The sequence below is a fragment of the Pseudoalteromonas sp. Ld19 genome, assembly GCF_045064135.1.
Taxonomy (GTDB): domain Bacteria; phylum Pseudomonadota; class Gammaproteobacteria; order Enterobacterales; family Alteromonadaceae; genus Pseudoalteromonas; species Pseudoalteromonas aliena.
This window is the reverse complement of the sequence record NZ_JBISHA010000019.1, coordinates 115,344-346,029: the sequence shown is the minus strand read 5'-3', so window position 1 is coordinate 346,029 and position 230,686 is coordinate 115,344. Positions and strand designations below refer to the sequence as shown.

Here is a 230,686-nt window from a genome sequence, read left to right as displayed (position 1 = left end):
ACTTAAAGCAGCGGGTAAACCCGTTATTGCTTCTATGAGCTCTGTTGCTGCATCGGGCGGTTATTGGATTGCCTCCGCCGCAAACGAGATCTGGGCAGCGCCGAGTACGATTACGGGCTCAATTGGGGTATTTGGTACGTTTATGACATTTGAAAAAACCCTTTCTAAAATTGGTGTTTATTCGGATGGTGTAGCAACAACCGAAATGGCTGGCTTTTCTATCACCCGCCCTCTTAACGAAAAAATGGGCCAAGTAATTCAAATGAGCGTTGAAGAAGCGTACGGTCGCTTTTTAAATGTTGTGGCTGGTGCACGTAATATGACCCCAGAGCAAGTTGATAAAATTGCACAAGGCCGTGTATGGATCGCATCTCAAGCACTCGAATTAGGTTTAATAGATAAGCTGGGTGATAAACAAGATGCAATTGACGCCGCTGCAGCACTGGCAAAATTAAATCACTTTGAAGTTAAAACGATAAAACAAGACTTAAGCCCTCAACAACAAATGATGCAAGATGTTTTTGGCAATGCATCGGTTAAGTCAATGCTAGGCTTACAAACACAAAAGACGTCTGTATTAGCCACACAAGCCAATCTACAAAGTGTTATAAGTCAGCTAAGCTCAGAAGTAGAAAACCTTAAAGATTACAACGATCCGCAAGGCGTATACGCACGCTGCTTGGTATGTACTATTGCACAATAAAAATGCATCCCAGCCGTTAGCTGCTGTATTTAAAGTAGCTTAAGGTTATAATAAGCCCAGTTTTTTTACTGGGCTTTTTTTATGAAACGCAAACGCATTTATATCGCTTACACTGGCGGTACTATAGGAATGAAAAAATCGAGCCGTGGATATATCCCTGCCGAAGGCTTTTTAACCGAAACAGTCGTTAATAATGCTGAATTTAATCGTGATGAAATGCCTTTATTCGATATTCACGAGTACTGCCCTCTTATCGACTCATCAGATATGTCGCCCGCTCATTGGCAACTCATTGCTGATGACATCAAAAGTAAATATCAAGAATACGATGGTTTTGTTGTTCTTCATGGTACCGATACGATGGCGTATACCGCTTCTGCACTTTCGTTCATGTTCGAAAACTTGACTAAGCCAGTTATTGTTACTGGTTCACAAATTCCGCTTTCACAATTGCGCTCAGACGGGCAAGTTAACTTACTCAATGCAATGTATTTAGCCGCAAATTACCCAATAGCAGAAGTTAGCTTATTTTTTAATAATCAGTTATTTAGAGGGAATAGAGCAACTAAAGCACATGCAGATGGTTTTAATGCTTTTGCCTCACCTAACCTTGAACCTTTAGCCCTCTCTGGTATTAGTATTCAACTCATTAAAGGTCAACTTAGTCCTTACGTTGAAAACGAGCTGCAAGTTACGCCCATTACCCCTCAACCTATTGGTGTGCTCTACTTATATCCAGGTATTAGCAGAGACGTAGTTAAAAGCTTAGTCAATGATAATATTAAAGCATTAGTTTTACTTAGCTTTGGTGTGGGCAATGCACCTCAAGATCCTGAGTTTTTATCCGTCTTAAGTGAAGCAAGTAAACGCGGTATGGTTATTGTTAATTTAACACAATGCTTAAAAGGTCATGTAAACATGGGCGGTTATGCCACAGGTAATGCCCTATTAAATATTGGTGTTATTAGTGGATACGATATGACACTAGAAGCATGCTTGACTAAGTTGCATTACTTGTTTAGTCAAAAACTAGAAATTGAGACTATTCGCCATTTAATGCAAGACGACCTGCGCGGCGAATTAAGCCGATAACACCACACTAAAACAAAAAGGCACGCTATATAAGCGTGCCTTTTTATTTTTAAAGCAACTAGTTAACCAGAAGCTCAGGTTAGCTATTAACGAACTTTAGCGTCTATCTCGACTAAATCTGTTAAATGGCATGTTTCACCACTGTGGGTTTTAATACCGTGTTCACCAAAGTAATCACGCTGGGCTTGTACTAAATGCCCATTACTTGGTGTTGTTAACGTTGCAAAGTAAGTTTGTGTTGAACTTAGCACTGGAAATGCTAAGCCTGACATAATTGCTTGACCGGTAATTTTACGAAGAGCAGCGGCTTCCTTATCTAAAGAATCGATAAATTCAACGCCCTGCGCCACACTATCTAAGTAGTCAGCACGAATAATACACCCTGCACGCCAAGTCTGTAATGTTTTAGATAAATCTACTTTCCATTGATGTGTACGCGACGTCCCTTTTATAAGTGCTAACCCTTGGCGATAAGCTAATAAACTTGCAAGCGTAAACGCATCTTTCAATTCGTCTAAATCAATATCAACTGTGTTGGTTGATTTAGCTGCGTAGGTCATCTCTTGAGCGGCCGTTGTATCACATGCATTGGTTAAATGACGAGCTTGAACAGCTGCAACTAAAGATGGTACTGCAATTCCCAACTCAAGTGCATTTTGTGCAGTCCAAAGGCCTGTACCTTTTGCGCCAACTTTGTTATCAATTAAATCAGCAAGCGGCATGTTTTTTTGGTTTTCAAGAGATAAGATATGGCTAGAAATGGAAAGTAAGTAACTATTTAGTTGACCTTTTGACCAGTCATCAAAAATGGCAGCCACTTCTTTAGGTGAACGATTAGTGCCTAGGCGAAGTAATTGATAGACCTCAGCAATTAATTGCATTAGTGCGTATTCAATACCGTTGTGCACCATTTTTACAAAATGACCACTCGCTGATTGACCAACACGTGCAAAACATGACTCGTCATTATAGCTTGCAGCCACTTTTTCAAACCAAGGTTCTATGCGTTCCCAACCACCTTCAGAGCCACTTGCCATCATTGCAGGGCCATGACGAGCGCCTTCGGCACCACCAGATATTCCCATTGTGGCAAATTCAAATTTGTTTTGGTATTTAAGCTTACGTGTAATGCCGTCTTTGTAGTTGCTATTACCACAATCGACTATCATATCGTTACAATCGACGCCCGCATCTACCAGTTCATTACAAACCGTATCAACTAACTCACCCGCTGGAACAAGTAATAAGATAGAGCGAGGTGCTTCTAAACGCTGAACCATGTCTCTTAAATCAGAAACAATGTGGAGCCTATCGGCCATCCCCTGAGATTTAGCACAACTTAATAACTCTTCACCCGCATTCGGATTTTTGTCATAAGCGACTAGCGTGATCCCTTTTTCAATCAAGTTTAAAGCAAGATTTTTTCCCATAACGCCTAACCCGACTAATGCAACTTGCATTTAGTGTCCTCCTCGGTAACAACTATTTGGTTAGTGGATGTAAATAATACCGTGTGATTTATAATGCTTAATCATAAAAGACTAATCTTAGTTATAATACACATGCTTTTTTATTATAGATAAACAAGCTCTGTAATTATATCAAACATCAGTCCTCTGAGGGTGACAAAAAGCGAAGCTATTTAAAATTTAAGAACATTGACGCATTCTGACACCGGTGTCATAATGATGACACATTAGTTTTGTATAAAATAGTGACAATAATACTAATATTGTCCAAAACTAAAAATATTTTTACCTTTTTGTGTTTATATTTTAAATAGAAAAACAACCGTTAACCCGCTTACATCTTAAGCACACAGGAGAATTTGATGCTTAGACGCACGAAAATAGTTGCTACCCTTGGGCCTGCTACCGATAGAGATAACAATTTAGAAAAAATTATTCGCGCTGGTGCCAACGTAGTACGATTAAACTTCTCACACGGTATTGCACAAGATCATAAAGACCGTGCACAAGCGGTTCGTGATATAGCTAAAAAATTAGGCAAGCATATTGCCATACTTGCTGATCTTCAAGGTCCTAAAATTCGCGTTTCTACTTTTAAAGAAGGTAAAGTAACACTTGCAGTAGGTGCTAAATTTACCCTTGATGCAAAAATGGAAAAGGGCGAAGGCGATGTTAATTCAGTTGGTATTGATTATAAAGAATTACCAAACGATGTAAGCCCTAACGATTTACTACTTTTAAACGATGGACTTATTCAGTTAAGCGTTGATGAGGTAGCGGGTCACTTAGTGCATTGTACCGTGACTGTTGGTGGTGTTTTATCTAACAATAAAGGCATTAACCGTTTAGGTGGTGGCTTAACAGCGCCTGCATTTACTGAAAAAGATAAAGAAGATTTAATAACAGCGGCTGAAATTGACGTCGATTACATTGCAGTATCATTTCCACGTAGTGGCGATGATATGCGCTACGTTCGCTCTCTAGCTGAAGCGGCTGGTTCAAAGGCACAATTACTTGCTAAAATTGAACGCGCAGAAGCAGTCGAAACACAAGACGCGGTTGATGACATTATTTTAGCATCTGATGCAGTAATGGTTGCACGTGGTGACTTAGGTGTTGAAATTGGCGATGCTGCCCTTATGGGTAAACAAAAACTAATTATTCGTCGCGCTCGCTCATTAAATCGTACTGTAATAACAGCAACGCAAATGATGGAATCGATGATCGATAACCCTATGCCTACACGTGCAGAAGTTATGGATGTTGCAAACGCCGTTCTTGACGGAACAGATGCTGTAATGCTTTCTGCTGAAACAGCGGCTGGTGATTACCCTGAAGAAACAGTTGCCACAATGGCACGTGTTTGTTTAGGTGCTGAATCTCAAAAAGAAACACACGTTTCTAAACATCGTTTAGATAGTCGTTTTTCTAGCAATGCAGAATCAATTGCCCTTTCTGCTATGTATGCTGCAAATCACTTAGATTCTGTTAAAGCAATTATTACACTGACTGAATCTGGTAGCACCGCTAAACTTATGTCGCGTATTAGCTCTGGTTTACCAATCTACTCGCTTTCACGTCATGCCAGTACTTTAGGCCAGACCGCACTTTATCGTGGTGTTTATCCAGTATTTTTTGATTCTACAAAAGCTGAAAAAGACGGCATGGTAAAAGCAGCACTTGATACTTTAGTTGCTCAAGGGTCTTTGCACTCTGGCGATACAGTAATTATTACTCACGGTGACTCAATGGAAACTGTGGGCGCAACGAACACAATGAAAATTGTAACTGTTGCATAGTTAATTACTAAATAGCTTGAGCTCTGGATAATAAATCTCTTAACCAGAGTTCAGTTTAAATATAAAAAATGCGAGCCTAGGGCGTGTAATAAACAACTTTTTATCAGTGTTATACCAATCTGCTTATATATGGGGTCTATTTAACGTTAAGAAAATTACGCTAGAACTAGGCAAAAGTTTTTGTATCTAGTGTTCTAAATAAAAAATTTTTAACGACGTTATAGTGCAATTTAATTCGTTAAATTGATCAAAGGTTTATGCAGGTTGGTATTAACTGGCTAGTGCCGCTTTTACCTTATCTCGGTAGCTACGGCTTACTTTAAGCTCTTGCCCGTTTTCAAGTACTAATAAATACTCGCCACTCACTTGTGTAACCAATTTACTAATTTGTTTTGTGTTAACAATCGCACTACGGTGAACGCGGACAAACAAATGAGGATCTAACTCTTGCTCTAGCTCTTTCATTGTTTTACGTAAAATATGCGTTTGTCCATCTTGGCAATGCAAGCACATATAATCCCCCGCAGCGTCAACCCATTGAATAGTCGCAACTGGGACGCGAACTATTTCGCCCTGCTCTTTTACGGCCAATGATTCTGGGTAGCGCCTGTCTGTTAATGTATCACCTGTCGCTAGTTTTTTTAGTATTTCTTCACAATTATTACCAGTAATACCGGCTACAAAACTCGCTAGTTTTTTCTTATGGGCGTTATCTTGCTGCGTTTTTAAGTAGGTATGCACTTTCTCTACCGCCTGTTTTAGTCTGTTGTCATCAACGGGTTTTAAAATATAATCTAAAGCATGAATTTCAAACGCTTTCACTGCAAATTGATCAAACGCAGTTACAAACACAATCGCAGGGAGTACTTTTGTGCTTTCGCTAAGTGCTCGTGCAACTTCAAACCCGTTCATACCTGGCATTTGAATGTCTAAAAATACCAAATCTATCTTTTCGCTTTTGCATGTTTCTATTGCGTCTGCACCCGAGCTACATAATTTTATCACTTCAATGTCAGCAAATTCTGCAAGCCTAACATCTAAACCTTTGCGTGCTAATGGTTCATCATCAACAATAAGTGTTTTTATTTTTATCATTTCTTCAAAGCCTTCTCAAACGGTACTCGCAGATTAACTTTTAATCCACTTGGCGTATTATGTGATAATACAAACGAATAGTTATTTTCGTAGAGCGTTTTTAATCTATCTTTAGTATTTGCAACACCTACACCTTGGGCATTAACTAACTGACCATTTTTTATTTCAGTGCCAGGCCCATTATCACCAACTTCTAGGAGCAATTCATTGGCAAATACTTGTGCTTTTATATCGATTACGCCGCCATGTGATAAATGAGCTATAGCGTATTTAATCGCATTTTCAATAATAGGTTGCAGTATTAAGCTAGGCACTAGCGCCTCTTTTGCTTGCTCGCTTACTTCTACGTTCACTTTTAATCGCTCGTCAAAGCGTACACGTTCTATTTCTAAGTACAACATCAAAGCATGCAACTCTTGCTCTAATGGCACTTTTTTTATTGGATCCGTATTTAAGGTATAACGTAAAAAATCACTTAATTTCGATACCATTAAATTAGCATCTTTATTTTCTTTAACCAAAATTAATGTTGAAATAGCATTAAGTGTATTAAATAAAAAGTGAGGGTTTAGCTGGTATCGCAACATTTTTAATTGTGCTTCGTGTGCCATCGTTGTTGCTTTAAGCGCTTTTTGACGTTCACCTTGCAACAATTGATAATACTTAACACCAAAATATAAGCCACTCCAGCACAGTATAATATAAACCGAGTCTAAGCCCTGTTGTAAATAATAAAACCACTCTTCGGGCCTATAACCATGGCGATAAATTTCCCACAGATTAAATTTTTGAACCACCGCCCATAAAGTGCCTGTTACGTAAGAAGCACCAAACACAACCACCATAAGCACCCAAGGTGAAGCATTCCATACCGTGCGATATATATAACGCAGTGGGACAGTCATCAAACAACCGGCGTAAGCATTGAGCAAAATCACAAACACGTAGATATCGCGCATTTCAAATACTTTAGAGCCGATGTAATTTACAAGCGCATAACCAATCCAGCCTGCGATTTGCAGGAGCCAAAAAAAGCGCTGTCGATTATCAACTAAAGATTGCCAGTTCACAATTTACGTTTACTCCATAGTGTTAAAATCTAATTCGACTTACACATTATATAGATTTATCAGAATGTTTAGCACTACCAACTGTCTTAGTTTTTAAGAGCCTTAACGCAAAGTTGTATAGCGCCGATAATAAAAAAGCGAAAGGGTGTGACCTTTCGCTTTTTTAATACTATTTATTAAATAGGTGACTATGCAAGCTTGTCTGAAGCAACCTTGTAAGTTGGATCTTCAATGACATTTACTTCTACTAAATCACGTGCTTTGTGTAGTAACTGAGTACAGTCTTTGCTTAAATGACGCAAATGAAGCTGCTTACCCGCTTTAGTGTATTTTTCAGCAAGTGCATCAATTGCTTCTATAGCACTGTGATCTGAAACACGGCTATGTTTAAATTCGACTATTACGTCTTTAGGATCATTTTTAACATCAAATAACTCAGAGAAATTTTTTACTGAACCAAAGAATAATGGACCGTGTAGTTCATATACTTTAGCACCTTCATTATCAATGTAGTTTGTTGTATATATATGCTTAGCATGCTGCCAAGCAAATACAAGTGCAGAGACTATAACACCTACGCACACGGCAATTGCTAAATCAGTAATAACGGTTACACCCGAAACCAGTACAATCACAAATGCATCAGATAATGGTACACGCTTCATCATTTTGAAGCTTGCCCATTCAAATGTACCAAGTACAACCATAAACATTACACCAACAAGTGCAGCTAATGGGATCATTTCAATTAGGCTTGATGCAAAAATAATAAAACCAAGTAACATAAGTGCAGCACTTATACCTGATAAACGAGAGCGGCCGCCTGAATTTATGTTGATCATAGATTGACCAATCATTGCACAGCCACCCATAGCACCAAACATACCACACGTAATATTTGCAGCACCTTGACCAATACATTCTTTGTTGCTGTGACCGCGTGTCTCTGTTATTTCATCAATTAAGCTAAGTGTTAATAGTGACTCAATTAAACCAATTGCCGCTAATATAAGCGCGTATGGGAAAATAATTTGTAATGTTTCTAAATTAAAAGGCACCATAGGAATATGAAACTCTGGCAGGCCGCCGGCAATTGTAGCGGCTTCATCACCTGTCATTCCTTTTAAGAAATCAAGTACAGTGTGTGCTTCTAAATCAAAACCAATAACTAAACCCGTTACCGTTACAATGGCCACTAAAGAGGAAGGCACTGCGGTGGTTAGCTTGGGTAAAAAATGAATGATTGCCATTGTTAATGCGACTAATCCAAACATTATAAACAGTGGGCTACCTGTCATCCACTGTTGTCCGCCCATACCGTCTGGTACTTTAAATTGCCCTAGCTGAGCTAAAAATATAACAATTGCCAAGCCATTCACAAAGCCCAACATAACTGGATGTGGCACCATTCGGATAAACTTTCCGAGCTTAAATATACCCGCAAGTATTTGCAGTATCCCCATCAATAATACAGTCGCAAATAGATATTCTACACCATGGTCGAGCACTAAACTCACCATTACTACAGCCAATGCGCCAGTAGCACCTGAAATCATACCAGGGCGACCGCCAAAGATAGCTGTGATTAAACCAACGATAAACGCGGCATATAGACCAACTAAAGGTTCTACATTTGCAACAAAGGCAAACGCAACAGCTTCTGGTACCAAGGCAAGCGCCACGGTTAATCCAGAGAGAATATCGTTTTTAGCAGAGCTTGGCGCCCTACTGAGTAAGTTAAACATTGAGTTCCTCAAATGGTGTAATGGGTATTAAAAAAGCGCCAAATTCTATCAAATTAGCGCCCAGTTAACAATTGTCATTGTATGGTTAGGCTAAACGGTGTTTAACCTAACAGAAATGTATTTTATAGAGGAAGGGCTGTGCTGCGTTTTACGCACGTCATTGTCACATTGGAATGTACTTCTTGTACGTATTCTAAGCTTAGTAGGTTATCACGAACAAAGTGCTCATAACCTTCAATACCTTGTGAGATAATGCGTAGCATAAAGTCCATTGTTCCTGCCATAGTGTAACACTCGGTTACTTGATCATAGCTCATGATAAGCTTTTCAAACTCGGCTAGATTCTTTTTCCCGTGATTAGATAAACGTACGTGAGCATAAACTAGCATATCAAAACCAAGTTTCTTTTCGTCTAAAAGAGCAACTTTGCTTTTTATATAACCATCTTGCTCAAGCTTCGCGATACGACGCCAACAAGGAGATTGTGATAAGCCAACTTTATCCGCTATTTCTGCAGTAGATAAACTAGCGTCTTGTTGTAAAAGTGCCAAAATTTGGCGATCTACGTGATTTAGAGACATTTTATTTCTTATTTATCAAATAAACTGGTTAAATTATACAGCTATTTTAAAAAACAGTCTGCTTATTTTTATCTTTTATACTTACATGTTATTTCAATCATCAAAGTAAAAAGTCAACCATACTAGCCGATTATAAATGAGCTAGTATTTTCATAACACATCTATTATGCCCTACAAGGGTTTGTGTATTGCACGCCCTAGTATACGCATATTATATTTCTTTATCTTTTTGATCAGGTATAACAACCTTTTCTTCGAACGACATAAGTATTGGGTATTTTAAATAGGCTTGATCATAGAAAGGGCTGTGCTCATACAGCCAATTTAAACGTGCATCAGGGTCTAGAGAAAATGCCTTGTCGTCATTAATTTTTTTATCAAACGCGAGTGCAAGCGTTGGGTTATCTTTTAGCATTTTACGAGCGTATGGAATTAACGCATAATTTTCCATGTATTCTGTTCGCTGAAAAATGGTGTTAAATTCACCCCACGCAAAAAATGAATCTGGTGCCTCCGGATGTAACAAATGCACCGCTAACTCACCTGCTTTTTGTTGCGTTGTTACTTGATACCAACCATCCAAATCGATATTGATGACAGGCAAATAATCAAAACTAGCCGACACTCTAAAGCGACCTTCAAAGGGCGCTTTATCAAACGAGTGCTCTGTTACCTTAGCCACTTTTAAAGGCTGTGTATTTGCCCCTTCTAGTTTATTAACAGAAACACCGTGTAACTTTAATTTCTCAATAATATCGCTGTACACTGGTGGAATAAAAAACGCCTTAGGTACTTCAACCGTATGCTCTACATCTTTTTGCCAATAAATAGGTAAGTCAATATATGTTTGTGCTTTACCTAAATACTTCACTTCATTTTGACCCGAGAGTACATTCATGCTTGATGAATATTCAATACCTTTAAACTGTGCAATAGTGTCAGCCTGCTTGGCATAGCCACGCTTTACTATTAACTGTTTAGGAACAAATTCTTGTTCTTTTTTTACTGCATTAGCTAACTCGTGACTATGCGTTGACAGCGCATTAATTACGCCATCTAAAAATACATACGTACCCAATACGCGCTGTTTATAAGGCTTTAATGAATGATTTTCTACTAAAATAGTAGGGAGAGACTTTAAATCACCCCAACCGTTAGAATAACGAGGTGTTGCCACCCATCCCGCGAGGCCTTTTTTAAAGTCACGCTTATCCATAACAAAAACAAGTGGTCCAGGTGTGTGTCCTTGCTCAGCTAGCATATTGTCAATCACCGGTTTAAAAAACTGATTTAACGTATCAGATACCGCTGGCGATTCGCTTGAAAAGACCGGATTGTAGCCATAAGTCACATCGTATTGGTAATCTGCGCCATCGGTTACATGTATATCAATGTATAAATTTGGGTTGTAGTTGTTAATAACCTTTAAAACACTTATAACTTCTGGAGTATCTAATTTAGTAAAATCGCGATTTAAATTAAGATTGTTCGCATTTGTTCTAAAGCCCATTTTAGCAGGGCCCCGCTGGTTGATCCGATTGAATACACTACTACGTTCATGCCCATCTACATTCAAAATAGGAATAAATAAGATATTTACCTTTTTTAGAATATCGCGGCGTTTGCCTGTCGCAATATCCCTAAGTAACATAAACATGGCATCTTTGCCGTCTATTTCTCCCGCATGGATCCCTGCTTGAATAAAAATAGTTGGCTTAGTGCTATTAGCCATTTTACCGGCTTCAAAAAAACCTTGTTCACTTGCAACTAGCATTTTAATTGCACGTTTACTATTGCTATAGCCTATTGTTTGCGATTTAAACTGGGTGGGGTTTGCAGCAACAAGCCTATCTACAAATGCCATAGTTCCTGCATAATCAGGTGAAATTTCACCGTCAGACAACTCAAAGTCAGTCGTCAATGGACCCTGTTTTTGTAAAAGCTCTACGCTTTGGCCTTGCCACTTTATGAGAGGAGGCAAATGTGCGTCATACGCCACACTTGCAGATAAAAATAATAAACTTGCAAACATAAAAATCTCTAACAAACGCGTTAATTATATAAATTATATCAAGTAATTTTTTTTTAATGAGGAAACTGCGGTGATTCAACAAAAAAATGCAGCCAATTACATATCACACGTTCAAGTCCGTAATTTAGTATTATTAGTGTCTTTTAATTCAATGTATTAATATGCAAAAGCCTAGCTTTACTAACTCTGTAATCACTTTAATAATACTAACAGCAATAAATTAGTGAGCAATTATAGCGATAATATGTAAATAACCTGAACTCTGGATAATAAATCTATCTCGAGCAGCTATTAACGCGTAAGTTCGCCTTGTTTTCACTGAAAATCTCTGGCTAGAGAAAAATAAATTTAAATATCATTATGATTCAATATATTAGTAAATATCTTAACCAGAGTTCAGGTTAAATAACCAGACGAAAATAACATAGGGCTGTCTCGGCAATTACTTCCTGCATCCTTACAGTCGATTACTAATACCAATCTGCTTATATATGGGGTCTATTTAACCTTAAGAAGATTACGCTAGAACGAGGCAAAATTTTTGTATCTAGTGTTCTAAATAAAAAATTTTTAAGGACGTTATGGTGATATCAAGTGGTCAGTGCAACATGGTTTTTAATCATATCATTAGGAGTTAAATAGTTTAATATTCTTCTTGGTCGATTATTTAGTTTATTAGCGATTTTATCTAAATAACGTTGGTCAAAGCCAACACCAAGTCCTCTTTTTATATTTTTACGTGAAAGTCAGTTGACGATTGAATCAAAATAGGAACTCGGCTATGGTTAATGCATCAATAAAAATAAATTTAAAACGAGTTAATCTACAGGCTCGTTAGTAGCCCTAAGAGTAGATTTCGAGTTTGGTTGGGAAATATCTACCATTAGTACCACTCAATTGCATCTAGCCTAACCTTCCAATTGCATTTTGATTTACCACTTTAAAAATTTACTTGTTGGCAATAGAAAATCGGATAATTCATTAATTTTAAGGCCAGTGTGCGACTAAAGAAGCTGTAATCAGAATTTAGAAAAATGTCATTCAGTTCCAATAACAATAATTGTTAGCATACTGTTTTGCTTATATTTATCACTTTGTTGACTTTTTCAACAAAAAAAGCAAACCTACGAGGTGTTACGTAGTTTATTTATCTGCTTGATGTAAAGGAAAGTGATGAAACTACACAACTCTCAGAATAGTTAATAATAAAAAAAGGGAAAATTAATGTATAAAAGTATTCAAGGAATCGCTGGGGTTATTTTGTTACTTTCATTTAGCGTTATGGGAAACGAAACCCAACTAACGCTGCTGGAAAAGGAAATTGATAGAATTGCAGAAGAGTCTATTCCAACTAATGGACCGGGGTGCTCTGTAGGTATTATTAAGAATCAACAATTTTTATTCAAGAAAAGCTACGGTTTGGCAAACATCGAACACCAGGTTCCGCTCAGTTCAATATCAGTATTTCGTATGGCATCTGTATCCAAACAATTCACCGGGTTTGCGGTATTGTTATTAGCAGAAAAAGGGGAAATTAACCTTGATGATGATATACGGAAACATCTTACTGAATTGAAAGACTATGGTGTAAAAGTAACTATTAACTCAATGTTAGGTCACGTTTCAGGAATGGCAGATTACGATACCCTCAAATCGCTATTACCCAAACCACTACTGTCCACCGCTGGTGGTCCGTTCAGGTTTGGTGATGAGGATTACCTGACCAAAGAAGAATACTACGATGTCATAAAATCGCTTCCTTTAGAGCATCAACCTGATACTCAACAAGCCTATAGTAACTTCGCTTACTTTTTATTGTCGGAGTTAGTAGCTAACGTCAGTGGTATGTCCATGCGGGAGTACACTACAAAATACATCTTTGAACCGCTTGGTATGCACAGCACTTTTTTCGCTGATGATATGCGAGAGATAGTACCTAACCGTGCCGAAGGATATAGAACATTTAAAGATAATGGATTAAAGCGTTATGAAACAAATATTTTTGTTGTGGGTGACGGTGGTCTATACACTACACTCGAAGATATGTTGATTTGGGATAATCACTTTTATACCCCGAAATTAGGTGATGCCCCTAATAAAATAATGACTCAATTTAATACACCAAATAGCCAACACTCCTACGAAAGCAACGGAATAACTTTTTATGCTAACGGGCAATATATCGAGCCAAATTATACGCTGCACAATGGCGGATGGATGGGCACAAGTACTAGTTATATTCGTAGACCCAAGGAGCAAGTAGCCTTTGTTGGTATGTGTAATAGCTCCTCACTCGATGCAAATGTTTTTACTTACGAAATACCGAAAATCCTAACTAAGCTGAAAATATGGGATGTTACTGACCCTGCAATTTTTTAGTCTCATTTTAGTTTTCAAAAAATAAAGGTTCATAGTAGCGGGCAACTAACAACACGCCCTGAGGTGGACAGCAAGCGCTAAAGCTCACTTTCCACCGCAAATTTTAACAGCGGTGATCCCTTACTTTTCAATGCAGTTAAGTAAGTTGATTCATCGTAGGGCGTATGTGTTTTCCAGCACCTAAATAGGATTCGTATCCACTTAAATGCCAATGATCTGATGATGGTATTATGGGGTTTTCCTTTGCCTTCTTGCTGCCAACTATCGTGGCCAAGTAACGATGCTTTAGCCCAAAATGAATAACGTACAGATAATCCTGCCCATTCCACAAATGTTTGCCTTAAAAATTTAGTGCATGAGTACCGCCAGTGTATCCATTCCTTTTTGCCACTGCGTTCGGTAACAGGGGCAATGCCTGCGTATTTTTGTATGTCAGCGGCGCACTTATAGCGGTCACGATTTGACCCCATAGCGGCTAATAGTCGAGGTGCTAATTGTGGGCCTGCACCTGGTAAACTATCAAAAATAGCGCGATCTGCATGCTGCTTATAAAGTGTTTTAATTTCGTCATCAAATCGTGTTATTACCAACATCAGCTGTTTAAGTTGCGGAACGAGGCATTCAATAAGCAATAAGTTTGGCGTGATCACCGCCATATCATCGGTGAGTATTTCTGCATCCTTTATTTCTTTTATCCGCTTTTCATTAACGAGTGAATAGCGGAAATTATGTTGATTAAAGAAGTCGAGTAGTGTTTGTTTTCTCGCTTTTTTAGCGTGAGCAAGAGAGGGCCAACGCAGTAAGAAGTCACAGAGTATTTGAGTGTCTTTTTCTTTAAACCAATCAATCCGACTGTTTTGAGCCTGCTTTCCTTTAAATAAAAAGCGCAATATTACCGTCAACAAAGGGATGAATAAATTGACCTTACGGGGTCAAGCGAAAGTGAATGCCTTTAGCTTACGCTGCGCGGCAATTGTATTGCCTTGTTCATAATATAGAAAAGCTACAAAACACGATGCATTTCCAAAACGCAAATTAAAACAACATCAAACACTTCTTTATATGCTGCGTAAAAGTACAGTTATCGATTGAACCAAAATAGGAACTCAGCTATGGTTTGTTTATCAATAAAAACAAATGAAAAACGAGTTAATCTACAGGCTCGTTATACGTTTTTCAATTATGGAGTATGAAATGAGAAAAGAATTCGAATTCTCAGTTAAAGGTAATAAAGTAAAAGTCGTAAACACGTGGTCAGGTGGGATTAAACTTTATATTAACGGCGACAATAGAGATCATGACACTGGCAGATATGCTAGCGGTAAAAATGCATTACTCTCGGCAAACCTTGGTGAATCAGGTATTCTAGAAATATTCCCTAAATCGGGCTTTTTCTCTGTTGAAATGGATGCATTTCTAGTTACAGAGAATGAAAAACAGCATATATATAGTTCCGATAAACGTTTAACTTTAAAAGAGCGAAGATTGGCAAAATAAACGTATAATCGGGTAGCTGGATGTCTCTAACCTCCGGCCTCCACACCCCCATCATGCGGGTCCGCAATGGGCGCTTCATCTCCCGCAGAAGCTAACAAACTAACAGTTACACCCACCCTAAATTTTACTTTTTGTGAAAGGCCAGATTCAAGGTCGAAGTGCACCACCTTTACTAAACTATAAGTTCAGGCGGTGCGAACTAACAGTGACACCCATCCTAATTTTTGCAGTTTGGCGAACTAAGTACTAGGCTTTGTTCAGTGCAAAAAACAAGCAGGGTGTCTTATGGCAATCGCAAGAAAGCGTCAAGTAAGTTTGGTTGATACAAAGTACTACCACTGTATATCACGTTGTGTTCGGCGTGCTTTTTTGTGCGGTGAAGACCATTTTACGGGTCAATCTTACGAGCACCGCAGAGGGTGGGTTGAAGACAAGCTGCTAGAGTTAGCCAAGATATTTTGTATTGACGTCTGTGCTTATGCTGTTATGAGCAATCATACGCACTTAGTCCTGTATGTTGATGATAAAAAGGCGAATAGACTGAATGATAAAGCGATTGTTATTCGCTGGCACAAGCTGTGCAAAGGCACATTGTTAACGCAAAAGTACATACAAGGTGAAAAGCTAAGTAAAGTTGAACTTATCTTTTTTAATCAAACGGTAAAGGAATATCGAGAGCGCCTATCAAGTATTAGCTGGTTTATGCGGGTGTTAAATGAAGACATTGCGCGCAGGGCAAATAAAGAAGATAACTGCACTGGGAGATTTTGGGAGGGACGATTTACGTCTCAAGCATTATTAGATGAAGCCGCATTGGCTGCCTGCATGGCGTATGTAGATTTAAACCCCATCAGAGCCAAAATGGCAAAGACACCAGAAGAATCAGACCATACCAGTGCTCAAGTACGGCTAATATGCGCAAAAGAAGGCAAGCAGCCAAAACAATTACTCCGCTTTGCAGGCATGCCACGTCAAATAATGCCAAAAGGGCTACCGTTTGAGCTTAAATCGTACCTTGAACTTGTTGAACTAACAGGGCGAATAATACGAGAGGATAAACGCGGGTATATTGATAATATAAACCTTCCTTTGCTTGAAAGGCTTACTATATCCCCAGAAAACTGGTTAAAACTCACCACGCAATTCACGCGCGTATTTCATGGCGCAGTAGGCAGGCCTATCTCACAAGCAAGTTATTGCGAAAATTTAAATCGAAAACGGCGAGCCAATATAAGTAACTGCGAAAAGCTGCTCACATAAAGTTTAAACGCCCCAGTAAAAAGTTAAAACTGCATAATGCAGTCATTTTCATACGCGTAATTTAGGTTTAAGAGTGATAATGGCTTATTTAAAGGGTGAAATGAAAGTAACCCAATAGTAAAAGATAAATTTTTAGCTTAAAAAGTAAATTTAATAGCACAGTTTTATTTGTTAAATTAGAGTGGCTGTCTAGTTTGTTTGGATTGACCGACTCCCGCTTTACTCCATGAAAAAGAGGCTATTTTTTTTTCTGCAAGTGCGTCAATTATGGGACCATAATACCCCTTAGAAGAGTGGTCCATTGCACCATCACCATGCACAAAAAGGATAATAGGGTTAGAATCCGAATGCCCACTTGGGCGGGTTAATTGTGCATCTAAAACATGATTATCTGAATTAAATACATGGTGGTTTTTTTGAGTATCAGAGTGATTGGAATCGCTACTACAACCAGCCAGTAACCCCAATATCCAAAATAGAAATAAATTTAAAAATATCGTTTTGATTTGTGCTTGGGTTGTCATCAGCTTCCTTCCTAATATATTAAAAGTCACAAACTAATATATTTAAATTAGCTGTAAGAAACTGTTAGCTAACGTATTACATATTTATCTTTTTGATCTCAAATTGTAAAAAACCACTCAGCTTCTTATTTATTGCCACTAAGCGCTTACTTATCAAAGCCTTGAACTGTATTTTAGACTCTCTGAAGCTTTAATAAACTTAAGATATACAATAAGCAAACAACTTATTTCATGGACCAAGCGGGTAGAGATTGAACCCTTTGTTTAATGTTTGTCATTGTAAGCCTGCTTTCTTTGTTATTTTTACTCCGCTCATTTTCTAATAAAAGCGATACAAAGACGCTATGAGCGTTAATTAAGTGCCGCTTGAACAACAGCCAAATCGTTTTCAATAGGGGGAACATAAGACTTTGATAGCACTAATAATGCGTTTTTTATCATCATAACTGGGTCACCCATCAGCAAATGCAATTAATTCACCATTAGATTACTTTATTCGATATGACGGCCCAGACGATAGCGACTTTTCAGCAAGCTGTTAACATAGCTTTTCAAAAAAACCAACAAAAACTTCAAGCGATTGTAATTTAAAAGTATAAAAAATGTAACTTTATAAGTGACAAAGCTTAAATTATATACAATATTTAATATCGCTTAGTGCTATTCAGCCTACAAGCAAACTGGAAATTCTCTCTGCATTTAATGTTGAATATTAAAACGACTGAAAAATGTTAGATAGCATTGCCGAGACTCATCATCACATAAGGAAGATAATAATGAACATAGTCAATCTAACCCGATGTAGCATTCTAATAATACCGTTACTGATAACCACGACTTCAGCGCTTGCTGGCACGTTTGTGAGTAACAATGGACATAATAAAGTAATTGAAACTTTAGTGGCAGATTCTGAGCTTATTTTTAGAGGAACATCAACTGAAATAACTGAAGGTCTGTCTGTAGAAGGCATCCCCTACACGTTTGTCACCTATGATATTGAAGAAATAATTAACGGGCAATATTTTGAAAGTACCATCACTTTAAAGTTCGTTGGTGGTACCTTTGCAAATGGCAATACTTTGTCTGCTTCAAACTCCCCTCAAATTGAACTCGGTGAACAGTCTATATTATTAGTGCAGCAAAGCACTGATACGGGCTGTGACTTTGTGCAATGCGAACTCGGGCGTTTTTTACTTGAACAAGGGAACGTTATAGCGGCTAATGGTCAAGCAGTGATTGTAGATGAACATGGCAGTGTTGATTATAGATCAGCTAATGGGCTAAAAAATAGAGATAATAGGCAAGCTAACACTAAGTCTAATATTGGTAATTTCATTACAAAACTGAGAAATATAGATAAGCAGGTGATATCTCAAAGAGGGGATTCGTTTAAACGTAATACTGTAAAAAACGTTGATAAAAATACCACTTTTAAGGCATATATAGGCTTAACACAGGCAAGTAAAGCACCTGTGGAGCTAGCTGCTCCAAGTGAAGCATTAGTAAAGAAAAACATATCTCATGGTAGTCGGCATGACAAATGGGAAGAAGCGCAAGTGAAACGAAATAATGGTAATCCAGTACTGACGGTTAGTTCACCTTACGCTCAACAATAACCATACGTTTATAGCCATCAAACAACTATGAGAAATACACATGAAAGGTAACAAATTTAAAACCCAACTCACCACTGCAATTTTGCTTACTCTAGTAAGTAGCAGTGCCACTGCACATAAATTTTTAATTGATCCCGCTTGTAACGTGAATAAAAAATGGCGGAATCAAAGTAGTATGACCTTTAACGCCAACCCGACTGGGTTTGCAGGGGCTTTTTCAAAATGGAAAACGTCATTTCAACAAGCAATGAATCGAGTGAATGATACGCCTGCCAACTTTACTATTTATGTACGAACTGACGACGATAACAGTGTTGGAACCAATAATGGTGAAAGTGAAATTTGGTGGAGTACAGGGACTTCCGCTGTGGCATATACCATAACAAATAGCTGTGGTAACACGGTTGAAACTGACATTGTTTTTCACAACAATATTCCTAACGGTGGTTACAATGACAAGATGGATGAAAAAACATCTTATCGCGGCTATGGTCTAGAACGTCGATTATTCGAAACCACCGCGATACATGAAATAGGTCATACACTCGGGCTTGCTCATGAAAATCGCTACTATAATATTATGGGAACAGATTACACGCATGTGCATACGAGCGGAGAAAATTCGTTAAGATCATATGTCGGTGAAGACGCCGCGAATGGTTTAATCACGCTGTATGGTAGCTCGACTCGACAAGATGTTTCGGTATCGGCTTGGCGACGGAGTGGCTCATCTGGGGAATATAGTTCACATGGCCGTAATCGATTACTCGACAGCAATGGCACTGAATTAAGTTCAACTAAAGTGGAGTCTAGCTGCACCAGAGATTACTGTGAAATGCGTCATAACGTTCAGCTTGGCCAGCAAGTTCAAATGGAACTGACTTTAGAAAACAGCGGTAGCCATTCTCAAAATGTTCAGCTTGGCTATTATATTTCTACTAATGCAACCATTACCAATACCGATACGTTAATTACCACCGACACAGTGTCTGTGTCGCGCAGGGTGCCAGACGAGGTTAAACAGAACATTGTCATTCCAAACAATTTACAACCCAATACCAATTACTACCTTGGGGTGATCATTGACAATGCCAACCAAGTACCTGAGTGGGATGAACAAAATAACACCAGTTATATTCATATTCGCACTGGTTCGGGGTCGTCTAATGCTGCACCTACGGCTCAAGCGAACGGCCCTTATAGCGCAGTAACTAATGCAGCAATTAACTTCAGTAGTGCTGACTCTTTTGACTCTGATGGCAATATCGCCTCTTACAGTTGGGATTTTGGTGACGGCAGTGCACTTAGCTCAAGTGCTAACCCTAGCTATAGCTACACAACAGCTGGTACCTATACCGCAACATTAACTGTGACTGATAACCAAGGTGCAACAGCCTCAGATGCAGCAACCGTGACAATAACAGGAAGCCCGACAGGGGGTCGTATTGACAATGCATGCGAAACGGCAGGGCCAACAACTGGGTCCAGTTTAACCAGCGGTAATACGATTTGTTTACCTAATGGCAGTCGTGATGCGGATATTCAATACTATTTCATCTATGTGCCGGCTGGTATTTCAACATTAACAATTGAAACCGATCATGGCACAGGTGATGGTGATGTTTATTATAAAGCCTCAACTTGGGCTACGATAAGCAATTATGACCAACGCGGCTTTAGCGATAATAATACCGAGTTGGTGAGCGTGAATAATCCTGCTCAGGGCTATCGATTCATTAGCGTTGTCGGGCAACGCACAGGAATGGCAATGAAAGTTACTTTGGAATAAGGCTTACTCACACGCTGCTTACTTATCAGTGAGCAGCGTTGTAAAACCATTTAAACGAACACTATTTTATCAACAATTGAGCAGCCTCTATACCGCACTGCTCTTCCTCTATAGGATTAGATGAGCCTGATAAACCAATTGCACCAACCAATGTTTTTTTGTAAAAAATAGGTACTCCTCCGGTAAGTAACAATATATCGTCTTCCATTTTTCCTAACTGGCTGAACCCTGGTGCTTCAATCATTTTCGATAACACGGATGTTCTGACTTTTAACGAAGCAGCAGTGTAAGCCTTTCTATAGCTAGTATGGATAGTATTTACACCGGAGTTTATTCCTCTATAAAAATACAACCACTGCCCTTGATCATTGACTATTGATATCGATATTTTATCGTTTTGGCATAAAAAACTAACAGTGACACCCATCCTAATTTTTGCAGTTTGGCGAACTAAGTACTAGGCTTTGTTCAGTGCAAAAAACAAGCAGGGTGTCTTATGGCAATCGCAAGAAAACGTCAAGTAAGTTTGGTTGATACAAAGTATTACCACTGTATCTCGCGTTGTGTTCGGCGTGCATTTTTATGCGGTGAAGACCATTTTACGGGTCAATCTTATGAGCACCGCAGAGGCTGGGTTGAAGACAAACTGCTTGAGTTAGCGAAGATATTTTGTATTGACGTCTGTGCTTATGCTGTTATGAGCAATCATACGCACTTAGTCCTGTATGTTGATGATAAAAAGGCGAATAGACTGAATGATAAAGCGATTGTTATTCGCTGGCACAAGCTGTGCAAAGGCACATTGTTAACGCAAAAGTACATACAAGGTGAAAAGCTAAGTAAAGTTGAACTTATCTTTTTTAATCAAACGGTAAAGGAATATCGAGAGCGCCTATCAAGTATTAGCTGGTTTATGCGGGTGTTAAATGAAGACATTGCGCGCAGGGCAAATAAAGAAGATAACTGCACTGGGAGATTTTGGGAGGGACGATTTACGTCTCAAGCATTATTAGATGAAGCCGCATTGGCTGCCTGCATGGCGTATGTAGATTTAAACCCCATCAGAGCCAAAATGGCAAAGACACCAGAAGAATCAGACCATACCAGTGCTCAAGTACGGCTAATATGCGCAAAAGAAGGCAAGCAGCCAAAACAATTACTCCGCTTTGCAGGCATGCCACGTCAAATGTTGGACAACGAGAGAAGTTTGACCAATTGCTTGATAAAGAGTTTGAAGGACACATTCTTAGTTTTATGATAGAAGGTGGTAATAAAATTATTTTTGCATTTAACAATAATATACCTTCATTGAGTAAAGATGAATTATTTGATAAAGCAATCGCGTTACAAAGAATAATAAATGTACCAATGACACGTTATGCTGAACTGTTATTTAATCACGTTTAATAAAAACAAGTGACAATAACTTTAGTGGTTTAATTTGCAGCAGACGTTTGGTATTTAGGCAAGGCAGAGCCTATGGTGTTGTTCCCCATAAATAGGCGATAACGCAGCATAAATTCGCAAATATAAACAGAGTACTCATTTGGTAAACTCGATACAATATTCTGCCGCCTCCATTTGTATTTGCGTTTCATAAAAATCACTGGGTAGCTGTATATCATGTTGAAGGTGTTTTGCGCTGAGTGTTTGTATGTTCTTCATGAGTGCTTGGCGCTTTTTAATCCATTCATTTGGAAATATCGGATTATTGATAAGATGCGATAAAACCCTAAATTCAAAGTATATAGTTCTGCGTATTGCTTGGGCTTCCTGCCTTGCTGATGAATGAACTGTATTTACATGATGTATTATTACGTCTCCTGCACAGGCTGTAACATCTAAGCTCTTTAACTCCGAATTTGTTAACTGGCGTTTTATATCGCACACACTTAATGGGCTACAATGAGAACGAGGGATCACCTTTAAAGACCCATGCTCTGCTTTTGCGTCATCTAAATATATACCGACAGTTATAATTGGTGTTTGCGTGCTTACGGGCATATCACGGTGCCAATCAAAACCGTGCGTATCTTGTGAATGCTTAATTACAATTGATTCATAGGTCGGTAAAGCGGGTTCACCAATTAAAGCTTCAACGTAATTCATAAGTTTAGTATGTGCTAATAAGCAAGCGAATTGAGGTTCAAATAGAAAAAGTAAATTGATACGCGATATATATGGAGTATCCGCATTTTGGGTGATGGCAATATTATCGAGTGATTGTCCTAAAAAGTAGTGTGACTTTGCCTTTTCATCCAAATGCTGGCAAAAGTTTTGAAGTTTAGCAATTGTACTAGGCTCAATTAATTGTTTAATTAATACAAAGCCTTGCTGTTTAAACTGTTCTGACACCGAGTTAGTTTGCATATTAAAAGTTTCCTTTTAGTAATATCACACCAATATATTTTGCCAAAGTTTAACGGCGTTACTGCATTTAATTCATTTACTATTAATGACAATATTGGCTCAAAAGTGGTTTAATCTTGAAGTATGTAAAGTACTAATAAAGTCAGATTTATACAACGATACGCAGCTCATACTTATAGTACCTTGGTGTCTGTATTTAGTTAATAGATGATCAAAAATTGCTGTTACAGTACTATTAGATTGGGGTAATTAACACTTGCTATTTCGCCATACAGCTGAATAATCAAGCATATAAAAAGGAATACAAATGACTAATAAAATATTAGATAAAGGGGATCAAGCGGCAGTAGATGAAATTATTACTATAGGTTATCCACAAAACACGGAATACCTAGACGAGTTATTATCTTGGACATGCGATCCTAATTGGCCTATTGCTGGCCCAATATATCAATATTTTATAAAGCTTGGCAAAAATGAAGTCGAAAGGGTACTTGTTGCAGCAAATAAAGCCGACAATGACTGGAGATATTCCCTTATTATTCAAATAATTTCCTGCTACGACGATGAAACATTGAATGAATGCGTAAACGATTTAAAAAAATGGGCATCAGCAACAGGCTCCGATGAATGTGATTTTGAAGCAATACGTGTTTTAACAGATAGAGAACTGATCCCAGCCGACGAAATAGCGCTGATAGCAAAGAGAAATCTGTTTGTATACAACATCTGGATAAAAGAAACACTTGAGGCTGCAAATAGGGCTCTCTATTCACTTCCTTTAGGTGAACATAAACTCTAAACTTTTATTTGCAATAGTATGATTATCATAATAAATAGACAGAATGAGAATGAATTTAGTGTTATTAGACTGGTGTAAACTATAGCACCTCTAATAACACTAAGCTGAAACTATTTTAGTTACCCCAAGGGTTACTAGAATTAGAGCGTTGTTTACGATCGCGAGCACGTTGTTTAGTTTCTTTCTTTTCTATAATTCGCTTCGCATCAACAAAACTAAGTTCACACGGTTCACCAGGTTTATGATCCGCTGGGATAACACGGTCACGTGGGGGGAGTTCATATTGAACATCGTCAGGCTTAGGCAAATTTTTAAGACGGTATAGATAAAAATTATCTACTTTCTCTTGTGCCCACTGTGTTTTACGTAAAAATTTAACCGCAGATTTTATATCGGGGTTATTTTTAAAACAGTTAAGTTGTAAATAAGCGTGCAGGAGTTCCCACCCGTATTGTTCAACCAGCTCTTCAACCACTTGTTCTAATTTTACGCCTTGCAGTGGGTTATTACTGAAAAGTTCTTGGTTGCTCATAGGTGTTACCTCGTTATTAAAATACAAATTGTATTATAAATTTAATAAGGAGGCTTTAACAGTGCAAATAGCTCAACTTTGGCAATTAACTACAACGCGACCTCTAATTTTACCTTCCATAAGTCGCTCTGCGTTATCAATTACCTGTTCTAGCGTTATTTCAGTCGAAATTTTATCTAAATAATCAGCGTTTACTAATTTAGCTAAATGATCCCATGCCTCGATTCTATCTGCTTTAGGGCGCATTACGCTATCAATACCAATAAGTGATACACCACGTAAAATAAAAGGTGCAACTGAGGCAGGTAAATCCATACCTTGTGCAAGTCCGCACGCTGTAACTACACCACCATATTTTAATGAAGCACAAATGTTTGCAAGTGTGTGGCTACCGACAGAATCTATCGCTGCAGCAAAACGCTCTTTTTGTAATGGTTTACTAGGGGTCGAGAACTCATCGCGGCTAATGATTTGTGTTGCACCTAGCTCTTTTAAATACTCGCTTTGATCTAACCGTCCTGTTGCAGCGGTTACGTTGTAACCAAGTTGATTTAGTAAATAAATAGCAAAGCTGCCTACGCCACCATTAGCACCTGTTACCAGTATTACGCCAGACTCTGGCGTAATACCTTGTTTTTCGAGCGCTATCACGCTTAGCATGGCGGTATATCCTGCAGTGCCTATTTGCATAGCTTGTTTTGGGGAGATCCCGGCAGGTAAGGGGATTAACCAGTCGCTATTAAGTGCTGCTTTTTGTGCAAGTCCGCCCCAATGTTTTTCACCCACGCCAAAACCGTTTAAAATTACGTTATCGCCGTTTTTAAATTCATCGCTGGTAGAATTTGTAACAATACCCACTAAGTCGATACCGGGCACCATTGGGAAGCTTCGTACTACCGGCCCTTTACCTGTAATCGCTAAACCATCTTTATAATTAAGCGTGCTGTATAGAACGTTTATAGATACGTTTTCGTTTGGTAAATCACTATGTTCGATAGTAGATAATAAGGCGCTGTAGTTATTATCTTCTTTATTAATAACAATGGCTTTAATTGGCTTATTCATGGGATATCCTTTTAGACCGATCGTCTTTTAACTGGCAAATAAAAACGCATTAGGTTAATAATGCGCGTAAAAACATTTCTGTATATAAAGTAAGTGGGGTATTTGATTTTGTGAGCTTGGCACGCATAACTGCGCCTTCCCAACCAATCCAAAAATATTCGCTCATTAGGTGTGTATTTACGCTGTTTGCAATAGTGCCTTGTTGCTTCGCTTGATTTAAGCATTCTTCTACATGGTTTTGCCATGTGGTGTAGCTTTGCATTAATCTGGTTTTAAACTCATCACTTAAGTGATTGAGTTCTTGATTTAAATTACCGACTAAACAGCCTCGTTTGTAATCGTATTTTTTCATCCCTTTAATCGCACTTTGGGTAAAATTAACAATTCGCTCAAGTGGTGGGACATCTTCTTGCTGTAAATAATGGGTAAGTTTGGCAATAAAATAACTGTCGTACGCATCGACCAATGCAATACCGTAGGCTTCTTTACTTTTAAAGTAATGATAAAAAGAGCCTTTAGGTACAGCTGCTTTTTTTAAAATGGTATCTAGCCCTGTGGCGCTAAAACCAAATTCGGTTAGGGTTTCTAGGCCCGTGCGAATAAGTAACGCTTTAGTATCGGCGTTATCTCTGGCTATTTTAGGTGGGCGGCCACGGCGTACAGGTATTGATGTATTTTTGTTCATGAACTTATATTAGACCGATCGACTTTAAATAATCAAGTATAAAGTTAAATTGTTTAAAAATAGTTCATATTGCAATAAATCGATAATAAAAAATAATTGCAATAAAAGTGTCACGATTACATTTTTATTTGGAACTTACTCAAAACACACGAGTCGTAATTTATGTACTTAAGTACATTTTAGCGATTATTAAGTCGTATTTTATTTCGCATAAAACCGGTCAAATTAAATGTTGTATGACCACTTACTTTTTTAAATGTTAATTCATTTTTGCATCAGCAGCTTAGTTAAAGTCAAACACTTTAATTGCTTTTATGATTTGAATTTTACATTTTTATTAACTATTCATTAAATGTAGATTTCACTAATGCTACACAATATATAAATAAAAAGGTGAGGATATTACCGATGAAGAGACAGAAAAGAGATCGTCTAGAAAGAGCTCATTCTCAAGGTTTTAAAGCAGGCTTAGCAGGTCGCTCAAAAGAGCTATGCCCTTATCAACAAGTAGATCCCAAATCGGAGTGGTTAGGTGGTTGGCGTGAGGCGATAGAAAATCGCAACATGTACAAAACATAATAATCTATAGTCGAATTTAAGCAAAAAGGCCTCCACGTTGGAGGCCTTTTTGTTTGTGCACTAAATTTACAACCTAAACAGTTTAAGTTGAGTCATTTAAAACGCGCTAGTGTCTTGGAACAAGCCCACTTTTAAATCTTTAGCTTCGTAAATTACTCGGCCATCGACTTCTACAGTGCCATCAGCAACACCCATAAATAATTTACGTTTAATAACGCGTTTCATTACAAGGCGGTAAGTTACTTTCTTATTAGTTGGTAAAATTTGGCCAGTAAATTTAACTTCACCTACACCTAGCGCACGGCCAAGACCAGGTCCACCAGACCAACCTAAGTAAAAGCCAACCAGTTGCCACATAGCATCTAAGCCTAAACAGCCTGGCATTACTGGATCGCCTTTAAAATGGCAATCAAAAAACCAAAGGCTAGGATCAATATCAAGCTCAGCAATAATTTCGCCTTTACCATGAATACCGCCATCAGCAGTAATAGAGGTAATGCGATCCATCATTAACATGTTGTCGCTTGGTAAACGGCAGTTACCTTCACCAAACATTTCACCTTGACCACACAGGATCAACTCTTCTTTTGTATAGCTATTTTTAGGTTCCATAACACTTATCTTCGCTTAGAAATTGCCAAGTACTTTAGCGTACACTTGTACGCTAAACAACTCGGAGCAGTTAAAAAATCAAAATATTGCGCATTAAATCATCAATCAAACAACTCGATTGGTTTTTGCTCTATAAAACCGCGCAATTACAATCAGAAATCATTATAATTAGCGCTGTCTTATAACCAGTCTAAAGGAAGTTTATGATCCTTTTTGTTAACTCACTAACTGTGATTGATTTTTCTTACTTATGTAACAAACGCGGCGCCGTTGGCGAGAGCTGGATTGTTGATTTAACTTTGCACGGTAAACTTAACAAAGAGTCTATGGTTTTAGACTTTGGTTTAGTTAAAAAGCAAATTAAAGGCATTATAGATGAGTGTATCGATCACCGTTTAGCAATTCCTACAGGCCTTAATGGCACAGTGTCTGCGTTTGATGAGCATAAAACACTCGACTGCACATTTGGTGAAAACAACCACTTAGCGATGAGCGCTCCTCATCAAGCTTATTGCATGATTAACGCAGACGAAGTGACGGTTGAATCGGTGACTGATTTTTTAGTTGCCACAATTTTACCAAAGCTGCCAGATAACATTGAAAAAATTGAGTTGTCTCTTAAGCCTGAGCATAGCCAAAGCTTCTATTATCATTATAGCCATGGCCTTAAAAAGCATGACGGTAATTGCCAGCGTATTATTCATGGGCATCGCTCTCAAATAGGCATAAGCCTTGATGGTATTTCTATGCCGCGCTTACAAAAAGAATGGTCTTTAAAGTGGCAAGATATTTATCTAGCCACCAGTGAAGATCAAATTAACGCACCTGATTTAAAACACATTACAGCCAAAGTGGATGATGTATGTTTTGCTTATACATCGGCACAAGGCTATTTTGAAATGGCTATTAGCGAGTCTCGTTGCGACATTTTACCAGTAGATACCACTGTAGAATGTATTGCTGAACATGTAGCAGGCCAAATTAAAGCCCAATATCCTGAAAAAGCTGTAAAAGTGACCGCTTATGAAGGTGTCGGAAAAGGGTCAATTAGTTATGTTTAAAACACTTTTAGCAACAGCGCTTGTTGCCTCTGCTAGCTTTAGTGCTATGGCGCTTGAGCTAAAAGGGCATTTAACACAAGGCGGTTTAGTTACCGGTAAGCTTGAAAACGCAAAGTCAGTTAGCCTAAATGGTGAAAATTTAAAACTATCGGCACAAGGTGATTTTGTGTTTGGTTTTGGTCGTGACGCTGATACTACTCATACTTTAAAATGGGTCGATAACAGGGGTAAATTGCATTCTCATCCGATAGCTATTACTAAGCGCGACTATAAAATTGATAAAATTACCGGCGTAGCCAAAAAATATGTATCTCCGCCTAAAAAAGTTAGCGCCCGTATAAGCCGCGAAGCGTTGGCTGTACGAAAAGCGAGAGAAGTAAACTCTGATTTACTGTACTTTTTAGACCCTGTGTTAAAGCCTGCAGAAGGGCGTATATCGGGTGTTTATGGCAGTCAGCGTTATTTTAATGGTGAGCCTCGTCGTCCGCACTTTGGTTTAGACATTGCAAATAAAACTGGTTCACCTGTGTATGCACCAATTAGCGGTACGGTGGTATTTGCTGAGCCTGATTTATATTACTCAGGCGGTACATTAATTTTAGATCATGGCCACGGCATTACCTCCACATACATACATTTGAGTAAGCTTGATGTAAAAGTGGGTGACAAAATTGAACAAGGCAATAAAGTAGCTGAAATAGGTGCAACCGGCCGTGTTACTGGCCCTCACTTAGATTGGCGTTTTAACTGGAAAGGCGAACGCCTTGATCCTGCATTATTAATGCAAGACACATTAGCAAACAAAAAGTAGAATTTATGACTGACATAAATCGCGATGCAATAATTGCACAGCGTATTAAAGATTCAACCACATCAGTAACAAAAACCGTATTTCCTGGGCGTACTAACCATCACAATACATTATTTGGTGGTGATGCACTGGCATGGATGGATGAGGTCGCATTTATAGCAGCGACTCGTTTTTGTCGTAAACCTTTGGTAACTATTTCATCTGATAGGGTCGACTTTAAAGAGGCAATACCAGCAGGTACTTTTGCAGAGTTAATCGCTAAAGTCGTACATGTAGGAAATACCAGCTTAAAGGTAGATGTAGATATATTGCTAGAAACAATGCATAAAGACGACAAGCATTCAGCCATTAGTGGTAGCTTTACGTTTGTTGCAGTGGATGATAATCACAGACCGACACCGGTAGTGTGCGATAAAATGATCTATGGTTTTGAGTAATTTAGAGCTTTAAATACATGATAAAATAAAATTATATAAGCACCTTAATTAGTGCTTATATAAAAAACCAAAAAGAACACATCATACTGTATTTATAGTTAAAATAATCTCAACAACGGTATTAATATTTACTAATAAAGTAATCAGAATGGGAGCTATTAATTGATAGGGCTGAGAACTGTTAGCAGTGAAAAGGTATGCTTTAAACATACCTTTTCTCAAATAGAGCCTCAATTAAACGCACTAATATTTACATCAATACCACTTAAAGCACCATTGCCGCTATCCAACCAAATATTAGTAACGGTATATTAAAGTGCACAAAGGTCGGTACAACCGAATCCCAAATATGGTCGTGCTGCCCATCGGCATTTAAACCTGATGTTGGGCCAAGTGTTGAATCTGACGCAGGGGAGCCTGCATCACCTAGTGCGCCGGCGGTACCGACAAGAGCGGCAGTGGCCATTACTGAAAAACCCAGCTCTAAACACAAAGGTACAAATAAGGCAGCAATAATAGGCACTGTTGAAAATGAACTACCAATGCCCATTGTGATCAGTAATCCAACAAGTAAAATAACGGCTGCAGCTATGGGCTTATTTCCGTCAAATAAAGTAGCGGTACTATTTACTAAGCTCTCCACATCGCCAGTGGCTTGCATAACCGATGCAAAACCCTGTGCTGATATCATAATAAAACCAATCATTGCCATCATTGCAACGCCTTTGCTAAATACGTCGCCATTTTCTTCCCATTTAACAACACCAAATACGCTAAAAATCATTACGCCGACTAAGCCACCTAAAATCATTGAGCCACTTACGTTTTGTGCAACTAAAGAGGCGAGCACTGCAAATAAGCCAACTAGCATCACTTTTTTAGGATTCTCGACAGCCACTGATTTACTCTCAGTTGTAAGCGACTGTTCTTTGTAATCGCGGCGTTTACGATAGGTAAAAAATACCGCAATAAGTAAACCTATAAACATACCAATAGCGGGTATAATCATTGCCATCGGTACTTGGGTGTTAACTATGCTTAAGCCGTTATCGACTAGATTTTTATGCAAAATCGAATACAAATAAATACCGCCAAAGCCATAAGGTAAAACCATGTAGGATGTGGCCAAACCAAACGTTAAAATACATGCAATGGCACGGCGGTCTAATCGAAGTTTATTAAATACCACAAGTAATGGAGGAATAAGAATAGGTATAAACGCAATGTGTACAGGTACCAAGTTTTGCGATGATACGGCGCAGGCTAAAATAATTAATAATATAAAATAACTCAGTACAGTTTCACTGCCGCTATCTTTAGCATTAACCTTAGCAAGTAATTTAGCAGCTAAAATTCGCGTTAAACCCGATTTAGAAATTGCTACAGCAAATGCGCCTAGCATGGCATAACTTAAAGCAATTTCAGCGCCGGCCGACAAACCGGAATTAAATGCATCTAGGCTTTCTTTTAAATCTAAGCCTGCAGTTAAACCTGCTACAAGGGCACTGAGTGTCATTGCCACTATGACATTTACGCGGACTAAAGTAAGCCCCAGCATTAAAATAACGCCTATAACAACCGCATTCATATTTTTCTCTTATTTGTGCTTTTAATTAATTTTATCAGATCTTTAGCCTGAGTTTTACGCTCTTTTGTAAATGGCGTTTTAGCATAACGTACTTGGTTAAATAACTGACTAAATTCGATGATTAATAGCCCAACTTCGGGTTTTTTTTGCGAAATATATTCAAGTTGCTGGTTTGGCGTTAAGTGCTCAGGTGCAATAACTTTATTTTTTTGTGCCCAGCGTAAAATTTCAAGGTACTCTTTGACGATAGGAGGGGGTTTTGTTTTACTTTTTTGCGGCCAATTTAAATAAACAAAATAGCCTGCAAAGCTAAAACCAGCGATTAAAAGCACCATTAGAGGCACCAGCCAACTATTTTTACTACCAAAAAATGATTTTAAAAAGTCACTTTGCTTTTCGTCATCAAACCCTAAAACCCAGCTAGACCATTTATAATCTAGATTTTCAATCTCGAGTCTTAACCAATTAATAGCAGCAAAGTTACTTAACCTGACTAAACCAAAATCAAGATTACTTTTAAACTCATCATTAAGTTCATCGTTTTGTGAAAGAGATCCATTTAATCGTTCGGGGGCAACTACGGCGGTTGCATCAAAAATAACCCAACCTTCGTTTTCTAAATATACTTCTACCCACGCATGCGCGTCGTACTGGCGAACTGTTAGCGTATTATTATCTTGATTTAATTCACCGCCTAAATAACCACTTACTACACGAGCAGGTATGTCTGCATTTCTAAAAATATACGCAGCGGCGCTAGCATAGTGCCCACAAAAGCCACGTTTATTTTCAAATAAAAACTGATCAATTGTATTATCGCCACTCATAGGGGAAGGCGTAAGTGTGTATTTAAACTCTTTTTCTACAAAATACTGTAACAAGGCATTATAGAAATCACGATCTGAATTAACATGCTGCATTAAACCAGTAGCTAATTTAGAGGCTTGGCTATTTTGTTTATGAGCAAGATACGTATAGCGTTTTTTTTCAAACGGCTCAAGCGCAGTACTTTCAAAGTCAAAGCTGCTGACATTGTATTGTAAACTTTTGGCCTGATAATTTTTTTTACGTAATATACCAAGCAAACTGTTGTTTACGTTTTTGCTATTACTCATTGAATAGGCCAATCCGTATAACCATTTTTGGGTAGCAGGCTCTGCAATAATCGTATAGTTCGCCAGCTTTTGGGTATTGTTTGTAACGCTTGAGCTGTTGTTAGATTGATTATTATATTTTAAATAGTCAGACGTAAGCCACGCATTGCCATTAAACTCGTCATGCACAATAGCTCGCCAATAATAAGGGGAACTGGGGGCTTGTTGATTAAATGTAGCTCTAAAAACTAATTCGTCAGAATTAGAAAGCTTTGCAATATCAAAGGGGTCTACCTGCTCAGAAAGCCCTGTTTTGGCTAGCTTTGGCCCTGGCAACTGCCAAAATGCAGGGATTTTAGGTAAAAATAAGAGTAAAAATATTGCCAGCGGCAATGCCATTAAAAATAGTTTACTACTTTGTTTTGAAACCATTTTTAAGTTGTGCTTTGACTCTAATAACCCAAGTACAGCAAAGTTTAGTATAAACAAACCACTTACAACTAAGGTTGTTATTATACTTTGGTTAAATAAATACGCAGACGAGAGAGAGAAAAAAGTAAGGGTGATAATAATATGATAATGCTTTTTTGTTTTAGCTTGTAGCAATTTAAAAATACTAGAAAGCAGTAACATAGCAACAAATAATATAACCGTATCGGACATTCCAACACTGTAAATCATTACAACTAGAGAAAAGCCAGCCAATATATTTGCAAGCCATGCATTGGGCTTTTTAGTGTTTCTAAAGGCGATTACAAAATTCCATACACATAACGTAGCTAGCACACTCACAAATGCAATGGGTAAATGTGCAATAAAAAACACGATTAAAAAGGCGTAGATAAAGCACAATGAAAAGTTAACTATTTTTTCATTTTTGATGTTATTCATAATACATCGCCATCATAAGCACTTAAGCATTCTAAACACTGCTGCTTGTGTTGTTGACCTGTGTTTATTTCTATCGATTTATTTGGCAGTTTTAACATAAAAGAGCTATTTTGCTCTGTGGCTTTACAGACTAAAAAACACAATTGGCTTAAGCGCTGCTCAGTGCCGCCTGTCATTAAATTAAAATCAAACAAAGCATTTGCTGTTTTAAAATCAACAAATTCTTTTACCAATAACTGTTGAGTTTTAGCATAGTGTTTCCAAGATACTCTATTTAGCCCCATCTCTGGCTGATGAATAACTAAATGTTCAAACTCTTCACTTCCGAGTTTTTTTACTTTGCCATTATCGGCCTGTTCATCAAGTGAACTAACATGTGCATCACTGTGTACTTTTTCTAGCGATGGATAGACAAATACAGTTGCTTGAGGTTGAACGTAACTCCAAACAGTTACTAAACCAAAAGGGTAGTTACTAGCAATTTTAATACGCTGAAAAGCATAACGTCCACGTTGCTCATAAGGTAAATTAAGCGTTGCAGTAACGGCGGTGTTATTTATTTCATCAAGGTGACAATAAGTTTGAGTAATATCCTGATAAATAAGGGATATTGACTGGCACGCATGTGTACTTTGTAAAATAAATTGTGCGCTGGGTGTTTGCGCTGCAAAACTCGAAAACACATTTTTAAATGTGACTGTTAAGCCTCTTACGTTGCTATAACCCATTAAAATAGCTATTACTATTACTACAAACATAAGGTAGGACATTATTAAAATTAAATTATTTTGATAATTAATACCCATCACAAAGTTTAAAATAGCGACAACAATAAAGTACCAACCAAGAGACGACGGTAAAACATAAATAGTTTTATGTTCAAGCGTAATTGAATTTTTTAAATGCTTACTTTTCAAAAGTTTATTAAAAACAGCACGTTTAAATGAGGTGTATAAAATAGGGCGCTTAATCGATTTTTTTGGCATAAAATTTTATACCGGAACCAACACTGCTTTTAAAATATCGTTAACTTGCGATTCACCCGACTCATTATGCAGCCCTAAGCGATGTTGACACACACTCGTAAATACAGCTTGAACATCTTCAGGTAATACAAAATCGCGGCCATCTATAAATGCCCACGATTTTGCCGCTTTAGCAAGCGCCATACTTGCTCTTGGTGAAAGCGCCGCTGCAAAAGCATTGCTACTTCGCGTAAAATTAACAAGTTCAATGATATAATCAACAACTGGTGAACTTAAAGTTATTTGCTGAATGTGTGTTTGAATCTGCGCTAATTGTTGCTGATCAATACGTTGTGGTAATTGAGTATAATCACGCTTTTGCATATTTAAAATTAAGCGTTTTTCCGCCTCTTTTGGCGGAAATCCCAAGCTAATACGCATTAAAAAACGATCTAATTGGGATTCAGGAAGGGGATAAGTACCTGATTGATAAAGAGGGTTTTGAGTTGCAATAACAAAAAATGGGTTGGGCAGCGTATACTTTTTACCATCAACAGTAACTTGTTGCTCTTCCATTGCCTCAAGTAATGCGCTTTGTGTTTTAGGGCCTGCTCGATTTATTTCATCAGCTAAAACAACTTGGCTAAAAATAGGTCCTTTATGAAACGTAAAGCTATGCTCGCGTGCATTAAATACATTAGTACCTAGGATATCGGCGGGTAGTAAGTCGCTAGTAAATTGTATTCGCTGATACGATAAACCAAGCACAGCCGCTAAAGCATGCGAGAGCGTTGTTTTACCCATACCGGGTAAATCTTCTATTAGTAAATGGCCTTCGCTAAGCAAACAAGTAAGTGCCAATTTAATCTGTTGTTGTTTACCAAATATAACACTCGATAAATCGTCTATAATTGTTGCTACAATACTGCGCATGCTAACCTTTTTATATACCAACTAGTCTATAAGTTCGAGCCGCTTCATTACGGTGTCTACTTTTTTTGCGTTAAATGGTTTTGCAATAAATCCTTTTGCACCCAGCTCCCACGTGTTTTGTACGTTTTCAAAACTGTTATGGCCAGAGCACATTACAACGTGTGCCTGCGGGTAAGTTATATTTATAAATTCTAAAATATCGGTGCCATCAGAGTCCGGTAAATCAACATCTAAAAAGATAACATTAGGCGACTTTTCATCAATAACCGGTTTTGCTGAGCTAAAATCTACGCTTTCTAAAATATCTTCATAACCTAACTCGGTTAGAATTTGATTTAGATAATCACGTATTTCTTTTACATCGTCAATGATGAGGATAGGCTCAAGCGGGCGAACAAATTCCATATGTAGGTTACTTCTATTTTTGAATACATCTAAGTGCTTTAATACTAAGCTAACCCCATCATAAGCTCAAGAACGTTGCTTAAAAAACACTAATAAATAAACTGTTCATAGGTTTGACCAACAGCTTATTTTTAAAGGATTACCTGCTTTTATATCTCCTACGAACTTTAAATTACCTTAAATAGCACCTTATTTTAATTACATAATCATATGAGACCTAGGTGTTTTTTATTAAGGAATGGTATATTTACAACTGTAAATAACAAAAACGTTATTGATAATTAGATACTAAAAAATTTATATAGCAGCACATAGAATTAAAATTATGTAATGAAAATAAAGACTTAGTTTTCTTTCTATTCTAAGAGGTTTACGTGGTAAAGCTATCAAATACAGAAATTAGAAAGCTCGATGATGCAGCCAGAGCAGGGTGGTTGTATTATGTTGGCGGTAAAACACAAGATGAAATAGCTAAAAAGCTAAATGTATCTCGCCAATCGGCACAAAGAATGGTCGCATTATCAGTTAGCCAAGGATTAATAAAAGTTAGGCTCGATCATCCTATTGCAAAATGTATGGATTTGGCCGAAAAATTAAAAAGCCGTTTTGGGTTAGATTCGTGTGAAGTTGTACCGAGCAATCCGTCTGAGCCTTCATCTACATTAGGTTTAGCTCAAGCTGGCGCGGCAGAAATAGAACGTCATTTAAAATCAGAACAACCTAAAGTCGTTGCAATGGGAACCGGCCGAGTTTTACGTGCATGTGTAGATGAACTAAGGACCGTTGATTGTCCGCAACATAAAATTGTAGCAATGCTGGGTAATATGGCTTTGGATGGTTCGGCTTCACCTTATGATGTTGTAGTAAGAATGGCCGAACATACCAATGCAAAACATTATCCAATGCCATTGCCAGTTTTACCAAGAAGCATTGAAGAAAAAGAGCAATTACACGCACAGCAAAATATAACCGGCAATTTAAAACTCGCTAAAGACGCCGATGTAACATTTGTTGGTATTGGTAGCTTAGGTGAAAAGTCGCCATTACATATAGATGGTTTTATTGATGCGCAAGAACTTAAAGAGTTGCAAGATCTTGGTGCTGTTGGCGAAATGATTAGTTGGGTGTTTGATAAAAACGGTAAGCTTTTAGATTGCACAGTTAATCAGCGTGTAGCAAGTACGCCATTAAAAACAAATGCTAACAAACAGATTTATGCGATAGCTGCTGGCGAAGAAAAAGTATTAGCCATTTTGGGCGCAGTAAGGTCAAACATGATCAGTGGATTAATTACTAACGAATATACAGCTGAGCGTTTACTAAGTATTGATTGAACAACTGGATAAATAAAGTATCCGTATTAGTAATGTTTGTAATTGTAATATAGAACCACTTAATGTCCGATACCGTCTAGTATTGGACATAGCGAGGGCGTATTTAAGCGCTCTTATTATATATACGTTAACTACCTATAATTTATATTATGTTAAATAGGATATGGGAGGTTTTATGTGGGTAATTCCCGTCATTTTGTCGCTGAATTTGGGTGTTATTTAGGCGGTATTTAGGTTCAGTCAAAATACCTCCCCTAAGCCTCGTTTTTATATGTTTTCTATTTCTCTTGTGTGTTCGGTTAAATCGTAAAAAATAAATATAGCAATCTAAAAAAAGAATGGAAAATTACATATTTATTTATAAAAACACGCTTATCTATGATGATCCCTTTAAAAATCAGTAAGCGATAACACAATGAGCGCCCCTGAGAATCCTCTCGGGTTATTATTTTATGGATCACATTTTTATGAGTACATTTAAAAATTTATTGTTTCGTGCTGGCTTTATGAACTTTGATAAATTAGACAAACGCGCTGTTATGGAGTTTTTACTTATTAATACTGAGCGAACCTTAGAGCGCTGGATAAGCACAGACAAACCTTGTCCACGTGCGGTGCTAATGCTTGAACAACGAATAAACGGCGGGATGAGCTTTCATAAAGATTGGGATGGGTTTTATATTTGCCGTGAAGGTTATTTGTGGACACCTCACGGAAAACGCTACGAACCTGACTACATAAACAAAATAGAATTTTTACAACGTGCAGCCCGCTACAATGAGAGCCATGTAAACGCCCTACAACATAAAATTGACCACTTACATGAATTAGTTGAAGCCAGTGATACACTAAAGGCCATAGGTAATGATTTAATTAAAATGAGTGAACAATTCACGCTCAAAGATATTGTGTTGAAGTATGGGGATAAGAAAAGAGCTTAAAGCTATTAAATGATTTTTCAATTTAACTAATAAAAAGTTATAGCAAGTGCCCTATTGGTAATTGCTATAACTACATAAGCCAACTAACGCAGCAATAAGCGGACTAAAAAAGCAGGTTAAAATATGGAGCGAATAGAAACGTAACCCACTGTTTTAGTTCTGTTTAATTTCCTTGTTATAGCGCTTTGCCTAACAATTCTAATTCGTGAATCATTTGTCTAAAATATATCTTTTTGTTTGTGAAAATAGATTTCATTTGTGATAAATATGATGACACCTGATCCGGGTTATTTAACGCGAGATAAATAATATCGGTATCAGACATATCTGAGTTCGTCACATGTCTTTCGGTTACAGTTAACGATCTGAGTAATGTTATGTGTAATTTGAAATTTTCAATTTCAAACGATTTATTTAACATATCCCTCGCAGAATCAGTTCCCAAGGCAATCTCATAACTAGACTCGAAATGCCTTAGAGAGTTTTCAAGTTCAAATACTTTATTCAGAGATTGCTCAAATAGTAATTTTTGAGCATTGGTTCCATAAATTTTAGACATACTAAAATGACCTTGTACATTACTCACTTGTTTTTGTAAAAGCAATAACTCGGTATACACAAAAACCAACTTACTTTTATTCTTCCATATACTAATAGCATAAAGAGCAAGGATGAAACCTCCAATTGTGGCTAAATTTGCTAAAGATGATAAAAAAATACTTAATGATAACCCTTGGAAAATTAGCGCTAAGTAAACTCCCGAAATTACTAGACTAAAAATGCAAACAGTATAAACAAACTTATCGTTAAACATATTTCTCCATGCGCTATAACAGCTTATCAGAGGACACTTCCCCTATTTTTACGCGAAAATGTCCTTATTTTATGAGTTTGTATTTTTATCAGATATCGTATGTTATTGCCAATTATAAATGTGATTCTAGGGACAGGCTTTTTTAGGATGGGGAAAAGATGAAAGTGTCCTCATATTATGAGGTATTACAAGTAACGTTGTTTTTATAGCGTGGGCGCTACGTGTTAAATACCGACTTTAACACGTAGCGCTGTGATGATTTTTTGCATTTCTTTAATGCAGTCTTTTAAATCTTCATTTTGGTTTTGTAAAAAACCGATGTGGGTTCTATTGGTAACAACGACTGTTGTTATGACCACTATTTGCATAATGATGAATATAAAGTCTTTTAGGTTTAAGTGTAAGCTATCCATTTTTAGCCCTCTTAACCAAGGTGATAAACTGCGGTACAACGTTTTTTAAACTCGCAATGCCCCACACGCCCCCGTTAATGGCTATCCATGTTTGAATTAACCAAGGCGGCACGCCTTCTAGGTTTTTAAAAATGGTTGCGCCATGCGCCGGCGAAATAATGGTAATGAGTATCGGCGCGGTAAACATGGAGTAGCTAAAGAGCCGCAAGGTTTTGTCTTTATCCTTTAAACTTTGCATTTCCCAATTATGGTTATTATCAACGCCCGACTGAACAAGTTTTGTTTGCCCTGTGATAACGGCCAGCTCTCTGTCATGCTCGGCCTTTTTGATTTTACCGCGATATTCAATGTACGTGGTGAGGGGGGCAAAGATACCACCCAGCCAACTAAAAAAAGGGTTTGCTTTAGTCATCGTCTAAAATCCCTTTGGTGTGCTTTTTAACTTGATACACAGCAAAGGCCCCTATTAATGCCCCTGCTACCGCTGTGATTAACCATGTTTTGTTTATCATGCGAGTGTTACTCCCTCACGCGCTTGGTGAAGGTTAAACGCCCCTTTTGCCCCTTCAAAATCTGACATGGCGAGCATCAGTTCAGGGTAGAGGTGTTCGGGTATCGCATCATGTGCCGTAATACCTAATCGTTGCCCCACGTACTTAATATAGTTTTGCGTGTGGTTAACGTAAGTTTGGCCGTTATGCTCACCGTTTGCGGGTGCCCAACGATTTAAAATAGTCTCAAGCGTGTAAGCGCTGTACTTATTTTTGTATGTCATTAATAATTTATACGCGGCACGGAACCCAAACGCCGGCGTTAAAAATTCCTCATAGCCTTTATCAATAGCGCGCTCTCGCTCACCGACCCAATCATTGCCCGTGCGTATGTTTAACGGGTTGTTGTAGCGTACGTTCATAGGTGTGTTGTTCTGTTTTTTAACTAACATATAAATAAATCCCACTGAGCAGAGGGTGACAAGTAGATTAACCTTGTGCACCGTGTGCCTCTTTTAAAGAATATAAAACCTCGCCGCTGTCGTTGATAACGTCATTGTCTACCACGACACAGCCCACTAAATCAGCTCGGTACTCAGTGATTTTAATATCGTGTTCACCCAGTGCGACGGATTCCCCCACCATACGAATACTGGCTACCGTGGTTTTATCATCGGTATTTGATAAGGTAATTAAATTAAACATATTCGATTAGCTCCCAGTAAACAGTCGGCGGAAAGTTATTGCTGTACGACGGCGGCGCTTGTATGACGATTTCATTGATTGATTTTATGTAGCCACCGCCGACAATAGACCACTGTTTATCATCACCTGAATATGTCCCTTTACCGCTAAAGCACGAAATATTCAAGACGCTTTTAGTGATATCAATGTCTCCTACGCTAACCGTGCCAGCGCCGCGTATATTTCCGCGCTGAATGGACTTGATAGGCGATGTCGGGAGCGCATCTATTTTGACACTCAACGCATTTGTTAGCGCAATAAGCTTACTGATAATTGCGTTTTCTGTGGCGTGTGCGGTGCTATTAACTGATTCATTCACGGCGGTTTGAGTGTTTAACATCGCCTGTGCAAACGTTATTGCTAGGTTCGTTAATTTCAGCTCTACATCGGTAGACGCTTGTGCTTGCCCTGCTTCAATGACTTGTTGCGACTCAGCGACTTTGTTTTCAATGTTCTTAAAGCGCCAGTAATTATCAACATCAATTTTTGATGTTTGTTCGTCTATGAGCGGCTTTATGTTTGCTTGGTTGTTTACGCCCGCCATTGCTCACCTCCTGCAAGGGTTATGTCTTCATCACTGTCATTTTTAACAAACACCGCTGTTTGTGTCTCAAACTCAAACGAGGCAGGGGCGTTTTTATTGCCCGATAAATAAACGCCGGTTGCTGTGTTGTCCTCGCTGTTGGCGATACGAACGGGCGTGAAGTTAGCCGAGTCTGTAATGACTTGAATAATAGCGCGGCGATTTTCAGCTAATCGTGCAGGGAATACCGCTATTGTTTTACCTGCAGGTAAATGCGTTTTGCTTACCGCAAGCGCTTCAAAATGGTTGCTCGGGAGCATCGCCATTTTGCCGTTTTCAACCGTTGCGTTTGCATCCACTTTGATTGATTCACGTATGCGGCTGACTTCTATCGCATTAGATACCGATACAACCCCTTTACCGACGGCATATACTTTGATGTTTGAAATTTCATATTCAAAATCAATGGCCTCGTCTGTGTCGTTTTTAAACGTCACTTGCTTAAACCCATCAAGGTCAAGCACACGGCCAACCTCGCCGACTAAGCTCCCAAATTCCCCGTCGATTTTAAACGCGGCAGTGGAATTGACGATTGATAGCCACCGCGCCCCCATCGGGCGCGATAACTCTTGTTTTGCTTGTAATGTGACTTTAGGCACTTTATTTACTCCGCGTCATTGATGTAATTACAACCGCAATACCGATAACACCTAGCGCAATAGCCATGTATTTAATCATTTGGCCCGCTTGCTCAGCCACAATATCCTGTCCCTGCAGGGCGGTGTTTTTTGCCAGCTCTGAAATAATCGCTTTGTCGTCTGTTGCGGACTTAGCTATCTGCGCCACGGTTTGCGTTGAGTTGTTTAACTGCGTTTGTGTTGCATTGCGTAAACTGTCTGACAGCTCACTCACGGCATCTAAACTAAACTCGCTAAAGTTCGATATCGTTGAGCGGCCAAAATCACCCACCTCATTAACCGCGTTGTTGGCGGTATCACTTAAGCGTGTGACGGAGTCCCCTGCAAAATCAAGCGATGCGTCAAGTACACGGCCGTTTTCTTTGATTGCATCAGCCGCCACACGTGCCGACTCTTCGGCTGCACGTCGTGACGCATCAGCGGCAATTTCAGCGGCGCGAATAGATGTCTCGGCGGCGGCTTCTGCCGCTGCGCGAGCTGAGTCTTTGGCCGCTTCTATGGCGGCTTTACTCACCGCTTCATTGGCATTAAGTGCCTTTTCACCAAACCCGAACGCGTCCCCAATTGCGCCGCCATCGAGCACGTTTATATTGCCGCTGTTGCCTGCAAACTCGCCATCGTTTTTAACGCTGTTATCAATGTCAATTTCCCACTCCTGAGAGTTATCGACACTGTTATCATTTGACGACTCGTCATGTGTAACATTTCCGCCCACCCCTGCATAATCACCATCATTAACAATGTTATTCGTGGTTTGTTGATTACTCGTTGATTGACTGGCTTTAGACTTACCGCCCATGATGCCCCCTTAGCGAATTAGTCGCGTGGCAACATTGCCGCCGATAGCGTCGCGGCGGGCATCATGGCGGGCGCGACTCGTTGCACCACGCATAGCGCGATGAATCGCACGACGTCGCATTTTGTATGCCCCTTTTGCTGTTAATGGTTTCATTGTATTTTTATCCTGTAGATGTATTCGTTATTGCCAAACATGGCGTTACGCACTTCGATAAGTTGCGGCTTAACCGACAGCGCATTCACCCCTTTGGCTAAAAAGTGCGGGTTCTTGGTGTGATAGCGAATCGATTTAAAGCCTTTCATTTTTGCGAAAAACACAAACTCATGGGCGACGTGGGCCAGCCCTGCTCCCGCAACGGCCACAAACACCAGCTCTTGCCCCTCAGGGCGAACAACGGCAAACACCTTGCCGTTACTGGTTTGATAGCACATTGCTACGCCGCGCTTTATTTCGCGCTTTATCTGACCCGCGCCGCCTTTCATCGCCGGCGCTAATCGGTCTTTCACCTGCTCAAAGTTAATCGGCGTCATGTTATTTTTTCATAATAAAGACGAGGGCTAAGCCCGCTAAACCAAACAACAGCCACGGGTTAACACCCGTACCGCCGTAGTTAAGCCCACCGAACGTGGTTGATGCGCCAAATGACTGGTCGCCATTCTTTGCACTGCTTGCGCCCCCACTGGCACTGTATCCCGCGCCGCCCATTATTGACCGCCTTTATATACTTGGTAGCCGACATAGCCCGCACCCGCGACTAACGTTAGTTTTGTGACGTTGCTGAGTAAATCAGATGACCACGCACCGCCTGCGAACCCCAACCCCGCACCCCCAAAAAAGACAAAGAGTAATGGCATAGCACCCCCTAGCGTTTAAACACGAAAAGAAGGACAACCACCGCGCCCACGGCCAACATTTTGTTATCAACGCCGGCGATTAGCTGATTGCTCATAACCGGTGCACCGTGTTGTGCTACCGCGCCCGTTGTGCCTGTTGTCGCTGGCGCACCCGTGATGGTTGCGCCTTTTAACGGCTCGTTATCGCGTAATTTAGCAACGTCTTTTTGTGACTCACTCGCAACCGTCTTTTGATATTCCTGATAGCTGTCGTATTGCTCGCCCACATAGTCAGTGGCCGCATCCCAGATATTACCAACGGAATCAAACAGTGAATCTGTATCAAACCACTCCATACAGCCCCCTTAGCCTTGTAAGCTAGCTAGTGATAGTTGGATAATTTCATCTTGCGTTGGCGCGGCTTTAACTTGCTTAAACCCGTCGATGTAAGTTTTGATTGCACCTGGTCCATCAACAACGAACTCAAAATTTAAGTCTTGGGCATTCATTGCGCCCTCAGCACCAAAACCCAATACGGTAAAGTCTAAAATGCAATAGCCGTCTTGCAGCTCAACACCCGCATGGCGCTGTAAACCAAAATCAAGATCTGAACGCATCACGCGATGAATAACCAGATTGCCGCGCTTGACGCGAATTTCTGATATTTTCACTTTGTCTTCTTTAAACACCATGCGTTGAATGTGCATTTCATAGCCGTTTGACGCTGGCGGAGCCCATGCATGTTCGCCCGCTGCCGCTGATAATTGCGTAAGCTCAAAACGGGTCGGTGCGATAATACGGCCAGTCGGCTTTTTATCCGTTACATACGCTTTAGCGCGCAGTGTGGGCGTAATAGGGTCGTTTTCACCTTTGTCCGCAAACTTGACAATCAGTGTCACGATGTCTTCTTTTTCCGTCACTAGCTGCGTTTTGTAAGCGCCTTGCGCCGTGCGGTATCCAAATTTTGATAACTCTAAAACAAAGCGGCCCGTGGTTTGAAACTTCTTGTAGGCTTTATCAAGTACATTCAAAATTTCATTTGAGGCATACACAACGGGATTACCACTGATATCAATGGTGATTTTTTCAATCGTTGGTACGTGCTTTAAATTCGTTTCAAGCTCAATTGAGTGATAGACAAGCCCCGCTTGTAATTCGATTACCGATTCTTCGCCATACGTTACACCGGACGGTGCAGCGAGTTGGATAACAGTCGGTTGCATGTTGCCAAAGGCACGTTTGACCATCGCGGCTATATTTTGTGTACTCATGTATTAACGCTCCTGCGTTTAGTTAAATGTTACTTACTCTGTTAACGGGCAAACGCCAATTAACCAATCGCGTCTTCTACTGGATCAACGTTATTCGATGCCCAAACAACACCCACCGCAATCAATGTACAAATGGCGATAACCGTGTAATTACTTTTCGTTAGCTTCATGTGTTTTACCTTTACTGTTAAATAAGAAATGCTTAATAAGTTTTACTGCTACAAACGCAGTGACTGCCGCGCCTGTGCCATAAATAAATTGTTTGTTCACGTTGCGCCGTCTATTCGTTGTTTGCTTAAGTGGCTTTTAGTAAACGCTAGGGAAACCGTATCGGTCAATGGGGGGAAAGTGGCGTTAACCTATTAGGTTAAATTAGGCAAAAAAAAACCGCATTTAAGCGGTTTTTTTTAGTTTAATCGGCTTGAAAAAATTACTAATACGATTAATTAAATTTTATTAAGTCATAAAGCTTGAATTTTTGATTAATAGCCTTATATATATTGTGGATATAAAATAACCAATGCAACCAAAATAAGGATCTATAAAATATGAGTATAAAGCCAGGCCCTAAACCTAAGAAAGAAGATGGTACTCCAGATGAAAGACGTCGTGTGACACCAGAGAATCAACCTAAACACCCTAAATTGAAACCTCACGATCATAAATAAAAATAGTAAAGAGCCTTTATTAAGGCTCTTTTTATTAAAGTAGAATGACTTAAAAACGAAATTTCCCCTTTTTGACGTTACCGAATCCCTCCCCTTTAAAGTAATATTCGAGCTTGTTTAAGGCCATTATATCGGCTGCATTAACTTGCAGTTCTTTGGCTACGCGCTCAACATCACTGACTAAGTTTTGACACCCGATCCATTTATAACCGGACATAGAAATAACCGTGTTAGGTATCGGCGCGAGTCGCTGGCTTACCGAATGCACCATGATATTAAACTTACGGCCAGCCTCTAACAGCTCACCGTAAATAGAATCCTCATCCCCTGACGAGACCGTAACGCGGTTAATTTCTTCAGCCACGAAATGCAGGGTTTTAGGGTGCTTACCGTTCCCCATTCCCCACACAATCGCACACGCTTCTAAAAACAATTTACGGATACTGCTTTTATCTTTTGGTGGGTTATTAGGGGTAAATGCAATCTTAAAGCCTTGCTTTGTTTTACGCCCAGCATGTACCGCCATTAAAAAGCCTTTTAAGGTTGAATAGGTGCGGACAGTACGCCCCAAAAATTCACCGCCTTTATATTGGCCGTATAAGTCCCAAAACACCACTTGGTCAGTGGCTTTTATCAACTTCATTTTACGTGTCGCTACGGATTTACCCGACCCCGTAGCCCCCGCATATAACGCGTGCGTTATGTTTAATCTATCATTTGGGTTGATAGGTGATAATGACATCGTTACGCCGCCTGCTCTGTGGCATTGACTGGCTCAGCGTCTGCATTTTGTGCGGTCTCTGGCTGTGGGCTTTGTTGAGTGGGGTTAACTAGCTTTTCTCTATCAAGTGCTTTAAGCGCCTTAATTTGGCTTACTGAGCCGTAAGCCAGCATACCCACAGCAAAGGCCGCTTTTACTTCTATTTCATAATTGCCCATCAGCGGCACTAACGACCCGCTGTATTTTTGGATTGCCGGCGCAATTGCTTTGGCCGATTCAGCTTTTTCTAAATCCCCAATAGCAAACTTTTTATGACCAAACAGTTTAAATGCACCTTCAAGGCCAGCCACTAAATTAGTTGCCATGAACAAAGCGCCGCCTTCACTTTGCATTTCTTTGATTAGCTGCTTTTCCTGCTCTTCTTTTGTAGGCGGCGTTTCATCTTTAATATTACTTTTAAGCGGGTCGAAATCCTCGCTTTTGCCAAGGTCAATACCTAGTCTGTTAGCTTCGGCCAATACCGCATCGTCACGGGTTGATTCATCGGCGACAGCATCAGCCGGTTGCGTAAGTTCTTCGATTTCGTTTGTTTGATTTTCGTTTGTAGCGTTCATAATTTACCTTAGATTAAATAGCGAGTAATACACCAAGACCCGCCCCAATAAGGGCAAATATACCCACGCGTTTGGCTTTTTCGGGGGGTACTTGCTCGGGGTTTATTGGGGTCGTAACGGTTTGAACCGCTGGTTTAGCGGTATCTATCGGGTTAGATACTGCTGCTTTTTCGGCTTGATTTACGGTTAACGGGTCGGCTTGCGTTTGGCTGGATACCGCTATTTCTGCGGTATCCAGCGGCTTAACCGTATCGGGCTTATCAACAGGTATACGCTCATGTTCATTTAAGCCTATAAGGTTAACGTGTTCGGCTTTCGGTTCGACAGCCGGCGCATCTTCTTTCTGGTCTACGTTAACCACGTCGCTAGGCGCTTTTTCCGCGTTTAGTAGCGCTTCGATTGTTGGTTGCATTTCACGTGCTATCTTTTCTTGGTACGGCTTACCACCGCATTGATCTGTACCGCATTCATCACACATCATGTAAACCGTGTTTTTGCGTTTCCCTTTGGGTCTGTGAACACTGGCAATTGAGCCACAATGATGTTTATAAACACCAATAACAGGGTTTAAGCTTGTACGTAATGGGATCGTGCCGCCATTTGGAGCGGGTACTGTTTTATTCGGTAATTGCATCATTACCCCCAATTAGTCCCTTAAGCTCGCTTAGTTCCTTACGGGCTAGCTTTGTTTCTTTTTCCAATTGGCCGCAAAGCACCGCGAACATTTTTAAAAGTGCTAACGTTTCATCCCCCAAATTTATAGCGGCTGTTTTAGTGCCTAGCATACTGGCGCGTTTGGTTAATTCAGCGGCTGTTTCAACACGCTTAACTTGAGTATTAATATTTATCATTAGTAACCTTCTCAAATGTTTCTGTTAATGTTGATTTAGATTTTTCATAGGCGGCACAAGCAATAACACGCTTTTTGCCATCAATGAGCTGCTCCACTTGCCCATTGTTAATACAGTCGCTAGCCACTGACATAAATGAGACTTCATAGGCTGCTAAATAGTAAAGCCAAGCAATAACGCCTAAACATAAACTCGTTTTTAAAATGTTGAATAAATCAGCATTTAGTTTTTGCTGTAATGCATCAATTTTTTCTATCACTCGATCACCTTTTAATTAAATCTGTTTAAAAACCTCAAAAAACGAAATTTGTGGATAAGTGGACAGAATCCGCTACGCGTATTACTGACGCACTTAACACACAATATAATCAGCCGTGGATATGTGGACAAAACCCCCTGCGGGGCTTGTTGACGCACATAACACACCGCCCTATAAGTTTTCTTTGATTTTTTAATAAAATAATTTGGCTTTTTTAACGCCTAGCGGCGGGCCAAATGCTGGCCCCTGCGGGGCTTTTCTCCTCACTTACGCCTCGGGTTGTATGGGGCGCAACAAAGACACGTTGCACCCCAGAATAATGTTGGCCCCTGCGGGGCTTTTCTCTGATTTATGATGCGCGCCCTAAAAGGGCTGGGAACTGTCTCTACTTGCTGCCCCTCGCTGCGCTTCGGATGCAGCAAGCCCCTTGTAAACCGCGATAAGATTAACCGAACTCAATCGGTACTTAGGCTAATTACAATAGAGGCGCTACATCCGAAATCGCATTGAGGGGCTTACCAGAGCACGCTATTTTAGTGCACTGTGGTAAGCCTTACTTCGGGTGGCGGTGCGTTTAGGTAAACGGGCCCGCAAGAATGACTTAAAAGAGCTTTCAACCTCTGCCCCCCTTATGCCCCTGCTCATTCTCATAACGTTGGCCGTGTTCCTAACGGTTATGTGCGAAAGGCTGCGAACCTTCTATTACCCCAATTGGGCGCTTATCCTAGCCAATAATGTTATCGCTTCGTACAGGTTGAGCTGTCGGCATTGTTCCCGTGATAGCTCAATTGGGATACTCAACCCCCACGATTTTGGTACACGTAGACCACAAAAACACTTTGATCCAATCTACGCACGAACCCCAAAACCAGTTATTTAACGAGTGTATTTTTAGGTAAAGCCACCGTAATGGCCTTAGCTAAAAACACAAAACCAGCACAAGGCTGGTTAATGTATAAGGTTTAGGGCTTTGGCCTCTGCTTTTAGTGTTTGATAGCTTTGGGGTAAGACTTGAAAGTGTGCACTTAGTTTTTGGTCTTTAACACAGGCGATAATTTCACAGTCATCATTGAATGATAGCGAGTCGAAATAAGCGCATAGGCCGCTTGTAATGACTATCTTTTGGGTGAAATTAATAGAGGTTATATCATTAAACGCGGTGTTTAAATTCAGTGTGTGTACGTGTTCTTTCATGGTCTTATTCCCTAAGCTTGGCGTGTAAATTTGCTTTGTGTATTCATACTTGGTCTAGGTTGTGGCAGTTATTGTATTGCGCGATAACTGCCACTTGCTGCCAAGCATAGATAAAAACAGTCTGGTGACTGCTTCGGAAATAATTATAGTCCTCCGATGAGAACATAGTCAACGGGCGAGCACTAATGCAAAGCACGTTGACTACGTCTATAATCGATTTAACCGACATGCCAAGACGGATATAAAACTCATGAAAATAACCACTTCACTAGAGCTACTAGAATGGTTTAAAAGTACCGCCGATATTGACTCTGATTATATGGTTAGTAAGCTAACTGGCATATCTAAACAAGTAATTAGCAGCGTAAGAACTGGCGAACGTGAATTTGCAGACTATACTGCGCTTAAGCTACTTTTAGTTGGCGAACACTCTGAACCCTTGAAAACAATGGCTTTGTTAGAGTCTTACAAGGCAGAGAGGAAAGGTGATGAAGTGAATGCAAAAATGTGGAGAACTAGCGCAGCCTAGTCGATTCCCCAAAACTTAGACAAAATGTCGTACCCCTTTTAGGTTTTTTCAATCTAGCAAAGGGATTGCGACAATCCTCCCCCCTACTATTTATATTATGTTAAATAAGGTATTTTACGCCATATTGGCGCGTAATCCCAGTTCAAGCAAAACCCCCATCGTAAGCCCTGTTTTTATATGTTTTCTCTTTTTAGCGATTATTCGTTTATTTGGGTTGAAACTAATTTATCAATCTAAAAAAAGAATGAAAAAACACAAAATAATTTATCTCGATGATCTCATTTAATTATTTTTTGCCGGATTTAGGAACGTATTTAGGTATTTATTTATTGGACTACTTATAGGATACATTTAAAAATTTATTATTTCGTGCTGGTTTCATGAATTTTGGTAAATTAGATCGTAAAGCAACTATGGAATTTTTGCTTATAAACTCAGAACGAACTTTAGAGCGATGGGTAAGTACAAACAAACCCTGCCCACGTGCTGTGCGAATGCTTGAACAACGAATTAATGGCGGCATGTCTTTGCATAAAGACTGGGATGGTTTTTATATTTGCCGTGAAGGTTATTTGTGGACACCGCGCGGTAAACGCTACGAACCTAGCTACTTAAACAAAATAGATTTTCTTCAAAGCTCAGTTCGCTATCACGAAAGTCATGTAAAAACATTACAACAGAAAATAGATCATTTGCATGAGCTGGTTGCGGCTAGTGATACGCTAAAGACCATAGGCAATGATTTAATTAAAATGAGTGATGAGTTTGCGCTCAAAGATATTGTGTTGAAGTATGGGGATAAAAAAAGAGCTCAATATTAGGCCGTAGTTACTACGGCCTAATTAACTTTATCGCATTTACACTCTAAAGTAATAATTATTCAATAAGATGTTCAAACCCTGCTTCAGACACATTACATTCAATTAAAATATAAGCTTTTTCAACTGCATGATAATCTAGAGATTTGCCATTCAATTGCTTTTCTTCTTTTAAAAGATCAGCACAAAGATTCGCCATTTCTTCAATAAATTCTAAAATTTCTTTAGCAACAGTTTCATTCGGAATTTTATTATCTAAAATTGGTTGAATTAATTTGTCTTTTTTCAAGTACTCTGCAAAATCAACGATTATAGTGTTAAGTGGTTCATAATTAACGCTCATACCTTTAATCTCCCACAATAATTTGAGTTTTTAGCTACAATTTCTAAGGCTTTTACTAAGTCTTCTATCAGCATTCTATCTCTCACCTTTAAGGATGCATGCCCAGGTCGATCATTAACAATGATAAGAGAGTTTGGTATTTTATGAGGCTCTAACGAATAAATATCAATCTCTCTAAAAAATTTTTGTTTTAAACTTATAATACTTTTTATTTTCCCCATTTTTGTAGCATAAGACAAACCCTGATTACTTACTTCTACATATTTTCCACAACTTGATATCTTAAAATCAGAGTTCCGAATTGCATCTGGCGAATAAGTAGTTGGCTTTTCATTATGAGCATTTGGGATTCTAGACCCTAAACCTACAGGCCGAATATATGGTTTATGCTTATCCCCACATATAGCTCGCAAGCGCTCCACTTCGGCATTAACATCCCCGATTGAAATTAATTCCATTTTTATATTCCTTTATGATTAATAAATATCTGATTCACAAACAAGTAGCCAGTTAACGCTTCAAATACCGGTGCAGCTATGCTGCATCCGCGTGATTTAACTTGTTATATTCTCCAAACATAAACTGCTTATGCTTCACATGTTCGTCCATTGACATGACGTAATTTTACGCGAAAATGTCCTTATTTTATGAGTTTCTATTTATATCAGATAGCCTCAGTATTGCAAATTATAAATATGATTCTAGGGACAGGCTTTTTTAGGATGGGGAAAAGATGAACGTTTTCTTATAGTACGGCTATGAGGTATTACAGGTAATATTGTTTTTATAGCGTGGGCGCTACGTGTTAAATGCCGACTTTAACACGTAGCGCGGTGATGATTTTTTGCATTTCTTTAATGCAGTCTTTTAAATCTTCATTTTGGTTTTGTAAAAAACCGATGTGGGTTCTATTGGTAACAACGACTGTTGTTATGACCACTATTTGCATAATGATGAATATAAAGTCTTTTAGGTTTAAGTGTAAGCTATCCATTTTTAGCCCTCTTAACCAAGGTGATAAACTGCGGTACGACGTTTTTTAAGCTCGCAATGCCCCACACGCCCCCGTTTATGGCTATCCATGTTTGGATTAACCAAGGCGGCACGCCTTCTAGGTTTTTAAAAATGGTTGCGCCATGCGCCGGCGAAATAATGGTGATGAGTATCGGCGCGGTAAACATCGAATAACTAAAGAGCCGTAGGGTTTTATCTTTATCCTTTAAACTTTGCATTTCCCAATTATGGTTATTATCAACGCCTGACTGAACAAGTTTTGTTTGCCCCGTGATGACGGCCAGCTCTCTGTCATGCTCGGCCTTTTTGATTTTACCGCGATATTCAATGTACGTGGTGAGGGGGGCAAAGATGCCACCCAGCCAACTAAAAAAAGGGTTTGCTTTAGTCATCGTCTAAAATCCCTTTGGTGTGCTTTTTAACTTGATACACCGCAAAGGCCCCTATTAATGCCCCTGCTACCGCTGTGATTAACCATGTTTTGTTTATCATGCGAGTGTTACTCCCTCACGCGCTTGGTGAAGATTAAACGCCCCTTTTGCCCCTTCAAAATCTGACATGGCGAGCATCAGTTCAGGGTATAGGTGTTCGGGTATCGCATTATGTGCCGTAATAACTAATCGTTGCCCCACGTACTTAATATAGTTTTACGTGTGGTTGATGTAAGTTTGGCCGTTGTGCTCACCGCTTGCGGGTGCCCAACGATTTAAAATAGTCTCAAGCGTGTATGCGTTGTACTTATTTTTGTATGTCATTAATAATTTATACGCGGCACGAAACCCAAACGCCGGCGTTAAAAATTCCTCATCGCTTTTTTCTATGTTCAATATGTTAGCGAATCTCTTAACCAGAGTTCAGCTTAGGCAAAATTGTTGCGCCTAATTTATATGGCATAAGTCCACTTTTTACTTTGATGATAAATTAATCGGAGATGAATATACTTACCTAAAATAAATGTAATATAAAAAGACGTTTACTGACCTATACGTTTGACACTACTATTGTTGGTATTGATTTCAGCGTTTTTTAGCATTTAAGTAAAATACTTGAAGTTAAAAGTAACAGAGCACTATTTGCTTTAGATGTTATTAACTCTGCTGTAATTAATCGCGTATCCTCGAAAGATATTCAACCGACACTTGTTACTGCTGATTTATTGGCAGTAAATACGTTGGTTTATAAAGTTTGAGAGGAGTTACATTTAACTAAAAACTTGCCTGTAGAACGTGTACTTAAAATTTGTAATAAGTTAAGACCGATGCTTATTCAAAAAGCTTTTAAGCATGATATGAATGAAGTCTATGTTAATACTATTGCAAAAAGCACGTTGTATATGGCCTAAAGAATGGAAACTTAATATGTTAAAAAAATCATTAACGTTAGCTTGTCTAACGTGTTTAGCACTATCAACAACTATGGTAAGTGCATCAGAGCCACTTAAAGATCGTGCTGTTATTCAATATATGAGTGCAGATATTTTACTGCCAGATAACTCAATGCTTAACGTTGATATGAGTTTTGATTGTGGTAGTGATTTTTCTAAAACGGCGATGATCATTACTAGTGATGCAGGTGCGCATTTACTTGCGACAGCATTTGCGAGTATGTATGGCAATGCTGCAGGGGATCAAGTTCTGCATAGCTGGAATACTAAAGTGAATGCAAGCGACCCTCGTAAACCAACATTCTTAGTTGTGACCCCTCCTGAAAATGCACATGAAAATTGGTATAAAAGTGCGATACCAAAAAGCGTTACAAAAACGTTAAATTACCAAGCAAGCTCATTAACATCTGATGATTTAGAAGTAACGATGCCAATTGTAAAGCCATATTGCGGCTCTAGAGACCATATACCTACAGTGTCGCAATAAGCCCACTAGGAATAGTGTAAGCCAATTAATTGGCAATAATAAGATGGACACCATTATGAAAAAGTTAATATTTTTACTCTTATTTATGTTGGGTAGTTTTAAATGTTTTGCGTTTAACATGCAACATTTGAACGCTGCTACCCAAGATAATAACAAGAACATATATTTTTCTTCACATGATGGTGTCTATCGTTTTGATGGTAGTCATTACCTTAACTTATCAACATTTTCTGATTTACCTAGGCGCTGGACCAGTGATGTTATTTTTCAATCACCAGGCTTTTTGTATATAGCGTATAAAGAGAAAGACGTATGGCAATTTAACTTAAACACGCTTGAAGCAACAAAGCTTAGTGATATTACTGCAATTAAATTGGCTGCTAATAATACGCATTTATTTATGTTAGGGAGAGAGCAATTAGCTTTACTTGATCTAGAAACATTAGAAGTTATTAAACCGCTAAGTAAAAAAACAAAAATGTTTGATGTATCTGCATCAGCTAACCACGGCTATGTTATGGCAAATGATGGTGTTTATGTTATTAATGCCAGTAGTACGCGATTGATAGATGATACAGATGTTAATAAGGGGGAGCTTGTTGCAACACCTTATGGTGTAGTTTATTTTTTAAATGATCATATGACTTCATATTCATATTTAAACGATGTGAAAATTGTTAATGACGAAATTACAAGTGCAAGACATCTACGTTTTTCACCTCCTTATTTTTTGTATTATGTTGACCGAGGTTCTATTAATCAAGCTGAAATAAATCAATTATCGGTATTACAAAAAAGCATAAACCCAAGGCCACAAGCTTATAAAGACTTGTTTGTTGATGATGAGCAGAACCTATGGGCATTAGATGTTAGTCACTTTGAGGTTGTTTCATCAAAGGTTAGGCTCGATCGCCTTACGGCTGCTTCTATTTATAATGTTATTGCAACAGTGAATGATAAAACTTGGGTAGGTACTGATGACGGACTCTATGCATATTCAGATGGCAAATATTTAGCACTTAATAATTTAAATCAGCAAATATCAAAACTTGGTTTCTCTGTCACGGCATTAAAGCAAGAAAGCGGTACCGTATTAGTTACAACTAATTTAGGTGCTTATGTTATTGACCTAAATACTGAGGTTGTGACACAGTTTTTTAAAGGTTATGTGATTAACCTAGCCATTATTGATAAACAAATTTACTTATCAACTAATGATGAAGGTGTGCAAATATTTAGTTCGGATCTTTCTCAAATTGATTCTGGGTATATCAATAAGTTCTTACCGCATGAGATTGTTTGGGCAACTAAAAAGCTTAAAGGTAAACTCTACATAGCAAATGAAAAAGGATTAATATCTTTCAACGATCGTGGTGATGCATCGATTGAACTTGAAAAATATGCACCTGTAGCTGATGTGCAATTGTTAGGTAATACGCTTTTTGCCGCAACTTATGGGAATGGTTTATTTAAAAAGGTTAATGGTAAGTGGGACTCAGTTGTTAGTCCTCTATACATTAATGAATTACATTCATTAAGTCAGGAGCTGTATTTATCTACCAATCATGGTATTCATAAGTTTAGTTTAGATGATGCGTACACTAACCTTTTAGAAGGTACTGGCGATCATTCTTTTACACCAAATGGAATTTTAAGTATTAGCGATAAAATTGTTGCGGTCAGCAATCAAGGTGTAATAAGAGTAAAAAGAAAGAGGCATGAAATCGTACCAAATAGCGGTATTAGTTACATTCAAACAAACACTAAAACTTATCTAAACCCTGAAACATTAAAGGTTAATAACTCTGCTTGGCTCGATATAGCTTTAACTAATTACATCTATACATTTAATGATCATATTAATTATCAATACCGCTTAAATATGAGTGAATGGCACGATATCCCTACTCCACTGATTCAATTAAACAAGCTAAATCCTGATGCTTATACTCTTGAATATAGAAGCAGAGTCGATGGAGCTGTTTGGAGTAAACCACAGTCATTTAGCTTTGATGTGAGTGGAGCATGGTATAGCTCAAATAGTGCAATGTGGTTTTATGCCTTTATAACCATTGGGCTGATTATATGCATTGCTGGCTTTATTTTCTTTTGGTTACAGAGTTTTCATCGTGTTTTTAAATCACACCAAACACAATTGCAGCGCGAAGGTTTAAGCGTTGCTGCCATTAACTTAGCAAACGGCATTGATTTATGTAATGGGAATGAAACTAGGCTGTGTGATGGATTAGTTAAGCTTAAAAAAGCACACGATATTTTAAATCCTATTGCAAATAGTCATGCAAGTTTAGGCCATAACGACTTGGCTACAGCTATCGATATGCTTCATGTTAAATGTTTATCAAGGGATGGTATTGACTCTGAATTTAATGTGACGCTAGGTAAAGATGTTCTTACCAAACAACTGCAATGTGATATATACGCGGTTTTATATCATGCTGTTGAGAATGTATTTAAACATGCAAGTGCGACTAAGATCACTGTGCACCTAAATAAAGTGGGTGACAAATTAATATTGCAAATAATTGACAATGGCAAAGGCTTATCAATACTCACTCGCTCTGTAAATTTTGGCCTTGGTTATTATGTTATCAATAGTATAGCCAAAGAATATAAGCAACCTATTAAACGTTCTTCTAGTAGAAAAGGCACGAAAGTGGTTGCCCAGTTCCCCATAATATTACAACCTAAGCCTATTCAGAGCAGAACTAAAAATGCGCAATTTATCTAACTTTAGAAATGTTCGCTTTGGTAGCGAAACAGCAGCCAACACCTTTATTAGCAACGAGGTAAGTGGGGAAAAGCCTGACGCTTAACTAATCCGTCAGTGTTGCCAAGTTTTGATCAAGGGGGAAGTCTCCGCACATTTAAAAAATTATTATTTCGTGCATGTTTTATGAATTTTAGTAAACGCAACGCAACGATGGCGTTTTTATTCATTAAAGCCATTGGTAATGATTAAACTAAAATGCCTGATGAATTTAGGTATAAATATGGGAATAAAAAAGCGCATTGAGTAGCTTTTAAATAGCCCCTAGATTGAACAAATTCAACCCTGAAAGGTCAATAGACCCTACGCTTTGCTTTAACTAAGGAGGTAACTGCCCTACTTCCATATTTTCTTTATGTTAACAGCGATTTAACCATTTCGATTAATACACTTTGCTTCACTGGTTTTAATAAAACACTATCAAAACCTAGGTTGAGGTATTCACTATCACTGGCTCCATTTTTATTTGCAGTATGCGCAATAATTTTTGTTGAAGCTGGGTTGATGTGTTTTTTCAGTTTTAGCATGGCATCAGTGCCTGTAAACTCAGGCATAACAATATCCATTAAAATAATATCGTAATTGCCTTGGGAAACCATTAGCATGGCTTCAATAGCACTTGGCGCAAAATCAATATTAAAATTATGCTCTGCAAGCATGGCTCTAATCACAATTTCAACTAAAGGGTCGTCATCAACTAAAAGTATATTGTGAGTTTTTTTTTGCACAGAGTGTTCAAATTTTGTTGCAATATCAACCATGTTAGTTGGCGTTTTTTTAGTTTTAGGCGTTGTTGTTACAAGCTCAAAAACATTATTTATAGGGGGGCTAATCAGCGGGATCACTAAAGCCGTGGAATTGATGGTTTTTTTATGCAAGTGTTTAATGGCTGAAATAGTATTTGCTCCCAATATTCGACTGAACAGTTAATAAGCTCCCCAACATAGTTAGGAGTACTTAGTGGTAAAACATCTAACGTTTAACTTCAGGAGTATTTCAGCAATTTTTAAGCCAAAGTTTTTGCTTAAAATATTAATATTTATTAATAAGATAATAAAGTATCTGCACTATTACAAATATAATTCGCAAAATGCAACGCCATATGCAAACAAGTTGTCCCTATAATATGGCGTTAGTATCAATTATTACAAGTTTGAGTTTGCACAAACAAAAGCGTATTCATTAAGTAAGTTAATGTAAGGCTGGTGTAAATGGAATGCTTTGGCAAATTTTTGCTTCAGCTACTAGTAATTCTTCTAGGCGAATATCAACGTCTTTTTTGTCGAAATATTCGTAAGCCAGTTCAACAAATAAGTTTTTATGCTTTTCTTCTGAGGCAGCAATAGCAGCATAAAACTCTTTTTCTTTTCCTTCTGGCAAGGCTTGGGCAACTAAAGAAAAGCGTTCATGGCCGCGTGCTTCAATTACACCACCAACGAGTAATCTATCCATTAAAAATTCATCACGACCGTTTCTAAATAAGCTGCGGATTTGTTTAATGTATGGATCTTTTTTGTCGTCACCTAAGTTTACGTCGCGTTCCATTAAAATTTTAAGCACTTCTTTAAAATGAATCATTTCTTCAAGCGCTAGATCTGTCATGGCTTTTACCAATTTTCGCTTATCTGGGTAATGCGACAACATAGACATGGCCATGCCAGATGCTTTTTTTTCTGCAGCGGCGTGATCTTGTAAAAAAGTATTAAAGTCAGCAAGGACAACCTCGGTCCATGCATATGGTGTGTGGTATTTTAATTCAAACATCTTCTATACAACTTAAATAATAATGCGGCGATTTTACCGTATTTGATTTAAAAAATCTTGTAAGGCAGTAATTTATCTATGCGCCCTTTGGCCGTAGATTCTACTTTTAACGGGTGCTTAATATCATTCCATGCGGTGACTTTACCGCCCATATTCATTTTTTCAAAATCAGTTTTATCACTTTTAAGTGCCAAAAAATTACACAGCTGTTTGTAACTGCGTGGCTTTGCTATATCAATAGATAAAAAGTCTTGCTGACGATTTTTAAAATATGTTTGAGCACTATTAAAGTGCGTGTTGTAACAGTTTGTTAAATAGTTATCGTCGTTAATGTTATGCAGTGATAATTCATTAAAGGTATTTAAATAACAGCGTTTTATATGGATATTAAAGCCCCCGTCTGTACGGGTTAAATTAGTGTGCATACGCGTTAAAAGTTGTTTTATTGAAGGAAGCCAGGCTGTAAGCTCTCGTTCTAAATAGATAAATTTAGAATGAGGATAATGAGTATCAAGCGTTTTAAAGTCATTAAATATGGGAGTGTCGGCAATGGCGGTGGCATTTTCAAAACAAGCATGAGTATACCCGGTATGGGCTGTTGTAATACCGAGTTCTAAAAATGCATGGCACACACTAGTTGTGCCGGTACGCGGTAAACCTATTATAAATATTTTGCTCATTAACTTTTCTTTAATTAGCCACGTGTCATTAGTAATACAAAGGCGCTAACAACTATGACTAAGAATGTTGCAATAGTACCAATTTGGCGATATTTCAGGCTTTTTTCTACTATGCCTAAATTTTGAAACACACGTCCAATCAATAAAGCACCGCCTAAGATGTGGCAGTAATGGCTTGCAAGCCCCTGGTACTCTGCTAAAAAAAGCAGTATTAAAGCAAGTGGTACATATTCCATAAAGTTTGCATGGGCACGCACAGCACGCTGCAGCGTTGTATTACCGTTATCACCTAACGATATTTGTTCTGCGCGGCGCACTTTTATTACGTTAAAGCTCAAATAAATGTAAAAGAATGCAAGTAATGCAGCATAAGTTGAAATGATCACGGCGTTTTCCTGTTATTTTTATCGCATAAGCATGCGCTCTATTATTGTGGACGTGATAATAACATATAAATTTGAGCAGCATTATCAGAAGTTTACTAAATGCCTATGCTAAGCTTAGGGTATTAAGTAAGTAGAAAAATACACAAGGATTTTATGTTTGTACCTCGCAAAGTAGCTAATAGTTATCGTGAAATGATCAACAGTATTGGCTTTTACCCTTCACTTCTTTCTGTTGCCTTTTTGGTATTTGCTATTATTACCATGTCGGTTGAATATTTAGCCCCAGTTGAACAGTTAAAGTCGTTTATCTCTGTGATACTTGTTGATAGCGCCGAAAACGCGCGTACTATTTTAAGTACCTTAGCGGGCAGTATTATTTCACTTACGGTGTTTAGTTTTTCGATGGTTATGGTTGTTTTAAACTCGGCCAGTGCGAGTTTATCGCCCCGTGTTGTACCTGGCCTTATTACTCGTAAATCACATCAAATGGTATTAGGGTTTTATTTAGGCAGTATAATTTATTCTATTATTATGCTCATCAATATTAACAAGCTTGATGGTGGCAATACTGCGATCCCATCAATCGGCGTATTATTTGCGCTTGTGTTTGGTTTAATCTCGTTAGGGTTATTTGTATTTTTTATCCATTCAATTTCTCGCGCCATTCAGGTTGATAATGTGTTAAATGGGTTGTTTAGCCAAACTAAAAGAGAAATAAAAGCCATTATACAAAGGCAGCAAGACAACCCCGTAGAAAACTTTCCTGACTTTGAGCAATGGCAATCTATAAGCAGTAAAACCGAGGGGTATTATAAAGGCGTGCATACCGACAAGCTGTGTGCCATTTTGGCAGAGGAAAATATAAAAGTGTATATTTCTGTTAACCAAGGCTATTTTACCGTTAAAGGCTACCCATTTTTAAAGTGTAATAAAGATATATCAAACAACGAAGTACTTATAAATAAAATTTTAGACTGCTTTATTTTTTATATTGAAGAGTACATAAGTGATCATTATCGTTATGGTTTAACGCAAATATCAGAAATTGCAGTTAAAGCAATGAGCCCAGGTATAAACGATCCAGGTACTGCGGTTAAATCGATTGATATGCTTAGTATTTTACTTATTCAACGACTTTCAATTAACGATATTAATTACTCATTTAAGCACAGCGAGAGCGGCCCATTGTTGTATTCACACGAAACCAGTTTTGATGAACTGCTACACGACAACTTTACACCACTTAGAAATTATGCAAAGGGCGACGCCTACGTAATGACGAATGTACTTGAGGCGTTTAAAAATATTTTGTTTGTAGCGCACCAATATACGGACGCACGAAATAGTCTATTTAATTACTTAAATGCGATTGTGGATGACATAAATGAGCATGTTACTAATGCGTACGACAGACGTGAAATTACTAATATGTTAAATGCAATCACCCGTATCAGTGAAGAGCAAGGTAAAGAATTGGTGGCGCGTTTTGAGCACCACCAAAAGTAAATTTAATCTATGTAGTACACAGCGTAGCTTGAAGCCGTTACTTTAATTTCTCCCGCATGATAGGCATCCGGTACGTAGTTACTTGGTGCGCTATCTGCCATCATCACTTTCTCGGCGCGCATGTATGGCTGCGACTGTACGTTCAATGGACTAAGGGATGCAGAATATAAGCCTTTTAAGTCAACCCCATAATCTTCACTAAACTCTTTTGCAGCATCACGCGCATCTTTTATTGCCAGTTTTTGAGCTTTTTTATGTAGCTCGTTGTAATTACTTGCTAAAAACTGCGTTTGATTAATTTCGTTAATCCCGTTATTAACTAAACTTTGTAGTAACTTAGGGTATTTATTTATATCGCTAAGTTTTACAGTTAAGGTACGGGCAACTCTAAACCCTTTAAAATCTTGATTACCTGTTGTACGGTTATATTGATTATCGCGGTTTATTGAAATTTGCCCTGCGTTTATATCGCCCTGCAAAACACCCATTTCTTTAACAAGTTTAATGGCCTTAGCCATAGTTAAATCAGTTTTGTTTTTAGCCGCAATTAAGTCTTTATCAATTTCGGTAATACCCACACTAATTTGTACGTAATCTGGCATTGTAGTAAGTGTGGCTTCGCCTTTTACATAAATATGAGGAGCGTCGGGAGTTGCCGCTGCGAGTGTGTTAAAGCTCAGTGCGCTTAAAGTCAACGCGGTGCCTAAAACGAGAGTCAGAGTTTTCATAAGTCGATCCTTTAATTTAGTTGATCCTATTAAAGAGCCTACGTGGTTAATTAGCGATGAACAAGCACAAAAAAACAGGCAATTGCCTGTTTTTTGTTAAGTGTTGTAACTAACGTTACAACAAGTTGCACGTTAAATTACGTATAGGTGCAATTAAATACTGCTGCGCTTGTAGTTGCGGTATTTAGGTAACCAGTAGTTTTTATCAATGGCTGCCCATAATGCATCATCAGAAATCTCAAGAGCGACGCCCTCTTCAATTGCTTTTTTAGCTATGGCAAATGCAATTCGCTTACTCAATGTTTCTATTTCTGTTAGCGCTGGTAATAAACTGCCAGCACCCGTATTAGCACGAGGAGACGACTCAGCAAGCATTTCGCTAGACACACTTAACATTTCATCTGTAATACGTGTTGCTTTAGCGGCTATAACGCCTAAACCAATACCAGGGAAAATATAACTGTTATTGCATTGTGGGATTGGGAACGTTTCGCCGTTGTATTCAACCGGTGCAAACGGGCTGCCTGTTGCTACAAGTGCTTTACCGTCTGTCCATTTAATAACATCTTCTGGGTGAGCTTCTACCTGTTTAGATGGGTTACTTAATGGAAAAATAATTGGCTGCTCACAATTTGCGTGCATTGCGCGTATTACTTGTTCAGTGAATAAACCAGGTTGGCCTGAAACACCAATTAAAATATCTGGTTGTGCACAGTGCATTACATCAAGTAATGATGCGTATTCGCCACTGTAAGTCCACTCATTTAGCGAGCCTTGCGGTTGCGCGAGTGCTTGTTGAAAATCACGTAAACCTTGCATACCCTCTGATAATAAACCAAAGCGGTCGACCATAAAAACTTGGCTACGTGCTTGAGCTTCAGTGATGCCTTCAAACACCATTTGGCTAATTATTTGCTCAGCAATACCACAGCCGGCAGAGCCCGCACCAACAAATACTACTTTTTGTTGGCTTAGCGTTGAATTTTTAACACGACATGCCGCAAGTAAAGACCCGACTGTTACAGCCGCAGTGCCTTGAATATCATCATTAAAGCTACAAATTTCATCGCGATAACGTTTTAGTAATGGCATTGCATTTGGCTGTGCAAAATCTTCAAACTGCAGTAATACATTTGGCCAGCGGCGCTTAACGGCTTTAATAAATAAATCTAAAAACTCATCGTACTCATCTTGAGCAATACGTTTGTGACGTGCGCCCATGTACATTGGGTCGTTTAACAGTTTTTCGTTATTAGTACCCACATCAAGCATGACAGGTAATGTGTACGCCGGACTAATGCCACCACACGCAGTGTAAAGTGATAATTTGCCGATTGGGATACCCATGCCGCCAATACCTTGATCGCCAAGGCCTAAAATACGTTCACCATCGGTAACAACAATGACTTTCACTTTGCCTTTTGTTGCATTGCGTAAAATGTCATCAATTTGAAAACGATCTTCATATGAAATAAATAAGCCACGTGCGCTGCGGTATATATCTGAGAATTTTTCACAGGCGTCACCCACTGTAGGGGTGTAAATAATAGGCATCATTTCTTCAAGATGATCGCGCACTAAACGGTAGTAAAGTGTTTCGTTGTTATCTTGAATCGCACGTAAGTATATGTGCTTATTGAGATTATCGGTAAAGCTAGAGTACTGCTGATAACAACGCTCTACTTGCTCTTCTATTGTTTCAAAGCGAGGAGGTAACAAGCCAGCAAGGTTGAAGTTTTCGCGTTCTTTTTTACTAAAGGCACTGCCTTTATTTAATAGCGGTGTTTCAATTAGGCCAGGGCCAGCATGATGAATATAAAGGTAATTTGGATCAGTATTTGTTGTCATATTTCCAGGCTTTAACGAAGTCTTAAGTTATGATCTGCCATTATCATTGTTAAAGGTAAAATTGCAATGAGTATGGAACTTGTCAGACCATTGAGAATATACAAACACGAGCTTTACTCGTGCTTGTATTATACATAAATTAAAATTTAATAGTGGCGTTTTTATCAGTTAAATCAGATAACGCGACCCCTTCACGGCGAGGATCAGCGCCGCCGTATAATTTGTTGTTTTTAACTTCAACGGCATGTAAACCCGAGTTTAAATCGAGCACTCGCACATTATGACCGCGCTTAGTAAGCAAAGGTGCAATGGCTTCAAGGGCTGTGCCTTTTTCAAGGCTGGTGTAATCGTTGCGATTTGTTGTGCGCGGTAGATTAATGGCCTCTTGAGCTGATAAATTCCAGTCAATAACACCTACAACTACTTGTGCTACGTAATCTATAATACGACTGCCGCCAGGTGAACCTACCACTAAACGTAAACTGCCATCTTTATTAAATACCATCACCGGTGACATAGAGCTACGCGGGCGTTTACCTGCCTCTACTCGGTTTGCTACAAGCTTGCCATTTTTACGCGGTGAAAGTGAAAAGTCAGTGAGTTGGTTATTTAAAATAAATCCGTTAACCATCACCGTAGAGCCAAATGCCATCTCTATTGAGCTGGTCATCGACACTGCATTGCCTTTACTATCAACAATCGATACGTGCGAAGTAGAGGGTAACTCGTAAGAATCATCCGCTGCATAGCTTAAATAATCAACTGGATCACCGGCCACTGCTGGCTGATCTGTATCAGTGATTAATTTAGCACGAGAAGCAATGTAGTCTTTATCTAGCAATTCTTTAGTGGGTACTTGAGTGAAATCTGGATCGCCCATATACATATCGCGATCGGCAAATGCTATGCGTGAAGCTTGACTAAAATAATGAATCGCTTTTTCATCATTTGGCTTAAACGCGCTCATATTTTTATGTTCAAGCAAGCCTAGCATTTGTAATACAGCTACACCGCCACTGCTTGGTGGTGCCATTGAACATACATTGTACGCACGGTATTGAATACACACAGCATCGCGCTCTTTGCTTTTGTAAGCGGCTAAATCTTGTACACTGAGTTTGCCAGGCGCTATGGAAGAATTTTGTACCGCCTTAACCATTTTTTTAGCATTATCGCCTTTATAAAATGCATCAATACCCTGCTTTGCGATGTCTTTGTATAAATCAGCCAGTGGTTGGTTTTGTTTAAGCGTACCCGCTGCAATCAATTTACCATTAGGGTAAAAGTACTCATTTATTACTGGCATACTCATTACGCCTGGGTTTAACTGACGTGCTAATAAGCCGTGTAAACGCGGCGATACAACAAAGCCTTGCTCAGCAAGTTCAATGGCTGGTTTAAATAACTCACTCCATGGGAGTGTTCCGTATTGCTTATGCGCGCTTGCAAAGGCATGTAAAATACCAGGAACGCCCACAGAGCGCCCGCCTACTACGGCTTCAATCCATTTTACCGCTTTGCCGTGTTTATCTAAAAACAGCGTGTCGTCTGCGTTTGCTGGTGCTGTTTCACGACCATCAAAACTAGTCAGCTTGTTGTTTGCTTTGTTGTAGTACAACATAAATGTACCACCACCAATGCCTGATGATTGCGGCTCAACCAAAGTAAGTACAAGCTGCGTGGTAATAGCGGCGTCTATGGCACTGCCGCCTTGCGCTAAAATTTGCTGACCTGCGCGTGAAGCATATGGGTTTGCAGCTGCAAGCATATACTTGTTACCTGTCACCTCTTGTTTATGAATAAGCCCTGTTGCGGCTTCTGGCTCGCGAGTTTCAATTACTTGCTGTGCAAAAGAAGGCAGTGTTACTGCGCACAGCGTAATGGCTAATAATGAGTTAAGTTTAAAATGCATAAAAAGTCTAAAAACACTTAATGACGATAAGATAATTGGCATCTTAAAGTTAAACGGGCACAATATGCAAAAATTTATACTAAAAAATGACAATAAAATGCTTAATTTACCACTGCAGCCTCGCTATTTATTACCGCCTATAATTTTGCTGCTTTTTAGCACCACTTTTGCTGCATTTGATTTAAATAATTTACTAGAATTTAACCGTGAGCTTGTCAACCAAGGTGAATTATGGCGTATATTTACCAGCCAGTTTGTTCATGCTAACTGGGCACACTTGGGATTAAATGCCAGCGGTATTTTATTAATTTGGTTGCTGCATGGCGAATACACATCACCTACTCGCTACGCTTTTAATACAAGTGCGCTAGCACTGTGGTGTGGTTTAGGTGTATATTGGTTTTGCCCTGGCATACATATTTACACCGGATTAAGTGCTCTACTGCATGGTGTAATTATTTGGGGCGCTGTTAAAGATATAACCGTAGGACTAAAATCGGGTTATTTATTGTTTATAGGCGTATGGATAAAAATAGCGTTTGAGCAATTTAGTGGCCCAAGTACCGATATAGAAAAACTAATTGACTCGACGGTGGCCGTTGACGCGCATTTAATTGGTGTTATTGGCGGGACTCTGCTTGCCATCCCATTGGCTATAGAACTCTTTAAAAAGAAAAAATAAAGTTAGATTTTGTTCAACCTAATAAAAACGCCGCATTAGTTAACTAATGCGGCGTTTTTGTTTTTATACTTTAAGGGTTAAAGATTAAAGCGTTTCTTTAAATAACTTATGAATACGGCGGTATTCGTCTAACCAACTTGAAGGCTGCACAAAACCATGCGGTTCAACAGGAAATATTGCTGTTTCAAAGTTTTCTTTTTCAAGCTCAATTAAACGCTGTACTAAACGCACTGAATCTTGAAAAAATACGTTATCGTCAACCATTGGCGCATTGATCAATAAGCGCTTGTTTAAACCTTCAGCGTAGTAAATTGGTGAGCTGCGCTCATACGCAATAGGATCAACATCTGGGTGATTTAGAATATTAGCGGTGTAACCCGTATTGTAATGCGCCCAATCGGTTACTGGTCGCAGTGCTGCACCTGATTGAAACAATTCAGGGGCTGTAAATAGCGCCATAAAGGTCATAAAGCCGCCGTATGAGCCGCCATAAGTTCCCACAGCCTTAGTATCAACGTTGGCATTTTTCGCCATCCATTTTACGCCGTCAGCCAAATCTTGTGTTTCGGGAGTTCCCATTTGACGATAAATTGCAGTACGCCAATCACGTCCGTAACCTTTAGATGCGCGGTAATCCATATCCATTACTATATAACCTTCGTCTGCTAGTAATGAATGGAACATAAACTCACGAAAATAAACCGAAAATCCCATGTGTGAGTTTTGTAAATAACCCGCGCCGTGGTTAAAAATAACCGCTTTACGGTTTTTACCGACTTCGCCCTCTACATAATCAGCTGGGTAGTACACTTTGGCGTATATGGGTTGTGAAGTATGACTCGAAGGCACAGCAACAATTTTTGGTGCAGTTAGCTTTTTCGATAAAAATTCATCCGACACAGTATGCGTCAAACGTGTTGCTTGTGTATTTGCTTTAGCATCAGCAACGTAAAGCTCATTAGGCATGGTAATCGTAGAGTGCTTAAGCAGTAACTGGCTTTCATCTGGGCTTAATGTGTAGTCAGTCATCCCGTTTAAATCGGTAATTTGCTCGCTGTTACCCGTTTGTGGGTTAACGCGATAAATTTCGTACAGACCTGGATGCTCAACATTTGCTTTATAATAGATTGCGCTGTCGTCGCGTGTAAGCGTTAAGTTCGAAACCTCAAATTGGCCTTGTGTAAGCGCGGTTGCTTTACCATTTAGTGGCTTTTTATAAAGTTGGCTGTAACCCGACTCTTCCGATAAGTAGTAAAGCGTGTTTGAATTATGTAACCAACCAAAATCATTAAATGCGTAAGCTATCCATGCATCATCATGCAAGCGATGCTGCGAAACTAATGTATTATTTTCAAAATCAACAGTTGCAAGCCAGCGGTCTTTGTTATCCCACGCTTCAAGCATAATAGCGACGTGTGAGCCGTCGTCATTCCACACGATTGTGCTTTGCTCAAATCCCCAATCCATAATAAGATTTATGCCACGCGGGGCTTTTTTAGATGTGTATGTTTTGCCTTCCCGTGCATAGTTTTCTTTTTTTACTGAGGCTAAAACGTCTTCATCAAAGCCTGGCAACGTATCAAACGAAAGCGACTTTTGGCTTTTATCTTTTAAATTAATGTATACAAGCTCTGACGTTTCTTCTTTTGCATCAGCTACACGACGGCGCGCTTTTTTAGGGTCGATAGTCGCATCATCAGTGATGTAGTTTGGCATAATATCGCCATCACTGCGCCACCCTGTTTGCTTTTGCACAACAACTAATAACGCATCACCATTGGGCGAAAGCTGCACTTCAGCAACGGTATTTCCATCACCTAAATAATAAGCCGTATTAGCAATTGACGTATTTTGCTCATTTAACAATTCATTACGAGCTTGCCTGTCTTTTTTGTTTTTTTGCTCAAGTGCAACAAATTTAATCAATTTATGCTGCTCTTTAGCAATGTACGTACTGGGCTCTGTTACGCCCTCTGGTTTGTTTACTAGCTTTAAGTTAGCAAGTTCAGAGGTTAAACCCGTTACTAAGTCGGCTTTAAAAAATACATTACCTTGGCGATATGCCAATGTACCATCATTTAAAAATTGTGGTTTAGACTCAGCCGCTGATGTTTGTGTAATTTGCTTAATGGTGTTTGTTTTAATGTTTTTAACAAACACATTGCCTTTAAAAGTATAGGCCTGAAGTGATTTATCTTTTGAGTAAACGGCATTTTTAGCGCCTAGCATGTGCAGCTTATTAAGTGCCACTTGCTGTGCTGTTTGGCTAGTAATTGCTTGGCTATAAAAATCTCTAAGTGTGCTACCTCGCTCTTTTTGAGCATAAATAACGGTTGTTGAATCGGCTGACCAAAACGCGTTTTCTGGCTGATTACCCATCCAATCAGGGTGAGCCATTGCTTGTTCTAACGTAATGTTTTGCGATCCGGTATCGGCTGGTGTGTTTACAACCGCAGCAACCTTGGTTGCTGGTAACGCATTTTGCTGTGATGAAGAGGTGTTAGCCGTCGCGCTACAACCTGCAAGCACAATACTTGAAGCAACAGCTAAGGCCACTAACGTTTTAGATGAAGAAAAATTAAAAATCATAGTGCTTCTATACGGTTATTATAATTAGGCCGTATTTAAGCAGAAGCACTCAAGTTATTGCAATTTTTTAAGATAAATAACGATTAAACAGGGTAAAGCTCAGTTTACTCAAGCTTATTCAACAATTAAATCGAGCCACACCAATCGGTGATCACTTGATGCGTTTCTATCTTTAATTAAGCGATACTGCTCGCTTGTTTTAGTAGGCCAAAACACGCCTCCACTTTTAACGCTTAAACCATAGTTTGATGGTAGAACGTAATCGACACGGGCCTGCCAGTTAGCGGTGTAATTTTGTGCATAAGACTCTTTATACTGCTCCTTTGCGCCTTCACTTTTTGGCACAAAGCTGGCGTTAATAAGTGAATTTTTAAGAAGTAAATCAGTTGTCATAACACGTGCTTTATCGCCTTCAGGGGATGCATTTAAATCGCCTAAAATCACAAAACGAGACTGTGCTTTTAATCCACCTTTTTGGCCGTTATCGTCATAAATGTAATTTGCGTTTGTTACGTAATCGGCAATTAACCTTATTTCATCATGGTTACGTTTACCATTACGATCTTCTTCGCCGTCAAATACTGGTGGTGTTGGGTGGGACGCTAATATATGCACAGTCTTATTGTTAACGTTGATTGGTAAATCCCAAAACGATTTTGAGCTGAGCCTAAGCGCCTGCCACTCTTGTTTGTTATACCAGTTTTCAGCTGTTTTTGGCATAACCGGCATTTGCGCGTTTGGCATATCTTTATATTTAAAGGTTTGCAGCGTTCTTATTTTTTCAAAATCAATTGGGTATTTTGAAAGGAGCGCCATACCGTAATGCCCTTCAAAAAAACCAAAGCCTTGTGCATCCCCCATCACTGCATTTTTTTTGCCATCGTTATCTAAATCAAATTCGGTGGCTAATCCCGCATTTACTGGCGCTATGTAAGAATAAGCATAGTTGATTGCGTCTTGTTTTTGCTGGCTAACGTTGAGGTAATGTTTATTGAAATACTCAACACCTTGCTCTTTAGGGATATAATCAAATTCATTAAGCAAAACAATATCAGGGCGAACACGTTGAATAATTTCAGCGATGTTTTTAATCTGTTGGTTATTTGATTTAAGTGCATTGATTAATGCATCACTTTTAATTGGCTGATCTTTAGCGGTGTGATTAGTGGCATCCATACTCACATTAAAAGTCGCCACGCGTAAGGTGTCTGCAGCAAAAGAATGTGTACTAAAAGTAGCTGCAACAAGCAGTGCGCTATAAATTGCTTTGATTTTCATGTCGTGATTTCACTTATAAAATAATGGTCTTAGCTATTATTTCATAAACGAAGGAATTTGTGCTTTTTTAAATTTTAAAAATGCCGAGCAAGCTCAGCATTTTTAAGTTGTGCATAATACTAATTTCATGCAATTGGTATAACGTTTAGTGCAAGATTAACTGTGCGGCAGCTTTTAAAATGCCAGGATATTCTTGCTCTGGCAAAAAATCGCTAAGCTCCCCCAACTTATCTGCAAGATCATTCATGCTTGCAGCAGATACATTTATATGACCCATTTTACGTCCTTGCTTTGCAGTTTTACCGTACCAATGGCTTGTAACATCAGAGACTTTTAAAACATCGAATGGAATACTTGCTTGGCCTAAAACATTTATCATCGCGGTGATTTGTTTAAGTTCGGTGTTACCTAGAGGTAAACCTGCAACAGCGCGCATATGGTTTTCAAACTGCGAGCAATGACAACCTTGCTGTGTCCAATGGCCTGAGTTATGAACACGTGGGGCAATTTCGTTAACAAGTAACGTGCCTTGTACATCAAAAAACTCTATAGCCAATACGCCAACGTAGTTAAGCTCGTTTGCTATTTTTGTAAATGCATCGTTAGCCTGCGCTTCAAGGTTTTTGTTATTTTTACCAGCAATAGAGAGCGTTAACACACCATTAGTGTGCTCATTCTCGGTTAGCGGATAAATAGCCACATTACCGTGTTTATCGCGCGCACCAATAATTGACACTTCGCGATCAAACGGGATCATTTTTTCAGCAATAATAGTGTGCGGTGTTTGCTCAGTACCCGATGCAATAAAATCAGCCATTTCTGACCAAATTTGCTCTATTTGATTATCCGATTTTAAACGCCATTGCCCTTTACCATCGTAACCTGCTTGGCATGTTTTAATAACCAGTGGCTTACCTAGAGTTTTAACAGCGTTTTCAAGATGTGCTTTTTCGGTAATTAATTGATACGGTGCACACGCAACACCTGTTTTATCAAGTAATGCTTTTTCAAGCGAGCGATCGCCACCGGTTTTAATCGCGGCTTTACCTGGGTAAAACTTATTGCTGTTACAGCAAAGTGTGAGTACGTCATCAGGAATATGCTCAAACTCTGCCGTAATTGCATCAGCGTTTAATATCGCTTGCTCAAGCGACGTGGCATAAACCTCGCCTGTTAACGGGTGCTTAATTTGCTTGCTAGCTACATCGTACGCCACTACGTTTAAATTTAGCGGTGCGCCGGCAAGACTCATCATACGTGCAAGTTGCCCTGCACCTAATATTAAAATATTCATTATTACTCTGCAGGATTTGGATTAGCTAATATAGTGTCGGTTTGAGCTTTACGAAACGCTTCAATTTTTGCAAAAATTTCTGGATTTTGACATCCTAAAATTTGTGCCGCTAATAAACCTGCATTTGCAGCGCCAGGTTCGCCAATAGCAAGTGTGCCTACAGCAACGCCTTTAGGCATTTGGCAAATAGATAAAAGTGAATCAACACCATTTAATGCTTTTGATTTTACCGGCACGCCAAGTACAGGAAGCGATGTGAATGCTGCTGCCATACCCGGTAAATGTGCTGCGCCGCCAGCGCCCGCTATAATTACTTTAATACCACGTTCTGCGGCTGAGCTTGCGTAGTCGGCTAGAAGTTGAGGAGTGCGGTGTGCAGACACGACTTTTGTTTCGTACTTAATGCCAAAGTGTTCTAGCATAAGGGCTGCATGTTCCATGGTTGGCCAATCTGATTTAGAACCCATAATAATGCCAACAGTCATAAATACTCCTCAGTAATGTATTTTAAAAAAATAGCGGACTTATGTCCGGTTTTAGGCGGGTATTATACCCAAAGCCATATTAATTGCGACTCACAAAAACAAAAAGGCCATGTTTAAACATGGCTTTTTAGAATTAATGGGTAGATAACCTGAACTCTGGTTAAGAGATTTACTAACGTATTGAATCATCGTGATATTTAAATTTATCTTCTCTAGCCAGAGATTTTCAGTGAAAACAAGGCGAATTTACGCGTCAATAGCTTGCCTATTGCAAGTAAATTCAACGCAGTTAGCGCTGAAAATAGCGGCTCAAGATAGGTTTATTATCCAGAGTTCAGGTTAAATAGCTAATTAAGCGTCTTTACTCGCTAGGTATTCTGCGTAGTTACCTCTAAAGTCGATAACTTTACCGTCTTTAATTTCCCAAATACGGGTAGCTACCGATGATACAAATTGACGGTCGTGCGACACAAACATCAGTGTACCTTCGTAAGCTTCAAGGGCTAAGTTAAGCGCTTCAATAGATTCCATATCCATGTGGTTGGTTGGCTCATCCATTAGCAATATGTTTGGTTTATGCATCATAATTTTACCAAACAACATGCGGCCTTGTTCACCACCTGAGATTACTTTTACTGATTTTTTAATATCGTTTTGCGAAAACAACATACGACCTAAGAAGCTACGAACCACTTGTTCGTCGTCACCTTCTTGCTGCCATTGCTCCATCCATTGAAATAAGTTCATGTCGGTTGCAAATTCGTCAGCGTGATCTTGTGCGTAGTAACCAATGTTGGCATTTTCAGAAAACTTAAACTCACCGGCTTTTGGTGCTAAGCGCCCTGCTAACGTATTAAGCAATGTTGTTTTACCCACACCATTTTCACCAATAATAGCAATACGTTCGCCAACTTCAACTAAACCTTCAAGATTAGAGAACAATGTATTGTCGTCAAAACCTTGCGTTAAGTTTGTCATTTCAAGTGCGTTACGGAATAACTGTTTTTCTTGATCAAAACGGATAAACGGTGTTTGACGTGATGATGCTTTAACTTCGTCTAACTGAATTTTGTCGATACGTTTAGCACGTGATGTTGCTTGCTTAGCTTTCGATGCGTTAGCAGAGAAACGAGAAACAAACTGTTGGAGCTCAGCAATTTGGTTTTTCTTTTTGGCATTTTCGCTCAGTAGCTGCTCGCGTGCTTGTGTTGCTGCAAACATGTACTCGTCGTAGTTGCCAGGGTAAATACGCAGCTCGCCGTAGTCGATATCAGCCATGTGGGTGCACACAGAGTTCAAAAAGTGACGGTCATGCGAGATAATGATCATGGTACAGTCGCGCTGATTCAACACGTCTTCTAGCCACTTGATGGTATAAATATCCAAGTTATTAGTTGGTTCATCAAGAAGCATTATGTCTGGATTTGAAAACAACACTTGCGCAAGCAACACTCGAAGCTTGAAACCTGGTGCAATTTCTGACATCGGTCCATAATGCTGTTCAGTACCAATGCCTACGCCTAATAATAGTTCCCCCGCTTTAGATTCTGCAGAATAACCATCCATTTCAGCAAACTCAGTTTCAAGATCGGCCACTTTCATGCCGTCTTCTTCGCTCATTTCTGGCAAACTATAAATACGGTCACGTTCTTGTTTAATTTGCCATAACTCTTTATGACCCATAATCACAGTGTCGATAACAGAGTATTCTTCGTAGGCAAACTGGTCTTGGTTTAGCTTAGCAACGCGTTCATTTGGATCAGTACTTACATTACCTGAAGACGCTTCAAGCTCACCACTTAAAATCTTCATAAATGTTGATTTACCACAACCATTTGCACCGATTAAACCGTAACGGTTTCCGTCGCCAAATTTTGCTGAGATATTTTCAAATAATGGTTTAGCACCAAATTGCATGGTGACATTAGCTGTACTAATAATAGCGCTACCCTCCAAGGAGTAATGATGTATTTAAATTGCGCGCAGTTTATACCAAATTGGCTTTTTTTTCTATCAAAGATTATGACAATACAAGGCGTTAAAGCCTTTTTAAAATGCGTAGAACATTGCTTTGCTGGTGGCTTGTTTTTATTCTTAAAAATGTAAATTGACAGTGATTTTTAACGCTAACTACGTTATCGCCTATTTATGGGGAATAACTACATTACATAGGCTCTGCATTACCTAAATACAAAGCGCACTGCTGAAATTTCAACCAACAAAGATCAACTCGCCCTAAAATGTGAGTAAACCTCTTAACCAAATTTTAGGTTAATTTAACGCATTTCGTTATTCTTACTTTAGTTTATAAGCTATATTCATGAAAGCTAAGTACTTTAAAGTATTTGCTCTACATGTTGTTTTTTGAACAACGTGAAAAAATTTCAAATTAGTCCTTAGTATTTTTAAACTTTCCTAGCCCCATTTCCCTACTTTTTATCCTAAATAAACAAACATAACTCACACTTCAAGTGCAAAGTTAACCGTGTGTGAATAGCTATTCTTTTATATGATTTTGTTAATGAGTATTTTTCACTTTTGACGTATTTATTGCTTTGTTAGTCTGCAACTTCTTAAATTTAACTTTGTTAAAAAGCGTCGTTCACACACAAGGAAATACCTAATGAACAAAAGATTAGCATCACTACTTAGTGCAAGTATTGTAGTCGCTCCGGCTGTGTCAGCAGTTGAGTTATACAAGGGCGAAACCAACTCTGTTAATGCAGGTGGCTATATAGATGTTCGTGTGATCCATACCCAAGATCAAACTGAAGTTGTTAATGGTACATCACGTATTAACTTTAACTTTGAGCGTAAACTTAAAAATGATTGGATGGCACTGGCACTTGTAGAATGGGGTATAAACCCTGTTGGCAGTAGCGACATAGTTTACAACAACCGCTTTGAATCTATTCAAGATGAGTTTTTATACAATCGCTTGGGCTACGCAGGCCTATTACACGAAAAATATGGCCAAATTACCATAGGTAAACAATGGGGTGCGTGGTACGACGTTGTTTATAACACCAATTACAGTTTTGTTTGGGATGGCAATGCGGCTGGCGTTTACACTTATAATAAAGACGACGGCGCGGTTAATGGTACGGGTCGTGGCGACAAGTTAGTCCAATACCGTAACAGCTACAAAAACGTTAATTTTACCTTGCAAGCGCAGTTAAAAAATAGCGAATTTTATACGTGTGACGTGACTAATATTTCTGAATCTGGTTGCCAAAGTTTATGGGAGTCAGGTGATAGCGCGGCGCAAAAGGTCGAGTTTAATTCTACATTGGGCGGTGCAGTGACCTACAAGGTAACTAACATGTTAACACTTAGTGCAGGTGTAAACCGTGGTGAATTTGATCTTACTTTTGGCGATGGCACGACCCGCTCTGTTGAAGATTTAATTTATGGCGCAGGTATTACATGGGGTGATATTGATGCACTTGGTTTATACGTTGCCGCTAATATTAATAAAAACGAAAATCACGATACCGACAACTTAGGCCGTTTGATTAAAGACGCTATTGGTGTAGAGACATTCGCATCTTATCGATTTAACAACGATCTACGCTCTTTTATTGCGTATAACGTATTTGATGCAGGCGACGACTATGTAATTCAACCAAACTTTAATGCCGATCCAAATGATGTGTTTAAACGCCAATTTGCTGTAATTGGCCTACATTACTTTATTGACACGGACACAATTGCTTATATAGAAGCTCGAAAAGATTTTGGTGATTTTGAAAGCACTAACAAAGAGCAACAAGCTTTGATGGAACAATCTGAAGACGATGGTATTGCTATTGGTTTTAGATATACACTTTAAAATTCAGCGTATTTAAGCGTATAGGATATGCTTAATTAGCTAAGCATATCCTATACTAATTAGCTCCTATTCGAGTAAAGTGAAAACGATACTCATACTATGCTAGCTTTTAAGACCAAATCTTCCCCGTTGTTAAGAATACATCTAACAAAGCATAGTATGATGTGTTCTTTTTATGTGTTTATACTCTGCTTTAATCTTTATAACTCAATGTTTACCTGACCTTTTATCACCTGAAATAAACTGAGTTTATATACAGTTTTAATGTTTTATAAAATGATTGTAACCTCTCAACGCATTTGCAACGCTAAGAGATGGGTTGTCTGAGTGTTCAGCTCCAAGATTTACGGCACTTTCCCATACGAGCGTACTATTAGGATTAGCCGTTAAGGCTTGCTCTAGATTATTAAATGCCTTTAGCATTAGTGGATGCTCTGCACTGCCAACAGATAAATACAAATAGGTTGGCGAGTTAATTTTATCAGATTGTGTATCTAAAAATGTATCTAGCTTTTTAACCACGGTCATATCGTCGTACCAAGCTGCGGGGCTAAATGCAAAGTAACCATTAAACAGCTCAGGTTTAGTATGCAGTGTATAAAGTACAAAACTCCCTCCTGCTGAAAAACCACTCAATACACGATTATTTGTAAGCTTATAATTTGCAGATAAATATGGCAGTAACTCGGTTTCAATAAACTGTAAAAACTTATCGGCTTCACCATTGGGCTCTGAAATTGCTTCAAGTGCCAAACGTGCCTCTGTATTTACATCTTGTCGTGCATAAGGAGGCACTAAATCACGATTACGTGTAAAGGTAAAAAATAAATTTGGAATAGACACTAATATAGCTTTATCCCCTTTTTCTTTTTTAGCTTGTTTGGTAAGTGCTTGATCCCAAGTTTCTAAGTTAAAATTACCGTCCGTTTTAATTATTAACGGATATGCTTTATTTGCATCGTAATTAGTCGGTAGTCTAATAAATACCTTACGCGACTCATTAAGCACTTTAGAATTAATGGTTACATCCGTATAAGCCGACACATAATGATTATAATAACGTAAAGCAAATACGCCCAAAGCAAATATAACCACGGCTAAACTTAAATTTACAATGTAGTGTTTTGTTATTTTTATAGCCATACGGCATTCCTTTATATGTTTTCTGGTTACACGTTATAAGTTACCGTATCTCAACCTACTTAAACTTAACTAGGGCCTGTTGACCTTTCAGGATTAAAATTTGTTCAATCTAGGGGCGATTTAATCGCGGCGCGAGGTTTGTAACCTAGTGGGCTAAGTAAAAACCGAGCAACAAAGAGTAAATAGTCCCTGGGCAGCGCCTGTTTGGCATTTATGCTGCGTTATCGCCTATTTATGGGGAATAACCACACTACATAGGCTCTGCCTTGCTTAAATACCAAACAGTCTGCTGCAAATTTAACCTCGAAAGATAAACAGGCCCTAGTGTTATTTTACAAGTGTTTGCTCAGCCCTGATAAACAGGCTCAAAGTAGCCCGCAACACGCATAAAAGAACACCTTAATATCAATATCACTGCTTACCTTGCACATTTATTTTTTTATACCAAAGTTCACCGTTGTTACTGGTTATTGTTTTTATTCTGCTTGGCAATAAATCGGCATTAAAGTTAGGTGTAAACCCTAGCTTAGTCAAAAGTTTATGTGAACATATATTTTTTATATTAACTTCGGCAAAAAGTTCATAAATTTGCAATGTATTTGGTAAGGTATTTATAAAACCGACTAGCGCTTCGCTCATTAATCCTTGTTGCCAATAATTTGGGGCAAGTTCGAACCCTATAAACGCACTATTGATTTTGTCCCCTATTTTATACAGACCACAAGTACCAATAAAACACGTATCAATATTATGTTCAATTGCAAGGCGGATAACTTCACCCTCGTAGTATGCGCTTATATCATCTTGTATTAACTGTTTAATATTATCTTTACTGAGCGGAGTTTTATAATCGTTAAATTGAGCAACGAGCGGATTATTTAAAATAGTAAACAACCCACCAGCATGTTTATGGGTGATCAAGCGAAGTGTAACGCGTGGTAATTTTAAAGTTTTAAACATTTATTTTTAGCTAGTCAGTTGAAATAGCGCTTTATGGAAATACATTATTAACTTACCATAACCCATTAACAAGCATTATATTGAGAGCCTTTTTCCATGAGTGACGAATTTAAAGTAATACAACCAACAACCACTGTTTTTTGTCCAGAGCGCGGTGAAGGTTGGACCTTAACTGGGATCACTAATATTAATGAATTTACCTCTGTAATGTTTAATGGCACCCGCTATACACTCCCAGCACGGGAAATAATAGAGCAACTTTTGCCAAACCAGTTAGCTCGTGAAACGCAAAATAGTTAGTTTTATGATAAAAAGTAAAATGCTGTTTTATTTATCATAAAGCGGCCTTTACAGTTTAAAGCCCCGTATAAATTTAATATGAAAGACCTTTAAACTATTTCAGGTCTATTTATTATGCTTTAAACATTCATCATATCGATGCGAGATTTTATGAAAAAAATATTAGGCCTAGTTTTAACATCATCTGTGCTGTTTTATGCATCACTTGCTCATGCAGCTAATACAGAAAAAGCCGTTTTAGCTGGAGGTTGCTTTTGGTGTATGGAAAGTGACTTTGAAAAACTGCCAGGGGTTACTGATGTAATATCGGGCTTTACTGGCGGCAAACTTAAAAACCCGACATACAATGGTAACCATAAAGGCCATTACGAGGCCGTAGAAATCACTTACGATCCAGCAATAGTCAGTTACCAAGGTATACTTGATCATTTCTGGGTTAATATTGATCCCTTTGATGCTAAAGGGCAATTTTGCGATAAAGGCCCTAGCTACTTAAGTGCTATATTTGTTGAAAACGACGAACAACGTAAATTAGCTGAAAAAACAAAAGCAGCAGTAGTTGCCGAGTTTCCTAATCAAACGGTGGTTACACCAATACTAAACGCAAGTACCTTTTACCCTATTAAAGGAAAAGAAAGCTTTCATCAAGATTATTACAAAAACAACCCAATCCGATACAACACCTATCGCTGGCGTTGTGGACGTGATAGCCGTTTAGAAGATATTTGGGGCGACAGAGCTACGCACTAACCGATTATAAATTTTAATACACTAAAGGCTGCTTTTATTAAGCAGCCTTTTTATTGTTAATGCTTACCTGTTAGTTAAAAGTTGTACGTAGCAGATAAACGTACATTCCTTGGCGTACCTGGTTGAACCCATACATCTGCAAACGAGTTTGTGTAATACGTCTCATCGAATAAGTTATCAACCTCAGCGCGTAAACCAATATTATTAGTGAGCTCATAATTAATAAATGCACGTGCTGTTGTGTAACTTGGCAGCTCAAAATCGGTACCAAAAAAGCCGTTTCGTGAGCCTACATAAACCAAGCCTCCACCAAATTTAACAGCTTTACCATATAACTCAGACGATTTAATTAGTTGTAAACTAAATTGATGCTCAGGAATATTTAATAAAGAGCTTCCCGCTTCTACTGTATAACCAAAGTTAGCATCAAAAAATGAGTTTTCAATAGTTGCATCAACATACGCATACGATGCCCAAATATCTAGAGTATCGGTCAGTTCACCGTTTATATCAATTTCAAAGCCTTTACTTTGCGCTTCGCCAATTGCAGCAAAAGTAAATGCAGTGGGATCGTCAACTACCAGCATATTGTCTTGCTCTACTTTAAATACAGCAATGGTGCCAAACAGCGCGCCATCGTTTAAAGTAAACTTAACGCCAAGCTCAGATGACGTAGATTGATTTGGCTCAAACCCATCTCCGTTTAAATCAGTACCCGATAAAGGTCTAAAGTTTTCACCATAAGCCGCATAAACAGAGACAAACTCACTCGCCTGATACACAACACCAAACTGCGGGCTAACACGCGATTCGCTTTGTTTAGATTGAGTATCAGCTAAGCGGTTATTAAGTGTTTGTTCGTAGTCATCAAAACGTGCACCAATACGTATATCAAGCTTATCGGTTAGGCTTATTTGGTCTTGTATAAATATACCTAACGACTCTTGTATTTCTACCTTGTCGGTATTGGCTGTTGGTGTAGGTAACTCATACGCTCCATACACTGGGTTAAAAACATTTATATACTGATCGCCACGTACACGAAGAACAAATTGATTATTTTCGAACTTATCAGAATCAACACCAATTATTAAGCGGTGATTTAATCCAGCAACCTCTAAATTACCGGTTACTTCTGCGCGGTATACTTGGTATTTAGCATCGTAATCACGGTAGCGTCTAAAACGATTTACTTTGCCATTTTCTACTACACCGCCAAAGCCTGTTTCGGTTGCAAAACCTTCAAGCGATGTATCACGATAGTTTGCGCCCAGTAATAAACTCCAATTATCATTAAAGTCATGAACAAACTCTAATTGATGGCCAAGTACGTTTGCTTCTATCGGTCCATCGCCTGGCTCACCTAAAAAGCGGCTTTCTGGTATTAGGCCAAGCTTGCCATCTATTGCTAATACACCTCTATCAAACGGGACCTCTTGATTGCTATATTCAAGTTCATAAATTAGTTGGCTGTTGTCATTAATATTCCACGTTATTGATGGGCTAAAGCCTTGTTTAGTTGTTTCTATCGTATCGCGAAAGCTTTTCGCGTCTTCATAAAAACCAACCAATCTAATTGCTACATCGTCGTTAAGGGGCGTTGTGTAATCTACATCAGCACGGTAGGTATCAAAGCTGCCTACGCTTAGCTTTAGCTCGCCACTTGTATCAAATGTTGGGCGTTTAGTAACAAGATTTACTGTACCACCAGGCTCTCCACGACCAAATAGTGCAGCTCGTGGGCCTTTTAAAACCTCGACCGATTCAATACCCGATAAATCACGCGAACCACCAAAACCACGCCCGGCATTAAACCCATTTACAAGGTAATTACTTGGTAAGTTTTCATCGCCTACAAAACCACGTAGTGCAAAGCTATTCCAAAGCCCACCAAAGTTATTTTGACGCGCAACCGAAGCCGATAAATCAAGTGCTTGGTTTAAATCTATTGCGCCTGCATTTCGAGTGCTTCTAAATCTATTTTCAGTTCTGATTGTGGGGTTTCTAAAGGTCTAAAATTACCTTGGTATGCTTGACGAGAGCCAGTAACCGCTAAACGCTCGAAAAACTCTTCAGCACTGTTTTCAGTACTATTGTTCTCATTAGCTGCAATAGCGTGGCTTGCAAACATACTTGCTAAGCAGGCACTAATATAAGTGAGCTTAAGCCCTTTTTTATTGGTATTCATGATAAACCTTGTTGATTAGTTAGCTGATAAATTTTGTTTTGGCTGAGCGTCTACATTGCTTAGCATTTTTTGTTCATTAAGTATGGTTTTGCTAAAGCTTGGCATATTTTCAAGCGCGGCTTTAGTTGGGTTACCTTTTACAAATAACCAAGGGTAGTAAAACGTTCGTAAGCTTTTATGAAATCCACGCATTTGCGATTCATACCTAAATGCCGCTACGGCATCTGTTTTAGCCAGTCGTGTAAAACTGCGTTGTAACAGTAATGGCGGTGAAAACCACGATACAATTCCCACTAATTGATACTTTGTATGCGCTGCATCACGATACGCATGTGAAAGTTCATCTGCTTTTTCATCGCCCACTTGCTGAAATGCGTAATACCATTTCCACTCAAACTCGCTTTGCATATCAACGTGATCTTTCCACTGTGGATTTGATGCAACAAAAGCATCCATTGTGGTTTTCTTTGGTAAGTCCCATGCATCGTTAACGGCCTCTCTTTGAGTAAGCACAATGTCGCCGCCCTTTGGTGAGTGCACTGTTTTGTTTATAACTAAATCGCCTAAAATAGGAATAATAAAAGCAACTAACACCCAAAAACCAATTAACGATGAAGCAACACGCGGCGCACTGTTGGCGTTTTTACCCCACCACACACTAAGCGCAGTCCAAAACGCAATGTAAATTACACAAATAAAAATAACTAACCCCACATCAGCAAGGGCCGAATGACTAAGCAATGTACCTATATAAAATGGCAGCATTAAACACACTATTACCGCAATCAACCGCACGGTTATACGTGCCCCCCATAATGCAAAGTAAGACCTAGCAGTAGTTACTAATAAGTCATGCCTACCGCTTGTTCGCTCATTAGCAAATAAATCATGAAATAGTAAAATAACTATCAGCGGTGCTAATGCACTTACTACAAATACAAAATCAATTTTACCTGCCTGCGCTAGTTCTGCGTTTTGCGCATCACTTTCGTAAATTTGTCCCTCTAGGGCAAGTAAATTTAAGCGGTGTTTCCATGGGTAAATATCGCGCTCGCCTAAAGCAGCAAACGCTAAATTTGAAGGTGATGAATACGTTAAGTGAAAACTGTAATAGGCAAGTGAGCCTGGGTCTTCGTATTTATGTTGAACGTTAGTTAAGTCTGTTAAATCGGCGGCTTTTAAGCGCTCAATAGTTTGCTTTTGCTTTTTTACTTCACTAAGCCCGCTGAAAACTGCAAACCCCGACATTACAAAGGTACACACCAGTAATACCACTAAGTATTTTTGACCAAGTAAAAAACGCCATTCACGCGCTAGCTGTTTTAATGGGTAACTCATAACAAACGCCTCCCTACAAATTTAATACTGCCTAACAATACTGCAATCCAGAGTAGTAGCTGTAAAAAAGCAGGTATACTTCGCTGCGTTCTTACTTCTGAGGTGTCTACATTAAAGATAAAATCTTGCAGTACTTGCCAGTTTTGAGCACTCACACGTGCTTTTTGGGTTGCTGCAGTATTGGCATTTCGGTTCATGTCATCTTGGTAGCTAAGCTTTTCTACATGAACTTTATTAAGCCCTTGTACAAAATCAAAGCGCAGCTGCTCGGTTTCACGTAAAAAACGATGATGCGTTTCAATACTTGTACCCACTACAATCATCGATAAAGACCGAATTGCCACCATAGGTGATACCCAGCCAAAATAACGCGATACCTTCGTTTGTTTAAGCTCAGCTTGCATACGCTGCTCAGCAAACTTATTGAGTACGCTCGTGAGTTTAGCCTCAGATTCGCTTGCCACTAGCCCTCTAAAATTAACGGGTAGCTCATCAATACTGCTCACGTTGTATTTATTAAGGAGTGATTGTTTAAATTGCTTAAATGCAGGGTCGTTTATGTTGTGCCCGTCACCTAGTTTTCTAAGTTCGGCTTTTACGGCAAAGTCGGTTTCTATTTTACCTGTTGATGGTATAGCCGTTGAAGCTGTTGTACTAGCTACACGTGGCATTACAATACACAGTAAAATCCATACAAATGCGAGAGCTGTAAAGCTGCTACTGTTTTTACTAAATAGGCTTGATGCCAATAAAATAAGCAGCACCCACACAGTTAAATATAAAGCGTAGCCAAACACAAAGCTTGCTACAGCAAGTAAGCCTTCACCTGAGTCAAGTGTAAATAAAGCCGATACCGTAAGCGGAATTAAAATTAATCCTACAACAGATATTAACGCAAGCCCTTTACCTGCAATGAGTGTTGCGCCCGATGTACCTTGCGATAACGAGTAAGATAACGTTTGCGACTCACGTTCACGGCTAATTGCGCTATAACCAATTAATATTAATAATAACGGTGCGAGTGTTTGTACAATAAACGCAGGCGTTAAACTGCCTAATTTAGTAAGAGCAGTACCTTGGCGGCTATCTGCAAACATCGCGCTATTTTGTCTGTGCCCTTCTAAAAATATTGAGTTACCCGTGTAGGCATCAATACCTGGGTCAAGTGTGCTCAGTGGCGAAGGCGCTCTAAATGCATAATGCCCATAATGCACCATTCTGTGCGGGTGGCGGTCAGGCTGATCAACAAAGCTTTGCTCAGCGCTTGTTTGCAGTTCGTGCCGAGTATGGCTTAGCTCCATCATAGTAATTGCGGTCACAATTACCGACGCAAGCGTAAGCACTAAACCAATGGCAAGTACGGTCATTGCAAGTTTTGAGCGAAGCCAATAGCGCCATTCATCCTTTGCAACAATAACCACCTTTGAAAAGTTATTTATACTCATTAAGCGCCTCTTTGCGCAAATGCGGCATGAACTTGCTCAGTATCAATACGGCCATTTTGTGGTGCGTCAAATTCGCCCACCAGCTCACCGGCACTTAATAAACCAATACGATTAGCCACTTGACATGCGCCGTATACATCGTGCGTAACCATTAAAATAGTCGCCCCCGTTAATGCAAGCTCACGCACAAGTTGATTAAACTCATCAATGGCAACTGGATCTAAGCCTGAAGTAGGCTCATCAAGTAAAAATATTGGTGCTTCACGCAGGATGGCAAGTGCAATTGCCGTTTTTTGCCTCATGCCTTTTGAGTAAGTTTGCATGTGGCGATCCCACGCATCTTGCTGCAAATCAACACGAATAAAGGCAGCATTGATTTGCTCGTCTGTTTTTTTTATGTCAGCAAGTGATAAAAAATATTCAACGTTTTCGCGCGCTGTTAAATGCGGATATAAGGTTGCCGATTCGGGCAAATATGCGGTTTTACCTCGCACAAAGTCAAGTGCTTGTGTTACCTCTTTACCCGCAACCTTTACCGAGCCATCAGTTGGTTTATTAAAACCAAGTAACGTTTTCAAAGTGGTTGATTTACCCGCACCGTTGCCACCAAGTAGTGCATAAATTTCACCTTTGTTCACGGTAAAATTTAAGTCCTTTAAAATAACTTTGTTTTTAATACTAAAATTTAGCGAGCTTACCTCAATGATAGATTGCGCTTTATCTATTTGGGTAGTGCTAACTTGTGGTTTAACGGTTTGTAATTCAATTGATGTTATTTTATTAACTGCAGTCACACTCACACTCTATTATGATCATTTTTGAATGCAGTATGTTATACTATAACAAATCTTAATTGCAACAATATAACATACCAATTGTTGCAGTGAGTTTATTAACGCAAGGTACCGAGATAATCTTTGTGGGTTATACAACGTAAAAAACGTGTGGATGAACTTTAAAGTACTTTTTATATAAGTTTAGGGTTTTTAGGAAAATAATGATCTTCTTGTTGCTTACATAAACTAAATTCACGGGTATTTTTATAAGGTAGTTTCATAAATCCTGCGACACCAACATCAGTAATATTGACGGCATATTGCATTAGCTTATTAAGCAAACGCTTAAACTCAACTTCTTTTGTTTCATCAAGTAGTCGGTAGTAGTGGTGAATCTTCATTCTGTCGGGCAGTGCTTCAAAAATAATACACCCTGTGTGGTGGATCTGGTTAAGCTCAAATACACATTTAATAACTTTTTTGGGTAATTGTAATTGCTCGTCAGGATCTTTACCGTCTTCAAAGTACGAGTGTGGCCGTGTTATTTCGTTAGCTTTCATACTAACGACTTCGTAATCAAGTTCAGGTAGGCTATCAAATTTAAATGCACCAGTCCCATCGCGCTCTAACTGAATCGTTTTACGTGCATCAAATAAGCAGCACTTAAATAACCCTTTTTGATTAATTGCTTGGGCAAGCATCACCGTATTATTTATAGCATCGCTAAAGGCATCGCCTAAAGACTGGTCATGTATAATTAAAGATGATTCAACAAACAGCGAATCATCTTTCCAATGAAAACTAAGCCCACCCACAGCGGGGTATTTAGCCAGTCGGCTAATTGAAGCTAAAAATGCTTTTTCTGTATCGCCAGTATCAAATAGAAATTCTTTATAGTAACGATCGAGTTGAGCATCGTTTACGTCAAGCAACTGCTGATTATGATCGGCCTGGCGTAAAAACTGTTTACGTGAACTATATACAACCGTGTCAGGCTGTTCTTCTCGGCCATACCAAAATGGTATGGCCGCTTTTTTTCGATTTTTTTCAAGGGTAGGTAAATAAACTTTAGCCATAGTGGTAATATTGCGCATAAAGTAATCGCCAGCGCTATCGCGTATCGCTTTATTTTTACAAAGCATGCCATCAATAACTTTAGCTAGCTCTTTTGGTAATCCTAAACTGCTTGCAGGTATTGCTTGAGCCCCAAAACGGCACGACTGCGCTGATGCAAGTGCATACAAAGTAGCGGCTACACCTTGTTCATCAAAGCGAGGGGATGATTGCTCACCCGACATTTGTGCTTCACCAATAAAGTAAACATCGCCCATACGCGCATTAGTGGTACTTAAGTCGCCCGACATTAAATCCATAAAGTTACTAGCAACTGGATTACCATCACTATCAACCTGGGCAAACACAGAGCTGCCCCAATCAACTAACGACAACGCATTGGTATTTTTATCCCATACAAGGTTTGAAGGTTTTACATCACCATGGACTATAGGCTGCGGACTTACTCCATTTTTATGACTTCGCAAATCAATTAATACATTACGTAACCTAACCGCTAATGCCATTATTTGCGCCGCGCTGAAGCGCCCAGTTTTAAGCGATACTTTTTCAAGATCTTCACCAATGGCCCTTGCCATCATTAAAATCCCTTGTTTTTTGATACGCTCAAATGCATAAAAGGTTGGCACTAACGGGTTATTAATTTGCGAAAGCATATACGCTTCATCTTCAAGCCGATCTCGTACACTCTGTGCAAGCGTAATACGCGAAAACTTAAATACCCAAGGTAAGCTGTTACCGTCATCCCCTGCAAACACAAAACCAAACGCACCCGACCCAATCATTTCAACGTTTTTATAGCCCAGCAGCGTTAACTGCTTAATACAGATATTAAGCCATTGACGATGTTTTTTAGCATCGCGGTGTGAAAGCAAATAGACAGATTGCTCTTCGTTGATATAAAAATTGCGGATTTCTTTGGCTTTCAATGCGGGCACTCAAATTTATAAAACTAACCAATTATTAGTTTTATGTAATGAGATTACAATAGCTTGAATAGGAGTTTTTAAATCGTTGAATAAAGTAGCGCCGTGTTTATCCTTCGCGGTTAAATTTACAGCAGAGAATTAATTGTAAACGTTAACGCTAAAGCTTACTTAGCTAAAAGTAAGCTTTTACAATCAACTGTATATAAATACAGTGCATTGTTATTTTACTAACTTTCAATAATACGAAGATGCTTAAGTGATGATACATTTATGTGCGTTTGATAATAATATTTATTAGTTGCTCTACCGCGACTCATAAAATCGATAGTTACTCGTTTAGCTTCGCCTGTTACTTCTATTGTTTTATCAATAAAAAAGGTTTCTACAGGTTGTCCGTATTTACTTTCAAGCTCTGCTGCTACATTTGGCTTTATTGATATCGTAATTGAACGTCTATCGCGGTAATCTGTTTCTGTATTTAAATACAACCAATTACCCTGAGCCCCTGCCGCTTTAATGTGAAACTGGTAAGTGCCAACAACTCCTTTTGGTGCACTTTGCTCAGTTAAAGCTATAAGGTCCATATTTGTAGTTGTACGCTGACTTACTTCACTTTTATTAGGAACAGCACTACACGCGCTAAGCGCTAATACGCTGAAAAGAGTTATATACTTCAAGATACAATTTCCTTGCTTCTTTTTTGTGTTAATAAGAATGTAATGGCATTAATAATACCACTGTATGCATCATTGTTTCTATAAGAGAACCAAATACTTTCAATCAGTTAAGGAGCATTACGCTGAGAAGGGTTTGTTTTAAAGCTTTTTAACCTACTTTGCGGATTTACCACCTCTGCATGTTGTTTAGCTGCTTGCGCCCACCACGTTAATCGACTAAACGTTCGTGAAAAATAATTAAACCAAGACGATCTATCTTGCCCTGCGATTGGCTTTCCATCCACATTAAACACATCTTGTGCTTTGGGTACATGGATCATCGCAGAAACCGGTAAACACCGAGCTCAGATAAAAAAGTTCGCATAGTGACCACAGCTCTTACCCCACCCCATTGCCCTGCAGAATAAGTAACATTAGGTATTTTCAGTTAAAACAAGGTAAATCAAGCGTATAAAGCAAGTCTATTACAAATAGATTCAACGCACTTCGTTCTAAGATAAACACTTTAAAATGGATTTATTCTTCAATGTTCAAGTTAAAGTTTGAGCGAAAGCAATATACTGAAATACAGCTTTCGCAAATATAATAAGTTATCACCTAATGACTCAAATAAGCCATTAAGGTAATGAGTGCAACATAAAAACAAACACCTAATAAACAGATCAAGTTAACCTTTTTAGCTTTGCTCACCTTAAACGAGGCAAAATCTTTAATATCATTTTTAAACTGCCCAAAAGTAACTACTTTCAATACCACACAGCCCGTAGAATAAAATAAAAAGCCTAAAATGGTATCAACAAGTAACCAAGTAAAAATCTCTACAAATACACTCATACTATTTCCTTAATTCGCATTAATATAAAACATCCGTAGTTTATGAAAAATAATTTAGCAAAAAAAATCTATATTACAGTCCAACTCCAAGTCTTTTTAACAGCTTAAATGCTATTTCTGCATTGTTCGCTATTTTCATAACTTTTTCGTTTTCAGATGTTGCTTCGTTTACTTCTATTAATAATACATGTAACTCTTTAAGATCGTCATCCGAAAAGGCTTTGCGTAATTGTGGCGTTGAAAGCGGCAATGAGTTCGTGAGCTCATTTGCAATGCTGGAAATATCAGCATCAAATTCATTTTTTATATCATTTAAGCTCATGCTCATATCCCTTTATTTAAAGTCCGGCAGTGTTTAATGAGTCATTTATAAATGTGCTTATAGCAGGGGGAATTGGAATTATGTTCCCAACTTCTTTAACGGCTGATTGTTGAAAATTAACAATCGCATTAGCACTTATTAATAGATTAGTAATACTTTCATTTGCGGCAATAGTATTTTTGGTGTTTGACATAATTATACTTTTCATACTGTTCGCTTTAGCATTAATTTTAGATCTTACCTCATCCCTGATCAGAGCAGATAAACCAGCCACGCCTTCATGCTGTTGCGCTGTTAATACCGCGTTTTGTGCAATACTTTTTTTAGAACGGTAGCTCTCATTCGCCTTTGCATACACTTTTGACCATTTTTCATCAAGCATACTGTACGCAGATAGCTCCCAAGCCTTAACCATTTCAACACCGTTTTCACCTAAGGCGTTTATCCCCACAGACACTTGTTTATTTACATCAATTGCCGCTTGAGGAATATTGCTACAGCCTGTTATCACTACAAATAGTGAGGCAATAAGCGTGATATTTTTGATCTGCATTTATTTTATCCCAACGATCTATTTTTATAAAATGAATGATATCGATTATACATATTCAATTGATAAGTTCCCCCACCTTGACGATTATTTCTAAAGGTAGGTTAGTCTAAATAGCTTTAGTAAAATGCTAAAGCCATAAAATATGTATATTTTCAAATTTCAACATGCATACGGTTAGATACGACACCAACACCGCCAGCTAACAGGTAGTTTATTACACCGTTCTCTATTTTTAATAAAACCTCGATACAACTTGGTGAAGGTTGGAGCATAGAATACCCCTGCTCTATTTTAAATTCAGTTTGCCTAAATTTAAGAATGTCATGCAGAAAACAAGCAAGCGGTCCGGCAGCCATACCCGTTGCAGCTTCTTCTGTAATTCCATAAAGAGGAGCAAACATTCTTGTTGAAGCATCTCTTCCCAGAATATTAGCCTCAAGAGTAAAAACATAGAAACCAACAAGACCATATTTTTCAGAGATTTCTTTAATGATTTCATGGTCTGGACGTAAACCATCAAGAGCTTCTCTACTTGTTACACCAACAAGCATAAATGCATTTCCTGTATTTACTATCATTGGATCTGAGAGAGTAATATCTGATGAAATACCAAGTGCTTCCAGAACTGCATTTTTTTCTATCACGCTAATATACTTAGGGGCTAACTGTTCCATATAGGAAAAATCACCATTAACTTGAATATCTCTTCTTCCATCGATGGTTTCTTTGGAAGTTATTGAATTTTGTAATGATCCAAGCTGCGACAAATAACTAAAAGTTGCAATAGTTGCATGCCCGCAATGAGCTATTTGCTTTTTTGGGGTGTAAAAATCAAGCTTAAAATCTGCAATTTTGGACTTTGATACAAAAGCCGTTTCAGATAAACCTACTTTTTTTGCTACAGCGAGTTTTTGTGACTCGTTTAAAGAGTCTGCATTAATTACATCCCCAGCAGGGTTACCCCCTTTTCCACCGTCGGTAAATGCATTCACGATTGCTACTTCAACTTTCATTGTTTGTTCCTTCTATGAATATTAAAGTGAGCTTAGCAATGTAGACTACACTCTAGGTCAAGCATTTTTGAACCTATAAATTTTATTTTTTGTTACTTCAATATAGTGGTCAATATTATTTTTCTGTATTTGTAATTTACCTAGATGCTCTTCAAGAAATGCTACGCAGAGCATGTGCTCGTTTTCATAAAATGCTTTGGTGTATTTTTTTATCTCACTCAAAGACATGCCAGAGTTTTTCATGCAAGAAACCCAATTAAGCACGTCTACATCCATTAAGTCATATGATCGATGGCCGCTTTCATCTTTTTCAGGCTTTTTGATAAGACCTTGTTTTTCATAATATCTAATTGTATGAATACCAAAGCCTGTTTTACTACTAAGCGTACCTATTTTCATATTATTAAACCTTTAGCTGACTAACTGCACTGCTTAACCTAGCTCTAAAAATTTAAGAGCTATATAATATTTCAAGATAACGTATAAATCGTAAACCAATTCCCATTTTAATCTTTATAGCTAAATCCTGAGTTCGTAACAATCTGCTTGTATATGGGTTTATTTAATGATGAAAAATTACGCCGATGATACAGAGTAATTAAATCCATTAAATTGCTTAAATATTTATACAAGTTGATATCACTAGTAGCACATTAAATTGCCAAATCAACTGCTTTTCGCGCATGTTCGTACGTCGTATCTAAAAGCCTAATATGCGTATCTTCTTGTTTAATTAGCATACCGATTTCAGTACACCCTAATATGACGGCCTCCGCTCCTTGCTCAGCAAGGGCATCAATTATTCTTAAATATTCAGCTTTAGATGATGTAAGAGCGCGCCCTAAACAAAGCTCTTTATAAATAACATTATGAACAATAGCCCTATCTGATTTTTCTGGAATTAAGACCGACAAACCGTGTTTTTCTTTTAACCGACTTTTATAAAAATCTTGCTCCATAGTAAAAGCAGTACCAAGTAAACCAACGGTTTTCACTCCCATTTTAATAAGTGTTTCTGCTGTTGCATCAGCGATATGGAGCAAAGGGATAGTTATACTTTCCTGAATTTGGGGAGCAACTTTATGCATCGTATTTGTGCAAATTAATAAAAAATCAGCACCTGCACGTTCGACATTTTTTGCCGCTGCGCAAAGTATATCCGAAGTTCCATTCCAATCACCTTTGTGTTGGAGTTTTTCGATTTGATCAAAATCAACGCTATACATGACAATTTTAGCTGAGTGTAAGCCGCCAAGTGACTCCTTAACGCCTTCATTTATCACTTTATAATATCCGGCAGAACTTTCCCAACTCATGCCACCTAAAAGACCAATTGTTTTCATACAGTGCCTAACACATATAGTATTGCAGTTGGTTTATCCTAGTAGTTAGCCAATTAATTGTCTATTACATAACGTTTTTATATACTGTTAAGTGTAACCAATTGTTTAAAATGTGGTTTACTTAGTTGAAGATTTTCTTAAAATACATTCATCCACTACCAAGTCTTTTCATAAACAGATAACAACTTTACGCCTGTTGCTTTCGTTTCTTGATAAATTATGTTTTGATAAATTATGTTTTGATGAATGAAGTTGAATTGCAAACCTTTGTTGTTTAACAGCTTCATTCATAACAGAGCCCGTAGAAGCTTAAATAACCTGAACTCTGGGTAAGAGATTTACTAACGTATTGAATCATTGTGATATTTAAGTTTATTTTCTCTAGCCAGAGATTTTCAGTGGAAACAAGGCGAATTTACGCCTCAATAGCGGGCCTATTGCAAGTAAATTCGACGCAGTTAGCGCTGAAAATAGCTGCTAGAGATAGATTTATTATCCAGAGTTCAGGTTAAATATAATAAGAGAAAATAATGGCAAAATTTAATAACAATAGCGTAGTTATATTAAGCGCAGTACGCACCGCTATAGGCGGTTTTGGTGGCAGTCTAAAAAATTTCACCCCTGCCGAACTTGGCACACTTTGCGCAAAAGAAGCCATTTTAAGAGCCAAACTGTCACCCGAACAGATCGGCTCATGTGTAGTAGGTAAAGTAATACATAATGGCCCTAAAGATGCTTATCTATCGAGAGTTATTGGCTTAGACGCAGGATTACCTATCAGCAGTCACGCAGTGACACTCAACCGATTATGTGGCTCGGGTTTAGAAGCCATTATACAAGCAGCACAGCAAATCCAATTAGGCGATGTAGATGCAGCTTTAGCAGGCGGAACAGAAAGCATGAGCAGCTCTGGTTATACCTTAGAAAGTAACCGGTGGGGCCAAAAAATGGGTAATAGTATCGTGGTGGATGAATTAACCACCACATTACAAGATCCGTGGGATAATAACCCAATGGGAATAACGGCTGAAAACATTGCAGAAAAGTATAATATTACTCGTGCGCAACAAGACACCTACGCAGCCCAAAGCCATCATAAAGCGTCGAAAGCTATTATCGCAGGGCATTTTAAAGAACAAATTATTGCTATAGAAATAAAATCAAGAAATAGCGCCCACATTTTTGATACTGACGAGCATGTTCGCGCTGATACAACGGTAAAAAAACTATCGACCTTACCACCCTATTTTAAAAAAAATGGCACAGTAACAGCAGCAACATCATCTGGTATTAACGATGCAGCGGCAATGTTGGTACTTATGTCAGAACAAAAAGCGCAAAAACAAGGCTTAAAGCCTCTAGGAAGATTAGTCGGTTATGCAAGAGCTGGTGTGGCACCCGCATTAATGGGAACAGGGCCTATCCCAGCTGTAAAACAGGTATTGGAAAAAACAGGGTTAACAATCGACGATATGGATGTGATTGAGTCAAATGAAGCCTTTGCCGTACAAGCGTTGTGCGTAGCACACGAGCTAAATTTTCCTGAACACAAAGTAAATCCAAATGGCGGCGCAATTGCTTTAGGTCACCCTGTTGGCGCAACAGGCGCTATTTTATCTACCAAGTGCCTTTACGAACTTAAACGTATTAATGGTAAATACGGTTTGGTCACCATGTCTATTGGTGGCGGACAAGGTATTGCTGCTATTTTTGAAGTGCTTTGACTGTGAAATTTTTGTTTGATTAATTTATAAAAACATTTATAAGAAAATAAGATATTAAACAAGCATGCCGTTAATTACATTATTACTCTCATCTCTCAGTACAACCTTCTCCTGCGGGGCTTAATGCCCCACAGTTTATTCATCGGTCCGCTACTCACTTGTATATCAGGAATTTTTAACACCGTTAGCGACTGGTTTATCCATCACATTAATTAAGCATTATTGCGAAATTGGTATAAGCCATGTTCAACAATAAAGCCTAAACAAACGATTTTTTATTTTATGCTCTGTTACTACCGTAACCTGAAGCCATTAGTTATTTTTTTGTAGCTGTTTACTAAGTTGATCTAGCTCCATACTCGCAGCGGATACCTGATCAGCACCAGCCGCGTTATCAATAGCAGCTTGTTTAATTGAATCAATACTATGCGCAATTTCTTCAGACATGCTACTTTGTTCATGCGCTGCTGTTGCAATAATTTCAGCTCGGCGAGCTATATAATCTATTTGGTCAACGCTATTTTTTAATAATTTTTCGCTTTGGTTACAATGTGCGAGGCAAGAGCGCAGCTAACTGCTTTAAATCCGTTTAAGCAGCTTATTTTATTTATCCAAACCATTGTTTTAATGTTTCTTTTGCTTTTATCGCATGTTCACTTTTAATATAAGCAGCTACAGCCGCAAATGCTGCGACTAAAACACCAAGATCATCAGAATAACCTATGATAGGTGTAATATCAGGGATCGCGTCTATTGGCGAGATAAAATATCCAAGCCCACTATAAACTGTAGTCTTAGCCCAAATCGGTGTGTCTGAATCTTGAGCTGAGTAATATAGCTTTAGTCTGGTTCTAGGACTATTTTTCCTGCAACCTTCGCAAAGTTTTTAGTTTTATCCCAAAAACTATTTTCGCTGAACTCTTTTTCAAATTTATTATCTGACAATTTTAATTACTCCATTTCTGATTGAAAGCACCTCTCACTTAAGGGCTTGATTTTTTTAAACTGTCCTAATCATCAGTAATCAAATTAGAAGATGCTCTTTTATAGTCCCAATTTTTGAGCCAAGTATTGTTGGTTTACTTTTATCATCTGATATGGCGTTAATGACATAAATTAAATGGACACACTGATCAATATACCTTTCAGTTGGTGCCCAATACATAGGTACCATTCATATTACAGCAAACCATAATTCTAATAGGCCTTGGTCTTCAGGAGTTGTTGAAGTTTATTACCGTGTTTGGATTCACTCTTAACGGCTAAAACAGACAGCGCTCTGAATTAATAAATAATACCGTTGTACTAAATTTACTTTTTAGGTTAAAAATTTATCTTTTACTATTGGGTTACTTTCATTTCATCCAGTAAATAAGCTGTTTGTACTCTTAAGCCTAAATTAGGCGCATGAAAATACGCTGCATGATGCAGTTTCAACTTTTCTACTGAGTAATTTAAGTTTTATGCTAGTAGCTTTTCGCAGTTACTTATATTGAATCGCCGTTTTCTGTTTAAATTTTCACAGTAGCTTACTTGTGAGCTGGGTCGCCCTACTGCACCATGAAATACGCGTGTAAATTGTGTGGTGAGTTTTAACCAGTTTTCTGGAGAACAAACTATTACAGCGTTAAGTGACTGGTCCCATTTTACGTTTTTATCTTAACGCCGTAAGTATTAAGCAGTTTAACCACATACTCAAAATTAATGCCCTCTTGATAATTAAGATAGTTAAACATTGATTTACTAAGAGGGTATGAGGCGCTGCGCTTTTAGAGGGCATAAATGGCTTGAACCTAAACGATTTCCCAATTTAAGTTTTGAATAAAACCAAAATTTGCGCCTATTTGTAATTAATTATTATTTTTATAGGTTTAAGTGAAATAATTAAATAGCTTTACCTGTCTTATAGGCTAAGTGTAAAAGCTAATTAGCTAAAAAGCTCCTCTGTTTGATGTATTCAAACCTGTCGAATCTTTTTAAAGCATTAAATATAAAATTATAAGAGGTAAATAATGGAATTTACGAATAAACGCACCATGCTAATTACAGCATCTTTATTATTGGTATTGGCGATATCACAGGCTATTTTTTCTGCCCTTTACAGTGCTCAAATTAGCTTTTCAAGACAGTTTGCTTGGGGGCTAGAAGCGCTGGTATTTACTTTACTTGTTGCCTTTGCAGGCACATCTATGGTGCAAGCAAAAAACGCTCAACTAGGCTGGTCGGCAATCGCGTTTAGCGCAGTACTTAATATAGTACAGGTGAGTATTGGCCTTACTTTGTTTTCTACATTTGGAAAAGTAGCGGGTACCGTAGAAGGCGCACAACCTTTAATTGGTGGCGTGGTTTCTTTGTCATTCATGATTTACTACGCAGCAAAAGTATTATTGGGATTAGCAGCGCTTGTTTTTGGACTATCTTTTATCGCTAAAGGTGGCAAAGCGATTGGCGGGCTTACTGCCTTAGCTGGTGTTGTTGCAATGCTTGCTAATGGTATTTTAATTACCTTTGGTCGTGATGGATTCCTTCCATCAGCTGTTGCTGGCGCTTCAGGCATGATTGCAACGTTACTTTTAGCAATTTGCTTGATTAGCCTAAACCGTAAAGCCAACTAAGGCTTAATAGTTTACAAGTAAGCTCTTCATTTGAAAAAAGTATAAACATCGGCGTGTATTAGAGTGCTAATTCGCCGATGTTTTACATTTAGAGGTGTCAGCTGTCTTATTTTTTAAGACTAATTCACAAAGAAGATATGAGGCGCTGCGCTTTTAGAGGGTTAAAAATAGCTTTTATTAAAAGCTTTTAGCTAATATATGTTTTGATGTATGAAATCAAGATTGATCTCTGTTCACTATTCATAAGCTTCAATTCCCAGCTTGAATAACTAACTCGATAGCTTCATCAATTATATTAACCGAGTAACGTGCTCTAGTTCTTTCACCTGAAGGACATGCAATTCTTGGTTCTGAATATTTAAAGTTCTAACCGCAACTGGGGGATCTCAATGACCCTATAAATTCATAAACTCACACAGTATTTACGCGGCTGGGGACACTACTGCCTAATAGCCAACACGTATCAACTAACAGTGGATTTAGATCATTGGATCCGCAGTAGGATAAGGATGTGCTACTGGCGGCAATAGCGTAAACCTCGCACCAAAGTACGCAGTTTAATGAAACTGGGTGTTAGCGAACGACTCGCCATAGCTTGTGGTATCACCAGTAAAGGGCCTTGTCGAAGCTCAAAAACAAAAGGAATTAACATTGCGCTAGGCAATGACTATTTAGCATCACAAGGTTTAGTGTCATTGAGAGATATTTGGATCGGTATTCATTACGGGAGACGAACCGCCCATTGCGGATCCGCATGATGGGTGGTGTGGGGGCTGGAGGTTAGAGACCTCCGGCTACCCGATTAAAGTACTACTCATTCAAATCTATTTCATCATCAGAGGTATCATCGAACTGCTCTCTCAATTTCATTTTTAGCCAACTTCTGGGAGTTAAATCTGACATAATTTCAAAAATTTCTTTTTCACTAATATGTAATTCACTCAAACGAATCACTAATAATCTTGCATGTTTTGAATCAATATACTTCGAATTTGTTGAACCTCCACGACCAACTTTTTTATTAATAATTAGTACATTATCTAATATATCGTTCAGGACATCTTTGTCGTCTCTTTTAGGTAGATCTAACGTTGGCTCATCACTTTGTATTTGTAAAATTTGTGTCTCTAACACTGGCCAAAGTGCATTGAATGACATTTCTAGAACCGACTCCTGCACTTTAGTACTGTCTAGTTGTTTATTTATACTCTTCAATAACTTAAGAATACCGTCTTTATCTAACGTTGTATGATTCAAGTGTTTTAGAGGAGAACCAGAATTGATATCACGTACTTGTAAATCAACTAAAACAGTAAATACACGACTTTCGTTTAGGCCTTTCGATAAAGCTCCTGATTCAAAAAGAATCCAAGGTTTGTCTTGGTTTTCCTTTGTCACAAATACTAGCCCATAATTAGTATCCTTAAGTTGTTCCAATATGTCGTTTAACCAAATTGAGCCCCGATCTATATCTTCAGATGAGACCCATGGTTTAACTGCATTCAAGATACATGGAACCCATTCTGAGAATGCCATCGCAGTTTTGTGACTTTTTGTTCCCGACCAACTATAAAACATTTTCATATATACTCCTTGCACTTTAACAGCTTATTGAACACCTCAAAACGGCGTATATTACTTTGCTCGATAATTACACCAAACAACTCATTTATAAACAGGTAATTACAATTGCTAATCAGTAGCCTTTGTTATTTAACCCCAAAACGACTTTTAATAATGTTATGGGACAAAACTTACAAAGCTGTATTTATACACAGCCATTAATTAATTCTATTTTTATTTAAAGTTGAAAACTTTATAGCCCTAACCTTTAAAACCTTGTATCACTCTCGCAAGGTTTTCCATCACCGTCGCCATCCATTTTTGTATTCGGGCAGTTATTAATAAAGAACACAGCCTCTTCGCGTGAGCGCATTTGAGTACAGTACTGCCTGCCATCACACGTAAAATTTTGCGTGCTTTTTGGAGTAACGATTTTAGGAATAACAACTTTTGGGTATTTTTCATCAAAGGTGGCTAAATCGGCATTGGTAATAACAGGTGTTTGGTTGTTTGAACGAACACTGCTTAAATTATTTGTATTTGAGTGAGTGTTGTATTTATTAATCGCATAAAAACAAAGTGCAGCAATAAGCGCTATTGAGGCAACTTTACCTAAAAAGCTACTGGCAAAGTTAGATTTAGCAATGCGATATGGCTGTTGTTTGTGTTTTTGGTAAGGTGCTTTAAGCTCTGCAACGCCTTCTATACGGCAGTTAATTGCTTTGGTTTTACCGTCGGGCTGTGTTGCCACTTCAAAGTAAATGGTGTCGCCTACTTTGGGCTTGCGGTTCATGTGTTTGAGCGCTGATATGTGTATAAACGTGTCGTGCTCTAGGGTGACTGATTTAATAAAACCAAAACCTTTGTCTGTTTTCCACGTCTTTAACAATCCTTTGTGCATGTACCCGCCTATTATGCTTAAGCTGCAATTTACGCAAATTCCATTTAGTTAACACTTGTTATTATACGTTCCAGAATTAAAACCATGCAACAGGTAATATTATTTACAGTTATTTTAAATCTTCAAATTATTGGTATTTGTCACCGATTAAATAGCTAAAAAAAATCACTTAACGCAGTTTTAGAGCCACTGTTACTGTGAGCCATGACACTAAAACTGCCGTCTGTTTCGAGCACGACTACGGCTACATCTTCAATGGCTAATATGCCTGCACCACGAATAGCAGCGCGAATTTCTGATTTAGTTACCCGCTGCGATTTAAGTGCAGCAGTGCAGTATTCACTATCACTCAGTAAAAGCGTGGGTTCTGCTTTTATAAGCGCTGCAAATTTTGATGAGCGCATACTAAGCCACGTAATAACATATTGCAGCCCTATTAATACGACAAAGGCAAGTATGCCCTCAGCTAAAGGGATACTTTTAGAAATAATAACAGACGCCAATATAGAGCCCAGCGCAATGGTGACTATAAAGTCGAACACGTTCCACTTTGAAAGCGTACGTTTACCCGATATACGCAGCCAAAACACCAGTGCTACATAACCCAGTACACCTATTGTAAGTACACGTAATAACCCCTGCATATCATCATAAAACATAGTGGTTCCTTGCTATTAAAGGTGGCAATTAGCTTTTACTTATAACCCTTCATGGCGCTAAGTTAAATAACGATGAATAAAGTGCCTGCATTTACTTTGTTAGTTGTTTTACAAACTTAATTTTGCTTTGCTCTGTGCTTTGTTTATCAACGTAGCCACAAACGAGATAACCATTAGTGATGAGCATAGTGAGCATTTGAGGAAACCGGTTCATCGATTTAACGTGTATATTGGTAAAGCCTTGTTCACGAGCCCACTTTTCTTGTTGAACAAGTAATTTTTTAGCAATACCTAATCGACGATAGTTAAAGTGCACCCCGCCTAGCCAACTATAAAATTGTGTATTAGATAGCTCATAGCCAATTTTAAAACCAACTAATGTATCTTCTTTATGTGCTACTAATATCAATGCTTTTTTGTTTTCTAAACGGTTCCGTAAAGTGTCACTATCAATGGTTGTTAGCAGTTCAGGGACATATTCACTCACTGCGGTTATATCTTCAATGGTGCCTGTCGTTATAGTTATAGCCATAAAATTCCTTGTTTTTTATTATATGATTTGACCTAGACAGTTTAAATTTAAACTACGGTTGATTATGATGGTTTAAGCATTATATCTTTATTTTCGCTTTATCATTTTTGAAAGGATCACCATGTCTAACTATAACGAATCTCCAGAACAAGTTGAACAGGCTACTCAAGGCTTTGTTATGCAACAAACTATGTTACGTATTAAGGATCCAAAGCCGTCGCTTGAATTTTACCAAAATGTATTAGGTATGAAGCTGTTAGGTAAGTATGATTTTCCTGGTATGGAGTTTACGCTTTACTTTTTAGGCTACGAGCAAGAATTGCCACAAGGTGATGATAAAACTAAAGCGGAATGGGTGTTTCGTCGCCCTGCGCTAATTGAGCTTACCCATAACTGGGGCACCGAAAACGACGACAGTTTTGAGGGATACCAAAGTGGTAACCAAGAACCTAAAGGCTTTGGTCACATTGGTATTAGTGTACCCGATGTATACGCAGCCAGTGAACGCTTTGCAAAGTACGATGTAGAATTTGTGAAAAAGCCAGACGATGGCTCAATGAAGGGCTTAGCATTTATTAAAGATCCTGACGGCTACTGGATAGAAATACTGTCTGCCGAAGGTATTACTGAAATTATTTTTTCTCAGTAATAACGATTTATTTATATTAAAAACCAGCTTTTTAGCTGGTTTTTTTAATCGTAAAAATTCATTTTTATTTATAGGCCCAAGCATCGGTTATTGTTACTTGGCAATTGTTATAACTAGCAGCTTGTTTTTGCGCAATACCTCTTACTCTAAAATTTGTTGAGTCATTAGGCAGTAGAATTAGGTCTTCGTCGGTTATTGATAGCGTATCGACTAGCGTGTTTTGATCTGTTAAAAAATCGACCTTAAACTTTATATTTTTAAACGAAAAATCTGATTCATTTTTTATTTGCCCTATACAGGCAACATACAAACCATCGGTTTCATTTTTAGTGCTTATTTGGTTTACATTAGCAGTTAGGTTTTTTTTTGCTTGTTCTTCAAGCCATGCTACATATATATTTTGATAAAAAATAAACCCAAAAATACCAACAATACTTAAGGCCAATGCACCAATAATAATGGGATTGTTTTCTAAGTTAGAATATTTAGCTTGAAGTGAGGTGCATTGCGGGCATTTTTTAGTTTGCTGCATCTTTTCCACTACAATAAGCATCCTTGTTAAGTATTAAAACCAGCAGCATTGCTGGCTTTTAAGTTATTTTAGTTTACTTATACATAATAACTCCGTAAACACATATAGCTTAAAAAAGTAACGATTTTATAAAGCAGCACAGAGCACTGTATATAAAAACAGTGCACGCGGTTTTGGTATTTTAACGTAAACATAAAAAAGCCAGCAATTAAGCTGGCTTAGTATATTAACTATTTTACCGTTTCCAATACTTGCCATAAGCCCATACACCGAGCAAACGGCTAAGTTACTATGCAGCTAGCTAATTTGCCACAACAGCCAGAAAGCGTCCTTACATAATTACTTACGTAGTGCGTCTATTCGTGCATCAAGCGGTGGGTGAGATGAAAACAACTCAGCAACACCTTTACCACTTGCAATACCAAAGGCCATCATAGAGCCTTCTAATTGCGACGGATGATTTTGCTTTAAACGCTCAAGGGCTGATCGCATTTTATCGGCACCTACCAATTTAGCCGCGCCGCTGTCGGCTGCAAACTCACGTTTACGGCTGTAACTTGCCACTACTATGCTTGCTAGCACACCAAATAATACTTGGAATAACATATCGAATAAGAAGTATGTCCAGCTACTGCCGCCCTCTTCTTCATCGCTATTAATAAAGTTATCTACTATGCCAGCCAGTACTTTTGCGGCAAATATTACAAAGGTGTTTACCACGCCTTGTATTAGGGTAAGCGTTACCATGTCGCCGTTAGCCACGTGCGATACTTCGTGGGCAAGTACGGCTTCGGCTTGATCTTTGGTCATGTTGTGCATTAAGCCTGTACTTACTGCCACTAGAGAGTTGTTTTTACTTGGGCCGGTTGCAAATGCGTTCATTTCTGGGCTGTCGTATATAGCCACTTCTGGCATTTTAATACCTGCTTTTTGTGCCTGTGCAGATACCGTTTGTACAAGCCAATGTTCGGTTTCGTTGCGAGGCTGCGTTATTACATGCGCGCCGGTTGATTTTTTAGCGATCCATTTCGACATAAATAACGAAATAAACGATCCACCAAAACCAAACACAGTGGCTATAAGTAAAATTCCGCCAAGGCTACGATGGCTTAAGCCCAGCGCACTCATTATTATTGAAAGCACTACACCTAATACCAACATAACCGCTAGGTTAGTTAATAAAAACAAAAATACACGTTTCATATTGTCCTCACAAAAATAGGTTTGATCACCGAACGTAACATTAAATTAGGTTAAAGCAATCACTGCGTCATGACGCACTATGTCATAACATTAGCGCTATTCTGTGACAAACTATGTCATAACACAAGTGTTATTTATGTGTTTATTGATAATTTTTTTGAGAGGAGTTTTATAGCAAATTTAAGACTGAAGTTTCTTTATAAATCAGTTTATTACAAGCTGTTATTTAGCTCTGCCATATCAATTGGAAAACCACGCTCGTGTGCCAATATGCGTGCAACTTCGCCAATTTTTTCGCCGCTATTATGTTTAAGATACGACCATTGATGAGTACTGCGGTGATGATTTACAGCAGGATCGCTGCTTATTATTCCTAATTTTATAAACTCACCCACTATTTGATCGGCAGCGATTAACGTTGACGATGCTTTAACATTTTCGGCCCGTGCGTAGCAAATATGCGAATATAAACTTACATCGGCTACGCGCAAAGTGTCGTCATCACCAGGGATTTGTTGCCCGCCAAACAAGGCATTATTTTGTGTATTAGCACTTTTAAACGCGGGTACAAACTCGGCTACATAATCTATTGCTGTTTGAGTACGTGTTTGCAATGCTGTTTTGTCCCAGCCACCTTTAATATAGTGCAGGTATTTATCAGGGAGTTTAGGTTGAGCACTCATTGGTGTTGCATCAGCTAAGCCATCATTAAACAATGTAATGTTGTTAGTCATGCCGTGTATTTGAAAATAACCATTTGGGTAAGGCGTTAGCTGCGCCATGCCCTCTGGTGTGCCACGGTTACCGTAAATAATAATTTCGGGTATTTGCCCACCAGCACCTTGCCAATGAGTAATGTAAGAGGCTTTAAATTCGACCATGCGCTTTACATCTACCCCAACCAAGTCATCAATAATACCGGTTTGAAAACCGCACGCATTAATTAGGTAATCTACTTCAACGGTTTTAGCTTCTAAACTTGCTTGTGTTTGGTATTCAATGTTCCACTTGGTTATTTTTTTATCAATCTTATTATTGGTAGCAGGTACGACACTATTAACGCATGTATTTGTTAAAACGTGAGCGTGTTTGTACTGTGCAAGGGCCAGTTGAGCACTGGCCGATAAACGAAATATATTCCAACCATATTCTTGTGCAACAATGAGCGGAAACTTTAGCTTATCTAAATCTAAATGCTTAGCCACGGGTATCATCCACTCATTTAACGACGTAGGCTTGGCTACTTGTTTTTGCTTAGCAAGCTTTAGCATTTGCTCGCGGCTATATAACTGATAATAATGCTCTGGCTCACCTAACACTTTGTTGGCGCTGTCTTGCTCAACAAGCTCGCTATAGGCTTTTACTAATTTATCTAAACGCGGAAATAAATCCTCCGGTGAGTCGTCGTCGCGCTTGGGTACAGCAAATACTGTAGGGCGAACATCGATGGTATGAGGATAAAGGCGCGCAATATCTATACATTGCTTGAGTAAATCTATGCAGTCGTCGTCGGGTATTTCGCGATATAAGTTGCCACCTGAATGCAAATGGCACATTGGCGGGCCATCAATTAACGACTTTTTCTTTTCAAATACGTAAGTTTCTAACCCTAACGCAGCAAGCCTGATAGCTATAGTCGCACCCGCTGTTCCCCCACCTATTATGCCTACGCGTTTTTTAGGTAAACCATTGTTTAGCGCTTTTGGCTCTGCACCTACGTGCGAATTTTGGGCGTAGCGTTTAATAAATGGGTGCGTCATATATTTAGTCGTGTCCTTGGTAACATTGTCTTTGAGCAAGCTTTATATTTATAAATGTTCATATGTGTACTAAGGCTGACTATTTCAAGATTTACCTAAAAAAGTAAATATTTTAAAACCGCTTAAATGTTTATAGATAAGGTACTAAGTAGGGTTTTGTATATTTGTAACTTAGGCGTTTGCTCGCTGTATGGGCTTATGGCAAGTATTGGAAACGGTAAACGTGCTTTGAGTGAATCAAGGTTTGCTTGATACTCGTCCATATTTTTATCTACTTGGTTTGCAATCCAACCAACGCAGTTTATACCCATACTTTGCATATGCGCAGCAGTTAGTAACGCATGATTTAAGCATCCTAGCTTCATGCCTACAACAAGTATTACCGGCATTTGCTCTGCTTTAACCCAGTCGTATAAATAATCGTTTTTATTAATAGGTAATGCCCAACCACCCGCACCTTCAGTAAGGATAATGTCAGCGCCCTGTTGTTTTACGTTTTTATAAGCATCACTTAGTTTATCTACAGTAATACTAACTCCAACTTTCTCAGCGGCTATGTGCGGCGCAATAGGGGGTGCAAACGCAAACGGATTTACTACGTCGTATTTAGCGCTCACTGTTGCGCTTTCCATTAGTATTAGAGCATCGGCGTTTACCAGCTGATCAAACGCCATTTCACAGCCAGCAGCAAGGGGTTTAAAACCAATGGCTGGTTTTTTATGTTGGGCAAGTAACTTTAATAGCAAACTGGTAACGTGGGTTTTTCCGGCATCGGTGTCGGTGCCTGTTATAAAAAATTCTTTCATGCGTTGCCTTTAATATCTTTGGGCTTATTTAGTGTTTTTCTAATGATAACAGCACCACATGATAAGACACACATGCTTTATTATTTATAAGCGGATACGCACTGCATACTTTTTTAAGCGCCGATTTGGTAAGTAACCCTTGGCGCGTATTGGTATGATTTTGCGTAGTTGCCCCTATAGCTTTAATTGAAGCAATCGCTTTTAAAGGTGTTGTGTATTCATCGGTGTAAATACGTTTTTTAGCGCTGTTAATAGTAAATCCTGCATTTTGGACTGATTGGTTTATATACAATTCATTATTAAAGGTATTTATATGACTGTTTGAATCAAGCGCAGAAAAAGCTGTTTTTATTTCGTAAAGTGAGCCCTCTACCACAGTGCTTATGTACGCCTGCCCGCCAGGTTTTAGTATGCTGTAAAGTGATTGCATTAAAGCCGAAAAATTAGCAGACCACTGCACTGCAAAATTACTGTAAATTACATCAACACTGTTTGCTTGTAGCGGTAAGTTATCCATATCGGCGCATATTTTAGGTGTGGTTAAATGACTACTTTGCAGCATGTTTAAACTCAAATCTATTGCCACAACGCTTGAAAACATGCTTTGTAATGTGTGTGTATTAACAAGCGGGCCTGCGCCTAAATCAACGCATACCTTATTTTTATTAAAGCCTGGTTTTATAAGTTTAAATAGATCGCTCGCTGCGTGTTTTTGTACATTTGCATGGGTGTTATAATGCTCAGCTGCTTTTGAAAACTTACTTTGGGTGGACTTTTTAAGCTCCTTATTTAGCTCTTTATCCAATTCGCTAGTTAATTCTTTATTTAACTCTCTATTTAACTCGCTACTCACTAAGCACGGTTTTACTTTACGTGTTTGCATTAAGTCTGTTTTTAATACTTGCTGAGCAGTCATGCTATTGCACCTACTAAATGCTTAACTAATTGCGTTATGTCTTGCTCGGTATGTGCGGCGGTTAAAGTAATGCGTAAACGTGAGGTGTTATGTGCAACCGTGGGCGGTCTAATTGCAGTTAGCCAAATACCCTGTTGTTTTAGTTTATCGGCCGCTTGCAACGTTTGCTCAGCACAACCTAATACAATGGGCTGTATGGCTGTGTTTGATTCCATTACAGCAATATTATGGGTGTTAGCGAGTTGCTTAAATAATGCGATATTTGCACTTAGCTTATCGCGTTTATCATCGGCTGTTTTTATGCTTTTAATACGCGCAAGTGTGTGGCTTGCCATAAGCGGCGACATAGCGGTTGAATAGGTATAATCGCGATTAAACTGCAGCATGTATTCAATAAACTGTTTACTGCCTAATACACACGCGCCACTACTAGCCACTGATTTACCAAAGGTAATGACTAATATATCTGGCAGTGTAATGCCCTCTTCTAAAAGTACTTCGCAACTGCCTAAACCTGTTTTGCCTAATGCACCAAAGCCGTGTGCGTCGTCAATCATTAGCCATGCGTTGTGCTGTTTTGCAAGTGCGAGTAATTCTTTAAGAGGCGCGGTATCGCCATCCATCGAAAACACGCCTTCGCTTATAATAAGCTTGTTTTGCGCTTTTGATTTTTCGAGCCGTGAACGTAGGTGGTTCATGTCGTTATGATTAAAACGCACTAAAGCCGCGTTACAATGCAAAGCACCGTCAATCAAGCTTGCATGATTTAACTTATCTTGAAAAATAGCGCTGTTTTGTGCAGCGACTTTATCTTGAAACAACGCTTTAATTACGCTGCTATTAGCGCTAAAGCCTGAATTAAACAACATGCCTGCGCCATAACCAAATTGCTTGCATAAGTATTGCTCAAGCGCTTTTTGTTGCGCCTGATAACCTGTCACTAATGCAGAGCTGTGACTCCCTAATGCGTGGGAGTCATTAAGGTTAACAACCACGTCACCAAACCCTAAGTAGTCGTTACTGGCAAAATTAAGATAGGTTTTATTATTAACCGTTATGGTACGCGCTGTAGCATACTCTACTACGTGGCGTTTACGAAGCAGTGCATCTTGCAGGCGAGCCTGTAGATGCGTTTTTATAAAATCAAAAGGCATAAATATAAAAAAGCCTACGCTTCGTAAAACAATTCAGAGGTTGCTTTGTCGGCTACTTGCGATGAAAGCGAGGCTTCAACTGCTTCGTCTGAATAGTCGTGACGTTTTTCTGGGTTCATGCCTAGTTTTTTAATTAGGTTCATATCGGCATCAGCGTCTGGGTTTTCGGTGGTAAGTAGTTTATCACCATAAAATATTGAGTTAGCGCCTGCAAAAAAGCACATTGATTGCATTTGCTCGTTCATTGCGTTACGCCCCGCCGATAAACGTACATAACTGTGTGGCATCATAATACGCGCTGTTGCTATGGTACGTATAAATTCAAAATGATCTAAATCATCTGCGTTTTCAAGCGGTGTGCCTTTAACTTTAACCAGCATATTAATAGGCACGCTTTCTGGCTGTTGTGGCAAATTAGCTAGCTGCATAAGTAGTCCAAAGCGGTCACTTGCTTGCTCGCCCATGCCGACTATTCCGCCTGAGCATACTTTCATACCAGCATCGCGTACGTGGTCAATGGTATTTAATCTATCTTGAAAAGTACGGGTTGATATAATTTGCTCGTAATACTCAGGTGACGTGTCGAGGTTGTGATTGTAGTAATCAAGCCCTGCGTCACGAAGTTCATGGGCTTTTTCGTTTGTGAGTTTACCCAGCGTCATACAGGTCTCTAACCCTAGCTCTTTTACTTCTTTAACCATTTGCGAAATATATGGCATGTCTCTGTCTTTTGGATCTGACCATGCAGCCCCCATACAAAAACGCGTCGCGCCTTTTTGTTTTGCAAGGCGTGCTTGCTCTACTACTTTTTCTACTTCTATTAAGCGTTCGCGTTCTAAATCTGTTCGGTAATGGCCAGATTGCGGGCAATACTTACAGTCTTCTGGGCAAGCGCCTGTTTTAATTGATAACAACGTAGAAATTTGCACTTCATTTGGGTTGAAGTTAGCACGGTGAACCGATGCGGCTTTAAACAGTAAATCGTTAAATGGCATTTCAAATAATGCTTTAACTTCAGCGTGGGTCCAATCGTGACGAACAGGTGCAAGTTCCATAATACTCTCTTATTTTTTTCATGACGGTTATATTGGCTTAGTCTACGAGTTGAAGTACCATTGTCAACGAAGTCCAGCAAGATAAAGTTTACATATGACTAAAAAGAATACGATTGACCTTGATTTTGATCGTGAGCACATTTGGCATCCATATACATCTATGACTAAGCCAATTCCGGTATACCCCGTTACACATGCCAATCACAATATTATTCACCTTGAAACTGGCGAGCAATTAATCGATGGTATGGCCTCGTGGTGGAGCGCAATACATGGCTATAACCACCCGGTTATAAATAACGCCATGATTGAGCAAATTAATAATATGAGCCACATTATGTTTGGCGGTATTACGCATAACAGCGCAGTTGAGCTTTGCAAAAAAATAGTAAATATAATGCCGCCTAGTTTAACTAAAGTGTTTTTAGCCGACAGCGGCTCGGTAAGTGTTGAAGTAGCGATTAAAATGGCGCTGCAATATTGGTTAAGCCAAGGCATTACAACAAAACAAAAACTAATGACGCCTTACAAGGGCTACCATGGCGACACCTTTGCAGCTATGAGCGTATGCGACCCCGTTAACTCAATGCATAGTTTGTATTCAGGCTTTTTACCTGAGCATATTTTTGTACCCGCGCCAGTAAGTAAGTTTGGAAGCAAATTTAACCAAGCAGAATCCCAAGAGCTTGAAGAATATTTTAAAGCAAACCACAGCCAAGTTGCCGCCTTTATAATTGAGCCTATTGTACAAAATGCGGGGGGTATGAACTTTTATCACCCCGATTATTTAGCCTGCGTGCGTAAGTTATGTACGCAATATAACGTACTGCTAATTTGCGACGAAATTGCCACAGGCTTTGGCCGTACAGGTAAATTATTTGCTGTAGAGCACGCCAATATAGAGCCCGATATAATGTGTATTGGTAAAGCACTCACTGGCGGCTCGATGACGCTATCGGCCACTATCACTAGCGATAAAATAGCCATTGGCATAAGCGAAGGTGAAGCAGGTGTTTTAATGCATGGCCCTACTTTTATGGGTAATCCGCTTGCTTGTGCAGCGGCCTGTGCAAGCATTGATTTATTACTTGAGCAAAACTGGAAACTCCGAATAAACCAAATTAATACCCAACTACAACAACTTAATAAATGCAGTGAACTTGATGCAGTTGCTAATGTGCGTATTTTAGGCGCAATAGGTGTTGTTGAACTCAACGATGCTGCGGGGAATGTTGATGTTGCTAAAATTCAGGCTTATTTTGTAAAGCAAGGCGTATGGATACGTCCCTTTGGTAAATTAATTTACCTTATGCCACCGTATATAAGTGATGACGAAAGTATTAAAGCACTGTGTGATGCTATTTATAAGTCAATTAACAACAAGCAGTATTAACGCTTGTTGTTAATTGATCTAAGCTTTGAATAATAAATCTACCTTACAGAGTTCAGGCTAGTTAATGAAATGACTTAGACCAAGTAAAGCCAACCCTGCAAAAAGCCATATAGAACCAAAGTTATGCCAAAGCAGCGCATTTTTGTAGACCCTCGATGGGTTGTCTTTATCAACCAACAATGTACACGACTGCCCTTGTTTGTATAAGTTAAATAAGGACTCATCTAAGTCAACCACGACACTGTGCATATCACCATTAAAACGAAAACTAACCAGCATTGACTGCTGTTGAACGAGATCCAAAGGTGATACCCGTGTATTAACCACTGACGTAATTGTGCTAATTTCGCATACTCGCCAATGGTGTTTGCGTATTTTACATTTCAACCATCTAAAAAATGGCAGTAAACCAGCACCAATAAAACACACACTCAAAATTAATAGCATATTCGTCATCAAATATTAACCTTCTAATGATTGGTAAACACTATTCGCTGCAATCAAATCACTCAGCGCCGTTCCTACCGATTTGAATACCGTAATATCTGTTTCATTAAAACGGGCGTAGCTATTTGCTTTTGCTAAATCGGATAACTCAGCGCGAATATCGTGTGCACTAAACACTCCTTCTTTAATGGGTTGCAGCACCTCGCCAGCCTCGCCTAGCACATTTACTCTGCTATCAACGTATACATGACTGCGGCTAATCGTTGTCGTGTCGCATTCACGTTGCTCACTATGATGATTACCAATTAGATCAACATGAGTGCCCGGCTTTAACCATGCGCCATTAAATAAAGGCGTTGGCGACCCCGTTGCACAGCTGATCACATCGGCGCTAAAAATAATTTCCTTAGTACTTTTACTAATAACAAAATCGATATGAGGAAATGCCTGCTCAAGCGAATGTTGTAATGCCGTGACTTTTTCAACATTACGTGCAATTAATGTCACCCGAGTAAAATTACGCACCGTTAAATGTGCCTTAACCATGTATAACGCTAAATTACCACTACCAAAAAAAACTAAGTGATTGCTGTTTTCTCTGGATAAATACCGGCTCGCTAAGGCTGATACGGCTGCGGTGCGCCACAGCGTAATGCGCGTGCCATCCACCAAAGCTAAGGGCTCGCCATGATCCCGTGAGAACAACATAATTTTGGAATATAACGAGTCATATTCTGTGTGTGTATTGCTAGGGAAATAAGTAAACGCCTTAACACCAATAACTTGTTCATTCCACGCAGGTAATACAGCAAAGGCATCACGATTTGTCTTAGTAGTATCAAGCTCGTATACATTGCGTTTAGGCATGCAAAAGTCAGATGCAAAACCTTTTTGTAGTGCAATTAGCAATGATTCAAAATTAAGAGCATCATCAATGTGTTCTGCATTTATTATTTTCATGTTTAGACTCCAATTTAAATAATGTCGGTGTATAAGTACAATTTGACCATTGATTGCATTAGCACACGATTAAAACATGTACCATAGTAGAAACAAGCCCAGTTTTGCATACAGTATACTTTTAATAAAATTTTAACAAGTCTGTATATGCCAATAAAAATGCCGAACAGTTTCCTGTTCAGCATTAAGGTTGTAATGTGTCAATTATAACTACCGCTAATCAAAATTTAAGGGGTAACTTATTTAAACTAGGTACTTTTTACTAATTTATTTAAGCACCACATGCTTGGTATTTATACAAGGTGTTTGCTAAGCTTAACTTACCTACAAACCACATTATTCAAACAACTTACAACCTTCTAGGGGAAAATTAAAACTCAATACGCGCGACTAACGACACATAACGCGCACCTTGACGGTCGGTTACTAAACCGTAATCAGGGTTTAGTTCTAAACCACCTGAACCAAACTGTGCACGTTCTTCGTTAATATTTATCGCACTATCACTATTGAGTAAATTATATACAGTGCCTTTTAAGGTTAAGTCTGTACCAAAAAAGTCAGTGTAGTACGTCAATGACATGTCTATATTAGTGAGCCAAGGTAAATTACCTTTACTGCCACGTGGCGCTGGGTTTCCATTCTCATCATAGTGAGATGCTTGGTCATAGTACTTACTGGCACATGCATCCCACGGATTGCCCGCAGCACAGCTACCAACGCCATCAGGATGTTGCGAAAAATAACTTTTTGGACGACCTGATGTTGTACGAGCAACTAATCCTAATGTTAGTGCTTCTGTAATATTATATGCACCACTGAACTTAATCGCATGGCGGTGATCGTTAGGTAAATTACCGTAGCCATTATCCATCAAATCGCCGTAGTCATACGATGTTGTCCAACCTGGATCTGCTTGGTTGTTATCCGTTTTAACAAGCCCTTCAGTATTACCGTAACTATGTGACCATGTGTATGAAGTATTAATGCGTAAATCATCAGTCACGTTGCCATCTAGAGTAAATTCAAGAGCTAGGTATTTACGCTTAGCTTCTGGTAACGCAAGTTCTTCAGCACTCAAATTGACGTTATCTACTTGGCCGTCACCATCGAAGTCATATGACATTTGAATCGCTTCACCGGGATTATTAAGCACATAATACGAACCTTGCCCAACGTTATCGGTAATTCCCAGCTCTGCAAGCTTTTTAGCCAGTACAGGGCCTACATCAGTGTCTTCAACACTACGACCTAAGTCACGGTAAATAGCACGAACGCCCGCAGACATTCCATCAAACACTTCTTGTTGGTAACCTATCGTAAATTCATCACTGTACATTGGTTTTAAAGAAGCCGAGGCAATTAATCCTGGTTCAGTAATACCTCGTTGACGCCAACGTCTATCACGTAGCATATCTCCACGGCTAGGTGATCCATCGGCTAATAAAGATGGTGAGCCACTGCCTTCTAATTGATCTAATTCGAAATACTCAAACCATTCAATTGATGCTGAACCTTGCGTGATATTCATGTTTGCAGAAACAGGTTGAAAATAACGCCCAAAGGTTGCAAATACTTTTGCACTACCATCGCCACTAACGTCATAAATTGCTTGTAAACGTGGCGCTATTTGATTATCAATATCAACGAAAGCACGACCATCTGAAACAGTGTTTTCAAACTGGCTATAACGCAAGCCCATATTAAGCACTAAATTATCTGTGACTTGCCATGAATCATTAAGATAAAACGCTAATGAAGTGGTGTCCGAATCTACTTCACGACTACGTACTCGTCTTTCGATAAAATCCCCACCTAGTGCAGCACCAGAGACATCGTTTTCACCGGCCGTTTTTACTGTCCACCAGCCTTCAGCGTCCCCAATGCCATTTTGGCCTTCAAAGAAATCAACTTTTACATTGGTGTAATCCACACCAAATTGAATTGAATGCTCATCTAAGTCCCAGCTAAAATCAATGCGAGCTTGGTCTCGAATGTACTCTTCTTCTGTTATACCGGAATTTGTATGCTGACTTAACGTAACAAAGCCATTTCTTTCATCCCATACACCTGGGTTTGGAGACGCGACCACGTTCTCAACATTTTCAGTAACACGACCAACAACGGCTGTCACAGAAAAAGTATCAGTCAGATAGCCATTGTAGTTAATGCTATAAACATTACCGCCATCTTCACCCGGTGCATCAACACCTTGTTGATCACCAACGACGTTTTCTTCCCACGCGTAAGCATATGTTTTATCAGTCCAAGTACGCTCGTTATTCATCGCTGAAAAACCAAATGAGTGATTCTCATTTATAAACCAATCAACTTTAGCAAACCAGCGGTCTTCATCTCGTTCAAAATCAGAAAATGTCGTTTGTTTCGCGCTATTTCTTTCCTCTCTACGAGGAGCATATAAACCATAAAAGAATAATGTATCTTCTACAATTGCGCCGCTAGCCCATAACTGAAGTTCTTTAAAATCATAACTATTTTGTTGAGTATTGCTACTTATAGTGCCATTTTCTTGATAGATAGAATCATGCTGACTAAGTAAACTATCAGGATCCCAACGAGCCTCTGCTCCAAATTTAAAATCGTTATCACCCGATTTAGAAACCGCGTTAACAATGCCACCTAATGCGCCACCAAACTCAGGGCTCACCCCGCCCGTTTTAACTTGAGTTTGCGAAATAGCTTCCCAAGGAAGTCTAATAGAGCCAAGCCCTGTACGAATACTGGTTACATTTAATCCATTAAAGTAATAGCCATTTTCAGCTGCTGATGAACCGCCAAAGCTTGATGCGTCTTTAAAATTAGAACCACCAGGTGCCGATGTACCAGGTGCTAACAATGCAATGCTTTCAAACCCTGTATTAACGGGCATGGCTTTAAGCTCAGAGTCGCTAAATGTAAGTCCAGAAGTAGATGAAGACATATCGACACGACGAATTGCAGAGCCAGTGACTGCGATACGTTCCATGTCGATGCCCGCTTTATAGAGTTGCACATCAAGAATGATCGATTGACCAATTGTCACAGCCACGTTTTCTTCTTTAAGCGTTTGATAGCCATCTTTAACAATTGTGACATCATATGTACCTACGGGCACATTACGTAGTAAATACTCACCTTGTGCATTACTCGTAATAGTAAAAACTAAACCTTTACTTTTGTGTTTAAGCGTTACAGTTGCACCAACTAAATCAACACCAGCCTGCGCCTCAATATGACCTTTTACAATGCTACTGCCATCAACTGCGTGTGCTGCTGGAGTGATCATTAATGCCGTTGCTATTGCAGTAGCTAATAGAGTGTTTGTGCCTATTTTATTTATTTGCTTTTTATTATATGTAAACATAAAAATGTTCCTTTATTCCCATTGATTTTTTATCCACCTAACAAGTGGCGATAAAAATATACACTTATTACATATTGTATACAATATTAAATATACATTAATTTAAACAGAATTAAAATTCTGACAATGTGAAGCAATAAGCCAATTGACTTATCAATATTATTTAAAATGATAAATGGAAAGGTTGTTCATATTTATTAAAACTAGGGCGTGTTGACCTTCGTGATTGATTTTGCAGCTAACTGTTTGGTATTTGGGCAAGGCAGCGCCTATAGTGTGTGGTTATTCCCCATAAGTAGGCGATAACGCAGCATAAATGCCAAACATGCGCTGCTCTTTGGGTTCTTCTAGGGACGATTGACTCTTTGTTGCCTACATGGATGCAGGTAAAGGGCGTGAGCAGGACGCGGAAGCTTTGCTCGGTTTTTTTTACTTAGCCCACCCTCGGGCCGCGATTAAACCGTCCCTAGAGAGAGGAAAAGCCATTAGTATTTAAGTAACAACTCTTAATAAATGTAAAAATAGCCTCAATGCTTTTTTATTTTTTGAGCCTTGTAGCCCATAACGCAGAAGCGTTATTACAAGAGATGTTGTGAAAAACGATTTACAAGCTCATCAACCCAAAGAGCAAGCAAGCAAATAAGTAAGCTTTAACCTCATAAGTAAAACCCATGATCATAATGCTATATGACCTATCTATAAAGCATACTAATTTTTAGGCTACTGCCTCAGACTTTTTCCACTGTGCGCTTTAACATGTTAACTTTATTTTTACCCTTGCCGAAAGTATTTTAACTGATACAATCACTTTGTATAATGTATACAATATGTATTTATAAGAGGAAGTATAATGAAAAAAAACAGTAAAGATTGGCGAAATACGGTTATGCCGGCGGTATTTACATGGCTGAAGGAATCTGAATCTGGAGCCCTTGAAATTGACCTTGATACAACAAAAAAATACGCTGCGAATATTTTAAAAGCTCAAGGAAAAGGTGGAACCAGAATGGGCGGGCTTGTCGGCTCTGGTACTTTGGGTGAAAACAGTTATCTCAGTACTGAGCAACGCCTGTCTTTACTAAAAGCCCTTTCTAGTGTTGCTCAAGAATACAAAGTTCCATTGATCAGCGGTGCAGCTGCAAAAACGAAAGAAGAGCTTTACAAAATAGTTACAGAGCTTGCGACTGTTGGTGTAGATACCGTTATGGTGATGCCACCAAAAACGAAGGAAGCGCCTTGCGATAATGAAATGTATGCGTACTTTGCGCTTGCTGCAGCCGCTGCAAAAGAGGCCGGCATAACAATAATGCCTTACAACAATCCTGACGCAGCCGGCTACCATGCGCTCTCAACGGCTCTCCTGACAAAGCTTGCAGCTCTTCCTGAAGTTACAGCGCTTAAAATATCAACAATAGACGTATCAGTTATTGAAACAATGATGCTAGATAACAAAAATTTAAAAGTCTTAGCGGGTGTTGACACCGTAACTGTACATGCGGGACTTGCTGGAGCTTGTGGCGGAATTACAGGTGTGGGCTGTGTATTCCCTAAAGCGAGTATAACTATGCAAGAGTATGTGAATAATGGAGAGTGGGCTGAAGCAAATAAAATTTCTCAGGCGATGAATTCCATATCTTATCTCGATGCACAACCGTTACTTTTGGAATACCTCAAGTTTGCTTTTGGAGTCCATCATAATGACGCTGACGGTGGGCTTCGCACCTTAGGCAAGAAATTGACTCAACAGCAAATTGATGACGTCCGTACACGATATATTAAAGCAAAAGAAAGACTTGAGATCCTAGATTTAATAGACTGATTTTTAATTCGATAATGCTAGGCGTGTTGACCTTTCGTGATTGATTTTGCAGCAGTGTGTTTGGTATTTAAGCAAGGCAGAGCCTATGTGATGTGGTTACTCCCCATAAATAGGCGATAACACAGCATAAATGCCAAACATGCGCTGCCCGAAGGGTTCTACCTAGGGGCAATTAACTCTTTATTGCTCGGTTTTTACTTATTCTTACAGGGATGTAAGCCATTAGAGTAACGCAGGAGCAGTTACCGAGCCCACTAGGTTACAAACCTCACGCCGCGATTAAATCGCCCCTAGATTGAACAAATTTCAACCCACAAAGATCAACACGCCCTAAGTATCATCGAGATTTATTATGTGGAAGGACTACTTTTTTCGTCTTCTAACTTGAGTAGTAACTTTTTAATATCGTTTTTTGCGCCCAAAATATGTTTTTTCAAAAAATCACAGGCTTTTTTAGTATCTTTTGAACGACAGTGAGCTAACAATATGCGGTGCTCTTCGGGCGCAGTTGTTAAGCCACCCGCTAGTAAAATATGCATACGTACATAACGTTCTGAATTTTTACTATACATGTCAACAAGTTCAAGGGTTTGTGGGCGTTGTGCGCGTGAATACAATTTACCATGAAAGCGGCTATTTAAATCCCCCGTTACGAGATGGGTGTCCCCCGCATCCATGGCGCTTTCAAGCTCGGTTAAAATGAGCTCCGCATCAATTAAATCTTGTTCTGTTAAACCGCCTATTGAATGGCTTAGTAGCTCAGCTTCAAGTAACGCCCTTATATCAAAAATTTCATCAATTTGTGATGCTGAAAGTTCTGTTGCTGTCGCCCCTTTGTGCGCCTCAAAGTTAACCAAACCTTCTGCCTCAAGCTGTAATAATGCCTCTCGAACAGGAATTCGGCTGACATTTAGCTCCGTAGCCAATGCCGCTTGACGAAGTGGCTCTCCTCCTTTAATTTCTCCGGAGAGGATCTTTGCGCGAATAGCTTCTGCAACGAGCTGAGTTCGGGTTTTGTGCTCAATAGTCATGATGTTCCTATAAATTGCATTTAGCATACATTATACGCACCTAGGCTAATAAACCAAGGTACAATGCCATTAAAGCCTTATAAGATAACATAAATAGGGACAAAAGAAATTTTCATCCCTATCTATTTTTTACGACTGATAACAAATGGGTCTCATAAATCGCAACATTGCATTTGTTCCGACAGAAGTACTTCGTACATCAGTTGAGCTTGGGAATGGCCCACCGTGATTCATTGAAGCACATACTTCAACGCCTGTTGGCATTTGGTTTTTTATCAAACGGCCCACTTTATATTGTAGCGCTTCGATAAGACTATCCGCTTTATTTAAATCAGCTTCAGTACCATGAATACTGGCAGTTAGCTGCCCTTGAAGTTGATTTATTAACGTCATCAGCTGGTGTTCACTGTCGTAGCGCACAATTAATGCTGCGGGACCGAATACTTCTTCATTCAAAGCAGGGGTTGTTAAAAAATCATCTGCATTACAAGCAAATACATGCGCATCGGCATGAAATGCGTGCTCAAGTTTACCCTTACCTAGCACACTTACCTGTGCAAGTTGGCTGCGCTCTTCTACTTGGTGTTTAAACGTTTTTACAATTCCTGGAGTGAGTAAGGTGTCTGATGGTGCATCATTAATAAACGCAGTAATATGCGCTTCAAGTTCATCACATCCTGTTGGCACTAACCAAAGCCCTGGGCTGGTACAAAACTGCCCGTTACCCATCAGCATTGACTGGCAAAGCGACTGTGCCATTTCTTTGCTGTGCTCAATGGCCTTATTGGGTAAAATAACTTGTGGGTTAATACTGCCTAATTCACCATAAAATGGAATTGGCTCTTCACGCTTCGTAATCGTTTCTAGTAGTTTGTTGGCAACATTAAATGATCCGGTAAACCCCACTGCTTTTATTACAGGTGCAGCAACTAGCTGATGCGACATATCGTAGTCTTTACTTTGCACCATCGCAAATACCCCTAAAGGCATCGCACACTTTTTAATAGCAGCAAGCGCCGCACGTGCCATCAACTCGCCAGTACCTGGATGCGCCGTGTGATTTTTTACAATCACAGGGCAGCCCGCAGCAAGGGCTGCTGCCGTATCGCCACCGAGTGTTGAAAAAGCGTATGGGAAATTAGAAGCACCAAATACAGCGACTGGTCCAAGCGGTAAATAGTTAAGTTCTGTATGTGGTTTTGGTAGCGGTGCTCTTGTTGCATCTGCCTCATCCACTATTTTTAAACCCAGTGCTGATGCAGGGTTTTTGCGTAATGCATCGGCAAAAGCATTAAGTTGATTTACAGTGCGCATACGCTCACCTTGCAAACGTGCAAGTGGTAGGTTGGTCTCTTGCTGGGTTTGCTCAAGTAACTCATCACCAAGTGCTAATATTTGCTCTGCAATGCACGATAAAAAATCAGCACGTTGTGTAAAACTGGTTTTACGATACTGATAAAATGCCGATTGCGCAGCTTCTATCGCACCATCTAATTCTTCGGTACTGAGGTTAAAAAAGCGCGTTGGCAGTGGTTCATTACGTGCTGGAGAAAATCCATTAAATTCACCATTCGCTGAATCACCGATCCATTGCCCTGCTACTAAACTTTGTCCTGTTAATGTCATGCTTTGCTCCTGATTAAATTACTTGAAACCCAAATGCATATGGGTCATCGTCATCCACTGTGATCGCGCTTGTGCCCGTCACCTTAGACCAACCTTGAATACTTGGTAAAATGGCTGTTATGCCTGCAATTTCGGTTACTTTTTCAATACAACCAATAAATTGGCTACCGATATAGCTTTCATGAGTGAAACTTTGCCCTTGAGCCAATTGCCCCTTGGCAAATAGTTGTGCCATACGGGCACTTGTACCTGTTCCACATGGCGACCGATCAATGGCTTTATCACCATAAAAAACAGCATTTGCTGCGTTTGAATTGGCATTTTTTGGTGTGCCGGTCCATAAAACATGACTTGCACCTTGAACCGTTGGATCAAGCGGGTGCGTACACTTTATTTTCGCGTTTATTGCATCACGCACCAGTGGGCTATACTTTAAAATTTGCCCAGCAGTTAAATGTTCAATGCCTTTAAAATTGTCTTGTGGTTCAACAATAATGTAGAAGTTACCTCCATAGGCAATATCCACATTAAGCTCACCCAATTCATCCACTTCAATGACAATTGACTGATGTGCTAAGTAAGCGGGAACATTATAAATTTTTACCCACTGAACTTTGCCATCAATCATTTCATAATTGATTTGAACACGCCCTGCTGGCGTGTCCAATAACAGAGTCCCCGGCACTTTTGCATGAAGTAAACCATGCTCTAAAGCAAACGTGACAATGCCTATTGTGCCGTGCCCACACATGGGTAAGCACCCTGATGTTTCCACAAATAAAATAGCGGCATCGCCATCTTCTGTGGTTGGCGGATATAAAAACCCTCCTGACATCATATCGTGGCCACGAGGCTCAAACATCAAAGATTGACGTATCCAATCGTGATTTTTTAAAAAGTCTTGGCGCTTATCACTCATCGTCAGACCGCTCAATTGTGGATGACCACTGGTTATAAGCCTAACTGGATTGCCACAGGTGTGACCGTCAATACAAAAAAAGGTCCCTTTGCGCATAACTTAGCCCAATTTTAATTTAATTAAGTCAACCCAGCTTGCCATCGCTTTGTTATAAAACGCAGTGGCAGCTACTTTCTTGCATGATGTTCCCAATCCAATAGTACCCTGAGCACACTCATTAATAAGTTCATCGATCGTTTTTGCTACTGCTGTAAAATTAATCGAGTAACCTGTATTGAACTGAGTCTTTGCTGTAACAAAGACTGTTTGCCAATTTACTGTCATTTTAACCACCTGATTGATGTTTAGACTTGATATAGTATGTATATTGTATACAATAATCAACATTCTATTTTAGCATTTTATTAATTTACTCTTCGTATGGTTCTACAATGAGCCTAATTAGCAATCATAAGACACTGAAAATAAAGTATTAAAGTGACTTTAAGATTTCACACTATTAAGTAATAGTTAAAACAAAATAGCCTATAGGTTTTAATGCACATTGTATAAGTGAGGTTACACATTTTGGCAGCTCAAAAAAAACAACAAATAGCTGTGGTTGGTGCTGGGATTATTGGCATTTGCTGCGCACTTAACTTACAGCGAGCTGGCTTTGCGGTCACTTTATATGACGACAAAGGGTTAGCACAGGGGTGCTCAAAAGGTAATGCTGGGCACTTTGCTACCGAGCAAGTTTTTCCACTCGCGCACTCATCATTATTAAAAAAGTTACCGGGTATGTTATTTAATCCATTAGGTCCATTAAGAATAGATTGGCGTTATCTAATTCAAGCTCTGCCATGGTTTTGGTTATTCACTAAAAATATGAGAAATAAAATATATAAAACCAACACGTTAGCACTTAAAGCATTAAATGAGAGTGCAATTATCGCATACGACAACTTACTAAATGAGTTCAACTTAGGACACTTGCTAACTAAAAAAGGCAGTTTACTAACATTTGAAGTAACACCACTTAACCAAATTAATACGATTTATAATAGCTTTCTGGATCAGGGTATCGCTGTTGAATTACTAAGTGCTGAAGAAGTAAAAGTATTAGAGCCCAATTTATCAGAAACAATAACGTATGCGTTATTGTTTAAGGATGTAGCCCATAGTGTAGATCCGCATCTATTTTGTTTAAATTTAGCTGCGCAATTTAGTGCTTTAGGTGGCAATTTTTGTCAACAAAAAATAACCAGTGTAAAGCAAACTGGGAAAATATTTACCCTTGGTAATAATGAGCAAACATTTACTGCTGATAAAGTCGTTATCGCAGCAGGTGCATGGAGTAAGCCTCTAATTGTGCCGTTTGGTTATAAAGTCCCACTTGATACTGAGCGAGGATATCACTGCATGCTGGCAAGCAATTATGGCTTAACAAGGCCCGTTGCTTCAGCGGAGCGTAGTTTTATCATGACTCCCATGAGTCAAGGCCTTCGCATAGCTGGCACCGTCGAGTTTGCTGGTACAGAACGCGAAATGAATAACAAACGTGCACTTGCATTGTTACCAAATGCCAAAGCAATGCTCAAAAATGCAGCACCTCCGTTACAACCGAGCAGCATTTGGATGGGCTGTCGACCATCACTGCCGGATTCATTGCCAGTAATAGGTGAAGCACCTTATCACCCTAATCTATTTTTTGCTTTTGGCCATCAACATCTAGGTTTAACACAAGGTGCTATTACCTCTGAACTAATCACTAGTTTATGTTTAAAACGACCCACAAAAATTGATTTAAAACCTTATTGTATTAGTCGATTTTAAACTCAAGCAGCTTGCAGTTCACAGATACCACAAGCACAATAACCATACTAACGAGGAGAGTATTATGACAACCAAAGGTATTGGTATCCAAACCAAAGAACAAGCACTTGCCAGTTTAAGTAATATGACTGGCGATTTAACCCCTATTCAACCACAAGAGCACCTAGAACGCATTAAAAAAGCTCAGCATTACATGCAGGCCAATAATATTGATGCCATTTACCTCAATGCTGGCACAAACCTAACTTATTTTACGGGGATGCGTTGGTATGCTAGTGAACGTATGGTGGGTGCAATTCTACCTGCGAAAGGCGAGGTACAATATATAGCTCCTTATTTTGAGATTGGTTCATTAAACGGCTTTAAAGTGATTGAAGGGCCGATCCGTGGCTGGCAAGAACATGAAAGCCCATACAGTTTATTTGTAAATATGCTCTGTGAAATGGGTATAGACCAAAGCGGTACTATTGGCATTGATGAAAGCGCACAATTTTTTATTTTTGATGGTATTAATAAAGCACAAACAGGACTAAATTTAATTAATGCACAACCCGTAACGGCTCATTGTCGTATGCACAAATCGGCCAATGAACTGGCACTCATGCAACGCGCTATGGATATGACATTAGCCGTTCACCAAGCAACAGCGAGCATACTTTATGAAGGTATTAGCACTGTTGAAGTTGAAGACTTTATAAAACAAGCTCATCAAAAGGTAGGCGCACCTGGTAACTACTTTTGCATTGTTTTATTTGGTGTAGCAACCTCTTTTCCACATGGCGTAAAAGATCCTCAACACCTCAAAAAAGGCGACATGGTACTCATCGATACCGGTTGCAAAGTACATGACTATATTTCAGATATTACCCGTACATACGTTTTTGGTGAAGCAACGCCACGACAACGCACATTTTGGGAGTATGAAAAAGCGGCCCAAATTGCGGCTTTTGAAGCGGCTAAAATAGGAGAGCCTTGCGAAAATGTTGATATTGCCGCGCGTAGCTACTTAGCGTCACAAAATTTAGGCCCTGAATATCAAACGCCAGGCTGCCCTCATCGAACAGGCCACGGCATTGGTTTAGATATCCATGAATGGCCATATTTGGTCGGTGGTAATAAAACACCACTTGGCGAAGGTATGTGCTTTAGTAATGAGCCAATGCTGGTTGTGCCGGATGAATTTGGTGTTCGATTAGAAGATCATTTCTACATGACGAGCCAAGGCCCACAGTGGTTCACTCAACCAAGCCACAGCATCGATGATCCGTTTGGTTTGAATTAATAATCTAAACTGTGAATAATAAATCTATCCCAAGCAGCTATTTTCAAGTGCTAACGGCGTTTAATTTACTAAAAGTCTTAGACTAGAAATAAATTTATTATAGTTCAATACGTTAGTGAATATATCAGCCTAAGTTTAGGTTAAGAAGTTTGCTCTATATACTGCGTGTAAATCTTACGCGCAGTACTTACTACATAATACTACCTCAATATTTACCTCATACTTACTTTTACTAAGTTAACCTGAACTCTGGATAATAAATCTATCTCAAGCAGCTATTTTCAGCGCTAACTGCGTTGAATTTACTTGCAATAGGCTAGCTATTGACGCGTAAATTCGCCTTGTTTTCACTGAAAATCTCTGGCTAGAGAAAATAAATTTAAATATCACCATGATTCAATACGTTAGTAAATCTCTTAACCAGAGTTCAGGTTAAGTTATAAATCCTATGAGCAGATAGAATGATTCCCTCAGCATAGTTAAATGCGCATAAACAAAGGTAAAAATCTAATAAGGTGTGATTTAGGTCTGTTGATTTTAGTGACGGTTACGGATATGATAATACCTATCATTTACAATTACCTTTTTTGGATCTCCTTGCTATGAATTTATTATTTAAACCAGCCAAAACGTTAGGTGTAAGCCTTTTACTCGCCTCTGCATTTATGGCTCAACCAGTACTCGCTAACGGCCCTATTGGGGAGCATGTTAATCATCTTCAAGCTAATCTTAAAAGTTACGCAGAAGAAGTAGAATGGATGGTAGGCAAAGTTGATACCATGGTAAGCGACTACGATACTAAAGGCGCAAAATCGGTAAAAACAGATGATTTAATTGAATATTGGGAGTCTGTTAAGTTTCACAGTGCAATAGAAACCAACTTTGTACCAGTATACGCTTCTATTTGGCAGGGTCTTTATGGCGTAAAAATGGCCATTGATAATAAGCAATCAGCTGACGACGTTCGTAAACAGCAAAAAGCGATGAACATAGCCTTGTGGCAAGGTCTTGGGGCTGTTAAGCTTGCTGCAAAATTCCAGCAAAAAGGCTTGCTAGACACTGTAAAAGCAACCGCTACAACTCAAATGACACAAAGTGCCACCATTGACGAAATCAAGCACAAGTTAGACCGTGTAGTCGCTAAGTTTGCTGAACGTTTAAAAGACGAAGCCACTGAAATTGTTCATGATACTTACCTGCACCTGTTTGAAGGCGTAGAAGGAACCCTTATTGAACAAGATGCAAAATTGGTTGAAGTGCTGGAAAAAGACTTTAACGTGACACTGCCACAAGCTATTAAAAACAGCAAAAGCGTAGACGACGTACGCGATGTAATAATTGACATGCAAACAAAATTAGACCGTGCGAAGGTTTTAATAGAAAAAGCCGAAAAAGCGCGTAAGGATGTATTTTAAGTGAAGCGTAGGACCTTTATTCAAGGCCTAGCCGCGTTAGGGGTGGTTGGCTCATTGCCACTACCTCTTTCTCGTGCACTAGCAGCTGATATAGCAAACCCAGTTTCTGTTGATGATTTACCAAAGCTTAAAGGCGAATTAACCCTTTATTTAGGCCGTGGCGAAGGGGGGTTGTATGAAAACGTATTACAAGCAATCCAGAAAAAAAATCCTGACTTTAAACTCGGTATACGCCGAGGTCCTACTGCTGCTTTAGCTAATACCATAGTTGCTGAATCTAAAGCAGGCGTTCGCCGCGCTGATTTATTCTGGGCAGTTGACTCAGGCGCGATTGGTTTAGTAACCGATGCTGGCCTTGCACAACCTATCCCTAGTGATTTATCTGCTCAGTTACAACCACAATTTAGATATAAAGAGTGGGCACCAGTAACTGGCCGTATTCGTACATTGCCATATAACACATCGCGTTTAACTAAAGATCAAATTCCAACAAGCATTATGGACATTGCCGACAGCGATTTAAGTATTGGTTGGGCGCCCGCCTACGCTTCTTTCCAGTCGTTTGTAACCGCAATGCGAATTTTAGAAGGCAACGACAAAACCGCTAAGTGGCTTAAAAAGATTCAAAAACGTGCTAAAACGTACGCTGGTGAATTAGGTGTGGTTATGGGCGTTGAACGCGGCGAAGTAGATATTGGTTTTGCTAATCACTATTACACACTGCGTTTAAAATCAGGTAAGCCTGATGCCAAGCTAGATTTAGCATTTACGCAAAATGATGCTGGCTGTTTAGTTAACGCATCGGGTGTATTAGCGCTTAACGACGATCCGCTTGCTACTAACTTTATGCGTTACTTACTAAGTAAAGAAGTACAAGGTTACTTAGCCAGTGAAGCGTACGAAATTCCGTTAGTAAATGGTATTACCCAACCTGAGGGTTTACCGTCTCTTGCTAATATTTCTCCACCCAAAGTAGATTTAACACAACTTGCTGATTTACGCCCTACTATTGATTTGATGCGTAGCAGCGGCGTATTGTAATGAAAATACCAACCTCTTATCCAATGGCGCTGTTAGCAGCGCTTATTACGCTTACCCCTGTTTATGTATTAATTACGCTTGCGAGCGATACAAGTTCAGTGTTTGACAGCCATAACCTTCAAATATTAGGTAACACATTATCGTTAATGGGTTTAACGGTACTCGGATCTATTTTAATTGGTGTGCCGCTAGCATTTGTTAGTGCCTATGTGCATTTACCGTTGAAAAAGTTGTGGCTTGTTATATTTGCAGCGCCGCTGGCAATTCCCAGTTATATTGGCGCATTTACTCTTTATGCCGCCTTTGGTCCTGGAGGCGAAATCAATACCTTAACAGGGATAGAAACGCCATCAATGTACGGCCTTACAGGTGCCGCCATTGTGATGACCCTGTATACCTTTCCGTTTGTGATGATGACGACTCGCTCGTCCCTACTTAGCCTGGATGCAAGCATGGTTAACGCAGCCCGAACGCTGGGCATGTCGATGACACAAAGCGTATTTAAAGTCATATTACCGCGCGTAGTCAACGGCATTGCAGCAGGCTCATTATTAGTCGCGCTTTATACGTTATCTGACTTTGGCACACCTGCCATGATGCGCTTAGATACCTTTACCCGTGTCATTTATGTTGAATACAATGCGTTTGCTTTAGGGCGTGCTGCCATGCTTTCACTGCAACTGATGGTGATTGTTGGCTTTTTACTTTTAGTTGAATCACAAATAAAAACCGCGCCTGAACGCCAAGGTCGCCCGTTAATTTTATTTCCAAGTAAATTACAATTAAGTGCGCTGTTTGTTACGTTTGCCCCTATTTTACTACTCGCTATTGGCCTACCTTTGGCTATATTTTCACTTTGGCTAGCACGAGATGGTTTTAGCTCGTTTGATTTTAGCATTGCGTGGAACTCAACGTATGCCTCGCTCATTGCCGCAATTGTCGCTGTGATAGTGGCCATTCCAGTAGCGCATGCCGCACTTAGCGGCAAAGCGGGTCGCATAATGGAACGTGTCACTTACTTTGGTTTTGGTATCCCGGGTATAGTAATGGGCACAGCCCTTGTTTACGGTGGTTTGCAATTGCCGTTTTTGTATCAAACACTTGGCCTGCTTATTATTGCTTATATGCTGCGATTTTTACCGCTTGCAGTAGGCTCAATCAGAACAAGTACCGAGCACTTAGATCCAAGCTTAGTAAAATCAGCTCGCGTACTTGGCGCGAGCCCACGCGAAGCGTTTACTCGCATAACACTGCCTTTAACTATGCGCGGTATTATTGCCGGTGCTGCACTGGTATTTTTAGAATCAATGCGTGAGTTAGAAGCTACCCTACTACTTGGTCCAACCGGCTTTGAAACCCTCTCAACTTATTTATGGCGTGTATACGAGGCGGGCTATTTTGGCCGTGCCGCTATTCCTGGATTATTGTTAGTAGTGATATCTGCCTGCGGCTTAGCTATTATGATGTCTGGTGAAAAACGCAACCAGTTTGAACATTAAGGATTTAAAAAACAATGCTATCTGTAAGTCAGTTGTCTATAGATTATGGCAGTAATCGTGTAGTAAGCGATTTAAATCTATCGCTAGGTGAAAACGAAATTCTTATGCTTGTAGGCCCTACAGGTTGTGGTAAAAGTACAATTTTACAAGCCCTTGCTGGTCTTATACCCATTAGCGAAGGCGAAATAAACACGGATAAATGGCGTGCGACACCCAAATTAACAATACCTCCTGAAAAACGCAGTGTTGGTATGGTATTTCAAGACTTTGCGTTATTTCCGCACTTATCTGTGCAGCAAAATATTTGTTTTAGATTAAAGAATACAGCCCCTGCCGATCATTGGATAAACCTACTTGGGCTTGATGACTTTAGAAATAAAAAACCAGCAACGCTTTCTGGCGGACAAAAGCAGCGCGTCGCACTTGCGCGCACCCTTGCCCACGAGCCTGACTTCGTATTACTTGACGAGCCACTTTCTAACTTAGATGCAGCCCTTAAAGACATGCTTCGTTGGGATATCAGAAACGCACTTAAAGCCGCTGGCGTACCTGCAATTTGGGTAACACACGACCAAGAAGAGGCGCTGTCGGTTGGCGATCGCGTAGGTATTCTAAAAGGCGGAGAAATTCAGCAAATCGATGCACCTGAGCGCTGTTTTAGCATGCCAAAGAATCGCTTTGTCGCACGCTTTTTAGGTGAGGCGAGCTTTATTAGCGGCCAATTTAACCAACATCAAGCCACTACTTCGATTGGTAATGTACCTGCTCATGGCGTTGATTGTGAGAGTGGCGATGTTGACGTACTGCTTCGCCCTGACGATGTACTGCTTGTACAAAGCTGTCTGGGCAATAATGGTGAAGTAATTTGGGTACGTTTTGAAGGGGGTAGCCGCTTATGCGCTGTGAAATTGGCCTGCTCTACCATTGTAACTAGCCGTGTTAGTCATGAGGTTGTTGTTAATCCAGGCGACCAGGTTCATGTATCACTAAGTACATCACATCCGCTTGCAGTGTATAAACGTATGCAGTAAAACAATCACTAGCAATAAAAAAAGCCCATTTCCATGGGCTTTTTGGTTATTTATTAGTAAATATCTTAACCAGAGTTTAGGTTAGTTAAGTTAAGTATTTAAAACGCCTTATCGACAACCTTGGCTGTTAAAATCAACAACTAAGCTTGCACCAGTGCTGTTACCTGCAATTTTTAAGTAGCCCCAGTATTCATCCTGACTTGAAATATAAATACACTCATCATTACCAGCATTATTTGATTGAGCAGATTCATTATTTGTATTAGGCCAACCACTACTTGCGTAGCTTAAACTAATGTCACCGCTGCCATTTGAAGTCGTGATCGCAACGCCGTTTTGGCTTTTTACATCAGCAATACTGAACCATAGCGGACCACTGTTACCTAAACAAATAACCTCGCCATCTTCTAAACGACCACTGCTGCGACTACCTTGAGTAGAGCAAGCATCGGGGACATTGCTGCTACCAGCATTGTACGATGCAGTCAGCTGAACGTTATCAAATGAATTATAACCATTGACCATTATTTTATAAGTACCCACTTGTGCTGGGTTTATTACGCATTGTTCTGTGTTGCCACCAACATACGGACGACAGTCATAACTGCTTGTTGTCGGGATTGTTTCATAGCTCACATATAAATCGGCATCACCTGTGCCCCCGATTAAATTAAATGTGAGATCAGTAGCTCCTTGAGGTACATTGAGAGTGAAATATAGTTGTTCATTTTGATCACCTGCAATAATACGGCTCTGTCCATTTACAAGCTCCTCATCCCCAGAGCTATTATCATTTTCAACCATTACTGTAGATGTGACTGTTTGCCCTAGCCCTTTATCATCAAGTACTGTTAATGAGACAGTGTACTGACCTGCGTTTGTGTATGTATGAGCTGGATTTGCTTCATTACTACTCCCGCCATCACCAAAACGCCATTGATAACTCGCAATCTCGCCATCGCTGTCAGTACTTCCATTGCTTGAAAAGTTAATTGCTGCGTTTATAACACCAGAGTAAGGACCGTTTATTTTTGCTGTAGGCGGTGCATTTGTTGTTGTACCTGCCACCAAATCATCACACCACTGCACAAATTCACTTTCATAGCGATTAGCCCATTGAACCGTTTTAGCTTTGTAAGTACTCCAGTTACCACTGCGGGTGTCTGTAAGCATACTGTCAACATCGTCACCATGGCGTTCAAACATAAAACGAACCGCTAAATAGCCCCAACGGTATATACGGTCTTGATCAAATCCATCATAATTGGTTACAAAGATTTGCGCTAAGGTATAACGAGATCCATCACTGATTGTATTTTTAGCCGCTTCGTTGTCATCTTGATTAGCAATATATTCTGCGACACCTTCAGACCACCACACTATTTCTTCTGTTGGCGAGTTAAAATTACCATACAAGTCAAAGCGACCATCTAAATAATGCACATATTCATGCTCTAAATTCCACACATAATGTTCTGCATTGGCGTAACTTGCTTCATAGGCAATAAAATTAGCTTGATTTCCTACCACTGAAGGGTCGCCTTCTAAGTACATTCCTCCGTTATTAGTGTCGATGCCAAAAATAGCTTTTGCATATTTACTATAATCGTCGTTACTATCAAAAATATTAACTTGTAAAAAACTATTGTTATCATCAGCAACAGGAGTCAAATTGGTACTTAGTTTATTGTGGAAATAGCCCTCTTCAGCACCCATTGCATCACATGCCGATGCATGTTGGATTGCAGTCATATTTTGCGATCTGATTTTAATCGTACTGCTACAACTGTAACTCTGAGCTAATACCTGTTGCGTTAATTGCTCTGCAAAACCACAAATATTATAAAGACTACATTCGGCGTAATAACTCACTGAATCAGCTGCGGCAAGCCAAACAGCATCACCAAAGCCAAAGCTATTATAAGTGCTAAAAATAGCTTTAACGCCTTTATCTACCTCACTTTGAATAGCGGTCTCAGAATATTTTTTTAACCGTGCGAGCTCACTTGCGGCATTTACGATTAAAAATTCAGCATCGGAGTCTATCATCCACTGCTTTTGTGTAAATGCATTAAGCTTTACAACCAAATCAACATCCGTTGCAACCGCAGCTACATAAGCGTCATTCCATTGGCCTCTATAAAGCAATGTAAAAATGCCATTAATGGCTCCTCGCATATTCCATTTTGCCGCATAGCTTTCGTTAAAGCGCGTAAGCCACTCCTTAACAACAGGTAAGTAGCGGTGCTGTTGCTCTGCACTATCCATTGTAATAATCACTTCATTGAGCGTTTTGCCGTGCCCATCATTGTCGTCATAAAAATGGCTATTATTTACAAATGCGTCAATTGCATCGACTACTGCGGGTGTAACCCACGAACTAAAACTAATATTATCGTTGTAAAATTCTGCATAAAAGCCGGTACGCAAATACAAAAATAGTGCCTGTAAATCGGTATCACCACCACCGGGATAAGTTTGAGAAAGCGATTTTGCTTGATTGGCTACCGCAAACATTTTGTCAGAAGTGAACACCTGACTTTGTATGGAGCTCGACGCGCTAAATAACTCGTTTATACACGCGCTACCCTGAGTTTTAATTTCATTGCTAATATTTGAAGAATTCGCAGACGCCAACGCATTTAAATCACAGGTTGCCATAATCGCTTGAGAGCTCAGCATTACATTGTTTAGCTGTTGGGGTTGTACTTTTACACGGGCAATTGGCGCTCTTTCGTTATGGTTATCCTCTACACCATGGTGATGAACACGCTCAACAACCGCTGCTTGTGGTGTAAATAAGCGTTCATGTGTTGTGTTTGCAAGCGCAAGAGAGCTTGAGCCTAGTATTGGTAACGCAATAATCAATATATTAAGTTTCATAATGTACCTTAGATAATTTGTGTCTCAATCCAGAATGGGTTGCCGAGCATCAAATTTATAACACTTAATTATCATTGTATACAATATAATTTATATTGCATTAATAAAAATTAATGTTTTTGTTTTATGTAATTGAGAATAAACAAGCTTTTTAGATTTTTTTATTGCAAAAAACAATAAAATATTGAGTGGTATAAATTCCACCCATAACAAGTATTAACATACAAACCCTAAATGTTAATTTAATGTAAATTCAAAAGCTGCAAATATTAGAACAAAACGGAGCTGTACCCAAACTGAATCCTTTTAAAGGGATTTACCAAAAACCATGATGATATTTAAATTTATTTTTCTCTAGCCAGAGATTTTTTTTGCGAAAATAAGACAAATTTACGTACCAATAGTGGGCGTATTACAAGTAAGCTTAACGCAGTTAGCGTCTGATTTAATCTCTAAATTGAGTCAGTATTATTGCGGATTGGTATAACAGGTCGTTTAAATGAAAGACGGTTTTTTATGAGGCGTATCGTTATTGCATATAGTCCTAGGACGTGTTGACCTTTGGTGGTTGAATCTTCAGCAGTGTGCTTGGTATGTATGCAAAGCAGAGCCTGTGATGTGTGGTTGCTCCCCATAAATAGGCGATAACGCAGCATAAATGCCAAACATGCGCTGCCCGAAGGGTTCTGCCTAGGGGCAATTTACTCTTTGTTGCACGGTTTTTACTTATTCTTACAGGGATGTAAGCCATTAGAGTAACGCAGGAGCAGTTACCGAGCCCACTCGATTACAAACCTCACGCCGCGATTAAATCGCCCCTAGATTGAACAAATTTAATCCACAAAGGTCAACAGGCCTTAGAGTAGCAAACAATTTTGGCAGTTATTATTTATAGCCGCATCAACGATGTGATGATGAGTTCGCACTTCATATAGCAAATCGTTTATCTAATTAATTTAAGGATAATAATCCCTTACCACTCAAACATATACGCCATTTTGCTAATCATTTTTAGTGGGATGTGATGAGAGTTGCGTTTGGCGTATAAGTGCTGCATAGATTTGTCTTTCACTTCACCGACAATCACTTCTTTTACTTGATAACCTAGAGCAATAGCGGCTTGCGAATACGCTACAAATTCCCACTTTTTAATATTGGTATTATCTACAATTACCAAAGGTGTACCCTGAGCAAGTGCGCTTATAAAACGCGCTAAATTTAGATTATGAAATTGCGGTAATTTAAATTTATCAAAATGATACTCACCCTGTTCATTAATAAAATAATCATCTGTTGAGCATATTAGGTACTGGCTTTCGTCAGCGCCCCCTAATTCGTCGGCAAGATTCTGCGCATAATAAGACTTACCGCTTCCTGGTAGCCCTCGTAATATAAAAACTTGTTTCATAGCATCGATTTTTTAAGTGTAAAAAACATAAATTTTATTTGTCCGTCAATAATGCCACAAAATCACTAAATTTAAGAGTAACAAATAACAATAGTGTTAATAAACTGCTTAAAACTGCTTAAAAATAAAGCGCATGCATAAAAAATTTTAAAGAGTTGCCCACAATAGTTTTTTTATTTAACTTTACTAGGTAAGATACAGGGTTCAAGTGCAGCACCGTTTATGGGCAATTTATGCCAATGTGCTGCGCACAGTTAAATAAAAATAGTTAGGCAACTTATATCATTGGAGTGAAGATGAGCCATTTAGCGATTTCAGAGCTATTAAAAGGCAATGTTGCGGTAGACAGCCAAGTAACAATTAAAGGCTGGATCCGTACTCGCCGCGATTCAAAAGCAGGAATTTCATTTTTAGCCGTTCATGACGGTTCGTGTTTTGATCCTATTCAAGCGGTAGTTCCTAATTCACTGAATAATTATGATGAAGTTACTAGCTTAACAGCCGGTTGTTCTGTGTCGGTTACTGGTGTTTTAGTACAATCTGCTGGCCAAGGTCAATCTTACGAAATTCAAGCTAACACTGTGACTGTGTTAGGTTGGGTAGAAAACCCAGATTCATACCCAATGTCGGCAAAGCGCCACAGCATTGAGTACTTACGTGAGCACGCTCACCTTCGCCCTCGTACAAATATGATTGGCGCGGTAACGCGTGTACGTAACTGTTTAGCGCAAGCTATTCACCGTTTTTACCATGAGCAAGGCTTTTACTGGATCAGCACGCCAATCATTACGGCCAGTGACTGTGAAGGCGCGGGTGAGATGTTCCGTGTATCAACGCTTGATATGCAAAACTTACCGCTTACAGACAAAGGCGATGTTGATTACAGCGAAGATTTCTTCGGTAAAGAAGCATTTCTTACTGTATCTGGCCAGTTAAACGGTGAAACGTACGCGTCTGCAATGTCAAAAATTTACACCTTTGGCCCAACATTCCGTGCTGAGAACTCAAATACATCTCGCCACCTTGCAGAATTTTGGATGGTCGAGCCTGAAGTTGCGTTTGCTGATTTAGAAGACATCGCAAAACTTGCTGAAAACATGCTTAAATATGTGTTTAAAGCCGTACTTGAAGAGCGCCGTGATGACATGGAATTTTTTGCACAACGTGTAGAAAAAACCGCAATTACGCGTTTAGAAGAATTTGTAGATAAAGATTTTGCACAAGTTGATTACACCGACGCTGTAGAAATCCTTAAAAACTGTGGTAAAAAGTTTGAGTACGCTGTTGAATGGGGTGTAGATTTACAGTCTGAGCATGAACGATACCTTGCAGAAGAGCACTTTAAAGCACCGGTAGTTATTAAAAACTACCCGCGCGATATTAAAGCATTTTACATGCGCCAAAACGAAGACGGAAAAACCGTTGCTGCAATGGACGTAGTAGCACCGGGCATTGGTGAGATCATTGGTGGTTCACAACGTGAAGAACGCCTAGATGTACTTGATGCACGCTTAGAAGAAATGGGCTTAAACAAAGAAGATTACAGCTGGTACCGCGATTTACGTAAATACGGTAGCGTGCCGCATTCAGGCTTTGGTTTAGGCTTTGAACGCTTAGTTGCTTATGTAACAGGTATGGGCAACGTGCGTGACGTTATTGCCTTCCCGCGTACTAAAGGCAGTGCAACTTACTAAGTCCTTATTTAGTAATGTTAAATAAAAAACCAACTTACGAGTTGGTTTTTTTTTATTGTTCATAATAAAGTATTTAACCTGAACTCTGGTTAAGAGATTTACTAACGCATTGAATTATGCTGATATTTAAATTTATTTTCTTTAGCCAGAGATTTTCAGTGAAAACAAGACGAATTTACGCGTCAATAGCGGGCCTATTGCAAGTAAATTCAACGCAGTTAGCGCTGAAAATAGCTGCTCGAGATAGATTTATTATCCAGAGTTCAGGTTATTTAGATTTTTATAAATATACGCCGTTTATGAAGCACCTTTGCTATCAGCCAAAAGCCCACAACATGTAACAGCGCGTAAATCAATGATGCTAATTTAGCGGTAAATATTAACGCTAAATGTTGATATAACCAATCACCTAGTGTTAACTGCCCTATGCTTACCAACGCATAGCTCATTACCCACACTCCAGAGAGCACATAGATAAATAGCGGATTTGAGCCATAAACAATCAACGACTCAACAATAGCGAGTGGTTTTACTATGTCGCAAAGCCAGACAAAAAAAGCTAATGTAATATAGGCAATCGCTGATGTGTAAATAACATAGGTGCTTGTCCATAATGATTTATTAATTGGCATAATAATATCGCCTAGCTGTGCGATGATAATCCCTGTTGCGCCAATTAAAACGAGGCGTTTTATACTTGTCCATTTGTTTTGAGTATTAGCTAATAAGCGAGTGGTCTCAAAACCTAGTAATACACTTACGATACTTGGGATGGTGCTCAACAACCCTTCTGGATCAAAAGCAAACCCTTTGCCTTGCCATAAATGCGACTCACCCAGTACGGTAATATCCACCAACCTAACGACGTTATACTCTAGCGTGTATGCTTTTTCTGCACCTACGCTTAATAGCAATAGCCAATAAAGTACTAACACAATAAGCGATAGCGTTAATATCCCATTCCTATTTAGCACGAGCACACACACAGACGCTAAAATGTAGGCTATGCCAATACGCTGTAATACACCGAGTATTCTTAGGTTTTCGATATTGCTTATAAATGGGTAATAATTTAAGACCAAACCTATAGCAAAAATAATTACGCCGCGCTTTATAATCCGTAAAACCTGCTTTGAATTACCTAAATGGTCAGATTTATTGAATGAAAAAAACATTGCAGAGCCAATCATAAACATAAAAAATGGAAAAATGATATCCGTTGGCGTACACCCATGCCAGTCTGCGTGTAACAAGGGGGCGTAAATATGAGACCACGAACCAGGCGTGTTTACCAGTATCATTAACGCTACCGTTAACCCTCGCATAGCATCAAGTGCTTTATACCTTGCCATTGTATGGCTCCTACTTATATTTTATATTCTTAAAATGACAGCGCTGTCACTATGATATGAAAAAAAAGCCGTCGAATCAAAAATGAAACGACGGCTTTAAATCAGAATACGCTATTTTTATATAAATAAAATAACTACACCTTAGAGCGCTTGTTCAAGCTCTGGTAACACACCAAATAAGTCAGCGACTAAACCGTAATCAGCGACTTGAAAAATAGGTGCATCGGGGTCTTTATTGATAGCTACGATTACTTTTGAGTCTTTCATGCCCGCTAAATGTTGAATTGCACCACTAATACCAACAGCTATATACAAGTTAGGCGCGACAATTTTACCCGTTTGCCCTACTTGCATGTCATTAGGTACAAAGCCTGCGTCAACTGCAGCGCGCGATGCGCCAATTGCAGCGCCTAGCTTATCAGCAATGCCATTAAGCAACGCGAAGTTTTCGCCATTTTGCATACCACGACCACCCGATATAACTACTGTCGCGGCAGTTAGCTCTGGACGTTCTGATTCAGTTTGTTCAACACTTACAAAGCGACTTAATTGCGAATCAGAAACTGTATCAATATTAGTCACAGCAACAACAGATTGCTCACCTTGTAAATCAAAGCTACTTGCGCGTACGGTAATTACTTTTTTACTATCGAGTGATTTAACCGTGGCGATTGCATTACCAGCATAAATTGGACGTTTAAATGTATCGGCGTCCACTACTGCGATAATTTCAGAAATTTGTGCAACATCTAATAGCGCAGCAACACGTGGCATAAAGTTTTTGCCTGTTGTCGTTGCACTTGCAACTATGTGGCTGTAGTTGCCACTAAGCGATAAAACTAAATCAGCCATGCTCTCAGCTGACTGATGTTTATAAACGCTATTATCGGCAACTAAAACATTAGCTACGCCATCAATGCTGGCAACTTGTGCGCTCATTGCGCTTAGGCTGTTACCTGCAATAAGTACATCAACAGGAAAACCCATTTTTACTGCAGCGTTAATTGTTTTTGAGGTTTCTGGTTTTAAGGCACCGTTGTCGTGCTCTGCAATTACGAGTGTTTTCATTTAAATCACCTTTGCCTCTGTTTTTAATTTTTCTACAAGCTGTGCAACGTCTTCAACAATAATTCCTGCGGTGCGTTTAGCTGGCTCTTCTACACGCATTAATTGAATGCGTGGTGTTAAATCAACACCTAATGAATCAGCTGCTATTACTTCAAGCGGCTTACGCTTGGCCTTCATAATATTTGGCAGTGATGCGTAACGAGGCTCGTTTAATCGTAAATCTGTTGTCACAACCGCAGGTAAACTCAGTGCTACTGTCTGCAGGCCGCCATCAACTTCACGGGTCACGTTTACTTTGCCATCGTTAATAACCACTTTTGATGCAAATGTCCCCTGCCCACGATCAGTAAGCGCAGCGAGCATTTGACCTGTTTGATTATTATCTGAGTCAATTGACTGCTTACCTAAAATGACAAGTTCTGGTGACTCTTGCGCTACAACTTTAGCCAGAAGCTTTGCAATATGAAGTGACTCGAGCTTTTCATCGGTTTCGATGTGAATGGCTTTATCTGCGCCCAGTGCTAGTGCGGTACGCAATTGCTCTTGCGACGCTTTTGGACCAATAGTGACAGCAATGACTTCAGTCGCGGTTCCTTCTTCTTTTAAACGTATTGCTTCTTCTATAGCAATCTCACAAAACGGGTTCATTGCCATTTTAACGTTGGTTAAATCAACGTCACTGTTATCACTTTTAACGCGTGCTTTTACGTTGTAATCAATCACTCTTTTTATTGGTACGAGAACTTTCATAGGAACTCCATAATTATTTAAACCTACAAGGTAACGTGCACGTCAACCTATTTATTTCATGAAATTAGACTACTTACTGTTGACGTAAACGTCAACCTAAAATAACCTTTAACTATTCACAGTCTGTAACGTTTAATTTGCAAGGTTAAAAATAGGCTGTACACCTTATTTAAATGCGTAGTAAACATTCAAATAAGTCCGTCATAAAGAAAGAGGTTATTATGGTCGAACGTGAAACCATGGAATTTGATGTAGTTATTGTTGGTGCAGGCCCAGCGGGGCTTGCCAGCGCAATTAAACTCGCACAATTAGCACAAGAAAAACAACAAGAGTGCATGATCTGCGTAGTCGATAAGGGTTCTGAGGTTGGTGCACATGTACTCTCTGGTGCTGTTTTTGAAACAAAAGCGCTGGATGAATTACTGCCAAATTGGCAAGCACTTGGCGCACCAGTTACTACCAAAGTAACCAACGATGAGATTTATTGGTTTAATAATGAGCAAAAAGCGACATCAATCCCCCACTTTGCTACACCAAAAACATTTCACAACGAAGGTAACTACATTGTTTCAATGGGTAACGTCTGTCGCTGGCTTGCAGAGCAGGCTGAAAACTTAGGCGTAGAGATATTTCCAGGGTTTAGCGCACATTCTTTAATCGTTGAGGATCACACAGTAAAAGGCATTATTACTGGCGATATGGGTGTCGACAAAGACGGTAATGAAAAAGACGGTTACATGCCAGGCATGGAGCTTCGCGCAAAATACACTATTTTTGCTGAAGGTTGCCGTGGTCATTTAGGTAAGCAATTAATCAATGAATTTGCCCTTGATGCAAATTCATCGCCACAGCATTACGGTTTAGGCTTTAAAGAAATTTGGCAAATTGATGAAAGTAAGCATGAGCTTGGTAAGGTTGTTCATGGTACGGGTTGGCCACTTAGCGGCGATACTAACGGTGGTGCATTTATGTATCACAGTGACAACAATCAGGTCGTTGTTGGTTTAATTGTTGATTTAAATTACTCAAACCCACATTTAAGTCCGTTCGATGAGTTTCAGCGAATGAAGCACCATCCAGTATTTAAAAACATACTTGAGGGTGGCGCACGTATTGCTTACGGTGCACGTGCTATTGCTAAGGGCGGTTTACATTCATTACCAAAAATGCATTTTGCTGGTGGCTTAATTATAGGGTGCGATGCAGGCACACTTAATTTTGCAAAAATTAAAGGTAATCACACCGCTATGAAGTCAGGAATGATTGCCGCTGAGGTTATTTTTGAAGCATTGCAAAATGAGTTGGCAAATACCGATTTAACTCATTATCAAACTGCGTTTGAGCAATCGTGGGTATATAAAGAGCTATATCAATCTCGTAACTTTGGCCCTGCTATGCACAAACTCGGTAAGTTTATAGGGGGGGCGTATAACACGCTTGATCAAAACATTTTTAATGGTGGTTTACCGTTTACGTTTAAAGATAATACGCCCGATCACTCGACCCTTGTTGATGCTAACGCCGCTGACAAAATAGCGTACCCAAAACCAGATGGACAATTGAGCTTTGATAAACTCTCGAGCGTGTTTTTATCAAATACTAACCACGAAGAATCACAACCGTGTCATTTAAAGCTCAAAGATGCGTCAATTCCTATCAACGTAAACTTAGTTAAGTTTGATGAGCCCGCGCAGCGTTATTGCCCAGCAGGCGTTTACGAAGTACAAGAAGTAGCGGGAAATAAAGAGTTTGTTATTAACGCCCAAAACTGTGTGCACTGTAAAACCTGTGACATTAAAGACCCTAGTCAAAATATTACATGGGTAACCCCAGAGGGTGCTGGTGGACCAAACTACCCTAATATGTAACTAAATTATGCGTTGAACCACTATATATTCGTAATTTTTACATATAAATTATAAACATATCCTAAATTGCAGGGGCTTCGGCCCCTTTTTTGCGCTATGCTGACACTAGTTTTAATAAATTGAGTATTTCTTATGCCGTCGTCAAAAGTTGTTTTTCGTTTTTTAGCAGAGCCTACCGATGTGAATTTTGGTGGTAAAGTTCATGGTGGAGCCGTCATGAAATGGATTGACCAAGCTGGTTATGCGTGTGCTGCAGGATGGAGTGGCCATTATTGTGTAACGGTTTCGGTGGCGGGTGTTAAATTTAGACGCCCTATATTAGTTGGGCAAATTGTTGAAGTAGAAGCTAAAATAGCGCATACAGGTAAAACCAGCATGCAAATTTTTATTCAGGTACGTTGTGGTGATCCAAAGACACAAAATATGGTTGAAACAAATCATTGTGTTATTAGTTTTATTGCTATGGATGAAACAGGTTACCCTATTGAAGTTCCCTCTTTTCAGGCTGTGACTGACGAAGATATTAAATTAGAAAACTACGCTATAAAAATGAAAGAAATAGCGATTGAAACCGAAAATTTATTACACAAAGTTTAGGGCGTGTTCAGCTTCGAGGTTAAATCTAGCAATTGGTTTTTTAGGTCTGTTGACCTTTTTACTTTAAAACGTGTTCTGTTTAGGAGTGACTGACTTACTCTTTATTATCTACATGGATGTAGACTCGTATAACTCATAGAGTAACGCTAGAATAATTACCGAGCTAATTTTAGTTTTCAAAAACATGATCATTTCAATCTATTTGGTATTACTAGGTTAAAAAATCGCTCGTTACAGTTAATCCCTCTGTAAATAAAACAAATTTAGACCCTGAAAGCTTTCCCACTCCTCTAGGGCGTGTTTATCTTTGGTGGTTGAATTTGCAGCAGACTGTTTGGTATTTAGGCAAGGCAGAACCTATGGTGTGCGGTTATTCCCCATAAATAGGCGATAACGCAGCATAAATGCCAAACATGCGCTGCCCTTTGAGCTCGATCTAGGGAGATTAACTCTTTGTTGCTCGGTTTTTACTTAGCCCACTAGGTTACAAACCTCGCGCCGCGATTAAATCGTCCCTAGATTGAACAAATTTCAATCCACAAAGGTCAACACGCCCTAGCATGTAAAAAACTCATGTTAACTTGTAAAAGCTACAAAAGTCTTTAGATAACAATTCATTACAAAAGTTCACTTTGTTCATTATTTAAACTTTACATCGGAAAAACCAATACTAAAGTAGGTTTTTTTAAGCGTTTTTACTTGTTTTTAAAATTGGCATGTTCGCTGCATTTACTACATTGAAGTTTGATTGACTTAATTAAACATTATTTTTTAATTTGTAAAGGAGCTATTCACAATGATTAAAACACTTTCTCTTTCTGCACTTGCATTAGCAACACTGGGTTTTAACTCTACAGCACACGCTGATATTTCTGATTTTGATTCTCCACGTATTTATACTGGTATCGGTTATGGTCAATATTCTTTTGAGTTTGAAGACAGTGATAACGACACTGACTTTGACGACGATGCACAAATGCTAAAGGGCTATGTTGGTACTCAATTTAACGAGTACTTAAGCTTAGAGCTTGCTTACCAAAACTTTGATGAAGTGAGTGACATAGACAGCAAAGCTGAAATTGATGGCGTATCTCTTGCCGCACGCTTGGGTCTGCCACTATCTGAAAGCTTCACTGTATACGCAAAAGGTGGTTGGCTTGAATGGGACGCAGACTACACACAAGAGTTACCAGTAGGCAGTATATCAACTTCTACAGATGGTGGTGATGCGTTTTACGGTGCAGGTATTGAATATGCACTAACAACAAATGTTCAATTTCGTTTAGAGTATGAACGTTACAAACTTGATGATGATATTGATCCAGATATGGATGTCGCATCAGTATCAGTTCAATACATGTTTTAATTAGTTTTTAGCATGCATACAATTAGGTAAGCTCAGGCTTACCTTTTTTATTTTTAATAACCTGTTAAGCTGCAATCATAAAGCACTTGGCTTGAACCAATCATTTAAACCATCCGGTTTATAAGTAACAAACTCAATTACATTAATGCCATAAATGCTAAATACAGGTAGAATAAGGCTCTATTTTCTTTGTAACCGAGTACCATGAGCGATTATACCATTTCGGCTATTGGCCACATTCAATCTCCTTATAAACAGAAGTTTGCTATACCTAGGCAGCCTCGTTTAGTGCCACAAGCCAAGGCAAAACTTATTTTTGCACCTGATTTTAATCGCGAAGAGTTTGTACGTGGTTTAGATGAATTTACTCATATTTGGTTGTTATTTCGTTTTCATGAAACGGCCGATAAAGGTTATTCTGCGATGGTGCGCCCACCCCGTTTAGGTGGCAATGAGCGAAAAGGTGTATTCGCTACCCGCGCTACATTCAGACCAAACGCAATTGGTATGAGCGCCGTAAAACTTGAAGGTATTGAGTATAAAAACGGACAACTTAGTTTATTGCTCGCTGGCATTGATTTGCTTGATGGCACACCGATTGTTGACATAAAACCATATTTGCCTTACTCAGACTCAATGCCTGATGCAAGTGCTGGTTTTGCTGACACACGTCCAGAAACACATATGACGGTTGAATTTAGCGCACAAGCAATTGAGTTTGTTAATGCGCAAACGCAATATCCAGACTTACATGACTTTATAGCCAATGTTTTAAAACAAGATCCCCGCCCTGCCTATAAAAAACAAAAAGACGGCGAGCAGAGCTATGGTATGACTTTGTACAACTATAATATTCGCTGGCAAGTCAATGGTGAGCATAACGTAGTAACAAACATAGAAAAAAACTAAATAACTCACTTAGCGCTTTAGTGTAAAAGCATCCGCTGTTAAACTTAAGCTCTATTAAAAGAACATAATTACTCTATTTCGGAAAAAACATGCGTACAAGCCAATATATACTCGCAACACTTAAAGAAACGCCATCAGATGCTGAAATCGTATCGCATCAGTTAATGCTTAGAGCCGGTATGATCCGTCGCGTCGCTTCGGGTTTATACACTTGGTTACCCTCTGGTTTACGTGTGCTACGTAAAGTAGAAAATATTGTACGTGAAGAAATGGATAAAGCTGGTGCCATTGAAATGCTAATGCCTGTTATTCAACCTGCTGATTTATGGGAAGAGTCTGGTCGTTGGAATGAATTTGGTCCTGAGCTTATGCGCTTTACCGACCGTCATAACCGTACGTTTGCACTTGGCCCAACACACGAAGAAGTAATAACTGATTTCGTACGCAAAGAAATAAACAGCTACAAACAGCTGCCAGTCACTTTATACCAAGTACAAACTAAAGTACGCGACGAACGTCGACCTCGCTTTGGTGTTATGCGTGCACGTGAATTTACAATGAAAGATGCCTACTCTTTTCACTTAAGTGAAGAGTGTTTAGATGCAACTTATCAAGCAATGCACAAAGCATACTGTAATATTTTTGAGCGTCTAAATTTAGATTACCGCCCTGTTATAGCAGATACAGGCTCTATTGGTGGTAGCGTATCGCATGAGTTTCATGTACTTGCTGAATCGGGCGAAGATGCTATTGCATTTAGTGATGGCAGCGATTACGCCGCTAATATTGAAAAAGCAGAAGCCCTGGCACCAAGCGAGCCGCGCCCTGAAGCATTAAAAGAGCTAAAAGCATTTCCAACGCCTGACGCTAAAACAATTAACGAACTTAAAAAACACTACGGTGTTAAACCACATCGCGGTGTTAAAACGTTAATCGTATATGGTGCGCCTGATGAAAACGAAGTACGTAGTTTAGTTGCCTTGATACTGCGTGGCGATCACGAATTAAACGAGCTAAAAGCTGAAAAGCACCCGTTAATCGACTCTCCGCTTGAAATGGCAACAGAGGCTGATATTGTTGCTGCCATTGGTGCAAAACCAGGCTCACTTGGCCCTGTTGGCTTATCTATGCCAATTATTGTTGATAGGTCAGCTAACGTACTTGCTGATTTTGTGGCTGGTGCTAACAAAGACGGTGAACATTACAGCGGCATTAACTGGGATCGTGATATCACAGATTACGAAGTTGCTGATATTCGTAATATTGTTGAAGGCGATATGAGCCCATGTGGCCAAGGCGTTTTACAAATTAAACGTGGTATTGAAGTAGGGCATATTTTCCAACTGGGTACTAAATACTCAGAAGCAATGAAAGCTGGCGTATTAAACGAAGACGGCAAAAATCAAACAATGACTATGGGCTGTTACGGTATTGGTGTTTCGCGTATTGTTGCTGCTGCTATTGAACAAAACAACGATCAATACGGGATCATTTGGCCACAACCAATCGCGCCATTCGACTTAGCAATTGTGCCTATGAACATGCACAAATCGCATCGTATTCCAGATATAGCAAATACCCTTTATCAAGGTTTAAAAGATGCAGGCCTTGATGTATTGTTTGATGACCGTAAAGAGCGCCCAGGCGTAATGTTTAACGATATGGAGCTAATTGGTGTGCCATTCACACTTGTAATTGGCGAGCGCAACCTTGATGAAAACAAAGTTGAGCTTAAAAACCGCCGCACAGGTGAAAAACTAATGATTGATATTGATACTGCAATCGATGCAATTAAAGCAGCCGTTAAAGGTTAAGTAATAATTAGCTTTGAAATAATTTAATAACCGCTTTTTAAAAGCGGTTTTTTTATACCTACATTTTATCTGTGTCATTTAGCTTTAGTATTACTGTCGTATAGTTGTCATTTTCATTCCCTAAAATATTTAACCTGAACTCTGGATAATAAATCTATCTCAAGCAGCTATTTTCAGCGCTAACTACGTTGAATTTACTTACAATAGGCCCGCTATTGATACGTAAATTCGCCTTGTTTTCACTGAAAACCTCTGGCTAGAGAAAATAAATTTAAATATCACCATGATTCAATACGTTAGTAAATCTCTTAACCAGAGTTCAGGTTATTTAACTATTATACCAATCTGCTTATATATGAGGTCTATTTAACGTTAAAAAAATTACGCTAGAACTAGGCAAAAATTTTTGTATCTAGTTGTTCTAAATAAAAAATTTTTAACGACGTTATAGTGCAATTTAATTCGTTAAATTGTTCAAAGATTTATGCAGTTTGGTATTACACTCGATACTTTAGGGAATGAAAATGAGTAACGCTACAAACAGTAAAAAGCCACACTACCCTGCTATTTGGATATCTGATGTTCATCTGGGATACAAAGACTGTAAAGCCGATTACTTACTTGATTTTTTAAACTCTGTAGAATCTGACACGCTGTACTTGGTGGGTGATATTATTGATTTATGGTCGATGAAACGTCAATTTTATTGGCACCCTTCCCATTATCAAGTATTAAGCTGTATACAGCAAAAAGCAGCTAGCGGGACACGTGTCATTTATATTCCTGGTAATCATGATGAGACTTTTCGCAATTACATAGATCAGACTCTGTTTGGTATTGAAGTCCACCAGCAGTTTATTCACACTACTAAGGCTAATAAACGATTTTTGCTGGTGCACGGCGATGACTTTGACTCTGCGACTCGCTATAACAAATTTATTAGTATAGTAGGTGATGTAGGATATGACTTTTTATTATTTTTAAACCGCTGGACAAATCGTATTCGAAAGGTATTTGGTGGTAATTACTACTCGCTTGCTGCATGGATCAAAACCCGCGTACACAAAGCACGTGAAGCAATTACAGCCTTTGAAGACGCTGCAATTCATGAAGCTAAAAAACAAAATGTAGATGGTATTATTTGTGGTCACATTCATCATCCAAAAATAAAAGTTGATGATGGAATTGTGTATTGCAACGATGGAGATTGGATTGAAAGCTGCACTGCTCTTGTAGAGCAGCAAGATGGGAGAATTGAGTTATTGCATTGGTCAGATACACAAACCATACTTGATAGCGCTGATGTAACAAAACTAGCGACACCGATAATCAGTTCAGTAAAGATCAAACCTAAAAAATCAGCTGCATAGCAGTTAAGCGCACACTTGTAATTTAGTTTAACCAGGTCAATAACTTACTCTTTAGAGTATGTGGCTTTATAGGTTTGGTTATATAGTCGTTCATACCTGCTGCGAGACATCGTTGTCTGTCGCCTTCCATTGCGCTTGCCGTCATTGCAATTATAGGGACACTTGCGTAATTACTTCCTGCTTTCGAATTTCTGATTGCGTTGGTCGTATCGTAACCATTAAAGTTTGGCATTTGGCAATCCATTAAAATAACATCGAAGACGTGCTCCTTGTTTTGTTTTAATACCTCCAAAGCTTCTAAACCATCTGATGCTGAAGTAACTCTAACTTGAGTCGGCTTTAAAATCGCTTTAGCCACTTCTATATTTATCATATTATCGTCTACCAGTAATATATGGTATGGCGACAAATCAGGCTCAATGCACTCATCGATTAACTCTTTTGACGGCGTAATAATGAGCTCACTGTCCGAGCCAAATAAACTAGCGAGTTTATAACTAAATTGATCTTGGGTAAGTGGTTTATTTAAAATATGGCTGCCTTTAGAAAGTACAGCTTTAGCTGGGCTATCTGCCACCATATCACGTAAAATCAACACATACTTTTTGTTATACTGCTCACAAAAACGAACTAAAGCATTAATTTGTAAATGTTCATCATCTATTATTAATAAGTCAGCTTCAAACTCCTTATGATCGCTAAAGTAGTCGAGCCTTTCGATATTTGTACTGTGTATTTTGCAGGTGTTCTGTAATAAATCACAGACGTTTTTATAAACACTATCATGGGCGATTAATGTTGCAATACGAACATTCGTAGCAAGTTCAATACCTGTATTTAACTTTTTATTTTTAGCTATATATAATTCAATGGTTGCACAAAATGTACTACCGACTCCTTTTTCACTAACAACGGATATGTTACCTCCCATTAACTGAGTAAGCTTTTTGCTGATAGATAACCCTAAACCTGTACCACCAAAATGACGCGTAGTACTAGAATCCTCTTGTGTAAACATGTCAAATAATTTAGCAATGTTCTCAGCCGCTATTCCAATACCGGTATCTTTTACGGTAAAACTCATTAATAATTTACTATCAGTGATATATTTAGACCCGACTGTTAAACTCACTTCACCCCGATGAGTAAATTTAAATGCATTATTCACTAAATTAATTAAAATTTGTTTAAGTCGATGGCTATCGCCAATCACCATTCTATCCACTACATCTTTAGTATCTAAAAATACTTCAAGGCCTTTACGCTGCCCTTGTAATGCTAAAGAGCTAATCATATCGCTACATACTGTCACTATATCAAATGTATGATTATCGATATCAAGTTTGCCTGCTTCTATTTTAGAAAAATCGAGAATATCGTTTATCAAATTCATCAAAGAGTGAGCGCTGCTGTTTGCCAATTTTAAATAATGATGCTGTTGTTCGGATAAACCGTCCTCTTTTAGCATTTCAAGCATACCTAATACACCATTCATTGGTGTACGTATTTCATGAGAGATATTTGCCACAAAATCGCTTTTTGCTTGGCTAGCAATTAAAGCTTGATCAATGGCAGATTCTAACTCAAGTGTTCTTTGTGAAACCTTCAACTCTAAAGTATTGTTTAAACTTTCCAGTGCTGATTGAGTATTTTTTAAGGAACTTATATTTCTTAAAATTGCTGCGACTTGATATGCATTTTCATATACATCAAACACGCTCGTTAAAGTAATTGAATAATATTGCTTATTACCATTAGGCTCAGTATAAATGGCTTCAAAAGGCATCTTCGAACCTGCATTTATAGTTTGCGATAGACAATCTTTATCTATATCTGCCAACGTAAACATAGAAACAAAGTCAACTTCGTTCTCTATTGCATGATCAAACGCATACTTTGCTGTGTTATTACAATGAACAATGATACCCGTACTTTTTATTGTAAAAATAGCATCTAAGGAATTTTCAATAACTTTGTTATTTTGCTCTTTTAGCGAATGAATCAACAGTTTTCGATTAATAAAACGCTGATAAACAATGGTAACAACTAACAAAACAATCAGAAAAATAGCAAGTAGAGCGATGAAGTTTTCACGCCTTTTATTAACCTGTGTCATAAGCATATCGCTATCTACACTTACAGCTAACTCCAATGGCAGCATTGCAATATTGCCATCAAAGTAAATACGTTTTTTAATAAAATACTTTTTGGGTAAATTATTTAATGGTATTGCGCCTTCTAATGTCATACTTTGTGCATTTTTAAACTCATCACTCCAAGTTTTACCTCTGTTAAACTCAAAACCAAAGCTTAAATCAGGGTTTGGATGAAATAAAAACTCGTCTTCACTATTCATTAAATAAATGGCTGTATTTTTAGGTAATTCAAACTCTAAACTTTTAAATAGTTGATCCGCAAAGTAGTTTGTCACAAGCACTGCAAAGACTTGCTTATCCTTATCAAACACTGGTTTAGCAACACGGAAAGTTGATACATAAGGTTTTTGAATATCTCCATTTTCACGATTGTAATTAATGGGTGAAATATAAACGGTATTCTCATCCAGCATACTGGCTTTTATAATGTAATCACGTTGTCCTTTTTTTTGTAACTGAGAGCCTTGTACCCGCTTAATTTCGCTTTGATAATTTCGATCAACTCTAACTATCTCTTGCCCTCCTTCAGCAAGCGCTATATAACGAGCTTGAAGAATACTCTCATCTGTTCGCATAAAACCTGAAAAAATACTAGCTAAACGCTCTTGCCATATAGCCATTGGTGTACCAAGTAGTGGATCTACACGATTATTTTCAGTCGCGCGCGTAATTCCTTTAATTGGTGGTGTTGCGTCTAAGAAACGAATGGCCGTTACGCTATCTTGAAAGTGTTTTTTTATTGCGACGGTTTTATTTTCAAGCTCTCGTTTTAGTTCAATATGAGACGCGCGATATATATCGCCTCTAATTTTTTGATCAAAGACAAAAAGAGAAGGAAGTGCAATGAGTAAAAAAAGCATCACAGTAAAAAGTACCAGTTTATTGCTTTTTGCAATACTTAAAAAAACATTCCTTTTGTACATTTATCTGCAACCTAAAAGTATAATACATTGAGTATAGAGCAAATAATCGTAACCTGAAAAATTAATTATTTATCGCTAATTTTGAAAAAGTGAATCTTTAAAGCCCTTCAACTACCTTACAGTTATATTGAGCTCATATTAATTTTCATATGCAAAATCACTATTATTTCAAAAATACTAATGTAATCTCTCCTAAAAATAATAAAAGCCTATAGGTATTAAATATATGGATTCGACGAGTATTAAACTATGTCATGACGTTCCTTTGCCAAAGAACATTTCAATGTAATTGCAAAACAAAGAAAGAAAACTGTGAATAGGCTTATTGCTTCAAGCTTCATTTAATTGTCAATCACCTTTGTGTGAATTTCTCCTGTATATGGGTGCCCAAATTACTACCACACTACAGTTAGCCGATACGAAGCCTTTGCTAGACTTTCATTTAGCCCGTTAGCACCGTAACTAATTGCTTATTACAGTTCGCTATAAAGTAAGCTTCATTTTAAAATATGGAATGTCCTGCTTATAAAAACGTACTCCGTACGGAGTCATACCAAAACGTCTATAAAAATCTAAGGCAGATTCTCTCGCGTCACACCAAAAAAGGTTAGCTTCTGTACTTTTTAATGACTGGATAATATGGCTCAACATTTTAGAACCAACACCTTGGTTTTGATAATCCGTGTCGGTTGCAAATTTACGTAAGCGTGCTTTACCCTGCGTCAAGTAAACAGAGGCAACACACACTAAATTGTCGTTTATAAAAGCACCAAAATGGCTCGCATCTTCATCACCGTCTACACGACAAAACTCAGTTGTTTCGTTGGGCCACAATACACGTTGGCGTAGTAACATTGTTTGTTCAGATGATATTTTGCATATCTGCATTTTGGTGTATTCACTCTCTAATAATTATATAAAAAATAATGATGACGCACCTCACTTTACTGTTAGAGCGTTATCCCACTTATAATAAAAAAGTAAACCTCATTAAGAATTCTGTAGTAAACGAATCAATTAGAAATTTGTAAGCTGTAATTATAAACGTTAAATGCTTTATTATATTTTAGCAGCAAAGTAAGCCATTATCTCAGCAGTGGTCATTTCTTTAGTTTCATTTGAAAAACAATAATAATTTGGTCGCATGTCACTAAAATACTGCATATCCATTTCTAAGCCTTTCAAATTAGAGAACATACCTACTGGCATGTTATATTCGCCTGTTGCTTTGAACTTATAAAACAAATGAGTGCCGCATTCAATACAGAAACCACGAGACGCCCACGATGAAGATTCGTACATTTTAACTTTATCCATTCCTTCGATTTTGACTTTAGTCCCGCATTTTACAGCAAAAAATGGGGCTCCGCCCCAAGTCCTGCAGGATTGGCAATGACACACCGTAAACTTAGGATTAATTTCCTCTGCAGTTATTTGTACCGCCCCACAAAGACAGTTTGTTTTGTACTGAGACATTAATAAGACCTTACGTAATAAATAAAATAGTGGGTGTAGCGTTAGCAAAGCAGAAGCATCTGCTACTATGTTTTAAATGAATTATATTAATAGCTTAAAATAAGTTTAGATAACGACTAAAATCAGCGATTTACTTTTGATTTTACAAACCATAACTTGGTTCCTATTTTGGTTCAATTCTTTCCTCTGTTTGTATAGGGGTATAACGGTATGTTTAGTGGGTTTTTATTTAAGTTGGAGAAATATTAACGCGTTTAAGTGGATTTTACAGCTAAACAATCTTAGTCATTCATTTCAGTATTATTCTTTGTTACTTTTATCGGCTATTTTAAACTTTAGCCATTATGATTATGTAATAGTTTTACACCAAACAATGCTTTAGTCGTTTTAATTCTATGCTTCATATTCTGATTTAATTAAAGTTAAGATAAATAAGCTGCAAGCTTAGTTCGCTCTTAGCAGATAGGACTGTATTTGAGATTTTAAAATGTCCTGTTATGCCAATGTTATTAAAAACATGATCATTCTACTGCATTAAAAATTATTCATAGTCGACTGCATGGATGCAGGAGGGTGAGCAATGCACTGAGCAATTGGCGTTACTTCCAGCTTCACTAATTTATGAATAGACCTTGTTTTGCAAATCACTTTTAACCGCTGGCCACTCAGTGTTAATTATTGAGTAAATAACCGTGTCCCTTATGCTTCCATCTTTTAAAATTTGATGATTTCGAAGAATACCATCTTGCTTTGCGCCAAGCCTTTTTATGGCATTTCTAGAAGCTTGATTAAAAGAATGTGTTCTAAACTCAACAGCTAAACCTGTATAGGTGTCGAAAAGGTGATTAGGGCCTATTTATCTTTCGAGGTTAAATTTGCAGCAGACTGTTTGGTATTTAGGCAAGGCTGAGCCTATGGTGTGTGGTTATTCCACATAAATAGGCGATTACGCAGCATAAATGCCAAACATGCGCTGCCCTTTGGGTTCTTTCTAGGGGCAATTAACTCTTTGTTGCTCGGTTTTTACTTAGCCCACTAGGTTACAAACCTCGCGCCGCGATTAAATCGCCCCTAGATTGAACAAATTTTAATCCAGAAAGGTCAACAGGCCTTAAGTAAAAGTAATTTACATTCGGTGTTAACAGGGGTTCGTCTAACCGATGATGAATACCACGTGTATCCTAACATAGCCCGTTTATTTATTTGGTCTGTATTATAAAAACGAGTCGTACCTACTATTTCATCGGAATCATTGCATTTTACCGCAAACGCTATATCACCCTTTGTTCCTGCTTTAACAGCTTCTTCGACATACCTTGCCATAGCGTCAGGCGATGGAACATTGGCAAACCACAGCTTCCAAGATTCACCATCTAAAACAGCTTGTTTTAAGCCCTCAGTGTGAGTTTTATTTAATGGTTCAAGCGTAACAAACTCACCCTTTAACTCAATACTAGATAACCATTGCATGCCACGCACCTATATAATTTATTGAAAAGCCGATACATTCTAAAAATAATGCCAACAGGCTAAATTTGATAAAAATGAGCTAAATGGATAAAAACCAAACACTCTAAAACATCATTCTATGGCCACAGGGCATTCATAAGAGGCATTTAAAAAATTTATACTATCTGGATAAGTATTTGAACAATTTAACGAACTAAATCGCCCATATTTAAGCTGTTCAGCATTATAGCTTAATGAGCGCGAGCATATCTTCACCATCAGCATCTAAGCCCACTTCTTGAAAACCAAAGCTACAGTAGAATTCTTTTGCAACTGGATTATTAGGGTTGTAGCAAATTTCAATTTCTTTTAGGTTTACGGTGCTTTTAATGGTTTCAATAGCAAGCTTTAAGGCTACTCTACCGATACCTTTGTTTTGCTGTTCTTTGTCTATCATGAAACGCCAAATAGATATTTTTATTGGTGTTTCTTGAACCCACATAAAAAAACCTACCGGTGTGTTATTATGATAAATCGCTTTACAAGTGTAGCCGTCGTTATAATGAGACTCGACGAGCGACCACATATTACACGCTACGTATTCTTCTTGCTCTTTTGAAACATCCAACTCGCAGACAGATTCATAATTTGAACTATCTACTTCTTTTAGAGATATATCCATGATCTTCCTTAACTTTAACGAGCATATAGAGTTATTCGTTCAGATGTACTTATCTAGAAACTTTAACTGAGTTGTTGTTGTGATTCAATCGATACCTTTGTTTATCGCCATTTTAAAGGCGTTTAGTCGTTGTTTTTATTGTTTTTAAAAGGAGGTTTATTAACATACAATCTATTTAAGACGTGGCTAGGGCCTGTTTATCTTTCGAGGTTAAATTTGCAGCAGACTGTTTGGTATTTAGGCAAGGCAGAGCCTATGTAGTGTGGTTATTCCCCATAAATAGGCGATAACGCAGCATAAATGCCAAACATGCGCTGCCCTTGGGTTCTGCCTAGGGGCAATTTACTCTTTGTTGCTCGGTTTTTACTTAGCCCACTAGGTTACAAACCTCACGCCGCGATTAAATCGCCCCTAGATTGAACAAATTTTAATCCACAAAGGTCAACAGGCCCTAGGCTTTAAGAACAGAAAAGCCACAGCTGCTACACTGTGGCTTTTTGCTTAAGAATATAAATAAATGCTATTTTAGCGCTTGTTTAACAACGGGGTAATGATCCCATACTTGCTTGTCACTTAATGAACGTACCAGCTTAATATATTCAGCGTGAGTCCATGCCAGCGGAGTTGCTGAATTAGTCCCTTCGCCCAGTGTATAATCTGCTTTGTTTACACCAACGCCGTCCCATACTTGCTCTGGTAACATCATGCCTTCATTGGCAAATTGCTCTAGCCCTTTAACGTAACTGTTTTTAATTTCAGCTTGTTTTACGTCATTGAATGTATTACTGGCATTGGCTGCTGCAATTTCATAATGACCACGTTCGCCTGTAAAAAATGGCCATACACGTCCGCGTTGCCCAGGTGTATTACTTCCATTTTCAGCGTAATTTGTACCGGTTATTTCATCTTCCCCATAGCCATCGTTGCCATAACGACGATAACCTGCAAATGAGCCGCTACCATCGCTAAAGTTAAAGCTGTATTTTACTTGCAGATTGTTAGCGAGTGTTTCGTCATCATATTCTGGTAGCGTTTTTACAATGCTTGGTGCAAGTGCATCACGTACTCCATAGCGTACTAACTCTAAAAAGCCACCGTCCAAAATCTGTTTTTTATTAAAACCTTCTCGGCCGTTATTTGCGTTAATTGTGGTATTCGAGTTAGCATTTTCATCTTGACCAATACGGATGAAATATTCGCCATCGGTGGCTTTTGATTTTAAATTACCTTGGGTGGTAAACATCACTTTTTCGATGTCAGCGTTATAGCTTTTTGCCGTTGCTAAATAACGTTCTGCATTTTTTATATCACCTGCCATATTCGCGATATCTGCGGCGCTAATTAAACCAGCAACAACCGCAGCGGTAGTTGATGGCGAATAGCCACTTTGCTCTTCCCAGCGCTCTTGTTGGGTTGCCGGTGGTGTGATTTGTGTATCATTCCATAAAATTTTCGCGCGTCCACCCTCGACTAAAAAGTCCGCAGCAGGTTTTAACATACGTGCGTACCAGTCTTTAAGCTCTGCATCACTAAGTACATTTGCTTGGTGTAATTTCCACGCGAGCATAATTGGCATCGCAGTTTGATCAAGCTGTACACCCACCCATTCAAGTTCGCCATCGACATGTGTTTTTTGTAAAAACCAGCCTGTATCGCCATTGTTACCTGGCGTTTTACTACTAACTTGTACTTTTTCAAGGTATTCAAATGCTGTTTTTGCCGTGGCTGTATCACCCAGTGCCATAAATGCCATGGCCACTTGGTAGAAATCTCGTACCCACACCGCTTTATAACCTGTTGAGCCTGTTTTAGCCGATACGGTTTCGCCCCACGGGTTAGACAACGAAGCAATAAGTGCGCCTGCGTGCGTTTTGTCTTCTTGTGCTTTTAATACCATTGCACTGGTATAAAGTAGCTTGCCGTTATCAGCCGTTTGCTCCGTCATTTTATTGATCGGAGTTAGGTTTTGTAGGTAATCTTGCCAACCAAATGCCGCACCTTTACCATTGTAGCTATCAAGTACACTTTGATAGCCTTTTGCTAATGTTTGGGCACCCTGCTCTGCACTTTGTTGCTCGCTACGTGCAAAGCTTAGTACTAAATCAAACGTGGTATTACTTTCAATACTACCAAGCTCAGCAAGTAGACTGACATTACCTGACTGCTCACCAGTATTGCTATAGCTGGTATTTAATGATTGTGACTTTTTGAGCTCATCCAAACCATCGCTTACACCCGTAAAGCCAACCGTTTTTGCGCCAAACTCAGTACTTGCTTGCAATGTTAAGTAGTTATCATCTTGCCAAGCCACTAAACCTTGCTCGGTAGTTTTTGCAAAATCATCAAGGCCGTTATTATTAATATATGGATTTACCACAACATAGGCTTTAACGTTTTTAAGGTCGGTATTAAACACGCTACGAACAAATAAACTTTGCCCATCAGGATCGGTAAATACGTGTTTTTCAAGAGTGAATCGACCTTGTTTATCTTTACTTACTATTTTATAAGCAAGTGATAACGGACGACCTTGATCGTCTTTGTATAAATAATCAATCGTGACATCAAGATCGTCTGCTTCGCTAACAGTAAAGTCTTTTCCTGTTACCACAAATTGCATATCTTTTATTTGCGCTTGATGAATAAGGCCAAACATAGTTTCGGTGATCATGCCTTTAGCAATTGAAAACCAGACTTTTGATACTACACCTGTTGGTGCATCATTTGTGTAATGACCATTTCGGTATTGCTCGTACGATGTACCAATCCCTGTTTTACCTGCGTATGACCAAAATGGATCGTTACCTGGTGCACCAGGCGCAGTTGTTTTAGATGTTTGTGCCTGATTTGTATTTTGAGCACCGCATGCAGTTAATCCAAGTGCTAATAATGAGATAGTAATTAGGTTATAGTTTTTCATTTTTTTACTCTTAATTAGAATTTTTAACGCGCATAACAGCAATGGCTGCTAATACAAAAGACGCAGCACCAATTAACAAAGCATAAATAGGCTGATTAGAAAACACATGGCGCAAAATAAGCCCTAAAATACTGGCTGCAAGTAGCTGTGGAATAACAATAAAAAAGTTAAATATCCCCATATAAACGCCCATTTTATTACTCGGTAATGAGTTACTTAGCATCGCATAAGGCAGTGAGAGTATAGAAGCCCACGCAAAACCAACGCCGATCATAGGAATAAGTAACATTTTAGGGTCTGTTATAAACATAAAGCTGGCAAGGCCTAATGCGCCTAGTAATAAGTTAAAACAATGCGCGCCTTTTAAGCCCATTTTTTTAACTAAGAATGGAATGCACATTGCGGCAATAGCAGCGAAGCCATTGTAGGCAGCAAATAAAATACCGACCCAATCAGCGCCATCGTTAAACGCTTTTGATGTTGTATCGCTACTACCATAATGAAAGCTTGTTACTGCCGACGTGGTATAAATCCACATTGCAAATAAGGTAAACCAACTAAAAAATTGCACCCAAGCTAATTGCTTCATCGCCGTTGGCATTGTAAATACATCTTGCACTACTTGATAAAAGCCCCCTTGGGTTTTATCAGCGCTTTTAAGTGCCGCTGCTATCCATTGCACAATACCAAAAGCTAATAAGCCACCAGCAAGTAGGTATAACTCTTTTTCAAGCGATAAGCCCATTACTAATGCAAGGGTCGCTAAACCAAGCACCACAAAAATAATGGCACCTTTATTAAAGTTAATATCTACTAATGCGATGTTAGTCGGTTTGGCAGTTTGCTTTTCAAATTTAGCTAATTGCTCAGGGGTGTATTCTTTAGTTTTTGCAACAGTCCACAACACGGCGGCTAGTAAAACAACGCCGCCCCAGTAAAACGAGTACTTAACTGAATCGGGTATTTCACCAATGGCTGCGGTGTTACTCACATCAAACCAATTGGTCATCATCCATGGCAGTGCTGATGCTAAAACTGCACCAATACCAATAAAAAAACTTTGCAAACCATACCCTGTCGCACGTTGCTTTTCAGGCAAGTTATCGCCTACAAGCGCTCTAAATGGCTCCATTGTGACATTGATAGACGCATCCATAATCCACAACATACCAGCGGCAATCCACAATGTTGGCGAATGTGGCATAATAAACAATGCAATGGTTGTTAATATTGCGCCCATAAAGAAAAATGGACGACGACGACCAAAACGACACCACGTTTTATCGCTCCAATAACCAATAATAGGTTGAACGATTAAACCGGTTAGTGGCGCTGCTACCCACAAAATAGGAATATCATCCACTTGTGCGCCAAGGGTTTGAAAAATACGGCTCACATTACCGTTTTGCAGAGCAAAACCAAATTGAATACCTAAAAAACCAAAGCACATATTCCATATTTGCCAAAAACTTAGGTTTGGTTTATTGCTGTCATAATTATTATTCATTTTTTGCCTTATTCGTTAATACCGCGCTACTAAGTGGACCTAAAGTGAGGGTGAATGAAGCGCCATTCGCATTTTTTGATACTAAAATACCGTTATTATTTTCAAGTGAATCGTGTAAAGCATCCGCTATATCTACTTTACTTGTTTGATTTTTCTTTAAAGTAACCGTTATGGCTTGCGCTTGTTCACTAAAATTACTAACAACAAAAATTGATTGATTACCTAACGAACGTGAAAAACCCACCACAGCTTCACTGCCAACCACGTTTAGCGGATGCATATCGCCGCCAACAACCGCAGGCATATCATTAAGGGCCATAATTGATTTGTAATATTGACGAAGATTGACCTGTTCAATAGTAAGGTTAGCGCCATCAAATTTGCCATTGTTCATCCATGCTTGATGCGCTGGTACGCCAATGTAATCAAAAATACTGGTGCGGGTTGGTGAGCCAAAACCTGCATTTTCAGAGCCATCTTCCCCTACATCTTGGCCAAAATATAATAAGGTGGGTGCACGGCTAATCAGGTTTGAAACCACCATGGCTGGTTTACCCCACACAGCTTTACCTGCAAAGTCTGGGCTTGCGATACGTTGTTCGTCGTGATTTTCTAAAAAGTGCAGCATGTGCTGTTCAATATCAGTAACCTGTTGCTGCGCATCAAAAATAGTGTTTGCAGGTTGCTTGCTTTGCATAATTGCTTTTAAGGTATCGTAAAAACCGACTTTATCGTATAAATAGTCCATTTTACCTTGATGGATATAAGCACGGTACATTTGTGGGTTGTAAACTTCGGCAAGTAAAAATGCATCAGGTTTTTGCATTTTTATTGATGAGTTTAAAAAACTCCAAAATTCAACTGGCACCATTTCGGCCATGTCATACCTAAAACCATCAACGCCTTTATCAAGCCAGTAAAGGGTGATATCTCTGAATTTATACCAACTATTAGGTAACTCTTTATTTTGCCAAAAAGCAAAATGGGCGCGGTAATCTTGGTTTTCTAACTCTTTGGGCAATGTAGGAAAATCATAACTCCCATCGGGCTTTACTCCGTAGTTAACTTTAACTGTTTCGTACCAATCGTTCATATCTGGTTTTGGAGAACGAGCACCATTACCTGTCCATTTGGCGGGTGTTTCGTCAAAAAAACCATCTGCTAATGGATGATTGTTACCACCTAATACCTGATAAGTCGCCGATGCAGGCACTTGAAAAGACTGCCCTGGTACATAGTAAAAGTTATTGTTTTTATCGTACGCTTTGCTGGTGTCGTCTTGCTCACCAAAGTCTTTGACACCTTTAGGTTTGGCAACAGAGTGATAATTACGTGCCACATGATTAGGCACGATATCAATAACCACTTTCATACCGTGGCTGTGAGTGCGCTCAATTAACGCACTAAATTCATCGAGTCTTCTGGCTACATTAATGGCTAAATCAGGGTTTACATCATAATAATCTTTTATTGCGTACGGCGAACCTGCTCGTCCCTTTACAACATCAGGGTCGTCTTGCTTTATACCGTACTCGGTGTAATCTCCAACGAGAGCATGATGTAATACGCCGGTATACCAAACGTGCGTTGTTCCCAGCTCCTTTATACCTTTGAGAGCGGCATCATTAAAGTCGGCAAACTTACCTACGCCATTTTGCTCTATCGTTCCCCAAGGCGTGTTTGTAGTATGCGTATTACCAAATAAGCGCGTAAAAACTTGATAAACAACAGGCTTAGTTAATTCATTTTGCTTTTGTGCAATAACCTGCGTTTGCGTAACTTCATCATCTGCACATGCATTTATAAAAAGCGCACTGCAAAGCAGTACAGGTGCATACATTGTTTTTTTCATTATGTGTGTCATTTCTATGTCAGTGATAGCTTTATACTAAAGATAACAACAGCCGCCATACAGTAGCTGCATACGTATTCAGGAGCTAATTCATTATTTGTTAATAACTAATACGGTTGCGCTCATGGGTTTTAGTGTGAGTTTACTTTTAAGCATATGCGTTTCATTGCTTAGTATGTCTTTAGCTCTTGTATTATGTGGTAAAACTTCTTTCATATAATCAAGTTCTTGGTTAATGGTTTGAGCATTTTTATTTAAAAACACTAAAACTGTTTGCTCATCGCTAAGTCGTGCATAACTATACACGCCATTTTTTGGGCTAAAGTGAGTTAATTTACCGTTAGTGAGCGCTGGGCTGGTTTTTCTAAAATGAAGTAAAGCAGACATCATTGTGTGCATGCTGTGTTGATCAGCTGTTAAGTCCTCACCTGTAAATGCATTTGCCTGTTGGTGTTCAAATCCACCGGGGAAATCAATGCGTATATCTCCGTGATCTTTACTTGGGGTGTTATCGAGTAGAACTTCAGTGCCGTAGTAGATTTGTGGGATACCCCGTGTCGTCAATAACATGGTCATTGCCATTTTTGTTTTGGCTAAATCTTGTTCAAGTTCAGTGTAAACACGGCTCATATCATGGTTATCAGCAAATACCATAATGTTGTCTGTATCAGGGTAAAGAAAGTCATTGGCCAACGATTGGTATACTTTAACCCAGCCTGTACTCCAGCTTTCTTCTTCATTTAGCGCCTGAATTAACGCCTCTTGTAATGAAAAATCCATAATGCTCGGTAAGCTTGACGTATAGCCGTCTTGATTCACCTTTTTGCGCTGCCAATATGACGCGATAGCGGGGTTTGAGGTCCATTCTTCACCAACAATATTAAAGTGTGGGTATTCATCCATAATGGCCTTTGTCCACGCTGTTAAAAATGCTTTATCTGAATAAGAATAAGTGTCTACACGAATCCCGCTTAAATCAGCATATTCGATCCACCACAGCGCATTTTGAATTAAATACTCGCTCAAAAGTGGCTGACGCTGATTTAAATCTGGCATGCTGGCTACAAACCAGCCATCGTTAAATTGACGTTTATCGTACTCGCTTGCGTGTGGATCTTGAATTGTTTGGCGGGCATGGCTTGTCGCATTTTTACCATTTTTAAATTCACCATTAAAATTGATCCAATCTTTGCTCGGTTTATCCTTCATCCATTTATGCTCAGCACCAAAGTGATTAAGCACCATATCCATAACAAGACCAATCCCCTGGTCTTTGGCCTTTATTGAAAGCGATTTATAAAGTGAGTTAGAACCCATGCGTGGGTCTACGTTATAAAAATCAGTAATAGCATAACCGTGATAAGAGTAATCAGGCATGTTATTTTCAAGCACCGGCGTTAACCACAACTGTGTAATACCTAAATCTTTTAAATAAGGCAATGCATTAATAACACCTTGAATATCACCGCCATGACGCCCTCCTTTAAATGTTGGATTTACTTTCTCCAACATACCGCTCACGGTGTCATTTTGTTTATCGCCATTTACAAAACGGTCAGGGTTAATTAAGTACACTGTATCTTTGCTGCTAAAACCTTCTCGCTCAGCACTATTTTTTGTTCTCTCAAGTAAAGAAAAACTAAAATTATTATTATCACTGCTGTTAAATTTTAATGTTCCAGCTTGGGCTGTATCGCTAATGGTTACATGTAAAAATACGTAATTAGGGTTTTCGGTGCGCGTCGCATTGGTTAGCTCAACCCCTTGATAAGGTAAAAGCATAAATTCGGTGTTTGTAATGTTTTGTTCATGCAACATCAGCGTAATTGTGTTTTTTTTCATGCCCACCCACCAGTTAGCAGGCTCAACGCTCAGTGCATAAGATATGCTTGGTATAGTACATAAACAGAGTAAGAGTACTTGCTGTATAAATCGCATTATGACGCCCTTTTAATACTGGCTAAAAATTCTTTATGAGTAGGCAGTTTTTCAACTGTCGAATTTATTAGTGTTTTTAAACTAATAAACAAATCACTTAACTGCTCATTCGTTAACGAGTCAACAATTGTGCTGTAATCATCAGGCATCAAACCTTGCCCAATCATCACTTGTTGCCATGCTATTTCGGCAAATAGCTCATCGTCTTCGCGCATAACCTTGCCTGTTTGCTTAAATAAATTAAGTTTATGATTCAGTGAATCCGGTATGTCCATTTGCATGCATTGACGCCAAAACGCGGAGTCTTCTCGCTCAGTAAGTTTGTAATGCAAAATAATAAAATCACGAATATGCTCTATTTCAATCACGCTTTGTTTATTAAACTCGCTTGCTAACGCATCGCTAATGCCGTGGTGCGGAAATAATTTAATCAGCCGCGTAACTGCGCTTTGAATTAAATGAATGCTTGTCGATTCCAATGGCTCTAAAAAGCCACTTGATAGACCAACCGCGACTACATTTTTATGCCATTGTTTTATGCGTCGCCCTGTTTTGAATTTAATGAATCGTGGCTCTGTTATTGGATCTGCGGGTAAGTTATTAAGTAACAACGTCTTTGCGTCTTCATCAGATAAATAACGACTACAATAAACCAAGCCGTTGCCTATTCGACTTTGTAGCGGAATTTGCCATTGCCAACCGGCACTGTGCGCAATTGATTGCGTATAAGGTTTTAATTCATCGTTTGATTTTGTTTGTACTGCAATGGCACTGTCGCATGGTAAATAATGAGACCAATCTACAAATCCAGTATTGAGTGTTTTCTCGATAAGCAACGCGCGCAACCCCGTGCAATCTATAAATAAATCACCATTGATTTGCTTATTATCATCGAGTATGAGTGTTTCTACATTACCCGTTGTTAAGCATTGCGTTACTTCGCTAATTTTGGCATCAATGTGTTTTACACCGCGCGATATTGCCAGCTTTTTTAAATATTCAGCGTAAAGTGTGGCGTCAAAATGATAAGCGTAACTTAGCCCTGGTAGTTGGGTATTAGGAATTGTATTTAAAGGCGCAAATTTATGTTGTTTAGCAGCTTGGTAATTAAGTGAAAAATCCCATAACTCGTCTTCACAACCTGTAATGTGCCCTTTCAACCAAAAATTATAAAAGTCACAGAACGGGAAGTCTTTTCCAATCGAGCCAAACGCATGCATATATCTGTGCGTTGGTGCTTTCCAGTTTTCGAATTCAATACCGAGTTTAATTGTTGCGTTAGTTTCGTTGATAAACTCTTTTTCGTTAATGCCTAATGCGTTATTAAGTTGAATAATAGGCGGTATGGTTGCTTCGCCCACTCCCACGGTGCCAATAGATGATGACTCTATTAATGTGATATTAATTACTTTACCTAACACTTTATTTAGCAGTGCTGCAGTGATCCAACCTGCGGTGCCACCGCCTGCAATCACGACGTGTTTTATTGGTTTCATCTTATTATCCACGTTTTATTAAATCAAAGTATGATTAAAAAGTTAGGTAAACTAGCTATAAAAAAGCCCTTGTAAAACAAATTACAAGGGCTTCTACACACAATTTTTATTATAGCTTGTAGCTAAAACCTAACAAGTAAGTGCGACCGTAATCTTGGTAATCACGTACTTGTAAATTGTTATCTCCCGAAAGAGAAGTAAATGGTTCTTCCGTTAAGTTTTGAATTTGGAATGTAACAGATAACCCTTCAAGGCCCTGTATACCAGACTCTGCGAAATCATATCCGGTTTGAATATCCCAAATTGTTTCGCCTTTAATATCAACTTGCGTAGCCGCAAGCCCTAAGCCGTTAACATTACCTTTAAAGTCAGAGCGTTTACGCATACTTGTACGCGCTTGGAAGCCATTTCTTTCGTAATAAAAAGTTAGGCTATCGATCTTCTCTGATAAACCAGGCAGTTTATATTCAGTCCCATTTTGATCTTCAATATCTTGCTCTACACCAGTATGGCTAGCAATTAAACCAAAGCCTTCAAGTGATGAACTAAATATGCTCAATGGTAAAGAAAGAGATAGCTCATAACCCCAAAGATTACCGCCGCCACCATTGACTTTACCTGAACCCGAACCTTGACTATTTGCTGGTATTTCACCTGTTGATGGATTAGCGACACCGGTCATATCTATTGCGTAGTTACCGTCAAAAATCCAAGTAGAAATATCTTTATAGAAATACGCTGCTGCAAAGTAACCTTCCTCATGGAAGTAGTTTTCATAGCTTAAATCAAAACCAGTGGCTTCTTTAGGTTCAAGCTGCGGATTACCACCAGAGACACTCCAGTTATTACCATTAGAATCTTTAGTTGGGCTATATGTTGCGTTAACAGAGGCATTCATTTCATCTAAACGAGCACGAGAAATAGTTTTAGCGGCACCAAAACGAACAGTTTGTTCTTCATCTATCGCAAATGATAAGTTTAAGCTTGGTAAAACATGCGAGTAATCATGGCTAATGTCTGTTGGCGATACCACAACTAAACCGTTTTCGGTCGTCGCAGCAAAGCCTTGTGATGATTGTTCCGTTTTAACATAACGCACGCCAATGTTACCCGAAACTGGAACCGACCCTAGTTCAGTATTAATATCTGCTTGTAAAAATAAAGCTGTAACTTGTTCTTGTACTGTCCAAGACTGCGTTTTATGTTTTTGATCTGTTAAGCTCTCTTGTAGGAGATTGTAGTAACCGTCATTAACCAGACCATTAGTGTCATAAGCAATCATATTACCCATACCAATAAAGTCTAAACTTGCAGTGCCTAAACGGTATTTTTCTGGTACTGAGACCATTCCAGGATTACCAAGTGAAAAATCTTTCAAAGTCATAAAATAACCTTCTGACTTTTTAGTTTTTTCACGGTCACGGTACGAAATACCAAATTTAATAGCGCTTATGTAGTCATTTTCAAGCACTTTGCTGGCAGCTAACTTTAATGTTTGAAGCTCATCATTAATTTCTGGTGCGTTGATGAAGCCATCTTGTGCTGTATTTTGGTAAGGCGTATCATTTAGACCGTATCTATCATTTAACGCAGAGCTTGCGCCCCAAGATAACGGCCCACCTAATTGAATTAAGTTATAGTCACTGTAATCAAGTTCATGGGTAAATTGCGCACCAGTATTACCACCATTAAAGGTATAACCTAAGTTATCAGCAACACCATTACTGTCTCCGCGACCAGTTCCTGAGTAGCTCTCTATACTCCAAAGCTGACGTTCTACTTCAGATACACTTGCATCAAACTCTACAGACCATGCATCATTAATATCGTATTTTGTATTAAAACCGAATTGCTTTAGTTCAGCATTTCGTTCTTCATAATCATTTCGAACAACAACACGTTGCCCTTGCGTCTTAGCACTCGTAATAAAACCAGATTCTTCGTCTACAGTAACACTGTTTGGATCTATACTGCCTTGACCCCATGCGAATGGAATTTCAATACCGCGTAAAATTCTTTCATCAGAAAAATCAACATATAATGCATCAAATGTCATATTCAAACGATCATTCGGAGATGCTTCTATAACAAACATTGCTGAGTCACGATCTAATGTAGATGAACGCACATAAGGTTTAGCCCCACCTAAAATTGAATAATCTTTACCATTATTTGTAAATTCTGGGTAACCCCACGAGTTCCAACGCTTTTCTTGGTTTGGTGAACTCATTTTGTTATACGCGAATGCCACACCGATCGTGTCGTCTGCAAATTGGTCAATATACGAAAAAGTGCCACGGAAACCTTGGTTATCGCCATCTGGGTTTAACTTATCAAAGCTTGTTTTTTCAAGCTGACCATTAAACATAACAACACGTTCGCCTTTGCTTAAAGGCTTAACCGTTTGCATATCGATAACACCAGCGATGCCTTCGGCTTCAATACTGGCATTAGGTGTTTTATAAACAGTGACACCGCTCATAATTTCAGATGGGTAAAGGTCAAACTCTACGCCTCGATTGTCACCAATAGACACTTGCTCACGGCCATTAAAAGTGGTCGCACTTTCATCTTCACTGAAACCACGAACACTCACACGACTCGCTCGGCCATCTAAACGTTGGGCTGTTAAACCAGGTAAACGCGCAATAGACTCAGCAATAGATGAATCTGGTAATTTACCAATATCTTCTGCCGAAATAGACTCTACAACCTGTGTTGAAAAGCGCTTTGTGTTTATAGATTCAATTAAGCTGCCACGAAAGCCTTTAACTTCGATAACCTCTACGTCATCTTTTTTTATTGTATTTTCTTGCGCCGCTACGGTTGCAAAGCTAGATATGCCTGCCGCTGTTAACGCTAAAGTTAATATACTTGGTTTGAACATAGACATGATGTTTTCCCGTTACCCATAGTGTGATACCCGCATATAGTGCTTGAGTGATAGTCAAACAAGGCGAGCTAATTTTGTTGTCAGGACGGATATTAACGCTTGGTTTATTTTATTAACAACTTTATGCATACGTATTCAGCATTGGCGCCCGCTTGTATATTAACATAAAATTCACAATAAAAAGTCATAACAAACTGTTTTTAATATAATAAATCTATTTAGGCCTGTTCTTTAAACAACGCTAGCCTGCCCAACTTATTTGTATCAAAATGATTAATTTAATGGCATGTAAATAGTTTGAAATAAAGCCGATTTATTTTTTATTCATTAAAATATCGTACCATCATCAAAAGATAAATTGGTAAGACCATTAATGATAAAGCATTAAATTACAATAACTTCTTATATTTCTTTAACTTAAAGCATCTAAAACCACATAAATATAAGCTAATCCATAATTGGTAAGTAATATTACCGCTAATTAAGGTGATCCCATATGCTGTTTAGCACTTAAATAAAGTGTTTTAGAGCCGCCTATTTATGTGCATACGTATGCAAGCTTTTTACAGGGTCACAGGCTTCACGTATGCTTTTTGCAAATAACGTGATTAAGCCTAATCACAGAAGAATAGTTTAAATACTGTATAGAATAACGGAGTAAAGCATGACCCAAAAGCAGTGGTATAAAGGTGCGGTTATTTACCAGGTTTATCCGCGTAGCTTCCAAGATAGCAACAACGATGGCATTGGTGATTTAAAAGGAATAATTAATCGTATTGATTATATTAAAAGCCTTGGTGTTGATGCTATTTGGATTTCACCATTTTTTAAGTCGCCAATGAAAGACTTTGGCTACGATATTAGTGATTATCGCGACATTGACCCGCTTTTTGGTGATTTAAACGATTTTGATCAACTAATAAGCCAAGCTCATGAGCGTGATATTAAAATAATTATAGATCAGGTATTAAGCCACACGTCGGATCAACACCAATGGTTTTTAGACAGCCGCGATAATTTAACCAATGACAAAGCCAATTGGTATGTATGGGCAGATGCCAAAGAAGATGGAACAGCACCTAATAACTGGCTTTCTATTTTTGGTGGGGGTGCTTGGCAGTGGGAGCCTCGTCGTGGGCAATACTATTTGCATAACTTTTTAACTGAACAACCCGATCTAAACTTTCACAACCCTGATGTAAGGCAAGCTGTACTAGATAACGTGGAGTTTTGGCTTAAAAAAGGCGTTGATGGATTTAGACTCGATGCCATTAATTTTTGCTACCACGACGCATTACTTCGCGATAATCCAGCAAAACCAAAAGAAAAACGCCAAGGCCGTGGTTTTAGTGAAGATAACCCGTATGCGTTTCAGTACCATTACTATAATAATACGCAGCCAGAAAACATTGCGTTTATGCAAGATATTCGTGCATTACTTAATAAATACCCAGGTACTGTATCGCTTGGTGAAATATCGTCAGAAGATTCATTAGCAACGATGGCAGAATATACCCAAGGCGGCGATAAGCTGCACATGGGTTATAGCTTTGAGCTCTTAACAAACGATTATTCAAGTGAATATATTAGAACTACAGTTCAAACACTTGAACAGCGTATGCTTGAGGGGTGGCCATGCTGGGCATTTAGTAATCATGACGTAGAGCGCGTAGCAAGCCGCTGGAGTGAAAATGGCGAAATTAACCCTCAGCAATGTAAAATGTTAACAGCCCTACTTGCTTCTCTTCGCGGAAGTGTCTGTATGTATCAAGGGGAAGAATTAGGGTTAGGTGAAGCAAGTGTTGCCTTTGAAGACTTACAAGACCCTTACGGCATAACGTTTTGGCCTAACTTTAAGGGACGCGACGGATGCAGAACGCCAATGCCTTGGGAACACACTGGATCGCACCACGCTGGTTTTAGTGAGGCAAAGCCTTGGCTTCCGGTCGATGATGCACATAAGCAACAGTCAGTCGCAATACAAATAAATGACAGTAACTCAATTTTAAATGCATATCGTGAGTTTATGACTTGGCGCAAAAGCCAAGCCGTTTTACTTGAAGGTGATATTGAGTTTATTGAAACACCTGAGCCTGCACTTGCCTTTTATAGAACACTGGGCTCACAAAAAATGTTGTGTGTATTTAACTTAAGTTCACAGCAAGCAAGCATCAATATGCCTGTATCAGTTGTTACACAATACACAGAGCTTAGCCACCATAATGCTAAGCTTAGCAATAATCAACTAACTCTTGAGCCTTACGCTTGTTATTACGCTAAGTGCTAATTAGTTAACCGTAAAAAAGCCCAGAGCATAAACTTGGGCTTTTTTGTATTAGTACTAATGACTTTGCGTTTTACTGTTTAAATAATCTGTTAATGCAAATAAAACACCCGACATCACAAACGTAACATGAATAATCACCTTCCATAGTAATTCATCGTTTGGATGCGCGCCTGAGTTAATAAATACTTTTAACAGTTCAACAGCTGAAATAGCAACAATGGCACTGATCAATTTCATTTTTAAACCTGAAAAGCCCACCTTTCCCATCCACGAAGGTCTGTCTTCATGATTGTCTATATTGAGCTTAGAGACAAAGTTTTCGTAACCACTAAAAATAATGATTAAAAGTAACCCAGCTAATAACGCGGTATCCACTAGCGTTAAAATACCAACGAGAAGCTCTTGGTTAGTAGATGTAAACGTTGCTAGACCCATTAAATAAAGCTGTTTAAAAAACTTTATCAAAAGTAGTACAACAGCAAATAATAAACCGACAAAAAACGGCGCGAGTAACCAACGCCCTTTAAAAATAAAGGACTCTAATGCGTGCTCTACTTTATTTGTATGACGCGGCTTTGTATCTGGTGTGTGTAGTGACATTGGTTCATCTTTTTATAAAAAAAAGCGACCTTAGCCTATATAGCAATTCAACACAAATAGATGTACATATAGTTATGTAACCTGAACTCTGGATAATAAATCTATCTCGAGCAGCTATTTTCAGCGCTAACTACGTTGAATTTACTTGCAATAGGCCAGCTATTGACGCGTAAGTTCGCCTTGTTTTCACTGAAAATCTCTGGCTAGAGAAAAATAAATTTAAATATTATTATGATTCAATATATTAGTAAATATCTTAACCAGAGTTCAGGTTATGTATAAATCACTCATCCTCACGATAAAAATATTTCGTTTTCTTTTATTTCAAATTCGATTAAAAATCAACTTACCAACAGAACTGTTCTGGATTGGGCACTATTGTCTTACGCTTAACGAGAGAAAGCGTATTGCGATCGTCATACCATTTTTTAGGAATAAACGAATGAACAAAGCATTACTAGCATTAATCGTAGCGCCTTTATTTGCAGTATCTGCAACTTACGCAGTGGCAGACGACACCCCAACAGCTTCAGCCGAAATGATAAAAGAATACACAGAAATGTGCGTTAACTGGGCTAAAGATGACGACGTAAGCAATACAGAACTTAACGCCTACGTATTAAAATGTGTAAATGATGAACTTGAATCTGAAGGCTACAAAAAAGTATCGTCTGTAAAAATTTAATAATATTCATACCAATCTGCTTATATACGTGGTCTATTTAACGATAAGAAAATCGCGCTAGAACGAGGCAAAAACTTTTGTATCTAGTTGTTCTAAATAAAAAATTTTTAACAACGTTATAGAGTGATTTAATTCGATAAATTGTTCAAATATTTATGCAGGTTGGTATTATATGTACGGCTAACAAAGCCATTGCGAAGTACATATAAATAGATAAAAAAACCGGAATCGACACAAGCTGTGCGTTCCGGTTTTTTTATAGCCTTTTAAAACCTATAAAAAGTTATGAATAAGCGATAACGTGCTTATTCATCTTCTTTTTTAGCTTTCGCTTTAGCCTTTGCTTTAGCAGGGGCTTTTTTAGCAGCCGGCTTCTTTTTTGGTGCTGCTTTTTTCTTTGCTTCTTCTACCCATTTACCCGCTTCATAATGTGCAGTCCAGCCAGTTGCTTTACCGTCAACTTCAGTCATTACGTATTGAGACTTATTTTTACGGCTATAACGAACAACTGCTAAGTTGCCATCAGGATCCTGTGCTGGTGCATCAGCTAAGTAATAAAACTTAGCTGAAATACGGTCTCTAAAGCGCTTTAATTCCTCAACCTTTGGTGCACGCGTTTCACGTGACTTAGGAAAAGTGTTGGCCGCTAAAAATATACCTGCTGCGCCATCACGTAATACAAAATACGCTTCAGACTTTTCACACTCAAGCTCTTTTATATGTACAGGGTCTTCTTTTGGCGGCGCTGCTTCACCACTTTTCAGTAGTTTACGCGTATTTTTACACTCTTCATTATTACAACCAAAGTACTTACCAAAACGACCAGATTTTAGCTCCATGTCAGCACCACATTTATCGCATTCGATAATTGGACCGTCATAGCCTTTAATTTTAAAGGTGCCTTCTTCAACAACGTGACCTTTACAAGCTGGGTTATTACCACAAACATGTAATTTACGTGTTTCATCGATTAAGTACGAGTCCATTGCTGTCTCGCAAATTGGACAACGCTTCATCTGCATTAATGTTTCGGTTTCAACATCTTCAACATCAGCTGCTACGGCTTCATCACCTGACACTAAGTTCATTGTTGTAGTACAACGCTCTTTAGGCGGTAGACTATAACCCGTACAACCTAAAAACACGCCTGTTGATGCCGTACGTATACCCATTTTGCGGCTACATGTTGGGCATTCAATATCCGTTTCAACCATTTCATTGAGGCGCATACCGCCTTGCTCTGGTTCATCTTTTGCGACTGTTAATTGCGTTGAGAAATCAGCATAAAATTTATCAAGTACTTCGGTCCAAACGCGCTCGCCTTCTGCGATATCATCTAGTCGACCTTCCATTTTAGCGGTAAAGTCAAAATTCATTAAATCTGTGAAGTTTTCAACTAGACGATCGGTAACAATTTCACCCATTTTCTCAGCGAAGAAACGACGATTTTCGACGCGCACATAACCACGGTCTTGAATCGTTGAAATAATAGATGCATACGTAGAAGGACGACCAATACCACGTTTTTCAAGCTCTTTTACTAAACTCGCTTCACTAAAACGCGCAGGTGGTTTTGTAAAATGCTGTTTAGGATCAAGTTCAACAAGGGTCAGGGTTTCGCCTAGTGTAACGGGTGGTAATGACTGATCTTCTTCGTTCTTTTTACGAATTGCAGGTTGAACTTTAGTCCAACCATCAAAGCGTAATACACGACCCTTTGCTTTAAGCTGAAAATCGTTTGCTGCAACGGTCAAAGTAGTTAAATCGTACTCTGCTGGTACCATTTGACATGCAACAAATTGACGCCAAATAAGCTCATAAAGCTTTTTAGCATCGGCATCTACGCCTTCAATATGGCCAGAAAGTACGGCTACACTCGATGGGCGAATAGCTTCATGCGCCTCTTGTGCGTTGCCTTTTGAGCTGTAATTAATTGGATCTTTTGGTAAGTATTTTTCACCAAATTGTTCTGTTACATATTCACGGCACATTGCAACTGCATCTTTTGATAGATTAGTTGAATCGGTACGCATATACGTAATATAACCGCCTTCGTACAAGCGCTGTGCTAGCATCATGGTTTTCTTAACACCATAACCTAAGCGTGTGCTCGCCGCTTGTTGCATTGTTGAAGTGATCAGAGGCGCACTTGGGCGGCTCTTACTTGGTTTTTCTTCAATATTAACAACTTTGTATTCGGCATTCTCAAGGCTTTTAACCGCTGCGCTAGCCTGAGCTTCATTTACTGGCTTAAATGGCTTGTCAGCTTGTTTAGTTACTTCTAAACGTAACTCAGACTCACTATTTTTAACATCAGCATGAATATCCCAGAATTCTTCTGGAATAAACGCTTTAATTTCACGTTCGCGCTCAACCAATAAACGCACTGCAACTGACTGAACTCGACCTGCTGAAAGTCCACGAGCAACCTTTGCCCACAGTAACGGTGACACCATAAAGCCAACCACACGATCTAAAAAACGACGCGTTTGTTGCGCATAAACCATATCGGTATTTAGCTCGCCAGGTGTCTCAAATGCTTGCTGAATCGCATTTTTTGTAATTTCGTTGAAAACTACACGCTTATACTTTGCAGGCTCTCCGCCAATGATTTCTTGAAGGTGCCAAGCAATTGCTTCCCCTTCTCTATCCAAATCCGTTGCGAGGTATATTTGGTCTGCATTTTCTGCCAGCTTTTGTAATTCTTGAACAACTTTTTCTTTACCAGGCAGTATTTCGTAATGCGGCTCCCAGCCTTGATCAGGGTCAATCCCCATTCTCGCGACTAAATTAGTATAATCTCGTTGCTTTTTATACGCTGCTTTTTCTTCTGGTTCCATTTTACGAACTTCTGCAGGCGTTTTAGTTGCCGGCACTTTATTTTTGCTCGAACCTGAAGTAGGTAAATCTCGTACGTGTCCAATACTAGACTTTACGATGAAATCGTTACCTAAATATTTATTAATTGTTTTAGCCTTAGCAGGTGACTCTACAATTACTAGCGATTTGCCCATAGTTGCCTATTTCTAACCAAATATTAAAAATGTGTTTACCGCTATAAGCGGCGCGAATATTTATAGGTATATCTACAAACACTAGTTGTTACAAGCTTTTAATACAAACTTTTCAGTATTTACTGAATAAACAAACAATTTCTGTTGTTAATTTAAACAAACAGGTGTTTTTATGATAATTGCTGTGGAATATATAGAACACAAACAAAAATGCCAACCTTTCGGTTGGCATTTTTACAAATAAAGCAATTATAAACCTTTAACCATCGTCTCTAATAGTCAGTGTCGATGATGTTTGCACCCCTTTAGGCGTTTCAAATGAAACTGTAAATAAGCCCGTAGTTGCATCATTTGGATCTGTTTCTCGACTAATAGTAAGCGGCTCTGAGTGTGCTTTAGTCCAACCGCTTTCAAGCATCGTAAAACTGCCACGACCATCGTATTTACCATTTTTTGTCGATATTGATACCGTAGTTCCTGAGGGAATAGGATTATTGTATCTATCAGAGTAGTAAATTCTGAACGTAAGGCTATCAAACGTGTCAGGTGCAATATTTGGGCTTAAATCAATCAAATCTACGTCACAATGAGTACTTAAATCTGAAGGTTCTAATCTCAAAATATCGACACTATTACCATTTCTATCCCCTGTGATGTTGCTACAGCTTGCTATGTTTGCTGATTCAAGTGGAAATTTTTTGGTAAGCTCTTCTTTAGCAACTACAAAACGACTATAAACAGTACTGCCCGATAATATAATTTGAAATGATTCACGCACATCGAGTAAATCTTTTGTACATAGGCTTGCAAAGGTTGCATTAGCAGGTGGATTAGTTGCCGCTTCTGTACATAATAGGCCATTGTACTTACCATCAGCTAAAGTATGCATACCATTTGAATCAATATCAAAGCTCTCTTCAAAATGACCGCCATTCGTCTTTTTAGGGCTACATGGATCATTTGTATCACCCTCTTTACAAAACTCGGCTGCTTTTTTTACAGTTGCTGTGACCGGGTCATAAATACCCGCTAATCCGTCGTATATCCCATTTTCATTATGATCGACAAACGCTTCAGGTAAATCGTAACCACTATAATACTCATTGGTATCGAAACGGCCATTACCATTAATATCAATAAATGATTCTTGCCCTTTCGCTGTCGCAACAACGGTTACACGCCCACCTAAAGGAACTCCATTGTTAACATCGTCTGCTGCGTTAGTGATCCCATTCATACAAGGCGCAGCTGCATTGAAATACAGATCACAATTAATAGTATTTGTTTTAGGATTTATAGAACTGATTTGATTTCCCCATTTAGCCTCTGTAAATGGTTTCGGATTTTGGTTGCGCCATTGTGCCGTGCATGCACCATCCACTGTATTACATTCCAGTTGTGGATTAAAAGTAGTTCCATCCAGTGTGCCAACTGCACCGCCTTCAGTGGTTAGATAAACAGTGGTACCGTCGGGTACTGGATTGTTAAAGTGATCGGCTAGAAAAATTGAGATTTCATTAGTGTCACCAATATAATCAAGTGCTTCAATATTAATACTCGTTGCACCTGCGGTAAAACTATTCCCATCAGGAAGACCTGAACTAATTGAGACTAAATCAGAGACAGTTACAACTTGTTCATCAAGTGAAACTAAAGAAAGCTCCCCAATAGGACACGAAACACTATTATTTCTTTGTGACGCATCTTTTTTACACTCTAAGTAAACGTCTTGCCAACAAGTCACATCATTATTTTGATTTGCTGGAATTTGACTCTGAGGGATATAACAAGCCTGTACTCGCACTGCCATAGGGACAAATCCTGAGTTTACTTGCACGCGGGCCAAACCTTGTGCATCAGTAAATACACTATTATGCGATAGGCTTATACCACCATTTGTTGAACTTAAACGAAAATCCATTCTATTACTGACAACCGGTTTTCCGATTCTGTCTTTTAATTTAAACGTGATTTCAGATGTTTCAGAGCGCGATTGTCCGCCAGTCCCTTTAAGTGCAATTACATTTTGTGTTGCACTCATAAATTCAATGGACTCAACCTCAGCAATTGATACCGGAATGTTAATCGATTTAACGACAGGTGTGCCACCGGTAAGCACGGTTGCAGTCACGGTGTCGCCGAGTGAGGCGCTACAACCATTGGTACGATAAGTGGCCGTTGCAATCCCACTGATGCTTTTTGCGTTTGCATCCAAAATTGACAAACCCGCTTGAGTACAACTAGAACTAAATTGCACATCTAGTGTCGATACTACGCGCTGTCCATTGCTATCTAATATTTCAACGCTAATAACGGTTGTCGCACCAGCGGCTAATGGCTGGTATTCATTCGCTATAGGGTTACCATTGGCATCTAATTTGTTAAATAAACCATTACTGATATTAACTTGCAGCTCAGCAGTCGAAATTTCAAATGCTTTTTGACTCGATGTTGATTTTGATGTTGCTGTAATTTCACCGGCGCCACTGTTCGCACCAGGCTGTAATTTTAAAATTGCAAAGCCAAAGTTGTCTGTTAGTGCTTTACCAGAGACAGGTAACAAACTTCCTAAATCAGTCGCAATATCACTGATCACACCAACAAAGCCATCACCCGAGCTCGTATCGGTTACTTTAACTAACACATCAATCAGTTCATCTGACGAAAATTGATTAACCGATTTACAGCCAGAAGCAACATAGCTTTGTTCAAGCGACACTGTGTTTCTATCGCTGTCCCAGCCGTCATTACATCCTTGTAGTAGCTTAATATCTACTGCAACTACGGCCGCTTCACTTGACGCATCATCACCACTGGATATAAAGCCCAGCGTTTTTGTAATGGTTTGATCATCAGTTACATACGTTGCGACCACTTCGCCCGCACCTTTAAAATTACCGCTGCTTAAGCTCACAGTTGCTTCACCTTGATTATTGGTAAGCGCCGTGCCAAGTTCTGGGGTTATTTTCCCTGTGAATTTTGTGGTGAACGTAATGAGTTTGTCAGTAAGTGCTACAGCGTTATTTGTGAGTGTTGCTGTCACAACGCCTTTGTTATCTTTACTCACAGGGTTCGAATCAGAAAATGCAGCCCCTGTTTGATCTAAAATAGTCAGCTGTAAAGCAAGTGAGCTGCTCGTATCTGTGCCGTCGGTGCCACCACCAACCGTGCCACTTTTTTCAAGTGTTCCGCCGCCGCCACAAGCCATAAGAAAAAAGCTAAGTAATGTAATACTGAGCAGTCGCGTTAAAGGCATTTACCTCTCCCTAGTGTAGTTAATATTTGCTAAACGTCATTTACCTAATATTAACCTATAAGTTAGTTTAAAATCTCCGTTTTTTATTACTTTTTTATATAAAATAATTTTCAATAAATACTAATTTTTTCTGTATAAATATTTATAGACTGGTAGTCTATGGCAAAATTTATTTAAAGTAGATTAGGGTATATGTCAAAAATCCGTTCAATGAGTTTAACCACCCGCATCATGATAGGCATGGGCCTCGGGGTTATAGTAGGCTTTATATTTCAGGCTATTTTAGCTGGTGAAGACGATTATCTAATCCCACTTGGATTATTCTCTTTGCCAATTAAAGCCTTTTTTGTAGATGGTATTTTTCACGTAGGTGGACAAATATTCATTGCCAGCTTAAAAATGTTGGTTGTTCCCTTGGTCTTTGTTTCACTAGTGTGTGGCACCTGTAGCCTTAGCGATCCAAAAAAGTTAGGTCGTTTAGGCGGTAAATCAATTAGCCTTTATTTATTAACCACTGCAATTGCTATAACCGTTGCTATATCACTGGCATTGTTATTTAATCCAGGTGAAGGGATCAGCCTTCCCTCTCAAGCAAGTTATGATGCAAAAGAAGCTCCTACACTTGCAAGAGTTATCATTGACATGTTCCCAACGAATCCATTTGAAGCAATGGCTAAAGGTAATATGTTACAGGTAATTGTGTTTGCTTTATTATTTGGTATTGCTATGGCGTTAAGCGGCCAAGCTGGTAAACGAGTAACGGCCGTATTTGAAGATTTAAACACTGTAATCTTAAAATTAGTCACATTATTAATGAACATTGCACCTTACGGTGTATTTTTCTTAATGGCTAAGCTTTTTACTACTATAGAATTGGATCTAATTGTAAGCTTAGCAAAATACTTTTTTGTTGTTGTTTTAGCCCTACTGTTACATGCATTTGTAAATTACACGCTTTTACTAAAACTTCTCACAGGACTAAGCCCTGCTATTTTCTTGGCAAAAATGAAACATACGTGCTTATTTGCGTTTAGTACATCAAGCTCTAGTGCAACCATGCCTATTACACTTGAAACCGCCACTAAAAAGCTAGGCGCTAGCAATTCTGTCGCCTCTTTCACTATTCCTTTAGGTGCTACCATTAACATGGACGGCACCGCTATTATGCAAGGTGTTGCAACCGTATTTATTGCGCAGGTATTTAGTGTTGATTTAACTATTTCTGATTATTTAATGGTTATTCTAACCGCTACGCTTGCTTCTGTAGGCACTGCAGGTGTGCCTGGTGTTGGTTTAATTATGCTAGCAATGGTGCTTAACCAAGTTGGTTTACCGGTTGAAGGTATCGCTATTATAATTGGTGTAGATAGATTGCTTGATATGACCCGTACTGCGGTAAATGTAACGGGCGATTGTATGGTGACTTGTGTTGTGGCTAAATCTGAAGGAGAACTTGATGAAAGCGTATTCAATGACCCTAACGCAGCTAAAGACTTAGAAGATTATCATAAATCTATTGACTCATAAGCTACATTTATACAGCTATAAAAAACCTTGATGCAATCCATCAAGGTTTTTTTCGAGTAAAAATAATTAGCTTGTTCTCAGGTTAAAAATTCTAATCTAAGGATTTAGGGACTTAAATTTAGAAAGTAAGTTTATCCCGACTTTGTTTACGCCACTACTCAAGCCAAGCGCTAGCTTATCGCTCAGTCCTTTTTTAACTTTGTATTTAATTTTATATATTTGACGTTCATGTTGCTGATCTAATAAGGCATCGTCGCTTGTTTTTATTACGTCGACCAAGCCTTTTTCAATGGCCTGAGTTGCAAACCAATGCTCACCAGTGGCGACTAAGCTCATGTCTAAGCTAGGACGTTGCGTACTCACAAATGTTTTAAATAAGTCATGTGTTTGCTCAATTTCTTCACGAAATTTTTCACGGGCTTTATCCGTATTCTCACCAAACAATGTCAATGTGCGTTTAAATTCACCTGCGGTTATTTGTTCAAATTCCACGTCATTTTTCTTTAATATTTTATTAAAGTTAGGAATTTGTGCAATAACACCGATTGAGCCAACAATGGCAAACGGAGCTGCGAGTATTTCATCTGCAACACATGCCATCATGTAACCACCACTAGCAGCCACTTTATCAATTGAAACACTCAAAGGAATGCCCGCATTCTTAATACGTTGTAATTGAGAAGCAGCAAGGCCATAGCCATGCACTACGCCACCACCACTTTCTAAACGAATAAGGACTTTGTCTTTACTAGGCTCAGCAATAGAGATAATTGCAGTGATTTCTTCTCTTAAGCTTTCCACTTCGTGAGCATCCATACTTCCTACAAAATCAATAACATATAAACGAGGTTTAGGCTCTTCTTTATCGGCTAATTTACTTTGTGATTTTAGCTGCTTGTGGTGTGCCTTAAGTTCTTTTTTACCAAGCGTATTTTGTAAAAAACTTTCTTTGAGTTCGACTAATTGCTCTGATATATCATCTATTTGTATCTCACCTTTTTTAGCTTTCGGCTTAACAGCAGCACCTACTATCAACATTAAAATAATCGCGATAGCAATAACAAAAGTAACTGTTTTAGCAAAAAACAAACCGTATTCGTATAAAAATTCCAACTGGTTTCTCCATTAATAAATTTCAGCTAATTTAGCATGCTTTAAGACAAAAAAAAGCCACTTTGCAGTGGCTTTGAAAGGTTAATTTTTTTGCTGGTTATTAATCAGTCACAACATCGCTGTTTGTTACGACCAACATACGACCGCGAGCGGCGAGGTAGGTTGCAACTTGTAGCTGCATCTCGGCATTAGCCGCTGCACTTCCTTGAGCATCAGCACCGGCTTCTTCATTTGGTGCAGGTGTAAGAATTGAACCGTGGTGCCCTTTGGTAAACTTAACTAAATAGCTAGAAGGCGTTGCACTTAGCGCTTGCGATGTACTTACCGTTTCTAAGCCCATAAAGTTTGCTAGCGGAAGGCTGCCTGCAATTGGGTTAATCGTTGTGGTAGGCGGAATAACTTGATCCGCTTTATTATTAACACCATCACCCACAACAACATTCATATAAATCGGTGTTTCGAGTGTTTTTACAGCTGCAGCATAATTAGTCGGATCACCACTATCGAGCGTTGTTTGTGCTGCAAAAGCAAATTTAGTCATCACACCTTGAATATTTGCAAGCTTACTTGTTTCTCCTGCGACGGTAAGCGCAGTAACATATTCTTTAAAAGCACATGAAGTAAAGGCTCTACTATAATCTGCTACTCCACAGTTAGAGATAGCTGGACCTTGTGTAAATGCGCCAAATTCAGCAGACTCCGTAGTGCCTGAAGATAAAAGAACAGAACCTTGTACAAATGGGCCAAATGCGCCCGATTCTAGTAAGAAACTAGCAACGCCACCGCCGCCGCTTGCTAATGCAACAGTATTAACCTTGAACAGTGGGTCAATCGATTCAGCCATTGGGCTGTTAGCTTGAGCAATAAATGCCGGCGCAACAATAGACCCTAGTGAATGCCCGATGTAGGTAACATCTTTACTATTGATAGTCGCATCGTTGATAAAGTTCAAGCCCAGACGCAAACCTAATAAATCGGCAGCTGATTGACGTAAGCTATCACGTGCAACGAGCAATGAGCTTAAGTTCATGTAACTCAGTACTGAGTCTGTTGTCGCATTAAAGTCATCTTTTCCATCGCCATCAACATCAATACCACGCTCACCATGTCGAGGGTGGTCAATAGCGACCGTTGCAAACCCCTGAATTGAAAGCTGAGCAGTTAACGCCAGCATGCTTTCTTTTTGCGTAGTGATACCATGTTGCATAATAACAACAGGCCAACCATTTTCAGGCATTTCGATAGCAGGTAGCTGTAGTTGTGCACGTACACCATTAATTATAGGTAAAATAGGCTTAGTTACTTGCACTGGCACATTGGCCATGCTTTGCATTTTTGGAATGGTATTATATTTGGTTAAATGACGCGTGCTATCTAGACCTAAATCACGCAGTTTGCCACCACTTAATGCGGCACATGTGCCATCATTCACGCTAATTGGCTCGGCTGGGAAAGCATCACCTGCCTGTGCTTTATACCCTGATACTACGACTGCGTTGTCACACATACCTTGCCAATATGTATCGTTTAAATCGCTGATCGCTGAGCCTGTTGGAGTCCCTAGGTACATAGGTAACATGATGCTACCTTTTTGGTATTGCACACCCGAAAAAGCAGCAGAAACCTCTACTCCTTGGCTTTTGAATACATCTTGAACATTTACCATTGGTTGAGCTGGTACTTGTATAGCAGGTGTTGGCATGCTTGGTTGTTGTAGACTTACCGCTAGCAGTTGCTTGATTGTACCAAGTACTGGTCCCGCTGATTGCATTGTCATTGCAGCAGAAAAAATAATCTCATCTTTAGTAATATTACCTGAGCTCACCACTACATTTTCGTAACTATTTACTGCACCTTGCAACGCAAGTTGTGCGGCGGTAACGAGTGGCACTTCTTGTTTGACTAACCCATAAGTAGAAGATGGCTCTATTGAGCGCCCTAATGAATCTTTTAGTTCAGTCGTTAATACATTGATGTATGAGCTTCCCGCTTTAAATGGTTTTAAAGGGATAATCGCTACCGCATCACCCGATGCTTTCGTGATGAAGTCAACACCAAAAGTAAGTTCACCAATAAGCTTACATGCCGCCCCCGCTGGGGCTTGACCACATTCCTCATCGGTTAAACTTGCACCCATAATCACTTCAAAAATACGAACTGAGCCTGGTGTACCCGCTGATACTTCGTCTAAGCTTATTGAAGGTGGAAACGTTAAATCTATCTTAAAAGGAACTTGCGTAGACCAACCATCGAGTGCACCTATTGCAAATTGTGGATTTGCATATTCTGCACGAGTGATAGACACACCCGCTGAGTTAAGCTCATCTGGGATATTAAGGGTACCATCTCGGGTACCACTCATTAATAAATCATTTGGTACAGAAATAACTCCTTTAGCAGGATCAAACTTTACCGTAGCTGTAGGAATAACAGGGGCTGTATCATTTTTAACATCTTTTAGCGTTTCTCCACCGCCACATCCTGCTAAAGCAGCCGTAACCGAGAGTGAAAGTAGCATTTTTTTCATATTATTGGCTCCGCACATATTTTATTTTTATAGTGTTTTTTATCAGTGTATTAGGTTAAAACAATGTAATCAGATTATTAATGAGACATTAGACCAGTTAAACTTAACGTAAAGTTTCTATTTTCGCCACCTAATTTTACAATAAATTCGATTACTTCACGTTTTGCTATGTTAAAATTAAAAAAATTATATAGATTGGTACTTTTATGCACACATATCAAGCAACTGAAAATGCACTTAAAGACAAAGTTATTTTGATCACAGGCGCCGGTGATGGCATTGGACGCGTCGCGGCAATTACCTATGCGAAATACGGCGCGACTGTTATTTTATTAGGGAAAACAACTAATAAACTTGAATGTGTTTACGATGAAATTGTTAATGCGGGTTATCCTAAGCCAGCAATTGTGCCTATGGATTTAAAAGGCGCTACAAAACAAAACTACCGTGACCTTGCAGCAACAATTGAATCTCAATTTGGTCGCCTTGATGGGCTGCTCAACAATGCGGGCATTTTAGGATCGCTCGGCCCACTTGAACATTTTTGCTCATCTACGTTCGAAAACATAATGAAAGTAAACGTGACTGCACAAGCGATGATCACTAAAGCCTTGTTTCCTGTGCTTCGTAAATCTGAAAGTGCATCAATCGTATTCACATCATCAGGTGTTGGCCGTAAAGGCCGTGAATTTTGGGGCCCTTATGCCATCTCAAAGTTTGCAGTGGAAGGTATGATGCAAACGTGGGCTTGCGAAGTCGGTAAAACAAACATACGCGTAAACTGTATTAACCCAGGTGCTACGCGTACTTCTATGCGAGCTGCTGCATATCCTGGTGAAGATAGAGACGCGCTTGCTACACCAGAGGATTTAATGCCTACCTATTTATATCTAATGAGTGACGATTCTAGTGAAGTGAATGGCGAATCGTTAGATGCTCAGGTAAAAAAATAACTCAGCCTAAGACCTGTGTTATTTAAAAACACATTAAAAAAGCCGTAATTAGCGGCTTTTTTGTGTTAAATAAATAACTAATTGATTATTTAACCTGAACTCTGGTTAAGAGATTTACTAACATATTGAATCATGGTGATATTTAAATTTATTTTCTCTAGCCAAAGATTTTCAGTGAAAACAAGGCGAATTTACGCGTCAATAGCTGGCCTATTGCAAGTAAATTCAACGCAGTTAGCGCTGAAAATAGCTGCTAGAGATAGATTTATTATCCAGAGTTCAGGTTACTTACGTTTAGTCGGCTTAACACGCTGATTGTGTTTTTTAACTGCTTTACGAATTTGGTTGATTTTAGCGCGTTTATCTTTGCGCTTTTCTGGCATAACTGAAAGTTTGGTTTGCGTTTCACGGCCTAATTTAACCGTTTTACGTAAATAGTTAACTGTTTCTAAGTCATACTCTATCCAGCCACCTTGTGGTACGCGCTTGTCTAGCTCTAACTTTCCGTAACGAATACGAATCAGACGAGATACTTCAGCATCCTGTGATTGCCATAAACGACGAACTTCGCGGTTACGACCTTCGTTTAACGTTACGTTAAACCAACGGTTTACACCTTCGCCACCCATAGGCTTTACGCTAGTAAACTTGGCAGGTCCATCTTCTAACTCAACACCACGCATTAAATTTTTCAGGGTTTCGTTTGTTACCTCGCCAAACACACGCGCTGAGTATTCACGCTCAACTTCGTAGCTTGGGTGCATTAAACGGTTTGCAAGCTCGCCATCATTCGTAAACAGCATTAAACCGGACGTATTAACATCAAGTCGGCCAACTGCAATCCAACGATCGCCATCAATGCGAGGAAGTCGGTCAAATACAGTACGGCGACCTTCAGGATCTTTGCGTGTGCTTAACTCACCTTCTGGTTTGTTATACATAATAACACGGCAAATCCTATCTGCTTTTTCTTCAATTTTTACTGTGTGCCCATCAACGCGAATTAAATCGGCCTCTTCAACACGGTCGCCTAACTTTGCGACTTTACCATTTACACTAACGCGGTTTGCATCAATGTATTTTTCCATTTCACGGCGTGAGCCTACCCCTGCACGGGCTAGGACTTTTTGTAACTTTTCACCTTGTATACTCATTCGGATGGTTCTCTCACAGAAGGATCACTTAATAACTGGTTAATCTTACTTTGCTGCTCTGTTGGCAACGCTGGTAAATTCTCAAGCCCAGTTAACGAAAAATAATCTAAAAATTGTTTAGTAGTTGCATATAAAGCCGGCTTACCCGGAACTTCTTTATGCCCTACCACTTTAACCCATTCTCTTTCGAGTAAGGTTTTAATAATATTCGAACCCGTAGTAACACCTCTTACCTGCTCAATTTCGCCGCGTGTAATAGGCTGCCTGTATGCAATAAGCGATAATGTTTCTAGCAAAGCACGTGAGTATTTAGGCGCACGTTCCTGCCACAGGTTGTTTAGCCAAGGACTTAGACTATTGCATGCCTGAAAACGATACCCACTGCCCACTTCAACTAAGCGAATACCACGAGTTTGAAAATGTATTTGTATTGTATCAATTGCATTATTTATTTGCGCCATAGATACAGCTAAATCCATTAATACAACGTCTTTAAGATGACGCTTACTCACCGGTTTATCTGCAACAAAAATCGCCGCTTCAATGATCTCAACTAATTGCTCATCACTAATTCGCCGACCCGCCATACACACTCTTAACAAATAAAAATACACAGCCATCTATTATGACAGAACAACACCAAACTAGGAAAATATATCTATCAAATAGTTAAATTAAAGACACAAAAAAGCCAGTGAAAATCACTGGCTTCTAACTTGATTAATCTAACAGCAAAAATTAGCTGCGTTTAAGTGACTCAAGTGCGTCATCTTCAGCTACGGCGCTGCCGTACTTTTCAATATAACCGACAAACTCGCTTTTACTAACGCGTTTATCTTTATCTTTGTCCATATAACCAAAATGATTTGAAATATCATCGTCATTACCTTCGACGATTGAGATATAACCATTTTCGTCATTATCTAAACTTGCAAAACTACTTTCAATTTTATCAAATTTAGCAATATCGGCTTTAAATGCCGACTCGCTCACATCACTATCAGTCGCAACTTTACCGGCATTTAGTTGCATGTAAGTGCTAAACTCTTTACGGCTGATTTCATTGTCCATATTGGTATCAATATTTGAAAAATGTTCCCAGATGTTATCGTCATCTGCTTCGACTTTTGAAATATAACCATCGCTGTCATTGTCCAGACTTGCAAAATCGCTGTCTATTTTATCAAGACCTTGATGTGAAGAACAAGCTGCTAGGCTCAATGATGCTAAAATTGTTGCTGCTAATGTTAACTTTTTCATAAGACGTATCCTTGTAATTAATAAATGTCAGTCTAATTAATACAAGTCTAATGCCAAAATTAAAAGCGCAATTAAATCAATGATATGAATTCAATGCATCTTCGAGAGGAGCTATTTTATCACATCATTTCTGCAGACTTTTCAGTAAATCTTGTAATTTTTACAAAAAAAAGCTCGGTAAAAATACCGAGCTCTTTTTAAGTCTTTAGCGATTAAATAGCGGCGTTTTGATAACGCTTAACAAATTCAGTGACTGTTTGCCCATTACATTTTAACGAGTCTACATTACCTAACTTTTGACGAACTGGTGCTAGCCCTTGTTTTAAAGCTGTAAGGCATAATTGTGTTTCTTGTTGAGCATCTTTAGCAAATACTTCAACCTTAGCTTTAGTTACTTTACTGGCTGTTTCTTTTTTGGCGATATCGCGAATATCTTCACCATTACACAAGATGCTTGATGAAAAGCGCGATAAAAATACACCATGCTGAGCCGCTACTTTACGAGCAGCTGTAAAACCCTCATTTGCACTTAGTACACATAATTTAGATTCAATTTTATTGTCTTTACTAAAATACGAATTACTTTGTGCAGAAACAGTTGTTGATACTAAAAGTGCTGCAGCTAGAATTAATTGTGTTTTCATGAGAGTTCCTATTTGAACGTGGTTGCTAAATAATTTCGCGCATTATATAACCAACAATCCACATATCAATTGAATTTTTTATTTATTTTACAAATTAATAGAACATTAACAATGTTTAAACTTTAAACACCATTTGTACAACATTTGCGCAGCTATTTTCTCATTTCAGTCATTTTATGTAAGCGTATTTACTGATACAATTTGGTGTATTAAATCGAACTAATTTTAAGGCAAATCCAATGAAAGTGATTTCTTTTAACATCAATGGTCTGCGTGCTCGTCTTCACCAGTTACAAGCTATTATTGATAAACATCAACCAGACGTGATTGGCTTACAAGAAATTAAAGTTCATGATGAAGCGTTCCCGTTAGAAGATGTGCAAAACATGGGGTATCACGTGTATTACCATGGTCAAAAAGCACATTACGGCGTAGCTATGTTATGCAAAAAAGAACCAAAATCAGTCTTAAAAGGTTTTGCTACAGATACTGAAGAATCACAAAAACGTATGATCAGCGTTACCGTGGAGCAAGAAAACGGTCGTGATTTAATCGTAATGAATGGCTATTTCCCACAAGGCGACAATATTAATCATGAAACTAAATTCCCTTATAAACGTCAGTTTTATAAAGATTTAATGACTCACCTTGAAGCAAACCATACACCCGCTCAAGATGTTATCGTTATGGGCGATATCAATATATCTCCAACCGATTTAGATATTGGGATTGGCGATGTAAACGCAAAACGTTGGTTAAAAACGGGTAAATGTTCTTTTCAACCCGTGGAGCGTGAGTGGCTTGCTACATTACTTAACTGGGGCTTTAAAGACACTTTTAGAGAGCAAAACCCTGATACAAGCGATCAATATTCGTGGTTTGATTATCGTTCAAAAGGATTTGTAGATAACCGAGGTTTGCGCATTGATGTGGTGCTTGCAACTAACGACTTGTCAGCTCGTTGTATTGAAACTGGAATTGATTACGAACTACGCGGCATTGAAAAACCGTCAGATCACGCACCAATTTGGTCAACGTTTAAATAATTATGATGTTGAGCGTACAATTACAAGGGTTGCTTTGGGCCCTAGTAATAATATTTAGTTTACTCAGTTTTGATAAAGCGACTTATAAAGCGCTTTTTGCTACACCCGTTCGACAAACGGGTGTACTTGCTTGTGCGCTGGTCTTTGCACTTTTATGGCGGATCAAAGCTGGGATACTAACAGGCCTAGATTTACATATTTTAGGCGTAACCGCAGCCACTTTAATTCTGGGTTGGCGCTTGGCTATTTTAAGTAGTTTGCTTGCAACTGCGTTACTATTCGCTTTTGGGCTTATTGAGCTTGAATTACTCGCGGTGCAAATACTTATTAATGCATTCATACCTATAATAGTTAGCTACTTAGCTTTTATTGTTAGTTATCATTATTTACCTAGTCACTTTTTTGTTTATATATTTGTCTGTGCTTTTATTACTGCAGGATTCATAGCGTGTCTAAAAATATGCTTGGGTGCCTTATTTTACTTAGCTATTGGGCAATATAATTGGCAAGAGCTCGCTGATAACTATGTATATTTAAGTGCCATAATTTGGTTTCCTGAAGCCATGCTAAATGGAATGGCCATTACTATAATGATCACTTATCGCCCACATTGGGTAAAAACTTTTTATGATAAGGACTACCTAGACACATGAGTCTTGAATATCGCTGCCCTTTGTGTAGCAACATGCTTACAAAAACGAACAACACGCTTAGCTGCGAAAATAAACACAGTTTTGACTTGGCAAAAGAAGGGTATATCAATTTATTACCTGTACAGCAAAAAAACTCTAAGCAGCCAGGCGATTCATTAGAAATGGTACAAGCCAGACGCACATTTTTAGAACGCGGTTATTACCGCTTTTTACAACACGCACTGGGTAACATAGTTAGCACATTTGATGCAGGCAATATTATTGATTTAGGGTGTGGGGAAGGTTTTTACACGCATGCACTGGCGAATAAAACAAACGCTAATGTGTATGGTGTAGATATATCAAAGTCAGCAATAAAATATGCTGCAAAGCGTTATGATAATTGTCAATTTAGTGTTGCATCAATTAGCCAGGCACCGTTTGAAAACCAGTTCGCCGATGTGTTAGTGAGTGTGTTTGCTCCTTTATTTGAACAAGAACTGGCTAGACTTGCTAAATCTGGAGCAACACTGATTGTTGCAAGTCCAGGGCCTTGGCACTTAAAAGAATTAAAAAATTATATTTACGAAAACGTTAATGAACATACTCAAATAGATACCCCAAGTGGATTTGTTCAAGCACAGCAAATACTGCTAACTGAGCAGGTAACGCTTAATTTTAACGACGTAAAGAACCTGATTATGATGACACCATTTGCGTGGAAATTCAGACCTGAACACTGGACGTTACTCGAAGAAAAAGGTGAGCACAATGTCACCTTATCATTTTACATCACCCAGTTTACAAAAAAAGCTTAAGATAAATGAGGTTGTGAGTTAACAACCTCTAAAATTGCTCTTTTGTAAACGCTTTATCCATTTTATCAAACATGTCTTTTAAAAGATTTGCAAGCTCCAGATAACGAGGCTTTTTTTCGTTTAGCTGTGTTTGATAACCATTGGCAAGCATTTTTGTGTAAAGATCGTTATACCATCTTTGCATAGCTGGTTCTAAAGGCGTTTGCGCGCGTTTACCTAGCCACAATAAGCCTTGCAACGGTAACGATATAAAAAATAAAGCACTTGCAATAGCTTGCGGTAAAAAATCTGGCCCTAAATAATTTATCTGAAAAAACAACGTAAGCATGGCTAAAATGGGCATAACTGTGATCGCAAGATCTGTGGCTTTAATAATCTTAAACTCGATAAATAGAGGCGATAACTCTTTTCTCATTGGCCATTGTTTTGCGTACAACCGCCCCGCTTGTACTTGTGACATCACACTTTTTTGCATCATGACTCCTCACAGTGACTCTATTAAAACACAATACTAAATGGGTTATCTCTAAAGTGTAACACAATTTTAAAGGCTTTTACTTTATCAGTAAAAGTGCTTAATTTTGCTGTTAAAGTGTGCAAAACACTAAACTAAATTTCGTAACTGGGGTAAAATATTACGCATTGATTCAGCTACGTTTTAGTTTAGCTTAATTAAATATTTTAGCCTTATTTATCACCTTGAGTGTAACGATTAATGTTTACGTTCACTTACTAAATTTTGTTTATGGAAATGAATTTATGTCAACAACCTCTCCTAAGTCACAACACGTTTTAGTACTAAATTGTGGTAGCTCCAGCTTAAAATTTGCCATTATTGATGCAAACACAGGCCACGAAATCATATCGGGTTTGGCAGAGCGCTTAGGTGCAACAACTCCTTCTATAAAATATAAATTTAACGGCGCTAAAACAGTCATTAACTTGGCAGCGGAGCAAGCCCATGCCGAGGCTATTGATACGTTAGTAAGCCTAATAAAAGATCATAACTTAGATGAGCAACTTATTGCTGTGGGCCATCGTGTTGTGCATGGCGGCGAGCATTTTACACAATCGGTATTGATTGACGAGAAGGTCATAGCGGGTATTACACAAGCTGCAACGCTTGCGCCGCTGCATGGGCATGCTAATTTATTAGGCATCGCATCTGCACAGGCATCGTTCGAAGGTTTACCACAAATAGCTGTATTTGATACTGCGTTTCATCAAACAATGAATGAAGTAGCTTACCTTTATGCACTGCCATATAAGTTATATACAGAATTTGGCGTTAGGCGTTATGGGTTTCATGGCACAAGCCACTTCTATGTTGCAGGACAAACTGCAAAGCTACTTAATCAACCAATCGAAAAAAGTAACTTTATTAGTGCTCATCTCGGGAATGGCTGCTCAGTATGTGCAATAAAAAATGGTAAAAGTGTTGATACAAGTATGGGATTAACACCACTAGAGGGGCTTATGATGGGCACGCGTAGTGGTGATATAGACCCCGGTCTGTTTAACTTTTTAACCACGCAGCTCGATTACACTGCACAGCAAATAGATAACCTACTCAATCAAAAAAGTGGTTTATTAGGTATCAGCGAGCTTTCTAATGATTGCCGCACAATTGAAGAAGCAGCTGTTGCCGGTAATAAAAAAGCAATACTCGCGCTTGACATGTTTTGCTATCGTCTTTCAAAACAAATTGCTGCTTATATGGTTCCACTACAACGCCTTGATGCGATTATTTTTACCGGTGGTATTGGTGAAAACTCAGATATTATCCGCGAAAAAGTAATTTCCCAACTTGCCTTTTTAGGTGTTGATTGCGATCAACACGCTAATCTTAATGCTCGCTTTGGCCAAGAAGGCATAATTAGTTCTTCACAGGCACGCAGCAAAGCTGTAGTCATGCCTACAAATGAAGAATGGGTTATTGCGCTTGATGCTGCAAATATAGCCAAGGAGCTTTAATATGGCACGTCGTATTATGTTAATCCCTGTATCTACAGGTGTTGGTTTAACTTCTGTCTCTGTTGGCTTAGTGCGTGCTCTTGAACAAAAAACAGTGAAAGTGAATTTTTTCAAACCAATTGCCCAGCCTCGCTCGGGTGAAACAGGACCTGAAAAATCAACGCAAATAGTTACCCAAGGCTCTCCTATTAACCCGCCCACTCCTTTTGCACTCGATTATGCAGAGCAAATGATTGGCGATGGTAAAGGTGACGACCTACTTGAAGAAATTGTTGAGCGCTTTGAAAGCAAAATAAACGATGATGAAGTGGCCATCATTGAAGGTATGGTCCCTACTCGACGTCAGCCTTACGCTGGGCGTGTAAACCGCGAAATAGCACAAACACTGGGAGCAGACATTGTATTTGTCCTTACACCTGGTAATTACAGCATTACACAAATAGAGGACCGCCTTGAGATTGCAGCTGGGAACTATGGCGGTATTGACCACCCTCGCGTACTGGGCTGTATTTTTAATAAAGTAAATGCACCACTTGATGAAGAGGGCCGCGCGCGCGCTGATTTAGTTGATACCTACAAACCAGAAGAACTTGAAAACGAATTAAACCGTTTAGCGTCGTTACCTATTTTTAGAAAAAACCCGTTTATGTTACTTGGTGCAATTCCGTGGGATTTTGACCTCGTCGCACCGCGCGTAAAAGATTTAAGCGCGTATTTAAAAGCAACGATAATAAACGAAGGCGATATGCTGCACCGTCGTCTGCGTCGTATTACTTTTTGTGCGCGTACAGTGTCAAATATTTTAAATTACTTTACCCCAGGTGCCTTATTGGTAACACCAGGCGATCGCTCAGACATACTCGTAGCTGCATGTTTATCAGCAATGAATGGTACAAAACTGGGGGCTATATTACTTACCGGTGGCTTTGAACCAGAGCCACGTATTATGGCTTTGTGTGAACAAGCAATGCAAACGGGTTTGCCTATACTCGCTACTGACGCTGATACATGGCGTACCTCATTATTACTACATAACTTTAATATGGAGGTTCCCAGCGATGATGACCAACGTATTGAAAAAGTAAAAGATCATAACGCTGAACATATTGATTCTGATTGGCTAGACACATTAGCCAAAAACGTAGGTAAAACACGCAAATTATCCCCTCCCGCATTTCGTTATTTATTAACCGATAAAGCACGTAAGGCAGGCAAAACCGTTGTACTACCTGAGGGTAACGAGCCACGCACCATTAAAGCCGCTGCTATTTGTGGTCAACGCGGTATTGCTAAAACCATATTACTTGGCGATCGTGAAGAGATAATGCGTATTGCCGAGCAGCAAGGCATTGAGCTTAACGAACACGTAAGTATTATTGAGCCTCAAAGCATCATTAATGATTATATAGCGCCTATGGTCGAAATTCGCAAAAGCAAAGGTCTAACAGCTGTTGTAGCACAAGAACAACTACAAGATAACGTAGTACTTGGCACTATGATGCTAGAACAAGGTAAAGTCGATGGTTTAGTATCGGGTGCGGTTAATACCACAGCCAATACAATTCGCCCACCTCTACAGTTAATTAAAACGGCGCCAGGCTCGTCGCTTGTTTCCTCGGTATTTTTTATGCTGCTGCCAGATCAAGTATTAGTTTACGGTGACTGTGCTATTAACCCAGATCCAAACGCCGATCAATTAGCTGATATAGCAATTCAATCAGCCGACTCAGCCGCTGCATTTGGTATAGAGCCACGCGTGGCGATGATCAGCTACAGCACCGGTACTTCTGGCACCGGTGCTGATGTTGAAAAAGTACGCGAAGCGACAAAAATAGCACAGCAAAAACGCCCTGATCTTATTATTGATGGCCCACTGCAATACGATGCCGCAATCATGGAAAACGTGGCTCTTAAAAAAGCGCCCAATAGCCCTGTTGCAGGAAAAGCGACCGTATTTATATTCCCTGACTTAAATACCGGTAATACAACGTATAAAGCGGTACAACGTAGCGCGGATTTAATAAGTATTGGTCCTATGCTACAAGGTATGCGCAAACCAGTTAACGACTTAAGCCGTGGTGCTTTAGTTGATGATATCGTATATACAATTGCCCTAACTGCAATTCAAGCAGCACAGGCGCAGACACATAATTAACTGTTGAATTAACATGTGTTTTTTATGGCCTAGCTATTATTTATTTAATAATTAACTAGTTAGGCTATTTATACCCCGCAACCCCCACAGTTATCCACAGAAATTGTGGGTAAGTTTTTCTATCTTCGGGAATTTACTCACTTACTATGAGGTTAGTTACTGTTACACCTTTAATTCAAAGCTAATGATCTATACTATAAAGCTATCTATATTGCTGTTTCGCAGGTTTTTAATGTCAAAACAAACATTACAATTACACAGCACCATTTTATCTATACACAGTCTAGATGTTGATGCCGACATACCTGCGGCACTGTTAACACTGCCGTTATTTTTTATTTCTAAAACCCATGACGAAGTATCGGTTGTCTGCCCTAGTAACTTTGAAATAGACAGCTTAGACACAGAGCCAAACTGGCAAGCTCTTGAAGTTATTGGCCCACTTGGCTTTTCGTTAACAGGAATTATGGCGAATATTTCAGGTGTCTTAGCGCGTGCTAAAATTTCTATCTTTTCTATTTCGACCTACGATACCGATTACATACTAGTAAAAAAACAAACGGTACCTCTGGCTATTACTGCGCTAAAAAAAGATGGTTACAACGTGGTGGTCGAATAAATCATGAAAGCTCAAAAAATACAGTACATAGCGCAAAATAAAATCCCCAAAAATGCCATAAATATTACCAGCCCTTTTTCAGGTAAAGTACTTGAGCTTAATGAACACTCTGAGCCTTTGTTTCGTTTTGGTACATTGGGCCCTGGTATAATGGTGCAATTAACACATCATAAAATTTTAGCGCCGTTCGACGGCACTTTATTACAAGTAAAAAACGCAGGTACTGAGTTTGTATTACAAGCTAAAAATGGTTTAAAGATTTTAATTAACTTAACTATCCCCGATTCGCAATCGATAATGCATACTCATATAGCACAGCTTAACGGTAGTAAAATAATCAAAGGCCAACGCCTTGCTTATTTTGATTTACGCGAGCTCGACAGCCCTTTACTTGCAAGTTTAATTTTACTAAACGGCCATCATCTCGGTACGTTTCATCACTCTCACCCGCAGGTAAAAGCAGGCGAAGACACCCTATTAACTATTATTAAGAAGAACTAGATTTATGATCACTCTATACGGTATTAGCAACTGCGATACGATAAAAAAAGCAAAAAAATACTTAGCCGACAACAATATCGAATTCACTTATCATGATTACCGCAAAGATGGCGTAAACGAGAAAATGGTGAGTGATTTTGCAAATAAGCTCGATTGGGAGCAACTCGTTAATAAAAGAGGCACTACTTATCGCGCATTATCTGATGAGCAAAAACAGAGCCTAACTAACGAAAGTGCTATCCCATTGTTAGTTGAACAACCTGCAATGATAAAGCGCCCTATATTAGTTAACAATGGCACTTACCATTTAGGATTTAAAGCAGCCCAATACGACGAGATTTTTAATAATGACTAATGATGTAATTAAACTCGCCCAAGCACTCATCCAACGACAATCAGTAACGCCCGAAGATGCTGGCTGCCAACAAATGATGAACGAGCGCCTTGCTGCGGTTGGCTTTAATATTGAATCATTATTTTTCACCGATACATTAAACACTTGGGCTCGGAAAGGTACACAATCGCCGCACTTTTGTTTTGCAGGCCATACCGATGTAGTGCCAACTGGGCCAGAAAAAAATTGGCAACATCCGCCATTTTCAGGATTAATAAAAGACGGTTTATTACATGGCCGGGGCGCTGCCGATATGAAAGGCTCACTTGCTGCAATGCTTGTAGCAACCGAGCGTTTTGTTACTAAGCACCCAGATCATAAAGGTTCAATTTCATTTTTAATTACGTCTGACGAGGAAGGTCCGTTTGTAAACGGGACGACTCGTGTAATTGATACGCTAGAAGCACGCGGTGAAAAAATTGATATGTGCCTAGTAGGCGAGCCCTCATCACGCGATGTACTCGGTGATGTGGTTAAAAATGGTCGCAGAGGCTCACTTACCGCATTTTTAACAGTTAAAGGCGTACAAGGTCATGTTGCCTACCCCCATTTAGCACACAACCCAATTCACTTAGCGACGCCAGCACTTACTGAACTTAGCCAAACGGTGTGGGATAACGGCAACGAATACTTCCCTGCTACCAGCTTTCAAATTTCAAATATTAATGGCGGCACGGGTGCGGGTAACGTGATCCCAGCTGAACTAGAAATACAATTTAACTTTAGATTTAGCACGCAAGTAACGCATGAGCAATTACAACAACGTGTAAATGACATTCTACAAAAACATAATTTAAATTATGAATTAAGTTGGATAGTCAATGGTTTGCCTTTTATTACCGAGCACGGTCCACTTGTTGATGCCACAGTAAATGCTATTAAGTCTGTAACCGGTTTAACAACTAACCTAGAAACCACAGGTGGCACATCTGACGGACGTTTTATTGCGCAAACAGGTGCTAAAGTAATTGAACTAGGACCACGTAACGCCACTATTCATAAAGTAGATGAATGCGTAAGTACCGATGATTTAATAGCCCTTAGCGACATTTATGAGCAAATACTAGAGCAAATATTAACATAATGGATGTCACTCAACCCACATCAATATTGTGTATCACAGGAAAAAGTGACACACATTTAACTGATATACAAAACCATCGCTTGCACAGCGCCATCATTAGCGATTTTTTAGCGCTACAAAATGCTGCCCAAAAGGCAGGGTTCGAACTCGCGATAGCCTCAAGCTTTCGTGATTTTAATCGCCAATCCATTATTTGGAATAATAAATTTGCAAGTTTACGACCTGTTTATGATAAACAGCAAAACGTTGTGGATTTAAGTAAACTAAGTGATATAGATAAGTGTATTGCGATAATGCGCTACTCTGCACTACCAGGGACAAGCAGGCATCATTTAGGCACTGACTTGGATGTGTTTGATAAAGCAGCAGTGAATGACGATTACAAACTACAGCTAACGCCCGATGAATACCAACTAGGCGGGCCATTTTCACCTTTAAGTAATTGGCTTGATGCTAACTTAGTTAAATATGGTTTTTATCGCCCTTACCAGCATGATTTAGGCGGCGTAGCGCCAGAGCTTTGGCATATAAGCCATATTAAGCAATCACAGCTATTAGTGAATAGGCTTGACGAACACGCACTTTTTGACTGCATAAAAAACAGTGAACTACAGGGTAAGCAGGCAATACTTGATAACTTGCCTGCTATATATACACGCTTTGTAACAAACGTGAGTTCACCCTAAAAAGAAGGTCTGCTTTGCCTAAGTGACGTTAAACCTTCTTTTTATTTAAAATAAATACAAGTACAGCGCCTAATATTAATGAGCTTGCTACTGTAAACTCCATTGTTACCTGCTCTGATAAAAATAACATACCCGCCATTGCTGCAAGTACGGGGACACACAGCTGAACAACAGCAGCTTGCGTACTTTTGAGTAATGGCATAGCCACATACCAAATACTGTAACCCATACCCGATGCTATCGCGCCCGAGGCGCAGGCAAGTAACACCCCTTCAATGCTCACATCTTGTAAATGGTTCATGCCTACCAGTAGTAAAATAGGGATAGCAACTAAGCTTCTAATAAAGTTAAAACCTGTTGTACGTAATGGCGATACGCACACTTTTCCGCGAATGCTATAAATGCCCCACGCTATTCCGCTTAACGCCATAAGTGATGCATCAAGAATAGATGGCACTGCAGCAGAGGGCAACATTAGGTACACAAAGCCACCTAACGCAACTAAAAACGCACACCACTGAAGGGCACTTAATTGCTCTTTTTTATAAATCCCCCAGCCAATCATGGTCAGTTGCACAGCCGAAAATAAAATAAGTGCCCCCGTACCGGTATCAAGTTTTACGTAAGCTATAGAGAAACAAATTGCATAAACAAGCAAGCTAATACTACTTCGCCAGCTGCCTTTATCATCTAAAATAGTGCGATCAAATCTACCTTTACGTTTTAAATTACTCGTATAAATAGCCATTATAATACCCAAGCACACAGCGCCGCTGAGTAAACGAATAATGGTAAAATTCCAAGCATCTATATAACCTTCTGCTAATGCCATTCTGCAAAATAGAGAATTTGCAGCAAATGCTATTAAAGCAATAATTGTGTATAGGGTGGCTTTCAAAAAAAAATCCTTAAAAAGAACAACGTTGTTTAAAGTTAACCGCTTATTAACCAACCACGTTCAAGCCATTGATTAACTTTAATAATTAAAAAATCAGCGATTTTATCGCCAGGAAGTTCATTTAAACAGGATTGACATAACTGTGCAAAGGGGGTCTTTTGTTTTAATAGATTTAATAGACGGTATTCTTGCTCATCAACGCTTACGTATTGCGTACGCCTGTCAGCATCACGCGCTATAACCCAAAAACGCAGGGCTGATGATTGGGGATCTGGCGGGGTTTGCTTTTCTTTTATTGCTTGCCAACTTTCAACAGCGGATGTACTAAACTTTACTAATTGAGCACTGGGGTGCAGGTTTAATATTAAAGTCGGCCATGCTAGCGGTTCAACCATTTCTAAGGATTCTACCGCTAACAATGCAGCGTCTCTTGCATCAAACGCACTTAGCAACAAGCGTTCAAATTTAGCTATATCTGCGAGTATGGGGTAATTTTTAAAAGGAGTTTGGGTCGCTAGGTAATCAGGTAGTTTATCTGCAAAAATTCGTAGCGATGTATGAGATGAAGGATACAGGGCTAAATAACCATCAACCATTTGTTCAAATAAATCATCACCTAAGTAAATACCTAACTGCTGGTGATCTTGCTCTATCACTGCTCTTAAGCGAATTTTATAAGCGTTTTGATAAATAGAGAGCCGCTGCTGTGTACTTAACTGCCCTTGCTGTGCAATTTGCTCGGTAATATCCGAATTTTCACCTTGCAGTAAATCCATAAACTGTTGTTGCAGCTTTGCTAAATCACTCATGACGTCATTTTCCAAAACGGTTTTACCAATGTTTTAGCATGCTCAAGCTCGCTAATTAGTTCATCTAACGAGCCTATATTATCATCGCGCTCAATCATGGTGCTTGTTGGGCTTAGCGTTTGCGCATACTGCTGATATAAATCCCACACTGCGTCAGGTACATCTTCATCATGGGTATCTATTATATGCGTACCAAAGTCTTGATGCCCTGCTAAATGAATTTGCGCTATAGCAGTACTCGGTATCGCTGCTAGATAATCCATTGCGTTAAAATCGTGATTACGTGCACTTACATAAACATTATTTACATCCATTAAAAATTTACAGCCCGTTTGCTTATGTAATTGCGCTAAAAACTCCCATTCTGTCATTTGTGAATCGTTATACGTTAAGTAGCTCGACACGTTCTCAAAAATCATTTCACGGCCAAGGTAGTCTTGCACCTGCGCTATTTTAGTTGCTAAATGATTCAGCGCTTCATTAGTGTAAGGCATTGGCAGTAAATCGTGACTATTGATCCCCCCTACTTGGGTAAAACATAAATGATCAGACACCCACTGCGGCTCAACTCTTTCAATTGTGTTTTTTAACTGATTTAAATAAGCTTTATTAATCGGATCAACACTACCAATAGACATTGATACCCCGTGCATCACAATTGGATAATCCGCTCTAATTTTATTTAAATAATGCCAAGGTTTACCCCCTGCAACAAAATAGTTTTCTGAAATGATTTCAAACCAATCTACAGATGGTTGCTGTGCGATAATCTGTTCAAAATGTGGGGCTCTTAAGCCTAAGCCAAAACCTAAAAAGCGGTTCGTCATATACTTCCTTAAAAGCCTGAGTAATACATTTGTAATTGATATGTTGCTCAGGCTTATTTTATAACTTTAATTAACCTGAGCTCTGGTTAAGAGATTTACTAACATATTGAATCATGGTGATATTTAAATTTATTTTCTCTAGCCAGAGATTTTCAGTGAAAACAAGGCGAATTTACGCGTCAATAGCTGGCCTATTGCAAGTAAATTCAACGCAGTTAGCACTGAAAATAGCTGCTCGAGATAGATTTATTATCCAGAGTTCAGGTTAGTTATTAATAATTAGCTATTAACTGCCTACAGAGCCACCAATATCGCCACATGCTTTCGCTGGCATAGAAACGAAACCGGTGCCTTTACATGATGCATGACCTGCACACGCATTATTAGCTGTTTTACAATCGTTATGACCACCACACACATTTACATCATTACAGTGTACTAAATCAGTTTTAGTAACTGTGCCAACCCATTTATCTTTTACCTTACCGCCAACGTCAGCACATGCTTTTGCAGGCATTGCTACAAAACCAGTGCCTTTACACGATGCTTGACCAGCACATGCGTTTTCGGCTGTTTTACAATCGTTATGGCCGCCACATACATTAGCATCGTAACAATGAACTAAATCGGTTGTTGCTGTATTATTCGCAACTGTATTTGATGAAGACGTTTGTGTTTCAGTCGCATTACAACCAACTAAACCCGCAACCATTACTGCCATTGCAGCACCTGTGAACTTTTTCATTTTTATTTCCTCTGAGTGATATAACAAATAGCTAGACCGCAAAAGCTAAATAACTATTTCAGTGTAGTTGATAAAAAATTTAAAAATTCACGTTTTGTTCACCAACTTTACTCTACGATTTTTTACAATCTTTCACATATTTAACCGATAAGAGTATGTTAATGTATCAGCGTAAATTAAAAGGAGTGCTCAGTGCGCCGCAGTATTATTTTAAGCTTTAGTTTTATTTTAAGTGGTTGTAGCACCATAGGTTTTAGTGATCTATTTAATGACTACGCAACTCAAATGACACCAGTAAGAAACGCGATCGAGAATAATAATATCGAAGAAGCACGCTCTCTTATTGCTAAAAATAACACCACGCACAGCAGTTATTTACTTAATCAATTAGAGCAAGCACGCCTAGATGATTTTGCTAAGCGCGCTGATGATGCACAAAACAAGTTCGAAAACGTATACAAACAAATGCAGAGCAAGCGTGCAGCAGCAAAAATACAAGTCAGTGCAGGGCTTGAGCAAAGTAACGCATTATTTACTAACGACTCAGTTATTACCTACGTCCCTCCCGCTTACGAAATGAGCATGCTACATAGTTATAAAGCACTTAACTATGTGTATAAAAACGACGTTGAAAGCGCTTTAGTCGAAATTCGCCGAGCAAATAAGGTACAAGTGGATGCGCTTGTTGAAAATGATAAAGACGTTGATTCAATAGCAAAAGAAGCGCAACGGCACTATCCAAGTATGAATAATATAACGAGAAAGATCAAAAATGGCTTTCAAAACGCTTATACCTTTTACTTATCTGCTTTGCTATATCAAAGCGCTAAACAATACGACGATGCTTATATTGATTATAAAAAAGCACTCGCAATTGAGCCAAATAATATTTATTTACAACGCGACGTAATGCGCCTTGCAAAAAAACAAGGGTTTGAGCAAGATTTAAACGAGTTTAAACAACGTTTTAGTGATGCACCTAGCATGGCTGCAAATCAAGGCGAAGTTATTGTTTTATTTGAACAAGGTTTAGTTCCAAAGCAAGATGAATTTAAATTACGTCTACCAATTTATACATCACGTGACGATATGCGCTTTTACAGCCTAGCAATACCTGTGTACAAAGATAATGCCTATGTTCGTCGCGTCAATAATATAAATATAGATACACAAAATTTAGCACTTAGCCCTTTGGTACATATTGAGGCGCTGGCTGCTAAAACATTAGAGGACGCAATATCTGCAAAAGTGGCCCGTCAAGTATTGCGATTAATTGCGAAAGAAAAGGTGCGTGCAGAACTTGCACGCAGTGCAGGTGATGTAGGTAATATACTAGCCAATATTTATAATTTAGCATCTGAGCAAGCCGATACTCGTAGCTGGCTTACGCTTCCGAATCAAATTAGTGTCGCCCGTGACACACTTAACGTGGGCGTACATTCATTATATGTAGGTACACACGCACCTATAAATTTTACCGTTAGTAAGCAAAGGTTAACATTAATTTACTTAACCTCTGTTAATAATTACTTTAACTACCATGTAGTTCAACTTTAGGAGGCATCATGAAATACATCGCGCCATTATTAGCAGCCTTAGTGCTCAGTGCATGTTCAAGTAGACCCGTTACATCAGGTATCTCTGTTGAACAACATCAAAACTCATTTAGTGATCAACTCCGTGTTGATAATCCAAATTTAGCTAAAAAGCTCGCTATCACTGATGTAAAAACTCGCCAAACGAACCAGTTAACCGACGTGGTCGTTACGCTTTCTAGCAATTATAAAAAGTCTCAATACTTGCAATATCAATTCAATTGGTTTGATAAAGATGGCTTTATTATTAAAGGCAATCATTCGCCTTGGCAGGCACTTACTTTATTTGGTTTTGCAAAAACACAATTACCGGGCTTAGCACCAAGTCCAGATGCGGTCACCTTTTCATTAGCAGTAAGAGAAGTCTCAACCAAGTCACAAGAATTCAAAGATTAAAGGAAACGACAATGATCATCAGTAAAAAGTATAAAACAGCATCTACTTACGCTTTAGTTGGCTTAAGTGCCTTGGTATTAAGCGGCTGTGCAAACAAAGCCGTAGTCAGTTATGGAGATGCACAAGCGGTAGAAACAACCGATATTAACTTTGGCTCGACAGACTTACAGAAAGTGGCGAGCCAAATGACAGACTCATTGCTAAGCTCGCCAGTAGTTGGCACTATGACAGCGAATAAGCGCCCTGTTGTGTTTGTTGAGCGTATTAAAAACAAAACCAGTGAGCACATTGATACAGAATCAATCACCGATTCAATCTCTACTCAGATGCTTCGCAGCGGTAAATTCCGCTTTGTTGATATGAGTCGTGTCGAGTCTGTACGTGAGCAGTTAACATTCCAAAACGAAGACGCCCTTGTTAATCCAGCAACAGCTGTAGCGTTTGGTAAGCAGATTGGTGCGCAATTTATGTTATACGGTAACTTATCAAGCATTGTTAAATCAAATGCAGACAAGTCAGACGTTTACTACAAATTTACAATGCGTTTAATGGATATGGAAAGCGGCCTTATAGAGTGGGCAGACGAAACTGAAATTCGTAAAACAAAAGAAAAATCAACCTTTGGCTGGTAGCTAGTGGGAGTGAGTGATGAAAGTAATTACTGTATTAATGTGTACTTTATTATCGGTAAGCGCACCTACTTTTGCCAAATATGAACGCAATAAAGCGGTGCCCGTACAACAAGTTCTATTTGGGGATGTCAAGTCGGTGCGTAATATTACCGAGCAAGAAATCATCCAAGATAAAAAAAACGGATGGGAGACATTTGGTGGTGCATTGTTAGGTGGGGTTATTGGGAATCAGTTTGGTGGAGGAAGCGGTCGAACTGTCGCAACAATACTTGGCTCAGTTATTGGTGGCAGTGTCGCACATAACAAGCAACAGAGAAATCACTACCAACAAAGTCACTTTGTGGAGTTATTGATACAGGTTGAAAGTGGCGAGCAGTTTATGGTCGTTCAAGATCAAGACCAGTCCATGCGCTTTAGCAAAGGCGACAACGTTAGGCTTGTGTATTTAAATGACAACACAGTACGTGTAGATAAAGCTTACTAATAAATTAATAATGGTATCATAGTATTTAGTTGTTCTATTTAACCTGAACTCTGGTTAAGAGATTTACTAGCATATTGAACCATAATGATATTTAAATTTATTTTTCTCTAGCCAGAGATTCTCAGTGAACACAAGGCGAATTTACGCGTCAATAGCTAGCCTATTGCAAGTAAATTCAACGCAGTTAGCGCTGATAATAGCTGCTAGAGATAGATTTATTATCCAGAGTTCAGGTTATTTAGCTTTTATTTAGAACAACTAAATTTTCATCATGTTTATCTGTAATAAAAAACTCGATTACTCTGTTTAATAAATTTACTGATTTGTTGCAGTAAATTTAATTCAGTTAGCATCAAAAATAGCGGTTTGTAATCAATTTATTATCTTGAATTTAGGTACTAATCAATAATAAATGCACGCAAATGGGCATATTTATAATAATCTTAGCGGCACTATTTGGTAGGGGCAAGCTTACGTTGTTAAAGCTACCTATCACCCATACTCTTTACAGGTATAAATGATAGGCAGTGTACAAGCATTACGAAACAGTTTGCTTGAGGAGGTAATAAACTAATCGACTAAAAGCGGAAAAGTCGTCTTACGCCAACTAGTGGTAATAACAGTAATGCATACCAAGGAAAGCTCGCTGAATTACGCTCATAAACTTCTACCTCAGGAGGAGCACAACTCTCTACTGTTCCATCCACTAATGGTGTAAGCTTTACAGCAACCGCCACGCTTTCAAATTCAGTTTTACCGTCAATATCAGTAACAATACCACCTAAAGAATTACGTTTTTCAACCGTTTTAGTAGCTACGCCAAATATTTCATTATTTTCGTTAATAACTTTAGCTTCTGCCATAGTATAAGCGTACGCAGTTTCACCATCCGCTTCAAAACACGGCAATAAGTCATTAAGATTCGTAACTTTATCATCACCAATTTTATAGACAAATGCTTGTTTACGTCGAGAACTATCAGTAGTACCTACTTCGCCTTCACCAACAATATAACCTTTGTTGTTTATATCGTTACCGAAAGAGCTAGAGCTATTAAAATAACCTGTTGGAAAAACAGTGTTGCCTGTTTTTATATCATGATAGAAAAACTTATTACGGCGAGTATTTTCAATAACTTTCGTTGCGTAACCTGTAATGACGTCATTGTCATTAACGGCTACTGCTTTGCCGGATTGGCGGGAATCATTCTCTTGGTCTAAAAAAGATACAGCCTTACCACCTTTAAAATATACCGGCATTGTTATAATTATGTCATTATTATTGTCATAACGAATATTTGAAGAACCAACGATAGTGCCATTTGCATTAATAGCAAAAGCTGTACTTGCAAAGGCATCATCTTCAGTTTCGTCTTCATCTGGAGTGAGTGCTAAGCCAAGCTGTTCAACAGAAATTATATTTAATGAATTATCTAGTTCCCACTTAACTGCACGTTTATTAAATAACCCTCTTGCAATATTGGTATTTAATAAGTTAATGCAGACTGATGTTGGCTCATCTTCATTATCACAACTATCATTGATATTAACTTGCCTGTCGTCGGGAATACTTGTAGATACGCTACCAACAACAGTATAGCCGTTTGCTGTTTTTACAATATCGTTTGCGCGGCTTGTCCCGCCATATTCATTAAATTCAGGTGTCAGAGGTACGCGCACTCCATCAGCACTAACAACGATCCCTCGTTCAATAAATTCATGGGTAAACCAGCTTTCAGCCTCGTCTTCACCATCAGGTGTAAATGACACTTTATCATAAGGCGCGCTTCCCCAGCCAACCGTAACACCATTTTCACTTACTGCGTTATAAACATTGGTAGTGGACTGGGTTAGGCCATCATAATCAACAGCAGCGATATCAAATAGTGGCTGCTCTATTACATTGGTATCTTTAAAATTGACTGCAACCAAAGAGCTAAGCTTTTGGTATTCAAAGTTATTTGAAAGTGATGATAAAAATCTAACCATGAAACTGTGGGCATCTGGGTTAGTATTAATGGCATCTTTATTTTCAATATCATCCAGCGTAAATGTGATTACTTTATCGCTTTCTTCGAAAGCTTTTTTCTCATTACTATAAGCCGTTTTTATTACACTTTCTGTAAAATCAATATAGCTAATATCTATCGGCAGCTTGTAAACACCGTTTGCAAAACCGATAATATGGCCATTTTTACTCACATCGCTTATATAAGAATGTTTAGCGCCTTCGAGTGTGCCTAATTCGCTTAGTTGATACGTTGCGCTTATTGCTGATGTGCTCAGGGTCGCTAAAACACTGACAGCGAGTAATTTATATTTCATTTTTATCCTTACTACTGATTCTGTAATTCTTCAAGTTCTTCCCAGCGCTCTAGGGCGGCTTCAAGGTCAGACTCAAGTTGTGCTAAATGGTTCAACGCTTTCGTTGTTACATCACTGTTTTGCTTAAAAAAGTCAACGTCACTAACAACAGCTTGTTGAGTTTCAATATCAACTTCAAGTTGTTCCATTTTATTAGGCAGTTGTTCTAATTCAAGTTTTAATTTGTACGTTAGTTTAGTTCCTTTACTCTCTACTTTTGCAGGCGTCACCGGTGCCGATTTTTCAGTCTTTTTTGTTAGCTGCGGTGTTTGTTTCTCTTGCTCTGCTAAGTAGCTAACATAAGCTTCATAGTCACTGTAACCACCTACTATATCAGTTACTTTACCATTTCCTTCAAATGCCCAAACACTTGAACACGTATTATCAATAAACTCACGGTCATGGCTTACAATCAGCACAGTGCCTTGATATTGATTAATTATGTCCTCTAATAACTCAAGTGTTTCAATATCCAAGTCATTCGTTGGCTCATCGAGAACAAGTATATTAGACGGTTTTAAAAACAATTTAGCTAATAGTAATCTGTTTTTTTCACCACCAGAGAGTGCTTTAACAGGGGTTCGAGCACGTGCTGGCGGGAATAAAAAGTCTTGTAAATAACCTAAAACATGACGTGAGCGACCACCCATCATCACTTCTTGTTTACCTTCAGCAACGTTATCTTGTACTGTTGCTTCTTCATCTAACTTTTCACGATATTGGTCAAAGTAAGCGAACTCTAAATTAACACCTTGTTTAGTTATGCCATTATCTGGCACTAAATCGCCGAACATTAATTTTAATAGGGTTGTTTTACCAATCCCATTTGGGCCAACTAAACCTATACGGTCACCGCGCATAACAAGTGTAGAGAAGTCATTTACAATGACTTTGTCTTTGAATGCATGACATAAATTTTTAGCTTCAAACACTAACTTACCAGAGCGATCTGCCGTTTCGATATTAAAGTCAGTTTTACCTACTTGATCAACACGTTGTTTGCGCTCGGTACGAAGCTGCTTTAACTCCCTAACACGTCCTTCGTTACGCGTTCTACGTGCTTTAACACCCTGTCGGATCCATGTTTCTTCTTCTGCTAAACGTTTATCGAACAATGCATTTTGAGCTTCTTCAACTTTTAAATCATGCGCTTTTTGTTCTAAATAAGTCGCGTAATCACCAGGATAGGATATAAGTTTACCGCGATCCAAATCTAAAATACGCGTAGCAACAGCACGAATAAACGCACGGTCATGCGATATAAATACAATACCGCCTTTAAATTCTTTTAAAAACTGCTCAAGCCACATAACACTTGCCATGTCTAAGTGGTTTGTTGGCTCATCAAGAAGTAATAAATCAGGCTCACTAACAAGTGCACGAGCAAGTGCCACCTTACGTAACCAACCACCTGAAAGAGACTCGAGTTTAGCGTCTGGTGTTAACTCTAATTGAGTTAATACTAATTGAATTCGGCTATCAAAGCGCCAGCCATCCGCAACTTCTAATTGGTTTGATAAACGCTCAAGTTTGTTTAATAACTTATCATTACACTCTGTTTGTAACTCATTACTTACATGGTGAAAATCAATGAGTAAATTAGCAATTTCTGGCATACCTTGCGCAACGTAATCAAATACTGTTCCACTTGCACCTTTTGGTGGATCTTGCTCTAAGCGTGAAATTCGTATTCCGCCAAGCTGATTTATTTCACCATCATCTAAAACAACTTGGCCATCAAGTACTTTTAATAACGTTGATTTACCCGCGCCATTTCTGCCAACCACACACACTCGCTCGCCACTTTCAATTACAGCATCAGCTTTGTTCAACAAGGCGTGTGTACCAAAGGCAAGTTGTGCTTTTAAAATTCTAATTAAATCCATAGTTCTTATTTGCTCTTATTCTGTTTGCGCTAAAAATTCACGCACACTGTGTGAGGTAAAAGGCCAAAACAACTGTTCGCCATGTTCACTTTTTAATACAGGAATACTGATTTGATACTCAGCTATAAGCTGCTCATCGCTCATAATATCGATTAGTAATAACCCACTAGTATCACTAAGTACCTCAGTGATAAGTTGCTCAGCTTGTTCGCACAAGTGGCAACCATCCGTGTGATATAAAACCCATTTAGCCATGCGTAATTAACCAGCTATTATGGATTTTTTTATTGCGCTTAAAATCGGGTGATAATGTTTTATCTGAAATATTAACGGCTTTTAAACCTAAACCGATCAGCCCGACTTCATCCATCACAAAGCCACGTTTGTTATTAGAGAAAATTAACGTACCCGATGGGCTTAAAATCTTTTTAACCCAGGTTAATAATTTAATATGATCACTTTGCACATCAAATGCATCTTTCATACGCTTTGAATTAGAGAAAGTCGGCGGATCTAAAAATATTAAATCGTATTGCGCGGTTGCATGTTCTAACCATTTTAAGCAGTCTGCTTGTTCAAAACGGTAACGTGTATTATTAATACCATTTAAATCAAAGTTATCTTGGCCCCATTTTAAGTAGGTCTTTGATAAATCAACGGTAGTAATGGCTTTAGCGCCACCTAAGGCTGCATGCACAGACGCTGTACCCGTGTAAGCAAACAAGTTTAAAAAGCGTTTATCTTTGGCATTTTCTTGAATGTAACGACGCATTAAACGGTGATCTAAAAACAATCCAGTGTCTAAATAATCAAATAAATTGACTTTAAACTTAGCGCCAAATTCTTCAACAACCATAGTACGGTTTTGTTTAGACATTGCCGTATATTGATCTTCACCCTTTTGTTTTTTACGCACTTTTACAGCAATATTTTCTGGGGCAATTTCAAGCTGTTGAGACGTTAAACTGATTACATCTTGCAGGCGTTTTTCTGAGGTTTTTTCATCGATTTCTTTAGGCGCCGCGTATTCAAAAATAACCGCTGAATCACCGTAAATATCCACAGCAACATTGTATTCAGGGATATCCGCTTCATATACTCGGTAAGCATCCACTTTATTTTGTTTAAGCCAATTTTTTAAACCGTGTTTATTCTTTTTTAAACGATTTGCAAATGACGTTGAGCCTTCAAAATTAAGTGCTTTTTTGTCATCTGTCGTTAGGCTTACTTGCTTATCATCTAATTGATATAAGTTAAGTTCAACGTCAAGCGGGCCATTTTTAAACTTATAACGCTTAAGGCGAACTAGTTTTAAAAGTTTAAATAAGCTCTCATCCATGCCTAGTAGGGCAAGTTTCCAGTGATTAAAATGCTTTTTAAAGCCAACACCTAAATTACGGTGTAAGTCTACAAGTTCAGCCATAGAGCCAATACGCTCACCATACGGTAAGTTTGAAATGACCACACCTGGTAACTTAGCAACTGCAGTCAGTTTGGTTGCATCGCTTTGTTTAAATTTAATAACGTCATCAAGCTCAGCACGTTTTGCATTATCAATAGCTTTACTTAACACTTGCTCATCGTAATCGTGACCAATTAACCACAATTTAGGATCGGTAATATTAGCAAGTAACTCTTCTTTTAGTTCTTTAAATTTGGCGGCTCTAAAGCTCGGCAAACGCTCAAAAGCAAAACCTTCACGGAACAAGCCCGGTGCTTCATTTCGTGCCATACCAGCAGCTTCAATTAAAATAGTCCCCGCACCACAACATGGATCAAATAAAGGCTGTTTTACATTTTCAAGCCAACCACTGCGCTTAATTAGAGCGGCTGCTAAATGTTCTTTAATCGGTGCTTTACCTTGACCTTGACGGTAGCCACGTTCAGATAAGCGGGGGCCAGAGTAATCAATATACATTGATACACCATAACGATTTAAACGTGCAACAACACGTACGTTAGCATCTTGCTTATCTACATTTGGGCGCTGTTCGAATAAATCATTAAAGTAATCAACTATCGCATCTTTAATTACAAGACCAGAAAACTGTGTATTTTTTAATGAATCATTTGTGCCATTGAAGTCAACTGCGAATGTTTGCGTTGGTCCAAACCATTCTTGCCATGGCTGCGAACGCGCAAAGTTGTACAGGCTACTTTTGTCATCTACGCCTTCTTTTTCTTCAATAAGCATAAGCACACGCGTAGCAAAACGACTTGATAAACAAACCTTTTGCGCTAGTAATGAGTCAGCCTCAAAACGAACTGAACCCACAGTTTGCTTAGACACCGTTGCGCCAAGCTCTGTTAGTTCATCAACCAATAAATTTTCGATTCCGATAGAAGTAAGTGCGATAAATTGCAAAGTAGTAACCCTTAATAGCTAATTGCGCAGGATTATATCATAGGTTGGCATACAAACACGCCATAAACACGTGCATATAAGGTAAATTTGGTTAGGCGGTTTGGCTTTGATATTGCTGATTTAAGATAGGGTGTACGCGGTTATTCAAAATACGGATAACTTCAAACTGCGTTAATGATAAATTTTCATCCAGTTTAAAGTCCTCACTCAGGTTTAAACAAATAGAAGCATCAGGGCAATGCTCCACAATAAGAAAATCACCCGATTGTGCTTTAGATGTTAATTTTACAATCGCTTCAACACTAGGATCTGAGCCAGTATACTCTTTAAAAAACCAACTTTTAGCTAAAACTGGCTTTAAATGGTATTTTACTGCAGTTGCATTAAGTGATATTTGGCATATTTTTGCAGGACTCCACACGTTAAAGCCTACTAAATAGTTATAAACTTGCTCGTAAAACGCGGCATCCTCCACGCTAAAGTAAGGGTTTTTAAATACAGAGTCGGTTAATAACCTTAGTTTATAGGGGGTGCACAACTGCATATCGTCATTTAAATCAAGCAGTAAGCGATTTTTATTGGCACAAGCAATCCATTGCCATTGCTTTGATGCTTGTAACATATAACCCCCCTTACTTAAGTGATGTAATTAAAATAATACAATAAGCTTAGAGTATAACTGCTTTTAACCATTATATAAATATTTACTTAGAACATTTATCGAACGATCAAAAGCTTAGATAGCAGATCCTTATAAGCCATTTACAATTGATTTTACCAATTGCGGTCCTTTATAAATAAATCCGGTGTAAATTTGCACTAAATCTGCTCCGGCATTTATTTTTTCCTTTGCCGATAGCGCATCATCAATACCACCTACCCCTATTATTGGTAGTTGCCCGTGAGTTAAACGTTTTAACTCACTTACCACGTGCGTAGAGCGCTCTTTTACTGGGTGTCCTGATAACCCACCCGCTTCATCAGCATATTGCTGACCAATCACTGCGCTTCGCTCTAACGTGGTATTAGTGGCAATAACACCATCAATTTTGTTGTTAATCAAAGACTCACTTACTTGCTCAATTTGGATCTGATCCAGATCGGGCGCAATTTTGACAAGCATGGGGACTTGCTTATTATATTTTGCGATTAAATCTAACTGTTCATTTTTCAAACTTTGTAATAAATCATCCAGCGCCGCACCGTACTGCAGATCACGAAGGCCTGGGGTATTGGGCGATGAAATATTCACTGTGATGTACGAAGCATGTTCAAATACTTTGCGCATGCAATGAATATAGTCATCCTTACCTTGTTCATTCGGTGTGTCTTTATTTTTGCCAATATTAATGCCTAGTATGCCATTGTATTTTGCCGCTTTTACATTGGCGACTAAGTTATCAACACCTTTATTATTAAAACCCATTCTATTGATAATCGCATTTGACTCTGGCAACCTAAAGATACGCGGCTTATCATTTCCTATTTGAGGACGAGGTGTAACGGTACCTACTTCAATAAAGCCAAAGCCCATTTGGCTAAAGGCACCAATACACTCAGCGTTTTTATCAAGCCCTGCTGCAAGTCCCACTGGGTTTTTAAATTCAAGGCCTAAAAAATTGACAGGCTTGTCTGCAACATTTTGTGACCATGCGGCTTTTAAAGGGGTGTGTGCAAAGCGACGAAGATTATTGAGGGCAAACTCATGGGCCCACTCTGCATCACGAGTGAACATAAACCGGCGAGCTAAATCATAAAACATCAAGATAATCCTCTAATAAATAACAGACAAAAAAATACCTCAGACAAGGCTGAGGTATTGTATAACAATTTTAATAATTAACTTATTATTTACGAAAGAAATAATAACCCAAATACTAAATTATTTAACAGATGTATCGCAATTATGGCTTAATAACATCAGTTCACGGAGCGCTACAGAAAACTTAGCGAAATCGTGGCTTTGTGATGTTTTAAATTCAGCCAGCATTTGCTTCCAACGTAGAAGCAGTAATTCTTGGCTATCCATCCATTGATCAATTTGGCTATCTACATCGCTATCGTCACCTTCAAAGCTATTTAATACAACTTCAGATAACGTACGTTGTTGCCAATCTAATTCTTCACGGTAAGAAGAACGAGCAAGTGCTTGCCAATGGTTAGCAACAGGTTGATTTGTGATTTGATCTAAGAACCAATGTAGCCCCATTCGCGCACCTAACTTGAAGTAAGTGTTAGAAACCATTGCTATATTACGACCTGTTTTACTTGCTACTTCAGCTAGGTCCATTACAGAGAACAAGCTTGATAACGACACAATGCGTTCAGCAATCTGACGAGGTACACCGTCTTCTATCAGTTTATTCGCTTCAATAACAATACGGTCATTTTCTTTTTCGACCATATAGTTTCCTAGGTTATCACTTAGGTCTTTAAAGGTTGGTGCAAAATGCGCAATTGCCTGTTCAATCGTTTGCGCTTTATTTCTATGGCGTAGGAACCAACGCGTAGTACGACGTACAGTACGGCGTAATTGATACAGCATTTCAGTTTGTACTGCTGACGGTATCTTATTATCTAGCGCACTAATTGATGACCAAGTATCACGCATCTCGAAGATTTCACTGGCAATTGAATAACACATTGCAATTTCAGCTTCGTTTGCACCGGTTTCTTCATGCATACGAACCATGAAGTTCAAACCCATATCGTTAACAATATTATTAGCCAACTTAGTCGCGATAATTTCTTTACGAAGCGGATGATTATTCATCGCATCGTCAAATTTCTCGCGTAGCGGGCGTGGGAATGACTTAACAAGCAGCTGACGGTAATAAGGGTTTTCAGTAATTTCATCGCTTACTAACGTCTCTTTCAATACCATTTTAGCGTATGAAACAAGCACTGAAAGCTCAGGACGAGTTAGATCTTTACCTGCTGCTGCACGCTCAGCGAGTTCTTCATCACTAGGGATAAACTCAATTGCACGGTTTAATTTGCCCTCTTTTTCAAGTGCATGGATAAAGCGTATTTTCTCTTTAAGCGTAGAAGTACCTTTAGACTGCGTAATTGAGATGGTATGCGTTTGACGATAGCAGTCTTTTAGCACTAACTCAGATACTTCATCTGTCATCGAATAAAGTAATTCATCTCGTTGTTTACGTGTTAAATCACCTTCTGCAACTAAGCCATTAAGTAAAATCTTAATGTTAACTTCGTTATCTGAACACGCCACACCGCCTACGTTATCAATAAAGTCTGTGTTAACACGACCGCCTTTTTCAGCAAATTCTATTCGCCCTAGTTGGGTCGCACCTAAGTTACCACCCTCGCCTATAATTTTCGCACCTAATTCTTTACCGTTAATACGTAGTGCATCATTTGCACGATCCCCTACATCAGCATCGGTTTCTTTTGAATTTTTAATGTATGTTCCGATACCGCCATTCCACAGTAAATCGAAATTCATCATTAATGACGCTTTCATTAATTCATTTGGTGTCATGCTCGCTTTTTTCGTGCCAAGCATTTTCTTCATTTCAGGACTTAATGTAATTGATTTAGCCGCACGAGAGAAAATACCACCACCGGCAGAAATAAGGTCTTTATTATAATCTTCCCAAGAAGAACGTGGCATGTTGAATAAGCGCTCACGTTCAGGGTAAGATTTTGCAGCATCTGGGTTAGGATCTACAAAAATATGCATATGGTTAAAAGCAACTTGTAAACGGATGTGTTTAGATAACAGCATACCATTACCAAATACGTCCCCCGCCATGTCACCAATTGCAACAACGGTAAAGTCTGTCGTCTGACAATCAATATCCATTTCACGGAAATGACGTTTTACCGACTCCCATGCACCTTTAGCGGTAATACCCATCTTCTTGTGGTCATAACCGACAGAGCCACCTGAAGCAAATGCATCGCCCAGCCAGAAATTATATTCGTTAGCAATACCGTTTGCGATATCTGAGAACGTAGCAGTTCCTTTATCGGCCGCAACCACTAAATACGCATCGTCTTCATCGTGACGTACAACATCTTTAGCCGGCACTATTTCACCGCGCTCAATATTGTCTGTAATATCTAATAGACCACGAATAAAGATTTTATAGCACTCTTGCCCTTCTTTAATAAACGCTTCGCGTTCAGTCGGTAGCTGTTTACATACAAAACCACCTTTAGAACCAACAGGTACAATTACTGTATTCTTAACTTGTTGTGCTTTAACCAAGCCAAGTACTTCAGTGCGGAAATCTTCACGACGGTCTGACCAACGAAGTCCACCACGCGCTACTTTTCCGTAACGTAAATGCACACCTTCTACGCGAGGCGAATAAACAAAAATCTCAAATGCTGGTAGAGGTAATGGCACATCCGGAATTAAGCTAGGTTGAATCTTAAATGAAACATACGATTTAAACTGCCCTTGTGCATCTTTTTGATAATAGTTGGTACGAAGTGTAGCTACAATCATATCAACGTATAAACGGATAATGCGGTCATCATCAAGGTTCGCTACATTCTCAAGTTCTAAGTAAACCTGAGCAATAAGCTTCTCTATTGTTTTTGCACTGACGGGTGCTTTAACTGAGAATTTTTTAGCAAATAAGTTAACAATCTGCGCGGCAATATTTGGGTAGTTAGCAAATGTACTTTCAATATACGTTTGCGAGAAGGTAACACCAATTTGGCGCATGTATTTAGCATAAGCGCGAAGAATTGAAGCTTCACGTCCAGCCAAGCCACCCATGAGTACTAAACGGTTAAAACCATCATTTTCTAAGCGATTAGCCCAAACATTAGTTAACGCTGCGCGAAAACGAGCAGACACTTTATCAAAATCAGCCATCCCTTTACTGTCTATCAGCATAGAGAAATCCATGATCCAATTAATGCGACCATCACTGGTTTTAACTGAGTAAGGTGTTTCACCTACAACACGTAAACCGAAGTTTTCAAGCATCGGCATTACATCCGATAAGTGAATCGGCTCATCTTTATGGAATAAGCTTAAGCGTACAATATTACTGTTGGCTTCTTCTTGCGGGCGATAAAAAAGCATTTCCAGCTTATTTTCATCGGTTAGTAATTCTAACTTTTCAATATCGACAACGGCTGCGCTAGGTAAAACTTCATCTTTATATGAGCGCGCAAATGCATTGCAATATTTACGATTTAAATCGTTTCCGCGTGCTTCGCCAGCAGATTCTAGCAATGCAGATTGTAATTTATCTTCCCATGTTCGGGCAGCTTCTACTAAGTTGTTTTCGATGTCTTTCACATTATATTCGATATTGTTGTCGGTCACACGAACGGTATAATGAGTACGCGCCAGTGTTGACTCAGAAAAATAAGTAGTAAATTCGACTTTGTCGTCAGAATTAAATGCATTGCCTAAAATAGCTTGAGTTTCTCGGCGTAATGCTGTGTTGTAACGCTCTCGTGGTACATACACCATGCAAGAGAAAAAGCGACCATAGGCATCTTTTCGCACAAATAAGCGGCACATATCACGTTCTTGTACCTGTAAAACACCGGTGGCAACTTCTAACAGCTCACTTTCACGTGCTTGAACAAGCTCATCACGTGGATACGTTTCTAAGATATTCAGTACCGCTTTGTACGCATGCGTGCCTTTAGCAAAATCACACATATCCATGATGCGATTAATTTTACTTTTAAGAACAGGTACATCTGAGGCGCTGTTGTTATAAAAATTTGATGAGAACAAACCAATAAAGCGATCTTCACCAATAACATTACCTTCCTCATCAAAGCGCTTAATGCCAACGTAGTCGATATAAGCAGGACGGTGAACGCGAGAAAGTGAATTTGTTTTTGTTAAAATAAGCAAATTGCTACTGCGCGCTTCTTGACGTGCCACTTCTGGTAATTCAGAAAGTAAGCGCGTGTGCTCTTCAGTCGAGTTTTTCATCAAACCAAGGCTTGTTTCCATTTTACCTTTAAGTTGATAATCACCCTGCACTGGGCTTAACTCATATTCGCGGTAACCCATTAAGGTAAAGTTATCTTTCACTAACCAATCTAAAAATTCGACTGTTTCTGATACTTCACTTTCATTTTTATTGTGGCTACGCTTTGGCAGCGCTTTATTTACCGCAATTAATTTTTTGCGAATTGGTTGCCAGTCTTCTACCGCAACAGACACATCAACAAGGACTGACTCTAATTCTTTCTTAAAAGACTCAATCACAGAAGAATCTGTTTGACGGTCAATTTCAATAAAAAACACTGTTTTTGTTGATGTTGATTCTTGCTCTGCTTTTAAATTTGATAAGCCCGATATTTTAGCGTTTTTATCACGCTGAATTTTAAGTGGGCTATGAAGTAGTAAATGAGAGGCGATATTTTCGCGAGTCATGGCCATACGAACTGAATCAACTAAAAACGGCATGTCTTTAGCAATAATCTCAACAATTGTATGTGATGACTGCCAGCCATCTTTTGCCACTTCTGGATTAAAAACGCGAATAACAGCGTCGTCGTTAGTATTTTTTTCTAGCGAATTCCAAAGGCTTAGTGCAGCGCCATATAAGTCACTATCGTTGCGGTTTGCCAAATCCTCTTTAGACATATTGCTGTACAAGGCTTTGGCGAATTTTTCAACGAGTAACACATTATCAGCGTGAACTTTTTTCTGGATCAGCTTACAGACATTATCTAGGATAACCGAGGCTTGGCCTTCATTTCGTGTCATTGTATGTTCCTTAATCTATTACTGCTCAGGAGCAGGAATTTTGTACAGCCATTTATTAGCGTGGAGTCAGTTAAATTCTAACCCTTTTACAACTAATAAACAGCCTTTTCGATGAAAACATTTTAAGCATTTCAGCTATTTGGTCATCTATTCACAAAACATAGATATAAATGGCTATTCCTAGCCATTTAGGAGCAAAATTATTCACATTATTTTTTCTGGTCGGTCCAGAGCAGGCTACCAATTGCAGGTAATAACAGTACTGCGCCTAGCATATTTACTAAAAACATGAAGGTAAGCAGTATTCCCATATCCACTTGGAATTTTAAATCAGAGAAAATCCACGTACTTACACCGATAGCTAGAGTAATACCAGTGAACAAGACCGCACTACCACGTTCAACTAGCGCATTACGATACGCCACTGAAAGCGGTACATTTTGCTTTAGCTGGCCCATCATCGATGAGAGTATATAAATACCGTAATCGACCCCAATACCAACACCTAATGCAATTACGGGTAATGTAGACACTGTTAAACCAATTTCCAGTTGTACCATTAGTGCTTGTGCAAGTGTTGAAACCACATAAAGTGGAAGGACCACAGCAATCGTCGCTTTTACACTTTTAAAACTCAGTAAGCATAAAATAATTACAGCGCCATAAACATATAACATCATCGGTATCTGGGCTTCAGATACCGATTCATTCGTAGCGGCCATTACACCAACTGGACCCGATGCTAATTTAAAGGCTACTTTATCTGTGCCTTCCTCTTGTGCAAATTGCTTAACGCTCTCTATTACACGGTCAATAGTTTGTGCTTTATGATCATTTAAAAAGATAATCACTGGCATAACAGAACAATTACCGTTTAATAAACCAGTACTTGTTTCTACGCGAGAGGTAGACTGGACTAAGCTTGCCGAATTACGTGGTAAACTTTGCCATTTTAGATTTCCTTCGTTATAGCCTGCATTTACCGACTGTGCCACAGAACTTAAACTAACCGCAGATTGTACACCAACAACATTTTCTACCTTGTATTGGAAACGACTGATACGTTGCATCACATCGTGCTCAGTACACGCCGCTGGGTAAGCTTCTACTATTACTTTTAAAATATCAGATGAAATAGTGTATCTATCCGAGATCAAAAAAGTATCTTGATTATAACGAGCATCTTGATGCAGTGATGGCGCACCTGCATGTAAATCACCAATGCGCATTTTATCTGCTTGCCAGTAACCTAACGCAAATAAAACTAACGTAAATCCGATGATCATTTTTGCGACTTTAGGGTCGGTTGCTTTGACAAGTAAATCTCTAATTTTATCGAGCATATTAGGTTTGTTAGCATCGCCTGATTGAATATGCACGCTGCCTTCAAACTTCATGTACGAAGCCCACACAGGTAATAAAATTAAATTAGTAAATATAATTACGGCAACACCTAAGCTCGCTGTTATAGCAAGTTCTCGAATTATACCGATATCGATAGTGAGTAGCGTTAAAAAGCCAACCGTATCAGATAGCAAGGCAATGCCACCTGGCACCAGTAAAGATCGAAAGCTCGATTGACAACAAATACGTGTACTTTTGCCTTCACCTACTTTTTTGCCAATGGCATTGATCATTTGCACACCATGACTTACGCCAATAGCAAACACCAAGAATGGCACCAAAATAGACATAGGATCAAGGCCAAAGCCTAAACTAGAGAGTAGACCTAACTGCCAAATAACGGCTATAATTGAGCAGGCAATAGGTAAAATAGTTAGCTTTAAGCTACCACAAAATAACCACACCATGATAAACGTAAAGGCAATCGCTATAGCAAAAAATAGTACGACCCCTTTTGCACCCTCAGCAATATCCCCCGCCATTTTAGCAAAGCCAATTATATGGATACTGACTTTGTCAGTACTTAGAGGTTCACGAAGTTCATTTTCTAACTTTTGCGCAAATAAAAGCGTATCTAGTTTTTGCTGCGTTTGTGGATCAGTTTCTAGAAGCTGCGCTGTGACCATCGCACACGAATAATCACTAGCAACCATTCGCCCAACGACTTTTGCTTTTTCGATGCTTTCTTTAACAACGCCTAAACCACGCGCATCCGCTGTAAAGTTTGCAGGAATAATAGGGCCGCCGGCAAAGCCATCTTCAACTACTTCGACAAAACGAGCACTGGGAGAAAATATTGAGTTTACTAAAGGACGATTTACACCTGGGATAAAATAGAGTTGATCGTGAACCGCTTTCAATTGCGTGAAAAACTCAGGGTTAAATATATTTCCGCTGTCATCACACACCGAAATTAAAATGCTATTTGCACCGCCAAATTGTGTTTCGTGTTTCGTGTATACCTTCATGTATTCATGGTTTAACGGAATATTTTTGTTAAACGAGGCATCAAGTTGGATCTGTGTCGCTTTAAATACGAGGAAACACGTTATAAGTGCAAAACTTATAAGCATAATCAAACGATGCCTAAAAATCGCTTTTTCTATAAAATCTAATATTTTATGCATTAAGGGGTCAACTCCTTCACTTTAATGCCGTTTTCTGTTGCCATGATTAACTTATTATTTGAAATCACGCCATCAAGAATTGCTTTACCATCTGCTAGTTGCTCATAAGTGAGCAGCCCATCTTTTAAATGAAAAATCACACCACTGTTGGCCAACATTAACCATTGTTCATTGTTATAATTGAGAATACTGTTAATGGTTGCCGTTTTAACATTTTCTAAATGTTGCCAATCTTGCTCTTCGCGCTGCTTAGTAAATACATTACCACGTAAGCCTGCAACAACTTCGAGTGCGTCATCTGAATTAAACGCAAAAAATGAACCTGGGTAAATTTCTTCTATACGCTGCCAAGTAAGGCCTGCATCCATACTTTTTGCCATTAAGCCCATTTCACCAACCAAAACCAACCCACTTGCACTTTGTTCTATCCGATTAAAGTGTGGCAAGATTGACGCTGTTTCAGCATCGTATGCCTGTGGATCATTTTCTTTTAAATCATTTAAGTATTCTCTATCTTCACTAAAAAGTAATGAATCTAAAAAACGTTTTTGCCAATGCGCACCACCATCACTGGTTTGATAAAACATGCCATAGGCCCCTACAGCGAAGCCGTGCAAGTCGTCTTTAAAAAGAATATCTAAACATGGTTTGTCTAATTGTGGGCTAGATTGTTGTAGCTGCCAGTTTACGCCACCATCCGTTGTATTAATTATTGTCGCATCGTGACCACATGCCCAACCATTATTGTCACTACTAAAATCAACAGCCGTAAGTAAAACTTGAGTTGGTACCACGTCAGCTTGTTGCCATTGAGCTCCATCAGTACTTCTAATGATCGTGCCATGTTTTCCTACAGCAATTAAGTGTGTATCTGTACTCGTGATATCGGTTAAGAGGGTTTTATCTGCATTGATCACGTTAATAGCATTTTTAGGAGCATCTTGCGCAATACTCGCACCGCTTATAATTAGGCTGGCATATACCAAATACTTCATAAGTTTTAATCGCCTTGAACTGAGGAATTGTTTGTCTTTAATACTGAGGAAAGTCCAGCGCGTTAACAAGACAAACGCGATGAGATAGGAAAAAGGCATCTAACTAATTAGTTAGATGCCAACTTTAGGACTATTTACCAGCGCGACGTAGTGCACTTGAAGTAAATTCGTTATCGTTAAACGATTGCGAAAAGTCGTACATTTTCTCTTGATTATCTAAACCAATTGCTAAGTATCGACGTGAATTCAAATCATGATAAACTTCTAAAGTACTCCACTGTGTAGGCACTTCGTAGTAATTAAGACCATATGCCATTGCAACACGGTACAGTTGATCACGGTTATCATAAATATCCGTTACCTGAACTTGCCAGCTATCTTCATCAATATAAAAAACACGCTTTTTATAAATATGACGAGTGTCGTCTTTTAAGTTAGCTTCAACAACCCAAACACGGTGCTTTTCGTAACGCGTATGTGCAGGATTAATATGGCCAGGCATTAAAATGTCATCGTATTTAAGCTGATCGCTATGGAGTTTGTAACTATTATATGGAATATAAAGTTCTTTTTTACCCTTCAACGTCCAGTTATAACGATTAGGCGAACCATTGAACATATCAAAATCATCAGTCGTACGTAAGCTATCAGCCGCAGTACCTGGTGCATCATATGCAACATTTGGCGCGCGACGCACACGACGTTGTCCTGAGTTATAAGTCCACGCTTGTCTTGGTGTTAATATCTGATCCATTGTTTCATGAACAAGTAATGCAGTACCGGCTAAACGTGCAGGCTCTGTTACTTTTTGTTTAAATTTAAACAAAATATTTGAATCTTTTAACTGAGCAGGCGTTGCACTTGGATCTGAATATTTAACTAATAGCTGTTCATCAAAACCAACATAGTTGTAAGAACCCGATGCTGTAGGAGCCGCTTGACCACCAAAACGTTCGATAGACTGACCTCGGTAACGCAATAAGTGGTTCCAAATTGCTTCTAAACCCGTTTTTGGAATAGGAAATGGCGTCCCAATTGCAGTACTTTTAATGCCATTACCTTCTTCAACTAACTCAGCCGTTGTTGCAAACTGTTTTGTTGCATCATAAACAAACTGAGGGAAAGACGCTGAACGGCGTGTTTCGTAAATTGGCATTTTGAATGTATCAGGATACGTTTCAAATAATGCAATTTGCCCAGGGCTTAAGTTCGCTTTGTATTTATCGATATTACTTTTATCAATAGTGAAAAGCACTTTATCTGTTGCAAAGGGGTCAAGGTGATGCATACCAGGCTCATAACCTGCCGGAGCAGTCGTTATGCCATTATTCCAAGCAGGAATAGATCCATCAGCATTGCCCGCTTTCTCTGCCCCAAGTGGTGTTAAGTTTTGGCCTAATTGTGCAACTTCATCAGCAGTGAGTTTTGCTAGTGCTGCATTGCTTGCAAACAAACTACAAAAAGCGGTTGCGATGAGGGTAGGTTTTTTTATCATAATCATGTTACCCCTAGATTGAATATTTTAAATTGAAAGAAACGTAGTCGCGGTCTGAAAAAGTATTTATATCACCGCCGCCCCAAAAAGAGTTATAGCTCACATCAAGTGACCACGCATTTTGATAGTTAAAGCTCATAGTGGCACCTAATGATTTACGGTCTTCAAGGAACAAGAACATAGGATCAGGTGTACTACCATTTACATCGTGAGAGAAAACAAAGCGTGGTGAGAAATTAATACCATTATAAATATTATAATAATCACCTTTAGCAATCAGCCGGTAACCCCAAGAGGATGCAGTCGCAAATGATTTTTGTTCAGCACCATTAGACAATCCCATTTGCAACGTTGAGTAATCACTTGCATTAGGGCCTGAAATTCGACCGCTTCGCCCAGTACCTGAAATATTTAAACGCGTCTCGTCATATGAGGGCATGTTATTAACACGCACACCACCAATCTCACCTACCACAGCCCAACTATCAGCACCTAATGAAGGACCAAATAAATGAGTAGCAGTAAACTGTAGTTGCGATGTATTTCGCTCAATGTAACCTTTAGCTAGTTCACCAGGTCCTACAGCACTAATCGCATCGCCAATACTTAACTGTGAAATACCAGCAAATTCAGGACGAAGCCCAGCAACAGCAAGTTGCTCTGGCATAGCGGCATAAAGTAATTCAACATCATCTATTTGCAGTGGCTCATCTTCGCGAAAAGTAAACTCACCCGCAAAGGCAGTCTCACCCAGTGACGTATTAAAACTCAAACCATAGAGTTTAATATCTTCAGGGTATTCGTTGGTCGCTTTAGAAAACGCTCTTAAATCTGATATGTTATCAGGTGTGATTTCTGTAGTAGAAAGCATCGCTAAGTCTTGTGCTATAGAGACTTGCGTAAAGTTTGAAACTCGACCAGAAATGAGTGGGCGGCTGCTATGGTAGTTGACATGGTATAACGCAATTTCGGTGTCATAAAAGTCAGGTAAAAACATACCTAAGCGTAAACCGTACTGGCCGTCATCGTTTGGCTCTGATTTACCCTCATCGCCTTTACCCTTTAACGCAACTTTAGTTGGATGGGCAAGGTACATATTTGAAAGCAATTCTTGGCCTTCGCTGCTCGAAGGGTCAATACCACGAGCTGCAGCGACTTGAGCAAAATTAGTCGTTAAATTATTTAAGCTGCTTGTTAGAAATGCTAAATCAATGTCAGGGTTCGATGTAAAACCTAATTGAACGTTTTGTTGATAGCCGTTTTCAGCCGCAAAGTCATTCGTTGAAAAATAAGTTCCCGCTGCTGGTAAACGTGTTTCATGCCACTGGTACTGATAAAAACCTTCAAGGGTTATATTTTCAGTAATACCAAGTGAAGCCCATAGCATGCCAACAGGAATAAAAGCTTCTTTAAGCTCTGCACCTGGTGCTTTTAAACGCGCAATATCGACTGGGTTTATATTGATACCGTGAGAAATAAGTGTGCTTTCCCCCCAGTTAACAACTTGTTGACCAATGCGGATTGATAAAGGATTATTACCATCATTAAAATCAAAATTAGCCCACACATACGCATCTAATAAGCGAATATCTGCACAGCTTTGTTCTTTAGTATCTTTATCATCACACGGATCAACGCCTTGACCCGATGTTGGATTAACGTAAGCATGATCGCTATCCATTAACGCAAAGTCATAAAAGTACATAAAGCGAGTAAACAAACCGTAGTTATCTTTGCTAATTGATAGGTCGTGTGTGCCTTTTAACAGTTTTGAAAATGAATCACCACTGTCGAAGTTTAACCCACCGGCGTCACCATTATTTGAATATGAGCCTGGTTGTGCCCACACATCTTGAGATGAATAGACAGTGTTTATTGCAGGATTATAACCCGTCCAATTAAACGCTGGATTATTACTTTTACCAATTAGGTCAAAGTTTCTATTTTCTACACGGACACTTTGCCCGTAAGAAAAAGTAGAGTCGAAGGTTATATCAAAACCTCCAGCTTCGAATGTTACAGCTTGTGTGCTGGCTGCAGACAACCCTAAGCTAGCGGCTGCTATGCTTAAAGCTATTTTGTTTCGAACAAAAAGCGATCTTCTTATCATTGTGGTTCCCCCCTGTCGCGGGTCATTTTGTGTGATCAAATTATTGTTTTTAGTGTAATCATAACGATAGAAGCGATATTAATAAATTACAAATGGTCGCATTCAATCTGTTATACATTTATTCTGGCTGACGTTTACGTATTGGTAAGACGTCATACCAGATAATTTATACACGTTATTTAACAATAGAACAAATTGAAATTAACAAAAAGACAATATTTTTATGTATCTATAACATAAAAATAGCGCGCTAAGCCACTCGTTCAATACGAATGAACTTATTTTCAGGTGTTAATAATATTCTAAAACGACCTCGTATTCCTAAGCTAGAAATGTAAGGTCTCAAGTGGTTAGCAGAAAAACGAATTCTTTTTCCACCATCTTCCACTACTTGTAAGGAGCTAAAACGACCATGATAATAATCCATGCAATCGTTGTAGCTCAGTGTTAAGTTAAAATAGTACTCAATCATTTACGCTAGCGCTTTTTCAACTTTTTCAAATAAATCGTCGCTTAGGCCATCCAACGCAGCTATACGCTCTAATTGCTGCTTCATTGCATCAGAACGAACTTTATCGTAACGTTTCCAGGACATAAAAGGCGTTAACATACGTGATGCATTTTGTGGGTTTATAGCATTTAGCTTTATTAATAAGTCACCTAATAGTGAATAACCTTGCCCGTCGGCACGGTGAAACTGCGGCGTATTAAAATGACTAAAGCTGCCGACTAACGCACGAACTCGGTTAGGATTAGAAAAATCAAAACATGGGTGCTCATAAAGGGCTTTAATATTTTCGATTGCGTTTTCTGATGTTTGCATCGCTTGTAAAGCAAACCATTTATCCATAACTAAAACATCATGGCGCCACTGACTATCAAAGTGATTTAATAATTCATCACACACTTCATGAGATGCTTTAACCGCTGCGCTCAACGCACCTAACACATTCGTCATATTAGATGAACTAGCTGCGTCCTTAATAAATTCAGCTGCCTGGATACTTTGAGTTTTAGCTAAGTAATGAAGGCATAACTGTTTTAATGAACGAATAGCAACCGCATTAGCACTTACACTGCCGTCATCAAATAATGATTCAAAACATTGAATAAATTCACTACATAACGAATCTGCTATTTGTTTTTCAAATTGCTGCGTAATTTTAATTATTTCATCAACAGGAATAACTTCAAATTCACCGGCCAATGTATCAAAGCTAGGTAACTTTAATAGCTCAGCAATTAGCGCTAAATCACCTTGTTGGTTTACAACTAACACTCTGAGCGCATTAATTATTTCATCACTTAGTGCAATACTTTCGGCGCTCTTTATATTTGCTTTTACTGCATTGATAAATAGCTGCTGCTGGGCATCCCAACGAGAAAAATCACTCCGTGCAAAACGCATAATATGAAGAAGCGCATGTTCATCTGTTTGTTGATTTAAAATACACGGTGCAGAGAAATCTTCCAGTAATACAGCAACTGGTTTACTGCTAATATTATCGAAGTTAAATGTTTGCGTAGATTGCGTCACATTTAACACATGCTCAATTTTTTTGCCTTGATACTCAAGCGCAATACTGTGTCCGTTTGCATCCAATAACTCAATCGCAAAAGGAATGTGTAAAGGTTCATTATTTGGTTGATTAAGCGGTGCTAATTGCTCTACTGTTAAGCTGTAGGTATTTGAATCTTTATCGAAGCTTTGCTGCGCATTTAGACGTGGCGTACCAGCTTGATTATACCAGCGTTTAAATTGTGCTAAGTTAATCCCTGATGCATCGCTCATTGCACTTAAAAAATCATCACAGGTTACTGCTTGACCGTCGTGACGCTCAAAATATAGCGTCATGCCTTTTTGAAAGTTTTGCTCGCCTAGTAGCGTATGCATCATACGAATAACTTCAGCGCCTTTATCATACACTGTAACCGTATAAAAGTTATTCATTTCAATAACTTTTTCTGGACGAATGGGGTGTGCCATAGGACCAGCATCTTCGCTAAACTGGTGTGTACGCATTACTTTTACAGCATCAATTCGATTAAGCGCACGCGAGCCTAAGTCACTACTAAACTCTTGATCCCTAAATACCGTTAAGCCTTCTTTTAACGATAACTGAAACCAATCTCGGCACGTTACACGATTCCCCGTCCAGTTATGGAAATATTCGTGCCCTACAATTGATTCAATGGTGTGATAGTCTTTATCTGTAGCCGTTTCTTGATTTGCTAAAACACATTTACTGTTGAAAATATTTAACCCTTTATTTTCCATCGCGCCCATGTTGAAAAAATCGACTGCTACAATCATATAAATATCAAGGTCATATTCTAAATTAAAACGCGCTTCATCCCATTGCATCGCTTTTTTAAGTGAAGTCATAGCATGGGGTGTTTTAGATAAATTACCTTTATCAACAAATAATGCAAGCTCAACATCCCTACCGCTTTGAGTAACGTAGCTGTCTTTTAATACATCAAAATCGCCAGCAACTAAGGCAAATAAGTAACTTGGTTTTTTAAACGGATCTTGCCATTTGGTAAAATGACGACCATCTTGAGTTTCACCACTGTCTATTTGGTTACCATTAGACAATAATTGTGGGTATTTTTTATCAGCAATTATCGTTACATCAAATGTAGATAAAACATCTGGACGGTCCATGTAATAGGTGATTTTTCTAAAGCCCTGTGCTTCACATTGTGTGCAATACGCACCACCTGATAAATATAAACCTTCAAGTGAAGTATTGGTTTCAGGCGATATCTCAGTGACTATACTTAATCGACAACTATCCGGCAGATTATTAATTATTAGTTGCTCGCCAATAATTTCATAATCTGTTATGTCCATGGTATCAACAGATAAAGACAGTAAGCGTAAATCAATGCCATCAAGCACTAAAGGTGCTTTTTTATCCCCTACACGTGTAAGCGTCAACAAAGCGCTCACTTTCGTTGATAATGGTTGTAAGTCAAAAGTTAGCTCTGTGTGATTAATTAAAAAATCAGGAGCTTTATAGTCTTTAAGATATTGTGCTTGAGGTTTATTTGATTCAGTCATAAATACTCCAAAATAGCTCCTTTTGAGTTAAAAGGAGCTATTTAAATTAGTCAGATTGTTTTGGCTTAATGCGTAAGATTTTAATACCTAAATAGGCATAAATAACCGCTAAAACTGGGTTTATCAAGTTAAAGAAAGCGTAAAGCGCATAATCAAAAGGATTTATTAATAAAACGCTTTGCATGTAAGCACCACATGTATTCCACGGGATTAGTGGACTCGTGATCGTGCCGCCATCTTCTAAAGTACGAGATAGATTTACAGGCTTTAACCCACGTTTTTTATATTCGTCTTTAAACATACGCCCTGGTACAACAATAGCAATATACTGATCGGCCGCAATAACGTTGGTACCAATACAAGTAGCAATAGTGGCAGCAATTAATGAGCCCGTGCTTTTAGCTATTTTAAGTATGCTTTTAACAAAAATATCCAAAAGGCCTGTTTTTTCCATAATGGCACCAAACATCAGTGCAGTCATAATAAGCCACGTGGTTGTTAGCATACCTGACATACCGCCACCGCTAAGGAGTGAGTCCATTTTATCATCGCCTGTACTTATGCTAAAACCATCAAAAAAGGTGGTCCAAACAAGCTTAAAGTACCCGACTAACTGCCCTTGGGAAATATCTATTTGGCTACTAATTAAATCAGACTGAAACAACATAGCCCAAATAGCACCCACAACTGCGCCAATTGAAATAGCTGGAAACGCTGGCATTTTTTTAATCGCTAATACAAGTAATACAATAAGCGGTATTAACATTTCAAAACCAATATTAAAGTTTTGCTGTAAAATAGCTGTTATCTCATCAATGCGCCCCGCTTCACTTGAAGCCGTTGCATTAAAGCCCATAAAAATAAATATAATAAGCGCAATCACAAAACTTGGTACTGTGGTCCAAAGCATGTGTTGAATATGCTCAAACAAATCAGCACTCACCACTGCTGGTGCTAAGTTTGTGGTTTCTGACAGCGGGCTTAATTTATCACCAAAGTACGCGCCCGATATAACCGCACCTGCAGTGACCGTTTGCTCAAGGCCAAGACCCGTTGCAACACCTAATAACGCAACACCGATTGTTGCAGCTGTTGTCCATGAACTACCAATACTCATTGCAACAATGCCACAAATTAAGCAGCTAGCTGCATAAAACCAGCTCGGATTGATAACCTGCAAGCCATAATAAATTAAGGTTGGTACGGTTCCCGAAAGTAACCATGTGCCAATTAAGGCACCTACCATTAGTAAAATCAAAATAGCACCAAGTGAAAGTGTGATCCCTTCAATCATGGCTTGCTCAAGTTTTTTCCAAGTGTACCCATTTTTAAGACCAATTAACGCAGCGGCAAAGGTAGCAAATAAAAGTGCAATTTGGTTTGGACCCGATGATGAGTTATCGCCAAATAAGTAAACGGCAGCTCCAAGCAAACAGATCAAAACTGAAATCGGAATAAGTGCATCAAAAAACGAGGCGGGTTTAATTGGTTTATCTTCCAATGGCTTCAAAGTAGAGACTCCTACACACACTTAAGGTGTGTCTAATTATTATTTTAAGCACAATTAGCGCATTAATTGAGCACCTTTGATCTGGCTCAACTTTATGTAATCAGAGATTATAACAATTTAGTAAATTATAGGTAGTAAAAAAGGCGCATAAGCGCCTTTTTTATAGAGGTAAAACCAGTTGTTACTGCTTAGCTATACGGCCATACTTAATATAATCTTGAGTAATTAACGCCGCTTCTTCTAAAAATGGATCTAGCTCTTCGATGACTTCAGGTAAATCATCTAGGTTTTCTACCGGATCTTTACCTAAACGCTTAAGCCGCTCATTAGTGCGTACAAGTGTGCGTGCTTCGTTTTCATCTTTTTCTTTAACGCGCTTAGCTTCTACTAACGAAATTGTTTTACGGTCCTTTTCTTCGTTGTAGCGTGCAATATCAGTAAGTACATAATTAAATTCTGGCTCTGACTTAATACGTACTTCATGTTGCTTTTGAAGCTGCGTAATAACTGGCGTTAAATTATCCAGCTTATTATATTTAGCTTTTACAATACTATCCCATGGCAGTGCATTGTCTTGCTTGCTTTCTCCCCACTGTGCAGGATCGATTGCTGAAGGAAACGATATGTCAGGGATCACACCTTTGTGCTGCGTGCTACCGCCATTAATGCGGTAAAACTTAGCAATAGTATATTGCACACTGCCAAGTGGGTTGTCGTATAAATCATACTTACGACCTAAGCGTTTGTGCTGTTGTACTGTGCCTTTACCAAATGTTTGCTCGCCAATAACAACCGCTCGACCATAATCTTGCATTGCTGCTGCAAATATTTCAGATGCGGACGCACTGTATCTATCAACTAACACTGTAAGCGGGCCATCGTAATAGGTAATACCATCACGATCTCTTTGTTCTTCAATACGGTTATTTAAAGTGTGTATTTGAACTACAGGGCCTTGATCAAAAAACAATCCTGAAAGCTGCGTTGCCTCGTATAAAGAGCCGCCACCGTTTTGGCGTAAGTCGATAATAATTCCATCCACTTTTTCTTCTTTAAGCTTTGCCAATTCAACTTTTACATCTTTGGAAAGATTGTTGTAAAAACCAGGTATTTCGATCACCCCTATTTTACTGGTTAAGTCTGAATATTTAGCCTCAAACACTTCTGATTTGGCCGCCCTATCTTCGAGGCGAATTTTATCACGGGTAATTTCAACTGTTTTAGGCGTACCATGGGCATCAGCACCTTTTAAGTATTGCAGACGCACCTTAGTCCCTTTAGGACCTTTAATTAAATCAACGACGTCGTCTAAACGCCAACCGATGACATCAGTAAACTCTTCACCATCTTGAGCAACACCGATAATACGATCATCAGCTTTAATCTGTTCGGTTTTATCCGCAGGGCCACCTGGCACTAAACTGCGAATAACCGTGTAATCTTCATCTGGACTTAATACTGCACCTATGCCTTCTAGCTCTAGGTCCATATCCATTTTAAATTGCTCTGCACGGCGTGGCGATAAATAAGATGTATGCGCTTCAATACTGCGTGCTAAAGAATTTAGTACTATTTGGAATGCATCTTCAGCGTTTGATTGTACTAAACGCTTTTGGGCATTCCTATAGCGCTTGGTAAGCACTTCTTTAATACCTTTCCAATCTTTACCTGTCATTTTTAAACGCAGTGCATCGTATTTAACACGTTCGCGCCAAATTTCGTCAAGCTCAGCCTGAGACGTTGGCCACGCGGCATCTTCACGATCAAAAAAGTATTCATCTTCTTTATCAAAAGTCATTTCTTTTTCAAGTAATGCTAATGAATACTCATAACGTTCAAAACGACGTTTAAGGCTTAAATTAAAAATATCAAATGTGAAGCCTACTTTACCGGTAATTAAAGCGTTATCAAAGTCATCACGATATTGCTCAAAAGAGGCAATATCGCTGGCTAGAAAAACACTTTTATTAAAATCAAGGGATTCGATATAACGATCGTATACTTTACTAGAAAGCTCATCGTTAAATCGAACTGGGATATAGTGTGAACGAGTAAATAAGCTAGCCACGCGCTTGCTGGCAGTACCATGTTGACTTTCTTGTTTGAGCTGGGGTAAATCGTCAATTGTGACGGCTTCAACAGCAGCAAATAATGAACCTGAAAACAGGGCAGCAACTAACGGAATGAGCGTAAACTTTTTACTCATACAAACTCCTTAATTTATTTACAGTTTAAACGATGTATAAACTGTCAGCTTTGGTTTTAACTTGCATACCCGTCACTAATTCAACATGAACGTCATCTTTGTTCACTTCAGTGATTACTGCATTTACAAGTGCTTGGCCAAGTTTAACCTTAACCTTATTATTAACCTTGACCTCAGTTGCTGGTAAAGGTTCAATTTTTCCTGAACGCTTAGCCGGTGCAACTTTAGCTGGTTTATTAGCAGTGGAGGCGTTTTTATCACCTGCTTTGATAGCATGTGCTGGTTTTTTCTTGAAAGATTTAGCATCAGAATCTTGGCGAGGACGCTGTTGTTTTTTGCGTTTTGCCATTTTAGCGCGGCTTTCTTCCAATGCTTTTTGTGCATGGTCGATATGCTCTTGCTCAACTTTTTCACCTTGATTGCCATCAAGATCAATACGAAACTCTGACTTGGTCACAGCTTCTAAATAACGCCAGTTAGACGTATATTTTCTAAGCGCTTGACGTACTTGAGTCTTGCTTACTTTATCAGACCCTTCAATACGCTCAGCAATATCTTTAAAGATACCGACTTTAAGCGGTTTGATACCGTCTTTTTGTTTAAAACATTGTGGAAATTCTTGATATAAAAATTCCAACACTTCATTAACATCTTTTAGCTTGTTTGTGGTTTCCATTTTAGAACCTATTTTTCACATCTTTTCATCAAGGGACGAATCGACGTAGTGTGTTACCCAGTCGACCAACTCTTCGAAATCGGCTTCAATAACAGCCATATCACCTCGAAGGTGTTCCCAAATACCATTAATTGTTTCATCAATAAATTCACATTCTGCGTCATCTGGAAGACGATCCCAAGCAATGTGAATCAAATCATTGAGCGTTTCCGCTACATGTTCTTCTTCGCCTTCCCAATCGCCAACATCTTGCACAGCAAATAGGTAGTCTTGAACATTTAGCAAATCTTTCATTACAGGCTCGCCTCTAAGCATTTAACTATCACTTCAAGACCGGCTTTGTCATCAGTATCAAATCGACCAATACTAGGGCTATCGATATCGAGTACAGCAAATACTTTACCATGTTTCATGATAGGTACAACCACTTCGGAGTTAGACGCTGCATCACAGGCTATATGCCCGTCAAAAGCGTGAACATCTTCAACTAATTGTGTTTCTGCGGTTGCCGCAGCAGTTCCACATACCCCTTTTCCTACTGGAATACGGATGCATGCAGGATTACCTTGAAACGGGCCAAGTACTAATTCAGTAGGAGAATCCATAAAGTAAAAGCCCGCCCAATTTACATCTTCTAAAGAGGTAAATAATAGCGCGCTTATATTTGCCATATTGGCAATTACATTAGATTCACCAGCTATTAGTGATTCAGTTTGCTTAACTAATGACTGGTAAAAATCGTGCTTTTGCATACCAAACTACTTCTTATTAAACAGACAGTAGCTAAAGGTACTCTTTGTCGTGAAAAATTGGAACCTTTTGGAGGTAAAAAAAAGGAAATTGCACCGTTTATCAGCGTGCTTGGTCAATAATGCTGCGATTATTTTTTATCGATTTACGAAGCCCAAATAAAAACAGCCCCGCTGCGAATGCCGACATTACACTATTAATTAAAAATATCTCACCCGTCGATGCACTCAACAAATAACTAAATATAGCGCCACCTAATAATCCAAGTGTTAAAACACCTGAATAATTAACTTTTGAATACTTAAACATTAGTAAGTACCCTGGCACAACAAAAGCCGCCATTGTTAAGCCTACAATATGTGCATTTGAAATAGCAGTCATCAACAGTTGAAAAAATACGGATAAGAAATCCCCCTGTAGCGTCAGTGCATAATACAAACCCAACACACTGCCAACAATCACCGGGGACAATAATGAAAGCGCAACGCTTTTTGCAAGTTGATGTTTCATCTAATAATCCTTAATACAGCGTATAAAATTTAATGTATTAAGAATGCACCAAGATTTAAAGCTTAGAAATAGAGACTATAGTCGTAATTCATAATGATAAGACTCACAGCCTTTAACTATATTTACTTACATTACGTGCACAAAAAAGCCCGCTAATTTAGCGGGCTTTTTTGTTATATGGTGGAGAGATAGGGATTTGAACCCTAGATGGGCTATAAACCCATGCCGGTTTTCAAGACCGGTGCATTCGACCACTCTGCCATCTCTCCGATACTGCTAAGTTAAAAGTAAGAGTGTACTAATAACTATTTAAATGAATGATACTTTAATTACCACACACTTATTAAATAAGTGGTGGAGAGATAGGGATTTGAACCCTAGATGGGCTATAAACCCATGCCGGTTTTCAAGACCGGTGCATTCGACCACTCTGCCATCTCTCCGCACGGCCTGCATAATAGGGAAAGCGGTGCCTTTTGTGAAGCTTTTTTTTAAATTAATTGTTTAAGTGATTAAAAAACAATTGATTTGTCCAAACTTAGAGCAAAGTGTTTTTAATTTAATCGCTAATGAACTTTTATTAAAATATTTGACTCTATTGATCTACAAAGGTTTGCCCAAACATATAAGAGTTGGTAATCTAATTTTAGTTAAATTATCGAAACACACACGTTTCACTTAAAGGAGCTCTACAATGGCGTTTAATCAATCGTACAATACCGCGAAACCGGTAATGTCTACCATTGAAACAAACAAGGTACTTAAAAACACCTACTTTTTATTAGCAATGACACTTGCATTCAGTGCAGTAACTGCTGGTATTTCAATGGCACTACAATTACCTTACTTTATGGGGATTGTGTTTACACTTGTTTCATTTGGTTTATTATTTGTTGTCAATAAAAAAGCAGATACCGCATCTGGTGTATTTTGGGTGTTTGCTTTCACCGGTCTAATGGGCGCAGGCTTAGGTCCATTGCTTAACCATTATGCTGCAATGCCTAATGGTCCAATGCTTATTATGCAAGCGCTGGGCTCTACGGCGCTTATCTTTTTTGGCTTATCTGCTTATGCACTTAACACTAAAAAAGATTTCTCATTTATGGGTGGCTTTTTAACTGTTGGCTTAATCGTTGTGATTGTAGCAAGCATTGTTAATATTTTTGTTGGCAGCTCATTGATGTTTATGGTGCTTAATGCGGCAGTTGTATTAATTATGTCTGGTTTGATTTTATTCGATACGAGCCGAATCATAAACGGTGGCGAAACTAACTACATTCGTGCAACAGTATCTTTATACCTAAGCGTATATAACTTATTTACGTCTTTGCTTGCTCTACTTGGCGCAAGTGATGACTAATTAAATAGTTCTGTTAAAATAGCCCCTCTATTGGGGCTTTTTTATTGGAATTGTTTTGGCACGCTTTGTTCTCTCATTACATACACCACCATCCGATCACGATACCACGCAACGCATAGTTAAATTTGCGAATGCATGTTTAGCGCAAGGCCATACTATAGATGCGATATTTTTATATCAGCAAGGCATTTATCACGCTTCAAATAATTTTGATTTATCCTCAGACGAACTTCAAATAACAGAGCTTTGGCAGCAATTAGCTGATAAAGATATAAACCTGATGCTGTGTGTTACCGCCGCTGAAAAACGCGGATTAGATATTAAAAATACCGGTGTATTTGCAGTCGCAGGGTTAGCTGAATTTGCCATGCTTGCATCTGATGCAGACAAATGGGTGCAATTTAAATGATAAACGTACTAGTAATGAGCCAGTGCAGCCCATTTGATGATTTAAATATTCGTGATGCACTTGATATGACGTTGATATTTGCTGCCGTTGATCAAAATGTAAGTTGGCTATTTAGCGGCCCTGCCGTTTTGGCTTTAAAAAAGCATCAGCAACCAAACAACATTGGCTTAAAAGACTTTTTTAAAAATATTAAAACGCTCGAGATTTATGATGTTGAAAATATTTTTGTGTGTGAAAAATCATTGCTTGATTATGGTTTAAATAAACATGATTTACTCATAGAGGCAAAAGTCCTTAACTTTAGCCAACAACAAACACTAATTAGAGCGCAGCAACATGTGGTGAACCTATGAGTACGTTACATATTTTTTCAAAGCCGCTTAACTATTACTGCGCAAATCAGCTAGAAAACTTAATTTTATCAGGCGATAAGGTACTACTTGTTGGTGATGCCTGCTTTGCAAAAAAACAATTTAGGCAATTTGCAGATACACTGTTAATACTTGAACAAGACGCGCAAATACGTGTAATTAAATTAGCCGATAACGATAAAGCAATTAGCTATAACGACTTTGTAGCTCTCACTTTATCAACCAATCAATCAATTACCTGGTAACTCATGCTCGAATTTAACAACCAACAGATTGAAACCGATAAGCAAGGCTATTTGCTTGACCATACTTTATGGTCGAAAGAGCTTGCTCCTGTAATTGCTACTCAAGAAAACATCACACTGAGTGAGCAACACTGGGAAGTCATTAATTTTGTTCGTGATTTTTACATTGAATATAACACCAGCCCAGCAATTAGAATGCTTGTAAAAGCAATGGCTAAAGCACTCGGTGAAGACAAAGGAAATAGCCTTTATTTATATAAATTATTTCCTAAAGGCCCAGCCAAGCAAGCAACAAAAATTGCCGGATTACCAAAACCAGCTAGGTGCATATAATGAGAGCTAAATCAGGCAATAATCAAGCAGCACAAGCCAGGCCAAAAAGAAGTACTGGCCGTACTTATTCTCGCAGTGCACTTAACAAAACACCTTCAGGTAAAAGAGAAATAAAGCCACAAATAGCGTCTAAAGACAGAAGAATTGTCCTGTTTAACAAACCATTTGATGTGCTTTGTCAATTTACAGATGATGCCGATAGGAAAACGCTTGCAGAGTTTATCCCTATTAAAGAAGTTTACGCAGCGGGTAGATTAGATAGAGACAGTGAAGGTTTATTGCTTTTAACAAACTGTGGAAAATTGCAAAACACCTTAACCGCACCAGATAAAAAAACGAATAAAACATACTGGGCACAAGTTGAAGGTAAACCCACGAGTGAATCAATTAATGATTTATGTAATGGCGTAGAACTTAAAGACGGACTTACACTCCCCGCTAACGTTAAAATAATTGATGAACCTACAATTTGGACTCGTAATCCCCCTGTACGTGAACGAAAAGCCACCCCCACTACGTGGCTAAGCATTACCATTAACGAAGGTAAAAACAGGCAAGTCCGCCGTATGACTGCGCATATTGGCCACCCTACTCTTCGCCTCATTCGCTATAGCATTGGTAACTATACGTTGGATGATATTAATTGTGGTGAGTACAAAGTAATTAAGGGCGTAGTTGATGCATAAACCGCATGTTACAGTTGCAGCAATAGTAAAAAAGCAAAATGAGTTTTTACTTGTAA

At 39.0% G+C, this 230,686-nt stretch carries 205 protein-coding genes, 2 tRNA genes and 6 pseudogenes (2 of these 213 only partly in view); 69 read left to right on the top strand and 144 right to left on the bottom strand.

What is annotated here, in order from left to right; all coding sequences use genetic code 11:
- Both sppA and ansA read left to right on the top strand, forming a co-directional pair.
- Nucleotides 1-703 carry the 3' end of a signal peptide peptidase SppA gene (gene sppA, locus ACJJVZ_RS11400; RefSeq protein ID WP_405600549.1) on the top strand. It extends 1,163 nt beyond the left edge of the window, so 703 of the gene's 1,866 nt are visible here — the last part of the coding sequence; its start codon lies off the left edge, out of view; its stop codon occupies nucleotides 701-703.
- 81 nt (nucleotides 704-784) lie between these two features.
- Nucleotides 785-1,795, top strand: coding sequence for an asparaginase (gene ansA, locus ACJJVZ_RS11395; protein ID WP_138585350.1), 1,011 nt, complete (start codon nucleotides 785-787; stop codon nucleotides 1,793-1,795).
- 86 nt (nucleotides 1,796-1,881) lie between these two features.
- Here the strand turns inward: ansA and gndA are convergent, their stop codons facing one another.
- Nucleotides 1,882-3,255 (bottom strand): NADP-dependent phosphogluconate dehydrogenase, encoded by a 1,374-nt coding sequence (gene gndA, locus ACJJVZ_RS11390; protein WP_405600546.1) that lies wholly within the window; start codon nucleotides 3,253-3,255, stop codon nucleotides 1,882-1,884.
- A 371-nt stretch (nucleotides 3,256-3,626) separates the two neighbouring features.
- Between gndA and pyk the strand changes: the two genes are divergently transcribed.
- On the top strand, nucleotides 3,627-5,063 hold the full coding sequence (pyk, locus tag ACJJVZ_RS11385; RefSeq protein ID WP_193155493.1) for a pyruvate kinase: 1,437 nt from the start codon (nucleotides 3,627-3,629) through the stop codon (nucleotides 5,061-5,063).
- Nucleotides 5,064-5,333: 270 nt separating this feature from the next.
- Here the strand turns inward: pyk and ACJJVZ_RS11380 are convergent, their stop codons facing one another.
- The 5 genes from ACJJVZ_RS11380 to ACJJVZ_RS11360 all read right to left on the bottom strand — a co-directional run bounded on the left by ACJJVZ_RS11380 (nucleotide 5,334) and on the right by ACJJVZ_RS11360 (nucleotide 11,586).
- Nucleotides 5,334-6,158, bottom strand: a complete 825-nt coding sequence (locus ACJJVZ_RS11380; protein ID WP_405600543.1) for a LytR/AlgR family response regulator transcription factor — start codon at nucleotides 6,156-6,158, stop codon at nucleotides 5,334-5,336.
- Nucleotides 6,155-7,228 (bottom strand): sensor histidine kinase, encoded by a 1,074-nt coding sequence (locus tag ACJJVZ_RS11375; protein ID WP_405600540.1) that lies wholly within the window; start codon nucleotides 7,226-7,228, stop codon nucleotides 6,155-6,157. The genes ACJJVZ_RS11380 and ACJJVZ_RS11375 overlap by 4 nt, the downstream gene beginning before the upstream one ends.
- Before the next feature lie 188 nt (nucleotides 7,229-7,416).
- The gene (locus ACJJVZ_RS11370) at nucleotides 7,417-8,973 is read right to left on the bottom strand and encodes a SulP family inorganic anion transporter (protein ID WP_193155494.1); all 1,557 of its coding nucleotides are present in this window, start codon (nucleotides 8,971-8,973) and stop codon (nucleotides 7,417-7,419) included.
- Nucleotides 8,974-9,095: 122 nt separating this feature from the next.
- Nucleotides 9,096-9,554: an Lrp/AsnC family transcriptional regulator gene (locus ACJJVZ_RS11365; protein WP_077538068.1), complete on the bottom strand. Its 459-nt coding sequence runs from the start codon at nucleotides 9,552-9,554 to the stop codon at nucleotides 9,096-9,098.
- Nucleotides 9,555-9,765: 211 nt separating this feature from the next.
- The gene (locus ACJJVZ_RS11360) at nucleotides 9,766-11,586 is read right to left on the bottom strand and encodes a M14 family metallopeptidase (RefSeq protein ID WP_405600535.1); all 1,821 of its coding nucleotides are present in this window, start codon (nucleotides 11,584-11,586) and stop codon (nucleotides 9,766-9,768) included.
- Between the two features lie 1,224 nt (nucleotides 11,587-12,810).
- Between ACJJVZ_RS11360 and ACJJVZ_RS11355 the strand changes: the two genes are divergently transcribed.
- The gene (locus ACJJVZ_RS11355; protein WP_405600533.1) at nucleotides 12,811-13,965 is read left to right on the top strand and encodes a serine hydrolase domain-containing protein; all 1,155 of its coding nucleotides are present in this window, start codon (nucleotides 12,811-12,813) and stop codon (nucleotides 13,963-13,965) included.
- Between the two features lie 77 nt (nucleotides 13,966-14,042).
- On the opposite strand, the gene ACJJVZ_RS11350 is transcribed toward ACJJVZ_RS11355, so the two are convergent.
- Nucleotides 14,043-14,855, bottom strand: coding sequence for a transposase (locus ACJJVZ_RS11350; protein ID WP_405600530.1), 813 nt, complete (start codon nucleotides 14,853-14,855; stop codon nucleotides 14,043-14,045).
- A gap of 304 nt (nucleotides 14,856-15,159) precedes the next feature.
- Between ACJJVZ_RS11350 and ACJJVZ_RS11345 the strand changes: the two genes are divergently transcribed.
- Complete coding sequence (locus ACJJVZ_RS11345) at nucleotides 15,160-15,462, top strand: hypothetical protein (protein WP_405600528.1); 303 nt, start codon at nucleotides 15,160-15,162, stop codon at nucleotides 15,460-15,462.
- A gap of 285 nt (nucleotides 15,463-15,747) precedes the next feature.
- Entirely contained in the window at nucleotides 15,748-16,722 is a 975-nt protein-coding gene (locus ACJJVZ_RS11340; protein ID WP_405621638.1) for a transposase, read from the top strand.
- Between the two features lie 176 nt (nucleotides 16,723-16,898).
- Here ACJJVZ_RS11340 and ACJJVZ_RS11335 read toward each other — a convergent pair whose 3' ends face one another.
- Nucleotides 16,899-17,246 (bottom strand): alpha/beta hydrolase family protein, encoded by a 348-nt coding sequence (locus ACJJVZ_RS11335; RefSeq protein ID WP_405600524.1) that lies wholly within the window; start codon nucleotides 17,244-17,246, stop codon nucleotides 16,899-16,901.
- A gap of 776 nt (nucleotides 17,247-18,022) precedes the next feature.
- On the opposite strand from ACJJVZ_RS11335, the gene ACJJVZ_RS11330 reads away from it, so the two are divergent.
- The gene (locus ACJJVZ_RS11330) at nucleotides 18,023-18,862 is read left to right on the top strand and encodes a hypothetical protein (RefSeq protein ID WP_405600522.1); all 840 of its coding nucleotides are present in this window, start codon (nucleotides 18,023-18,025) and stop codon (nucleotides 18,860-18,862) included.
- A gap of 40 nt (nucleotides 18,863-18,902) precedes the next feature.
- Nucleotides 18,903-20,651, top strand: a complete 1,749-nt coding sequence (locus tag ACJJVZ_RS11325; RefSeq protein ID WP_405600519.1) for a PKD domain-containing protein — start codon at nucleotides 18,903-18,905, stop codon at nucleotides 20,649-20,651.
- Between the two features lie 61 nt (nucleotides 20,652-20,712).
- Here the strand turns inward: ACJJVZ_RS11325 and ACJJVZ_RS11320 are convergent, their stop codons facing one another.
- On the bottom strand, nucleotides 20,713-21,078 hold the full coding sequence (locus ACJJVZ_RS11320) for a heme-binding protein (protein ID WP_405600517.1): 366 nt from the start codon (nucleotides 21,076-21,078) through the stop codon (nucleotides 20,713-20,715).
- 69 nt (nucleotides 21,079-21,147) lie between these two features.
- Between ACJJVZ_RS11320 and ACJJVZ_RS11315 the strand changes: the two are divergent.
- Nucleotides 21,148-21,843 (top strand): annotated as a pseudogene (locus ACJJVZ_RS11315) (transposase); the annotation flags it as partial.
- A 350-nt stretch (nucleotides 21,844-22,193) separates the two neighbouring features.
- Here ACJJVZ_RS11315 and ACJJVZ_RS11310 read toward each other — a convergent pair.
- Entirely contained in the window at nucleotides 22,194-23,021 is an 828-nt protein-coding gene (locus tag ACJJVZ_RS11310; protein ID WP_405600515.1) for a phytanoyl-CoA dioxygenase family protein, read from the bottom strand.
- Between the two features lie 307 nt (nucleotides 23,022-23,328).
- Here ACJJVZ_RS11310 and ACJJVZ_RS11305 point away from each other — a divergent pair, with 307 nt between their 5' ends.
- Nucleotides 23,329-23,823 (top strand): DUF5071 domain-containing protein, encoded by a 495-nt coding sequence (locus tag ACJJVZ_RS11305; protein WP_405600513.1) that lies wholly within the window; start codon nucleotides 23,329-23,331, stop codon nucleotides 23,821-23,823.
- A 115-nt stretch (nucleotides 23,824-23,938) separates the two neighbouring features.
- Here ACJJVZ_RS11305 and ACJJVZ_RS11300 read toward each other — a convergent pair whose 3' ends face one another.
- From ACJJVZ_RS11300 to ACJJVZ_RS11290, 3 genes are all read right to left on the bottom strand, one after another.
- Nucleotides 23,939-24,355: a VF530 family DNA-binding protein gene (locus tag ACJJVZ_RS11300; RefSeq protein ID WP_077537918.1), complete on the bottom strand. Its 417-nt coding sequence runs from the start codon at nucleotides 24,353-24,355 to the stop codon at nucleotides 23,939-23,941.
- Between the two features lie 72 nt (nucleotides 24,356-24,427).
- Nucleotides 24,428-25,420: an MDR family oxidoreductase gene (locus tag ACJJVZ_RS11295; protein ID WP_405600510.1), complete on the bottom strand. Its 993-nt coding sequence runs from the start codon at nucleotides 25,418-25,420 to the stop codon at nucleotides 24,428-24,430.
- A gap of 49 nt (nucleotides 25,421-25,469) precedes the next feature.
- Nucleotides 25,470-26,105, bottom strand: coding sequence for a TetR/AcrR family transcriptional regulator (locus ACJJVZ_RS11290; protein ID WP_273050396.1), 636 nt, complete (start codon nucleotides 26,103-26,105; stop codon nucleotides 25,470-25,472).
- A 408-nt stretch (nucleotides 26,106-26,513) separates the two neighbouring features.
- Between ACJJVZ_RS11290 and rmf the strand changes: the two genes are divergently transcribed.
- Nucleotides 26,514-26,684: a ribosome modulation factor gene (gene rmf, locus ACJJVZ_RS11285; protein ID WP_002960897.1), complete on the top strand. Its 171-nt coding sequence runs from the start codon at nucleotides 26,514-26,516 to the stop codon at nucleotides 26,682-26,684.
- 96 nt (nucleotides 26,685-26,780) lie between these two features.
- On the opposite strand, the gene fabA is transcribed toward rmf, so the two are convergent.
- Nucleotides 26,781-27,296, bottom strand: coding sequence for a bifunctional 3-hydroxydecanoyl-ACP dehydratase/trans-2-decenoyl-ACP isomerase (fabA, locus tag ACJJVZ_RS11280; protein WP_193155377.1), 516 nt, complete (start codon nucleotides 27,294-27,296; stop codon nucleotides 26,781-26,783).
- Between the two features lie 203 nt (nucleotides 27,297-27,499).
- On the opposite strand from fabA, the gene ACJJVZ_RS11275 reads away from it, so the two are divergent.
- The 3 genes from ACJJVZ_RS11275 to ACJJVZ_RS11265 are packed head-to-tail and all read left to right on the top strand — an operon-like array spanning nucleotide 27,500 to nucleotide 29,605.
- Nucleotides 27,500-28,357 (top strand): 6-carboxytetrahydropterin synthase, encoded by an 858-nt coding sequence (locus ACJJVZ_RS11275; RefSeq protein WP_077537915.1) that lies wholly within the window; start codon nucleotides 27,500-27,502, stop codon nucleotides 28,355-28,357.
- Nucleotides 28,350-29,168: a M23 family metallopeptidase gene (locus tag ACJJVZ_RS11270; protein ID WP_405600505.1), complete on the top strand. Its 819-nt coding sequence runs from the start codon at nucleotides 28,350-28,352 to the stop codon at nucleotides 29,166-29,168. Before ACJJVZ_RS11275 ends, ACJJVZ_RS11270 begins: the two co-directional genes overlap by 8 nt.
- 5 nt (nucleotides 29,169-29,173) lie before the next feature.
- A complete protein-coding gene (locus tag ACJJVZ_RS11265; RefSeq protein WP_138585269.1) occupies nucleotides 29,174-29,605 on the top strand; it encodes an acyl-CoA thioesterase in 432 nt (143 codons plus the stop codon).
- Between the two features lie 265 nt (nucleotides 29,606-29,870).
- Here ACJJVZ_RS11265 and ACJJVZ_RS11260 read toward each other — a convergent pair whose 3' ends face one another.
- Genes ACJJVZ_RS11260 through ACJJVZ_RS11240 form a run of 5 tightly spaced genes read right to left on the bottom strand, consistent with a single transcriptional unit; the run spans nucleotide 29,871 to nucleotide 35,481 of the window.
- Complete coding sequence (locus tag ACJJVZ_RS11260; protein WP_405600503.1) at nucleotides 29,871-31,193, bottom strand: Na+/H+ antiporter family protein; 1,323 nt, start codon at nucleotides 31,191-31,193, stop codon at nucleotides 29,871-29,873.
- Entirely contained in the window at nucleotides 31,190-33,178 is a 1,989-nt protein-coding gene (locus ACJJVZ_RS11255) for a transglutaminaseTgpA domain-containing protein (RefSeq protein ID WP_405600500.1), read from the bottom strand. Before ACJJVZ_RS11255 ends, ACJJVZ_RS11260 begins: the two co-directional genes overlap by 4 nt.
- Entirely contained in the window at nucleotides 33,175-34,164 is a 990-nt protein-coding gene (locus tag ACJJVZ_RS11250; RefSeq protein ID WP_405600497.1) for a DUF58 domain-containing protein, read from the bottom strand. The genes ACJJVZ_RS11255 and ACJJVZ_RS11250 overlap by 4 nt, the downstream gene beginning before the upstream one ends.
- Before the next feature lie 6 nt (nucleotides 34,165-34,170).
- Nucleotides 34,171-35,076 carry an AAA family ATPase gene (locus tag ACJJVZ_RS11245; RefSeq protein WP_405600494.1) on the bottom strand — a complete coding sequence of 302 codons (906 nt, stop codon included), beginning with the start codon at nucleotides 35,074-35,076 and terminating at the stop codon, nucleotides 34,171-34,173.
- Between the two features lie 21 nt (nucleotides 35,077-35,097).
- Nucleotides 35,098-35,481 (bottom strand): response regulator, encoded by a 384-nt coding sequence (locus ACJJVZ_RS11240; protein WP_182702067.1) that lies wholly within the window; start codon nucleotides 35,479-35,481, stop codon nucleotides 35,098-35,100.
- A gap of 374 nt (nucleotides 35,482-35,855) precedes the next feature.
- Here ACJJVZ_RS11240 and ACJJVZ_RS11235 point away from each other — a divergent pair, with 374 nt between their 5' ends.
- Together ACJJVZ_RS11235 and ACJJVZ_RS11230 are read left to right on the top strand one after the other, a co-directional pair.
- The gene (locus ACJJVZ_RS11235; protein ID WP_405600492.1) at nucleotides 35,856-36,815 is read left to right on the top strand and encodes a sugar-binding transcriptional regulator; all 960 of its coding nucleotides are present in this window, start codon (nucleotides 35,856-35,858) and stop codon (nucleotides 36,813-36,815) included.
- 467 nt (nucleotides 36,816-37,282) lie between these two features.
- Entirely contained in the window at nucleotides 37,283-37,756 is a 474-nt protein-coding gene (locus ACJJVZ_RS11230) for a DUF3653 domain-containing protein (protein ID WP_405600490.1), read from the top strand.
- A 175-nt stretch (nucleotides 37,757-37,931) separates the two neighbouring features.
- Here the strand turns inward: ACJJVZ_RS11230 and ACJJVZ_RS11225 are convergent, their stop codons facing one another.
- The 20 genes from ACJJVZ_RS11225 to ACJJVZ_RS11130 all read right to left on the bottom strand — a co-directional run bounded on the left by ACJJVZ_RS11225 (nucleotide 37,932) and on the right by ACJJVZ_RS11130 (nucleotide 48,649).
- Nucleotides 37,932-38,570, bottom strand: a complete 639-nt coding sequence (locus ACJJVZ_RS11225) for a hypothetical protein (protein WP_405600488.1) — start codon at nucleotides 38,568-38,570, stop codon at nucleotides 37,932-37,934.
- Between the two features lie 224 nt (nucleotides 38,571-38,794).
- Nucleotides 38,795-38,983, bottom strand: coding sequence for a hypothetical protein (locus ACJJVZ_RS11220; RefSeq protein ID WP_405600430.1), 189 nt, complete (start codon nucleotides 38,981-38,983; stop codon nucleotides 38,795-38,797).
- Entirely contained in the window at nucleotides 38,976-39,395 is a 420-nt protein-coding gene (locus ACJJVZ_RS11215) for a hypothetical protein (protein WP_405600428.1), read from the bottom strand. The genes ACJJVZ_RS11220 and ACJJVZ_RS11215 overlap by 8 nt, the downstream gene beginning before the upstream one ends.
- Nucleotides 39,396-39,491: 96 nt before the next feature.
- Complete coding sequence (locus tag ACJJVZ_RS11210; protein WP_405600466.1) at nucleotides 39,492-39,926, bottom strand: hypothetical protein; 435 nt, start codon at nucleotides 39,924-39,926, stop codon at nucleotides 39,492-39,494.
- Nucleotides 39,927-39,963: 37 nt separating this feature from the next.
- The gene (locus ACJJVZ_RS11205) at nucleotides 39,964-40,179 is read right to left on the bottom strand and encodes a hypothetical protein (protein WP_405600465.1); all 216 of its coding nucleotides are present in this window, start codon (nucleotides 40,177-40,179) and stop codon (nucleotides 39,964-39,966) included.
- Nucleotides 40,172-40,762 carry a hypothetical protein gene (locus ACJJVZ_RS11200; RefSeq protein ID WP_405600463.1) on the bottom strand — a complete coding sequence of 197 codons (591 nt, stop codon included), beginning with the start codon at nucleotides 40,760-40,762 and terminating at the stop codon, nucleotides 40,172-40,174. Before ACJJVZ_RS11200 ends, ACJJVZ_RS11205 begins: the two co-directional genes overlap by 8 nt.
- Nucleotides 40,750-41,400: a hypothetical protein gene (locus tag ACJJVZ_RS11195; protein ID WP_405600461.1), complete on the bottom strand. Its 651-nt coding sequence runs from the start codon at nucleotides 41,398-41,400 to the stop codon at nucleotides 40,750-40,752. The genes ACJJVZ_RS11200 and ACJJVZ_RS11195 overlap by 13 nt, the downstream gene beginning before the upstream one ends.
- A gap of 1 nt (nucleotide 41,401) precedes the next feature.
- Complete coding sequence (locus ACJJVZ_RS11190) at nucleotides 41,402-42,238, bottom strand: hypothetical protein (RefSeq protein ID WP_405600459.1); 837 nt, start codon at nucleotides 42,236-42,238, stop codon at nucleotides 41,402-41,404.
- Between the two features lie 9 nt (nucleotides 42,239-42,247).
- On the bottom strand, nucleotides 42,248-42,391 hold the full coding sequence (locus ACJJVZ_RS11185) for a hypothetical protein (RefSeq protein ID WP_405600457.1): 144 nt from the start codon (nucleotides 42,389-42,391) through the stop codon (nucleotides 42,248-42,250).
- Entirely contained in the window at nucleotides 42,388-42,768 is a 381-nt protein-coding gene (locus tag ACJJVZ_RS11180) for a hypothetical protein (protein ID WP_405600455.1), read from the bottom strand. The genes ACJJVZ_RS11185 and ACJJVZ_RS11180 overlap by 4 nt, the downstream gene beginning before the upstream one ends.
- A gap of 1 nt (nucleotide 42,769) precedes the next feature.
- Nucleotides 42,770-42,943, bottom strand: a complete 174-nt coding sequence (locus tag ACJJVZ_RS11175) for a hypothetical protein (protein WP_171037518.1) — start codon at nucleotides 42,941-42,943, stop codon at nucleotides 42,770-42,772.
- A complete protein-coding gene (locus tag ACJJVZ_RS11170) occupies nucleotides 42,943-43,092 on the bottom strand; it encodes a hypothetical protein (RefSeq protein ID WP_171037517.1) in 150 nt (49 codons plus the stop codon). The genes ACJJVZ_RS11175 and ACJJVZ_RS11170 overlap by 1 nt, the downstream gene beginning before the upstream one ends.
- 8 nt (nucleotides 43,093-43,100) lie before the next feature.
- Entirely contained in the window at nucleotides 43,101-43,427 is a 327-nt protein-coding gene (locus ACJJVZ_RS11165; RefSeq protein WP_282131404.1) for a hypothetical protein, read from the bottom strand.
- Between the two features lie 9 nt (nucleotides 43,428-43,436).
- Nucleotides 43,437-44,342 carry a major capsid protein P2 gene (locus ACJJVZ_RS11160; protein ID WP_405600451.1) on the bottom strand — a complete coding sequence of 302 codons (906 nt, stop codon included), beginning with the start codon at nucleotides 44,340-44,342 and terminating at the stop codon, nucleotides 43,437-43,439.
- A 717-nt stretch (nucleotides 44,343-45,059) separates the two neighbouring features.
- Nucleotides 45,060-45,752 (bottom strand): hypothetical protein, encoded by a 693-nt coding sequence (locus tag ACJJVZ_RS11155; protein ID WP_405600449.1) that lies wholly within the window; start codon nucleotides 45,750-45,752, stop codon nucleotides 45,060-45,062.
- A gap of 2 nt (nucleotides 45,753-45,754) precedes the next feature.
- A complete protein-coding gene (locus ACJJVZ_RS11150; protein WP_405600447.1) occupies nucleotides 45,755-46,345 on the bottom strand; it encodes a hypothetical protein in 591 nt (196 codons plus the stop codon).
- Between the two features lie 13 nt (nucleotides 46,346-46,358).
- Entirely contained in the window at nucleotides 46,359-46,982 is a 624-nt protein-coding gene (locus tag ACJJVZ_RS11145; protein ID WP_405600445.1) for a hypothetical protein, read from the bottom strand.
- Nucleotides 46,963-47,196 carry a hypothetical protein gene (locus ACJJVZ_RS11140; protein ID WP_405600442.1) on the bottom strand — a complete coding sequence of 78 codons (234 nt, stop codon included), beginning with the start codon at nucleotides 47,194-47,196 and terminating at the stop codon, nucleotides 46,963-46,965. The genes ACJJVZ_RS11145 and ACJJVZ_RS11140 overlap by 20 nt, the downstream gene beginning before the upstream one ends.
- Nucleotides 47,183-47,455 carry a hypothetical protein gene (locus ACJJVZ_RS11135; protein ID WP_405600440.1) on the bottom strand — a complete coding sequence of 91 codons (273 nt, stop codon included), beginning with the start codon at nucleotides 47,453-47,455 and terminating at the stop codon, nucleotides 47,183-47,185. Before ACJJVZ_RS11135 ends, ACJJVZ_RS11140 begins: the two co-directional genes overlap by 14 nt.
- Before the next feature lie 948 nt (nucleotides 47,456-48,403).
- Entirely contained in the window at nucleotides 48,404-48,649 is a 246-nt protein-coding gene (locus ACJJVZ_RS11130; RefSeq protein WP_405600438.1) for a hypothetical protein, read from the bottom strand.
- Between the two features lie 250 nt (nucleotides 48,650-48,899).
- Here ACJJVZ_RS11130 and ACJJVZ_RS11125 point away from each other — a divergent pair, with 250 nt between their 5' ends.
- On the top strand, nucleotides 48,900-49,178 hold the full coding sequence (locus tag ACJJVZ_RS11125; protein WP_405600435.1) for a hypothetical protein: 279 nt from the start codon (nucleotides 48,900-48,902) through the stop codon (nucleotides 49,176-49,178).
- A 380-nt stretch (nucleotides 49,179-49,558) separates the two neighbouring features.
- Nucleotides 49,559-49,999: a DUF3653 domain-containing protein gene (locus ACJJVZ_RS11120; RefSeq protein ID WP_405600433.1), complete on the top strand. Its 441-nt coding sequence runs from the start codon at nucleotides 49,559-49,561 to the stop codon at nucleotides 49,997-49,999.
- Between the two features lie 55 nt (nucleotides 50,000-50,054).
- Here the strand turns inward: ACJJVZ_RS11120 and ACJJVZ_RS11115 are convergent, their stop codons facing one another.
- The 5 genes from ACJJVZ_RS11115 to ACJJVZ_RS11095 form a co-directional block, all read right to left on the bottom strand.
- On the bottom strand, nucleotides 50,055-50,339 hold the full coding sequence (locus tag ACJJVZ_RS11115) for a hypothetical protein (protein WP_138586533.1): 285 nt from the start codon (nucleotides 50,337-50,339) through the stop codon (nucleotides 50,055-50,057).
- The gene (locus ACJJVZ_RS11110; RefSeq protein WP_405600432.1) at nucleotides 50,336-50,797 is read right to left on the bottom strand and encodes a hypothetical protein; all 462 of its coding nucleotides are present in this window, start codon (nucleotides 50,795-50,797) and stop codon (nucleotides 50,336-50,338) included. Before ACJJVZ_RS11110 ends, ACJJVZ_RS11115 begins: the two co-directional genes overlap by 4 nt.
- A gap of 347 nt (nucleotides 50,798-51,144) precedes the next feature.
- A complete protein-coding gene (locus tag ACJJVZ_RS11105) occupies nucleotides 51,145-51,333 on the bottom strand; it encodes a hypothetical protein (RefSeq protein WP_405600430.1) in 189 nt (62 codons plus the stop codon).
- Complete coding sequence (locus tag ACJJVZ_RS11100) at nucleotides 51,326-51,745, bottom strand: hypothetical protein (protein ID WP_405600428.1); 420 nt, start codon at nucleotides 51,743-51,745, stop codon at nucleotides 51,326-51,328. The genes ACJJVZ_RS11105 and ACJJVZ_RS11100 overlap by 8 nt, the downstream gene beginning before the upstream one ends.
- A gap of 255 nt (nucleotides 51,746-52,000) precedes the next feature.
- On the bottom strand, nucleotides 52,001-52,180 hold the full coding sequence (locus tag ACJJVZ_RS11095; protein ID WP_405600426.1) for a hypothetical protein: 180 nt from the start codon (nucleotides 52,178-52,180) through the stop codon (nucleotides 52,001-52,003).
- A gap of 531 nt (nucleotides 52,181-52,711) precedes the next feature.
- Here ACJJVZ_RS11095 and ACJJVZ_RS11090 point away from each other — a divergent pair.
- Both ACJJVZ_RS11090 and ACJJVZ_RS11085 read left to right on the top strand, forming a co-directional pair.
- The gene (locus tag ACJJVZ_RS11090; RefSeq protein ID WP_237070435.1) at nucleotides 52,712-53,224 is read left to right on the top strand and encodes a hypothetical protein; all 513 of its coding nucleotides are present in this window, start codon (nucleotides 52,712-52,714) and stop codon (nucleotides 53,222-53,224) included.
- Between the two features lie 55 nt (nucleotides 53,225-53,279).
- Nucleotides 53,280-55,973, top strand: a complete 2,694-nt coding sequence (locus ACJJVZ_RS11085; protein ID WP_405600424.1) for an ATP-binding protein — start codon at nucleotides 53,280-53,282, stop codon at nucleotides 55,971-55,973.
- A gap of 392 nt (nucleotides 55,974-56,365) precedes the next feature.
- Here ACJJVZ_RS11085 and ACJJVZ_RS11080 read toward each other — a convergent pair whose 3' ends face one another.
- The 4 genes from ACJJVZ_RS11080 to ACJJVZ_RS11065 form a co-directional block, all read right to left on the bottom strand.
- Entirely contained in the window at nucleotides 56,366-56,857 is a 492-nt protein-coding gene (locus ACJJVZ_RS11080) for a response regulator (RefSeq protein WP_405600422.1), read from the bottom strand.
- Nucleotides 56,858-57,203: 346 nt separating this feature from the next.
- The gene (locus ACJJVZ_RS11075) at nucleotides 57,204-57,776 is read right to left on the bottom strand and encodes a tRNA-(ms[2]io[6]A)-hydroxylase (RefSeq protein WP_405600420.1); all 573 of its coding nucleotides are present in this window, start codon (nucleotides 57,774-57,776) and stop codon (nucleotides 57,204-57,206) included.
- A 47-nt stretch (nucleotides 57,777-57,823) separates the two neighbouring features.
- Entirely contained in the window at nucleotides 57,824-58,456 is a 633-nt protein-coding gene (locus ACJJVZ_RS11070) for a sulfotransferase (protein WP_405600419.1), read from the bottom strand.
- 14 nt (nucleotides 58,457-58,470) lie between these two features.
- Complete coding sequence (locus tag ACJJVZ_RS11065; protein ID WP_193155362.1) at nucleotides 58,471-58,842, bottom strand: MAPEG family protein; 372 nt, start codon at nucleotides 58,840-58,842, stop codon at nucleotides 58,471-58,473.
- Nucleotides 58,843-58,995: 153 nt separating this feature from the next.
- Between ACJJVZ_RS11065 and ACJJVZ_RS11060 the strand changes: the two genes are divergently transcribed.
- Nucleotides 58,996-60,348: a DUF2254 domain-containing protein gene (locus ACJJVZ_RS11060; protein WP_405600417.1), complete on the top strand. Its 1,353-nt coding sequence runs from the start codon at nucleotides 58,996-58,998 to the stop codon at nucleotides 60,346-60,348.
- 2 nt (nucleotides 60,349-60,350) lie between these two features.
- Here ACJJVZ_RS11060 and ACJJVZ_RS11055 read toward each other — a convergent pair whose 3' ends face one another.
- The 3 genes from ACJJVZ_RS11055 to ggt all read right to left on the bottom strand — a co-directional run bounded on the left by ACJJVZ_RS11055 (nucleotide 60,351) and on the right by ggt (nucleotide 64,836).
- Nucleotides 60,351-61,076, bottom strand: coding sequence for an SIMPL domain-containing protein (locus ACJJVZ_RS11055; protein ID WP_405600414.1), 726 nt, complete (start codon nucleotides 61,074-61,076; stop codon nucleotides 60,351-60,353).
- A gap of 153 nt (nucleotides 61,077-61,229) precedes the next feature.
- Complete coding sequence (locus ACJJVZ_RS11050) at nucleotides 61,230-62,924, bottom strand: NAD-dependent malic enzyme (protein ID WP_405600412.1); 1,695 nt, start codon at nucleotides 62,922-62,924, stop codon at nucleotides 61,230-61,232.
- A gap of 139 nt (nucleotides 62,925-63,063) precedes the next feature.
- Nucleotides 63,064-64,836: a gamma-glutamyltransferase gene (gene ggt, locus ACJJVZ_RS11045; RefSeq protein WP_405600410.1), complete on the bottom strand. Its 1,773-nt coding sequence runs from the start codon at nucleotides 64,834-64,836 to the stop codon at nucleotides 63,064-63,066.
- A gap of 64 nt (nucleotides 64,837-64,900) precedes the next feature.
- On the opposite strand from ggt, the gene rrtA reads away from it, so the two are divergent.
- Nucleotides 64,901-65,518, top strand: coding sequence for a rhombosortase (gene rrtA, locus ACJJVZ_RS11040; RefSeq protein WP_237070433.1), 618 nt, complete (start codon nucleotides 64,901-64,903; stop codon nucleotides 65,516-65,518).
- An 84-nt stretch (nucleotides 65,519-65,602) separates the two neighbouring features.
- Here rrtA and ACJJVZ_RS11035 read toward each other — a convergent pair whose 3' ends face one another.
- The 5 genes from ACJJVZ_RS11035 to ACJJVZ_RS11015 all read right to left on the bottom strand — a co-directional run bounded on the left by ACJJVZ_RS11035 (nucleotide 65,603) and on the right by ACJJVZ_RS11015 (nucleotide 73,105).
- On the bottom strand, nucleotides 65,603-68,107 hold the full coding sequence (locus tag ACJJVZ_RS11035; RefSeq protein WP_405600407.1) for a S9 family peptidase: 2,505 nt from the start codon (nucleotides 68,105-68,107) through the stop codon (nucleotides 65,603-65,605).
- Between the two features lie 114 nt (nucleotides 68,108-68,221).
- Nucleotides 68,222-69,385: an endonuclease/exonuclease/phosphatase family protein gene (locus tag ACJJVZ_RS11030; protein WP_405600405.1), complete on the bottom strand. Its 1,164-nt coding sequence runs from the start codon at nucleotides 69,383-69,385 to the stop codon at nucleotides 68,222-68,224.
- Between the two features lie 145 nt (nucleotides 69,386-69,530).
- Entirely contained in the window at nucleotides 69,531-70,679 is a 1,149-nt protein-coding gene (locus tag ACJJVZ_RS11025; protein ID WP_405600403.1) for a 5-(carboxyamino)imidazole ribonucleotide synthase, read from the bottom strand.
- A gap of 2 nt (nucleotides 70,680-70,681) precedes the next feature.
- The gene (gene purE / locus ACJJVZ_RS11020; protein WP_002962540.1) at nucleotides 70,682-71,164 is read right to left on the bottom strand and encodes a 5-(carboxyamino)imidazole ribonucleotide mutase; all 483 of its coding nucleotides are present in this window, start codon (nucleotides 71,162-71,164) and stop codon (nucleotides 70,682-70,684) included.
- A 351-nt stretch (nucleotides 71,165-71,515) separates the two neighbouring features.
- Nucleotides 71,516-73,105 carry an ABC-F family ATPase gene (locus ACJJVZ_RS11015; protein WP_182702095.1) on the bottom strand — a complete coding sequence of 530 codons (1,590 nt, stop codon included), beginning with the start codon at nucleotides 73,103-73,105 and terminating at the stop codon, nucleotides 71,516-71,518.
- Nucleotides 73,106-73,787: 682 nt separating this feature from the next.
- Between ACJJVZ_RS11015 and ACJJVZ_RS11010 the strand changes: the two genes are divergently transcribed.
- Nucleotides 73,788-74,996, top strand: coding sequence for a porin (locus ACJJVZ_RS11010; protein ID WP_405600401.1), 1,209 nt, complete (start codon nucleotides 73,788-73,790; stop codon nucleotides 74,994-74,996).
- Nucleotides 74,997-75,257: 261 nt separating this feature from the next.
- Here ACJJVZ_RS11010 and ACJJVZ_RS11005 read toward each other — a convergent pair whose 3' ends face one another.
- Entirely contained in the window at nucleotides 75,258-76,139 is an 882-nt protein-coding gene (locus ACJJVZ_RS11005; RefSeq protein ID WP_138585548.1) for an alpha/beta hydrolase, read from the bottom strand.
- A 411-nt stretch (nucleotides 76,140-76,550) separates the two neighbouring features.
- The gene (locus ACJJVZ_RS11000; protein WP_405600398.1) at nucleotides 76,551-77,099 is read right to left on the bottom strand and encodes a GNAT family N-acetyltransferase; all 549 of its coding nucleotides are present in this window, start codon (nucleotides 77,097-77,099) and stop codon (nucleotides 76,551-76,553) included.
- Nucleotides 77,100-77,195: 96 nt separating this feature from the next.
- Here ACJJVZ_RS11000 and ACJJVZ_RS10995 point away from each other — a divergent pair, with 96 nt between their 5' ends.
- The gene (locus ACJJVZ_RS10995; protein ID WP_077537883.1) at nucleotides 77,196-77,399 is read left to right on the top strand and encodes a hypothetical protein; all 204 of its coding nucleotides are present in this window, start codon (nucleotides 77,196-77,198) and stop codon (nucleotides 77,397-77,399) included.
- A 150-nt stretch (nucleotides 77,400-77,549) separates the two neighbouring features.
- Nucleotides 77,550-78,149, top strand: coding sequence for a peptide-methionine (S)-S-oxide reductase MsrA (msrA, locus tag ACJJVZ_RS10990; protein ID WP_077539014.1), 600 nt, complete (start codon nucleotides 77,550-77,552; stop codon nucleotides 78,147-78,149).
- A 74-nt stretch (nucleotides 78,150-78,223) separates the two neighbouring features.
- On the opposite strand, the pseudogene ACJJVZ_RS10985 reads toward msrA, so the two are convergent.
- The 13 genes and pseudogenes from ACJJVZ_RS10985 to ACJJVZ_RS10925 form a co-directional block, all read right to left on the bottom strand.
- Nucleotides 78,224-80,337: pseudogene (locus ACJJVZ_RS10985) on the bottom strand (TonB-dependent siderophore receptor).
- A gap of 15 nt (nucleotides 80,338-80,352) precedes the next feature.
- A complete protein-coding gene (locus ACJJVZ_RS10980) occupies nucleotides 80,353-81,675 on the bottom strand; it encodes a DUF3526 domain-containing protein (protein ID WP_405600395.1) in 1,323 nt (440 codons plus the stop codon).
- Entirely contained in the window at nucleotides 81,672-83,120 is a 1,449-nt protein-coding gene (locus ACJJVZ_RS10975) for an ABC transporter permease (RefSeq protein WP_405600393.1), read from the bottom strand. The genes ACJJVZ_RS10980 and ACJJVZ_RS10975 overlap by 4 nt, the downstream gene beginning before the upstream one ends.
- Complete coding sequence (locus ACJJVZ_RS10970) at nucleotides 83,120-83,887, bottom strand: ABC transporter ATP-binding protein (RefSeq protein WP_226894543.1); 768 nt, start codon at nucleotides 83,885-83,887, stop codon at nucleotides 83,120-83,122. Before ACJJVZ_RS10970 ends, ACJJVZ_RS10975 begins: the two co-directional genes overlap by 1 nt.
- Nucleotides 83,888-84,087: 200 nt before the next feature.
- Nucleotides 84,088-85,899 carry a protein kinase domain-containing protein gene (locus tag ACJJVZ_RS10965; protein WP_077537879.1) on the bottom strand — a complete coding sequence of 604 codons (1,812 nt, stop codon included), beginning with the start codon at nucleotides 85,897-85,899 and terminating at the stop codon, nucleotides 84,088-84,090.
- Nucleotides 85,900-86,126: 227 nt separating this feature from the next.
- Nucleotides 86,127-86,576, bottom strand: coding sequence for a hypothetical protein (locus ACJJVZ_RS10960; protein ID WP_077537878.1), 450 nt, complete (start codon nucleotides 86,574-86,576; stop codon nucleotides 86,127-86,129).
- A gap of 107 nt (nucleotides 86,577-86,683) precedes the next feature.
- Nucleotides 86,684-86,988, bottom strand: a pseudogene (locus ACJJVZ_RS10955) (NADPH-dependent FMN reductase); the annotation flags it as partial.
- Between the two features lie 185 nt (nucleotides 86,989-87,173).
- Nucleotides 87,174-87,410 carry a hypothetical protein gene (locus ACJJVZ_RS10950; protein WP_138585554.1) on the bottom strand — a complete coding sequence of 79 codons (237 nt, stop codon included), beginning with the start codon at nucleotides 87,408-87,410 and terminating at the stop codon, nucleotides 87,174-87,176.
- Between the two features lie 73 nt (nucleotides 87,411-87,483).
- Complete coding sequence (locus tag ACJJVZ_RS10945; protein ID WP_182702084.1) at nucleotides 87,484-87,732, bottom strand: hypothetical protein; 249 nt, start codon at nucleotides 87,730-87,732, stop codon at nucleotides 87,484-87,486.
- A gap of 16 nt (nucleotides 87,733-87,748) precedes the next feature.
- Entirely contained in the window at nucleotides 87,749-88,285 is a 537-nt protein-coding gene (locus tag ACJJVZ_RS10940; protein ID WP_405600389.1) for a hypothetical protein, read from the bottom strand.
- Between the two features lie 152 nt (nucleotides 88,286-88,437).
- Nucleotides 88,438-89,298, bottom strand: coding sequence for a PhzF family phenazine biosynthesis protein (locus ACJJVZ_RS10935; protein WP_405600387.1), 861 nt, complete (start codon nucleotides 89,296-89,298; stop codon nucleotides 88,438-88,440).
- A 57-nt stretch (nucleotides 89,299-89,355) separates the two neighbouring features.
- Nucleotides 89,356-89,697 (bottom strand): MerR family transcriptional regulator, encoded by a 342-nt coding sequence (locus ACJJVZ_RS10930; RefSeq protein WP_138585557.1) that lies wholly within the window; start codon nucleotides 89,695-89,697, stop codon nucleotides 89,356-89,358.
- 254 nt (nucleotides 89,698-89,951) lie between these two features.
- Entirely contained in the window at nucleotides 89,952-90,641 is a 690-nt protein-coding gene (locus ACJJVZ_RS10925) for an aspartate/glutamate racemase family protein (RefSeq protein WP_405600385.1), read from the bottom strand.
- Nucleotides 90,642-91,171: 530 nt separating this feature from the next.
- Between ACJJVZ_RS10925 and bktB the strand changes: the two genes are divergently transcribed.
- Complete coding sequence (gene bktB / locus ACJJVZ_RS10920; protein WP_405600383.1) at nucleotides 91,172-92,365, top strand: beta-ketothiolase BktB; 1,194 nt, start codon at nucleotides 91,172-91,174, stop codon at nucleotides 92,363-92,365.
- A 312-nt stretch (nucleotides 92,366-92,677) separates the two neighbouring features.
- Here the strand turns inward: bktB and ACJJVZ_RS10915 are convergent, their stop codons facing one another.
- The 3 genes and pseudogenes from ACJJVZ_RS10915 to ACJJVZ_RS10905 form a co-directional block, all read right to left on the bottom strand.
- On the bottom strand, nucleotides 92,678-92,812 hold the full coding sequence (locus ACJJVZ_RS10915; RefSeq protein ID WP_405600380.1) for a hypothetical protein: 135 nt from the start codon (nucleotides 92,810-92,812) through the stop codon (nucleotides 92,678-92,680).
- Nucleotides 92,813-92,972: 160 nt separating this feature from the next.
- The gene (locus ACJJVZ_RS10910) at nucleotides 92,973-93,119 is read right to left on the bottom strand and encodes a DUF1232 domain-containing protein (RefSeq protein WP_405600484.1); all 147 of its coding nucleotides are present in this window, start codon (nucleotides 93,117-93,119) and stop codon (nucleotides 92,973-92,975) included.
- 707 nt (nucleotides 93,120-93,826) lie between these two features.
- Nucleotides 93,827-93,976: pseudogene (locus ACJJVZ_RS10905) on the bottom strand (transposase); the annotation flags it as partial.
- A gap of 401 nt (nucleotides 93,977-94,377) precedes the next feature.
- On the opposite strand from ACJJVZ_RS10905, the gene ACJJVZ_RS10900 reads away from it, so the two are divergent.
- Both ACJJVZ_RS10900 and ACJJVZ_RS10895 read left to right on the top strand, forming a co-directional pair.
- Nucleotides 94,378-94,980, top strand: a complete 603-nt coding sequence (locus ACJJVZ_RS10900; RefSeq protein WP_405600378.1) for a thiamine biosynthesis protein ThiC — start codon at nucleotides 94,378-94,380, stop codon at nucleotides 94,978-94,980.
- Nucleotides 94,981-95,345: 365 nt separating this feature from the next.
- Nucleotides 95,346-95,738: pseudogene (locus ACJJVZ_RS10895) on the top strand (group II intron maturase-specific domain-containing protein); the annotation flags it as partial.
- A gap of 52 nt (nucleotides 95,739-95,790) precedes the next feature.
- On the opposite strand, the gene ACJJVZ_RS10890 reads toward ACJJVZ_RS10895, so the two are convergent.
- The 4 genes from ACJJVZ_RS10890 to ACJJVZ_RS10875 all read right to left on the bottom strand — a co-directional run bounded on the left by ACJJVZ_RS10890 (nucleotide 95,791) and on the right by ACJJVZ_RS10875 (nucleotide 98,635).
- On the bottom strand, nucleotides 95,791-96,564 hold the full coding sequence (locus tag ACJJVZ_RS10890; protein ID WP_405600376.1) for a hypothetical protein: 774 nt from the start codon (nucleotides 96,562-96,564) through the stop codon (nucleotides 95,791-95,793).
- A gap of 247 nt (nucleotides 96,565-96,811) precedes the next feature.
- Entirely contained in the window at nucleotides 96,812-97,444 is a 633-nt protein-coding gene (locus tag ACJJVZ_RS10885; protein ID WP_405600373.1) for an excalibur calcium-binding domain-containing protein, read from the bottom strand.
- A 155-nt stretch (nucleotides 97,445-97,599) separates the two neighbouring features.
- Nucleotides 97,600-98,103, bottom strand: coding sequence for a DUF421 domain-containing protein (locus ACJJVZ_RS10880; protein WP_405600371.1), 504 nt, complete (start codon nucleotides 98,101-98,103; stop codon nucleotides 97,600-97,602).
- A 91-nt stretch (nucleotides 98,104-98,194) separates the two neighbouring features.
- Nucleotides 98,195-98,635: a GNAT family N-acetyltransferase gene (locus ACJJVZ_RS10875; RefSeq protein WP_306724925.1), complete on the bottom strand. Its 441-nt coding sequence runs from the start codon at nucleotides 98,633-98,635 to the stop codon at nucleotides 98,195-98,197.
- A gap of 121 nt (nucleotides 98,636-98,756) precedes the next feature.
- On the opposite strand from ACJJVZ_RS10875, the gene gloA reads away from it, so the two are divergent.
- Nucleotides 98,757-99,284 (top strand): lactoylglutathione lyase, encoded by a 528-nt coding sequence (gene gloA, locus ACJJVZ_RS10870; RefSeq protein ID WP_405600368.1) that lies wholly within the window; start codon nucleotides 98,757-98,759, stop codon nucleotides 99,282-99,284.
- 64 nt (nucleotides 99,285-99,348) lie between these two features.
- On the opposite strand, the gene ACJJVZ_RS10865 is transcribed toward gloA, so the two are convergent.
- The 7 genes from ACJJVZ_RS10865 to bioB form a co-directional block, all read right to left on the bottom strand.
- Nucleotides 99,349-99,816 (bottom strand): hypothetical protein, encoded by a 468-nt coding sequence (locus ACJJVZ_RS10865; protein WP_405600482.1) that lies wholly within the window; start codon nucleotides 99,814-99,816, stop codon nucleotides 99,349-99,351.
- A gap of 339 nt (nucleotides 99,817-100,155) precedes the next feature.
- The gene (gene htpX, locus ACJJVZ_RS10860; RefSeq protein WP_182736359.1) at nucleotides 100,156-101,019 is read right to left on the bottom strand and encodes a protease HtpX; all 864 of its coding nucleotides are present in this window, start codon (nucleotides 101,017-101,019) and stop codon (nucleotides 100,156-100,158) included.
- A 212-nt stretch (nucleotides 101,020-101,231) separates the two neighbouring features.
- Nucleotides 101,232-102,779 (bottom strand): FAD-dependent oxidoreductase, encoded by a 1,548-nt coding sequence (locus tag ACJJVZ_RS10855; RefSeq protein ID WP_405600365.1) that lies wholly within the window; start codon nucleotides 102,777-102,779, stop codon nucleotides 101,232-101,234.
- Nucleotides 102,780-102,901: 122 nt separating this feature from the next.
- Nucleotides 102,902-103,585 carry a dethiobiotin synthase gene (gene bioD / locus ACJJVZ_RS10850; RefSeq protein ID WP_273049246.1) on the bottom strand — a complete coding sequence of 228 codons (684 nt, stop codon included), beginning with the start codon at nucleotides 103,583-103,585 and terminating at the stop codon, nucleotides 102,902-102,904.
- Between the two features lie 28 nt (nucleotides 103,586-103,613).
- Nucleotides 103,614-104,501, bottom strand: a complete 888-nt coding sequence (locus ACJJVZ_RS10845; protein WP_405600363.1) for a methyltransferase domain-containing protein — start codon at nucleotides 104,499-104,501, stop codon at nucleotides 103,614-103,616.
- The gene (locus tag ACJJVZ_RS10840) at nucleotides 104,498-105,655 is read right to left on the bottom strand and encodes an aminotransferase class I/II-fold pyridoxal phosphate-dependent enzyme (RefSeq protein WP_405600361.1); all 1,158 of its coding nucleotides are present in this window, start codon (nucleotides 105,653-105,655) and stop codon (nucleotides 104,498-104,500) included. Before ACJJVZ_RS10840 ends, ACJJVZ_RS10845 begins: the two co-directional genes overlap by 4 nt.
- Nucleotides 105,656-105,669: 14 nt before the next feature.
- Nucleotides 105,670-106,710 carry a biotin synthase BioB gene (gene bioB / locus ACJJVZ_RS10835; RefSeq protein ID WP_188160754.1) on the bottom strand — a complete coding sequence of 347 codons (1,041 nt, stop codon included), beginning with the start codon at nucleotides 106,708-106,710 and terminating at the stop codon, nucleotides 105,670-105,672.
- 94 nt (nucleotides 106,711-106,804) lie between these two features.
- Between bioB and bioA the strand changes: the two genes are divergently transcribed.
- On the top strand, nucleotides 106,805-108,103 hold the full coding sequence (gene bioA, locus ACJJVZ_RS10830) for an adenosylmethionine--8-amino-7-oxononanoate transaminase (RefSeq protein WP_405600358.1): 1,299 nt from the start codon (nucleotides 106,805-106,807) through the stop codon (nucleotides 108,101-108,103).
- 57 nt (nucleotides 108,104-108,160) lie between these two features.
- Here bioA and ACJJVZ_RS10825 read toward each other — a convergent pair whose 3' ends face one another.
- The 3 genes from ACJJVZ_RS10825 to ACJJVZ_RS10815 all read right to left on the bottom strand — a co-directional run bounded on the left by ACJJVZ_RS10825 (nucleotide 108,161) and on the right by ACJJVZ_RS10815 (nucleotide 112,874).
- The gene (locus ACJJVZ_RS10825) at nucleotides 108,161-108,559 is read right to left on the bottom strand and encodes a hypothetical protein (protein ID WP_405600357.1); all 399 of its coding nucleotides are present in this window, start codon (nucleotides 108,557-108,559) and stop codon (nucleotides 108,161-108,163) included.
- Nucleotides 108,560-108,565: 6 nt separating this feature from the next.
- Nucleotides 108,566-109,510, bottom strand: coding sequence for an ornithine cyclodeaminase family protein (locus ACJJVZ_RS10820; protein ID WP_405600354.1), 945 nt, complete (start codon nucleotides 109,508-109,510; stop codon nucleotides 108,566-108,568).
- Nucleotides 109,511-109,880: 370 nt separating this feature from the next.
- Nucleotides 109,881-112,874, bottom strand: coding sequence for a TonB-dependent receptor domain-containing protein (locus ACJJVZ_RS10815; protein ID WP_405600351.1), 2,994 nt, complete (start codon nucleotides 112,872-112,874; stop codon nucleotides 109,881-109,883).
- An 850-nt stretch (nucleotides 112,875-113,724) separates the two neighbouring features.
- On the opposite strand from ACJJVZ_RS10815, the gene ACJJVZ_RS10810 reads away from it, so the two are divergent.
- The gene (locus ACJJVZ_RS10810) at nucleotides 113,725-114,693 is read left to right on the top strand and encodes a dihydrodipicolinate synthase family protein (protein ID WP_405600349.1); all 969 of its coding nucleotides are present in this window, start codon (nucleotides 113,725-113,727) and stop codon (nucleotides 114,691-114,693) included.
- Between the two features lie 350 nt (nucleotides 114,694-115,043).
- On the opposite strand, the gene ACJJVZ_RS10805 is transcribed toward ACJJVZ_RS10810, so the two are convergent.
- The 4 genes from ACJJVZ_RS10805 to ACJJVZ_RS10790 all read right to left on the bottom strand — a co-directional run bounded on the left by ACJJVZ_RS10805 (nucleotide 115,044) and on the right by ACJJVZ_RS10790 (nucleotide 118,593).
- Complete coding sequence (locus tag ACJJVZ_RS10805) at nucleotides 115,044-115,724, bottom strand: GntR family transcriptional regulator (protein ID WP_405600347.1); 681 nt, start codon at nucleotides 115,722-115,724, stop codon at nucleotides 115,044-115,046.
- Between the two features lie 129 nt (nucleotides 115,725-115,853).
- On the bottom strand, nucleotides 115,854-117,350 hold the full coding sequence (locus ACJJVZ_RS10800) for an aldehyde dehydrogenase (NADP(+)) (RefSeq protein ID WP_405600345.1): 1,497 nt from the start codon (nucleotides 117,348-117,350) through the stop codon (nucleotides 115,854-115,856).
- Between the two features lie 13 nt (nucleotides 117,351-117,363).
- Entirely contained in the window at nucleotides 117,364-118,365 is a 1,002-nt protein-coding gene (locus tag ACJJVZ_RS10795; RefSeq protein WP_405600343.1) for a 4-hydroxyproline epimerase, read from the bottom strand.
- Nucleotides 118,366-118,368: 3 nt separating this feature from the next.
- A complete protein-coding gene (locus tag ACJJVZ_RS10790) occupies nucleotides 118,369-118,593 on the bottom strand; it encodes a hypothetical protein (protein WP_405600341.1) in 225 nt (74 codons plus the stop codon).
- A 243-nt stretch (nucleotides 118,594-118,836) separates the two neighbouring features.
- On the opposite strand from ACJJVZ_RS10790, the gene ACJJVZ_RS10785 reads away from it, so the two are divergent.
- The 6 genes from ACJJVZ_RS10785 (at nucleotide 118,837) to ACJJVZ_RS10760 (ending at nucleotide 126,352) form a co-directional block, all read left to right on the top strand.
- Nucleotides 118,837-120,084: an FAD-binding oxidoreductase gene (locus ACJJVZ_RS10785; RefSeq protein ID WP_273049668.1), complete on the top strand. Its 1,248-nt coding sequence runs from the start codon at nucleotides 118,837-118,839 to the stop codon at nucleotides 120,082-120,084.
- A gap of 64 nt (nucleotides 120,085-120,148) precedes the next feature.
- A complete protein-coding gene (locus ACJJVZ_RS10780) occupies nucleotides 120,149-121,366 on the top strand; it encodes a M24 family metallopeptidase (RefSeq protein ID WP_405600339.1) in 1,218 nt (405 codons plus the stop codon).
- A gap of 602 nt (nucleotides 121,367-121,968) precedes the next feature.
- Nucleotides 121,969-122,781, top strand: a complete 813-nt coding sequence (locus tag ACJJVZ_RS10775; protein ID WP_405600337.1) for a hypothetical protein — start codon at nucleotides 121,969-121,971, stop codon at nucleotides 122,779-122,781.
- On the top strand, nucleotides 122,782-123,822 hold the full coding sequence (locus ACJJVZ_RS10770; protein ID WP_405600335.1) for an extracellular solute-binding protein: 1,041 nt from the start codon (nucleotides 122,782-122,784) through the stop codon (nucleotides 123,820-123,822). It begins immediately after the preceding gene.
- Nucleotides 123,822-125,321, top strand: coding sequence for an iron ABC transporter permease (locus ACJJVZ_RS10765; RefSeq protein ID WP_193155321.1), 1,500 nt, complete (start codon nucleotides 123,822-123,824; stop codon nucleotides 125,319-125,321). The genes ACJJVZ_RS10770 and ACJJVZ_RS10765 overlap by 1 nt, the downstream gene beginning before the upstream one ends.
- A gap of 14 nt (nucleotides 125,322-125,335) precedes the next feature.
- Nucleotides 125,336-126,352 (top strand): ABC transporter ATP-binding protein, encoded by a 1,017-nt coding sequence (locus tag ACJJVZ_RS10760; protein ID WP_405600332.1) that lies wholly within the window; start codon nucleotides 125,336-125,338, stop codon nucleotides 126,350-126,352.
- Between the two features lie 108 nt (nucleotides 126,353-126,460).
- Here ACJJVZ_RS10760 and ACJJVZ_RS10755 read toward each other — a convergent pair whose 3' ends face one another.
- Together ACJJVZ_RS10755 and ACJJVZ_RS10750 are read right to left on the bottom strand one after the other, a co-directional pair.
- Nucleotides 126,461-129,235 carry a collagenase gene (locus ACJJVZ_RS10755; protein WP_405600330.1) on the bottom strand — a complete coding sequence of 925 codons (2,775 nt, stop codon included), beginning with the start codon at nucleotides 129,233-129,235 and terminating at the stop codon, nucleotides 126,461-126,463.
- A gap of 973 nt (nucleotides 129,236-130,208) precedes the next feature.
- A complete protein-coding gene (locus ACJJVZ_RS10750) occupies nucleotides 130,209-130,643 on the bottom strand; it encodes an ATP-binding protein (RefSeq protein ID WP_405600328.1) in 435 nt (144 codons plus the stop codon).
- A 296-nt stretch (nucleotides 130,644-130,939) separates the two neighbouring features.
- Here ACJJVZ_RS10750 and asnS point away from each other — a divergent pair, with 296 nt between their 5' ends.
- Complete coding sequence (asnS, locus tag ACJJVZ_RS10745; RefSeq protein ID WP_077537843.1) at nucleotides 130,940-132,337, top strand: asparagine--tRNA ligase; 1,398 nt, start codon at nucleotides 130,940-130,942, stop codon at nucleotides 132,335-132,337.
- Between the two features lie 272 nt (nucleotides 132,338-132,609).
- Here the strand turns inward: asnS and ACJJVZ_RS10740 are convergent, their stop codons facing one another.
- The 3 genes from ACJJVZ_RS10740 to ACJJVZ_RS10730 all read right to left on the bottom strand — a co-directional run bounded on the left by ACJJVZ_RS10740 (nucleotide 132,610) and on the right by ACJJVZ_RS10730 (nucleotide 135,507).
- Complete coding sequence (locus ACJJVZ_RS10740; RefSeq protein ID WP_405600326.1) at nucleotides 132,610-133,689, bottom strand: acyltransferase family protein; 1,080 nt, start codon at nucleotides 133,687-133,689, stop codon at nucleotides 132,610-132,612.
- Nucleotides 133,690-133,830: 141 nt separating this feature from the next.
- Entirely contained in the window at nucleotides 133,831-134,757 is a 927-nt protein-coding gene (locus tag ACJJVZ_RS10735) for an electron transfer flavoprotein subunit alpha/FixB family protein (protein ID WP_405600324.1), read from the bottom strand.
- The gene (locus ACJJVZ_RS10730; RefSeq protein WP_405600322.1) at nucleotides 134,758-135,507 is read right to left on the bottom strand and encodes an electron transfer flavoprotein subunit beta/FixA family protein; all 750 of its coding nucleotides are present in this window, start codon (nucleotides 135,505-135,507) and stop codon (nucleotides 134,758-134,760) included. It lies immediately after the preceding gene.
- A 221-nt stretch (nucleotides 135,508-135,728) separates the two neighbouring features.
- Between ACJJVZ_RS10730 and ACJJVZ_RS10725 the strand changes: the two genes are divergently transcribed.
- From ACJJVZ_RS10725 to ACJJVZ_RS10700, 6 genes are all read left to right on the top strand, one after another.
- Nucleotides 135,729-137,375 carry a 4Fe-4S dicluster domain-containing protein gene (locus tag ACJJVZ_RS10725; RefSeq protein ID WP_405600320.1) on the top strand — a complete coding sequence of 549 codons (1,647 nt, stop codon included), beginning with the start codon at nucleotides 135,729-135,731 and terminating at the stop codon, nucleotides 137,373-137,375.
- Nucleotides 137,376-137,507: 132 nt separating this feature from the next.
- A complete protein-coding gene (locus tag ACJJVZ_RS10720; protein WP_077537838.1) occupies nucleotides 137,508-137,972 on the top strand; it encodes an acyl-CoA thioesterase in 465 nt (154 codons plus the stop codon).
- Nucleotides 137,973-138,768: 796 nt separating this feature from the next.
- Nucleotides 138,769-139,338 carry an outer membrane beta-barrel protein gene (locus tag ACJJVZ_RS10715; RefSeq protein ID WP_193155314.1) on the top strand — a complete coding sequence of 190 codons (570 nt, stop codon included), beginning with the start codon at nucleotides 138,769-138,771 and terminating at the stop codon, nucleotides 139,336-139,338.
- Between the two features lie 204 nt (nucleotides 139,339-139,542).
- The gene (gene tsaA / locus ACJJVZ_RS10710) at nucleotides 139,543-140,247 is read left to right on the top strand and encodes a tRNA (N6-threonylcarbamoyladenosine(37)-N6)-methyltransferase TrmO (protein ID WP_193155313.1); all 705 of its coding nucleotides are present in this window, start codon (nucleotides 139,543-139,545) and stop codon (nucleotides 140,245-140,247) included.
- 89 nt (nucleotides 140,248-140,336) lie between these two features.
- Entirely contained in the window at nucleotides 140,337-142,061 is a 1,725-nt protein-coding gene (locus ACJJVZ_RS10705) for a proline--tRNA ligase (RefSeq protein ID WP_405600316.1), read from the top strand.
- A gap of 524 nt (nucleotides 142,062-142,585) precedes the next feature.
- Entirely contained in the window at nucleotides 142,586-143,431 is an 846-nt protein-coding gene (locus ACJJVZ_RS10700) for a UDP-2,3-diacylglucosamine diphosphatase (RefSeq protein ID WP_405600314.1), read from the top strand.
- A gap of 22 nt (nucleotides 143,432-143,453) precedes the next feature.
- Here ACJJVZ_RS10700 and ACJJVZ_RS10695 read toward each other — a convergent pair whose 3' ends face one another.
- The 12 genes and pseudogenes from ACJJVZ_RS10695 to ACJJVZ_RS10640 form a co-directional block, all read right to left on the bottom strand.
- Entirely contained in the window at nucleotides 143,454-146,510 is a 3,057-nt protein-coding gene (locus ACJJVZ_RS10695; RefSeq protein ID WP_405600312.1) for a response regulator, read from the bottom strand.
- A 483-nt stretch (nucleotides 146,511-146,993) separates the two neighbouring features.
- Nucleotides 146,994-147,398 carry a GNAT family N-acetyltransferase gene (locus ACJJVZ_RS10690; RefSeq protein ID WP_138586418.1) on the bottom strand — a complete coding sequence of 135 codons (405 nt, stop codon included), beginning with the start codon at nucleotides 147,396-147,398 and terminating at the stop codon, nucleotides 146,994-146,996.
- A gap of 171 nt (nucleotides 147,399-147,569) precedes the next feature.
- Nucleotides 147,570-147,986 (bottom strand): GFA family protein, encoded by a 417-nt coding sequence (locus tag ACJJVZ_RS10685; RefSeq protein WP_138586417.1) that lies wholly within the window; start codon nucleotides 147,984-147,986, stop codon nucleotides 147,570-147,572.
- Between the two features lie 619 nt (nucleotides 147,987-148,605).
- A pseudogene (locus tag ACJJVZ_RS10680) lies at nucleotides 148,606-148,809 on the bottom strand (GNAT family N-acetyltransferase); the annotation flags it as partial.
- Nucleotides 148,810-149,087: 278 nt separating this feature from the next.
- Nucleotides 149,088-149,456: a GNAT family N-acetyltransferase gene (locus tag ACJJVZ_RS10675; RefSeq protein ID WP_405600309.1), complete on the bottom strand. Its 369-nt coding sequence runs from the start codon at nucleotides 149,454-149,456 to the stop codon at nucleotides 149,088-149,090.
- 223 nt (nucleotides 149,457-149,679) lie between these two features.
- A complete protein-coding gene (locus tag ACJJVZ_RS10670) occupies nucleotides 149,680-150,117 on the bottom strand; it encodes a GNAT family N-acetyltransferase (protein WP_182702782.1) in 438 nt (145 codons plus the stop codon).
- Between the two features lie 520 nt (nucleotides 150,118-150,637).
- Nucleotides 150,638-153,037: a glycoside hydrolase family 15 protein gene (locus tag ACJJVZ_RS10665; RefSeq protein ID WP_405600306.1), complete on the bottom strand. Its 2,400-nt coding sequence runs from the start codon at nucleotides 153,035-153,037 to the stop codon at nucleotides 150,638-150,640.
- Between the two features lie 10 nt (nucleotides 153,038-153,047).
- A complete protein-coding gene (locus tag ACJJVZ_RS10660; RefSeq protein ID WP_405600304.1) occupies nucleotides 153,048-154,544 on the bottom strand; it encodes an MFS transporter in 1,497 nt (498 codons plus the stop codon).
- A complete protein-coding gene (locus tag ACJJVZ_RS10655) occupies nucleotides 154,537-156,396 on the bottom strand; it encodes an alpha-amylase family protein (RefSeq protein ID WP_405600301.1) in 1,860 nt (619 codons plus the stop codon). The genes ACJJVZ_RS10660 and ACJJVZ_RS10655 overlap by 8 nt, the downstream gene beginning before the upstream one ends.
- A gap of 93 nt (nucleotides 156,397-156,489) precedes the next feature.
- Entirely contained in the window at nucleotides 156,490-158,334 is a 1,845-nt protein-coding gene (locus tag ACJJVZ_RS10650; RefSeq protein WP_405600299.1) for a glycoside hydrolase family 13 protein, read from the bottom strand.
- A complete protein-coding gene (locus ACJJVZ_RS10645) occupies nucleotides 158,334-159,830 on the bottom strand; it encodes a tryptophan halogenase family protein (protein WP_405600296.1) in 1,497 nt (498 codons plus the stop codon). Before ACJJVZ_RS10645 ends, ACJJVZ_RS10650 begins: the two co-directional genes overlap by 1 nt.
- A gap of 109 nt (nucleotides 159,831-159,939) precedes the next feature.
- On the bottom strand, nucleotides 159,940-162,723 hold the full coding sequence (locus tag ACJJVZ_RS10640; RefSeq protein ID WP_405600293.1) for a TonB-dependent receptor: 2,784 nt from the start codon (nucleotides 162,721-162,723) through the stop codon (nucleotides 159,940-159,942).
- A 664-nt stretch (nucleotides 162,724-163,387) separates the two neighbouring features.
- Here ACJJVZ_RS10640 and ACJJVZ_RS10635 point away from each other — a divergent pair.
- A complete protein-coding gene (locus ACJJVZ_RS10635) occupies nucleotides 163,388-165,010 on the top strand; it encodes an alpha-glucosidase family protein (protein WP_405600290.1) in 1,623 nt (540 codons plus the stop codon).
- A 54-nt stretch (nucleotides 165,011-165,064) separates the two neighbouring features.
- Here the strand turns inward: ACJJVZ_RS10635 and ACJJVZ_RS10630 are convergent, their stop codons facing one another.
- Nucleotides 165,065-165,610 (bottom strand): TIGR00645 family protein, encoded by a 546-nt coding sequence (locus ACJJVZ_RS10630; protein ID WP_182702788.1) that lies wholly within the window; start codon nucleotides 165,608-165,610, stop codon nucleotides 165,065-165,067.
- A gap of 442 nt (nucleotides 165,611-166,052) precedes the next feature.
- Here ACJJVZ_RS10630 and ACJJVZ_RS10625 point away from each other — a divergent pair, with 442 nt between their 5' ends.
- Nucleotides 166,053-166,295: a hypothetical protein gene (locus ACJJVZ_RS10625; RefSeq protein WP_182703326.1), complete on the top strand. Its 243-nt coding sequence runs from the start codon at nucleotides 166,053-166,055 to the stop codon at nucleotides 166,293-166,295.
- A 305-nt stretch (nucleotides 166,296-166,600) separates the two neighbouring features.
- On the opposite strand, the gene topA is transcribed toward ACJJVZ_RS10625, so the two are convergent.
- Together topA and ACJJVZ_RS10615 are read right to left on the bottom strand one after the other, a co-directional pair.
- Complete coding sequence (gene topA, locus ACJJVZ_RS10620) at nucleotides 166,601-169,309, bottom strand: type I DNA topoisomerase (protein WP_273046813.1); 2,709 nt, start codon at nucleotides 169,307-169,309, stop codon at nucleotides 166,601-166,603.
- A 259-nt stretch (nucleotides 169,310-169,568) separates the two neighbouring features.
- Complete coding sequence (locus ACJJVZ_RS10615) at nucleotides 169,569-172,565, bottom strand: hypothetical protein (protein WP_405600286.1); 2,997 nt, start codon at nucleotides 172,563-172,565, stop codon at nucleotides 169,569-169,571.
- Between the two features lie 192 nt (nucleotides 172,566-172,757).
- Between ACJJVZ_RS10615 and ACJJVZ_RS10610 the strand changes: the two genes are divergently transcribed.
- Nucleotides 172,758-174,092, top strand: coding sequence for a dicarboxylate/amino acid:cation symporter (locus tag ACJJVZ_RS10610; protein WP_193155300.1), 1,335 nt, complete (start codon nucleotides 172,758-172,760; stop codon nucleotides 174,090-174,092).
- A 96-nt stretch (nucleotides 174,093-174,188) separates the two neighbouring features.
- Here the strand turns inward: ACJJVZ_RS10610 and sohB are convergent, their stop codons facing one another.
- Nucleotides 174,189-175,205 carry a protease SohB gene (sohB, locus tag ACJJVZ_RS10605; RefSeq protein WP_193155299.1) on the bottom strand — a complete coding sequence of 339 codons (1,017 nt, stop codon included), beginning with the start codon at nucleotides 175,203-175,205 and terminating at the stop codon, nucleotides 174,189-174,191.
- Between the two features lie 100 nt (nucleotides 175,206-175,305).
- The gene (locus ACJJVZ_RS10600) at nucleotides 175,306-177,732 is read right to left on the bottom strand and encodes a VolA/Pla-1 family phospholipase (RefSeq protein ID WP_193155298.1); all 2,427 of its coding nucleotides are present in this window, start codon (nucleotides 177,730-177,732) and stop codon (nucleotides 175,306-175,308) included.
- A 206-nt stretch (nucleotides 177,733-177,938) separates the two neighbouring features.
- Between ACJJVZ_RS10600 and ACJJVZ_RS10595 the strand changes: the two genes are divergently transcribed.
- Entirely contained in the window at nucleotides 177,939-178,685 is a 747-nt protein-coding gene (locus tag ACJJVZ_RS10595; RefSeq protein ID WP_405600281.1) for a YciK family oxidoreductase, read from the top strand.
- Nucleotides 178,686-178,969: 284 nt separating this feature from the next.
- Here ACJJVZ_RS10595 and rluB read toward each other — a convergent pair whose 3' ends face one another.
- From rluB to ACJJVZ_RS10575, 4 genes are all read right to left on the bottom strand, one after another.
- Nucleotides 178,970-179,839: a 23S rRNA pseudouridine(2605) synthase RluB gene (gene rluB / locus ACJJVZ_RS10590; RefSeq protein ID WP_405600279.1), complete on the bottom strand. Its 870-nt coding sequence runs from the start codon at nucleotides 179,837-179,839 to the stop codon at nucleotides 178,970-178,972.
- A complete protein-coding gene (gene scpB, locus ACJJVZ_RS10585) occupies nucleotides 179,836-180,426 on the bottom strand; it encodes an SMC-Scp complex subunit ScpB (protein ID WP_193155295.1) in 591 nt (196 codons plus the stop codon). Before scpB ends, rluB begins: the two co-directional genes overlap by 4 nt.
- A gap of 151 nt (nucleotides 180,427-180,577) precedes the next feature.
- Nucleotides 180,578-181,099, bottom strand: coding sequence for an EF-hand domain-containing protein (locus ACJJVZ_RS10580; protein ID WP_405600276.1), 522 nt, complete (start codon nucleotides 181,097-181,099; stop codon nucleotides 180,578-180,580).
- A gap of 212 nt (nucleotides 181,100-181,311) precedes the next feature.
- Nucleotides 181,312-181,743, bottom strand: coding sequence for an exonuclease III (locus ACJJVZ_RS10575; RefSeq protein WP_138586070.1), 432 nt, complete (start codon nucleotides 181,741-181,743; stop codon nucleotides 181,312-181,314).
- 239 nt (nucleotides 181,744-181,982) lie between these two features.
- On the opposite strand from ACJJVZ_RS10575, the gene xthA reads away from it, so the two are divergent.
- Genes xthA through ACJJVZ_RS10560 form a run of 3 tightly spaced genes read left to right on the top strand, consistent with a single transcriptional unit; the run spans nucleotide 181,983 to nucleotide 184,239 of the window.
- Nucleotides 181,983-182,789 carry an exodeoxyribonuclease III gene (xthA, locus tag ACJJVZ_RS10570; protein WP_405600274.1) on the top strand — a complete coding sequence of 269 codons (807 nt, stop codon included), beginning with the start codon at nucleotides 181,983-181,985 and terminating at the stop codon, nucleotides 182,787-182,789.
- Nucleotides 182,790-182,794: 5 nt separating this feature from the next.
- On the top strand, nucleotides 182,795-183,442 hold the full coding sequence (locus tag ACJJVZ_RS10565; RefSeq protein ID WP_405600480.1) for an energy-coupling factor ABC transporter permease: 648 nt from the start codon (nucleotides 182,795-182,797) through the stop codon (nucleotides 183,440-183,442).
- Complete coding sequence (locus ACJJVZ_RS10560) at nucleotides 183,439-184,239, top strand: putative RNA methyltransferase (protein ID WP_405600272.1); 801 nt, start codon at nucleotides 183,439-183,441, stop codon at nucleotides 184,237-184,239. The genes ACJJVZ_RS10565 and ACJJVZ_RS10560 overlap by 4 nt, the downstream gene beginning before the upstream one ends.
- A gap of 28 nt (nucleotides 184,240-184,267) precedes the next feature.
- On the opposite strand, the gene yfbV is transcribed toward ACJJVZ_RS10560, so the two are convergent.
- A complete protein-coding gene (gene yfbV / locus ACJJVZ_RS10555) occupies nucleotides 184,268-184,714 on the bottom strand; it encodes a terminus macrodomain insulation protein YfbV (RefSeq protein WP_405600478.1) in 447 nt (148 codons plus the stop codon).
- A 284-nt stretch (nucleotides 184,715-184,998) separates the two neighbouring features.
- Between yfbV and ACJJVZ_RS10550 the strand changes: the two genes are divergently transcribed.
- The 7 genes from ACJJVZ_RS10550 to ACJJVZ_RS10520 all read left to right on the top strand — a co-directional run bounded on the left by ACJJVZ_RS10550 (nucleotide 184,999) and on the right by ACJJVZ_RS10520 (nucleotide 191,652).
- On the top strand, nucleotides 184,999-186,213 hold the full coding sequence (locus ACJJVZ_RS10550; RefSeq protein ID WP_405600270.1) for an acetate kinase: 1,215 nt from the start codon (nucleotides 184,999-185,001) through the stop codon (nucleotides 186,211-186,213).
- A 1-nt stretch (nucleotide 186,214) separates the two neighbouring features.
- Complete coding sequence (gene pta / locus ACJJVZ_RS10545; protein WP_193155290.1) at nucleotides 186,215-188,368, top strand: phosphate acetyltransferase; 2,154 nt, start codon at nucleotides 186,215-186,217, stop codon at nucleotides 188,366-188,368.
- 232 nt (nucleotides 188,369-188,600) lie between these two features.
- Nucleotides 188,601-188,987 carry an ACT domain-containing protein gene (locus tag ACJJVZ_RS10540; protein ID WP_138584935.1) on the top strand — a complete coding sequence of 129 codons (387 nt, stop codon included), beginning with the start codon at nucleotides 188,601-188,603 and terminating at the stop codon, nucleotides 188,985-188,987.
- A gap of 3 nt (nucleotides 188,988-188,990) precedes the next feature.
- Entirely contained in the window at nucleotides 188,991-189,488 is a 498-nt protein-coding gene (locus ACJJVZ_RS10535; RefSeq protein WP_077537805.1) for a PTS glucose transporter subunit IIA, read from the top strand.
- 4 nt (nucleotides 189,489-189,492) lie between these two features.
- Nucleotides 189,493-189,843, top strand: a complete 351-nt coding sequence (locus tag ACJJVZ_RS10530) for an ArsC family reductase (RefSeq protein WP_405600267.1) — start codon at nucleotides 189,493-189,495, stop codon at nucleotides 189,841-189,843.
- The gene (gene dapE / locus ACJJVZ_RS10525; RefSeq protein ID WP_405600265.1) at nucleotides 189,836-190,966 is read left to right on the top strand and encodes a succinyl-diaminopimelate desuccinylase; all 1,131 of its coding nucleotides are present in this window, start codon (nucleotides 189,836-189,838) and stop codon (nucleotides 190,964-190,966) included. The genes ACJJVZ_RS10530 and dapE overlap by 8 nt, the downstream gene beginning before the upstream one ends.
- Entirely contained in the window at nucleotides 190,966-191,652 is a 687-nt protein-coding gene (locus tag ACJJVZ_RS10520; protein ID WP_405600263.1) for a M15 family metallopeptidase, read from the top strand. The genes dapE and ACJJVZ_RS10520 overlap by 1 nt, the downstream gene beginning before the upstream one ends.
- Before the next feature lie 28 nt (nucleotides 191,653-191,680).
- Here the strand turns inward: ACJJVZ_RS10520 and ACJJVZ_RS10515 are convergent, their stop codons facing one another.
- The 4 genes from ACJJVZ_RS10515 to ACJJVZ_RS10500 all read right to left on the bottom strand — a co-directional run bounded on the left by ACJJVZ_RS10515 (nucleotide 191,681) and on the right by ACJJVZ_RS10500 (nucleotide 194,931).
- Nucleotides 191,681-192,550 carry a DMT family transporter gene (locus ACJJVZ_RS10515; RefSeq protein WP_405600261.1) on the bottom strand — a complete coding sequence of 290 codons (870 nt, stop codon included), beginning with the start codon at nucleotides 192,548-192,550 and terminating at the stop codon, nucleotides 191,681-191,683.
- Between the two features lie 35 nt (nucleotides 192,551-192,585).
- The gene (locus ACJJVZ_RS10510; protein WP_405600258.1) at nucleotides 192,586-193,359 is read right to left on the bottom strand and encodes a putative DNA-binding domain-containing protein; all 774 of its coding nucleotides are present in this window, start codon (nucleotides 193,357-193,359) and stop codon (nucleotides 192,586-192,588) included.
- The gene (locus ACJJVZ_RS10505; RefSeq protein WP_405600256.1) at nucleotides 193,356-194,186 is read right to left on the bottom strand and encodes a DUF692 domain-containing protein; all 831 of its coding nucleotides are present in this window, start codon (nucleotides 194,184-194,186) and stop codon (nucleotides 193,356-193,358) included. Before ACJJVZ_RS10505 ends, ACJJVZ_RS10510 begins: the two co-directional genes overlap by 4 nt.
- 286 nt (nucleotides 194,187-194,472) lie before the next feature.
- On the bottom strand, nucleotides 194,473-194,931 hold the full coding sequence (locus ACJJVZ_RS10500) for a hypothetical protein (RefSeq protein WP_193155283.1): 459 nt from the start codon (nucleotides 194,929-194,931) through the stop codon (nucleotides 194,473-194,475).
- Between the two features lie 192 nt (nucleotides 194,932-195,123).
- Here ACJJVZ_RS10500 and ACJJVZ_RS10495 point away from each other — a divergent pair, with 192 nt between their 5' ends.
- From ACJJVZ_RS10495 to ACJJVZ_RS10480, 4 genes are read left to right on the top strand one after another with little or no spacing between them, the layout of a single operon-like run.
- Complete coding sequence (locus ACJJVZ_RS10495; protein ID WP_405600254.1) at nucleotides 195,124-196,488, top strand: COG3014 family protein; 1,365 nt, start codon at nucleotides 195,124-195,126, stop codon at nucleotides 196,486-196,488.
- Nucleotides 196,489-196,496: 8 nt separating this feature from the next.
- On the top strand, nucleotides 196,497-196,922 hold the full coding sequence (locus ACJJVZ_RS10490) for a YcfL family protein (RefSeq protein ID WP_193155281.1): 426 nt from the start codon (nucleotides 196,497-196,499) through the stop codon (nucleotides 196,920-196,922).
- 11 nt (nucleotides 196,923-196,933) lie between these two features.
- Nucleotides 196,934-197,554: a penicillin-binding protein activator LpoB gene (gene lpoB / locus ACJJVZ_RS10485; protein ID WP_182702417.1), complete on the top strand. Its 621-nt coding sequence runs from the start codon at nucleotides 196,934-196,936 to the stop codon at nucleotides 197,552-197,554.
- A 16-nt stretch (nucleotides 197,555-197,570) separates the two neighbouring features.
- Nucleotides 197,571-198,038 carry a glycine zipper 2TM domain-containing protein gene (locus tag ACJJVZ_RS10480; RefSeq protein ID WP_405600251.1) on the top strand — a complete coding sequence of 156 codons (468 nt, stop codon included), beginning with the start codon at nucleotides 197,571-197,573 and terminating at the stop codon, nucleotides 198,036-198,038.
- Nucleotides 198,039-198,616: 578 nt separating this feature from the next.
- Here ACJJVZ_RS10480 and ACJJVZ_RS10475 read toward each other — a convergent pair.
- The 21 genes from ACJJVZ_RS10475 to ACJJVZ_RS10375 all read right to left on the bottom strand — a co-directional run bounded on the left by ACJJVZ_RS10475 (nucleotide 198,617) and on the right by ACJJVZ_RS10375 (nucleotide 227,669).
- Nucleotides 198,617-200,362 carry a DUF3466 family protein gene (locus ACJJVZ_RS10475; protein WP_405600249.1) on the bottom strand — a complete coding sequence of 582 codons (1,746 nt, stop codon included), beginning with the start codon at nucleotides 200,360-200,362 and terminating at the stop codon, nucleotides 198,617-198,619.
- A gap of 11 nt (nucleotides 200,363-200,373) precedes the next feature.
- Nucleotides 200,374-202,287: an ABC transporter ATP-binding protein gene (locus ACJJVZ_RS10470; protein ID WP_405600247.1), complete on the bottom strand. Its 1,914-nt coding sequence runs from the start codon at nucleotides 202,285-202,287 to the stop codon at nucleotides 200,374-200,376.
- Nucleotides 202,288-202,302: 15 nt separating this feature from the next.
- Nucleotides 202,303-202,542, bottom strand: a complete 240-nt coding sequence (locus tag ACJJVZ_RS10465) for a glutaredoxin family protein (RefSeq protein WP_193155277.1) — start codon at nucleotides 202,540-202,542, stop codon at nucleotides 202,303-202,305.
- Nucleotides 202,535-204,652 carry a bifunctional 23S rRNA (guanine(2069)-N(7))-methyltransferase RlmK/23S rRNA (guanine(2445)-N(2))-methyltransferase RlmL gene (rlmKL, locus tag ACJJVZ_RS10460; protein ID WP_193155276.1) on the bottom strand — a complete coding sequence of 706 codons (2,118 nt, stop codon included), beginning with the start codon at nucleotides 204,650-204,652 and terminating at the stop codon, nucleotides 202,535-202,537. Before rlmKL ends, ACJJVZ_RS10465 begins: the two co-directional genes overlap by 8 nt.
- Nucleotides 204,653-204,743: 91 nt before the next feature.
- Nucleotides 204,744-205,274: a cell division protein ZapC gene (locus ACJJVZ_RS10455; RefSeq protein ID WP_405600244.1), complete on the bottom strand. Its 531-nt coding sequence runs from the start codon at nucleotides 205,272-205,274 to the stop codon at nucleotides 204,744-204,746.
- A gap of 129 nt (nucleotides 205,275-205,403) precedes the next feature.
- Nucleotides 205,404-206,414, bottom strand: a complete 1,011-nt coding sequence (gene pyrD / locus ACJJVZ_RS10450) for a quinone-dependent dihydroorotate dehydrogenase (protein WP_193155275.1) — start codon at nucleotides 206,412-206,414, stop codon at nucleotides 205,404-205,406.
- 120 nt (nucleotides 206,415-206,534) lie between these two features.
- Nucleotides 206,535-211,376, bottom strand: coding sequence for an NAD-glutamate dehydrogenase (locus ACJJVZ_RS10445; protein WP_405600242.1), 4,842 nt, complete (start codon nucleotides 211,374-211,376; stop codon nucleotides 206,535-206,537).
- Nucleotides 211,377-211,585: 209 nt separating this feature from the next.
- On the bottom strand, nucleotides 211,586-213,907 hold the full coding sequence (locus ACJJVZ_RS10440) for an RND family transporter (protein WP_405600239.1): 2,322 nt from the start codon (nucleotides 213,905-213,907) through the stop codon (nucleotides 211,586-211,588).
- Complete coding sequence (locus ACJJVZ_RS10435; protein ID WP_193155272.1) at nucleotides 213,907-214,902, bottom strand: YCF48-related protein; 996 nt, start codon at nucleotides 214,900-214,902, stop codon at nucleotides 213,907-213,909. The genes ACJJVZ_RS10440 and ACJJVZ_RS10435 overlap by 1 nt, the downstream gene beginning before the upstream one ends.
- A 130-nt stretch (nucleotides 214,903-215,032) precedes the next feature.
- Entirely contained in the window at nucleotides 215,033-216,397 is a 1,365-nt protein-coding gene (locus tag ACJJVZ_RS10430; protein WP_077539010.1) for a DUF1329 domain-containing protein, read from the bottom strand.
- A gap of 13 nt (nucleotides 216,398-216,410) precedes the next feature.
- Nucleotides 216,411-218,507 (bottom strand): DUF1302 domain-containing protein, encoded by a 2,097-nt coding sequence (locus ACJJVZ_RS10425; RefSeq protein ID WP_405600236.1) that lies wholly within the window; start codon nucleotides 218,505-218,507, stop codon nucleotides 216,411-216,413.
- A 250-nt stretch (nucleotides 218,508-218,757) separates the two neighbouring features.
- Nucleotides 218,758-218,979: a DUF2835 family protein gene (locus ACJJVZ_RS10420; protein WP_077537783.1), complete on the bottom strand. Its 222-nt coding sequence runs from the start codon at nucleotides 218,977-218,979 to the stop codon at nucleotides 218,758-218,760.
- Nucleotides 218,980-221,574 (bottom strand): aminopeptidase N, encoded by a 2,595-nt coding sequence (gene pepN, locus ACJJVZ_RS10415; RefSeq protein ID WP_405600233.1) that lies wholly within the window; start codon nucleotides 221,572-221,574, stop codon nucleotides 218,980-218,982.
- A gap of 46 nt (nucleotides 221,575-221,620) precedes the next feature.
- The gene (nhaC, locus tag ACJJVZ_RS10410) at nucleotides 221,621-223,084 is read right to left on the bottom strand and encodes a Na+/H+ antiporter NhaC (RefSeq protein ID WP_405600231.1); all 1,464 of its coding nucleotides are present in this window, start codon (nucleotides 223,082-223,084) and stop codon (nucleotides 221,621-221,623) included.
- 181 nt (nucleotides 223,085-223,265) lie between these two features.
- The gene (gene prc, locus ACJJVZ_RS10405) at nucleotides 223,266-225,290 is read right to left on the bottom strand and encodes a carboxy terminal-processing peptidase (protein WP_405600228.1); all 2,025 of its coding nucleotides are present in this window, start codon (nucleotides 225,288-225,290) and stop codon (nucleotides 223,266-223,268) included.
- A gap of 25 nt (nucleotides 225,291-225,315) precedes the next feature.
- Nucleotides 225,316-225,966 (bottom strand): RNA chaperone ProQ, encoded by a 651-nt coding sequence (gene proQ / locus ACJJVZ_RS10400; protein WP_405600226.1) that lies wholly within the window; start codon nucleotides 225,964-225,966, stop codon nucleotides 225,316-225,318.
- Nucleotides 225,967-225,981: 15 nt separating this feature from the next.
- Nucleotides 225,982-226,260, bottom strand: coding sequence for a hypothetical protein (locus ACJJVZ_RS10395; protein WP_193155892.1), 279 nt, complete (start codon nucleotides 226,258-226,260; stop codon nucleotides 225,982-225,984).
- A complete protein-coding gene (locus ACJJVZ_RS10390) occupies nucleotides 226,260-226,718 on the bottom strand; it encodes a GAF domain-containing protein (protein WP_405600224.1) in 459 nt (152 codons plus the stop codon). The genes ACJJVZ_RS10395 and ACJJVZ_RS10390 overlap by 1 nt, the downstream gene beginning before the upstream one ends.
- 100 nt (nucleotides 226,719-226,818) lie before the next feature.
- Nucleotides 226,819-227,226 carry a hypothetical protein gene (locus tag ACJJVZ_RS10385; RefSeq protein ID WP_405600222.1) on the bottom strand — a complete coding sequence of 136 codons (408 nt, stop codon included), beginning with the start codon at nucleotides 227,224-227,226 and terminating at the stop codon, nucleotides 226,819-226,821.
- A 178-nt stretch (nucleotides 227,227-227,404) separates the two neighbouring features.
- Nucleotides 227,405-227,495, bottom strand: a tRNA-Ser gene (locus tag ACJJVZ_RS10380).
- Nucleotides 227,496-227,578: 83 nt separating this feature from the next.
- Nucleotides 227,579-227,669, bottom strand: a tRNA-Ser gene (locus ACJJVZ_RS10375).
- A 251-nt stretch (nucleotides 227,670-227,920) separates the two neighbouring features.
- Here ACJJVZ_RS10375 and ACJJVZ_RS10370 point away from each other — a divergent pair.
- The 7 genes in view from ACJJVZ_RS10370 to ACJJVZ_RS10340 are tightly spaced (at most 55 nt apart) and all read left to right on the top strand, a layout consistent with a single transcriptional unit that may run on beyond the window.
- Nucleotides 227,921-228,586 (top strand): Bax inhibitor-1/YccA family protein, encoded by a 666-nt coding sequence (locus tag ACJJVZ_RS10370; RefSeq protein WP_007580214.1) that lies wholly within the window; start codon nucleotides 227,921-227,923, stop codon nucleotides 228,584-228,586.
- A gap of 55 nt (nucleotides 228,587-228,641) precedes the next feature.
- Nucleotides 228,642-228,995, top strand: a complete 354-nt coding sequence (tusD, locus tag ACJJVZ_RS10365; RefSeq protein ID WP_182702730.1) for a sulfurtransferase complex subunit TusD — start codon at nucleotides 228,642-228,644, stop codon at nucleotides 228,993-228,995.
- The gene (gene tusC, locus ACJJVZ_RS10360) at nucleotides 228,992-229,348 is read left to right on the top strand and encodes a sulfurtransferase complex subunit TusC (RefSeq protein WP_182702731.1); all 357 of its coding nucleotides are present in this window, start codon (nucleotides 228,992-228,994) and stop codon (nucleotides 229,346-229,348) included. The genes tusD and tusC overlap by 4 nt, the downstream gene beginning before the upstream one ends.
- Nucleotides 229,345-229,611 carry a DsrH/TusB family sulfur metabolism protein gene (locus tag ACJJVZ_RS10355; RefSeq protein WP_405600219.1) on the top strand — a complete coding sequence of 89 codons (267 nt, stop codon included), beginning with the start codon at nucleotides 229,345-229,347 and terminating at the stop codon, nucleotides 229,609-229,611. Before tusC ends, ACJJVZ_RS10355 begins: the two co-directional genes overlap by 4 nt.
- Nucleotides 229,612-229,614: 3 nt before the next feature.
- Nucleotides 229,615-229,944 (top strand): TusE/DsrC/DsvC family sulfur relay protein, encoded by a 330-nt coding sequence (locus tag ACJJVZ_RS10350; protein WP_007375712.1) that lies wholly within the window; start codon nucleotides 229,615-229,617, stop codon nucleotides 229,942-229,944.
- Nucleotides 229,944-230,630 carry a pseudouridine synthase gene (locus ACJJVZ_RS10345; protein ID WP_405600217.1) on the top strand — a complete coding sequence of 229 codons (687 nt, stop codon included), beginning with the start codon at nucleotides 229,944-229,946 and terminating at the stop codon, nucleotides 230,628-230,630. The genes ACJJVZ_RS10350 and ACJJVZ_RS10345 overlap by 1 nt, the downstream gene beginning before the upstream one ends.
- Nucleotides 230,623-230,686 carry the start of an NUDIX domain-containing protein gene (locus ACJJVZ_RS10340; protein ID WP_405600215.1) on the top strand. 374 nt of this gene lie beyond the right edge of the window, so the window shows 64 of its 438 coding nt (coding positions 1-64); its start codon is at nucleotides 230,623-230,625; its stop codon lies off the right edge, out of view. Before ACJJVZ_RS10345 ends, ACJJVZ_RS10340 begins: the two co-directional genes overlap by 8 nt.

Bases quoted from the DNA above. Each gene is read 5' to 3' on its own strand.
- ansA (WP_138585350.1), top strand. From the start codon at position 785: ATGAAACGCAAACGCATTTATATCGCTTACACTGGCGGTACTATAGGA.
- gndA (WP_405600546.1), bottom strand. From the start codon at position 3,255: ATGCAAGTTGCATTAGTCGGGTTAGGCGTTATGGGAAAAAATCTTGCT.
- pyk (WP_193155493.1), top strand. From the start codon at position 3,627: ATGCTTAGACGCACGAAAATAGTTGCTACCCTTGGGCCTGCTACCGAT.
- ACJJVZ_RS11380 (WP_405600543.1), bottom strand. From the start codon at position 6,158: ATGATAAAAATAAAAACACTTATTGTTGATGATGAACCATTAGCACGC.
- ACJJVZ_RS11370 (WP_193155494.1), bottom strand. From the start codon at position 8,973: ATGTTTAACTTACTCAGTAGGGCGCCAAGCTCTGCTAAAAACGATATT.
- ACJJVZ_RS11365 (WP_077538068.1), bottom strand. From the start codon at position 9,554: ATGTCTCTAAATCACGTAGATCGCCAAATTTTGGCACTTTTACAACAA.
- ACJJVZ_RS11360 (WP_405600535.1), bottom strand. From the start codon at position 11,586: ATGTTTGCAAGTTTATTATTTTTATCTGCAAGTGTGGCGTATGACGCA.
- ACJJVZ_RS11355 (WP_405600533.1), top strand. From the start codon at position 12,811: ATGTATAAAAGTATTCAAGGAATCGCTGGGGTTATTTTGTTACTTTCA.
- ACJJVZ_RS11345 (WP_405600528.1), top strand. From the start codon at position 15,160: ATGAGAAAAGAATTCGAATTCTCAGTTAAAGGTAATAAAGTAAAAGTC.
- ACJJVZ_RS11340 (WP_405621638.1), top strand. From the start codon at position 15,748: ATGGCAATCGCAAGAAAGCGTCAAGTAAGTTTGGTTGATACAAAGTAC.
- ACJJVZ_RS11335 (WP_405600524.1), bottom strand. From the start codon at position 17,246: ATGACAACCCAAGCACAAATCAAAACGATATTTTTAAATTTATTTCTA.
- ACJJVZ_RS11330 (WP_405600522.1), top strand. From the start codon at position 18,023: ATGAACATAGTCAATCTAACCCGATGTAGCATTCTAATAATACCGTTA.
- ACJJVZ_RS11325 (WP_405600519.1), top strand. From the start codon at position 18,903: ATGAAAGGTAACAAATTTAAAACCCAACTCACCACTGCAATTTTGCTT.
- ACJJVZ_RS11320 (WP_405600517.1), bottom strand. From the start codon at position 21,078: ATGGGTGTCACTGTTAGTTTTTTATGCCAAAACGATAAAATATCGATA.
- ACJJVZ_RS11310 (WP_405600515.1), bottom strand. From the start codon at position 23,021: ATGCAAACTAACTCGGTGTCAGAACAGTTTAAACAGCAAGGCTTTGTA.
- ACJJVZ_RS11305 (WP_405600513.1), top strand. From the start codon at position 23,329: ATGACTAATAAAATATTAGATAAAGGGGATCAAGCGGCAGTAGATGAA.
- ACJJVZ_RS11300 (WP_077537918.1), bottom strand. From the start codon at position 24,355: ATGAGCAACCAAGAACTTTTCAGTAATAACCCACTGCAAGGCGTAAAA.
- ACJJVZ_RS11295 (WP_405600510.1), bottom strand. From the start codon at position 25,420: ATGAATAAGCCAATTAAAGCCATTGTTATTAATAAAGAAGATAATAAC.
- ACJJVZ_RS11290 (WP_273050396.1), bottom strand. From the start codon at position 26,105: ATGAACAAAAATACATCAATACCTGTACGCCGTGGCCGCCCACCTAAA.
- rmf (WP_002960897.1), top strand. From the start codon at position 26,514: ATGAAGAGACAGAAAAGAGATCGTCTAGAAAGAGCTCATTCTCAAGGT.
- fabA (WP_193155377.1), bottom strand. From the start codon at position 27,296: ATGGAACCTAAAAATAGCTATACAAAAGAAGAGTTGATCCTGTGTGGT.
- ACJJVZ_RS11275 (WP_077537915.1), top strand. From the start codon at position 27,500: ATGATCCTTTTTGTTAACTCACTAACTGTGATTGATTTTTCTTACTTA.
- ACJJVZ_RS11270 (WP_405600505.1), top strand. From the start codon at position 28,350: ATGTTTAAAACACTTTTAGCAACAGCGCTTGTTGCCTCTGCTAGCTTT.
- ACJJVZ_RS11265 (WP_138585269.1), top strand. From the start codon at position 29,174: ATGACTGACATAAATCGCGATGCAATAATTGCACAGCGTATTAAAGAT.
- ACJJVZ_RS11260 (WP_405600503.1), bottom strand. From the start codon at position 31,193: ATGAATGCGGTTGTTATAGGCGTTATTTTAATGCTGGGGCTTACTTTA.
- ACJJVZ_RS11255 (WP_405600500.1), bottom strand. From the start codon at position 33,178: ATGAATAACATCAAAAATGAAAAAATAGTTAACTTTTCATTGTGCTTT.
- ACJJVZ_RS11250 (WP_405600497.1), bottom strand. From the start codon at position 34,164: ATGCCAAAAAAATCGATTAAGCGCCCTATTTTATACACCTCATTTAAA.
- ACJJVZ_RS11245 (WP_405600494.1), bottom strand. From the start codon at position 35,076: ATGCGCAGTATTGTAGCAACAATTATAGACGATTTATCGAGTGTTATA.
- ACJJVZ_RS11240 (WP_182702067.1), bottom strand. From the start codon at position 35,481: ATGGAATTTGTTCGCCCGCTTGAGCCTATCCTCATCATTGACGATGTA.
- ACJJVZ_RS11230 (WP_405600490.1), top strand. From the start codon at position 37,283: ATGAGTACATTTAAAAATTTATTGTTTCGTGCTGGCTTTATGAACTTT.
- ACJJVZ_RS11225 (WP_405600488.1), bottom strand. From the start codon at position 38,570: ATGTTTAACGATAAGTTTGTTTATACTGTTTGCATTTTTAGTCTAGTA.
- ACJJVZ_RS11220 (WP_405600430.1), bottom strand. From the start codon at position 38,983: ATGGATAGCTTACACTTAAACCTAAAAGACTTTATATTCATCATTATG.
- ACJJVZ_RS11215 (WP_405600428.1), bottom strand. From the start codon at position 39,395: ATGACTAAAGCAAACCCTTTTTTTAGTTGGCTGGGTGGTATCTTTGCC.
- ACJJVZ_RS11210 (WP_405600466.1), bottom strand. From the start codon at position 39,926: ATGTTAGTTAAAAAACAGAACAACACACCTATGAACGTACGCTACAAC.
- ACJJVZ_RS11205 (WP_405600465.1), bottom strand. From the start codon at position 40,179: ATGTTTAATTTAATTACCTTATCAAATACCGATGATAAAACCACGGTA.
- ACJJVZ_RS11200 (WP_405600463.1), bottom strand. From the start codon at position 40,762: ATGGCGGGCGTAAACAACCAAGCAAACATAAAGCCGCTCATAGACGAA.
- ACJJVZ_RS11190 (WP_405600459.1), bottom strand. From the start codon at position 42,238: ATGGGCGGTAAGTCTAAAGCCAGTCAATCAACGAGTAATCAACAAACC.
- ACJJVZ_RS11185 (WP_405600457.1), bottom strand. From the start codon at position 42,391: ATGAAACCATTAACAGCAAAAGGGGCATACAAAATGCGACGTCGTGCG.
- ACJJVZ_RS11180 (WP_405600455.1), bottom strand. From the start codon at position 42,768: ATGACGCCGATTAACTTTGAGCAGGTGAAAGACCGATTAGCGCCGGCG.
- ACJJVZ_RS11175 (WP_171037518.1), bottom strand. From the start codon at position 42,943: ATGGGCGGCGCGGGATACAGTGCCAGTGGGGGCGCAAGCAGTGCAAAG.
- ACJJVZ_RS11170 (WP_171037517.1), bottom strand. From the start codon at position 43,092: ATGCCATTACTCTTTGTCTTTTTTGGGGGTGCGGGGTTGGGGTTCGCA.
- ACJJVZ_RS11165 (WP_282131404.1), bottom strand. From the start codon at position 43,427: ATGGAGTGGTTTGATACAGATTCACTGTTTGATTCCGTTGGTAATATC.
- ACJJVZ_RS11160 (WP_405600451.1), bottom strand. From the start codon at position 44,342: ATGAGTACACAAAATATAGCCGCGATGGTCAAACGTGCCTTTGGCAAC.
- ACJJVZ_RS11155 (WP_405600449.1), bottom strand. From the start codon at position 45,752: ATGTCATTATCACCTATCAACCCAAATGATAGATTAAACATAACGCAC.
- ACJJVZ_RS11150 (WP_405600447.1), bottom strand. From the start codon at position 46,345: ATGAACGCTACAAACGAAAATCAAACAAACGAAATCGAAGAACTTACG.
- ACJJVZ_RS11145 (WP_405600445.1), bottom strand. From the start codon at position 46,982: ATGATGCAATTACCGAATAAAACAGTACCCGCTCCAAATGGCGGCACG.
- ACJJVZ_RS11140 (WP_405600442.1), bottom strand. From the start codon at position 47,196: ATGATAAATATTAATACTCAAGTTAAGCGTGTTGAAACAGCCGCTGAA.
- ACJJVZ_RS11130 (WP_405600438.1), bottom strand. From the start codon at position 48,649: ATGAAAGAACACGTACACACACTGAATTTAAACACCGCGTTTAATGAT.
- ACJJVZ_RS11125 (WP_405600435.1), top strand. From the start codon at position 48,900: ATGAAAATAACCACTTCACTAGAGCTACTAGAATGGTTTAAAAGTACC.
- ACJJVZ_RS11120 (WP_405600433.1), top strand. From the start codon at position 49,559: ATGAATTTTGGTAAATTAGATCGTAAAGCAACTATGGAATTTTTGCTT.
- ACJJVZ_RS11115 (WP_138586533.1), bottom strand. From the start codon at position 50,339: ATGAGCGTTAATTATGAACCACTTAACACTATAATCGTTGATTTTGCA.
- ACJJVZ_RS11110 (WP_405600432.1), bottom strand. From the start codon at position 50,797: ATGGAATTAATTTCAATCGGGGATGTTAATGCCGAAGTGGAGCGCTTG.
- ACJJVZ_RS11105 (WP_405600430.1), bottom strand. From the start codon at position 51,333: ATGGATAGCTTACACTTAAACCTAAAAGACTTTATATTCATCATTATG.
- ACJJVZ_RS11100 (WP_405600428.1), bottom strand. From the start codon at position 51,745: ATGACTAAAGCAAACCCTTTTTTTAGTTGGCTGGGTGGCATCTTTGCC.
- ACJJVZ_RS11090 (WP_237070435.1), top strand. From the start codon at position 52,712: ATGTTAAAAAAATCATTAACGTTAGCTTGTCTAACGTGTTTAGCACTA.
- ACJJVZ_RS11085 (WP_405600424.1), top strand. From the start codon at position 53,280: ATGAAAAAGTTAATATTTTTACTCTTATTTATGTTGGGTAGTTTTAAA.
- ACJJVZ_RS11075 (WP_405600420.1), bottom strand. From the start codon at position 57,776: ATGTTTGAATTAAAATACCACACACCATATGCATGGACCGAGGTTGTC.
- ACJJVZ_RS11070 (WP_405600419.1), bottom strand. From the start codon at position 58,456: ATGAGCAAAATATTTATAATAGGTTTACCGCGTACCGGCACAACTAGT.
- ACJJVZ_RS11060 (WP_405600417.1), top strand. From the start codon at position 58,996: ATGTTTGTACCTCGCAAAGTAGCTAATAGTTATCGTGAAATGATCAAC.
- ACJJVZ_RS11055 (WP_405600414.1), bottom strand. From the start codon at position 61,076: ATGAAAACTCTGACTCTCGTTTTAGGCACCGCGTTGACTTTAAGCGCA.
- ACJJVZ_RS11050 (WP_405600412.1), bottom strand. From the start codon at position 62,924: ATGACAACAAATACTGATCCAAATTACCTTTATATTCATCATGCTGGC.
- ggt (WP_405600410.1), bottom strand. From the start codon at position 64,836: ATGCATTTTAAACTTAACTCATTATTAGCCATTACGCTGTGCGCAGTA.
- rrtA (WP_237070433.1), top strand. From the start codon at position 64,901: ATGCAAAAATTTATACTAAAAAATGACAATAAAATGCTTAATTTACCA.
- ACJJVZ_RS11035 (WP_405600407.1), bottom strand. From the start codon at position 68,107: ATGATTTTTAATTTTTCTTCATCTAAAACGTTAGTGGCCTTAGCTGTT.
- ACJJVZ_RS11030 (WP_405600405.1), bottom strand. From the start codon at position 69,385: ATGAAAATCAAAGCAATTTATAGCGCACTGCTTGTTGCAGCTACTTTT.
- ACJJVZ_RS11025 (WP_405600403.1), bottom strand. From the start codon at position 70,679: ATGAATATTTTAATATTAGGTGCAGGGCAACTTGCACGTATGATGAGT.
- purE (WP_002962540.1), bottom strand. From the start codon at position 71,164: ATGACTGTTGGCATTATTATGGGTTCTAAATCAGATTGGCCAACCATG.
- ACJJVZ_RS11010 (WP_405600401.1), top strand. From the start codon at position 73,788: ATGAACAAAAGATTAGCATCACTACTTAGTGCAAGTATTGTAGTCGCT.
- ACJJVZ_RS11005 (WP_138585548.1), bottom strand. From the start codon at position 76,139: ATGGCTATAAAAATAACAAAACACTACATTGTAAATTTAAGTTTAGCC.
- ACJJVZ_RS11000 (WP_405600398.1), bottom strand. From the start codon at position 77,099: ATGTTTAAAACTTTAAAATTACCACGCGTTACACTTCGCTTGATCACC.
- ACJJVZ_RS10995 (WP_077537883.1), top strand. From the start codon at position 77,196: ATGAGTGACGAATTTAAAGTAATACAACCAACAACCACTGTTTTTTGT.
- msrA (WP_077539014.1), top strand. From the start codon at position 77,550: ATGAAAAAAATATTAGGCCTAGTTTTAACATCATCTGTGCTGTTTTAT.
- ACJJVZ_RS10980 (WP_405600395.1), bottom strand. From the start codon at position 81,675: ATGAGTTACCCATTAAAACAGCTAGCGCGTGAATGGCGTTTTTTACTT.
- ACJJVZ_RS10975 (WP_405600393.1), bottom strand. From the start codon at position 83,120: ATGAGTATAAATAACTTTTCAAAGGTGGTTATTGTTGCAAAGGATGAA.
- ACJJVZ_RS10950 (WP_138585554.1), bottom strand. From the start codon at position 87,410: ATGAGTGTATTTGTAGAGATTTTTACTTGGTTACTTGTTGATACCATT.
- ACJJVZ_RS10945 (WP_182702084.1), bottom strand. From the start codon at position 87,732: ATGAGCTTAAATGATATAAAAAATGAATTTGATGCTGATATTTCCAGC.
- ACJJVZ_RS10940 (WP_405600389.1), bottom strand. From the start codon at position 88,285: ATGCAGATCAAAAATATCACGCTTATTGCCTCACTATTTGTAGTGATA.
- ACJJVZ_RS10935 (WP_405600387.1), bottom strand. From the start codon at position 89,298: ATGAAAGTTGAAGTAGCAATCGTGAATGCATTTACCGACGGTGGAAAA.
- ACJJVZ_RS10930 (WP_138585557.1), bottom strand. From the start codon at position 89,697: ATGAAAATAGGTACGCTTAGTAGTAAAACAGGCTTTGGTATTCATACA.
- ACJJVZ_RS10925 (WP_405600385.1), bottom strand. From the start codon at position 90,641: ATGAAAACAATTGGTCTTTTAGGTGGCATGAGTTGGGAAAGTTCTGCC.
- bktB (WP_405600383.1), top strand. From the start codon at position 91,172: ATGGCAAAATTTAATAACAATAGCGTAGTTATATTAAGCGCAGTACGC.
- ACJJVZ_RS10915 (WP_405600380.1), bottom strand. From the start codon at position 92,812: ATGTCTGAAGAAATTGCGCATAGTATTGATTCAATTAAACAAGCTGCT.
- ACJJVZ_RS10900 (WP_405600378.1), top strand. From the start codon at position 94,378: ATGGAATTTACGAATAAACGCACCATGCTAATTACAGCATCTTTATTA.
- ACJJVZ_RS10890 (WP_405600376.1), bottom strand. From the start codon at position 96,564: ATGAAAATGTTTTATAGTTGGTCGGGAACAAAAAGTCACAAAACTGCG.
- ACJJVZ_RS10885 (WP_405600373.1), bottom strand. From the start codon at position 97,444: ATGCACAAAGGATTGTTAAAGACGTGGAAAACAGACAAAGGTTTTGGT.
- ACJJVZ_RS10880 (WP_405600371.1), bottom strand. From the start codon at position 98,103: ATGTTTTATGATGATATGCAGGGGTTATTACGTGTACTTACAATAGGT.
- ACJJVZ_RS10875 (WP_306724925.1), bottom strand. From the start codon at position 98,635: ATGGCTATAACTATAACGACAGGCACCATTGAAGATATAACCGCAGTG.
- gloA (WP_405600368.1), top strand. From the start codon at position 98,757: ATGTCTAACTATAACGAATCTCCAGAACAAGTTGAACAGGCTACTCAA.
- ACJJVZ_RS10865 (WP_405600482.1), bottom strand. From the start codon at position 99,816: ATGCAGCAAACTAAAAAATGCCCGCAATGCACCTCACTTCAAGCTAAA.
- htpX (WP_182736359.1), bottom strand. From the start codon at position 101,019: ATGAAACGTGTATTTTTGTTTTTATTAACTAACCTAGCGGTTATGTTG.
- ACJJVZ_RS10855 (WP_405600365.1), bottom strand. From the start codon at position 102,779: ATGACGCACCCATTTATTAAACGCTACGCCCAAAATTCGCACGTAGGT.
- bioD (WP_273049246.1), bottom strand. From the start codon at position 103,585: ATGAAAGAATTTTTTATAACAGGCACCGACACCGATGCCGGAAAAACC.
- ACJJVZ_RS10845 (WP_405600363.1), bottom strand. From the start codon at position 104,501: ATGACTGCTCAGCAAGTATTAAAAACAGACTTAATGCAAACACGTAAA.
- ACJJVZ_RS10840 (WP_405600361.1), bottom strand. From the start codon at position 105,655: ATGCCTTTTGATTTTATAAAAACGCATCTACAGGCTCGCCTGCAAGAT.
- bioB (WP_188160754.1), bottom strand. From the start codon at position 106,710: ATGGAACTTGCACCTGTTCGTCACGATTGGACCCACGCTGAAGTTAAA.
- bioA (WP_405600358.1), top strand. From the start codon at position 106,805: ATGACTAAAAAGAATACGATTGACCTTGATTTTGATCGTGAGCACATT.
- ACJJVZ_RS10825 (WP_405600357.1), bottom strand. From the start codon at position 108,559: ATGACGAATATGCTATTAATTTTGAGTGTGTGTTTTATTGGTGCTGGT.
- ACJJVZ_RS10820 (WP_405600354.1), bottom strand. From the start codon at position 109,510: ATGAAAATAATAAATGCAGAACACATTGATGATGCTCTTAATTTTGAA.
- ACJJVZ_RS10815 (WP_405600351.1), bottom strand. From the start codon at position 112,874: ATGTTTACATATAATAAAAAGCAAATAAATAAAATAGGCACAAACACT.
- ACJJVZ_RS10810 (WP_405600349.1), top strand. From the start codon at position 113,725: ATGAAAAAAAACAGTAAAGATTGGCGAAATACGGTTATGCCGGCGGTA.
- ACJJVZ_RS10805 (WP_405600347.1), bottom strand. From the start codon at position 115,724: ATGACTATTGAGCACAAAACCCGAACTCAGCTCGTTGCAGAAGCTATT.
- ACJJVZ_RS10800 (WP_405600345.1), bottom strand. From the start codon at position 117,350: ATGACATTAACAGGACAAAGTTTAGTAGCAGGGCAATGGATCGGTGAT.
- ACJJVZ_RS10795 (WP_405600343.1), bottom strand. From the start codon at position 118,365: ATGCGCAAAGGGACCTTTTTTTGTATTGACGGTCACACCTGTGGCAAT.
- ACJJVZ_RS10790 (WP_405600341.1), bottom strand. From the start codon at position 118,593: ATGACAGTAAATTGGCAAACAGTCTTTGTTACAGCAAAGACTCAGTTC.
- ACJJVZ_RS10780 (WP_405600339.1), top strand. From the start codon at position 120,149: ATGACAACCAAAGGTATTGGTATCCAAACCAAAGAACAAGCACTTGCC.
- ACJJVZ_RS10775 (WP_405600337.1), top strand. From the start codon at position 121,969: ATGAATTTATTATTTAAACCAGCCAAAACGTTAGGTGTAAGCCTTTTA.
- ACJJVZ_RS10765 (WP_193155321.1), top strand. From the start codon at position 123,822: ATGAAAATACCAACCTCTTATCCAATGGCGCTGTTAGCAGCGCTTATT.
- ACJJVZ_RS10760 (WP_405600332.1), top strand. From the start codon at position 125,336: ATGCTATCTGTAAGTCAGTTGTCTATAGATTATGGCAGTAATCGTGTA.
- ACJJVZ_RS10755 (WP_405600330.1), bottom strand. From the start codon at position 129,235: ATGAAACTTAATATATTGATTATTGCGTTACCAATACTAGGCTCAAGC.
- ACJJVZ_RS10750 (WP_405600328.1), bottom strand. From the start codon at position 130,643: ATGAAACAAGTTTTTATATTACGAGGGCTACCAGGAAGCGGTAAGTCT.
- asnS (WP_077537843.1), top strand. From the start codon at position 130,940: ATGAGCCATTTAGCGATTTCAGAGCTATTAAAAGGCAATGTTGCGGTA.
- ACJJVZ_RS10740 (WP_405600326.1), bottom strand. From the start codon at position 133,689: ATGGCAAGGTATAAAGCACTTGATGCTATGCGAGGGTTAACGGTAGCG.
- ACJJVZ_RS10735 (WP_405600324.1), bottom strand. From the start codon at position 134,757: ATGAAAACACTCGTAATTGCAGAGCACGACAACGGTGCCTTAAAACCA.
- ACJJVZ_RS10730 (WP_405600322.1), bottom strand. From the start codon at position 135,507: ATGAAAGTTCTCGTACCAATAAAAAGAGTGATTGATTACAACGTAAAA.
- ACJJVZ_RS10725 (WP_405600320.1), top strand. From the start codon at position 135,729: ATGGTCGAACGTGAAACCATGGAATTTGATGTAGTTATTGTTGGTGCA.
- ACJJVZ_RS10720 (WP_077537838.1), top strand. From the start codon at position 137,508: ATGCCGTCGTCAAAAGTTGTTTTTCGTTTTTTAGCAGAGCCTACCGAT.
- ACJJVZ_RS10715 (WP_193155314.1), top strand. From the start codon at position 138,769: ATGATTAAAACACTTTCTCTTTCTGCACTTGCATTAGCAACACTGGGT.
- tsaA (WP_193155313.1), top strand. From the start codon at position 139,543: ATGAGCGATTATACCATTTCGGCTATTGGCCACATTCAATCTCCTTAT.
- ACJJVZ_RS10705 (WP_405600316.1), top strand. From the start codon at position 140,337: ATGCGTACAAGCCAATATATACTCGCAACACTTAAAGAAACGCCATCA.
- ACJJVZ_RS10700 (WP_405600314.1), top strand. From the start codon at position 142,586: ATGAGTAACGCTACAAACAGTAAAAAGCCACACTACCCTGCTATTTGG.
- ACJJVZ_RS10695 (WP_405600312.1), bottom strand. From the start codon at position 146,510: ATGTACAAAAGGAATGTTTTTTTAAGTATTGCAAAAAGCAATAAACTG.
- ACJJVZ_RS10690 (WP_138586418.1), bottom strand. From the start codon at position 147,398: ATGCAGATATGCAAAATATCATCTGAACAAACAATGTTACTACGCCAA.
- ACJJVZ_RS10685 (WP_138586417.1), bottom strand. From the start codon at position 147,986: ATGTCTCAGTACAAAACAAACTGTCTTTGTGGGGCGGTACAAATAACT.
- ACJJVZ_RS10675 (WP_405600309.1), bottom strand. From the start codon at position 149,456: ATGCAATGGTTATCTAGTATTGAGTTAAAGGGTGAGTTTGTTACGCTT.
- ACJJVZ_RS10670 (WP_182702782.1), bottom strand. From the start codon at position 150,117: ATGGATATATCTCTAAAAGAAGTAGATAGTTCAAATTATGAATCTGTC.
- ACJJVZ_RS10665 (WP_405600306.1), bottom strand. From the start codon at position 153,037: ATGAAAAACTATAACCTAATTACTATCTCATTATTAGCACTTGGATTA.
- ACJJVZ_RS10660 (WP_405600304.1), bottom strand. From the start codon at position 154,544: ATGAATAATAATTATGACAGCAATAAACCAAACCTAAGTTTTTGGCAA.
- ACJJVZ_RS10655 (WP_405600301.1), bottom strand. From the start codon at position 156,396: ATGAAAAAAACAATGTATGCACCTGTACTGCTTTGCAGTGCGCTTTTT.
- ACJJVZ_RS10650 (WP_405600299.1), bottom strand. From the start codon at position 158,334: ATGCGATTTATACAGCAAGTACTCTTACTCTGTTTATGTACTATACCA.
- ACJJVZ_RS10645 (WP_405600296.1), bottom strand. From the start codon at position 159,830: ATGAAACCAATAAAACACGTCGTGATTGCAGGCGGTGGCACCGCAGGT.
- ACJJVZ_RS10640 (WP_405600293.1), bottom strand. From the start codon at position 162,723: ATGTCTATGTTCAAACCAAGTATATTAACTTTAGCGTTAACAGCGGCA.
- ACJJVZ_RS10635 (WP_405600290.1), top strand. From the start codon at position 163,388: ATGACCCAAAAGCAGTGGTATAAAGGTGCGGTTATTTACCAGGTTTAT.
- ACJJVZ_RS10630 (WP_182702788.1), bottom strand. From the start codon at position 165,610: ATGTCACTACACACACCAGATACAAAGCCGCGTCATACAAATAAAGTA.
- ACJJVZ_RS10625 (WP_182703326.1), top strand. From the start codon at position 166,053: ATGAACAAAGCATTACTAGCATTAATCGTAGCGCCTTTATTTGCAGTA.
- topA (WP_273046813.1), bottom strand. From the start codon at position 169,309: ATGGGCAAATCGCTAGTAATTGTAGAGTCACCTGCTAAGGCTAAAACA.
- ACJJVZ_RS10615 (WP_405600286.1), bottom strand. From the start codon at position 172,565: ATGCCTTTAACGCGACTGCTCAGTATTACATTACTTAGCTTTTTTCTT.
- ACJJVZ_RS10610 (WP_193155300.1), top strand. From the start codon at position 172,758: ATGTCAAAAATCCGTTCAATGAGTTTAACCACCCGCATCATGATAGGC.
- ACJJVZ_RS10600 (WP_193155298.1), bottom strand. From the start codon at position 177,732: ATGAAAAAAATGCTACTTTCACTCTCGGTTACGGCTGCTTTAGCAGGA.
- ACJJVZ_RS10595 (WP_405600281.1), top strand. From the start codon at position 177,939: ATGCACACATATCAAGCAACTGAAAATGCACTTAAAGACAAAGTTATT.
- rluB (WP_405600279.1), bottom strand. From the start codon at position 179,839: ATGAGTATACAAGGTGAAAAGTTACAAAAAGTCCTAGCCCGTGCAGGG.
- scpB (WP_193155295.1), bottom strand. From the start codon at position 180,426: ATGGCGGGTCGGCGAATTAGTGATGAGCAATTAGTTGAGATCATTGAA.
- ACJJVZ_RS10580 (WP_405600276.1), bottom strand. From the start codon at position 181,099: ATGAAAAAGTTAACATTAGCAGCAACAATTTTAGCATCATTGAGCCTA.
- ACJJVZ_RS10575 (WP_138586070.1), bottom strand. From the start codon at position 181,743: ATGAAAACACAATTAATTCTAGCTGCAGCACTTTTAGTATCAACAACT.
- xthA (WP_405600274.1), top strand. From the start codon at position 181,983: ATGAAAGTGATTTCTTTTAACATCAATGGTCTGCGTGCTCGTCTTCAC.
- ACJJVZ_RS10565 (WP_405600480.1), top strand. From the start codon at position 182,795: ATGTTGAGCGTACAATTACAAGGGTTGCTTTGGGCCCTAGTAATAATA.
- ACJJVZ_RS10560 (WP_405600272.1), top strand. From the start codon at position 183,439: ATGAGTCTTGAATATCGCTGCCCTTTGTGTAGCAACATGCTTACAAAA.
- yfbV (WP_405600478.1), bottom strand. From the start codon at position 184,714: ATGCAAAAAAGTGTGATGTCACAAGTACAAGCGGGGCGGTTGTACGCA.
- ACJJVZ_RS10550 (WP_405600270.1), top strand. From the start codon at position 184,999: ATGTCAACAACCTCTCCTAAGTCACAACACGTTTTAGTACTAAATTGT.
- pta (WP_193155290.1), top strand. From the start codon at position 186,215: ATGGCACGTCGTATTATGTTAATCCCTGTATCTACAGGTGTTGGTTTA.
- ACJJVZ_RS10540 (WP_138584935.1), top strand. From the start codon at position 188,601: ATGTCAAAACAAACATTACAATTACACAGCACCATTTTATCTATACAC.
- ACJJVZ_RS10535 (WP_077537805.1), top strand. From the start codon at position 188,991: ATGAAAGCTCAAAAAATACAGTACATAGCGCAAAATAAAATCCCCAAA.
- ACJJVZ_RS10530 (WP_405600267.1), top strand. From the start codon at position 189,493: ATGATCACTCTATACGGTATTAGCAACTGCGATACGATAAAAAAAGCA.
- dapE (WP_405600265.1), top strand. From the start codon at position 189,836: ATGACTAATGATGTAATTAAACTCGCCCAAGCACTCATCCAACGACAA.
- ACJJVZ_RS10520 (WP_405600263.1), top strand. From the start codon at position 190,966: ATGGATGTCACTCAACCCACATCAATATTGTGTATCACAGGAAAAAGT.
- ACJJVZ_RS10510 (WP_405600258.1), bottom strand. From the start codon at position 193,359: ATGAGTGATTTAGCAAAGCTGCAACAACAGTTTATGGATTTACTGCAA.
- ACJJVZ_RS10505 (WP_405600256.1), bottom strand. From the start codon at position 194,186: ATGACGAACCGCTTTTTAGGTTTTGGCTTAGGCTTAAGAGCCCCACAT.
- ACJJVZ_RS10500 (WP_193155283.1), bottom strand. From the start codon at position 194,931: ATGAAAAAGTTCACAGGTGCTGCAATGGCAGTAATGGTTGCGGGTTTA.
- ACJJVZ_RS10490 (WP_193155281.1), top strand. From the start codon at position 196,497: ATGAAATACATCGCGCCATTATTAGCAGCCTTAGTGCTCAGTGCATGT.
- lpoB (WP_182702417.1), top strand. From the start codon at position 196,934: ATGATCATCAGTAAAAAGTATAAAACAGCATCTACTTACGCTTTAGTT.
- ACJJVZ_RS10480 (WP_405600251.1), top strand. From the start codon at position 197,571: ATGAAAGTAATTACTGTATTAATGTGTACTTTATTATCGGTAAGCGCA.
- ACJJVZ_RS10475 (WP_405600249.1), bottom strand. From the start codon at position 200,362: ATGAAATATAAATTACTCGCTGTCAGTGTTTTAGCGACCCTGAGCACA.
- ACJJVZ_RS10470 (WP_405600247.1), bottom strand. From the start codon at position 202,287: ATGGATTTAATTAGAATTTTAAAAGCACAACTTGCCTTTGGTACACAC.
- ACJJVZ_RS10465 (WP_193155277.1), bottom strand. From the start codon at position 202,542: ATGGCTAAATGGGTTTTATATCACACGGATGGTTGCCACTTGTGCGAA.
- ACJJVZ_RS10455 (WP_405600244.1), bottom strand. From the start codon at position 205,274: ATGTTACAAGCATCAAAGCAATGGCAATGGATTGCTTGTGCCAATAAA.
- pyrD (WP_193155275.1), bottom strand. From the start codon at position 206,414: ATGTTTTATGATTTAGCTCGCCGGTTTATGTTCACTCGTGATGCAGAG.
- ACJJVZ_RS10445 (WP_405600242.1), bottom strand. From the start codon at position 211,376: ATGACACGAAATGAAGGCCAAGCCTCGGTTATCCTAGATAATGTCTGT.
- ACJJVZ_RS10440 (WP_405600239.1), bottom strand. From the start codon at position 213,907: ATGCATAAAATATTAGATTTTATAGAAAAAGCGATTTTTAGGCATCGT.
- ACJJVZ_RS10435 (WP_193155272.1), bottom strand. From the start codon at position 214,902: ATGAAGTATTTGGTATATGCCAGCCTAATTATAAGCGGTGCGAGTATT.
- ACJJVZ_RS10430 (WP_077539010.1), bottom strand. From the start codon at position 216,397: ATGATAAAAAAACCTACCCTCATCGCAACCGCTTTTTGTAGTTTGTTT.
- ACJJVZ_RS10425 (WP_405600236.1), bottom strand. From the start codon at position 218,507: ATGATAAGAAGATCGCTTTTTGTTCGAAACAAAATAGCTTTAAGCATA.
- ACJJVZ_RS10420 (WP_077537783.1), bottom strand. From the start codon at position 218,979: ATGATTGAGTACTATTTTAACTTAACACTGAGCTACAACGATTGCATG.
- pepN (WP_405600233.1), bottom strand. From the start codon at position 221,574: ATGACTGAATCAAATAAACCTCAAGCACAATATCTTAAAGACTATAAA.
- prc (WP_405600228.1), bottom strand. From the start codon at position 225,290: ATGAGTAAAAAGTTTACGCTCATTCCGTTAGTTGCTGCCCTGTTTTCA.
- proQ (WP_405600226.1), bottom strand. From the start codon at position 225,966: ATGGAAACCACAAACAAGCTAAAAGATGTTAATGAAGTGTTGGAATTT.
- ACJJVZ_RS10395 (WP_193155892.1), bottom strand. From the start codon at position 226,260: ATGAAAGATTTGCTAAATGTTCAAGACTACCTATTTGCTGTGCAAGAT.
- ACJJVZ_RS10390 (WP_405600224.1), bottom strand. From the start codon at position 226,718: ATGCAAAAGCACGATTTTTACCAGTCATTAGTTAAGCAAACTGAATCA.
- ACJJVZ_RS10385 (WP_405600222.1), bottom strand. From the start codon at position 227,226: ATGAAACATCAACTTGCAAAAAGCGTTGCGCTTTCATTATTGTCCCCG.
- ACJJVZ_RS10370 (WP_007580214.1), top strand. From the start codon at position 227,921: ATGGCGTTTAATCAATCGTACAATACCGCGAAACCGGTAATGTCTACC.
- tusC (WP_182702731.1), top strand. From the start codon at position 228,992: ATGATAAACGTACTAGTAATGAGCCAGTGCAGCCCATTTGATGATTTA.
- ACJJVZ_RS10355 (WP_405600219.1), top strand. From the start codon at position 229,345: ATGAGTACGTTACATATTTTTTCAAAGCCGCTTAACTATTACTGCGCA.
- ACJJVZ_RS10350 (WP_007375712.1), top strand. From the start codon at position 229,615: ATGCTCGAATTTAACAACCAACAGATTGAAACCGATAAGCAAGGCTAT.
- ACJJVZ_RS10345 (WP_405600217.1), top strand. From the start codon at position 229,944: ATGAGAGCTAAATCAGGCAATAATCAAGCAGCACAAGCCAGGCCAAAA.